186 protein-coding genes and 9 pseudogenes (1 of these 195 only partly in view) are annotated in these 183971 nt (G+C 62.8%); 89 read left to right on the forward strand and 106 right to left on the reverse strand.

The window, feature by feature from the left end:
* The 6 genes from hpsN to BMZ21_RS22155 all read right to left on the reverse strand — a co-directional run.
* Window positions 1-15, reverse strand: partial view of a sulfopropanediol 3-dehydrogenase gene (hpsN, locus tag BMZ21_RS22130; protein ID WP_091839681.1) — the beginning only. It extends 1299 nt beyond the left edge of the window; only the first 15 of its 1314 coding nucleotides appear in the window; its start codon is at window positions 13-15; its stop codon lies off the left edge, out of view.
* Between the two features lie 81 nt (window positions 16-96).
* Entirely contained in the window at window positions 97-1146 is a 1050-nt protein-coding gene (locus BMZ21_RS22135) for an ABC transporter substrate-binding protein (RefSeq protein ID WP_091839685.1), read from the reverse strand.
* Between the two features lie 31 nt (window positions 1147-1177).
* Entirely contained in the window at window positions 1178-2434 is a 1257-nt protein-coding gene (locus tag BMZ21_RS22140; RefSeq protein WP_091839689.1) for a DegT/DnrJ/EryC1/StrS family aminotransferase, read from the reverse strand.
* Window positions 2424-3221: an ABC transporter ATP-binding protein gene (locus tag BMZ21_RS22145; RefSeq protein WP_091839692.1), complete on the reverse strand. Its 798-nt coding sequence runs from the start codon at window positions 3219-3221 to the stop codon at window positions 2424-2426. Before BMZ21_RS22145 ends, BMZ21_RS22140 begins: the two co-directional genes overlap by 11 nt.
* A gap of 13 nt (window positions 3222-3234) precedes the next feature.
* Complete coding sequence (locus BMZ21_RS22150) at window positions 3235-4023, reverse strand: ABC transporter permease (protein WP_091839696.1); 789 nt, start codon at window positions 4021-4023, stop codon at window positions 3235-3237.
* 4 nt (window positions 4024-4027) lie between these two features.
* Window positions 4028-4777 (reverse strand): ABC transporter permease, encoded by a 750-nt coding sequence (locus BMZ21_RS22155; RefSeq protein ID WP_244543961.1) that lies wholly within the window; start codon window positions 4775-4777, stop codon window positions 4028-4030.
* Window positions 4778-4955: 178 nt separating this feature from the next.
* Here BMZ21_RS22155 and BMZ21_RS22160 point away from each other — a divergent pair, with 178 nt between their 5' ends.
* Window positions 4956-5981: a LacI family DNA-binding transcriptional regulator gene (locus BMZ21_RS22160; RefSeq protein ID WP_280141489.1), complete on the forward strand. Its 1026-nt coding sequence runs from the start codon at window positions 4956-4958 to the stop codon at window positions 5979-5981.
* A gap of 147 nt (window positions 5982-6128) precedes the next feature.
* Here BMZ21_RS22160 and BMZ21_RS31085 read toward each other — a convergent pair.
* The 11 genes and pseudogenes from BMZ21_RS31085 to BMZ21_RS22215 form a co-directional block, all read right to left on the reverse strand.
* Window positions 6129-6227 (reverse strand): annotated as a pseudogene (locus tag BMZ21_RS31085) (integrase); the annotation flags it as partial.
* Window positions 6228-6237: 10 nt separating this feature from the next.
* Window positions 6238-6660, reverse strand: coding sequence for an Ohr family peroxiredoxin (locus BMZ21_RS22170; RefSeq protein WP_091839709.1), 423 nt, complete (start codon window positions 6658-6660; stop codon window positions 6238-6240).
* A 21-nt stretch (window positions 6661-6681) separates the two neighbouring features.
* A complete protein-coding gene (locus BMZ21_RS22175; RefSeq protein WP_091839714.1) occupies window positions 6682-7728 on the reverse strand; it encodes an alpha/beta fold hydrolase in 1047 nt (348 codons plus the stop codon).
* A 28-nt stretch (window positions 7729-7756) separates the two neighbouring features.
* The gene (locus tag BMZ21_RS22180; protein WP_091839718.1) at window positions 7757-8566 is read right to left on the reverse strand and encodes an SDR family NAD(P)-dependent oxidoreductase; all 810 of its coding nucleotides are present in this window, start codon (window positions 8564-8566) and stop codon (window positions 7757-7759) included.
* 135 nt (window positions 8567-8701) lie between these two features.
* Window positions 8702-9814, reverse strand: coding sequence for a redoxin domain-containing protein (locus BMZ21_RS22185; RefSeq protein WP_091839721.1), 1113 nt, complete (start codon window positions 9812-9814; stop codon window positions 8702-8704).
* Window positions 9815-9983: 169 nt separating this feature from the next.
* Entirely contained in the window at window positions 9984-10574 is a 591-nt protein-coding gene (locus tag BMZ21_RS22190) for an NADPH-dependent FMN reductase (protein ID WP_091839725.1), read from the reverse strand.
* Window positions 10575-10661: 87 nt separating this feature from the next.
* Entirely contained in the window at window positions 10662-11336 is a 675-nt protein-coding gene (locus BMZ21_RS22195) for a VOC family protein (protein ID WP_091839729.1), read from the reverse strand.
* A gap of 43 nt (window positions 11337-11379) precedes the next feature.
* Window positions 11380-11793: a cupin domain-containing protein gene (locus tag BMZ21_RS22200; RefSeq protein WP_091839732.1), complete on the reverse strand. Its 414-nt coding sequence runs from the start codon at window positions 11791-11793 to the stop codon at window positions 11380-11382.
* A 209-nt stretch (window positions 11794-12002) separates the two neighbouring features.
* Window positions 12003-13295 (reverse strand): epoxide hydrolase family protein, encoded by a 1293-nt coding sequence (locus tag BMZ21_RS22205; protein WP_091839735.1) that lies wholly within the window; start codon window positions 13293-13295, stop codon window positions 12003-12005.
* Between the two features lie 157 nt (window positions 13296-13452).
* On the reverse strand, window positions 13453-16311 hold the full coding sequence (locus tag BMZ21_RS22210; RefSeq protein WP_091839739.1) for an ATP-binding protein: 2859 nt from the start codon (window positions 16309-16311) through the stop codon (window positions 13453-13455).
* Between the two features lie 397 nt (window positions 16312-16708).
* On the reverse strand, window positions 16709-17881 hold the full coding sequence (locus tag BMZ21_RS22215) for an acyl-CoA dehydrogenase family protein (RefSeq protein WP_091840196.1): 1173 nt from the start codon (window positions 17879-17881) through the stop codon (window positions 16709-16711).
* 133 nt (window positions 17882-18014) lie between these two features.
* Between BMZ21_RS22215 and BMZ21_RS22220 the strand changes: the two genes are divergently transcribed.
* Together BMZ21_RS22220 and BMZ21_RS22225 are read left to right on the forward strand one after the other, a co-directional pair.
* Window positions 18015-18707, forward strand: coding sequence for a winged helix-turn-helix transcriptional regulator (locus tag BMZ21_RS22220; RefSeq protein WP_091839743.1), 693 nt, complete (start codon window positions 18015-18017; stop codon window positions 18705-18707).
* A 379-nt stretch (window positions 18708-19086) separates the two neighbouring features.
* On the forward strand, window positions 19087-21117 hold the full coding sequence (locus BMZ21_RS22225; RefSeq protein ID WP_143079759.1) for a putative bifunctional diguanylate cyclase/phosphodiesterase: 2031 nt from the start codon (window positions 19087-19089) through the stop codon (window positions 21115-21117).
* Between the two features lie 294 nt (window positions 21118-21411).
* Here BMZ21_RS22225 and BMZ21_RS22230 read toward each other — a convergent pair whose 3' ends face one another.
* Window positions 21412-24204 (reverse strand): ATP-binding protein, encoded by a 2793-nt coding sequence (locus tag BMZ21_RS22230; RefSeq protein WP_167561714.1) that lies wholly within the window; start codon window positions 24202-24204, stop codon window positions 21412-21414.
* A 368-nt stretch (window positions 24205-24572) separates the two neighbouring features.
* Between BMZ21_RS22230 and BMZ21_RS22235 the strand changes: the two genes are divergently transcribed.
* Genes BMZ21_RS22235 through BMZ21_RS22255 form a run of 5 tightly spaced genes read left to right on the forward strand, consistent with a single transcriptional unit; the run spans window position 24573 to window position 30035 of the window.
* On the forward strand, window positions 24573-26135 hold the full coding sequence (locus BMZ21_RS22235; RefSeq protein WP_091839754.1) for an ABC transporter substrate-binding protein: 1563 nt from the start codon (window positions 24573-24575) through the stop codon (window positions 26133-26135).
* Window positions 26114-27166, forward strand: coding sequence for an ABC transporter permease (locus tag BMZ21_RS22240; RefSeq protein WP_208862345.1), 1053 nt, complete (start codon window positions 26114-26116; stop codon window positions 27164-27166). Before BMZ21_RS22235 ends, BMZ21_RS22240 begins: the two co-directional genes overlap by 22 nt.
* The gene (locus BMZ21_RS22245; protein ID WP_091839757.1) at window positions 27163-28005 is read left to right on the forward strand and encodes an ABC transporter permease; all 843 of its coding nucleotides are present in this window, start codon (window positions 27163-27165) and stop codon (window positions 28003-28005) included. Before BMZ21_RS22240 ends, BMZ21_RS22245 begins: the two co-directional genes overlap by 4 nt.
* 4 nt (window positions 28006-28009) lie before the next feature.
* Window positions 28010-29008: an ABC transporter ATP-binding protein gene (locus BMZ21_RS22250; RefSeq protein WP_091839761.1), complete on the forward strand. Its 999-nt coding sequence runs from the start codon at window positions 28010-28012 to the stop codon at window positions 29006-29008.
* On the forward strand, window positions 29001-30035 hold the full coding sequence (locus BMZ21_RS22255; RefSeq protein WP_091839765.1) for an ABC transporter ATP-binding protein: 1035 nt from the start codon (window positions 29001-29003) through the stop codon (window positions 30033-30035). The genes BMZ21_RS22250 and BMZ21_RS22255 overlap by 8 nt, the downstream gene beginning before the upstream one ends.
* Before the next feature lie 29 nt (window positions 30036-30064).
* Here the strand turns inward: BMZ21_RS22255 and BMZ21_RS22260 are convergent, their stop codons facing one another.
* From BMZ21_RS22260 to BMZ21_RS22295, 8 genes are all read right to left on the reverse strand, one after another.
* Window positions 30065-31078 carry an aldo/keto reductase gene (locus BMZ21_RS22260; RefSeq protein WP_091840202.1) on the reverse strand — a complete coding sequence of 338 codons (1014 nt, stop codon included), beginning with the start codon at window positions 31076-31078 and terminating at the stop codon, window positions 30065-30067.
* A gap of 86 nt (window positions 31079-31164) precedes the next feature.
* Window positions 31165-32007, reverse strand: a complete 843-nt coding sequence (locus BMZ21_RS22265) for an SDR family NAD(P)-dependent oxidoreductase (protein WP_091839769.1) — start codon at window positions 32005-32007, stop codon at window positions 31165-31167.
* Between the two features lie 11 nt (window positions 32008-32018).
* A complete protein-coding gene (locus BMZ21_RS22270) occupies window positions 32019-32891 on the reverse strand; it encodes an alpha/beta fold hydrolase (protein WP_091839772.1) in 873 nt (290 codons plus the stop codon).
* 122 nt (window positions 32892-33013) lie between these two features.
* On the reverse strand, window positions 33014-33841 hold the full coding sequence (locus BMZ21_RS22275) for an alpha/beta fold hydrolase (protein ID WP_425285469.1): 828 nt from the start codon (window positions 33839-33841) through the stop codon (window positions 33014-33016).
* A gap of 151 nt (window positions 33842-33992) precedes the next feature.
* A complete protein-coding gene (locus BMZ21_RS22280) occupies window positions 33993-34685 on the reverse strand; it encodes a type 1 glutamine amidotransferase domain-containing protein (protein WP_091839781.1) in 693 nt (230 codons plus the stop codon).
* 48 nt (window positions 34686-34733) lie between these two features.
* Window positions 34734-35150 carry a putative quinol monooxygenase gene (locus tag BMZ21_RS22285; RefSeq protein WP_091839784.1) on the reverse strand — a complete coding sequence of 139 codons (417 nt, stop codon included), beginning with the start codon at window positions 35148-35150 and terminating at the stop codon, window positions 34734-34736.
* Between the two features lie 122 nt (window positions 35151-35272).
* Window positions 35273-36118, reverse strand: coding sequence for a VOC family protein (locus BMZ21_RS22290; RefSeq protein WP_208862346.1), 846 nt, complete (start codon window positions 36116-36118; stop codon window positions 35273-35275).
* A gap of 79 nt (window positions 36119-36197) precedes the next feature.
* Entirely contained in the window at window positions 36198-36956 is a 759-nt protein-coding gene (locus BMZ21_RS22295; protein ID WP_091839790.1) for an alpha/beta hydrolase, read from the reverse strand.
* Between the two features lie 372 nt (window positions 36957-37328).
* Here BMZ21_RS22295 and BMZ21_RS22300 point away from each other — a divergent pair, with 372 nt between their 5' ends.
* From BMZ21_RS22300 to BMZ21_RS22325, 6 genes are all read left to right on the forward strand, one after another.
* On the forward strand, window positions 37329-37760 hold the full coding sequence (locus tag BMZ21_RS22300; protein WP_091839795.1) for a GlcG/HbpS family heme-binding protein: 432 nt from the start codon (window positions 37329-37331) through the stop codon (window positions 37758-37760).
* 53 nt (window positions 37761-37813) lie between these two features.
* A complete protein-coding gene (locus BMZ21_RS22305; protein ID WP_091839799.1) occupies window positions 37814-38275 on the forward strand; it encodes a (2Fe-2S)-binding protein in 462 nt (153 codons plus the stop codon).
* Window position 38276: 1 nt separating this feature from the next.
* Window positions 38277-40535 carry a xanthine dehydrogenase family protein molybdopterin-binding subunit gene (locus BMZ21_RS22310; protein WP_091839802.1) on the forward strand — a complete coding sequence of 753 codons (2259 nt, stop codon included), beginning with the start codon at window positions 38277-38279 and terminating at the stop codon, window positions 40533-40535.
* A 9-nt stretch (window positions 40536-40544) separates the two neighbouring features.
* Window positions 40545-41177, forward strand: coding sequence for a hypothetical protein (locus BMZ21_RS22315; RefSeq protein WP_091839805.1), 633 nt, complete (start codon window positions 40545-40547; stop codon window positions 41175-41177).
* 92 nt (window positions 41178-41269) lie between these two features.
* Window positions 41270-42499 (forward strand): MFS transporter, encoded by a 1230-nt coding sequence (locus BMZ21_RS22320; RefSeq protein ID WP_091840204.1) that lies wholly within the window; start codon window positions 41270-41272, stop codon window positions 42497-42499.
* Between the two features lie 75 nt (window positions 42500-42574).
* Window positions 42575-44266, forward strand: a complete 1692-nt coding sequence (locus BMZ21_RS22325; RefSeq protein WP_091839808.1) for an FAD-dependent oxidoreductase — start codon at window positions 42575-42577, stop codon at window positions 44264-44266.
* A gap of 193 nt (window positions 44267-44459) precedes the next feature.
* Here BMZ21_RS22325 and BMZ21_RS22330 read toward each other — a convergent pair whose 3' ends face one another.
* The 11 genes from BMZ21_RS22330 to BMZ21_RS22380 form a co-directional block, all read right to left on the reverse strand.
* Window positions 44460-45686, reverse strand: coding sequence for a flavin monoamine oxidase family protein (locus BMZ21_RS22330; protein WP_091839811.1), 1227 nt, complete (start codon window positions 45684-45686; stop codon window positions 44460-44462).
* Entirely contained in the window at window positions 45683-47227 is a 1545-nt protein-coding gene (locus tag BMZ21_RS22335) for a cation:proton antiporter (protein ID WP_091839816.1), read from the reverse strand. The genes BMZ21_RS22330 and BMZ21_RS22335 overlap by 4 nt, the downstream gene beginning before the upstream one ends.
* Window positions 47228-47523: 296 nt before the next feature.
* Window positions 47524-49050 (reverse strand): VOC family protein, encoded by a 1527-nt coding sequence (locus tag BMZ21_RS22340; protein WP_091839821.1) that lies wholly within the window; start codon window positions 49048-49050, stop codon window positions 47524-47526.
* Between the two features lie 22 nt (window positions 49051-49072).
* Entirely contained in the window at window positions 49073-49693 is a 621-nt protein-coding gene (locus tag BMZ21_RS22345; protein ID WP_091839825.1) for a glutathione S-transferase family protein, read from the reverse strand.
* Between the two features lie 38 nt (window positions 49694-49731).
* Window positions 49732-50580 (reverse strand): nuclear transport factor 2 family protein, encoded by an 849-nt coding sequence (locus BMZ21_RS30645; protein WP_208862347.1) that lies wholly within the window; start codon window positions 50578-50580, stop codon window positions 49732-49734.
* Window positions 50581-50596: 16 nt separating this feature from the next.
* Window positions 50597-51769, reverse strand: a complete 1173-nt coding sequence (locus BMZ21_RS22355) for an amino acid ABC transporter substrate-binding protein (RefSeq protein ID WP_091839828.1) — start codon at window positions 51767-51769, stop codon at window positions 50597-50599.
* A gap of 8 nt (window positions 51770-51777) precedes the next feature.
* Window positions 51778-52428 carry a hydrolase gene (locus tag BMZ21_RS22360; protein ID WP_091839833.1) on the reverse strand — a complete coding sequence of 217 codons (651 nt, stop codon included), beginning with the start codon at window positions 52426-52428 and terminating at the stop codon, window positions 51778-51780.
* 26 nt (window positions 52429-52454) lie between these two features.
* The gene (locus tag BMZ21_RS22365) at window positions 52455-52832 is read right to left on the reverse strand and encodes a nuclear transport factor 2 family protein (protein WP_091839837.1); all 378 of its coding nucleotides are present in this window, start codon (window positions 52830-52832) and stop codon (window positions 52455-52457) included.
* A 131-nt stretch (window positions 52833-52963) separates the two neighbouring features.
* The gene (locus BMZ21_RS22370; protein ID WP_091840209.1) at window positions 52964-53836 is read right to left on the reverse strand and encodes a helix-turn-helix domain-containing protein; all 873 of its coding nucleotides are present in this window, start codon (window positions 53834-53836) and stop codon (window positions 52964-52966) included.
* A 135-nt stretch (window positions 53837-53971) separates the two neighbouring features.
* The gene (locus tag BMZ21_RS22375; protein ID WP_091839841.1) at window positions 53972-54739 is read right to left on the reverse strand and encodes an alpha/beta fold hydrolase; all 768 of its coding nucleotides are present in this window, start codon (window positions 54737-54739) and stop codon (window positions 53972-53974) included.
* A gap of 231 nt (window positions 54740-54970) precedes the next feature.
* The gene (locus BMZ21_RS22380) at window positions 54971-55870 is read right to left on the reverse strand and encodes a helix-turn-helix domain-containing protein (RefSeq protein ID WP_244543962.1); all 900 of its coding nucleotides are present in this window, start codon (window positions 55868-55870) and stop codon (window positions 54971-54973) included.
* A gap of 438 nt (window positions 55871-56308) precedes the next feature.
* Here BMZ21_RS22380 and BMZ21_RS22385 point away from each other — a divergent pair, with 438 nt between their 5' ends.
* The 4 genes from BMZ21_RS22385 to BMZ21_RS22400 all read left to right on the forward strand — a co-directional run bounded on the left by BMZ21_RS22385 (window position 56309) and on the right by BMZ21_RS22400 (window position 61638).
* On the forward strand, window positions 56309-57049 hold the full coding sequence (locus tag BMZ21_RS22385) for an SDR family NAD(P)-dependent oxidoreductase (protein ID WP_091839849.1): 741 nt from the start codon (window positions 56309-56311) through the stop codon (window positions 57047-57049).
* Between the two features lie 121 nt (window positions 57050-57170).
* The gene (locus BMZ21_RS22390) at window positions 57171-58925 is read left to right on the forward strand and encodes an amidohydrolase (RefSeq protein ID WP_091839852.1); all 1755 of its coding nucleotides are present in this window, start codon (window positions 57171-57173) and stop codon (window positions 58923-58925) included.
* 248 nt (window positions 58926-59173) lie between these two features.
* Window positions 59174-60004, forward strand: coding sequence for an alpha/beta fold hydrolase (locus BMZ21_RS22395; RefSeq protein WP_091839855.1), 831 nt, complete (start codon window positions 59174-59176; stop codon window positions 60002-60004).
* Window positions 60005-60186: 182 nt separating this feature from the next.
* Window positions 60187-61638 (forward strand): alginate export family protein, encoded by a 1452-nt coding sequence (locus BMZ21_RS22400; RefSeq protein ID WP_091839860.1) that lies wholly within the window; start codon window positions 60187-60189, stop codon window positions 61636-61638.
* A 60-nt stretch (window positions 61639-61698) separates the two neighbouring features.
* Here BMZ21_RS22400 and BMZ21_RS22405 read toward each other — a convergent pair whose 3' ends face one another.
* Window positions 61699-62652 (reverse strand): LysR family transcriptional regulator, encoded by a 954-nt coding sequence (locus tag BMZ21_RS22405; RefSeq protein ID WP_091840212.1) that lies wholly within the window; start codon window positions 62650-62652, stop codon window positions 61699-61701.
* Between the two features lie 174 nt (window positions 62653-62826).
* Between BMZ21_RS22405 and BMZ21_RS22410 the strand changes: the two genes are divergently transcribed.
* From BMZ21_RS22410 to BMZ21_RS22430, 5 genes are all read left to right on the forward strand, one after another.
* Window positions 62827-63081 (forward strand): hypothetical protein, encoded by a 255-nt coding sequence (locus BMZ21_RS22410; protein WP_143079760.1) that lies wholly within the window; start codon window positions 62827-62829, stop codon window positions 63079-63081.
* A 36-nt stretch (window positions 63082-63117) separates the two neighbouring features.
* Window positions 63118-64131: a zinc-dependent alcohol dehydrogenase family protein gene (locus BMZ21_RS22415; protein WP_091839866.1), complete on the forward strand. Its 1014-nt coding sequence runs from the start codon at window positions 63118-63120 to the stop codon at window positions 64129-64131.
* A gap of 65 nt (window positions 64132-64196) precedes the next feature.
* Window positions 64197-64493 carry an antibiotic biosynthesis monooxygenase family protein gene (locus BMZ21_RS22420; RefSeq protein WP_091839870.1) on the forward strand — a complete coding sequence of 99 codons (297 nt, stop codon included), beginning with the start codon at window positions 64197-64199 and terminating at the stop codon, window positions 64491-64493.
* Window positions 64494-64765: 272 nt separating this feature from the next.
* Complete coding sequence (locus tag BMZ21_RS22425) at window positions 64766-65281, forward strand: nuclear transport factor 2 family protein (protein ID WP_244543963.1); 516 nt, start codon at window positions 64766-64768, stop codon at window positions 65279-65281.
* A gap of 323 nt (window positions 65282-65604) precedes the next feature.
* Window positions 65605-66324, forward strand: coding sequence for a poly-gamma-glutamate hydrolase family protein (locus BMZ21_RS22430; RefSeq protein WP_091839873.1), 720 nt, complete (start codon window positions 65605-65607; stop codon window positions 66322-66324).
* An 84-nt stretch (window positions 66325-66408) separates the two neighbouring features.
* On the opposite strand, the gene BMZ21_RS22435 is transcribed toward BMZ21_RS22430, so the two are convergent.
* Window positions 66409-68337, reverse strand: coding sequence for an ATP-binding protein (locus tag BMZ21_RS22435; protein ID WP_091839876.1), 1929 nt, complete (start codon window positions 68335-68337; stop codon window positions 66409-66411).
* 170 nt (window positions 68338-68507) lie between these two features.
* On the opposite strand from BMZ21_RS22435, the gene BMZ21_RS22440 reads away from it, so the two are divergent.
* The 10 genes from BMZ21_RS22440 (at window position 68508) to BMZ21_RS22485 (ending at window position 78355) form a co-directional block, all read left to right on the forward strand.
* Window positions 68508-69416 carry a restriction endonuclease gene (locus tag BMZ21_RS22440; RefSeq protein ID WP_091839879.1) on the forward strand — a complete coding sequence of 303 codons (909 nt, stop codon included), beginning with the start codon at window positions 68508-68510 and terminating at the stop codon, window positions 69414-69416.
* A 69-nt stretch (window positions 69417-69485) separates the two neighbouring features.
* Window positions 69486-70769: an ATP-dependent nuclease gene (locus BMZ21_RS22445; protein WP_244543964.1), complete on the forward strand. Its 1284-nt coding sequence runs from the start codon at window positions 69486-69488 to the stop codon at window positions 70767-70769.
* Window positions 70676-71269: an ATP-dependent endonuclease gene (locus BMZ21_RS30850; RefSeq protein WP_342029047.1), complete on the forward strand. Its 594-nt coding sequence runs from the start codon at window positions 70676-70678 to the stop codon at window positions 71267-71269. The genes BMZ21_RS22445 and BMZ21_RS30850 overlap by 94 nt, the downstream gene beginning before the upstream one ends.
* Window positions 71259-73037: an ATP-dependent helicase gene (locus BMZ21_RS22450; RefSeq protein WP_091839882.1), complete on the forward strand. Its 1779-nt coding sequence runs from the start codon at window positions 71259-71261 to the stop codon at window positions 73035-73037. Before BMZ21_RS30850 ends, BMZ21_RS22450 begins: the two co-directional genes overlap by 11 nt.
* Before the next feature lie 730 nt (window positions 73038-73767).
* Window positions 73768-74367, forward strand: coding sequence for a hypothetical protein (locus BMZ21_RS22460; RefSeq protein WP_143079761.1), 600 nt, complete (start codon window positions 73768-73770; stop codon window positions 74365-74367).
* A 1-nt stretch (window position 74368) separates the two neighbouring features.
* Entirely contained in the window at window positions 74369-75241 is an 873-nt protein-coding gene (gene ehuB / locus BMZ21_RS22465) for an ectoine/hydroxyectoine ABC transporter substrate-binding protein EhuB (protein ID WP_091839888.1), read from the forward strand.
* A gap of 8 nt (window positions 75242-75249) precedes the next feature.
* Entirely contained in the window at window positions 75250-75909 is a 660-nt protein-coding gene (locus BMZ21_RS22470) for an amino acid ABC transporter permease (RefSeq protein ID WP_091840217.1), read from the forward strand.
* Window positions 75899-76558: an ectoine/hydroxyectoine ABC transporter permease subunit EhuD gene (gene ehuD, locus BMZ21_RS22475; protein ID WP_091839890.1), complete on the forward strand. Its 660-nt coding sequence runs from the start codon at window positions 75899-75901 to the stop codon at window positions 76556-76558. Before BMZ21_RS22470 ends, ehuD begins: the two co-directional genes overlap by 11 nt.
* Before the next feature lie 23 nt (window positions 76559-76581).
* The gene (locus BMZ21_RS22480; protein WP_091839892.1) at window positions 76582-77331 is read left to right on the forward strand and encodes an amino acid ABC transporter ATP-binding protein; all 750 of its coding nucleotides are present in this window, start codon (window positions 76582-76584) and stop codon (window positions 77329-77331) included.
* Between the two features lie 10 nt (window positions 77332-77341).
* Window positions 77342-78355 carry a succinylglutamate desuccinylase/aspartoacylase family protein gene (locus BMZ21_RS22485; protein ID WP_091839895.1) on the forward strand — a complete coding sequence of 338 codons (1014 nt, stop codon included), beginning with the start codon at window positions 77342-77344 and terminating at the stop codon, window positions 78353-78355.
* On the opposite strand, the gene BMZ21_RS22490 is transcribed toward BMZ21_RS22485, so the two are convergent.
* Window positions 78322-78804, reverse strand: a complete 483-nt coding sequence (locus tag BMZ21_RS22490) for a GNAT family N-acetyltransferase (RefSeq protein WP_167561715.1) — start codon at window positions 78802-78804, stop codon at window positions 78322-78324. The two genes, BMZ21_RS22485 and BMZ21_RS22490, sit on opposite strands and share 34 nt — an antisense overlap.
* Window positions 78805-79289: 485 nt before the next feature.
* On the opposite strand from BMZ21_RS22490, the gene BMZ21_RS22495 reads away from it, so the two are divergent.
* Entirely contained in the window at window positions 79290-79868 is a 579-nt protein-coding gene (locus BMZ21_RS22495; RefSeq protein WP_091840219.1) for a helix-turn-helix domain-containing protein, read from the forward strand.
* Entirely contained in the window at window positions 79861-81078 is a 1218-nt protein-coding gene (locus BMZ21_RS22500; RefSeq protein WP_091839899.1) for a type II toxin-antitoxin system HipA family toxin, read from the forward strand. The genes BMZ21_RS22495 and BMZ21_RS22500 overlap by 8 nt, the downstream gene beginning before the upstream one ends.
* Before the next feature lie 348 nt (window positions 81079-81426).
* Here the strand turns inward: BMZ21_RS22500 and BMZ21_RS30650 are convergent, their stop codons facing one another.
* Window positions 81427-81657 carry a hypothetical protein gene (locus tag BMZ21_RS30650; RefSeq protein WP_208862348.1) on the reverse strand — a complete coding sequence of 77 codons (231 nt, stop codon included), beginning with the start codon at window positions 81655-81657 and terminating at the stop codon, window positions 81427-81429.
* Between the two features lie 220 nt (window positions 81658-81877).
* Between BMZ21_RS30650 and BMZ21_RS22510 the strand changes: the two genes are divergently transcribed.
* The gene (locus BMZ21_RS22510) at window positions 81878-82270 is read left to right on the forward strand and encodes a succinylglutamate desuccinylase/aspartoacylase family protein (protein WP_244543966.1); all 393 of its coding nucleotides are present in this window, start codon (window positions 81878-81880) and stop codon (window positions 82268-82270) included.
* Here the strand turns inward: BMZ21_RS22510 and BMZ21_RS22515 are convergent.
* On the reverse strand, window positions 82237-82761 hold the full coding sequence (locus BMZ21_RS22515; protein ID WP_091839901.1) for a GNAT family N-acetyltransferase: 525 nt from the start codon (window positions 82759-82761) through the stop codon (window positions 82237-82239). The two genes, BMZ21_RS22510 and BMZ21_RS22515, sit on opposite strands and share 34 nt — an antisense overlap.
* Before the next feature lie 482 nt (window positions 82762-83243).
* On the opposite strand from BMZ21_RS22515, the gene BMZ21_RS22520 reads away from it, so the two are divergent.
* The 4 genes from BMZ21_RS22520 to BMZ21_RS22535 all read left to right on the forward strand — a co-directional run bounded on the left by BMZ21_RS22520 (window position 83244) and on the right by BMZ21_RS22535 (window position 88551).
* A complete protein-coding gene (locus BMZ21_RS22520) occupies window positions 83244-83537 on the forward strand; it encodes a type II toxin-antitoxin system TacA family antitoxin (RefSeq protein WP_244543967.1) in 294 nt (97 codons plus the stop codon).
* Window positions 83534-84034: a GNAT family N-acetyltransferase gene (locus BMZ21_RS22525; RefSeq protein WP_091840227.1), complete on the forward strand. Its 501-nt coding sequence runs from the start codon at window positions 83534-83536 to the stop codon at window positions 84032-84034. The genes BMZ21_RS22520 and BMZ21_RS22525 overlap by 4 nt, the downstream gene beginning before the upstream one ends.
* Before the next feature lie 486 nt (window positions 84035-84520).
* Window positions 84521-86011, forward strand: coding sequence for an ATPase domain-containing protein (locus BMZ21_RS22530; RefSeq protein ID WP_208862349.1), 1491 nt, complete (start codon window positions 84521-84523; stop codon window positions 86009-86011).
* 71 nt (window positions 86012-86082) lie between these two features.
* Complete coding sequence (locus tag BMZ21_RS22535; protein ID WP_091839903.1) at window positions 86083-88551, forward strand: ATP-binding protein; 2469 nt, start codon at window positions 86083-86085, stop codon at window positions 88549-88551.
* 29 nt (window positions 88552-88580) lie between these two features.
* On the opposite strand, the gene BMZ21_RS22540 is transcribed toward BMZ21_RS22535, so the two are convergent.
* The 5 genes and pseudogenes from BMZ21_RS22540 to BMZ21_RS22560 form a co-directional block, all read right to left on the reverse strand.
* On the reverse strand, window positions 88581-88934 hold the full coding sequence (locus BMZ21_RS22540; RefSeq protein WP_091839906.1) for a response regulator: 354 nt from the start codon (window positions 88932-88934) through the stop codon (window positions 88581-88583).
* Window positions 88935-89557: 623 nt separating this feature from the next.
* Window positions 89558-89779: a hypothetical protein gene (locus tag BMZ21_RS22545; RefSeq protein WP_091839909.1), complete on the reverse strand. Its 222-nt coding sequence runs from the start codon at window positions 89777-89779 to the stop codon at window positions 89558-89560.
* A 14-nt stretch (window positions 89780-89793) separates the two neighbouring features.
* On the reverse strand, window positions 89794-90090 hold the full coding sequence (locus tag BMZ21_RS22550; RefSeq protein WP_143079762.1) for a hypothetical protein: 297 nt from the start codon (window positions 90088-90090) through the stop codon (window positions 89794-89796).
* Between the two features lie 659 nt (window positions 90091-90749).
* Window positions 90750-91524, reverse strand: a pseudogene (locus BMZ21_RS22555) (SOS response-associated peptidase).
* Complete coding sequence (locus BMZ21_RS22560; RefSeq protein ID WP_091839918.1) at window positions 91517-91915, reverse strand: hypothetical protein; 399 nt, start codon at window positions 91913-91915, stop codon at window positions 91517-91519. The pseudogene BMZ21_RS22555 and the gene BMZ21_RS22560 overlap by 8 nt, the downstream one beginning before the upstream one ends.
* Before the next feature lie 266 nt (window positions 91916-92181).
* Between BMZ21_RS22560 and BMZ21_RS22565 the strand changes: the two genes are divergently transcribed.
* Both BMZ21_RS22565 and BMZ21_RS22570 read left to right on the forward strand, forming a co-directional pair.
* Window positions 92182-92436, forward strand: a complete 255-nt coding sequence (locus BMZ21_RS22565) for a hypothetical protein (RefSeq protein WP_091839920.1) — start codon at window positions 92182-92184, stop codon at window positions 92434-92436.
* Between the two features lie 45 nt (window positions 92437-92481).
* On the forward strand, window positions 92482-92808 hold the full coding sequence (locus BMZ21_RS22570) for a hypothetical protein (protein ID WP_091839933.1): 327 nt from the start codon (window positions 92482-92484) through the stop codon (window positions 92806-92808).
* 142 nt (window positions 92809-92950) lie between these two features.
* Here the strand turns inward: BMZ21_RS22570 and BMZ21_RS22575 are convergent.
* Window positions 92951-94311: pseudogene (locus BMZ21_RS22575) on the reverse strand (IS1182 family transposase); the annotation flags it as partial.
* A 514-nt stretch (window positions 94312-94825) separates the two neighbouring features.
* On the opposite strand from BMZ21_RS22575, the gene BMZ21_RS22580 reads away from it, so the two are divergent.
* Window positions 94826-96241 (forward strand): lipopolysaccharide biosynthesis protein, encoded by a 1416-nt coding sequence (locus BMZ21_RS22580; RefSeq protein WP_091839936.1) that lies wholly within the window; start codon window positions 94826-94828, stop codon window positions 96239-96241.
* Between the two features lie 269 nt (window positions 96242-96510).
* On the opposite strand, the pseudogene ligD reads toward BMZ21_RS22580, so the two are convergent.
* Window positions 96511-97547, reverse strand: a pseudogene (ligD, locus tag BMZ21_RS22585) (non-homologous end-joining DNA ligase).
* Window positions 97548-97694: 147 nt separating this feature from the next.
* Between ligD and BMZ21_RS22590 the strand changes: the two are divergent.
* From BMZ21_RS22590 to BMZ21_RS22605, 4 genes are all read left to right on the forward strand, one after another.
* Window positions 97695-97949 carry a hypothetical protein gene (locus BMZ21_RS22590; protein ID WP_091839939.1) on the forward strand — a complete coding sequence of 85 codons (255 nt, stop codon included), beginning with the start codon at window positions 97695-97697 and terminating at the stop codon, window positions 97947-97949.
* Window positions 97950-98380: 431 nt separating this feature from the next.
* The gene (locus tag BMZ21_RS22595) at window positions 98381-98590 is read left to right on the forward strand and encodes a hypothetical protein (RefSeq protein WP_143079763.1); all 210 of its coding nucleotides are present in this window, start codon (window positions 98381-98383) and stop codon (window positions 98588-98590) included.
* A gap of 1119 nt (window positions 98591-99709) precedes the next feature.
* On the forward strand, window positions 99710-99943 hold the full coding sequence (locus tag BMZ21_RS22600) for a hypothetical protein (protein WP_091839944.1): 234 nt from the start codon (window positions 99710-99712) through the stop codon (window positions 99941-99943).
* A 957-nt stretch (window positions 99944-100900) separates the two neighbouring features.
* Entirely contained in the window at window positions 100901-101317 is a 417-nt protein-coding gene (locus tag BMZ21_RS22605; protein ID WP_091839946.1) for a Ros/MucR family transcriptional regulator, read from the forward strand.
* 186 nt (window positions 101318-101503) lie between these two features.
* Here the strand turns inward: BMZ21_RS22605 and BMZ21_RS22610 are convergent, their stop codons facing one another.
* Window positions 101504-101938 (reverse strand): DUF1236 domain-containing protein, encoded by a 435-nt coding sequence (locus tag BMZ21_RS22610; RefSeq protein ID WP_244543968.1) that lies wholly within the window; start codon window positions 101936-101938, stop codon window positions 101504-101506.
* 561 nt (window positions 101939-102499) lie between these two features.
* On the opposite strand from BMZ21_RS22610, the gene BMZ21_RS22615 reads away from it, so the two are divergent.
* From BMZ21_RS22615 to BMZ21_RS22635, 5 genes are all read left to right on the forward strand, one after another.
* Window positions 102500-102790, forward strand: a complete 291-nt coding sequence (locus BMZ21_RS22615; protein ID WP_091839948.1) for a DUF6894 family protein — start codon at window positions 102500-102502, stop codon at window positions 102788-102790.
* 80 nt (window positions 102791-102870) lie between these two features.
* The gene (locus tag BMZ21_RS22620) at window positions 102871-103107 is read left to right on the forward strand and encodes a hypothetical protein (RefSeq protein ID WP_091839951.1); all 237 of its coding nucleotides are present in this window, start codon (window positions 102871-102873) and stop codon (window positions 103105-103107) included.
* A 29-nt stretch (window positions 103108-103136) separates the two neighbouring features.
* Window positions 103137-104075: a transglutaminase-like domain-containing protein gene (locus BMZ21_RS22625; protein ID WP_342029048.1), complete on the forward strand. Its 939-nt coding sequence runs from the start codon at window positions 103137-103139 to the stop codon at window positions 104073-104075.
* 159 nt (window positions 104076-104234) lie between these two features.
* Window positions 104235-104636, forward strand: a complete 402-nt coding sequence (locus tag BMZ21_RS22630) for a PRC-barrel domain-containing protein (protein WP_091840234.1) — start codon at window positions 104235-104237, stop codon at window positions 104634-104636.
* A gap of 243 nt (window positions 104637-104879) precedes the next feature.
* Window positions 104880-105179, forward strand: a complete 300-nt coding sequence (locus BMZ21_RS22635) for a PRC-barrel domain-containing protein (RefSeq protein ID WP_091839975.1) — start codon at window positions 104880-104882, stop codon at window positions 105177-105179.
* Window positions 105180-105492: 313 nt separating this feature from the next.
* Here BMZ21_RS22635 and BMZ21_RS22640 read toward each other — a convergent pair whose 3' ends face one another.
* The gene (locus BMZ21_RS22640) at window positions 105493-105747 is read right to left on the reverse strand and encodes a hypothetical protein (protein WP_091839979.1); all 255 of its coding nucleotides are present in this window, start codon (window positions 105745-105747) and stop codon (window positions 105493-105495) included.
* Between the two features lie 366 nt (window positions 105748-106113).
* Window positions 106114-106914: a non-homologous end joining protein Ku gene (gene ku, locus BMZ21_RS22645; protein ID WP_091839983.1), complete on the reverse strand. Its 801-nt coding sequence runs from the start codon at window positions 106912-106914 to the stop codon at window positions 106114-106116.
* 127 nt (window positions 106915-107041) lie between these two features.
* Here ku (BMZ21_RS22645) and ku (BMZ21_RS22650) point away from each other — a divergent pair, with 127 nt between their 5' ends.
* On the forward strand, window positions 107042-107863 hold the full coding sequence (gene ku, locus BMZ21_RS22650; RefSeq protein ID WP_091839987.1) for a non-homologous end joining protein Ku: 822 nt from the start codon (window positions 107042-107044) through the stop codon (window positions 107861-107863).
* Window positions 107864-108655, forward strand: a complete 792-nt coding sequence (locus tag BMZ21_RS22655; RefSeq protein WP_091839991.1) for an exodeoxyribonuclease III — start codon at window positions 107864-107866, stop codon at window positions 108653-108655.
* A 1425-nt stretch (window positions 108656-110080) separates the two neighbouring features.
* Here the strand turns inward: BMZ21_RS22655 and BMZ21_RS22665 are convergent.
* Both BMZ21_RS22665 and BMZ21_RS22670 read right to left on the reverse strand, forming a co-directional pair.
* On the reverse strand, window positions 110081-111610 hold the full coding sequence (locus tag BMZ21_RS22665) for a caspase family protein (protein WP_091839998.1): 1530 nt from the start codon (window positions 111608-111610) through the stop codon (window positions 110081-110083).
* A 177-nt stretch (window positions 111611-111787) separates the two neighbouring features.
* Window positions 111788-112633: a peptidoglycan-binding domain-containing protein gene (locus BMZ21_RS22670; protein WP_091840002.1), complete on the reverse strand. Its 846-nt coding sequence runs from the start codon at window positions 112631-112633 to the stop codon at window positions 111788-111790.
* A 287-nt stretch (window positions 112634-112920) separates the two neighbouring features.
* Between BMZ21_RS22670 and BMZ21_RS30005 the strand changes: the two genes are divergently transcribed.
* Entirely contained in the window at window positions 112921-113172 is a 252-nt protein-coding gene (locus BMZ21_RS30005; protein WP_143079764.1) for a hypothetical protein, read from the forward strand.
* Window positions 113173-113368: 196 nt separating this feature from the next.
* Here BMZ21_RS30005 and BMZ21_RS22675 read toward each other — a convergent pair whose 3' ends face one another.
* From BMZ21_RS22675 to BMZ21_RS22690, 5 genes are all read right to left on the reverse strand, one after another.
* Window positions 113369-113860, reverse strand: a complete 492-nt coding sequence (locus tag BMZ21_RS22675; protein WP_208862350.1) for a GNAT family N-acetyltransferase — start codon at window positions 113858-113860, stop codon at window positions 113369-113371.
* 194 nt (window positions 113861-114054) lie between these two features.
* Window positions 114055-114447: a hypothetical protein gene (locus BMZ21_RS30010; RefSeq protein WP_143079765.1), complete on the reverse strand. Its 393-nt coding sequence runs from the start codon at window positions 114445-114447 to the stop codon at window positions 114055-114057.
* A 12-nt stretch (window positions 114448-114459) separates the two neighbouring features.
* Window positions 114460-114687, reverse strand: a complete 228-nt coding sequence (locus tag BMZ21_RS22680) for a DUF3606 domain-containing protein (RefSeq protein WP_342029050.1) — start codon at window positions 114685-114687, stop codon at window positions 114460-114462.
* A 164-nt stretch (window positions 114688-114851) separates the two neighbouring features.
* Window positions 114852-115058 carry a hypothetical protein gene (locus BMZ21_RS30450; protein ID WP_091840010.1) on the reverse strand — a complete coding sequence of 69 codons (207 nt, stop codon included), beginning with the start codon at window positions 115056-115058 and terminating at the stop codon, window positions 114852-114854.
* Window positions 115059-115195: 137 nt separating this feature from the next.
* Window positions 115196-115393 carry a hypothetical protein gene (locus BMZ21_RS22690; protein ID WP_091840013.1) on the reverse strand — a complete coding sequence of 66 codons (198 nt, stop codon included), beginning with the start codon at window positions 115391-115393 and terminating at the stop codon, window positions 115196-115198.
* Between the two features lie 114 nt (window positions 115394-115507).
* On the opposite strand from BMZ21_RS22690, the gene BMZ21_RS22695 reads away from it, so the two are divergent.
* Genes BMZ21_RS22695 through BMZ21_RS22710 form a run of 4 tightly spaced genes read left to right on the forward strand, consistent with a single transcriptional unit; the run spans window position 115508 to window position 118423 of the window.
* Window positions 115508-116008: a LexA family protein gene (locus BMZ21_RS22695; RefSeq protein ID WP_244543969.1), complete on the forward strand. Its 501-nt coding sequence runs from the start codon at window positions 115508-115510 to the stop codon at window positions 116006-116008.
* Entirely contained in the window at window positions 116005-117285 is a 1281-nt protein-coding gene (locus BMZ21_RS22700) for a Y-family DNA polymerase (RefSeq protein ID WP_091840017.1), read from the forward strand. Before BMZ21_RS22695 ends, BMZ21_RS22700 begins: the two co-directional genes overlap by 4 nt.
* 30 nt (window positions 117286-117315) lie before the next feature.
* Complete coding sequence (locus BMZ21_RS22705) at window positions 117316-117636, forward strand: hypothetical protein (protein ID WP_091840019.1); 321 nt, start codon at window positions 117316-117318, stop codon at window positions 117634-117636.
* A 10-nt stretch (window positions 117637-117646) separates the two neighbouring features.
* On the forward strand, window positions 117647-118423 hold the full coding sequence (locus BMZ21_RS22710) for an SOS response-associated peptidase (protein ID WP_091840021.1): 777 nt from the start codon (window positions 117647-117649) through the stop codon (window positions 118421-118423).
* Between the two features lie 292 nt (window positions 118424-118715).
* Here the strand turns inward: BMZ21_RS22710 and BMZ21_RS22715 are convergent, their stop codons facing one another.
* The 8 genes and pseudogenes from BMZ21_RS22715 to BMZ21_RS30015 all read right to left on the reverse strand — a co-directional run bounded on the left by BMZ21_RS22715 (window position 118716) and on the right by BMZ21_RS30015 (window position 123332).
* Window positions 118716-118958, reverse strand: a complete 243-nt coding sequence (locus BMZ21_RS22715; RefSeq protein ID WP_091840022.1) for a hypothetical protein — start codon at window positions 118956-118958, stop codon at window positions 118716-118718.
* 30 nt (window positions 118959-118988) lie between these two features.
* Complete coding sequence (locus BMZ21_RS22720; protein ID WP_091840024.1) at window positions 118989-119195, reverse strand: hypothetical protein; 207 nt, start codon at window positions 119193-119195, stop codon at window positions 118989-118991.
* A gap of 91 nt (window positions 119196-119286) precedes the next feature.
* Window positions 119287-119742: a YidB family protein gene (locus tag BMZ21_RS22725; RefSeq protein WP_091840027.1), complete on the reverse strand. Its 456-nt coding sequence runs from the start codon at window positions 119740-119742 to the stop codon at window positions 119287-119289.
* Between the two features lie 21 nt (window positions 119743-119763).
* Complete coding sequence (locus tag BMZ21_RS22730) at window positions 119764-120018, reverse strand: GlsB/YeaQ/YmgE family stress response membrane protein (protein ID WP_091840030.1); 255 nt, start codon at window positions 120016-120018, stop codon at window positions 119764-119766.
* Window positions 120019-120684: 666 nt separating this feature from the next.
* Window positions 120685-121011 carry a hypothetical protein gene (locus BMZ21_RS22735; protein ID WP_091840032.1) on the reverse strand — a complete coding sequence of 109 codons (327 nt, stop codon included), beginning with the start codon at window positions 121009-121011 and terminating at the stop codon, window positions 120685-120687.
* On the reverse strand, window positions 121008-121382 hold the full coding sequence (locus BMZ21_RS22740) for a GFA family protein (RefSeq protein ID WP_091840034.1): 375 nt from the start codon (window positions 121380-121382) through the stop codon (window positions 121008-121010). The genes BMZ21_RS22735 and BMZ21_RS22740 overlap by 4 nt, the downstream gene beginning before the upstream one ends.
* A 113-nt stretch (window positions 121383-121495) precedes the next feature.
* Window positions 121496-122361 (reverse strand): annotated as a pseudogene (locus tag BMZ21_RS22745) (alpha/beta fold hydrolase).
* 95 nt (window positions 122362-122456) lie between these two features.
* Window positions 122457-123332 carry a hypothetical protein gene (locus BMZ21_RS30015; RefSeq protein WP_143079766.1) on the reverse strand — a complete coding sequence of 292 codons (876 nt, stop codon included), beginning with the start codon at window positions 123330-123332 and terminating at the stop codon, window positions 122457-122459.
* Between the two features lie 278 nt (window positions 123333-123610).
* Here BMZ21_RS30015 and BMZ21_RS22755 point away from each other — a divergent pair, with 278 nt between their 5' ends.
* A complete protein-coding gene (locus BMZ21_RS22755; RefSeq protein WP_091840038.1) occupies window positions 123611-123997 on the forward strand; it encodes a hypothetical protein in 387 nt (128 codons plus the stop codon).
* Window positions 123998-124041: 44 nt separating this feature from the next.
* Window positions 124042-124360: pseudogene (locus tag BMZ21_RS30865) on the forward strand (IS3 family transposase); the annotation flags it as partial.
* A gap of 43 nt (window positions 124361-124403) precedes the next feature.
* Here the strand turns inward: BMZ21_RS30865 and BMZ21_RS22765 are convergent.
* Entirely contained in the window at window positions 124404-125447 is a 1044-nt protein-coding gene (locus tag BMZ21_RS22765; RefSeq protein ID WP_167561718.1) for a LysR family transcriptional regulator, read from the reverse strand.
* A 130-nt stretch (window positions 125448-125577) separates the two neighbouring features.
* Between BMZ21_RS22765 and BMZ21_RS22770 the strand changes: the two genes are divergently transcribed.
* The 4 genes from BMZ21_RS22770 to BMZ21_RS30455 all read left to right on the forward strand — a co-directional run bounded on the left by BMZ21_RS22770 (window position 125578) and on the right by BMZ21_RS30455 (window position 127695).
* Complete coding sequence (locus BMZ21_RS22770) at window positions 125578-126777, forward strand: GNAT family N-acetyltransferase (protein WP_143079767.1); 1200 nt, start codon at window positions 125578-125580, stop codon at window positions 126775-126777.
* Window positions 126774-127001 (forward strand): hypothetical protein, encoded by a 228-nt coding sequence (locus BMZ21_RS22775; protein WP_091840049.1) that lies wholly within the window; start codon window positions 126774-126776, stop codon window positions 126999-127001. Before BMZ21_RS22770 ends, BMZ21_RS22775 begins: the two co-directional genes overlap by 4 nt.
* A 109-nt stretch (window positions 127002-127110) precedes the next feature.
* Window positions 127111-127521 carry a helix-turn-helix domain-containing protein gene (locus BMZ21_RS22780; protein ID WP_091840052.1) on the forward strand — a complete coding sequence of 137 codons (411 nt, stop codon included), beginning with the start codon at window positions 127111-127113 and terminating at the stop codon, window positions 127519-127521.
* Window positions 127522-127551: 30 nt separating this feature from the next.
* Window positions 127552-127695, forward strand: a complete 144-nt coding sequence (locus tag BMZ21_RS30455; protein WP_167561719.1) for a hypothetical protein — start codon at window positions 127552-127554, stop codon at window positions 127693-127695.
* 755 nt (window positions 127696-128450) lie between these two features.
* On the opposite strand, the gene BMZ21_RS30020 is transcribed toward BMZ21_RS30455, so the two are convergent.
* On the reverse strand, window positions 128451-129176 hold the full coding sequence (locus BMZ21_RS30020; RefSeq protein WP_143079768.1) for a hypothetical protein: 726 nt from the start codon (window positions 129174-129176) through the stop codon (window positions 128451-128453).
* 131 nt (window positions 129177-129307) lie between these two features.
* Here BMZ21_RS30020 and BMZ21_RS22790 point away from each other — a divergent pair, with 131 nt between their 5' ends.
* The 4 genes from BMZ21_RS22790 (at window position 129308) to BMZ21_RS22805 (ending at window position 130759) form a co-directional block, all read left to right on the forward strand.
* The gene (locus tag BMZ21_RS22790) at window positions 129308-129589 is read left to right on the forward strand and encodes a hypothetical protein (protein ID WP_091840057.1); all 282 of its coding nucleotides are present in this window, start codon (window positions 129308-129310) and stop codon (window positions 129587-129589) included.
* A 141-nt stretch (window positions 129590-129730) separates the two neighbouring features.
* Window positions 129731-130087: a hypothetical protein gene (locus tag BMZ21_RS30025; protein WP_143079769.1), complete on the forward strand. Its 357-nt coding sequence runs from the start codon at window positions 129731-129733 to the stop codon at window positions 130085-130087.
* Window positions 130088-130211: 124 nt separating this feature from the next.
* Entirely contained in the window at window positions 130212-130508 is a 297-nt protein-coding gene (locus BMZ21_RS22800; RefSeq protein WP_091840061.1) for a hypothetical protein, read from the forward strand.
* A gap of 14 nt (window positions 130509-130522) precedes the next feature.
* Window positions 130523-130759, forward strand: coding sequence for a hypothetical protein (locus tag BMZ21_RS22805; RefSeq protein WP_091840063.1), 237 nt, complete (start codon window positions 130523-130525; stop codon window positions 130757-130759).
* A 321-nt stretch (window positions 130760-131080) separates the two neighbouring features.
* Here BMZ21_RS22805 and BMZ21_RS22810 read toward each other — a convergent pair whose 3' ends face one another.
* The 3 genes from BMZ21_RS22810 to BMZ21_RS22820 form a co-directional block, all read right to left on the reverse strand.
* On the reverse strand, window positions 131081-131839 hold the full coding sequence (locus BMZ21_RS22810; protein WP_091840065.1) for a hypothetical protein: 759 nt from the start codon (window positions 131837-131839) through the stop codon (window positions 131081-131083).
* Window positions 131840-132105: 266 nt separating this feature from the next.
* Window positions 132106-132969: a hypothetical protein gene (locus BMZ21_RS22815; protein WP_143079770.1), complete on the reverse strand. Its 864-nt coding sequence runs from the start codon at window positions 132967-132969 to the stop codon at window positions 132106-132108.
* 357 nt (window positions 132970-133326) lie between these two features.
* Window positions 133327-134244 carry a LysR family transcriptional regulator gene (locus BMZ21_RS22820; RefSeq protein ID WP_091840071.1) on the reverse strand — a complete coding sequence of 306 codons (918 nt, stop codon included), beginning with the start codon at window positions 134242-134244 and terminating at the stop codon, window positions 133327-133329.
* An 86-nt stretch (window positions 134245-134330) separates the two neighbouring features.
* On the opposite strand from BMZ21_RS22820, the gene BMZ21_RS22825 reads away from it, so the two are divergent.
* Window positions 134331-134756, forward strand: coding sequence for a DUF4260 domain-containing protein (locus BMZ21_RS22825; RefSeq protein ID WP_091840072.1), 426 nt, complete (start codon window positions 134331-134333; stop codon window positions 134754-134756).
* 115 nt (window positions 134757-134871) lie between these two features.
* Here the strand turns inward: BMZ21_RS22825 and BMZ21_RS22830 are convergent, their stop codons facing one another.
* On the reverse strand, window positions 134872-135510 hold the full coding sequence (locus BMZ21_RS22830) for a TetR/AcrR family transcriptional regulator (RefSeq protein ID WP_091840075.1): 639 nt from the start codon (window positions 135508-135510) through the stop codon (window positions 134872-134874).
* Here BMZ21_RS22830 and BMZ21_RS22835 point away from each other — a divergent pair.
* The gene (locus BMZ21_RS22835) at window positions 135494-136318 is read left to right on the forward strand and encodes a hypothetical protein (RefSeq protein ID WP_143079771.1); all 825 of its coding nucleotides are present in this window, start codon (window positions 135494-135496) and stop codon (window positions 136316-136318) included. The two genes, BMZ21_RS22830 and BMZ21_RS22835, sit on opposite strands and share 17 nt — an antisense overlap.
* A gap of 86 nt (window positions 136319-136404) precedes the next feature.
* Here the strand turns inward: BMZ21_RS22835 and BMZ21_RS22840 are convergent, their stop codons facing one another.
* The 5 genes from BMZ21_RS22840 to BMZ21_RS22860 form a co-directional block, all read right to left on the reverse strand.
* Window positions 136405-137370: a sodium-dependent bicarbonate transport family permease gene (locus BMZ21_RS22840; protein ID WP_091840236.1), complete on the reverse strand. Its 966-nt coding sequence runs from the start codon at window positions 137368-137370 to the stop codon at window positions 136405-136407.
* A 117-nt stretch (window positions 137371-137487) separates the two neighbouring features.
* The gene (locus tag BMZ21_RS22845) at window positions 137488-138402 is read right to left on the reverse strand and encodes a LysR substrate-binding domain-containing protein (protein ID WP_091840080.1); all 915 of its coding nucleotides are present in this window, start codon (window positions 138400-138402) and stop codon (window positions 137488-137490) included.
* 310 nt (window positions 138403-138712) lie between these two features.
* On the reverse strand, window positions 138713-139339 hold the full coding sequence (locus BMZ21_RS22850; protein ID WP_091840083.1) for an acyl-homoserine-lactone synthase: 627 nt from the start codon (window positions 139337-139339) through the stop codon (window positions 138713-138715).
* Between the two features lie 69 nt (window positions 139340-139408).
* On the reverse strand, window positions 139409-140137 hold the full coding sequence (locus BMZ21_RS22855; protein WP_091840086.1) for a LuxR family transcriptional regulator: 729 nt from the start codon (window positions 140135-140137) through the stop codon (window positions 139409-139411).
* Window positions 140138-140284: 147 nt separating this feature from the next.
* Window positions 140285-140551 (reverse strand): helix-turn-helix domain-containing protein, encoded by a 267-nt coding sequence (locus BMZ21_RS22860; RefSeq protein WP_091840088.1) that lies wholly within the window; start codon window positions 140549-140551, stop codon window positions 140285-140287.
* Window positions 140552-140788: 237 nt separating this feature from the next.
* Between BMZ21_RS22860 and BMZ21_RS22865 the strand changes: the two genes are divergently transcribed.
* Window positions 140789-142045, forward strand: a complete 1257-nt coding sequence (locus BMZ21_RS22865; protein ID WP_244543973.1) for a threonine synthase — start codon at window positions 140789-140791, stop codon at window positions 142043-142045.
* Between the two features lie 20 nt (window positions 142046-142065).
* Here the strand turns inward: BMZ21_RS22865 and BMZ21_RS22870 are convergent, their stop codons facing one another.
* Window positions 142066-143118, reverse strand: coding sequence for a PLP-dependent cysteine synthase family protein (locus BMZ21_RS22870; RefSeq protein ID WP_091840094.1), 1053 nt, complete (start codon window positions 143116-143118; stop codon window positions 142066-142068).
* Complete coding sequence (locus BMZ21_RS22875; protein WP_091840096.1) at window positions 143112-144050, reverse strand: GHMP family kinase ATP-binding protein; 939 nt, start codon at window positions 144048-144050, stop codon at window positions 143112-143114. The genes BMZ21_RS22870 and BMZ21_RS22875 overlap by 7 nt, the downstream gene beginning before the upstream one ends.
* Before the next feature lie 305 nt (window positions 144051-144355).
* On the opposite strand from BMZ21_RS22875, the gene BMZ21_RS22880 reads away from it, so the two are divergent.
* Together BMZ21_RS22880 and BMZ21_RS22885 are read left to right on the forward strand one after the other, a co-directional pair.
* Entirely contained in the window at window positions 144356-144673 is a 318-nt protein-coding gene (locus tag BMZ21_RS22880) for a helix-turn-helix transcriptional regulator (RefSeq protein WP_091840099.1), read from the forward strand.
* Window positions 144657-145052, forward strand: a pseudogene (locus BMZ21_RS22885) (HipA N-terminal domain-containing protein); the annotation flags it as partial. The gene BMZ21_RS22880 and the pseudogene BMZ21_RS22885, both read left to right, overlap by 17 nt.
* A 79-nt stretch (window positions 145053-145131) precedes the next feature.
* Here BMZ21_RS22885 and BMZ21_RS22890 read toward each other — a convergent pair.
* From BMZ21_RS22890 to BMZ21_RS22900, 3 genes are all read right to left on the reverse strand, one after another.
* On the reverse strand, window positions 145132-145704 hold the full coding sequence (locus tag BMZ21_RS22890) for a CGNR zinc finger domain-containing protein (RefSeq protein WP_244543970.1): 573 nt from the start codon (window positions 145702-145704) through the stop codon (window positions 145132-145134).
* Between the two features lie 268 nt (window positions 145705-145972).
* Entirely contained in the window at window positions 145973-146299 is a 327-nt protein-coding gene (locus BMZ21_RS22895; RefSeq protein ID WP_091840103.1) for an antibiotic biosynthesis monooxygenase family protein, read from the reverse strand.
* Window positions 146300-146364: 65 nt separating this feature from the next.
* Window positions 146365-147243, reverse strand: coding sequence for an alpha/beta fold hydrolase (locus BMZ21_RS22900; RefSeq protein WP_091840105.1), 879 nt, complete (start codon window positions 147241-147243; stop codon window positions 146365-146367).
* 561 nt (window positions 147244-147804) lie between these two features.
* On the opposite strand from BMZ21_RS22900, the gene BMZ21_RS22905 reads away from it, so the two are divergent.
* On the forward strand, window positions 147805-147987 hold the full coding sequence (locus tag BMZ21_RS22905; protein ID WP_091840238.1) for a hypothetical protein: 183 nt from the start codon (window positions 147805-147807) through the stop codon (window positions 147985-147987).
* A gap of 468 nt (window positions 147988-148455) precedes the next feature.
* Here BMZ21_RS22905 and BMZ21_RS22915 read toward each other — a convergent pair whose 3' ends face one another.
* Window positions 148456-148953 (reverse strand): RES family NAD+ phosphorylase, encoded by a 498-nt coding sequence (locus tag BMZ21_RS22915; RefSeq protein ID WP_091840109.1) that lies wholly within the window; start codon window positions 148951-148953, stop codon window positions 148456-148458.
* Window positions 148954-148961: 8 nt separating this feature from the next.
* On the reverse strand, window positions 148962-149312 hold the full coding sequence (locus BMZ21_RS22920; RefSeq protein ID WP_091840112.1) for an MbcA/ParS/Xre antitoxin family protein: 351 nt from the start codon (window positions 149310-149312) through the stop codon (window positions 148962-148964).
* A gap of 568 nt (window positions 149313-149880) precedes the next feature.
* On the opposite strand from BMZ21_RS22920, the gene BMZ21_RS22925 reads away from it, so the two are divergent.
* Both BMZ21_RS22925 and BMZ21_RS22930 read left to right on the forward strand, forming a co-directional pair.
* Window positions 149881-150468, forward strand: a complete 588-nt coding sequence (locus tag BMZ21_RS22925) for a hypothetical protein (RefSeq protein ID WP_091840114.1) — start codon at window positions 149881-149883, stop codon at window positions 150466-150468.
* 320 nt (window positions 150469-150788) lie between these two features.
* Window positions 150789-151652 (forward strand): annotated as a pseudogene (locus tag BMZ21_RS22930) (ArdC family protein); the annotation flags it as partial.
* 824 nt (window positions 151653-152476) lie between these two features.
* On the opposite strand, the gene BMZ21_RS22935 reads toward BMZ21_RS22930, so the two are convergent.
* Window positions 152477-153373, reverse strand: coding sequence for a LysR family transcriptional regulator (locus BMZ21_RS22935; protein ID WP_091840117.1), 897 nt, complete (start codon window positions 153371-153373; stop codon window positions 152477-152479).
* A gap of 104 nt (window positions 153374-153477) precedes the next feature.
* Here BMZ21_RS22935 and BMZ21_RS22940 point away from each other — a divergent pair, with 104 nt between their 5' ends.
* Together BMZ21_RS22940 and BMZ21_RS22945 are read left to right on the forward strand one after the other, a co-directional pair.
* A complete protein-coding gene (locus BMZ21_RS22940) occupies window positions 153478-154266 on the forward strand; it encodes an SDR family NAD(P)-dependent oxidoreductase (RefSeq protein WP_091840119.1) in 789 nt (262 codons plus the stop codon).
* Window positions 154267-154363: 97 nt separating this feature from the next.
* A complete protein-coding gene (locus BMZ21_RS22945; protein ID WP_091840122.1) occupies window positions 154364-154981 on the forward strand; it encodes a nitroreductase family protein in 618 nt (205 codons plus the stop codon).
* 765 nt (window positions 154982-155746) lie between these two features.
* On the opposite strand, the pseudogene BMZ21_RS22950 reads toward BMZ21_RS22945, so the two are convergent.
* The 16 genes and pseudogenes from BMZ21_RS22950 to BMZ21_RS23025 all read right to left on the reverse strand — a co-directional run bounded on the left by BMZ21_RS22950 (window position 155747) and on the right by BMZ21_RS23025 (window position 170907).
* Window positions 155747-156954, reverse strand: a pseudogene (locus BMZ21_RS22950) (ISNCY family transposase).
* 266 nt (window positions 156955-157220) lie between these two features.
* A complete protein-coding gene (locus BMZ21_RS22955) occupies window positions 157221-158177 on the reverse strand; it encodes an LPD7 domain-containing protein (RefSeq protein ID WP_143079773.1) in 957 nt (318 codons plus the stop codon).
* On the reverse strand, window positions 158167-160104 hold the full coding sequence (locus tag BMZ21_RS22960) for a type IV secretory system conjugative DNA transfer family protein (RefSeq protein ID WP_091840126.1): 1938 nt from the start codon (window positions 160102-160104) through the stop codon (window positions 158167-158169). Before BMZ21_RS22960 ends, BMZ21_RS22955 begins: the two co-directional genes overlap by 11 nt.
* Window positions 160070-161041, reverse strand: coding sequence for a P-type DNA transfer ATPase VirB11 (gene virB11 / locus BMZ21_RS22965; RefSeq protein WP_244543974.1), 972 nt, complete (start codon window positions 161039-161041; stop codon window positions 160070-160072). Before virB11 ends, BMZ21_RS22960 begins: the two co-directional genes overlap by 35 nt.
* A gap of 119 nt (window positions 161042-161160) precedes the next feature.
* Window positions 161161-162330 carry a type IV secretion system protein VirB10 gene (gene virB10, locus BMZ21_RS22970; RefSeq protein WP_091840130.1) on the reverse strand — a complete coding sequence of 390 codons (1170 nt, stop codon included), beginning with the start codon at window positions 162328-162330 and terminating at the stop codon, window positions 161161-161163.
* A gap of 10 nt (window positions 162331-162340) precedes the next feature.
* Window positions 162341-163198, reverse strand: coding sequence for a P-type conjugative transfer protein VirB9 (gene virB9 / locus BMZ21_RS22975; RefSeq protein ID WP_091840132.1), 858 nt, complete (start codon window positions 163196-163198; stop codon window positions 162341-162343).
* Window positions 163195-163866, reverse strand: coding sequence for a VirB8 family type IV secretion system protein (locus BMZ21_RS22980; protein ID WP_091840135.1), 672 nt, complete (start codon window positions 163864-163866; stop codon window positions 163195-163197). Before BMZ21_RS22980 ends, virB9 begins: the two co-directional genes overlap by 4 nt.
* Entirely contained in the window at window positions 163859-164146 is a 288-nt protein-coding gene (locus BMZ21_RS22985; protein ID WP_091840138.1) for a hypothetical protein, read from the reverse strand. Before BMZ21_RS22985 ends, BMZ21_RS22980 begins: the two co-directional genes overlap by 8 nt.
* 72 nt (window positions 164147-164218) lie before the next feature.
* The gene (locus BMZ21_RS22990; RefSeq protein WP_091840140.1) at window positions 164219-165181 is read right to left on the reverse strand and encodes a TrbL/VirB6 family protein; all 963 of its coding nucleotides are present in this window, start codon (window positions 165179-165181) and stop codon (window positions 164219-164221) included.
* A gap of 6 nt (window positions 165182-165187) precedes the next feature.
* Window positions 165188-165487, reverse strand: coding sequence for a hypothetical protein (locus tag BMZ21_RS30045; protein WP_143079774.1), 300 nt, complete (start codon window positions 165485-165487; stop codon window positions 165188-165190).
* The gene (gene virB5, locus BMZ21_RS22995; RefSeq protein WP_091840143.1) at window positions 165484-166176 is read right to left on the reverse strand and encodes a P-type DNA transfer protein VirB5; all 693 of its coding nucleotides are present in this window, start codon (window positions 166174-166176) and stop codon (window positions 165484-165486) included. Before virB5 ends, BMZ21_RS30045 begins: the two co-directional genes overlap by 4 nt.
* A complete protein-coding gene (locus BMZ21_RS23000; RefSeq protein WP_091840146.1) occupies window positions 166173-168542 on the reverse strand; it encodes a VirB4 family type IV secretion/conjugal transfer ATPase in 2370 nt (789 codons plus the stop codon). The genes virB5 and BMZ21_RS23000 overlap by 4 nt, the downstream gene beginning before the upstream one ends.
* Window positions 168535-168876: a VirB3 family type IV secretion system protein gene (locus BMZ21_RS23005; RefSeq protein WP_091840149.1), complete on the reverse strand. Its 342-nt coding sequence runs from the start codon at window positions 168874-168876 to the stop codon at window positions 168535-168537. Before BMZ21_RS23005 ends, BMZ21_RS23000 begins: the two co-directional genes overlap by 8 nt.
* 12 nt (window positions 168877-168888) lie before the next feature.
* Window positions 168889-169185 (reverse strand): TrbC/VirB2 family protein, encoded by a 297-nt coding sequence (locus BMZ21_RS23010; RefSeq protein WP_091840151.1) that lies wholly within the window; start codon window positions 169183-169185, stop codon window positions 168889-168891.
* Between the two features lie 74 nt (window positions 169186-169259).
* Entirely contained in the window at window positions 169260-169817 is a 558-nt protein-coding gene (locus BMZ21_RS23015; RefSeq protein ID WP_091840153.1) for a lysozyme family protein, read from the reverse strand.
* Between the two features lie 454 nt (window positions 169818-170271).
* Window positions 170272-170907: an acyl-homoserine-lactone synthase gene (locus BMZ21_RS23025; protein WP_091840157.1), complete on the reverse strand. Its 636-nt coding sequence runs from the start codon at window positions 170905-170907 to the stop codon at window positions 170272-170274.
* Window positions 170908-171113: 206 nt separating this feature from the next.
* On the opposite strand from BMZ21_RS23025, the gene BMZ21_RS23030 reads away from it, so the two are divergent.
* From BMZ21_RS23030 to BMZ21_RS23050, 5 genes are all read left to right on the forward strand, one after another.
* Window positions 171114-171839 (forward strand): helix-turn-helix transcriptional regulator, encoded by a 726-nt coding sequence (locus tag BMZ21_RS23030; protein ID WP_091840159.1) that lies wholly within the window; start codon window positions 171114-171116, stop codon window positions 171837-171839.
* A gap of 869 nt (window positions 171840-172708) precedes the next feature.
* The gene (gene repA, locus BMZ21_RS23035) at window positions 172709-173917 is read left to right on the forward strand and encodes a plasmid partitioning protein RepA (protein WP_091840160.1); all 1209 of its coding nucleotides are present in this window, start codon (window positions 172709-172711) and stop codon (window positions 173915-173917) included.
* On the forward strand, window positions 173914-174915 hold the full coding sequence (repB, locus tag BMZ21_RS23040; RefSeq protein ID WP_091840163.1) for a plasmid partitioning protein RepB: 1002 nt from the start codon (window positions 173914-173916) through the stop codon (window positions 174913-174915). The genes repA and repB overlap by 4 nt, the downstream gene beginning before the upstream one ends.
* A 213-nt stretch (window positions 174916-175128) precedes the next feature.
* The gene (gene repC / locus BMZ21_RS23045; RefSeq protein ID WP_091840165.1) at window positions 175129-176358 is read left to right on the forward strand and encodes a plasmid replication protein RepC; all 1230 of its coding nucleotides are present in this window, start codon (window positions 175129-175131) and stop codon (window positions 176356-176358) included.
* The gene (locus BMZ21_RS23050; RefSeq protein WP_091840168.1) at window positions 176355-176732 is read left to right on the forward strand and encodes a hypothetical protein; all 378 of its coding nucleotides are present in this window, start codon (window positions 176355-176357) and stop codon (window positions 176730-176732) included. Before repC ends, BMZ21_RS23050 begins: the two co-directional genes overlap by 4 nt.
* 611 nt (window positions 176733-177343) lie before the next feature.
* Here BMZ21_RS23050 and BMZ21_RS23055 read toward each other — a convergent pair.
* Window positions 177344-178510, reverse strand: coding sequence for a tyrosine-type recombinase/integrase (locus BMZ21_RS23055; RefSeq protein WP_091840171.1), 1167 nt, complete (start codon window positions 178508-178510; stop codon window positions 177344-177346).
* 96 nt (window positions 178511-178606) lie between these two features.
* On the opposite strand from BMZ21_RS23055, the gene BMZ21_RS23060 reads away from it, so the two are divergent.
* The 5 genes from BMZ21_RS23060 (at window position 178607) to BMZ21_RS23080 (ending at window position 181783) form a co-directional block, all read left to right on the forward strand.
* Window positions 178607-178903, forward strand: coding sequence for a nucleotidyltransferase family protein (locus BMZ21_RS23060; protein ID WP_091840174.1), 297 nt, complete (start codon window positions 178607-178609; stop codon window positions 178901-178903).
* Window positions 178903-179247: a HepT-like ribonuclease domain-containing protein gene (locus BMZ21_RS23065; protein WP_091840177.1), complete on the forward strand. Its 345-nt coding sequence runs from the start codon at window positions 178903-178905 to the stop codon at window positions 179245-179247. The genes BMZ21_RS23060 and BMZ21_RS23065 overlap by 1 nt, the downstream gene beginning before the upstream one ends.
* A 273-nt stretch (window positions 179248-179520) precedes the next feature.
* Window positions 179521-180711: an RHE_PE00001 family protein gene (locus tag BMZ21_RS23070; protein WP_143079775.1), complete on the forward strand. Its 1191-nt coding sequence runs from the start codon at window positions 179521-179523 to the stop codon at window positions 180709-180711.
* Between the two features lie 161 nt (window positions 180712-180872).
* Entirely contained in the window at window positions 180873-181304 is a 432-nt protein-coding gene (locus BMZ21_RS23075; RefSeq protein WP_091840182.1) for an antitoxin Xre-like helix-turn-helix domain-containing protein, read from the forward strand.
* Window positions 181301-181783, forward strand: a complete 483-nt coding sequence (locus tag BMZ21_RS23080) for an RES family NAD+ phosphorylase (RefSeq protein ID WP_091840184.1) — start codon at window positions 181301-181303, stop codon at window positions 181781-181783. Before BMZ21_RS23075 ends, BMZ21_RS23080 begins: the two co-directional genes overlap by 4 nt.
* A 150-nt stretch (window positions 181784-181933) precedes the next feature.
* Here BMZ21_RS23080 and BMZ21_RS30655 read toward each other — a convergent pair whose 3' ends face one another.
* The 3 genes from BMZ21_RS30655 to BMZ21_RS23090 form a co-directional block, all read right to left on the reverse strand.
* Window positions 181934-182854, reverse strand: a complete 921-nt coding sequence (locus BMZ21_RS30655; protein ID WP_208862353.1) for a hypothetical protein — start codon at window positions 182852-182854, stop codon at window positions 181934-181936.
* The gene (locus tag BMZ21_RS30660) at window positions 182752-183633 is read right to left on the reverse strand and encodes a hypothetical protein (protein ID WP_208862354.1); all 882 of its coding nucleotides are present in this window, start codon (window positions 183631-183633) and stop codon (window positions 182752-182754) included. The genes BMZ21_RS30655 and BMZ21_RS30660 overlap by 103 nt, the downstream gene beginning before the upstream one ends.
* 148 nt (window positions 183634-183781) lie before the next feature.
* On the reverse strand, window positions 183782-183971 hold a 190-nt coding region (locus BMZ21_RS23090; protein ID WP_167561720.1), incomplete at its 5' end, for an ATP-binding protein.

Consider the following 183971-nt stretch of genomic DNA (forward strand, 5'->3'; position numbering starts at 1 on the left):
ATGCGTGATGGCCATGGCGCTGTCCGCTTGAAATCAGATTGAGGGATACGGCGGCGGCCCGGAGGCCGCCGCTGCTCGCCGTGTCGCTGTGTCAGGTCACTTCTTGTCGAACTCGGTCGCGAAGGCCTTGAGCTTGGGATCGGCCGCGACGCGCTTGAGGAAGTCGTCGGTGAGGTAGCTCTTGGCGTCCGGATTCGCCGGGATCGTGCCGACATCGGTGATGAACTTGCCGATCTCGGCGAACCAGCCGTCGACGGTCGAGGCGCCGGCGCCGCGCGCCATCAGCTTGAGCTGCTCGTCGAGCCCGAAGGTCGGGCGCAGATCGAACTCCTGGTCCATGGCGCGGGCCGTGACCTCGAGACCGCCCTGCTTGTAGAAGTCGAGCGCCAGCGTGCGCGCCTCGGCCGGATTGGCCTTGGCCCAGGACCAGCCGCGCAGGAACACGGCCAGGAACTTCGCGACATCGTCCGGCCGTTCCTTGGCGAAATCGCCGCGCACGATCAGCGCACCCGGCACCACCGCGCCGGCATCCGCGCCGGAGCAGAGATATTTCGCGTTGGCGCGGTCCTCAAGCGTGTAGGTGTTGGGCGCCCAGACGCCCGCGACGTCGCCATTGTTGGAGGTGATCGCGGTGATGATCTGGGCCTGGCCGAGATTCACGAACTGCATGTCGTTCTGCGCCAGGCCGAATTTGGCCAGGCATTTGCGGGCCGAGTAGTCCACCGTGGAGTTGGTGGTCAGCAGCAGCTTCTGGCCCTTGAGCAGCTTCGGATCGGCCTTGATCGCGTCGAACTTGTCGCCGCGCACCATAATGGCGTTGGCCTTGGATTCGTCGTTGGTCAGGCCGATCGTCAGGATGTTGAAGCGCACCGCGCCGAGCACCGCTGGAACCGAGCCGGTGCCGCCGACATCCCAGGACTTCGCGGCCGAAGCGGCGATCTGCGGCGCGCCGGCCGGGAAGGTCGAGAAATTCGGCGTCAGGCCGACATCCTTCCACCAGCCCTTCACCGTCGCGTAGTGGAAGGGCAGAGCCCAATAGAGCGAGGGCTGATAGCTGACGCCGATGGCGGTCTGAGCCCGCGCCGCGCCGGGTGCGCCAAAGGCGAGCGTCGCCGCGATACCCAGTCCTGCAATGATGCGTTTCATCTTCGCTCTCCCTGTTGTCGTTGATCCGGCCTCAACCTGTCGCGGCTCGCCCGGTTTCCCCTGTCTCCGCGCGTGCGGACACCACGGTCTCGATCGCCTCGCGCACAATCGCCGCGACGAGGTCGCAGTCCTGATCGGTCAGCGAGAGCGGTGTGCGGATATCGCAAAGGCCTGCGAGGACGGCATGGGTCTGGTCCATCGCGCCTTGGGGGCCGGCGTAGCGCCAGTGCCGCGGCGCGCTGGTGAAGCCATGCTGGCGGCCCGCCCCAAACCATTTCACCGGCAGTCCGCGCCCGGCGCAGCTTTCCAGGAACGCCCGGATCTCCGGCTCGTCGAAACCGAACAACGAGAACTGGACCGATGTGGCCGAGTAGCGCGCCTTGTCCGGCCGCTGCGGCAGCCGCAGATGCTGTGAGCGGGCTATGCCGGCCGCGATGCGGTCGTGAATCGCGTTCCAGCGCCGCGCCCGGCGCGGCAGATCGGACAGCTGCGGACGCAGCAGGGCCGCCGCCAACGCGGTCATGCGCATGCTGAAATTCGGCGTCTGCTCTTCCCAGCGGGCCATCTCGACCGGAGACGGCCTATTGAGATGCTGCCCATGCAGCATATAGCTGCCGGAATACAGGATGGCGCGCGCGGCGCGATCGGGGTCGTCCAGCACGAGGAAGCCGCCTTCGCCGGCATTGAGGTGCTTGTAAGTCTGGGCGCTGAAGGCAGCCGCCGCACCGAAGGTCCCGATCGCGCGGCCGTCCCATGTGGCGCAGAGCGCATGGGCGCAATCCTCGATCAGGATAAGCCCGAGCTCGTCGCAGGCCGCCGAGACCGCATCCATGTCTGCGATATGGCCGCGCATGTGCGAGAGCAGCAGAACGCGCGCGCCCGACGCCTCCACCTTGGCCCGCAGATCGTCGCAATCGATGACGTAGTCTGCTCCGATTTCGACGAGCACGGGCTTCGCGCCGGCATGGACGATCGCGCCCGGCACCGGGGCGAGCGTGAAGCCGTTGACAAGGACTGGGTCGCCTGGACGCACATCCAGCACCTTGAGCGCCAGGCAGAGGGCCGCGCCGCCCGAGTTCACCGCCACGCAGTAGCGCCGCCCGACGAAGGTGGCGAACTCCTGCTCCAGCAGGGCGACGTCGTTCTGGTCCGCCCCCATCTCGCCATAGCGGAAGAGCCGGCCCGAGCGCATCAGTTCGATCGCACGCGCGATGCCGGCCTCCGGGATCGGCTCCGGCTCGGTCAGGTCGCGCGTCAGGCGCGGCGGGAGGGCGAGTTCAGACGCCATGGGCTCCCTTCTCCTCGCGCAGCGACTTCCAGATCTGGGTGCGCAGATGCACGAAGGATTCGAGATCCATTACGTCCTCGATGCGCTCATGCCGGTCCCAGCTCTCCGCCTGCCGCACCGAGCGGATGTCAAGCACCTCCTTGATGCGGCCCGGTCTGCGCGTCATGACCGCCACCCGATCGGCGAGATAAACCGCCTCCTCGACGGCATGGGTGATGAACAGCACGGTGCGCGGATTGACCCGTGCCAGCCGCACCAATTCCTCCTGCATGACGACGCGGGTCTGCGCGTCGAGCGCCCCGAATGGCTCGTCCATCAGCAGCACTTCGGGATCGAGCACATAGGCTCGGGCGATGGCGACGCGCTGCTGCATGCCGCCCGAAAGCTGATGCGGGAAAGCATCGGCATGGCTTTCGAGGTTCATCAGCCTGAGTGCGCCCGCGACCAGTCCGTCGCGTTCCGCCTTCGGCAGGTTCTTGTTGCGCAGGCCCAGCTCGATGTTCTCCCGCACCGACTTCCACGGAAACAGCGCGAATTGCTGGAACACCACGGCGCGATCGGGCCCGGGCTCGGTCACGGCCTTGCCGTTGACGCTCACGATGCCGGCGCTGGGCGGCTCGAAGCCGGCGACCATGCGCAGGCAGGTGGTCTTGCCGCAGCCGGAGGGCCCGACGATCGCGACGAACTCCTTGTCGCCTATCTCGAGATTGATGTCGTCGAGCGCCTTCACACCTCCCGAGGCGGGGCCGAAGACCTTGTCGACCTTGTCGAAACGGATCGATCCCATCGTCTTCGCCCCTTTAAACCTGGAGACCGCGCCGGCGGCGAAGCCAGGCCTCGCCCTGCCGCAGCATCACGTCGATCGCCATGCCGACGAGACCGATCGCGGCCATGCCGGCCATGACCGTCGGCGTGGCGACATTGGCCTGCGCCTGCACCATCATGAATCCGACCCCAGCCGCAGCCACGATCAGTTCCGCCCCGACCAGAGACTGCCAGCCGAGCCCCGCCGAGACGCGCAGGCCCGAGACGATCGAGGGCGTCGCGGCCGGCAGCAGAATCTCGAGGATCATGCGCAGATGCCCGGTGCCGAGCATGCGCGCGGCCTCGATCAAGCGCGGCTCGACGAAGCGGGCGCCGCGATAGGCGTTGATCAGGCAGGGCGGAAAGGCGCCCGCGAAGATGATCAGGATCGGACCGCCTATGCCGACTCCGAACCACAGCGCCGCGAACGGCACCCAGGCGATCGGCGCGATGAAGCGTAGCCCGTCGAAGAGCGGCGTGACGACATCGTCGAGCCAGCGGAACCAGCCCATCAGCAGGCCGAGCGGTACGCCGATGAAGGCGGCGAGCAGCACGCCATAGGCGTAGCGCTGAAAGCTCGAGGCGAGATGCTGCGGCAGCGTCGCCCCGGCGAAGGGGTTGGTCAGCAGATGGACGAAGCGCGCCAGCACGTCGAGCGGCGAGGGCAGGAACTGGCGCGGCACGATGCCGAAGGCAGACAACGCCGCCCAAAGTCCGATGAAGCCGAAAAGACCCAGCGCGCCCCAGGCCCATTTCTCGCTCATGCGCAGGGGGATCGGCTGCATCGGCTCAATCCCTGCCTGCCACGTTCCAGGCGAGCGCGCGGCGCTCCACCAGGCCCAGCACATATGTTGTGGCCCAGCCGAGCACGCCGACAGTCACCATCCCGACCAGGATCATGCCGGGATAGATGTCCTGCTGGGCCATGTTCAGCACAAAGCCGATGCCAGCCAGCGCGCCGACCAGTTCGGCCGCGACCAGCGTGGTCCAGGACGCCTGCAGCGACAGGCGCAAGCCAGTAAAGATCATCGGGGCGGCGGCCGGCGCGATCACCTCCGTGATCAGCCGCCAGCGCGGCGTCCCCAGCATCTGCGCGGCCTCGATGATCGGCCGGTCGATGTTGCGCACGCCGGCGAAGGAATTGATGACCGAGGGCACGAAGGCGGCAAACCAGATCACCATGATCTTTGCGCCATCGCCAAGGCCGAGCCAGAGGATCGCCAATGGAATCCACGCCAGTGGCGGAATCGGTCGGATGATCAGAAAGATCGGGTTGATCGCCGCTTCGGCCCGCCGGTCCCATCCCATCCAGAGGCCGAGCGGCACGCCGGTTGCGATCGCCACGACGAAACCCATTACGACGAGCTTGACGCTCTGGAGAGCATGGGCCGCGAGCCCGCCGCCGGCATAGCCGCGCGTGGCGATCTGGTTCAGCGACAGCCAGAAATCCGCAGGCGACGGGAAGCGGCCGGGCGAGACGAAGCCCGTCGCCGTGGTCAGGCCGAACCACAGCAGCAGCACAGCCGCTACCGAGCCCAAGCCGACCCATATCCGTCGTCCGATCATGGCGTTCCCTGGCGCGCATTCATTATGAAAGCGCTTTCAACAAACGTTTCAGATCATCTGCAGCGTGTCAATGGCTCGTATTCAAGGCCATAGTGGCATGGTAGGTTGCAAATGGCCCGCAATCCCGGCTAGAGCGGATGAAAGAAATTTCATGAGGTCGGTGGTGGGCGGAGGGCGCGTTAAGCTGAGCGATGTGGCGAGGGACGCCGGCGTGTCGCCAGCGACCGTGTCGCGAGCCATCGCCCAGCCCGACCTGCTGTCGCCGGAGACGCTGGCCAGGGTCAGGGCGAGCGCCCTGCGCCTCGGCTACCTGCCCGACGGAGCGGCTCGTGCGCTCGCTTCCGGCCGTTCGATGACGATCGGCGCGATCGTCCCCACGCTGGACAGCGCCATCTTCGCGCGCGCACTCCAGGCGATGCAGGCCACATTGGCGCAGTCGGGCTATCTGCTGCTGGTCGCCTCGCACGAGGCCAGCCCCGCCGCCGAAACGCAGGCTGTCCGTGCCCTGCTCGGGCGCGGCGTCGACGGGTTGATGCTGGTCGGTGCCGAGCGGGCCCCGGAAACCACCGCTCTGTTGAAGGCGTCCAGCCTGCCCGTCGTGCTGACATGGTGCGGGGACGGACATTTCACGGCCGTCACCATCGACAACGCCCTGGCCGGGCGTTTGGCGGCCGAGCACCTGATTGGGCTCGGCCATCGCAGGATCGGCATGATCGTCGGACATCTCCAGTTCAACGATCGCCAGAGGGCGCGGCTCGACGGCGCACGAAAGGCGCTGGTTGCCGCCGGGTTGTCGCTCCCCGAGTCCCTGGTCGTCGAACAGGCGCTCACCCTCGCTGGCGGAAGAGCCGGCTGCGCAATGCTCCTGGGACTGGATGCTCCGCCGACCGCGCTGATCGGAGGCATCGACCTGTTCGCCATCGGCTGCCTCGAAGAGGCGCATGCACGCAGCATGGCGGTGCCAGACGACCTTAGCGTGGTGGGAATCGATGGATTGGACATGTCGGCGCACGTCTCGCCGGGGCTTACGACCGTTCATGTCCCTACCGGTCGGATCGGCAATCTCGCAGCGCAGACCCTGATGGCCATGATCGCGCATCAGACGGTCGACAGGGAGAGGGTCCTGCCCGTCGAACTTGTGGTCCGCAGGTCATCTCAGCGGCTCACCGGATCATAGGCTTGAATGCCGCTGGGACTCGAATGGCGCCGAGAGGGACGTGGGTGCCGCACCGTGAAACGGACGTTCCGCATTTCGCATCTGGCAGTTCGGAACCGTTGTTGACGCGAGTGACGGCGCGACGGTCACCGCCGCGCTGTCTGGCTTTCAAAGATCGGTCTGCTCAGAGAGGATCAAGGCGTCATCGACCTCAACGCCAAGGTATCGCACTGTGCTTTCGAGCTTCGAATGGCCCAAGAGGAGCCGTCGCAGTGGACTACTCGGCGAGCTCGACAGTGACGGTGATATTGCCTCGCGTGGCTACAGCGTACGGGCAGGTCTGGTGGCCCTCATCGATCAGTTGAAAGGCCAAGTCACGCGCCATACCGGGAATACTAACGATGAAGCGGGCGCTGAGTTCGTGGCTCTCATCGCAGGTTGCCAGCGTTATCTCCGCGTCAATTGCGAACGCCGCAGGGAGCTTTATGCGCGCTCGACGCGCCGCGTTAAAGATCCCCGTCTCGAAACAGGCAGACCATGCGGCCGCGAGTAGCTGCTCCGGCGTGGTGCCGATGCGACCTGAGCCCGGCAGTGCGAGCCTGACGTCTAGGCAGCCGTCGAGACTGCGCGAGATGCCAAACTCACGACCGCCCCGCGTCCGCGTCCTTGCGACCGACACGACCTGTAATGGCTCGCTCATAGCTGTCTCGGCTCAGTTAGATCAAAGTCGCGCGACATCGAGGATCGCATCAGCGAACGCCTCCGGTGCCTCTTGAGGCAGATTGTGGCCGATCCCACCTCGCACATGCCGGTGCTGGTACTTGCCGACGAACTTTGCCGCATAGGATCGTGGATCAGGATGCGGCGCACCGTTCGCGTCGCTTTCCAGTGTGATCGTCGGAACTGTGATCACCGGGAACGTGGCGAGATGCTTTTCAAGCTCCGCGAAACGCGGTTCTCCCTCCGCCAGCCCCAGACGCCAGCGATAATTATGGACCACGATGTCCACGTGGTCGGGGTTGTCGAAGGCGCCTGCGCTACGGGCGAAAGTCGCGTCGTCGAAGTTCCACTTGGGCGAGGCAAGCTGCCAGATGAGCCTGTTGAACTCTGTCCGGTTCCTTTCGTAGCCAAGCCGGCCGCGGTCCGTTGCGAAATAGAACTGGTACCACCACTCCAGTTCGGCCGTCGGCGGCAGCGGCATCCGTCCCGCCTCTTGGCTGCCAATCAGGTAGCCGCTCACTGCGACCAGCGCCGTTACCCGCTCCGGCCACAAAGCGGCGACGATGTCTGCTGTTCGGGCCCCCCAATCGAAGCCACCGATGATGGCTTTCTTGATGTTCAGACTGTCCATGAGGCTGATGACGTCGACCGCAAGAGCGGACGGCTGGGCATTGCGGACCGTCTCGGTGGCGAGAAAGCGTGTGTCACCGAAACCGCGCAGGTAGGGGACGATTACGCGGTACCCTGCGGACGCCAGGCGCGGCACGACATCCGCGAAGCTGTGAATGTCATACGGCCAGCCGTGGAGCAGGATGACCGGTTCGCCATGTGATGGGCCCGCCTCAACGTAGGCCACCTGCAGGACACCGGCCGCGACAGAACTGAGCGGTCCGAACGGCCTGTCCGCCACCTGCCCCGCACCGGAGGCAAGAGCGACGTCTGTTCTGCTCGTGACTATCGTGGCGGACAGAGCCGCAGCGGCGGCAGCGCCGCCGAGGAACAGCCTGCGACCCCGATGGATCACGCCGGCAACGGTTTCGTTGGTCATGGGGCGCTCCTTACGGCGTGAGACGAGTTCAGGCTGCCGCCGTGGACGGACGATAGCGCTCCGGGACGGAACTGAGCGAGAGGTTGGGCATAAGCGTGCGCCGGGCATCCTCATAGGCTTGCCAGTCCTCCGCACGGGCAAGCGAGGGAATGGTAACCAGCTCGCCCTGGTCGAGGCCGGCCAGCGCCGCATCGACGGTGTCGTCGACCTGCATGACGATGTTTTCAGGCAGCTGCTCGACTGCACCGCCGGCGGCGCCCCAGAAGTTCGTCGCCGTCGCCCCCGGGAGAACGACCTGGACGCGCACGTTCTTCGGGGCCAGTTCCTGGTGAAGCGATTGGCTGAAGGCGAGAACGAATGCTTTCGTGCCGCCGTAAACGCCGTTCAGGATCTCAGGCGCGATCGCCACCACAGAGGCGATGTTGACGATCGTGCCGCCGCCACGGGCGACAAGAGCCGGGGCGACGGCATAAGTCAGCCGTGTCAGCGCTGTGGCGTTGAGTTCGATCATCGCCTCCATGGCGTCGATGTCCGATTGCAGGAGTGGCTGCAGCGCGCCGATTCCGGCATTGTTGATCAGCATCGTGATCCTGGGATCGGTGGCGAGGACTGCCTCGACCCGGCTGAGATCGTGCCTGTCGTTTAGGTCTGCGGTGAGGGTCTCGACTGCACGCCCGGTCGCCTGGGCAATACGGCTTGCCGTCGCAGCGAGCCGGTCCGCATTTCGGGCGACAAGGAGCAGGTCGTAACCGCGGCCGGCGAGGCGATCCCCGTAGACTGCGCCTATGCCCGCCGATGCCCCCGTCACGACGGCAAGACCTTTGGAAGTGATGGACATGATCGGTACTCCTTTGCATTCCGCTGCAGAACGCTCGGCTGTTGCCGGCTTCCGGATGTTCAGACGCTATGCGCCAAGGTGGATATGCGCCCGTTAGGCGTTGTGATGCGTCGTTAGTCGCTGGCGGCGGCCGGTTCAGCCGAACGTGAAGGCGAAGACGCCCACGCCCGCGCCAAGGAATTCGACGTCGATTTGACGCTCGGCGACCCGTCCCGTTTGCCGGACGAGCGTGTACATGCGCGGCCCGTCGACGACGCCGTAGCCGTCGCGGTCCACATCAAGCCCGTGCGCGTCTCCTGGCGGCTTGCCATCGACGAGCACACGGAACCTGACGCCTGCGCCGGGGGTGGACATCCCCATCACCAAATGAAGGTCACGCGCATGGAAACGGTTCAGAAGGCGTCCGCCCGGCAGATTGAGCACCGCCGCGTCGCTGCGCACAGTCCAGTCGCCGGCGAGCGCCCATTGGTTGAGCCGCAGGCTTGCGGGCGGGCGATAGAGGTGCGCGCTGTCGCGCACGATCCCTCCTGGAGAAGTGAAGCTCACGCTGAGGGCGAAGCCGAGATAGGCCTCGGGCGACCTGATGTTGATCCAGTCAGCAGCGACCTCCTGGCCTGCCGCCTTCACCAACGCCTTGTCCTCACCGACCGTGGCCCCGGCCTCGCGCAGTAGGTCCCGAATGACCGCTTCGGACTGATCGTATGCGCCTTCGCCGAGAAAGCGGTGGCGAAGCATGCCTTGCGCGTCGATCAGGTAAATCGCCGGCCAAGCATTGTTGCCAAAAGCGCGCCAGACGGAATGGTCGTTGTCGACTGCGATCGGGTAGTCGATCTCCATGTCGCGCGCGGCCCGGCGGATGTTGCCGATATCGCGCTCGAACGCGAATTCGGGGGAGTGGACACCGATCACGACGAGGCCGTCATCCCTGTACCTGCTCTGCCATGCCCGGATGAACGGCAGTTGCCGGCGCCAGTTGATGCAGCTGTAGGTCCAGAAATTGACGAGCACCACCTTGCCGCGCAGAGCGTCCGCGTTGAGCGGCGGGGAGTTCAGCCACGCGCCTGCCAGACCGAGCGAGGCGAGCCGGCCCTGAGTGGTCGCCTGGGCCGAGGCGGCGCCGGGGAAGAGCGGCCCCAAATTGCGCGCGATTTCAGGTATGACACCGCCGACGCCGCTCAGCGCGCCGGCGATTGGTCCGCCAATGGCCGTGGCTGCAACCGCACCGGTCAGAAATGCTCTTCTGTTCATGATATGTCTTTCTTTTGAACGAGTTGGCCGCCACACCTCGGCGCGGCCTTTGAGGCGCAAAAGGACAAGCGTCGCCGCGGCGGTCGTCGGGCGCGCGACGCCCGAACCACCGGGCGAGCCAGGACCAAGGATGGCCCTGTCGACCGCGTGTCGTTCCGCTGCGGATCCGTTAGTAGGGCGGAGCCTTGCGCATGCGCTGCGCCTGCGCCGCTTCCACCCACCACGAGAGATCGTCGGCAAATCGTGGAAAGGCCTGCTCCAGCGCCTGTCCAGGTGCGCCTGTCGGCTCGCCATCGGCGGTCAGAGTCTGCCCTATGGGCCCGACGGCGATCGTGCTCGATATGACCACCATGCCCATCTCGGACAGGGTGCCGTGCCACGCCGTCGCGGCCCGCACGCCCGACAATCGGCCCGCCGAATAGCTGACGATCGCGGCCGGTCGCCAGAACCACTCTTCGAGGAAATGATCGGTAAGGTTCTTCAGGCCAGGCTGGACGCCCCAGTTATACTCGCCGGTCACGAAGACGAAGCCATCGGCCTCACGGATTTTCCCGGCCAATGTCTCCAGCGCAACCGGCGCCTGACCTTTCGGATATTCCTTGTACATCCGGTCGAGGATCGGCAGGTCGATCGCCTTTGCGTCGATCAGCTCGGCATGGTCGCCGCGACGCCCCAGCCGATCGAGAACAAACTTCACCAGACGGATACCGGCCCGGTCAGACCGATAGGAGCCGTAGAAGACGAGGATGCGATTTGCCATTGCTGTTCGACCTCATGCTGGACCTGGCAGGGAGAGGTGGATGCGCCGGAGCAGAGGCATGTTGAAGCCCGTGCCCGGCGGTCGTCGTCATCGCGGGAGTTCCAGCCCCGATTGTTCGGCCACCATGTACCGCGCATACCAATCCGGCCAGTCCGCATCCCGTTCGCCGGTGCGCTTCTCATGCTCACCGTGGGCCGCTTCGGCCCGGCGGAATGAAGCCGCGAGGTCTGATACCGAGGCGAAGGTCGTCACAGTTGCGTCGATCCTCCCGGGCAAGCGTGTGGTGACCTCCTGCAGCAGCCAGCCGTTGTCGTCCGGATCGTTAAAGGAGGCATATGAACTGTAGGTCCGCCGCTTGGGGTCCGGCCCCGAAACGCGCCGCCGTCCGAAGAGGAACGGCTCGTCGTTGCCGGTGTGAACGTCGCCTTCGTGGTGAAAGATCTCGCTGACGGCGACGCCACGGTCGATCAGTTCCTGACGAGCGGCCTCGATGTCGGAGACGACGAGGTAGAGACCCTGCGCCGCGCCCGGCGCGGCCGGGGTGACGTTTCGGCCGAAGATGACCGAGGCGCCTGAACCGGGCGGGGTGAACTGAACGACCTGAAAACCATCCGGCGCCGTGATTTCGGCGTCGAACCTCCAGCCCAAATCGCCGTAGAAGGTCTTTGAGCGCTCGACATCCGCGACCGGAATGACGATGACTTCAAGCTTCATATCGTTGGAGACGCTCGGTCTGGTGCGCTGCTGCTGTGTGGTCGTCATGGTTAGCTCCTGAGGGTTGTGGGGTTCGCCGGAAAAAGCGCGGTCATTCGCTGAGCACGAGCAGCGGCTTGCCCTTCTCGACGATGTAGGTGGCCAGTTCGGCCGCCTTGCCTGTGCCAACATTCCGCACGGCGTGAGGCTTGCCGTGCGGAATGAACAGCACCTCGCCCGCCTTGACGACGACCGGCGGCCTGCCTTCGAGCTGGTATTCGAGCGAGCCTTCCGTCACGAAGACGAGCTCCTCGCCGTGGTGGAAGTGCCGGGCGGCGACAACGCCAGGCCCGAACTCAACGAGCACTTGGATGACCTCACGCCCTGGTGCGCTAAGATCCTGGCGCAGCAGATCGGTGCGCTTGATATCGCCAAGGCTAACATCCTGCGCCTGGCCCGGCGACAGGGAGAGCCCGGCTGCGACGACCACGATGGCTGCTGCGAGCGTATTACGGTATTGTTTCATGAGCTTGTCCTTTGCTTTCGATGCTGTGCGCCGTTAGCGGCAATAAAGAAGATAAGGTTCCGCGGTCAGACTGGTGTGTTAGTTGGCGTGAGGCGTTGTTATGATCCGTTCTTTGCGCTGCTCATCCATGAGCGACGCCTTCAGGGACAGCCGCCGTGACCGCGGGTTTCCCCCGCGCCTCCATGTCGATGGCTCAAAACAAGCGCCGTTCAGACTCGCCGGAGTGGCCGAAACGCCGCGCGGAGCTCGCGTGTGAAGAGCGCGGGCTGTTCCCAGGCCGCGAAATGGCCCCCGCGGTCGACCACATTGAAGTAGGCGAGGTTGCGATAGGCACGCCGTGCCCAGGTTTGCGGGGCGCGATAGACCTCGCCGGGAAACACCGTGATCGCCACGGGCAGGGAAATCTCGTGGGTTTTCTGCGCGGCGGAGAGAATGACGCTCTGGCCGGCAGTCTCCCAATATAGCCGGGCCGAGGAGGGTCCGGTATTGGTCAGCCAGTAGAGCGTGATATCGTCGAGCACGTCATTGCGGCTCAACAGGCGGGCAGGCTCGCCGTTGTTGTAGTCCAGGATCCAGGCGGCGAGCCCGACCGGTGAATCAGAAAGCGAATAGCCGATCGTCTGTGGCCGGGTGCCCATGAGCACGCCGTAGGCCCTATACTTCTTGAAAAAGATGTCGATCGAGACGAACGCCGCGCGCTCCTCGTCGGAGAGATCGTCGGGAGGCGCCCCCCCGGCCGCAAGCACTTTCGCAACCTCTGGCGGGACCGTCGCCGGCAGGTTGACATGAACCCCGAGCAGGCCCGCAGGCGCCTGTCGTGCCATCGCGCTGGAGATGGGTGAGCCCCAATCGCCGCCCTGGGCGACGTAATGGTCGTATCCCAGTCGCTTCATGAGTTCGGCCCAAGCACGGCCGATGCGCTCGGGGTTCCAGCCCCGGTCCCGCGGTTTGCCGGAAAAACCGAAGCCCGGAATCGACGGAATCACCAGATCGAAGGCGTCCGCTGCGCTCCCGCCATGGGCGGTCGGGTTGGTGAGGGGATCGATGATCCGCAATTGCTCAATGATCGAGCCGGGCCAGCCATGCGTCACGATGAGCGGCAGCGCGTTGGGGTGGCCGGATCGGACATGAATGAAATGGATGTCGACGCCGTCGATCTCGGTGATGAACATCGGGTATGCGTTCAGGCGCGCTTCGACCTTGCGCCAGTCGTAGTCCGTCGCCCAGTGATGCATGATTTCGCGGAAGGCGCCGAGCTGTGGGCCCTGCGACCCATCATCGACCGTCTCGCGGTCCGGCCAGCGGGTCGCGGCGATACGCTTCCGCAGATCAACGAGCTGTTCCTCCGGGACTGAGACGCGGAAGGGGCGGATGACGCCGTCGGCCCGTGCCGCAGCGGGCCCGATCGGAATCAGGCTGGCAGTGCCGGCGAAAACAAGACCCTTGACTACTGTGCCCAGGAATCGCCGGCGGCCGTCGTCGATCGCGTTGCTGGTGTTCATCAGATCCTCCTTCAGTTCGGGGCGCCATCTCGGTTGATCGAGACGTACGCCCATCCGGAAGCAGGGACCCGTTATGCGTTATGAGGCTCGGTGAGCGGGCGTTAGCGGGCGCAGGACTGCCGTTACCGACAGGCGACGGTCAGGCGCGATCAATCGGTCAGGGGCGGTTCTCCAACGACACCAGCAGCTCGCGCGCGGCCTTCAGATCAGGCATTTCTTCTTCGTCCGCGAAGGACAGGACGACAGGCCTCAGGAGATGACGGGCATCGCCGAGGCGATGCTGCGTCGCCCAATGCCCTGCTAGGTCCGTGGCTGCGCGCAACTCCCAGACGCCCGAGCCTTGGGAGCGGCTCAGTTCAAGCGCCGCGTTCAAGCACCGCTCGCCTTCTGCGAAGTCCTGTTGCTCGCTCAGGAGAATGTTGCCCTTGATGCGCATGGCTTCCGGTAAGAAGCTACGCTGCCCGCTCGTCTCGATCTGCCGAAGCGTCTCATCGATAACCGCGAGAGCCTCTCCGGCCCGGCAGCTCTGTAAAAGTCCTCGCGCGAGCGCGCATCTCAGCCGGACGGTGAACAGGCGGAAGCGGGCCGCATCGAGCCTACCTAATTGGGTCGTTAACTCGGTGACGCCGTAGTTCAGGTCGCCGCGCCCAATCGCCAGCTCAGCTCGGAATGCGCGCCCCAGGTCCAGGTATGGTTGCAACGAGTTCAGTTCGGCACGCGACACGAACCAATTGAGATGGCTCTCCGCTGCTTCAACCGCTCCGACTAACAGCAAAGCCGCCGTCGAATTGATCGTCGTGGCGAGGGACATCGGGTGATCCTTTGCGATCGCATCGCGAAACGCGCCATCGACGGCTTCGCGCATCGCCTTAGTCCGTCCGCCCAGACTAAGCGCCATGATGTGCGCCAGGCGATTCCAGCGATAGGCGTCGAAGCCGAAATGGATCGACCAGCCATCGACCGTGGCGGGTGCGTCGGCAATTGCGCGATCGAGCTTCTCCAGGCCGGCCCCGACCTCTCCCGTGACGGTGAGGCAAATCCCCATCAGCGTGAAGGACAGCGCGCTGGCACCGGGTTCGCCGAGCGTTTCGGCGATGTCCACGCTTCGGCGCGCGTGCTGCATGCACATCCGAATATCGCCGCAGCGGAAATGATAGAAGAAGAGCGGGCCGAGCAGGCGCGCCTCGCTGAGCCGGTCGCCGTTGGCGGCCGCGATCCAGACGGCACGCTCCAGTGCGGCGCGCGGGGCCTCGCCATGTCCGCTCGTATACATGAGCGACAGGCCCAGATGGGCCTGAAGTTGCATCTCCTCCAGACCGCCGCCGCTGGTCGCGTCCAGCGCTTGGATAGCACGCTGCGACCAACGCTGGCACTCCGGCAGCAGCGACATGGCGAGGAAAACCGGCGTCGCCGCAGCAGCAAGCGCGATGCCTCCCGGCACGTCCCCGTCCTCGCCAAAGCACCATTCCAGAGCGAGCCGGGCGTTGTTGAGACCGGCAAAATAGGGCTGCCGTTCGGCACCGGTCGTGAGGGACCTCCACTCCTCCTCGGTCTGTTGCAACCAGCGGCGATAGTAGCCAGCATGACGCCTCGAAATGGCCGCCTTCTCCGCCCTGTCCAGGGGGATGTCCAAGGCATAGGCGCGGGTCGTATCCAGCAGGCGGTAGCGGGTCATGGCCCCCGTCGGGCGAACCGCGAGAACGGACTTGGCGACGAGACTGTCGATGGCGTTGAACACCGACGCCCGGTCGATCTCGGCGCTGGTGGCGACATCGAGGGCAGCGTCGAGCGTGAAGTTGCCAACGAACACAGCGAGGCGACACAGGACCGAACGCTCGACCTCGGAAAGGAGGCCATAGCTCCAGTCCAGCGTCGCCTGAAGTGTCTTGTGGCGCGGCGGCGCCGTCCGCGAGCCCAACCATAGCCGCGTCAGGCTCTCATTGAGCAGGGAGGCCGTCTGCTGCAGGCCGTGCGACTCGATACGGCGGGCTGCGAGTTCGATCGCGAGCGCAAGACCGTCGAGTTTGCGGCAGATCGCCGCCACGAGCGACGCGCTCTCATCGTCGAGATCGAGCTTGGCTCCGCTGGCCGTCGCACGCTCGATGAAGAGGCGCGTGGCTGGATAGTGCTGGAGCGTCTCTGCGGTCAGTTCGGAATCGTCCGGCGGGCAGGCAAGCGCATCCATCCGGTAGACCCGTTCGTCCTCGATGCGGATCGCCTCGCGGCTGGTAGCGAGGATGTGCACACCTGGCGCGCCGTCGAGGATAGCCGCCGCGAGCGACGCCACCGTGTCGAGCAGATGTTCGCACGTATCGAGGACCAGCAGAATGCGCTGTGGGCCAAGGAAGGAGACGAGGGCGGACGTAGCATCTTGGGATTGCACCGGTTGGCCCAGCATCGACGAGAGCGCCGTGGCGACGAGGTTTGCGTCGGTCAACATCGCCAGATCGACGAAGACCGTCGCGCCGCCGAAAGCCTCCTTGAGGACATGAGCGACAGCGACCGCAACCGTCGTCTTGCCGACACCACCGGGCCCGAGGATGGTCACGAAACGCGACTGGGTGAGTTCTGCCGCAATAGTCTCGACATCCCGGTCCCGGCCGATCATGCGGCTGAGGCGAACAGGCAGGTTGGCGTGCTGCGCCCCCGTCGTCAGTAGCGGCGAAGCGACCTTGGCGCCCTCGTCATGCACCGGCGCAACGAAGCAGTAGCCTTGGCCCGCCAGTGTCGTAATATAGCGGGCGCCATCCTGACCATCTCCGAGCGCCTTGCGCAGGCCCGCCATGTGAAAGCGCAGGCTGCCTTCTTCCACGGTGACGTCCGGCCAGACACGTGCCAGTAGTTCGCGCTTGCCGAGAACCTGGTTCGGCTTGGACGTCAGGACTATCAGAAGATCGAGCGCTCGGGCGCCGAGTTCGATCGGCACGCCGTGCCGCGTCAGCAATCGTTCATTCGCCGTCAGGATAAACGGCCCGAACGTCCGCCGACCGTTGGTCAGGTCTGATCCGCCGTTCATCAGCCTGTGGCTCTAACTGGTTGGATACTGCCGACACGGTACCCGAGAAGCTGCTCATGTGCCACTCAACCGCGCCACAGCGTGGATCTTATGCAACCCGGTCTACGATGAATTTGGCGGGCTCAATGCTCCGAGAAGCGTCGAACGCTGGTTTCGGCGAGATGCGCCATCGGCGGACATTGGATTGAGGCCCACAAGCGGACGTCGGTGCGGCAGTCCTCGGCGTCAACCGGATTTCCACTGCTCGGCGCTGCTTGAGAGGCTCAGCACGCCACCCTGCCAGTGCGCGGCGACAGGTTTGGAGAGCCCTTAAACGCCGCGCTGAGCGCGTTCGAACGAGCCACAGGGCCGAAGGAAGCTTGAGATGCTGCTTCTTCCTCCGGCCCATATCGGCCTGTCAGAAAATCGAACCCGTCGGCAGGCCTAGCGCCATCGCGCCGGCATAGCGTGCCTGTGGGCTGGCCTGGAGCGGGTGAAAACGCGCACCTTGGATGTCGCGGAAGCGCCGCTCCAGTCCCGTCGCCCGGTAGAACGACGCGCCGCCTGCCAGCTCCATCGCCAAATCGACTGTTGCTATCGCGTGACGGGCAACCAGGGTGCGCCCGATCATGACCTCGTTGACCGTATCGGCACAGGGCGCGTTACGCGCCACGATTTCCAGCATCCAACGGTGTGCGAGCTGCGCGGTACGCAGTTCGGTGTCCATGCGTCCGGCCAGCGACGGGTCGGATGCCTGCTTCTTCTTCGCGATCTCGATAGCGATGTCGCGGGCGCTCTCGGCTACTCCGAGGTAGACTGCATAGATCAGAGGGAAAGCGATGGTCGCAATTGTCTCGAAAACCGGGTGCCACTCGCCAGCCTTGCGCGAAAACGCGACATTCGCGGCGGGAATAAAGAGATTCTCGATCACGACGTCGTTCGACGCGGTGCCACGCATGCCCAGCGTGCGCCAGGTGTTCTCAATGCGCACCGCCGAGGACTTCATCGGCGCACCGAAGTGGATGACCGACCGGTTCCCGTCTTCTCCTTCATGGATCGCTCCGGTCATGAGGATATCGCCGGCTTCGGCGCCGGAGGTGAACACTTTCCGGGCGGTGATACGGTAGCCTTCGCCGTCCTTCTCAGCCTTGCCCGACCCGCCGATCCAGTCCGAGCCGCCGGACGACAACAAAATGATTCTCTCCGCGGCGACCCGTTTCAGCAGGGGCTCCACAGCAGCGATCTTCTGGTACCGCCAACGCCAAGCGGGGATGGCGACCTGATGGGTGTGCATGGAAAACGCCAGCGCCGTGGAACCGCACGCCCTTGCGAGCACGCGCAGCATCTCGGCGAGCTCGGATATCTCGGCGCCGCCGCCGCCGAGTTCCCGCGGGACGCCTGCCTCAACGAGGCCCGCCTCCTTCATCAAGGAATAGTTCTCGCTGACGAAACGGTCATTCTGGTCGATCTCGGCGGCACGCGCGGCGAGTTGCGGCGCAAGATGGCGCGCCGTTTCCACGACACTGGCGGGAGAGGCAGTGCCTCCGACGAATGACGGGGCCAAGGCTTTCGAAGCAGTGATCGTCGACATGGTGTCCTCCATTCCTGCGAGGCAGAAGGATCACCGCTGAGGTTCCGAGCTTCCAGTTCAGCAACTGAACTGCTGGCGTTTTCCGTGTGACCCCGATCTGGTACCATTCGCCAAAAGAAAAACGGGGTTCGCCATGAACAATCGCGGTGGCTATGGCCAGTTTTGCCCGGTGTCGATGGCCTCGGAGATATTGTGCAGTCGATGGACGACGCTGGTCGTGCGGGAACTGCTCTGCGGCAGCACCCGATTCAATGATCTACGGCGCGGCTTGCCGAAGATGTCGCCTGCGTTGCTCTCGAAACGGCTCAAGGAATTGCAGCAGGCCGGGGTCATTACCGTATCGCGCAAGACGAAGGGTTCGGTTGAATATCACCTTTCCGAGGCGGGCGAGGAACTGAGATCGTTGATCATGGGCCTCGGCAACTGGGCGCAGCACTGGATGGAATCGCGGCTTTCGCTCAAGAACCTCGACCCTTCATTGCTGATGTGGGACATGCGCCGGAGTCTCAACGTCAAGCTCCTACCGGGCCATCGCTGCACGATACAGTTTCTGTATCCCGAACTTCCGGGGTCACAAAAGCGGTGGTGGCTGGTGGTGGCCGACGGTGCGGTCGATCTTTGCAATTTCGATCCCGGCCATCAGCTCGATCTGCTGGTCACGAGTTCCCTGCGCACGATGACGGCGATCTGGATGGGACTGACGACGATCAAGAAAGAGTCCGACACCGGTCAATTGGAGATTGACGGCGATCAGGCGCTGGCTTGCTCCATGCAACAATGGCTCGGGCTCAGCGCCTTTGCCTTCGAACCGCGTCGGGTGCAGTGACGGACGCGACGATCATGCGCGAGGTTTGGTGAAAGGAAGGCTGCTTCTGGCGCCAGTAGCGGACTCTAGCTCTCTCCCAGAAGCAGACCTCCTGAACGCGGTCGCGGCCCGATCGGAAGCGATCGATCTCGAACGTGTCTTTATAACCTAGCCGGAAGAGTTGCCAGATCTGGAGGAAAGCTAAACGGCGGTTTCGGGCAGCTGGGTAAATGAAGGTTGTCCAAGCCATCGTTGAACACAGGATATCGGGCAAATCGATCTCGATCTTTCAGCATTTCGAAAGCGCGCCGCCATACATTGATCGACCGTTAGCTGGGCGAGAGGCCGACGCTTGACCACTCAGTGCATCACTCGATCTTTCCCCGTGGATAGTGCTCTATTGAACGCTGTCCTGGAGCATGTGGAACAAGGAATTCTGATGGTCGATGCAAACGGCTATGTGGCCGTCTGCAATCAGCGCGCGATCGATCTGCTTGGCCTGCCACCCGACCTGATGCGTTCCAATCCATCTTTCGAGACGGTGAAGAGATGGCAGATGGAACAAGGTGAATTTGGCACTGTCACAGAAAATCTCCTTCGGGCCATCAAATATGAAGGGATACACGTAGAAATCCTGGACTACGATAGGCAGAGACCAGACGGCACGGTGCTGGAAGTTCGAACCAACCGCCTCCCCAATGGCGGAATGGTGCGCACTTTTACTGACATAACTGTACGAAAAGCGGCCGAGAACGCGATCCGGGTGAGCGAGGAGCGCCTGCGGCTGGCTTTGCAGGCGAGCAAGATGGCTGCCTGGGAGCTGGATCTCGAGACGCAGTGGGTCGATCGCTCCGAAAATTCCATGGTGCTGCTCGGCATTTCCTCGGGACCTGCAGGTGATTTCATCAACAGGGTCCATCCCGACGACCGAGAAATAGTGACCGCCTTCTGGAGCACTGTCAGGTCGAATGGCAGTGGCGCGGCCGAAGTGCGCTACCTTTCTCCTGACGGCTCGCAAACGTGGCTCGCTCTCAGGGCCGAGCGAAAGGACGATAATCGACTCATCGGACTGACCTTCGACATCGCAGATCGGAAAGCGGCCGAAGAAGCCATCTGGCGCACCGCCAATCACGACCCTCTAACGGGCCTGGCGAACCGGGCGCTCTTCCAGGCACGCCTCAACGAGGCGCTGATAGATGCCGGAATCTCTGGGGCCAGCGTGGGGTTGTTACTGCTGGACCTCGACGACTTCAAGGACGTCAATGACACGCTCGGCCATGCGGTTGGAGACCTCCTCCTCCAGGAGGCGGCCCTTCGGCTCAAAAGCTTTGTCGGAGAAGGCGATACCGTGGCACGCCTGGGAGGCGACGAGTTTGCCATCATACTCGCCAATATTTCAGCGGGAAGTGAAGCAACTGCCGTTGCTACGAAAATCGTAGATGGTCTCTGTGCTCCCTTCCAGCACGAAGGACGAGCTCTTTCCACAACGGTCAGCATCGGGCTGGCAACCTTCCCTGAGCATCACCGCGATCCAGTCGAGCTGATGAAGGACGCCGACATCGCGCTCTATCGCGCGAAGGAGCAGGGGCGCAGCCAAGCGGTTGCTTATACCAGTGCCGCTCGCGAGACGATGGAGCGTCGCGTCACCATCGCACACGACGCCCGCGAAGGGCTCGCAGCACAGCAGTTCGTTCCCTATTACCAACCGAAAGTGTCGTTGGTGACAGGCCGGATCGTCGGCTTCGAGGCCCTCGCGCGTTGGAACCACCCGACCAAAGGGCTCCTCACGCCTGACTATTTTGGCTCGATGTTCGCCGAGCAGGCCATTTCGATTGCTCTGGGCGAACAGATGATCCGCCAGGTCGCGGCCGATGTTCGATCATGGCTGAATCAGGGTCTCGAATGCGGTCGCGTGGCCGTCAATCTGTCTTCCGCCGAGATTTCCGACCCGAGACTCGCCGACAGGATTATCCGCATACTGGAGGATACACGTGTCGCCTCGGCGCACTTTGAAGTCGAAGTGACGGAAACAGCTTTCCTCGGGCGCAGAACCGCGACGGCGTCCTCCATCCTGAACAAGTTGCACGAGGCCGGCGTCTCCATCGCATTGGATGATTTCGGTACGGGCTTTGCGTCGCTTCTCCATCTGAAGCAGTTCCCCGTGGACCACATCAAGATCGACCAGAGTTTCGTGCGGAACCTGATCAGCGACGACAGCGATGCTGCAATTGTCGCCGCCATCGTAAGCCTTGGTCACGCTATGGGAATGCATACGACCGCGGAAGGGGTAGAAAGTTCCCAACAGGCCGCACGTCTGCGAGAAGCAGGGTGCGATTCTGCTCAGGGCTATTTTTATGGGAAGCCGCTGCGCGGGGAGAAGGTGCCGAAGACCATTCAGAGTTGGTTCGCAACAGGCAAGCCAGAGCTTTGAGGCCGGAGGTAGGAAGCCAGGGAAACGTGAAAGGGTATTGCAAGTTTACCGTTATTCGCCATCCGCCCGGCTCCAAATCACCGATTGTGCGCGCCATAATTAGCCGCAGGCTAAACTTGCGCCATTTGCGGACATTGGCTGGTTGCCCGAAAGCGGACGTGCGTCCGGGTCGCCAATATATGACCTGCGCCATGCCGACGCGACACATGCCGACGCGGGATCTGTTCAAAGGACCCAAGTGGCTTTTGCTTCGCTTGCAGATCCGCGCCGCCTGAGAGCCATACAAGCAATAGCTCAGATGCAGGCCACTCTCTCGCTGTGCAGGAGGTGCTGGAGACGGGCACGCGCCGTTGCAAGCTGAGCGTAGTCGGTCGTCTCGCTGAACTTCGCACAGCTCGCCGCCAGCAAGTCGGCCGCCTCTGTACAACGATGATCGTCTTCGAGAAACTCCGAAAGGATCGCCGCGGCGCGAAGCTCGAGCGTCAGCGCACCGATCTCCAGGGCCTTGTCGATGGCCAGTCTCAACAATCTTTCCGCTTCATCCGGGCCGCCGGTGGCGAACGCGATCAGGCCGCTTATCCGCAATATCTCCGGCACGCACCAGTTTGCGGTCTGTGCCTGCGCTAGCCGGCCGGCTTCCTCGATGGCCTCTTTCGCCTCGTCGATGGCGCCCGCTCCGAGTAGGGCTTCCGCGACCATGCTGTAATGCATCGGAGCACGCAGAAGGTTCCGTGCGGCGATCAAGTCTTCAAGCCGCGCCTTCATTTCAGTGGCTGCGCCGGCCTCTCTCCGTTTTGCGCGCAAGGCGCTTCTGAAGAAGCGGCACACCTCTCGCCAGATGCCGATGTCCTGATGCCGGCCATTCTCCTCGAGCATAGCGAGAAACTTCGCGGCACTTTCGAGATCGTCGGTCCAGAGCGAAATGGGGATTGCGCACACGGCAAGCACATTCGATTGCGAGACGACATGCCCTGTTGCCTCGGCGCGCTCGACCGCAGCTTGAGCGACATGCATTGCGCGGTCCGGTTCCCCCGAAATCCAGAAGGCGATCGCGAGTGAGCATTTGACATGGGCGTCGCGCTCCGCCTGGAAGCGAGTCAGGCGGACCGGCTCCCTGGAACGGTGTTGGGTGGCCGCGAGCTTCTCGAGCCTCTGACGCGCGCTTGAGATCTTTCCAATGTAGATTTCGGCCATTCCCATCATGCGGTTCCCCTCCGCAAGGGCCGGCCAATCGGATTCCGCTTCGGCGATAGCCATGAACTGGCAGAGCTTGTCGACGGCCTCCAGTGGTCTGCCGACATAGATCAAATATGCAGCCAAGCCCCAGAGACCGTGGAGCTGGTACTCGGCATTCTTCGTCTTCACACCGAGCAGATAGCATTCCTCCCAGACCCCCTCGATCGCAGGAGCCAAGTGCTGGGCAAAGCTCATCCCCGATGCGCGAGCGGCGACTAGCTTCATGACGAGATCGGCGGGGCAGTCGGTCAAGTCATGAACCACTGACAAGGCGCGCTCGATCCTCGACAGCATTTCGCTGACGGATGACATCTCCATCCAAAGCGGGATCGCCGCGACCGTCAGCCTGATACCGAGGACGCGATCGTCGGCGGGTCCGAAAGCCCAAGCGAGCGCGTTTCTCAGATCATCGATGCGGCTGGCGTATTCGGCCATCCAATCCGACTTCGCACGCAATGCACGCTCTTCCGCAGCCCTTTCATAAAGATCGAGAATGTGCCGAGCGTGGTGCAGAAGAGCTCTGTGGCGTTCGCCAGCATCCATCTGCCTTTCCAGGGCATAGGCACGTGTGCTCTCCAGAAGCCGATAGCTGAACGTCCCATCCTGGTATTCGGCGCTGAGCATCGACTTCTGCGTCAGGCGCTCCAGTGCATCCACTGTCCGTGACGTATCGAGGCCGGCGGCCTTGGACATGGCGACCACGTCGTGGATTCTGAACGCGCCAGCAAACACCGACAGGAATCTGAGGAGCGAAGCCTCGTCCTCCGATAGCAGTCGGTAACTCCAGTCGAGTGTCGCCAGAAGCGTCTGTTGGCGCAACGGGGCGGCGCGGACATCGTTGCTGAGCAACAGGAATCGCTGCTCGATCATGGTCAGCAGTGTCGGCACTCCGAAGGTCGCCGTCTTGCTGGCCGCCAGTTCGATGGCGAGAGCGATGCCGTCCAGACGTTGGCAAATCGCCGACACCAGCGGCGCATCCCCATCGCTCAGAACATAGGTCCCACGTTCCTGCGCCCGGGCGACGAACAACTGCACCGAAGCGAAGGTCAAAGCTTGCTTCGCTGTTTTGACGATACCTGTCGCCGGCACATCCAGCGTCGGCAATCGATAGATCCGCTCCGAACCGATCCGGAAAGGCTCGCGACTGGTCGCCAGGATTCTGATGGTTGGAACTTTGTTCAGGAGGCGGTCGGCGATCGCCGCGATGGTCGACAGAAGGTGCTCGCAATTGTCGATGACGAGAAGAACACTTTTGCCGTGCAGGGCTTCGATGATATCCGAAAGAAGATCTTCCGAGCGCTGCCTTGCCGATACGCTCGCTGCTATCGCGGCAATCGCGTATTGCGGATCGCCAACGCAGGTCAAATCGATAAAGTAAACCCCATCTGCATGTTTCGGCAGTTCTTGATGCGCGACCGCGATAGCGACCGTCGTCTTTCCCACGCCGCCCGGGCCAATGATGGAAACGCAGCGCGCCTCGGCCAGCATCGACGCGATGCGCGATATCTCCTGGTCTCTGCCCAGCGTAAGGGAACGGCTTGGAAGCGTTCTCGACTTTGTATCGGCCTGCTGGACGGCTAGGGTTTGGTCGTCATCGACTTCGACGGGGGCAACGAAACGATAGCCGCGGCCGGCCACGGTCGCGATGTAGGTTTCACCGGAGTCGGAAGCGAGCGTCCGGCGCAGCGACGCGATGTTGACCTTGAGATTGTCCTCATGAACGAAAGTGTCCGGCCAGCAGTAATCGATGAGCTCCTTCTTGCCGACGATCTCTCCGGACCGGCCGACGAGCATGGTGAGGATGTCGAGCGCTCTACCGCCTATCCGGACGGGCGCTCCGTCACGCAGCATGAGTTGACGCTTCGGTAGAAGGCGAAATGGTCCAAATCGGTAGGCGCGATGGTCTGGGTTTGGAGGATCAGCCGGCATGTCTGCGATCGCCCCGTGCAAAGTTCGGCCCAGCATCTTCCAGCTGCGCCATCCAATCCATGGCTATTCCGCTACGCGCTTCCCGTAAGTCAGGATGGCCGATCGACCTCCCTGTTGCAAGGCTGGAGGGCCGCCTGATAGCGATATCGAGGGCAAGACTTGACCATGGCTTTTACCGGAATTTACCGTCTTTTACCCCGGCCACCACATGCTGACGCCAGTTCCGGTCCATTCTTGCGAGTCTCGGTTGAAATGGTGACGGCGGCATCCGCCCTAGCGCTGAGGTCCAGATGACGACACGTAGAGCCGTTTTGAAGGGTGCGGTGAGCTCCACGATACTCGGCCTGGCAAGCTGGGACGTATCAGCTCAATCGGGCGCGCGGTTCGTGTATGCGAACAACTCCCCTTACGACAACCTTGACCCGCACACCGTTTTCGACGTCTCGCGCGCTGCCACGCGCCTCAATCTCTATGATGGCCTGTATCGCTGGGTGGATAACCCACCGAAATTGGTCCCTTGGCTGGCGGCGAGCCATACGGTCTCCGAGGACGGCAAGGTCTACAGTTTCAAACTCCGAAGCGAGGCCAGATTCCACGACGGCAAGCCCGTAACCTCGGCCGATGTCGTCTATTCGATCGAGCGGATCATCGCGTTGAGAAAGGGACCGGCAAGTCACTATCTCGATGTCATCAAACCCGGGTCGACGCAGGCTCCCGACCCGGCAACTGTCGTGTTCAACCTCGTCCAGCCCTATGCGATCTTCCTGGCGACGGTCCCCGATATGCTGATCGTCAACAGTGCGCTGGTGAAGGCCAACGAGCAGGATGGCGATTGGGGCGAATCCTGGCTCGCCCGTAATGATGCGGGATCGGGATCCTATGTGCTGCGCCGCCACGACCCGGCCGTGGGCTGGATAGGCCGTCGTTTCAACGACCACTTCGCTGGCTGGACTGGCCAGCCCATCGACGAGATCGAGTTCCGGACGGTGCTCGACACCAGTACCCGCGTCCTGGGTCTCATTCGCGGCGAATTCCATGGGGCGGACGGCTATATGCCATACGACCAGATCGAACGCCTGCGCCGGTCGCCGAACGTGCAGGTCATCGAGCAGGAGGCTATGCGGGTGTTCGGGCTCGCTCTGAACAACCGCAAGTCATTGATGAATAACGTGCATTTCCGGCGCGCAATTGCCCATGCCTTCGACTATGACGGATTCATCAAAAACATCCTCAAGGACTCCGTCTCGCGCAATCCGGGTCCCAACCCGAATACGATCTGGGGGACGCCGGCCGGCTTGAGAGGATACGACTATGATCTCGACAAGGCGCGCGCAGAACTCGCGAAAGTTGGCGAACCTCTGCGGGTGATCGGCATCAACGCTCTCGCCGGCTTCAGCGACTCAGAGCAAGCGGCGATCCTGCTCCAGAACGCCTTGCGCCAGATCGGCGTCGAAGCTGTGGTGGAGCTGTCTCCCTGGACCGTCGTTCTCAGCCGCATGAGCAAGCCCGAGACGCGAGCCGACATCATCCCGGTCTGGAGGAGCAGTTTCTACATCGATCCCAACAATTGGGTGGGCGAGCTGTTCGGCACGCGCTATCATGACTCGCGCAGCTTCTCTTTGTACAGCAACCCCGAGTTCGACAGACGCCTCGATCAGGCGCTGATCTCGCGCGATCACGAAGAGCGTAGAAAGCTCTACGAGGAAATGACGCAAATGGTCATGGACGATGCGGCCAGCGTCTTCATTTACAATACCCGCTGGTATGGCCCCTACTCGCGCAAGGTGAAGGATATCCGTTTCTCGCCTGTGAATCACGGGCAGGATATGCGTTGGGTTTCGATGAGCCGATAGCGGACGACCGGGCCGGAGACAGCAGCGTGAACTGGCTCTCCATGATAGCGAACAGGCTGCTCTGGTTCGTCCCCACGCTCTTGGGGCTGCTCGCCATCGTATTCGTGCTCTCGCGCGTGGTCCCGGTCGACCCGGCACATCTGGCGGCCGGGGAGCAGGCCTCGTCCGAGCAAGTCCAGCGGGTTCGGGCGCGCTTCGGCTTCGACAAGCCGCTACCGGTTCAGTTCATCAACTATCTGCGTGACGTTGCGACCGGCGATCTCGGGACGAGCCATTACACGCAGCGACCGATCGTGGACGACCTCGCTTCGCGGTTGCCGGCGACCCTGGAGCTGATCCTCACCGCGTTGCTGCTTGCGGCGCTGCTCGGCATTCCGCTCGGCGTGCTCTGCGGCTTGTATCGCCATTCCTGGCTCGACCACATTCTGCGGGTGATCTCGGTGTCCGGGCTCGCCGTCGCGTCCTTCTGGCTGGCAATGCAGTTGCAGTTGCTGTTCTCCATGCGGCTCGGCTGGCTGCCGCTTGCAGGACGAATCGAGGGTTTCCCGCCCGACATGATCACCGGGTTTCTTCTCCTGGACGCCTTGATCAGTGGCGAAGGCGATCTGTTCGCTTCGGCGCTCCGGCATCTTGCGTTGCCAGCCCTGACGCTCGCTCTGCCGGCCGCTGCCTCCGTGGTTCGCTTCATGCGCAACGGCGTCATCAGCGCCATCCACTCACCCTCCGTAGCTTACCAGACCGCGATGGGTTTTCCACGCTGGCTCATCGTCTGGAAGTATGTCCTGCGGTTGGCCTTAAGCACGACGGTGACGCAGCTCGGCTTGATCTTCGGCTTCCTGCTCGCCGGCACCGTCGTGGTCGAAACCGTATTCGACTGGCCGGGCCTTGGCGGCTACGCGGTCCGCTCTATTCTGCAATCCGACTACAATGCGGTCATGGGTTTCACGCTCTGTACTGGCGCGCTCGTCCTCGTGATCAATCTTTGTGTCGACGTGCTTCAGATCGCGATCGATCCACGCGGTTCGGCATGAGAGAACTGCTCGGACGTTTCTCGCGTGATCGCGCAGCTCTCCTCGGCCTTTGCATCATCGGTCCGCTGGTGCTGGCAGCTATATTCGCGCAGATTCTGGCGCCTTATCCGAACGACGTCATCGACTTCCATCTCGAGCGTCGGCTGCTGCCACCATCTGCCGACGCACTGCTCGGCACGGATCGAATGGGCAGCGACATCTTGAGCCGCCTGCTCTTCGGGGCGCGCACCACCCTGATGCTCGCCGGCGTCACGGTGGGATTGGCGTTGCTGATCGGCGTGCCCGTCGGGCTCGTTGCCGGTTACTACGACAATCGGATGAGCGAAGCTCTGATGCGCATCGCCGAAATCTTCCTGGCGGTGCCGCAGATCGTGCTCGCAATCGCCATCGCACAGACGCTCGGCCCTTCGATCAAGAACGCGATCCTGGCGCTGACGCTGACCTATTGGCCGTTTTGGGCGCGGCTTGTCTATGCCGAGACACGATCGATGCGGAACGAGGTCTTCGTCGAATCGGCGGTCGCTCTCGGCGCATCGCCGTGGCGGGTCATCGTACTGCATATTCTGCCCGCGATCGCTTCACCGATCATTGTGCGTACATCGATCGGCATGGGCGCCACGATCCTGACCGCCGCGACATTGGGGTTCCTTGGACTTGGCCCGCCGCCGACCGCCCCGGAATGGGGCCGTATGATCGCTGAAAGCCGCGAGCACCTGCCCGAGGCATGGTGGTATGCGCTGGCGCCGGGTGTCGCTATCTTCCTGACAGTGCTCGGTTTCAACCTGGTCGGCGACGGGCTGCGCGACATCCTCGATCCCCGATTGCGACGCGGTCCATAGGACGATGACGGCGATCCTGGATATCGGCGAGTTCTCGCTCTCCTTCCGGACCGCAACGGGCACGGCCCATGTACTCGACCGCATCGATCTCGCGGTCCGGCCGGGTGAGATCGTCGGTCTCGTCGGTGAATCCGGCTGTGGCAAGACCACGATCATCCGCGCCATTCTCGGCACCTTGCCGGAACGCACGGCGCAAATCGGAGGCGGCCGCATCCTTCTCGATGGCGTCGACATGATCGGCGGCGGCAAGGCCGCGCAGTCCATGCGTGGCCGGGACGTGACCTTCGTGCCGCAAGATCCATTTGCGAGTTTCAACCCGCTCTTCCGTATCGGTACGCAGATCCGCGACCTGATGCGCTGGCGGGCGCCTGGCCCGAACGGCTCGCGGTCCGGTCGCTCACCACAGATCGTCGAAGCGGCGGTGTCCGCAATGCTCGATGCCGTGCAACTGCCCCCGGCCATCCTCGCGAAGTATCCGCATGAGCTTTCCGGCGGCCAGCGCCAGCGCGTGTTGATCGCGATGGCACTGCTGCCGCAGCCTCGCATCATCATCGCGGACGAACCCACGACAGCGCTTGACGTCATCCTGCAGGCCCAGATCCTCAGCCTTCTGCGGCGGCTTGCCGTCGAACGCGGGGTCTCCGTGCTCTTCGCTACCCACGACCTCGCGGCAGCCTGGGAGATATGCGACCGCATCACGGTCATGTACGCTGGCCAGATCGTCGAGGTCGGGCCGCGCGAAACCTTTTTCAACAAGCCGCACCATCCCTATACGCGCATGCTGCTTGCCAGCCTGCCCGAGCCCGGCCGCGATCCGCGAGTCATCCCAGGCGGCGTGCCGAACCCGCTCCACCCTCCTGAAGGGTGCCGGTTCAACCCCCGTTGTCCTAACGTCAGCGCGACCTGTGCTGAAACCCGCCCAAAGCTCTCCACTGCCGGAAGCGATCATCTGGTGGCTTGCCATCACCCCGGGGCTTTCGACGTACGGATCGCCCATGCTTGAGCAGTCTTCCTCTCCGTTGCTCGAGGTGAGCCATCTTGCACGGCATTTTCCGGTGCGCGGCTTTCTGAACCGCCGCGTAGCGACGCTGAGGGCTCTGGACGACGTCTCTTTCACGATGACCGAAGGCGAAGTTCTCGGCATCGTCGGCGAAACCGGCTCTGGCAAGTCGACCCTCGGCAAAACCCTCATGGGCATTCACAGACCGACCGGGGGCGAAGTCCGGCTCGGCGGGGAGCAGATCGCCTCTCCCAGCCAGAAGAGGGCGGCGCTCGTACGAGCACGGCTGCAATATGTCTATCAGGACCCCGGAGCCTCGCTCGACCCTCGCTGGACGCTGCGGCGCTCGCTGCATGAGCCTCTGGTAATCCACACGAACTGGTCGCATGCGCAGCGTGAGGCGAAGGTGCGAGAGATCGCCGCCGCGGTCGACCTGCCGCCGACGCATCTCGACCTCTACCCGCACGAGATCAGCGGCGGACAACTGCGGCGCGCGGGCCTGGCTCGCATCCTCGTGCTCAATCCGCAATTGATCATCCTCGACGAGCCGACTGCCGGTCTCGATGTCTCGGTGCAGGCGGCGATCCTCGCTTTGCTGCGTGAACTCAAACGCGAATTCAACCTGACCTACATCCTTATCAGCCACGATCTTGCGGTGGTGCGTTCCTTCAGCGCCCGGGTGGCGGTGATGTATCTCGGACGCATCGTCGAGATCGGTCCGACAGCCGAGGTCTTCGCCGCGCCGCGCCATCCTTACACGCGTTCGCTGCTTGCAGCTGCGCCGCGTATCGGTGGTCCTCGGGTGACGGAAAGCTTCCTGCTGTTGGGGGAGCCTCCCGATCCGTTGCAGCTGCCTTGGGGATGCCGCTTCCGGACACGGTGCTGCCTGGCGATGCCTGAATGTGCGGGCCTTGCCGTCCAACTCGAATATGAGGCCCGGCACGGCGTCGCCTGTCCGCGATGGCGCCAATGGGATATCCGCAACCAAGGCACTCCTCCAAGTCCCGGCACCTCCGTACCGTTCGGGTGACACGAGGGAGGTCGTCTCGCTCAAGCCGATCATGCCCCACCCGGCAAGGGCGCTTCGCGGCTGACAAGGCCCGCTTGACGCAGTTCGTGCCAGAACTCGGTCGGCACCGCTTCGCGTAGCGCAGCGCCATCCTCGGCAATTCGCTTCGGCTGGCTGGCTCCCGGGATGACGGCGGCGACGGCTGGATTGGCTAGGGCGAATTGCAGGCCTGCCGCCTTCATGCTGATCCGGTGACGGTCGGCGATAGCCCTGATCGCGGCGACTCTGTCGAGGATCTGCGGCGTGGCGGGCGCATATTCGAAATTCGGACCGCCAACGAGCGCGCCCGAACTATAGGGGCCGCCGACGACGATGCCGAGATTGCGCTCCGCCACCATCGGCATGACGCGCTGAAGCGCGCGCTCATGGTCGAGCAAGGTGTAACGCCCCGCGAGCAGGAAGCCGTCAGGGCGTGGTCCCTGTAGCGCCAGCAGCAGCTCTATCGGTTCGACGCGATTGACGCCAAGACCCCAGGCCATGATCACGCCCTCGTCCCGCAAGCGATCGAGGGCAGCGAAGGCGCCCTTGCGAGCACTTTCGAACACGGCCAGCCATTCGTCTCCATAGAAGTCCTGCGCCACATCGTGCACCCAGACGATCTCGATCCGGTCGGTCTTGAGGCGCTTCAGGCTGTCTTCGATTGAGCGCAGCGTGGCGTCGTGCGAGTAGTCGTTCACCAGCCTGTTCGGGCGGCCGTGCTTGAAGACGTCGCCCTTCTCGCCGAGGTCGCGCGCGGCGACGTCCTCGATCTCATCGAGGATGATGCGACCGACCTTCGTGCTGATGACGTACTCGCTCCGCGGTTTCGAGGAGAGTGCCTCGCCCATGCGCAGCTCGGCCAGCCCAGCGCCATAAAAGGGCGCATTATCGAAGTAGCGGATGCCGTCTGCCCAGGCGGCCTCGACGGTGGCGAGGGCTTCGGCCTCAGGGATATCCCGGAACATGTTCCCCAGGGGCGCGGCGCCAAAACCTAGACGCCCTGGCAGAATGCCTTTGAGAGTCATCGAGATCATCCTTTCGCGGAAGCGTTTCTGATGTGCTTCACCTTGCCGATTGGAGCGCTCGGCAATGTCGAAATGGGAAAGTCGCTCTAGTTCTTGGTGAATGCCGCGAAGGCCGCGGCAAAATCAGGGTGCCAGCGCGACAGCGCCGGCCGATTCTCGACGATGTCGCCGGCGGCCCACAGGATGCGCTTCTCATCGAGAGCACGATCGACGTCCCAGTCCGGGCACAGGATGTAGAAGTCGCCATGCGCAATGCCGTCCATCATGAAGTCGATGGTCTGCTTTGGGGTCCACGCGCCATTGGGCTTCTCAGCCCGTCCGGCGCCGGTCATTTCGGTGAAGACGAAACCCGGGATCAGCAGATGGACGGAGATGGACGCCCCCGGCATGTTGCGCAGCTGATGCGCCAGCGCTTCCGTGTAGGTCTTCACGCCTGCCTTCGAGACATTATAGGCCGGATTGCCGGGCGGCGTCGTGATGCCCTGTTTCGAACCTGTATTGATGATCAATCCTGGCGTGCCCCGCGCTGCCATGGCGGGCGCAAAGACCTGGCAACCGAAGATCACGCCCCAAAGGTTGACCGCGAGCAGGCGCTCCCACGCTTCCGGCGTGCCGAGGGCATCTGCTTTTGGCGCAATCGCCGCATTGTTCATCAGCACGTCGACGTCACCAAAACGGGCCTCCACGGCCTGCTTCAACGACTGCAGCGCTCCCCGGTTCGAGACATCCACGGGGAAGCCCGCGAGCTCGGCCTCGGCGGCTCGGGTCCGGATCGCTTCGATGGCAGCATCGAGGCGAGTCTGATCGAGGTCCACCAAGGCTACTCGCATACCGCGCTCGGCGAACTGGCAAGCTGCTTCCAGGCCAATCCCTGAAGCGGCTCCCGTCACGACGGCGGTGGCGCCCGGGACAAGTGCGTGGCGGTACATGGCGGCTTTCCTCAATCGATTGTTCGGGCAAGGAAGCCCTGGATCAACGCCGCGATAGCGAGCCCGTCGGTCTCCAGAGCGAAATGTCCCGTCTCGAACAGGTGGACCTCGGCATCGGGGACGTCCTTGCGGAAGCCGTGGGCGCCAGCTGGGGCGAAGAACGGATCGCCGTCACCCCAGACGGCCAGGACAGGCGGCTTCGATTTGCGCAGATAGTCCTGCCAGCTCGGATAAAGCGCGACATTGGACTTGTAGTCGCCGAATAGATCGAGCTGCAGTTCCGGATCACGATCGAGGATCGCCTGCGCATGTTCGATCGCATCGGGGCTGACGAGCTCGCGTTTCTCCTGAGGCACGCCATGGACGTACTGGAAGCGCGTGGTCTCCAGCGTGAGAAACGGGCGGAGCGCATTCCGGTTTGCTGCAGTGGGACGCTCCCAATAAGCCCGCATCGGGGTCAGCGTCTCCTCGCGCAGTCCCTCCTCATAGGCGTTGCCGTTCTGAGTGATGATGGCGCGAATGCGGCTCGGGTTCGCGGCGGCCAGCCGGAAGCCGACCGGCGCACCGTAGTCGAACACCATGAGAGCGAAACGTTCCAGGGCGAGCGCGTGCACGAAGGCTTCGACGGCCTTGTAGAGATTGTCGAAGGTGTAGTCATAGACATCTCGCGCTGGAGCCTTGGTGGAACCGAAGCCAGGCAGATCGGGGGCGATGACCCTGTACTTGTCGGCGAGCTGCGGGATCAGGTCACGATACATGTGGCTGGAGGTCGGAAACCCGTGAAGCAGCAGCACGGTCGGAGCCGCCTGGTCCCCCGCCTCGCGATAGAACATCTGCACCTCGCCGAGAGCGATAGCCCGATATTTCACCGCACTTGGATTCATGGTCGTGCCTCCTCTCTCGTCGCATCGCCGCCACCTTGAGAGCGCGAGGCCCGATGGTCGGTGCAGGCCTGACGCTCGCTGGTCAGCCCGGCCTGCGATCGGCGCGTACGGGTGCGCGACCGTCAGCTTCTCAAGAAGTTGAGCAGGTCCGTATTGAGCTGCTCGCGATGCGTGAAGGTCAGCCCGTGCGGAGCACCTTCGTAAATCTTCAGCACGGCAGAGGGCAACATGCGGGCGACGACGCGCGCGGAAAGGTCGATCGGTACGATCTGGTCATCACCGCCATGGATGACCAACGTCAGCCGGTCAAATTTCTTGACGTCTCCCCGGAAGTCTTCGGAAAAGGCGCCGACGCAATCATAGGCGTTCTTCAGCCCGGCCGTCATACCTTGCTGCCACCACAGATCGATCTGCCCCTGCGAGACCATCGCGCCGGGGCGATTGAACCCGTAAAATGGTCCCTTCGCGAGATTCAAATAGAATTGTGCGCGGTCGGCGATCTGCTCGGCTCGCATGCCGTCGAAGACATCGATGGGCGCGCCGGCAGGGTTGATCTCGGTTTTCAGCAGGAAAGGCGTGACCGCCGAGATCAGGACGAGCTTCGCGACATTGCTTGTGCCATGCCGGCCGACGAAGCGGGCGACTTCTCCGCCACCGGCGGAAAAGCCGACGATGGTGGCGTTACGCAGTCCCAAATGGCTGACAAGTTGCGCGAGATCATCGGCGTAATGATCCATGTCGTTGCCATCCCATGGCTGGCTCGATCGGCCGTGACCGCGTCGATCATGGGCGATGACTCGGTAGCCGCTATTCGCAAGGTGGAAAGCCTGGGGATCCCAGCTATCCGCGTTGAGGGGCCAGCCATGACAGAGAACGACTGCCGGGCCGTTCTTCGGACCCCAGTCCTTGAAGTAGATCGTCACTCCGTCGCGGGTCTGGAAAGTCGTCATGACTGGATGCTCCGTTGGCACGGCACCGCGCGAGATCGCCGGAAACGCGACTGAGAAGATCGATGCGGATGAGCCGACAAGAGTGTCACGCCGCGATGGCCAAGTCGGGAATGGCGGCCGGGCGGTGGGAGGGCCGGGAGGCGACTCCACGTCACGTCTCCCCTCTGCGCGCGAGGGCATCGAGCAAGGCTCGCGCAGTCGCGCGTGACGAAGGCGGATTTTGCCCGGTGATGAGCTGGCCGTCCTGGACGACGTGCACGCCGAAATCGACGGCCGCGAGAAAGTTCGCGCCCTGAGACCTCAGCTCGTCCTCGAGCAGGTAGGGAACGACATCGACCAGTTGGACCGCTGCTTCCTCGGAGTTGGTGAAGCCGGTGACGGACCGGCCCTTCGCGACCGGCTCGCAATCTGGCGTCTTCACCCTGATGAGAATGCCCGGCGCATGGCAGACTAGAGCGACTGGCTTGTTCGCGGCGAGCATGCCTTCGAGCAGCGCGTGCACATCCTGGTCGTTCGTGAGGTCCCAGAGCGGGCCGTGACCTCCTGGGAAGAACACGCTGTCGTAGTCGGCCTGGTCGATGTCGCCGAGCTTCACAGTGCTCGCGAGCGACCGTGTCGCGGTTGCGTCGCTTTCGAAGCGGCGCGTGTCCTGCGTCTGGAAGGCTGGCTCGTTGCTCTTTGGATCGAGCGGCGGCTGCCCGCCCTTAGGCGAGGCGAGCGTGATGTCGACCCCAGCCTCCCGGAAGATGAAATAGGGCGCCGCCAGTTCTTCGAGCCAGAAGCCAGTCTTCTTGCCCGTATCACCCAGCTGATCGTGCGAGGTGAGAACCATCAGGATCTTCATCCCAGTCTCTCCCATGGTGGACTAAGTGGTCTTCAAGCCGCGCTCTTGTCAGCGCCCCGTGTTCCCGAGGATGCCCATGCGGATCACGGTGACGCCGCCATCGGCGAGTTCCGGCAGGCGCGCGAACCAGGACTGGACGTGAGGGGTTCGATTATGTGCCTCGAAATCGGCCTGGCTGGCGAAAATCTCGGTGAAGATGAAATGCCCGGGAGTCTCGCGGCTCTCCTGGAGGAAATAGAGCAGGTTGTTAGGCTCGGCGCGTACCTTCGCTATCAGAGGAAGGGTGATTGCACGCAGGGCATCTTCCTTTCCCGGCTTCGCGCGAACCTGGGCTACGACAGCATAAGCGTCGGCAGGGATGTCGGCATAACGCACCCCATGAGCGTCCCGGGCGATCGCACCAACAGGAAGCGCGGCTCCTATCAATGTTGCCAGCATCGATAGAAACAGGAGCTTGCGGGGCATTGCTGATCTCCTTCTGTCTTGGCTTTGCGGCTCGCATGTCGCGCTCGCGCCTCTGGAACGAGCCGGTTGCACGTGCCGCTATGGGGGAGGCGCAGCAGCTGCGAACTCTGCCCCGGCTCTGTTCAACGCGATGCAGACACCAGCTTGCGCCGCGCTTCGAGCGCTGCGTCGAACGTCCGCTTGACCGGACCCAGCGCTTGCACGAACTCGAGCTGCTCGCCTTCCGAGCCGATGCAATAGATCAAGCGCCACCCGTCCGATTTGCCCTCGGTGATCCCGTTGGAATTGGCATCAAGCGGAGCGGCGCGCCGCTCGGCCTCTGTCGCCACGGTCACGACGCGATTCGCGCGGACGTTCGTCATGCCGCGCCGGTCGGATTCCGCCTCGAGGTCTGCGATGAACTGGTTGAAATCGACGTCGTCGCGGATGTGAAAGCAGATGTGCATCATCCGCGGAAATGCCGGGCTCATGTGATCGAGCGGCTCGGCGAATGCCCGCGGCCCGCCCATCGGCTGGTCGGCATCGCGGTATTGCAGGAGCTCGACCACGACATTGTCGAACTGGATGAAGCGCACGTCGAGCCGCTGCGCACCGCCGCGAAGGTCGGGAATACCCATCGCGCGTGGGTTTACGCCGCGTGTACGAGCCTCGATCTCCTGGCCGGTCAGCAGCGTATTGTGGATCCGTTCGCCTTGGAAATCGCCATCGCGCATCACCTCGGTCCCGCCCAGCACCTCGGTGTAGAAGGTGAAGGCGCGATCCATGTTCTGGACCGTGAGGCCGAAATGTTGAATGCCTTGCAGACGCTGGCCGATCGATAGCATCTCGGACTTGGCCGATACCGCCTGCCGACCCTGCGCCGCGGCCGGCGCCGCCATTCCGGTGACCGACGCCGCGAGCATCGTGCCGGCGGTTTTCAGCGCATCCCGGCGATCGAGCCCCCCTGAAATCTGCCCATGGTTTTCCATCATTCCTCTCCCTGAACTTGCCCCGAAGGCGCTCTGGCCACTGCCTCGCGTTGCTTTGACTATCTTGTATTCCCAAAGCTCACTTGGCCGCCCTGATGATCAGCTCTGAGATCTTTGCAGGGAACGACAACATGGCGACGTGGCTGGACTGCACCTCGATCGACGTCGCCCGCGAGCGCTCGACCTGATCCTTCTGGAGCTGTGGCGGGATGATCGCATCCTTGACCGCCACCGCCATGAAGGTCGGCTTGTCCCGCCAGGCCGCGCGCACGACAGGCGTCGCGAGAGCGCGCGAATGAAGCCTGCCTTGCACCGCGGCCACCAATCTCTGTTCGGCAGGGGGCAGATCCGCGGCGAAATACTTGGCGATTCCGACATCGCTGATTCTCAGGAAGCCCTCCTCATCGCGGATGTACTCCGCACGACTTTCCAGCTGCGGGTATCGGGACGCGATATTGCTCTGAGCTTCACCACTGTCTGGGGCGTAGGCGGCGACATAGACGAGTGATTTCACCTTCGGATCGTTGCCGGCTTCCGTAATCACGATCCCGCCATAGGAATGCCCGACCAGCACAACCGGCCCTTCGGCATCGCGGATCGCGCGCCCTGTGGTCGCGACGTCGTTTTCAAGCGATTGCAGGGCGTTCTGGACTGCAATGACCTTCAGCCCGGCTCTTTCGAGCTCGGGAATGACCTTGTGCCAAGATGATCCGTCGGCGAAGGCGCCATGTACCAGAACGACTGACTTCGCCGGCACCTGCGCCACGGCCATGACCGAGCTGGCCAAAAGCGCTGCCATGCTGGCTGCCAAGGATGCTACTTGCCGCAATTTGCCCATTTCTGCCTCCCCAAGGTTTTGACTGCGCCACCGGATCGATCATCTTGCGAATTCATTTCAGGGCTAACACGCAGGACGGGATCACGGAGGTTAAACGGCGTAAAATCAGGAGGTCAGAGCCGTTCGAAGGTATTCCATCGCGCCCGGAACGGCGGTCGAGATCGAGCCTGCTATCCGTCGTCTCTGCGAAGGCCGATTCGGACAGGTGAGCAGCTGCGCTGCGCCGCCTCCGGCTTCATGAAGCACCTACTCTCGGTGTCCACAAAACCGGGCAGCAGGCCGCACGCCAGTTTTGAATTTTACGCCTTTTAACCAGTGCCGCCGGCACATCGATGCTAGCTCTAGTCCCAGCCAATCGAGAGATAGCGGACCATGCCTCGCACGCTCGATACACTGACGCTAGCCGATGCAAAGCAGATGCTCGAAGCCGGTGAGGCCAAGGCAGTTGGCCTTGGGATTCCCTACAATATCGCGGTGGTGGATGCCGGTGGCGCCCTCATCGCCTTCACACGCCAAGACGGCGCGCTCGCGGGAAGCATTGATCTTGCGATCGGCAAGGCGAAGACGGCGCGCATGTTCGACAAGACCACGGATTATCTCGCCGAGTTGGCTCAGCCCGGGGCGCCGCTGTTCGGCATCGAGCGGAGCAATGGCGGCAATGTGGTGATCTTTGGCGGCGGCCTGCCGGTGAAGGTTGACGACCAGATCGTCGGCGCGGTCGGCACCAGCGCGGGGTCGGTCGATCAGGACATTGCGGTCGCCGAAGCGGCGGCTGCGGCCATCAGCCGGAGCCCGGACTCGTAGAGGGCCATGTTCGCGGCAACGAACTGTAACGTCTGCTGAGGGAAAGCGTTGTTATGTTCGAACTCACCGTCAATGGGATCAAGCACCAAGTAAACGTCATTCCAGAGATGCCTTTGCTCTGGGTTTTGCGCGATGAGCTTGGCATCACGAGCCCCAAATATGGCTGCGGAATCGCTCAGTGCGGCGCCTGTACGGTGCAGATAAACGGAGCGGCCGTCCGCTCGTGCCAGGCGCGTATGGCTGATGTCGCCGGCAAGGCGATCACCACCATTGAGGCGGTCGGCAACGGCAAGCTGCACCCGGTGCAGGAAGCCTGGATCGAGCATCAGGTGCCGCAATGCGGTTACTGCCAGACCGGCCAGATCATCCAGGCGATTTCGCTCCTCAAGGCGATTCCGAAGCCGACCGACGAGGACATCGACCAGGTCATGTCGGGAAACCTGTGCCGGTGCGGTACTTATGAGCGCATTCGTGTTGCGATCCACACGGCCGCCGCGAAGATGGGGGGGAAATGACATGGGCGCGATGCCAAGTCTTTCGCGGCGCAGTTTCGTCTTCGGTTCCGTCGCTGTCGCTGGCGGTGTGGCTTTCGGACAGTACGCTCAGGCGCAACCGGCATCGTCTTCGGCTGCCGCGATGAATCCGCTGACGGCGGGCCTTGTTCCGAATGCGGTGACGTTCAATCCCTGGGTCGAGATCAGTCCGGACAAGATCACGCTGATCGCCCAGCATGCCGACAAAGGCCAGGGTGTCGGCTCCATCCAGCCCCTGATGATCGCCGAGGAGTTGGACCTCGAGCCTGGCCAGTTCGAGATTCGCTTCGCCGGACCGAGTCCCGCCTATTTCAATACCGGCTTTGCCCATGAACTCGCGCCGTTCATGGCGCCGGACCAGAGCCCCGAAGCCGAGAGGGCGCGCGCGGCCGCGCTGGAATGGCTGAGGAAGGCCGGGCTGCAGATGACCGGCGGCTCCAGCACGATCCCCGATACCTATGACAAGCTGCGCATGGCCGGTGCGGTCGCACGCGAAACGCTCAAGGCTGCTGCAGCCAGGCGCAGTGGCGTCGCGGCCGCCGACCTGCGCACCGAAGCCGGACACGTGATCCTGCCGGACGGGACGAAGATTCCCTACGTCGCTCTTTCGGCCGATGCAGCGAAGATCACGCCGGTGTCGGTCGCCAAGCTCCGCGACCCATCGCAATGGCGAATTCTCGGCAAGCCGATGGAGCGCCTCGACATCCGCTCGAAAGTCACCGGCGAGATGAAGTTCGGTATCGATCGGAGGATGGAAGGCATTGTCTACGCGGCCGTCAAGCTGAACCCCAACAAGGGGCAGCCGATCAAGTCTTATGACGCGAGCAAGGCTCAGGCGATGCCGGGGGTCCAGAAGATCCTCAAGATCTCGAACGGCATCGCGGTGATCGCGTCGAACAGTTGGTACGCGATGCAGGCGGCCGAGCGTGTCGACTGCGTCTGGGAGCCGAGCACATATCCGGCCGAGCAGGCCGACCACTGGAAGACCGTGGCCTCGTCCTTCACTCCCCAATTCCTCGCCAAGGAATGGCGCAACGACGGCAATATCGACGCCGGACTGAAAGAAGGGATGCTCCTGGAGGCGGAGTATCGCGCCCCCTATGTCGCGCATCAGCCGCTGGAGCCGCTCAACGGCATCGGTATCGTCACCGACAAGGGGATGGAAATCTGGGTCGGACATCAAACGCCCCAATCCGTTCAGCAAATCGCGGCCGCGGCGATCGGCATGAAGCCGGAACAGGTGACCTTTCATAACGAATGGATGGGCGGGAGCTTCGGACATCGCCTCGAATTCGAGAATGTCAGAGTACTCGCCGAGATCGCGAACCAGATGCGTGGGATTCCGGTGAAGCTCGTCTTCTCCCGGGAGGAGGATTTCCTGCAGGACATTCCCCGGCAGATCGCGATGGGCAGGTATCGGGGAAGCGTCAAGGACGGAAAGATCATTGCGGCCGATGCGCAGGTAGCTGCAAATGCGCCTTTCAAGGAGCTTCTGGCAAGGATGGGGTCGCCCTCGAAGGACCCCGATGGTCAGCTGGGCGTCGGAATCTGGAACGTTTACTACGGCATTCCAAATTACCGGGCGACAAGCTTCGAAGTGCAAGGATTGTCACCGTGCACGACCTGGCGGGCCGTAGGCGCGTCCGCCAATGGTTTCTTCACTGAAAGCTTCATCGACGAGTTGATTCACGCGGCGGGGCTCGACCCGCTGAAGGCGCGCATCGAAATGTGCAGGATTCCGATCTACCGCAAGCTCCTGGAAACCGTTGGCGAGATGGCGGACTGGAAGGGCCCCTTGGGAAAGGGAAAAGGCCGCGGCGTGGCGTTCGTCGAGGCGTTTGGAACGGCTGTCGCCGAGATCGTCGAAGTGACGATGACCGACGCCGGCATCAAGATCGACAAGGTCTGGGTGGCCGCCGATGTCGGCAAGGTCGTGGATCCCGTCAACTTCGAGAATCTCGTCCAGGGCGGCGTCGTCTGGGGCCTCGGCCACGCCATGAACTGCGAACTCACCTATGCCAAGGGGGCCGTGCAGCAGACGAACTACAACCACCACGAAGCCATGCGCATGTATCAATGCCCCGCGATCGAGGTGCGCGGCCTGGAGAACGATTACACGGTCAGGGGCATCGGGGAGCCACCCGTACCGCCTGCGGCGCCAGCGCTGGCCAATGCCATCTTCGCCGCGACCGGCAAACGCATCCGAGAAATGCCTTTCAACAAGTTCATCGATTTCGTGTGAGGGCGGGCCATGAGAAGGACAACCCTGATCGCGCTCACCTTTGCCAGCTCATCAATCGTCGCTCTGACGGGCTTTGTCTTGGCCAAGGAGGAGTCGAAAGATGCATTGCCGCCGGGCAGCGTCAGCCGGGCCGAGGGGCTGCAGGCCTGGACGAGAATCGAGGCCGTGGTGACGCATCCGCGCTGCGCCAATTGCCACGTCGATGCGAAGGCCGTGCCGATTTGGACGCCGGCCGGTGAAAGCAAATCCCGCGTGCACGGCATGAACATCCACGGCGGCAAAAGCCGCATCGGGGCGGAAACGGTTCCGTGCTCGACCTGCCATGTCACCTCGACATTGCCCAATCCGCCCGCACCTGCGCCTCTCCAGGCCGGCATCGACTGGCAGCTCGCACCGGTGGACTTCATCTGGTTCGGCAAGAGCGGCGCCGAGATCTGTGCCCAGCTCAAGGATCCCAAGAGAAATGGCGGCCGCAACGCTGTCGGCCTCCTCGAGCATTTGAGGCACGATGCATCGCTGAGCGGATTCATACCGAGAGCTTGGGAGCCCGGCGCCGGCCGCACAACTCCTCCCGGAACGTTCGAAGATCATGTCAAAGACATGGCTCGGTGGGGAGCGGCCGGGCAACCCTGTCCCCGCTGAGGCGCACAGGCCCGATCGCCGAGGGGCCGATTGGGCGGATTCTTCCGCATGTATCGGCACGATCCGCACAGCCATCGCGCATGGAGGCACTGATGCTGGACAAGGCCTATCGCGGCCAATGTGCCGCGGTGACGGTGCATTGCACGGACGAAGAGGAGCGGCGCAAGCGCGGCCTCACGCTGTTTGCCCTGGCGCTCGGCAGTTTCTGCATCGGCACCTCCGAGTTCGCGAGCATGGGTATCCTGCAGCTGTTCTCGGCCGGCCTCGGCATCGACATTCCCACGGCGACGAATGCGATCGCGGCCTATGCCTTTGGCGTGGTGATCGGCGCTCCCCTGGTGACGCTGTTGGCGGCCAGGCTGAACCGGCGAACGCTTCTGCTATGCCTGATGGGTCTGTTCATCATCGGCAACGTTCTGTCGGCGGTCGCCACGGATCTCGGCATGTTCGCCTTGGCGCGCTTCGTCAGCGGCATGCCGCAAGGGGCGTACTTCGGCGCCGGTGCCGTGGTCGCGTCCTACATTGTCGGTCCCGGTCATGCGGGAAAGGCGTTCGCGCTGGTCATGACCGGGCTGACGGTCGCGACGATCATCGGCTCGCCGCTGGCGACTTTCCTCGGCCAGAGCGTGGGATGGCGAAACACCTATTTCGCCGTTGCTGGGGTTGCCGCGCTGGCCTTCCTTGCCTTGTGGACCTGGGTGCCTCGAACCGAGGCGCTTCACGGAGGGCCCGTCGTGCAGGAACTTGCCTCGCTACGCAAACCGGCCGTCTGGGCCACGATGCTCGTCGCGGCGCTCGGCGTTGCCAGCATCTTTGCCGTGTACACCTTCATCGGCCCCTTCGTCACCGATACGGCGGCGCTCGATCAAGCCTGGATTCCGATCGCACTCGCGCTGTTCGGGGTCGGCATGACCGCCGGCAACCTGATCGGCGGAAGGCTGGCGGACAGCCATCCCGCGCGAGGATTGGTCATGGGCTTCGGCAGCGCCCTGATCGTGCTTGCGGTGCTGGCCGCCGGCGGCGGCCATGTGTGGATCCTGATGCCGGCGCTGTTCGGCGTCGGCATGACGATGATGGTCGCCATCCCCACGATTCAGGTGCGCCTGACTGGCCTCGCGCCGGAGGCGCCCACGCTGATGGGCGCCATGAACCTTGCAGCGCTCAACGTCGCCAATGCCATCGGCGCCTGGGCGGGCAGTGCAACGATCGCGGCCGGCTATGGCCTTCTGTCCGCCGTATGGGCGGGCTTCGGTCTGACGCTCCTGGGCCTTCTCATCTTCGCGCTCACCTTGCCGAAGGCGCCTCGGCTTGCGCCCGCGTGATTGCGATCAGGTGCTCCATCTGGTCGGATGGTGTCGAGCACGAGACGTGACATAGGCCCGATATGGAGATTACCCATGGCAATCGGCGATGCTCGGCGGGAGCAGGTCTTTCCGACACTCTCCGCCCTTCAGATCGCGGCGGCGCGCCGCTTCGCGAGCGGGGAGCCGCACCGCTTCGACGCCCGCGACGTCGTCTATGAGATCGGCGACCGCAACGCGCCCTCCTGGCTGATCCTAGATGGCTCGGCTGATGCGATCCGGCGCAGCGCGGCCGGTCAGTCATCGCAGGTCACGACCTACGGTCCCGGCCAGTTCACCGGCGAGACCAATCAGCTGACGGGGCGTCCAGCCCTCATGTCGGTCGTGGCGGGTGACGCTGGCGCGGTCGCGATACCATTTGATGCGCCGCATCTGCGGGCGCTGGTCATTGGATCGGCAGACGTCGGCGAAACGATCATGCGCGCCTTCATCCTCCGGCGCGTCATGCTGATCGAGGCGGGGCAGACCGGCGGCGCAGGATCGATCCTGGTCGGGCGCCGGGATGATCCGGGCATTGTCGGGTTGTCGGGATTTCTCACCCGCAACGGCTACCCCCACACCGTCGTCGCCGCATGCGAGGCAGAGGGGCGCGAGCTTGTCGAACGGCTCGGCGTCGCCCATGACGATCTGCCGCTGATGATCTGTCCGAACGGCACAGTGCTCCGAAGCCCCAGCAATGCCGATGCCGCGTCCTGTCTCGGCATCACACCGGATCTCGACGCGGACAAGGTCTATGACGTGGCGGTCATAGGGGCCGGGCCCTCCGGGCTTGCCACTGCGGTCTATGGCGCGTCCGAAGGGTTGTCTGTCCTGGTCCTGGACAGCCGTGCCTTCGGCGGCCAGGCTGGCGCATCCGCCAGGATCGAAAACTATCTCGGCTTTCCAACCGGCATCTCCGGACAGGCGCTCGCAGGACGGGCCTTCAATCAGGCGGCAAAGTTCGGCGCCGAGCTCGCCATTCCGCTGACCGTCGGATTGCTCCGCTGTCACGGCGAGGATGCGGAAGCCCCGTTCAGCCTTGAGCTCAGCAATGGTGGCACTGCGCGTTCGCGCGCCATCGTAATCGCTTCGGGAGCGCGCTACCGGCAGCCCGCCATCCCCAACATCGAAGAGCTGGAGGGGGCCGGTGTGTCCTACTGGGCATCGCCCGTCGAGGCACGGCTTTGTGCGGGCCAGGACGTCGTCCTCGTCGGTGGGGGAAACTCGGCGGGCCAGGCCGTCGCCTATCTCGCGCCGCAAGTCCGGCAGGTGCACTTGGTGGTGCGCCGGCCCCTCGAGCAGACGATGTCCCGCTACCTGATCGATCGGATCGCGGCCTTGCCCAATGTCGAACTGCATATGGGCAGCGAGATCGCCGCCCTGCACGGCGACCGGGCGACAGGCCTGACCGGAGCGACGTTTCGGGACAGCCGGACTGGTGCGGTCCGGGAGTGCACATCGCGCCACCTTTTTCTGTTCATCGGTGCCGATCCCAATACGCACTGGCTCGACGGCTGTGTGGCGCTCGATGGAACGGGCTTCGTCCTCACGGGGGAGCGCGCCCGTGACGGCGAGCGGCTGCCGCTCGAAACCAGTTGCCCAGGTATCTTTGCCGTCGGAGACGTACGCGCCGGCTCGACCAAGCGGGTCGCCGCCGCCGTCGGCGAGGGGGCCGCCGTCATCGCCCAGATTCACTCCTTCCTGACACGGCAGGCCGGCCGTGATAGCGGTGCGGCGCGGCAAGCGTGATGCCTAGTGACCTCTGCGAAGCTTCAACGCCAGCTACGCTGAGGGGCATGCTCGGGTCGGCGGAATTATGAGAGCCTCCGAATGGCGGGACTGAAGCGCGCCATAAGTGGAAACGGGACCCTCAACAGGAAGCAGACATCTCTAAATTCCTTTCGTTCCGCTCGCAGGTGGCTCTGCTTACTCGATCTCCAGATCACAGTTTCAACGAGTCCAGGATGGCTCGTGCGGCAGCAACTCCGGTCTGAAACGCACCATGCGCTGTCGAAAAATCCTGCATCGAGCAGGCCTCGCCGGCGAAGAAGAGCCTGCCCTCGACATCCGCGGCGAGGACTGTCCGCGCCTCGGCATGACCCGGCAGCGCGTGGCTGTAGGAGCCTCGCGCAAAAGGCTGGCGCCCCCAGCGCGATTGCGCGATCGGCTCCAGCCGGCTCCTGACCCCGGAGCCGAACAGCCCGGCTAACTCGTCGCGCGCGAAAGCGGCAAAGGCATCGCCGTCGGTTTCGAACTCGCGTGCGGCCTCACCACCCACGAAGCCTTCGATCAGCGGCCGGCCGAAGGGCCGCAGATGGTAGCTCGCCGTTCGTTTCACGGACGGATTGCCCAGGACCTGCGTGTCCGGCTCAAAACCGTCGCAATCGGATAGCTTGAAGATGATCTTGTCTGCCAGGCCCAGCGGCAGTGCGCGGGCAGCGTCGATATGGTCCGCTGCGCGCGGCGGCAGACGGATCGCGCCGGAGGAAAGCACATCGGTCGGGACCGTGACGATGACGCGCGCAGCCTCGATCTCGCCTCTGACGCTGGTCAGCCGCAAGGCATGCCCCGATACGTCGATGCTGGTTATCGCTGTGCTCAACGCGACTGGCACGTCCTTCGCTGCGGCAACGACGAGGCTGCCATAGCCCTCGGCAACGCGCCAGTTCACGCCGGTCTCGGCATCGGCATAGGCGAGATAGTCGCGGATCGAAAGCTGCTCCAGCTCCGTGCCGTTGATGTAGGTGCTGAGCGCTTCGAGATAGGGCGTCCAGCGGTCGCTTGCGTCCAGGAGGTCGGAGGCGCGGTCGCTCCCGGGAGGAGTCTCGCGCAGGCGCTGCTCGAAGTGGGCGAACGCGGCCCGCGCGGCACGCTGGTCGGCTGCGGGAAAGCCGAGATCGCGAAACTGGACGCCCCATGGCGGCGTGGTCCGGTCGAGATGGAAGCCAAGCTCGGGCGCCAGCGCGGCCCAGCCGTTGCGATCCGCCGAATGGAGCCAGCCGCAGCCGAGGTCGAAATGGAGACCATCGTGGAAGGCGGTGTGCGCCCGCCCGCCGATCCTGTCGGTCGCCTCGATCAGAAGCACGTCGAGCCCGGACGCGGCGAGCTTCCGGCCCGCTGCAACCCCGGCAGCTCCGGCCCCGACAATGGCGACATCGAGCCGCTTCATACGCTGCCTTCCCGCGGCGCGGCGCCGAGCTCCAGCCAATCGAGCTCTTCCTCGAGCCGGTGGAAGGCGTCGTCTCCGATGGTGCCGCGCTTCCGCAGCTCGAATGCGGTCTTCCGCGCGGCCGCGAGCGCGGTCCGCCGCAGAGCGTTATGGTCGGTGTCGAGCTGAGCGGCCCGTCCGGTCTGCTCCAGCATGTCGCGATATTCCTGTCGGATCGCCGCCGCAGACGCCGGCTGCGCGCCTTCGAGCGATCCGATCGCGGCCTCCAGCGCAGCCTTCCGCGCAAGGGCGAACTCACGGTCGACAGGGTGATCGTCGCTGATCGCGAGATAGCGCAGCAGCGGCGCCAGCGTCAGCCCTTGGACCAGCAGCGTGCCGACCACGACGGTGAAGGCACAGAGCAAAATCAGGTCGCGATAGGGAAAATCAGCGGGAAGGGCGAAAGCGGCCGCGAGCGTGACGATGCCGCGCATGCCGCACCAGGCGATGACGATGCTGCCCTTGACGTTCTGGAAGGAGGCGGCCTTCTCGCTCGCGCCGGAAGGCCGGCCCGAGAGCAGGAGGGCAAGACCCCTATAGGTCGCAACCCATGTCAGCCGCACGAGAATGACCGTTGCGAGGACCGCAAGCGCGATCCAGGCGTAACCGACACGTTGCCCAGCATCGAACCCTTCGAGGATCGGGCGCAACTGCAGTCCGACCAGCACGAAGGCAAGAACCTGGAGTACGAAGACGGTCGTTTCCCAGACAGCATAGGAAGGGATGCGCAACCGCGCGCTCGTCACGGCCGGAACCGTCCGCGCCAGAACGATGCCGTAGATAACGACGGTGATGATCCCGGAGAGATGCAGCCGCTCTGCCAAGATCCAGACACCGAAGGTCGTGATGAACTGCACGATGATGGCACTTGCCGGGTCACGAAAAAGCGTGAGCAGCCGCACCGCGGCCCAGCCGAGAAACGCCCCGAGAATGATGCTGCCGATCGTGACAAGCGCAAAGGCCGGCAATGCGCTGGCCGCACTGAAGCTCCCGGCCGCGACCGCCCCCACGGCCAGGCGGTAGATCAGCAGCGCAGTCGCATCGTTCAAAAGGCTCTCGCCTTCGACGATCACAACGATGCGATGGGGTGGCCGCAGCTTTCGCAGGATCGCCGTGGCGGCAACGGCGTCGGGCGGCGCGACGATCGCTCCGAGCGCGATCGCGGCGGCCCAGGGAATGTCAGGCACCAGCCACCGGGCCACAAGTGCGACAGCGGCCGTCGTGACGCCGACAGCCACGAAAACCAAGCTGGATACCGGCAGCCAGTTCCGGCGCAGATCGCGCGGCGAGCTGTCGAAGGCCGCATCGAGCAGGATCGGCGCGACGAAGAGGGCCAGCACCAGCTCCGGATCCAGCGTGATGCGCGGCGCATTGGGAATGAAGGCGAGAGCCGTCCCGCTGATGGCGAGCACGACCGGATACGGGATGCCGACCCGTCGCGACGCCGCCGCGAGGATGACAGCCCCGAACATAATGACCAGGAGTGACTCGAACAGGACCATGCCATGCGAGTTTATCGCTCAATGCCGTGGTGTCGATCGCTGCCGATCATCGCAACGGCACTTTCTTATGACGCTCCGTAAGCTTCGTCAGGTTGAGGCGGAAAGAGCCATCAATCAGTTTGTCCCAGTTTGGCGAGAAGCGCAAATAGCAGAAGTCGGAACCTTAGCGGCAAGCCGACATTAGTCGACACGAGCACAGCGGGGCGCCACACGTTCGTCATCGGATGCTGTTGGCCAAACGGATCGGGCAGCGCAGAGGCGCCAATTCGACCTCGGATGCAGTCAACTCTGGGCTCCTAAGCTGGCGAGAGATTTTGCCGAAGCCACCTGGATGTTTCCGCGACATCTGCGGCCGCCAGCTCATGAGCTGCCGAAATCTGCTGGAAATCCACGAGGGCCCCACGGGCGATGAGGGGGCTCGCTAATTCTGGCGCAACGTGGACATAAGGATCGTCACGCCCACTGAGCAACAGGACGTTGGTCTCCGATAGGTCCGCGACCGGCGGATTCTCCAATGCCTGGATGCCGCGCAGCAGCACCGCGCGTCTCACGAGTCCGGGATGGAGCTGGATGACTGCCGCCAGCATGTTTGCGCCGTTGGAATAGCCGAGGAAAACGAGCCTGTCCGCGTCGAGCCCGTAGCCCGCCACGGCGCCTTTCACGAAGGCCGAGAACGCTTCGGCCTCGCTGCGGATATCGGCCTGGTCGAACGTGGCGGCGTCGAAACGGCGGAACCAGCGATTGGTGCCTTCCTCGATCGCCCGGCCACGCACACCGAGCAGCGTCGAACGCGGAGCGATGCGGCGGGCGATCGGCATCAGGTCGGCCTCGTTCCCGCCGGTACCGTGCAGCAATACGAGGGTCGTGCCGTCTGGGTCCTCCGGCCGGTTGAAACGATGAATGAAGGGGAGGTCACGAACTGGAAACCTCTCTTCGCCAGGCAGGGCGAACTGAGGGAGCATAGCCTTCAGGTCTTCGGCGCGGTCTGCCTCATGTGGCGGCAGAAACAAGGTCCTGCCCAGATCATCCGGGGCTTCATCGACAGTCATGCCCGGCTCGTCTGTCGCGTATTCCAGGAGTATGCCGGCCGGATTGCGTACATACAGAGACAGGAAATACTTTCGATCGTGAACCTCCGTCGGCCCATGCTCCTTCAACGAAAGCCGCATGGAGCGGATGGCATCGGCGTCCGGTGCGCGGAAAGCTACATGATCCGGCACGCCCGCCCCGGGCACGGACCGCACGAACCCCGATACCTCTCTGACGTCGACGATATCGGTGTCGGAGACCATGCGTCGTGTCGGGCCGGAGCGCTCGCCTTCGCTGTAACCGAAGCGCGCCAGGAAGCTCCCGGTCTCAGTCGCCTTATCCGTCAGGAGCGTAACGCCCCGAAGCCGGGCGGGTGACCCGGCAATCGGCGCCGGCGTCGCCATATCGACGCCCACCAGCTTCACGATAAGTCCATCCGGATCCTTCAACCGCAGCACTGATTCTCCGAATTCGCGCGAGGGCCCCTCTATCGAGATGTTGGCGGCGAGCGCCTTGGTGAGCCAATCACCGAGAGAAGCCGGCGGCACGGCGAGGGCCACTTCCGAGACTTGCCCAATGCCGGTGCCGCCACGGCCGGCCGCCTCCCAGACGAGAAAGGTCAGCAGCGAGCCGGGGCTGCCGAGCCCATCGCCATAGATGAGGTGCAACTGCTCGGCGTCCGCAAAGCCTCCGGTCCGCTTCACGAGCCTGAGGCCGAGAAAGCCGACGTAGAAATCGACGTTCGCCTGAACATTGGCCGTGATGCCGGTAAAGTGGTGGATGCCGCTCGTCATTCTCGTCGATGTCCTTCGTAGGTCAACCGTCGGCCTCGCGGGCGAGCACCTTCTTCACACCGGGGTCGGCGGCCAAGCTGTCATGCAGAGCCTGCACATTCGGGTATGCGTCAAGCCCGCCGGGCAGCAGCTTTATCGCCCATCGGATCATCGGGAAGGAATAGGCGTCGATGACCGAGCGCCCTCCACCGAGGATGTGCTCCCGCCCTTCGAGGTGCCGGTCCAGAATGCCGAACTGTTTCGCCACAAGCTTGTGCCCCGCTTCGACAACCGCGCGTCGCGCCGCGTCGCTTTGGTCGCTCGTGTAGCGATACGGCATGAATACCGGCCAGAAAGCGGCGTGAACATCCGAGGTGAGAAATGCCGACCAGCGATGTGCCTCGGCCTTTGCGCGCACGCTATCGCCGCCGGCGAGCCGGGCCTCGGGGTGCTTGTGCACGAGGTAGTCGAGGATTGCGCCGGCCTGCGTCAAAAGCCAGCCGTCGTCCTCGCGAAGGGTCGGCACCGCGCCAGCCGGGTTCACGGCCAGAATCTCCTTCGAGCCATATTGCACCCTGACAGCCTCATAGGGGTTGCCAATCCATTCGAGGGCGATGTGGGGCGCCAGCGAACAGGCTCCCACGGCATAGTAAAGCGTCGGCATGGTTGCTCCTTGCAGTGCTGTTCAGAACGTGCGGCGCGTCAAACGACCGGCTCCCCGATCCTCGACCGTTCGGCGCGTCCTTCCTCAGGGTCGAACATCAAGACGCTGCCCGGGGCGGCCGCTGCCTCGTCCTGCAGTACATCCCAATGTTCGGCGAGCTTGCCATCCTCGATCCGGAAGAGATCGATCACGACCTGCGGCTTGGCCGCCCAGCCACGGATGCGGCCATGGATGGCGACGAAATCGCGCTCGGCAACCATGATGCCCGGCTCGTAGAAGACGTCCTTCGGGAGTTTGGCGACAAGCGCTTGCAGGGCATCGCGACCCTGGGCGATGTCGGGATTGTGCTGGATGTAGTCCGGCGCATAGAGCCGTTCTACCGCTGATGCATCGTGCCGCTGGAAAAGCGAGGTCATGGCCTCGAGCACCAGCGCCCTGTTACGGTGAGGGCGGTCGTCGACCGTAAGATCGGCGAGGTGGGTGATGTCGAATGTCCCGGTCATCCGGAGGAACCTGCCATCCGGCAGCGTCGCATGGGAGTGGATCAGGCAGCGATCATAGTCCTGAACGTTCGTGACGGTCGCCCCGTCCTTCTCCTGCCAGCTCACGGCAAAGAGGCTATTGCCGAGCGGCACGACATGAGTATCGACCGTCTCCGTCCGGGCGAACGGCCCATCCTTGATCTCGAACCTCAGCTTCGCGGTAGACAGCAACGTCAGGCTGACCCGGAATCCCGGGTAGGAGACGTCCATTGCCAGTCCAACGGGAAAACGCTCGATTGACATCGACAAGGTCCTTTTTGTGAAGCTATGGCCAGCCCCGCCGAACCGGTGTCGATCCCGCCCCGGCGTTTGCTGGCCGGTACGGTTCGCGGCGGCGTGGCGCATGGCGCCGATGCGGCCTTTAGGCGAAGGGATAGAGCAGGCGTCCGGCCGCGAAGCCGGGAGGAGACAGAACGACCTGGCGGGAGCCGTCGGCGAACTGGGCAATGTCATCCCCCACGATGCCCTGGAACTGGACCTGAAGGACTCTGGGCTTCCGCCATTCACCCCTGGCGCCGAACCGGACAGGCCCCATCACGGTTTCGAAGATCGCGCCGCGCGCATAAGCGGAGAGCCGCTGGTCGTCGAAGCCCGCGGTCGCTTCGATCGCCTGGGCGACGACCTGCATCTGCGCGTAGGCTAGCGGAGTCATGTAGTGCCCCAGCACGTCGACATCCGCCGCCGGCGCCCGTGCCCGATAGGTTTCGAGCAGCGCGGCCACTCCGGCGAACATCAGGCTCGGAGCCGGTACCCAGTACTCGTAGTTGACGAAGCCGTTGAGCAGCGGGCCGAGCGTCGTCTTCACCGTGGTGTTCTGTGGGCCGATCATGGCGCCGCCCACCATCTTGGGACGAAACGCGTGCGAACGGATGGCGCGCACCAGCCCGACGGAATCGTTCAGATAGGAGCACAGGAAGAGCAGGTCGCAACCGCTCTTCGCGACAGCGTCGAGCACGGGCTCGAAATTCTCGGTCGCCAGGGGATACGTCCCCTCGAAGACCACGTCGAAACCATACACGCTGGCGTTGGCCCTGGCGCCGAGCACGGGATTGCGGGAGAACTCGGCGTCGGCCGAGAGCAGCGCCACTGTCCGGGGGCGCGGCTTCTGCTGCGCGGCGAGCGCGAAGAATCCTTCGGTGAGCGCCGCATTCGGATCGGGGCCGGTCGGGATCATCGCGAAGTAATTGGGGTAGTTCAGGGCGTTATTGACCCCCAGCCCCATCAGCCCGGTGAAGAATCGCCCACGCTCCATGATCAGAGGCATCGCCGGCAGGATAGTGTTGGTGCCGTACCCGCCGATGACGACGTCGACTTCGTCGACGTCGATGAGGTGCCGATACAGCTCCGGAACGCGCAACGCATCGGCCTCGTCGTCATGACAGACGAGTTCGACGGGGCGGCCGAGCAGCCCGCCCCGTGCGTTGACGTCGTCCCGCCAGATCTCGTGCGCCAGCCGTGCCGACCGGCTGTTGCCCGCGAGCGGGCCGGACAGCGACAGGCAATAGCCGATGCGAATGGGACCGGTTCCGGCCATGACCGGCCTCAGCCCTGCGCAGGAGGCGTCGCCGCGAGAAGCTGGAGTTCCCAGGCGAAAGCCACGCCGCTCGCTCCGCCATGCTCCAGAATGACGCCGGAGAGGCCCCCAGCGGTCTCGGCGCGGGCCCAGTCGCGCTGCCACTCGGCGCCGACCGCCATCCAGGTGATCGGGACGGCGCCGGCGGCGACCATGCGCCGCACGGCCATGTCGTGGGCCTCGGCCGAGACGCCGCCAGAGGCGTCCGTGACGATGAAGACGTCATAGCCTTCAGCCAGCGCCTGGATGGCCGGCATCGCCAGGCAGACCTCGGTCCAGAGCGCGGCGAGGATCAGCTGCTTGCGGCCGCTTTTCTTCACGATGTCGGTGACGGCAGGATCCTGCCAGGTGTTGATGAAGGTGCGATCGATCGGCTTCTGGTCGGGAAAGACGTCCTGCAGACCCTTGATGAGATAGCCGCCGCGTTCTTCCAGCACCGTCGTCAGGATCGTAGGAACGTTGAAGACCTTCGCCGCCTTGGCCAGGCCGACGACATTGTTGACGATCATCATCGGCTCGTGACTGTTCAGATTCGCGAACTGATAGGGCTGATGATCGATCAGGACGAGAAAGCTGTCTTCCGGACGCAAAAGGGCGTCGAGTCCGTTCTTGGCGGCCATGATAAATCCTTTCGATGATGTGACGCTCAGGCGTCCGGCGGATCGATGAAGACGTGGAGGCTCGCGATGCGTCCGGCCTCGATGCGGGCGATGTCCGTTCCGGTTACCGCGACCGGCCCTTCCGGCGGCCCCGCCCGCCAGCTCAGACGGGCAAGTCCGTGGTGGCCCACGGCCGGACCTATTGGCGAAAAGACGAAAGCGGGCGGTAGGCTGGCCAGCAGTTCCTCGACGGCCTGCGCGATTGCGTCGTGGCCGGTCGCGATACTGTCGGGCTCGTAAAGAACCGCACCCGGAGCATAGAGGCCGCGGATCGCTGCGGCTCGCAAGCTGGCGTCGCGCTCGCCGAAAACGCGCTTGAGATTGGCTTGCAGGATGCCGTCGTAATCAGCCTCGTGCGAAGTCATAGGCCACCATGAAATGTCAGTGCCGCGGACGAGGCATGCCGTACCGAGTGGCCGTTTATTACCGTGGGGATGTTCGGATGGCCCTGTCCGATTCTGCGATCGGCAGTTCGATCCTGCTGCGGAATGCCGCTTCAGCTTTTCAGTTCGCGGCGCCAGGCGGCCGGTGCCGCGCCGATGAGTTTCCGGAATGTCCGTCCGAAATGAACAGCGTCCGCGAAGCCCGTTGCCTCCGCTATCTCGTCGAGCGATGCGTCGGTATCGAGCAACTGAGCCTGCGCTTGCCGAATGCGCGCGTGCAGCTGCCACTGATAGGGCGCCATGCCGGTGGAGGCCTTGAAGGCTCGGCTGAAATGCGAGGACGACAGGCCTGCCAGCTCTGCGAGATCGCCGAGTTCCACCCTGTCAGGGAGACGGGAGTCTAGGTAATCTATGACCCGGCGCAGGCGCCATGGAGCCAGGCCGGTGACATCCTCCGCTCGTGAGTGAGGCGGCAGCGCGAAGAGGCGTGCGGCGATCGCGGTAGTGAGACCGTCGCAATAGAGCTGCGTCGATGGATCGGTATCACTCAAGGCATCGGACAGCAGCCGGACGAGCGTCCAAACCCGTTCATCAGCAAATCGCAGACGCGGGGCGCTGACCACGTCTTCGGAGAACACCGTGGCCATGTTATCGCTGAGTTTTGTGATATCGAAACTCAGCGTCGCGTCTCTCACGAACCTAACATCGTCGGTGTGGCCCCACATCTCCAACCCGGCAGGCGCGAAATGCATGTGGCGCGGCATATGGTCGATGGGATTGGGCCTGTTCGGGCGCAGCCGCGGCTCGCATTGGCCGCCGATCTCCTCGAGCACGACGCTCAGCCGGGTCTCTTCGGTGTGGCTGAACTTGTGCGAGACCTGCCCCACGCAATGGAAGCTGGTCACGTCGATCCGCACGCCACTGTATCCGCCCTGAAGGGCCGAGACCCTCACGACGTTCTCGGGCAAATGCGGGTTCTGCTGCATGGCGATCACAATTCTATCCTGAGCGGTACGGGCGGCACCAGTTCGGTTTGTGCTGCTGCCTCCCTGGCCGTCATGGCCGTTTGTACGGGCGAGCCACCGCGCCTGGGCGCGGGGGCTGCCAGTGAACCGCGTTGCCTACCGCGCGGCTTCGTCGATTAGCTCCGCGATGGACTTGGGCTGGGAAACCATGACGACATGAGAGCCGCCCTTGATCACGACCGTCCGCTTGGAGCCGGCGCGCTCGGCCATGAAGCCCAGAGCCTTGGCCGGGATGTTCTTGTCGCCGTCGCCGTAGACGAAATAGGACGGCAGTGATTTCCAGGCCGGCTCGCCGGATTTCTCGGTCAAGGCGGCTTCGGTGATCGGGCGCTGTCCGGCTGCCATCAGCGCGGTTGCCTCCGCCGGCACGTCGTGAGCGAACTGGTCCCGGAACTTCGCCTGATCAATGTAGAGATCGACGCCGCCGCCGGCGAGCTTGACAGGGGGCGCCAGCGCCTCGCCGAGCGTACCGCCAGGGAACCTGCCGGCGAGATCGGCCGCGGCCTCGCCGGCTTCGGGCGCGAAGGCCGCGACATAGACCAGCGACTTGACGTTGGCGTGCCCCTTCACCGCATTCGAGATCACCTGGCCACCATACGAATGGCCGACGAGGACGACCGGGCCGGCGATGCTCGCGACGACGTCGGACACCAGGCGTGCGTCACCCGAGACGCAGCGCAGCGGATTGGCGACGGCGACCGTCCTGTAACCTTTCTGCTGGAGACTTGAGATGACGCCGTTCCAGCTCGACGAGTCGGCGAAGGCACCGTGCACGAGCACGATCGTGGGCTTGACCGGCTGCGCCATGGCGGCTCCGGCCAGAAGAGTGGTCGCGACGGCGACGGTTGCTGCGAGCGTGGACATGAATTCTTTCCTCCCAGGATGAAGCTGAAGACGTGGCGTGGAAGCGATCCGCGTGTGTCTCTGCGAAACCCCTCGCCGGCGGCGAAAATGCGTCGTGGCTTCCGGAAACCTAGTCCGCAGCCGGCACGCGTGCGTGGCAGATCCTGCTGCGGGAGCATCGATCCTGCGGTTTGATGCGTCTTGGGCGTCCGGCTCTTCCTGGGCCGCCCAGTAAGCTTGAGGCGAAGAGCCTCAACAGCCCAGACGGACCGGATTGCGGACGGCCCGTCGATAGTCCGACGGGGTCATATGCCGATGCTTGGTGAACAGCCGGGCGAGCACCTGATTTGACGAGTAGCCGACCTCGCTTGCGATCTCGGTGACGGGCAGGTCCGTCATCTCGAGGAGTTCGCAGGCTCGCTCCATTCTGAGGCGCGTGAGGTAGACGCGCGGCGGCACGCCCACGCTCTGCTTGAACATGCGCGCGAAATGAAATGGCGATAGCTGCGCCTCTGCCGCCAGTTCGTCGAGGCTAATGTCTTCCGACAGCCGTGCCCGCATGAGCTCCATGGAGCGCCGGCGCGCCCACGGCGCCAAGCCTCCCTTTGCCGGCGCGAAAGGCGCGCCGCTCAACCGGCACAGCTCGGCGAGGATCTCGCAACCCGCAGCACGCGCCAGCAGCCGCGACGGTGCCCCTTCCTCGTCGCTCAGGGACCAGAGGTTCCGGATCGACGACTGGATGGCGGGCGAGCGAAACGGACCCCTGTAGAGCTGCAGGCTCTCCAGCGAGCTACCGCTGTTGGCGGCTTCGTCGAGCACCGACTCCCACTGCGCCTTTGGAAACGACAGACTGCGAATCTGGTGGTGCGTGGCGACGTTCATCATATTCGCGAAGTTTGGCGCATCGAGATAGAGGTCTCCCTTCTCGCTCAGCGCCTCGAAATGGCCGCCGCCTGAGTCGCCGCGAACGCGGCTGCCACCGCGCAGGTCCAGATACAGGACGAGCTCAGGCGAGGCCGGGCGATACATGTCGCCGCCCGGACGCGCCATATCGAGCATGTCGAGGATCGCGCCGGGGGACTTCCGCGTGCGCACATACGTCGCCTGCCGGCCCTCGCTGCACCATTCCTTAAAGGACGAATAGCCAAGCACTGTGATCGCTCTCCTATGAACTGGCTATTGCCTTTCGATCAGGGTCTCGTCCAGCGCTTCGCCCGAGACGGGTGCCGTCATCGCACCGAGCTGCCGAGTTATCAGCCACCGGGCCAGGGCTGTGGCTCGGCCTAAGATTGGGAAGTCACGGGTGAAACGCAAGCGTGTCGCTGGACCACGAGCCTGGCCGCGACGAGGGCGGACACATCAAACCGCAAGATCGGCAACATAGGCGCAGGGTCTGCGACGCGTACCATTCTGGCCCCGGTAGATTGCTGACGAAGCCCGCCGGCGGTCCGCGATCGCATCTCGCCCCGTCGTCGCGAGCGATCGGAGAGCCACGCGCCGTCATCCAAGCTGAATCGTCGATCGCGGAAGGAGCAATGTCCGCGCCTGCGAATGCGAATTTGTGACGGCCAGATCGAGGAGAAGCGAGACATGCCTGACCTCAACGGCAAACGGGCCCTTGTCACAGGGGGCTCCCGCGGTATCGGCGCCGCGATCGCACAAGCGTTGGCCGAGAACGGCGCGGACGTCGCGATCACCTACAACAACTCGCCCGGGCGCGCGGAAAGCGTCGTCGCCTCGATCCGGGAACTCGGCCGTCGGGGGCTTGCCGTGCAGGCTGACAGTGGCGATCCGGAAGCCATCAAGCGGGCGGTCAACGAGACCGTCGAAGCGCTCGGCGGCCTCGACATCCTCGTCAATAGCGCGGGGATCGCGATCTACGGACCGGTTGCGGACGTCGACCTCAACGCCATGCAGACGCTGATGGACGTCAACGTGCGAGGCCCGTTCGTCGCCGCGCAGGCGGCAATACCGCACCTTCCCAGAGGCGGCCGCATCATCTCGATCGGATCGACCCTGGGAGAGCGTGTCCCATTTCCGGGCGTGACGGCGTATGCCATGTCGAAATCAGCGCTGCTCTCGTTCACGCGCGGCCTGTCGCGCGAGCTCGGTCCGCAAGGCATCACGGTGAACCTTGTCTCGCCCGGCTCGACCGACACCGAGGCAAACCCTGCGGATGGTGAGGGCGCCGCTGTCCAGCGTGGTCTTTCCGCGCTCGGGCGTTTCGCGAAGCCGCGCGAGATCGCGGAGGTGGTCGCGTTCCTCGCGAGCCCTGCTGCCGGCATGATGACCGGCAGTGTCGTTACCGTCGACGGCGGGGCGAACGCGTAGCTCCGTCGAGCCGCCCAAGACCCCAGCTCACCGCTGAAACGAATGCGGAGCGCCCGGCAATGACGCGGCGCTTAGCCCGGCCGGCTGCGCTTCGCAGACATCTCTTCAAACGAGGCAAGTCATGACTCAGCAAACACTGCAGGCCACGTCCACGCCGGAGCACCCCGGTGCGGACCTCATCGTCTTCAATGCGACAATCTATACCGGGAACCTGGCGCAGCCCGATGCGACCGCCCTCGCGGTCAAGAACGGGCGCATCTATGCCGTCGGAAGCGATGCCGAAATTCTCGCGTTGAAGAACGCTCACAGCCGGACCGTCGATGCAGGCGGCCGCCGCCTGATCCCCGGGATCAGCGATGCCCATATCCACCTGCTCAACGAGAGCAACTTCACCCTGAACGTCCGGTGGGACGGCGTGCCGACGCTGCGCCGGGCGCTCGCCATGCTGAGCGAGCAGGGGAAGCGGACGCCCGAGGGGCAGTGGGTCAAGGTGATCGGCGGCTGGTCCCCTTACCAGTTCGAGGAAAATCGCTTCCCTACCATAGAGGAACTGCGCGAGGCGGTACCTGACCGGCCCCTGCACGTGCAGTACGCCTACAACCGCATCTTCATGAACGAGCTGGCGATGGAGGCGATCGGCGTGGGCACCGATCGACTTCCGGACTTCCAGGTGATCGAGTTCGAGAAGGACGCCCAGGGCAACTACACCGGCCTCGTCTCCGGCGACACGTTCGGTTTCGTCGCGCTCGAGACCTTGTTCCCGCAACCCTCCTTCGACGAGCAGCTGAGCTCTCTGGCGCATACGATTCACTGCCTGAACCGGTTCGGGGTCACCTCGGTGATCGACTGCGGCAGCCGAGGCTACCCCGAAGCACATGTGACCGCCGAAGCCCTGATGCGCGAGAACCGCTTCAACCTGCGCCTGTCCTTCGTGGACATGCAGTTCGGCAGCCCCGACATGATCGACGCCGAAATCCGAGCGATCACGACGAAGTCGCTGATGAGTCCTGGTGAAAACCTCTATCCGGCGCTCGCCCATGGCCATGTCTACCGCGGCGCCAAGGCGCTCGATGCGGAAGTCCACGATCACGAGAATTTCGACCGTCCTGCGGTCATTCTCGACCCGGAGAGGATTCGCCGGCATGTCGAGCAGGACATCGCCAAGCTGGTTCGGCGGCGGATCCCATTCCGAATGCACATCAGCTACGACGATAACATCACGCCCTTCCTCGATGCCATGGAGACGATGAACCGGACGACCCCGCTGGACGGTCTGAAATGGAGCATCGAGCACGCCGAGACTATCAGTCCGGAGAACATCGCGCGGGTCAAACAGCTTGGCGGCGGTATCGCGCTGGATCCCAAGATGGCCTTGCACGGGGACGGTTTCATCAAGACCTACAGCCGCGAGAAGGCCTTGGTTACGCCGCGTCTGCGCGAGCTTGTCGATAGCGGCCTGCCGCTGGCGCTGACGACCGACGCCTTTCGCGCCGCCACCTTCAATCCCTGGGTGGCCATCAGCTGGGCGGTCTCCGGCAAGTCGGTTTCCGGGTCCGAAGTCCTCGCCAAGAACAATCGCCTCTCCCGCGTCGAGGCGCTGAAACTCTTCACCCGAGGTGCAGCGTGGTTCATGAACGCGGAGCACGAGATGGGGATGATCGCCCCGGGCAACTTGGCGGATTTCGCTCTACTGGACCGGGACTATTTCACGGTGCCGGAGGACGAGATCAAAGCCGTCACGTCCATGCTGACCGTGATGGACGGCAAGGTCGTCTTCGGCGCGCAGGACTACGGCGCGCTCGCGCCGCCTCTGCCCGAGATTCTGCCGGCCTGGTCGCCCATTAAATACTTCGGCGGCTACCACGGCGCTTTGTGAGGCGAGGTTCGGCCGGCGGTCCGATCGGGCGGCCAGCTGAAGCAAAGTTGCGCAGTCTGCGACAAGACGAGGTGCCACTCCATTTGCGGCTCGCGTAACCAACAGCACGTTAAAATTAGCCGGCTTATCAAAATCCGCATGCGCGCTGAGGCCACCGTTTGCGCCCTGCAGCAAATTTCGACGCACGCGGTGCCGCCGGGCAGCATCGCCCTGAGAAACAAGCAAACGAACTCGGAAGTAGGCAGGTCATGGCAAGCATCACCACGTCCGACGGCACAAATCTCTTCTACAAGGACTGGGGCCCGAAGGACGCGCAGCCGATCATGTTCCATCATGGCTGGCCGCTCAGTTCGGACGACTGGGATAACCAGATGCTGTACTTCAGGTCGCATGGCTATCGCGTCATCGCGCACGACCGGCGCGGCCATGGCCGGTCCGACCAGAGCGACATCGGCAATGACATGGAGACTTATGCCGCCGACGTGGCGGCCATCGCCAGGGCGCTGGACCTGCGCGACGCCATCCATGTCGGCCATTCGACTGGTGGCGGTGAGGTCGTACGCTATGCTGCCCGTGCCGAGCGCGGCCGTCTCGCCAAGGCGGTGCTCATAGCGGCGATTCCGCCGATGATGGTCCGGTCGGTGGCGAACCCGGACGGTGTTCCCCGCGACGTCTTCGACGGGTTTCGCTCGGCGCTCGCCGCGAACCGCGCGCAATTCTATCGCGATGTGCCAAGCGGATCATTCTACGGGTTCAACCGGGAGGGTGCAAATGTCAGCCAAGGCCTGATCGACAACTGGTGGCGCCAGGGCATGGCCGGTGGTGCAAAGGCCCACTACGACTGCATCGCCGTGTTCTCAGAGACCGACTTCACCGAGGACCTGAGGACGATCACCGTGCCCGTGTTGATCATGCATGGTGAGGACGATCAGGTCGTACCCATCGGAAATTCGGCCCACAAGGCGATCAGGCTTGTCAGGGACGGCACGCTGATAACCTACCCTGGCCTATCGCACGGTCTGTTTGCCACCCATCCGGACGTCGTGAACCGGGACCTGCTGGTGTTCATCCGGGCCTGAAGAACGCGCGCGCCAAGAAAGCGCGTGGAGCATGCGGCTCTTTCCATAGCTTCGCTGACGCCTCCGAACGCCCAGCACCTGCAACCGGCCGTACCGGCGGGAACGCGCCTGCCCCGTCACAGTCGGCCCGGCACGTGGAAGCTCGCAGATGTCCGGCTCGCCAATCCCCGAGGGAGAAGACCATGTCGATCCGCTCCGCCTTGGATGCTGTTCGGCGCCTGTCATCGATCGGCCAGCGAGGCATCGTCTTGGCCTTGGGCTTCGTCGCCGCCGCCCTCCTCGGCGCCGCGCGAGCGCAGGCTCCCACCGATATCGGCCGCGCTCCAACGCTGACCATCGAACGCTATACGGAGGACTGGACCCATCTCGCGGACCCGGGCAAACGGACGGGGCGCTGGACCGAGCGCCTCAAATACATCCCCCTGAGCGCTGATGGATCGCGCTATCTCACCACGGGCGTGGAAGTTCGTTCGCGCTACGAGCACTATGGCAACGCGAACTGGGGAGGAGCGCCGGACGATGGTTATGTCTGGCACCGGTTCATGCCCTATGCCGATCTTCATTTTGGCGATCTCAGGCTGTTCGCCCAACCGATCGTATCGGGCATCTCCGGGGTCCGACGGCCCAGGAGGCCGGTCGATACGACCGGCGCGGATCTGCTGCAGGCCTTCGCAGAGGTCGAATTCAACATCGCGGATGCGGCTTCGCTGCGACTTTCCGCAGGGCGCAAGCTCGTCTCGCTGGGGGCGGGTCGCCTTGTCGACACGCGCTATGGCCCCGGTGTCCCACAGGCCTTCGACGGCTTCGACGCCATCCTGACCGGCACATCCCGTCAGCTCACCGCCTTGTACTTCCGCCCGGCCGAGAACCGGCTCGACGATTTCGACGACCGGACGTCGAACCAGAAGGCGCTCTGGGGGCTCTACGGGACGCAGTGGCTGAGCGAGAACCGGCTCACTGGCCTCGACCTCTTCTACCTCGGGCTGCGTGACCGCAAGGCCGTATACGACCAGGGTGCCGGCAAGGAGGTCGTCCATACTTTCGGAACGCGGATCTTCGGCGATACGGGCTCCTGGTACTGGAATCTTGAAGGCGGCATGCAGCTTGGCACCTTTGCTGGGCACCGCCGGGCGGCGTGGGGTGCGGGGGCCGAATTCGGCTATCGATTCCGTGAAGCGCCACTGCGGCCTGACCTGAGGCTGTCGGCCGATGTGATTTCAGGCGATGACGACCCGGCGGATCCTGAGCTGGGAACGCTCAATCCCTACTTCCCGCGAGGCAAGTACTTCACGTCCCAGTCACCAATCGGCCCACGCAACCTCATTCATATTAGGCCCTCCATCATGTTGCATCCATTCGAGAACGTCGAAGTGGCGCTCTCGGCATCTGCCTATTGGCGGCAAAGCACGGAGGACGGCATTTATGCCATATCCGGACATCTGGTGAGGAGCGGGAAAGACAGTGCTGCCCGGTTCATCGGGACGCAGGTCGAGCTCGCCGTGGCCTGGCAGGCGACGCCGGAACTCAACTTGTCGGCCTCTGTCGGCGTTTTCAATCCGGGGACGTTCATTCGGCAGACCGGTCCGGCGGAGCTCATCAAGCTGGTCGGCGTCATGGCGAACTACAGGTTCTGACTCCGCGACGCGTGGGAAGCCGCCCAGCATACCGTACTCTGCACTGCCGCAGCGTGCCCGTCAGTCAGAAGCTTTGTTCACCGACATGCCTGCGGCGAGCCCCAGAAGTGCTTCCAGTCCACGGTCCCAGTACGGCTCCGGCCCTATGCGCTCGACCATCCAGTCGATGAACGCCCGCACCTTCGGGGCCAGCTCTCGCGAGCTCGGGTAAAGCGCCCATAGCGTTTGCGTGGAGACCAGCGGAAATCCGGGAAGCACCGGCACAAGGGCGCCACTTCTAAGCTCGTCGTCGGCGCACCAGGTCGCCATCAACGCGATGCCGAGCCCGGCGCAGGCCGCATCCCTCACTGCCCCGCCGTCATTGATGCGTAGCGCAGGCGACACCTTTCGTACGACCTGCTTCCGATCGGCGTCCAGGAACGTCCAGAGATCAAGCGTCCCGACGACCAGGCAGGTGTGATCGGCAAGGTCGTCCGGTGTGCTCGGCCATCCGCGCTGCTTCAGGTACTCGGGCGACGCGACGAGGACGCGCCGGTCCGGCGCGAGCCGCCGCGCGACGAACGAGGAATCGCCGAGCTCGGCGTAGCGGACCGCTACGTCGAATGCTCCCTCGACGAGATCGACGACGCTGTCCGAGATGCGGAAATCGAGCACCAGACCCGGGTAGCGGGCGCGCAAATCTGGCAGGCCCGGCACGATGTGCATGCGCGCGAACGAGGCCGGGGCCGCCACCCTGAGCGTTCCGCGCGGCATGGCCTGCTCGCGCCCCAGCGCCGCCCGTGCGGCATCGGCGGCATCGAGCACCTGCTCGGCGTGCGGCAGGAACGCCAGGCCGTCGACCGTCAAGGTAGCCTGCCGCGTCGTCCGATGCAGAAGCCGCGCGCCCAGTCGCTTCTCGAACGCCGCGAGCCGCGCACTCGCGCCGGCCGGGGTGAGGCTCAGGTCACGGGCGGCCGCGCTGATGCTTCCCAACTGGGCGATCCGCATGAACAATTTCAGGTCGTCGATGTCCACGGCCAACCTTCAAAATTTTCTTGAAACTGATCCTAGTTTCGAGCCGCTACTGGGCGCAATCGCGAAATGCCAAATGAGCGGAAACACCGCGGCTCCCTCGCGACGTTGCCGGTCATCGTTAACATCGGGAGCCCCCGCTGACCGACTGATCTTCTCTTGAGAAGGACATTTACAATGAAAGCCGCTTCCATAGCCGGTGATGCGGCAATGCGCGTCGCGCTCCTCGCAATCGCGCTGCTTCTCGCCGCCTGCGCGTCTGTGTCCGATCCCACCGAGGTCGAGCCGGTCGAGGGCTGCCGCACCGAGACGCGCCGCGAATTCCAGCACATCGGCCCGCCGGGCAAGGTCCCGCCGACGCTGGTCGACCGCGAGGTTCGGGTCTGCCGCCCGGCCGGCACCGTCTCCACCGAGCTCTCGGCGAGCCGCTGAGCCCTATTTTCTCACCTACTGCAGAAGGCGAAACACATGACCAAGACTATGAAGGCCGTCGTTCTCACCCGCTTCGGAGGGCCGGACGCGTTCGAATTGCGCGAGGTGCCGGTGCCGCCGGTTGGCCCGCGCCAGCTGCGGGTGCGGGTGCACGCCACTGCGATCAACCCCCTCGACTACCAGATCCGCCGCGGCGATTATGCCGACTACGTCCCGCTGCCTGCTATCATCGGCCACGATATCTCAGGTGTCGTCGAGGAGATCGGGTCGGACGTTAATGAATTCGCGGTCGGCGACGAGGTGTACTACACGCCGAAGATCTTCGGTGGTGCGGGCTCCTATGCCGAGCAGCATGTCGCTGACGTTGAGCTCGTCGGCCGCAAGCCCCGGAACCTCACGCACCTTGAGGCGGCGAGCTTGACGCTTGTCGGCGGCACAGTCTGGGAAGCGTTCGTCCAACGCGCGCAGCTGAAGGTCGGCGAGAGCATCTTGATCCATGGCGGCGCCGGCGGCGTCGGCACGATCGCAATCCAGATCGCCAAGGCGATCGGTGCACGGGTGATCACGACGGCGCTGGCCAGAGACCACGCGTTCGTGCGCTCGCTCGGTGCCGACGACGCCATCGACTTCGCCACCGAGGACTATGTCGAGGCAGTCGCCCGGTTGACGGGAGGCGAGGGCGTGAACGTCGTTTTCGACACGATCGGCGGCGACACGCTCACGAAAAGCCCGCTCGTCCTCGCGGCTTTTGGGCGCGTGGTCAGTCTCGTTGACCTCGCGCAGCCGCAAAACCTCATCGAGGCCTGGGGCAAGAACGCTGCCTACCACTTCGTCTTCACCCGTCAGAACCGGGGCAAGCTCGACTCGCTGACGCGCCTCGTCGAGCGCGGTCTCGTCAAGCCCGTGCTCGGCGCCACGCTGCCGCTGGCGCGTATGGGCGAGGCGCACGAACTGCTCGAGAACGGCGGGGCACGGGGGTTGCGCGGCAAGGTCGTGATCGACGTGGCGGGCGAGACGGTTGCCTTGCCTTCCACACAGCGTGCCGGCTGAAACGTCATGCGGACGGCCGACCGACTCGGACCTGCCGTCCGCTTCCTTCTACTCGGGAAGATCCCATGGTGACCGAACTCGCGCTCTTTCGCCTGCGACCGGGCTCCGGCTCGGCCTTCGAAGCTGCCTTCGCCCGCGTCGCTCCGCTCCTGACCGGTGCTGACGGCTACCTGCGACATCGCCTCCGGCCGACGCTCGACGACGCAAACCTTTATCTACTCGAGGTCGAGTGGCGCGATCTGGCCGCTCATACCCTGGGCTTCGAACCGAGCGACGCACATGCGCTCTTCATGGCGCCGCTCGAACCGATGCTCGTCGGCGCGCCAATCGTCGTGCATGTCCTGACAGGCGAGCGGTCGTGATGGCCCCACCTTCGCTCCACCGTTGGCGGGTGGGTGCGTCCAAGCAGAAGAAGGTCGAAGTACCGTCGGCCCACCTCAGGCGCATCTAGAGGCTCGACCGATTGCAACTACGCGGACCGAATGCTCGGAAAAATGCGAGGGGTTTGTCTGGCAGCCGGAGGGCAGCACTATCTGACTCGATTTCATCGAGCACAAGCACAAATGCCCTCAAGCCCGGCTTGATCCAGCGCTAACGGCTAGAATCTCAGTGGCAAGCAACAATGGAGCATATCATGTCGACCGTCGCACGCACTCTTGCGCGGAACCCTTCCACGACTGAGCCCATGTCGGAAGCATCGCCCTTGGCGGTACTGCAGACGATCTTATCGAACCCGACCGATATTGACTTCGTCAGGCAATATACCACCGATGATTTCACATATATCTCGCTGAACTACCAGAACCCGGAACTGAAGCAAATTCTGCCCTGGGCCGGGACGACCGAGGGCACCGAAGGTTTGGTCCGGACCTTCATCGATGTGCACCGTTATTGGACGGTCGATGACTTCCAAATCCAGGACGCCTTCGAGAACGAGGGTGGAGCCGCGATCTTCGGAACCTTCACCTATACGTCAAACACGCTGGGCAAGACAGTGACCTCGCCCTTCGCAGTTTTGGCGCGCGGCGGAAATGGCAAATTGTCCAGTGTCCAGTTCATGGAAGACACCTTCGCCACCGTCCGCAGCTTCCGCGAAAGCGGCGAATACCACATCAAGGCGAACCCGGACGGATCTGAAACTTACATCTAAAGGTTGTTCAAGCATTCGCCCCGCAGATGGCGGGGCAGATGCGCGACCTTCGCTACGCCGCCGCACGCCCCGCGAGGTCACTACCCCGCTAATCGGCGCGGGCGTCAGGATCAGCATGAACGGCAAGCGCGCTTGGCGCGACAACGTCTTCGTCGAGCGCATCTGAAAATCGGCCTCCCGGTCAGACAAAAGCCCGCGAGCTTCAACCTCGACGAGGTCGTGACGAAGCTCTCCAGCGGGGGCAATCGCTGGCAGACATGAGAGGTGATCCGGCAGGGCCGGATTACCGCTCACCCAGCGTCTGCTTTCAAGAGTAGTCTGCGATGTCACGTTCCAGCGGTCCAGACCGTCGCGCTCACACTTCGGGCATTCGTCACCGTTGCGCCACAACCAGACATTGGACCATCGCCTGGGACCGGACATTCGCGGATGAGGAGATCGTCGCAACTATGGCAGATCGGTACGCGAACTTCGCCGAGTTCTCAAAAGAGGAGAAGCTAGATTTCGACTACCGGATCTGGCTTAGGGACCTCAGTACGCCGATTGTTGTGCTGGCTCCCCATGGAGGGTGGATAGAACCCGGCTCATCCGAGGTCGCGGCGGCGATAGCAAGCGAGGATTACTCGCTGTATCTTTTTGAAGGAATCCGTAGAGGCCGGCCTCATCGCGACCTACACATAACTTCCACCCGCTTTGACGAGCCGCAGGCCACGCAGCTCGTCGGCTCTGCGCAAACAGCGATCGCGGTTCATGGCCGCCGTGACGGCAATGATCCACGAACTGTCTGGCTTGGTGGACGAAACGCCTCACTTGGAACTGCTATCGCCCAATCTATTGGGGCCGCAGGCTTCGAGATCACCGCCGCGGAACGGAGTTTAGCGGGCCGCGAGCCTCTGAATATCTGCAATCGTGGGACTTCTGGAGGCGGCGTGCAATTGGAACTGCCACGTACCCTTCGCGACGAACTGCTACTCGACGTATTGAGGTTGCAGCTTTTCTGCGATGCGGTCCGCGAGGCAATGCTGGCATCTTTGTCGGCGTAGCAGCCCAGGTAACGCCAGGAAACGATATCAGCTCACTTCGGAAAGCGGACTTAGGCGCGACCGATATCCGGCCCCGGTCTTTAGTCACACCGACTGCAGATCTAATCCTCGAGCTGCTGGAGATCGAGAAAACTGCTCGACGTCGATACCCTGATCTGACAGGAACGGAGCGTCCTTCAGGCGGGCATACAGGTTCAGCATGCGAGCCTCCGCCCGCCGGATGAACGTATCGTACGCGAGGGGGACAATCCGCGTTGAGCCCTCCTCCCGGACGCGCTCGCGTGGGGCGAGCTTCGAACCCATCACAAAGCAGGTCACCCTGGTCGACTCCTCGATCAGGCTTTGGTCGAGAAGTTCTGTGACGTATTTCCAAGCCTGATTTTTTTGGTCCATGCTGATTGCGATGCCGGGACGTTTTAGTTCGACGATGACTAAGTGCTCAACGCCCTCAACTTCGTAGCCATCGCCATACTTGGGGCGGGCGAACAATCCGACGCTACCATCTTCCAGGATGACGAAGTCGGGACGATTGAGGCTACCGCGCGCATGGATGCCGAGCAGCTTGCGGATGACTTCGGACATACCCCGGTTGGAGGTAAACTCGATGCTCTCGAACTCAGGTCCGAATACCCAGAGGCTGCGTTCGATCAGCGGCTGCAACTCGCGAACCTCGTCAGCGCGCTCGTCTCGCAGCTTCTCGTGAAGCTCCTCAATCAGCTTCAGACGATTTTGAATCTCGTCGAGCGCTACCTTCGCTGTCGCCACGCTCCAGTCACCGAGGATGGCGTCTAGCTGGTCCAGTTCGTTGGGCTTGAGGCAATGAAGCTTATCGATCAGGCCGTAGCGCGAGCTCGTGACCTCAAGATTGGCGAGAATCCCAGCCACCTGCTCGATCTGCTCCGCGGTAATCCCGGGGCATGTATCGACGACGGCGTCGACGAACTCGTGCCAGCGCTCACGCGCTAAGGGCGGTGCGTGGCGAATGGTGTTGGAGAGCCGTCCGCGCACAGTCTCCTTAGTCTCGCTGCGGCGTTGAGCGCCGTGGGCAAAAATCTCCTCCCGAATCCGGTCTTGGACCAGCGCCTGGGTCTGCTGCCAAACTTGGTTGGTCGACTGGAAACCCGTCCAATCCGATAGCACTGCGTCGGCCGCGGCCAGGAAGTCGGCGGTTACGATGAAGGTAAAGCGCTTGGCTTCGCTCGTGCGGCCGTCAAGTATCCGAGTGTAGTCGCTGCCCAGCCATTTGCACTCCCCCACCAGCCGGTTATTCACGTGCCATGCGATGCCGTGCTGACGTGTCGTGCGATCCGCGCGCTGCGCATCGATCATGACGATCCGTACTTGGCCGTAATCGGGAACCTCGACAAAGCTCTCACGCAGAAAGCCGTCCGGGATATCGTCGAACGTGACCGCTACATCATCGACGACGACGGTGAAGTCTGGGTCGGTCAGAAATCGAGTTCCAAGGATCTCACGCACGGCCGCCGCGCTCGTACGGGTTCGGGTGGCGTGGGTTGCGCGGATTTCCAGGCCGTGGCCGTTGGCCGCACGATGGGACGTCTCGTGCCAGTCGAACGGCAAGGCTCCGCTGGTGCGCTTGACCCGGAACGCCACCTCCTCACCGGCAGCTCGTGTGATTACGTCGTAGGGGTCGGAGAAGGCGAAACCCGCAAGGCGCCCCTGTCCGTTGCGGCCATAGGGGCGGCGCGGCCTGCTCCCCCCGATCTCCGGTGGGGGCAGGGAAAATTCGCCTTCAGCCGCGACTCGATTGTAGTTTAGGGTGCGCCAACGCTGGGCGAACTGCTCGCGTGTCAGGCCCTTGCCGTTGTCTCGGATTGAAAACGGCCTATCGCGCGTGCCGTCAGGCCATTGAATCTCAACGCGGGTGGCGTACGCATCCCACGCGTTGGCGACCAATTCGACGAGGGCGACAGTCAGATCGCTGATGATGGCGCCGGCATGCTTGTCGAGAAAGCGATCGTCGAAAAGCGTCGGTTCAATTTCCACCGCCATCTGCGTAGCCTGTCACCTTGGTCTAGGTGGTTGACTATACCGCCCAACCTTTGGTTGTCTTCACCAAAAAATCGGGTAGCGCAGCGCATTTCCGCGAGCAACACGCGTTACGGTAGCGCGATGAACAACATGATTGCGCGATTGCTCGGCGAGCTGCATTTGGGGGATGAATGGCACAGCTGCGGCCTGTCGAATTGAAGTTCGTCGATGAGCTTTTCCGGATGAGCTCGGGCTACGTCCTCGACTTCACCAACAGCACGTTCGCCGACTTCTTCCACCAGGAAGTTGGGATCGACATCTACGACAATGCCTATGCGATCAATGGCGAGAGCAAAGGCAAGCACCTACGCGCCTTCCTCACGATCGGCCAGCCGCGCGCGATTGCGAAGGCGTTGGCTGCGCTCTGGGAATATCGGGAAGCGGATCGCCTCGGGCGAGGCCAGACCGAGACGGTCGTCAACGCGCAGCGTCGGCTCAGCGCGATCGTGGAGCGGCTCGGCGGACCGGCTCTGCCAAGCTACGCGCCTGTTGCTCCCGCAGCAGCCGAAACGACCTCACAAGCCGCGCTGCGGCCATTCCGGGCCGATGAGGCGACTCTCCGCCGGCTCGATGAGGGCTTTTTGGCACTGCATGAGATGTCAGACGAGCCGCAGGCCCGCGGACGTCATTTCGAATCGCTGCTCACCGACCTTTTCAACGCTTGGGGCATGGATGCGCGCGGCGGCTTCCACGTCATCGGCGAGCAGATCGACGGGTCCTTCCAGCACGGCAATGACACGTACCTGCTCGAGGCGAAATGGCATCGCGCGAAGACGGATGCCACTACACTTCATGGCTTCCAGGGCAAGGTGAACGAGCGGCCAGAATGGACGCGTGGGCTGTTCGTCAGCTTCTCCGGGTTCACGGAGGTCGGCCTGCAGGCATTCACGGCCAGGAAGATCATTCTTGCCGATGGAATGGACATCTACGATGCCCTGGCGCGGCGCCTTTCGGTCTCGGACATCATCGCGGCCAAGGTTCGGCACGCATCGGAATATCGAAATCCGTTCGAGCGGGTGCGGAGCCTCTTTCCGCTGTGAACGCTCCTTCGACCAGCTGCCGGGCTCACTCCCGATCATCGTCAACCAAGAACAATCGGGCCGGACGCTATGCGCCTTAGCAAGCTCACTATTCGAAATTTCAGGAATTTCCGCTCGGTCGAAATCCCGCTTTGCGGCGACGTCGTCTTGCTGGGTGAAAATCGGGTCGGCAAGAGCAACCTGCTGTTTGCGATCCGGCTCATCCTCGACCCGACGCTTCCGGACTCGGCGCGGCAGCTCAAGCTGTCGGACCTCTGGGATGGCGCACCGCCGGATTTCAGCGAGGCGATTGAGGTCCATCTGGAGATCGCTGACTTCACCAGCGATCTGGGCCTTCTCGCGCTTCTCACCGATTTCCGGACCGCGCCCGATCCGACGATCGCCCAGCTGAGCTATGTCTTCCGCAAGAAGGCAGAAGTTGTCGGGATCCCGCAGTCGAGTGAGGACTGCGAATTTATCGTCTTCGGCGGCGGCGACGAAACCCGCTCGGTGCCGAGCAAGGTCCGCCGGCGCGTGGCGATCGATGTGCTCGACGCATTGCGCGATGCCGAGGGACAACTCAGCTCATGGCGCAACTCGCCGCTTCGTCATCTGCTTGAGGAGGCGATCGCTGGCATCGGCCGCGCGGATCTCGATGCCGTTGCCGCCGAGCTCGACAAGGCGACAACGACATTGGAAGGCTTTGCTACCGTTAAGGCGCTTGAAGAGGATCTGCGCGCCGGCATCCTTCATTTGTCCGGGAAAGCGCATGACATCGACGCACGGTTGAGGTTTGCACCGTCCGACCCGCTCCGGCTTTTCCGGGCGATCGCGATGTTCATTGACGGGGGTAAGCGGGGCATCGCCGAGGCGAGTCTCGGCTCTGCGAATGTCGCGCTGCTGGCGTTGAAGCTGGCAGAGTTCGCCTGGCGCCGGAAGAAGAACGAGCGAAATTTTTCGCTTCTGTGCATCGAGGAGCCGGAGGCGCATCTCCACCCGCAGCTTCAACGCTCCGTTTTCAAGAAGCTGCTTGGCGGGGCTGATGGGTCGCAAGCTCTCGTCGTCACCAGCCATTCGCCGACATTGGCCGCCGTCGCGCCATTGCGGTCGATCATTCAGCTGAAAACGCGCGGGGGTTCGACACATGCGTTTTCGCTGGCCAACCTGCCGGTGACGCCTGACGAATTGGACGACGTTGAGACGTATCTCGACGCTACGCGCGCCGAGCTGCTGTTCGCCCGCGGCGTGATCTTCGTCGAAGGCGATGCCGAAGAGGCCTCGTGCCAGTCTTCTCGTCTTCGATTGGCCATCACCTCGACGATCTCGGGATCACCGTTTGCAACGTCGCCGGCACGAATTTCGGACCCTATGTGAAGCTCGCGGAGGCCCTCGGCATGCCCTACGCGGTGATAACCGACTGGGATCCGTTGGACGGGACGAGACCGCCATTGGGAAGGAAACGGACGATCGACTTGTGGGAAGCGATGCTCCAAGTCAGAGGTAAGCCAGCCTTGACGCCGGCTCAGCACGCGGAATGGAATGCCAAAGCCTATGCGGAGTTCGCAGCGACAGCCGCCGCGTCGGGCGTCTTCCTCAATGACCAGACCTTCGAAGTCTCGGTCGCGAACACGCCCGCGCTGTTGAGTCCCTTGCTCGACATCCTCGGCGACCAGGGATTCGGCTCGATACGCACCAAGCGCATCGCGAACTGGCGCGCCAGCACCGCGCCAGTAGATCCATCGCAATTGCTGGCGATGGTGGCCGACATTGGCAAGGGCCGGTTGAGCGCAAGGCTTTCGAAAAAGGCCATAGCGCTCGGAGCTCCGAAATACATTTCCGATGCGATCGGATGGGTTGTGAGCCGTGTCCAGTAGCGTGCCGCTCCTTCGCGCAATCGACGAGCTCAGCGCAAACCCTGAGCAACTCGCTGCCGTACAGGAGAGCGGCCATTGCGTTGTGCTCGCCGGGCCGGGCAGCGGAAAGACCAAAACGTTGACCACCGCCATGGCGCGCGCGCTCGCGGAAGACGTGGCCGATCCGCGCGGCGTTGCCTGCATCACCTACAACAACGAGTGCGCGATCGAGCTCGAGACGCGCCTTGGCCGCCTCGGTGTCGCGACTGGCGATCGGGCCTTCATGGGGACGGTGCATGGCTTCGCGCTGAGCCAGGTCATCGCGCCCTATGCGCGATGCGTGCCCGTCGGTCTGACCGCCGATTTCAGGGTCGCGACACGGGGGGAATCGCGCGCTGCGGTCGAGACGGCATATGCGATCGCGATCGGTGGCATCGACGATCCGCACCGTCGGTGGAGCTTTGCCTCTGAGAAGCGACGCCGTGACGTCGATCGCAGCCGGCCGGAGTGGCGAGGCCGGAATCCGGGGCTTGCGACGTTCGTCGAAGCCTATGAGAGCGAACTGCGAAGACAGGGCTTGATCGATTTCGATGACATGCCGCTTCTCGCCTATCGCATGATCAAAGAGCACGCCTGGATCCGAGATGCGCTTCGCGCGCGCTTTCCGGTTTTGTTCGTCGATGAGTATCAGGATCTCGGCTACGCGCTGCACGAGCTCGTCCTGCTATTGTGCTTCGGCGGTGGCATCCGCCTCTTCGCGGTCGGTGACGCTGACCAATCGATCTACGGCTTCACCGGCGCGAATCCGGAATTGCTCGAAAGCCTTACTGCCCGTCGCGATGTCCGGACCATCAGGCTGCGTTTTAACTACCGGTCGGGGGGCAGGATCGTGCGTGCGTCCCTCGGCGCGCTCGGCGAGGAACGGGACTATCGTGAAGTTGCCGGTGCGCCGGAGGGGGAGCTCACATTCTGGTCCGTGCCTTTGGGCCACTGCATGCAAGCGCAGGCGGTCGCAGACACGGTGATCCCAAAGCTTGTCGAGAAAGGCATCGCGCTCGACGAAGTCGCTGTGCTCTACCGGGCCGCCTATCTCGGTGACAAGGTCGCCCTGGCTTTGAAGCAAGCCGGGATCCCCTTCGTCCGCACCGATGGAAATGCCATTGTCAGGCGCAGTTCACGGCTCGCCCGCTTCATCGAAGACTGCGCCAGGTGGGTTGTTGGAGGCTGGCGAAATGCCGAACCGCGCTTCGGGCGCCTGCTCGGCCAGGCGCTCACCCTGGTCTATGGCCGACATGCGAGCGACCACGAGGAGCAGCGCCTATCCGACCAACTGATGGGCTTCCTGCAGGCCACGATTGGCTTCAGCGGCAGCACGCACGAATGGTTGCATCGCTTCGATCGCGAGCTGATCGCGGGGTGGCGGGCGAGTGCGCGAAACCTGGAGCAGGAGTGGGACGTCTGCGCCGAGATGATCGGCAACACCGATCCCGCCCGCAATCTGGATATCCCGCTTCCTCATTTCGCCGGCCGGGTCGAGGGTACCGGGCGCGTCAGCCTGAGCACGCTGCACAGCGCGAAGGGACGAGAGTTCGACGCGGTGGTGATGTATGGCGTGAATGCGAGCGATTTCCCCAGTGAGCGCGACAAGAGAAGCGCGACGAGCCTGCGTGAAGCGCGTCGGCTATTCTACGTCGGCGTTACACGTCCACGGAAAGAACTGAGCCTGGTTTTTCAAGAACATCACCATTCGCCATGGGTCATAGAGCTCTACGCCCGAAGCCAAGGTTGATCGACCGCGGCTGATATCCCTCGCTATCATTTGACGCCGCGTGACTATAGCGCCCCGCGCTCGTCAGCGGACCAAGCCTGTGTTCTGCGATGGGGTCGTTAGTTAGACAGCCAGAAAGCCGACGTTGCGATTGTCCGCAAAGGGCCAGAATTGCGCGTTGGGCATGCCGGCAGCACCAACTGCGCTTGAAATCGCCGAGAGGGTCCCAGCGATGAACTCTGCGGTGAAGTGTCAGATGGGCGACTTCCGGTCGCGACGGGTCTTCGGAGGCCCGGTCCGGTTTTAGTTTGGGCACTTCGGCGCCGATTTGCCGGTTATTCGGATCGCCTGGCTAGGCGCACGCCGACGCCGCCCCCGTTCTCGGCAATGAACTCAATCCCGGCAGCCTCGAGGGCACGCCGGAGCGCTTCAATCGTCACATTATGCGCTCTTATCGGCCCAACCGTTGGCTCCAATCGCTTTATCGTGGCGATAGAGACCTTCGACAGCTCCGCGAGGGACTTCTGATCCATCTGCAACAAGGCGCGCGCGGCTCGAAGCTGCGCTCCAGTAACGCTTATACCAAAAGTATCATTTGATGCCATAGGGCTTGATTTTCGTCCTGCACGCTTGTAGGCTCTCACTGTTCACACGCTCCAGTTGCCTCTTACGGAGCGCGTGAGCGGTCGAGCAGAGTGGTTGCAACACCATGCTCGACCTAACCAATACCCAGCTGTCTGGAGCTCGGATCATGGCTGATTCCGACAATACCACGACTGTGCCTTTCGTCACGCTTGGACGGCAGCGTTCGACGGCGCCCAGAGCTCGCACTGCGGATCGCGAGCCAGCTCATTCGACGACGGTGGCGGATCCGGCCTTGGCGTTGTCTCAGGCATGGATCGAGGCTCATGCCGCGAGGGCGGCGCACTGTCTGAAGCAACAGCGGCTCGAGACCGAGCTGCTAGGGCGTTCCTCCGAAAGCGTCGACGAACAACCCGCGAGGAGGGCAGGGCGCCGCCGCGGCATGAGGCGGGCCTACGCAGAAGCGAAGGCGGCCGAGACACTGGCCGGTGCGCGCGAACAAGAGCTGCTCGAGCGCCTTATCCGGACGCCCGCACTCTCGCTTGCAGGGATCGCCGCGAAGCTCTCGGTCATCGCAATCGAAGCTGGGGACAATACCGACCTGGCGGATTTTCCCGTGTCGCATGTCCGATCCGCTCTCAAGGACCTTCGGCGTTTGATGGCCGGGGGAACCGTCGATTTAGGCCCGGCTCAGGACGACGACCGCGAAGACGTCGGCAGACCCGACCTTTGCCGCTCGCAACGTCAAGTAATTCAACGGGAGAGGTGAAATGGCCGCACAGGCTGCGAACAGGATGGGGCTACTCGCGATGGCGGCTGCCCTGCTGCTGATCTCGAACAGGACCGGCGCGTCTGCCGAAACGACCAAGGACCGGATCCTGCGCGAAGGCAGGATCGTCGTTGGTATCCACAACCGCTCGCCCTGGGGGTTTCGCGACGAGAAGACCGGCGAAGCCACCGGATGGCATCCGGACATTCTCAAAGCCGCCTTCGCCGAGCTGGGCGTGAAGAACCTGGAATTCCAGGTGACCGAGTTCGGGGCGCTCATCCCGGGCCTTCTGGCGCGCCGTTTCGACGCCGTGGCATCGGGTCTCTCGATCACCCCTGACCGTTGCAAACAGGTGGCCTTCGGCGCGCCCGACCTGCAGGCGCCGGACGCGGCCATTGTCCTGGCCGGCAACCCCAAGAAGATCCACGGCTATGCCGACATCGCCGCGCAGGCAGACATTGTCATGGGGGCCGGCCGCGGCAGCGTCGTCACCACCAACGCCGCCGCGGCCGGCGTACCCAGCAACCGCATGCTGCTGTTTCCCGACATCGAATCCAATCTCTCGGCACTGCGCGCCGGCCGCATCGACACAGCACTGATGGCGTCGCCGACCGTGATCGGACTTCTGGCCGGGAAGGGCGGTCTCGGCCTCGAACGCGTGGCGCCGTTCGACGTCGGTCAAGCGCAGACCAATTTCGCGGCGATCGCCTTCCGCAAGGAGGATGTCGATCTGCGTGCGACCTATGATCAACAGCTCGCCAAGCTGAAACGCACCGAGGCCTTCGCTGCGATCATGATGAAATACGGCTTCGGCGATCAGGAAGCCGTGCCGCCGGGCATCGTCACTGCCGATCTCTGCAAAGGGCAGCCATAACGATGCCGATGAGCCTGTTCGAGATCTGGCTGGGCATTCTGCAGGGGCTCGGCACAACCCTGACCGTCACCGCCTACGGCCTCGTCTTCGCCGTTCCCTTCGCGCTCGTGTTCGGCGTCGCCCAATATCTCACGCGCGGCGTCGCGCGTCTGCTGGTCACAGGCGTCATCGAGTTCTGGCGCAGCTCGGCCGTCATCATCCTGCTGTTCGTCTTCTACTACGCGCTGCCCGTCGTCGGCGTGACCTTGTCGGCACTGACGGTGAGCGCGATGGTTCTCGGCCTGAACGCCGGCGGCTATGCCAGTCAGGCGGTGCGTGCCGGTCTGCAGGCGATTCCGGCGGGCCAGAAGGAGGCGGGTGCGGCTCTTGGTCTGTCGCGCCCGGCGATCCTTTTTCTGATCGAGCTGCCACAGGCGCTGATCGCGATGAGCCCGACCTTCGTCAACACCCTGATTCAGCTGGTCAAGGCGACAGCGCTGGTCTCCCTCGTGACGCTGACCGACATGACGTTCCGCGCCAAGGAAATCGCACAGGTCGAATACAATCCCGTCGCGATCTACACGGCGCTCCTGCTTGCTTTCTTTGTCGTCTGCTACCCGATCGCCCTTGCTGGACGCTGGCTGGAGGCGCGGGTGGCCGCACCCGGGAGCCGCTCCAGTGGGGTTTGATCTAGCCTTCGCCTTGTCTAGCGTACCGACCATTCTCGGCGCGATCGGCACGACCCTAGGTGTGGCATTCGTCAGCTGTCTGGGTGCCGCCGCACTCGGCTTCCTCTTCGACATGCTACGACGCATCGGTGGCGTCGTCGGCCTCGCGATCGGCTTCGTCATCGACTTCATCCGGTCGACACCGGTTCTGGCCTGGCTCTATTTTCTGTACTTCGTCCTGCCCTTCTACGGCATTCGCTTGGGCTCGCTGACGGTCGGCGTGCTGGGGCTCAGCCTCTATTACAGCGGCTATCTCGCCGAGGTCTTCAAGGCCGGCATCGACGCTATTCCCAAGGGCCAGTCGGAGGCTGCCCGGGCGCTGTCGCTCAGCCGGCGCGATGCCCTCATCTACGTGATCGCGCCACAGATGCTGCGTAACATCGCCGCCCCGCTCGGCAATTATTTCGTCTCGATCCTCAAAGCGACGCCCTATCTGGCCGTCTTGGCGGTTCCCGAAATGCTCGGACGCGCCTTCGATATCGCCTCGGAAACCTATCGCTACACCGAGCCACTGGTCGTCGCCGGCCTCATCTTCCTCGTGCTCGCCCTGGTCATTTCCCATGGCGTCAAACGTTTGGAACGGCGCCTGCTCGCCGTCGGCGCACGATAATTCAGCCAAACCCGGACCGGACCATGAGCACGCAATCGCAGTCCATCGTCGATATCCAGGGCCTCAACAAATGGTACGGCGCCCTCCACGTCCTGAACGACATTGACCTTGCGGTCGCAAGCGGCGCCTGCGTCGTGGTCTGCGGGCCGTCGGGTTCGGGCAAATCGACACTCATCCGCTGCATCAACGGCTTGGGCAGCTACCAGACAGGCACGCTGCGCCTGGCGGGGACGACACTTGGTCTCAACGCCAGCGAGACGGCCGCGGCGCGCCGCCAGACCGGCATGGTCTTTCAGAGCTTCAACCTGTTTCCCCACCTGACAGTGCTGTCCAACTGCACGCTGGCACTGCGCCGTGTCGCCGGCCAGAGCCGCGCCGAGGCGGAAGACATTGCCATGGCACATCTCGAAAAGGTCAGGATCCCGGAGAAGGCCAAATCCTATCCCGGCCAGCTGTCTGGAGGGCAGCAGCAGCGCGTCGCGATTGCCCGGGCGCTCTGCCTCAACCCACGCCTCATGCTATTTGACGAGCCGACCTCGGCGCTCGACCCGGAGATGATCAAGGAGGTGCTCGACGTCATGGTCGCGCTGGCCCGCGACGGCATGACGATGATCTGCGTCACCCACGAGATGGGCTTTGCCCGTGAAGTCGCCGACCAGGTCGTCTTCATGGATGGCGGATCCATCGTCGATCATGCGCCCGTGCGCGACTTTTTCGGCCCATCGGGGCATCCCCGCTCGCGGCTGTTCCTCAATACCGTCCTGAAGCACTGAGCGCGCGCCGATGACAAGCTCCACACAGGTTTGGACGCCACTCGACTTCCAGGCGGATGGCAAGCAATGCGACTGGCTGCGCGTGCCCTATTCGACGGACTTGTCGGGTTATGGCGTCGTCCCGATCCCGATCGTCTGCATCCGGAACGGAGCAGGACCCACGGCGCTGCTCATGGCTGGCAGCCATGGCGACGAATATGAAGGGCAGGTCGCGCTTGCGGCGCTGGTGCGCGAGATCGATCCGGCCGATGTCCAGGGGCGCATCATCGTGCTGCCCGCTCTCAATGCTCCTGCCGTCGCGGCCGGCCGGCGCGTCTCGCCGCTGGACGCAGGTAACCTCAACCGAGCCTTTCCAGGCGATCCCGTTGGCGGTCCGACGGCGATGATCGCGCACTATGTCGACACCGTGCTCGTGCCCATGGCGGACCTTGCCATCGACCTGCACGCAGGCGGACGATCTTGCGACTACATCCCCTGCGCCCTGATCAGAAGCGGGGGCAGCGAGACCGAGCATCGGCAGCTTGTTGACCTGGCAGTCTCGTTTGGCGCTCCGGTCACCTCCATCAGCGACGGCTCCGGCGGCGGTGGCAGGACGACATTCTCAGCGGTCGGGCAGGGGGCTGGAGTGCCGGTGCTGACCGCCGAACTTGGCGGTGGCGCCGCGCTGTCGCGTGACGGACTGGCAATCGCGGAGCGCGGACTCAGACGCGTTCTGCAGCGCTATGGCATGTGGTCGGGCGCAACCCCCGATCCTGCCCCGCCCACGCGCTTCATGCGGGTCCGGGGAAGGGGAGCCTTTGTCTATGCCATGCGCAAGGGGCTGTTCGAACCGTCAGCGGAGTTGGGCGATGCCGTCCGGGCCGGCCAGCTTGCCGGTGTCATTCATGCCATCGATCGGCCGTGGCAGGCGCCGGAACCGATTGCGTTCACCGAGGGCGGGATGGTTGCCTGTCGACGTGCCCCGGTGCTGACTGAGCCGGGCGATTGCCTCTACAAGCTGCTCGTCGACGTCGATCCCGCCTGACCGCCGCAAAGGCGCTCGATCGGAGCGATCATGATCCTCTGGGGACCAAGACGCCCTTCGACGATCCGTCCGGTGGGCGTCAATCCACAGGCCAGGTTGAAGTTGAAAGCGGCGAGATTGGCGACGTTCACGCTCGACATGACCTGGGCGACGAGCGGCCGTTCCCGCGCGATCCATTGTGCGGCGAGGCGGATCGCGGCCTTGCCATAGCCCCGGCCCTGGAGGCGCGTGTCGATCCGCAGATTGTTGAGGGTCATGCAGCCTGCCTCCGCCCAGTCGGGCAGAGCCGCGCCTTCCCGCGCAACGATGAAGCCGACGGCCCTGTCGTCATCGACCAGCGCAAAAGGTGTCTGGCGTGGTGGTGAGGTCCGCAACTGAGCGAAGACGTCGCCGATCAGCCCGCCCGAATAGGGCCCGGTGTCGGGATCGACGGCAATGCCAGCGACCACACTATGCCAGGCCTTTCGAGGGCGCGGAAGCGGACAGCTAGAACGCATCCTTCAGGCGATGCTTCCGACCGGGCCTCGCAGGCGTACCTCAAGGCTAATGAGCTGGTCTTGGCAAACGACAACGACTGGAGCTTGCCCACAAACGCGAAACCCGAGCCGATGATCTTCACGCGATGGGCGTCCGCGGTCCCGTGGAAGGCGACGCATTCATCGTTCTGCAGCTCTTCGGGAAACAGGCGATATCCTCTTGCCTCGTCCGCGCTTAGAAACGGGCATTCCTTAATTGGCGGACCGTGATCCATTGCCGCTTGGTCCTATGTCTAGCCGCCGGCTTACAGCGTCTGCGGCGCTCTGGCGGCAAATGCCGATCTATATTAACAGATCAAAATTAGTATCTGATATGTTAAAATAGATCGAGACTTGCATCGCTGTCCTTGATATGCTATATTATATCAAACACGTGATTTGATATGCAATCCCGGATCATGCACTACGCCAACGAAGCCGTCATTGCCGCTCTGAAGGCCGCCCGCGAGAGTGGCGGCCTGAGCCAACGCGACCTGAGCGCAAAGGCCGGCGTGCCGCAAAGCCATATCTCGAAGATCGAGGGTGGCGGCGCTGACATTCGTTTGTCGAGCCTGATCGAACTCGCCCGCGCCCTCGAACTGGACCTCGTGCTCGTCCCGCGCCACCTTGTGCCCGCCGTCGAGGGTGTCCTGCGGGCTGCGCCACTGCCTCAACCAGAGTCGAGAAGCGAGCACAAAGAACTGGAGCGCGCCGCCAAAGCTCTCGGGAAAATCGCGCGGCAGCAGCCAAAGACAGAGTGGCTCGACAGGCTCCGCCAGATTCTGCGGGAGCTGGGGCATTTCCGGCTGAGTACCAGCGACCTCACTACCGTGGACAGAGCAGCGCAAAACCTCGCCGCCCTTGCCGACGGCAAGGACGACGGCGTCTCGATCTCGGAAATCCGCAACAGCCTGCAAAACCTGCGCAACCGCATCGCCCACGCCGTACCCGCGCCGCCGCAACCTGCTTACAGCCTTGAGGAGAATGACGATGCGTGACGTCTCCGTCCTCGACGTCCTGCTTTACGGCGCGCCCATCGGCACCCTGACGCTGGTGCAGGGTGACCGCACGCTGTTCGCCTTCAACCAGGCCTATATCGATGATCCAGACAGGCCGACCCTCAGCCTGTCCTTCAAGGACCAGTTTGGCGGCCTGATCACCGATATCCGCCCGACGCAGACGGTCGTCCCGCCCTTCTTCTCGAATCTCCTGCCGGAAGGCCCCTTGCGCACGTATCTCGCGCAGCAGGCCGGGGTGAACGCGAAGCGCGAGTTCTTCCTTCTCTGTGTCCTCGGCCGGGACCTTCCCGGCGCCCTGACCGTCAGGCCTGCCGACGGCGACGCCGGAACCGCCGAGCCTGACCAGGCGGAGCGCGCCCGCCGCGCCAACGTCCTGCGCTTTTCCCTCGCGGGGGTGCAGCTCAAGTTCTCGGCGGTCAAGAGTGACCGCCGCAACAACGGCCTGACGATCCCGGCGGCGGGCGTCGGCGGCTCTTGGATCGTGAAGTTGCCGTCCGCCCGATTCGGGCGCGTGCCCGAGAACGAGTTCTCGATGATGACGCTCGCAGCGCGCCTGGGCATGGATGTCCCGGAGGTGCAGCTCGTCGACATCGACTCCATCGAGGGCCTGCCGGAGGGCATCGGCCGCCTCGACGGCCCGGCGCTTGCCGTCCGGCGCTTTGACCGGACGGCAGCGGGCCCGGTGCATATGGAGGATTTCGCGCAGGTTTTCGGCGTCTTCCCCGACGATAAATACGAGAAGGCGAGCTACCGCCTGATCGCTGGGGTTCTGGGCGTGGAAACCGGCGATGACGGCGCGGCGGAATTCATTCGCCGCCTTGTCTACAACACGCTCATCGGCAACGCCGACATGCACCTGAAGAACTGCTCTCTGCTCTACCCGGACCGCCGCACAGCGCAACTGGCACCGGCATATGATTTCGTATCGACGGTGCCCTACATCGCCGACGAAAACGCCGCCCTCAAATACGCCAGGACACGCCGCATGGCGGAGTTTACGATGGACGAGCTCGCCTACCTCGCCGCCAAGGCGCGGCTGCCGGAACGGCTCGTTCTCGATACAGCGGCGGCGACTGTGGACGCATTCAGAACGCTCTGGACCGGCGAGAAGGCCCACCTTCCCCTCTCACGCGAAACCGTCGGCGCCATCGACCGCCATATCGACAGCCTGCCTTTGGCCCGCGCCTAGCGCGGCCCTTCGCTTCAACAAAGCCGGCCATGGCCGCCGCCCCTGAAAAGAAGGCTGCGGCAGCACCCCTGGCCCTCGCCGAGAGCGGGCGGGTGCGGGTCGGCGTGCGTTCGGGACGGGCTGGCCTGCGGCCCGCACGGGGCTTGCAGCCCTGCAGCCGGACGCGCGCCTGCCCGGTCCGTAGAACCCGTGCCAAGGGCGGGAGGGCGGCGCCTTCGCGGGCTCCTTGTTCTTCCTTCCATGCCAGGGATCGTGACCCGCATGGGCGGAGACGCGGCGCGCGGCTCTGTGGCGCCGCAGGCGCCATAGAGCACGGACCGGTATGCCGGGGGCACCGGCAACATCGGTTCACGAATGATGCCGTTCGCGGGGCAGAACCGTCTTAGAGAAAAACCGCGCTATGGTGTCCCTGTTCTTGGCGAAGTCCTGCTGCGCGAGCGCGGGAAGCCGCGCGAAGGCCCCGTCATAGTCGTCGAGCTCTACGAGCGCATTGGCGCCCGCCGGCTCAAGCCGCAGACACCGCCCCGGGCCGAGAAGCAGCTTCGCCTGCGCCGTTGTGTTGTCGGTTGTCAGAAGCATTGCCGCCTTGATGGCCTCCCTTCACGCCAACAAGCCGCCAAAAACCCCGGGCCTGCTCAGTTCGAAAGCCGCGTTCCCGGTGCCGATGCTGAAAATCTCGCTCTGATCGGGCGTCAGATCGTACGCGGTCAGCGCATCGACCAGCGCAACCCTGACGGGATTGTCCGGCGGCGGGGGCAGGACGACGTTCTCAGCGGTCGGGCAGGGGGCCGGAGTGCCGGTGCTGACCGCCGAACTTGGCGGTGGCGCCGCGCTATCGCGGGACGGGCTGGCAATCGCGGAGCGCGGATTACGACGCGTTTTGCAGCGATATGGCATGTGGTCGGGCGCAACCGGCGATCCTGCGCCGCCAACGCGCTTCATGCGGGTGCGGAGCAGGGGAGCCTTTGTCTACGCCATGCGCAAGGGGCTGTTCGAACCGGCAGCGCAGCTGGGCGCTGTCGTCCGGGCCGGCCAGCTTGCCGGTGTCATCCATGCCATCGATCGGCCGTGGCAGGCGCCGGAACCGGTCTCGTTCACCGAGGACGGGATGGTTGCCTGTCGACGTGCCCCGGTGCTGACCGAACCGGGCGACTGCTTCTACAAGCTGCTCGTCGACGTCGATCCGGCCTGACCGCCGACAAGGCGCTCGATCGGAGCGCTCATGATCCGCTGGAGACCGAGGCGCCCTTCGACGATCCGCCCGGTAGGCGTCAATCCACAGGCCAGGTTCAAGTTGAAGGCGGCGAGATTGGCGACGTTCACGCTCGACATGACCTGAGTGACAATCGGCCGTTCCCGCGCGATCCATTGTGCGGCGAGACGGATCGCGGCCTTGCCATAGCCGCGGCCCTGGAGGCGGGTGTCGATCCGCAGATTGTTGAGGGTGATGCAGCCCTTTTCCGCCCAGTCGGGCAGAGCCGCGCCTTCCCGCGCAACGATGAAGCCGACGACCCTGTCGTCATCGACAACCGCAAAAGGTGTCTGGCGTGGCGGCGAGGCTCGCAACTGAGCGAAGACGTCGCCGATCGGGCCGCCGGAATAGGGCTCCTTGTCGCGATCGACAACAATGCCGGCGACCACGTTCTCGTCGTCAAGACCGAGCACCCGCAACGAGACTGGCATTGATGCCCTCCGGACTTTCCATCCGACGGCCAGTCTTGTCGTTAGTCTCCGAGCTCGGGCTGACGGAATCCCGGGATGGACTTCATGCGCGGCCAAGCGGGGACGTCGGCGCAGCTGACGAACCGAACTATGCCGGTGGCATCGTGGTGCGGCCTGGCATAGCCAGGGTCCTTGCTGACTCCGGAAATGTCCAGCTTCAGGCTATCCAATACGCGCCCATCCCGTGGTGGCTGGTGCTGGCGAGTAGTCCAACGAGCAGTGCGGGCGTCGGTTATGGTATCGCTGCCTCATCGCATCGAGGCGCGCTTTAGGTGAAATCAGCCATCTTTCGGGAGGAACATCGCCTGCGGCGTTCAGAGCGCATGCGCGCGTTCCGGTCAATTCCGCACCCTACGCGGCTAGCGACAAATTGTAATGATGGCGTCATTACAACACTTGTAATGACCGCGTCGTTACAGTATGATGACCCCAAGGAGATTTCTATGGCAACGATCCGCACAAGGGATGCCGAGAACAGCGAACCGCTGAACATGCGCATCAAGCCAAGCATCCGCAGTCTCATCGACCGCGCCGCAGCTCTGGTGAAACAGAACCGAACCGATTTCATGCTCGAGGCAGCCGAGCAGCGGGCGCAGCGTGTCCTGCTCGATCGCGTCGTGTTTCCGGTCAGCGCCGAGGTCTACGCCCAGTTTGTCGAGCGGCTCGATGCACCTGCGAACCCGAATGATCGCTTGAAGCGCACCATGACCACCAAGGCGCCGTGGGACGCTGCGTGACGCTTTCAGCACCCGTGCCGCTGGCAGATCATCACGAACTTGCCGGATTCAACTCCGGTGTCGCCGAGCTCGACGACTGGCTGTTGAAGCGTGCGCGCAGCAACCAGGCCAGCGGTGCATCGCGCACCTTCGTCCTTTGCGAGGGCAATCGCGTCGTAGGCTATTACGCACTCGCCTCCGGCGCTGTTACGCAGGCGGAAGCCCCAGGAAAGATTCGCCGTAACATGCCTGATCCCATCCCGTTCGCGGTGCTGGGCAGGCTGGCGATCGACACTGCCCATCAGGGCAAAGGCGTCGGTCGGGCTATGGTCAGGGATGCCGGGTTTCGACTCATGCAGGCGGCAGAGGTCCTAGGCATCCGCGGCTTGCTCGTGCATGCGATTTCGGAGGAGGCCAAGGCGTTCTACCTCGCGCTTGGTTTCACCCCCTCGCCGCTCGACCCCATGATGCTGATGGTCACGCTACGCGATTTGTCCGCGGTCGCCAGCCCGCGATGAATGGCCTGCTGCCGGTTTTGTGGACGCTCAGTTAAGCTGACTGGATTGCCCCCGGTCCGTTAGACACCGAACCCTGCCGGTGGCATCGTGGTGCGGCCTGGCATAGCCAGGGCCCTTACTGACTCCGGAAATGTCCGGTTTAACGCTATGCAATACGCGCCCTACCATGGCGGCTGGTGCTGATGGCCAGTAGCCCAACGAGCAGTGCGGGCGTCGGTTATAGTATCGCCGCCTCATATCTAATGACTGGCGATCCAAAGCGGAAAAGCCGGTTTGACTTCATTCACGAAACCATTCCGCTCGCACGTCGTTGGTTTACCCGAACGATAAAGAGCGATGAATGAGCCGCCGCGTGTCTTTTGCCATTGCCGAGGAAAAAAGCGACGTGTTTATCGGCCCCTGGCCCAACGTCGGGATTGAGGTCCTCCCGTACGGATCGCTTATCCGTGGTGACCCAAGAGATGTCGACAGTCGCCGGAGGTGGATGTGATCAAGCCATTCGATAAGCCAGCTCTGACAGGCGTGACCGGGTTGGACGACGTTCTCGGGGGCGGATTGGAACGGCGGCGTCTGTTTCTTCTCGAGGGCAACCCCGGAACGGGTAAGACCACGATCTCGATCCAGTTCTTGTCGGCGGGAGCCCTGGCGGGCGAACGCACGCTTTACATCACTTTGTCCGAAACCGAGGAGGAGCTGCGCGCCGGCGCGGCCTCGCATGGCATGGACATGGCGGGCATCGAGATCTTCGAGCTCGTTCCCCCGGAGCTCCTTCTCGATGAGGATCAGCAGCAGAGCTTGCTCTATTCATCGGACCTGGAACTTGGCGAGACAACCAAGCGCATCTTCGAGGCGTTTGAACGGACACTGCCCGACCGCGTCGTCCTGGACAGCCTGTCGGAAATCCGACTTCTCGCCCAAGGCTCCCTGCGCTACCGACGCCAGATCCTGGCGCTCAAGCATTACTTCGCGAAAAGGGGCGCGACGGTGCTGATGCTCGACGATCTGACGACGGACATCAACGACAAGACGGTGCATAGCGTCGCTCACGGCGTGATCCGGTTGGAGGAGACGTCGCCGGAATACGGCGCCGATCGTCGTCGCCTTCGCGTCATGAAGTATCGTGCCCGTCGTTATCGCGGGGGTTATCACGACTTCTCCATCCTCACTGGCGGCGTGCGCGTGTTTCCCCGTCTTGTATCCGCCGAGCACAAGACGCGGTTTGTGCGCGATGAGCTGAAGAGTGGTTCGTCCCAATTGGACGCGCTTTTGGGAGGTGGAATCGAACGTGGATCGAGCGTGTTGGTCCTGGGCCCGGCGGGCACCGGTAAGTCGCTGCTTGGTCTCACCTTCATCGAAAGTGCCATCTCACGGGGCGAGATCGCCGGCTTGTTCGTCTTCGACGAGGAGCTTGGCTTGCTCTTCGATCGAGCCAAGAAACTTGGCATCGACCTTCAGGCGATGGTCGATGGAGGCAAGCTTCTCGTCGAGCAGGTCGACGCCGCCGAGCTAAGCCCGGGTGAGTTCGCCGAGCGGGTGCGCCGTTGTGTCGAGGAGCACGGCGTCAGGACGGTGATCATCGATAGCCTGAACGGTTACCAGGCCGCCATGCCGCATGAACAGGCGCTAGTACTGCACATCCACGAATTGCTGCAGTATTTGAATCGGCAAGGAGCCACGACGTTCCTGACTGTCGCGCAGCATGGACTGGTCGGCGACATGAAGACACCGGTGGACGTCACCTATCTTGCGGACACGGTCATACTGCTTCGCTACTTCGAGGCTTTCGGCCGGGTCCGGCGCGCGATCTCTGTCGTGAAAAAGCGCATGGGGGGGCATGAAGACACCATCCGCGAATACCGAATCGGAGGTCGCGGCATCAGCCTCGGCGAGCCGCTCGTCAACTTCCAGGGTGTACTCCGAGGCGTTCCGACCTTGGTCGGCGAGGGCCCGGAGCCAGTGCGGGCAGGCCAGGCGTGAAGCGTTCGACAGTCTCGGAAAGGGCTCTGATCCTAGCGCCCCGCGGACGGGATGCGTCAATCGCAGTCGCGATGCTTGGCGAGGCAGGCACCATTGCTCAGGCTTGCGGATCGATCCTCGACCTGATCGGGGAACTTGATGTGGGCGCTGGTGTCGTGGTGGTCACTGAGGAAGCGTTGGCAACCTCGGACCTGGGCCCTTTGGCTGCCTGGATCGCAGACCAGCAGGAATGGTCCGACATGCCCTTCGTGCTCCTGACAGGCCACGGTGGCGGGTTGGAGCGAAACCCGGCAGCGCGCCGATATCTTGACGTACTCGGCAATACCACTTTTCTCGAACGCCCGTTTCACCCCACCACATTGGTGAGTCTGGTCCGCGCCGCCTTACGTGGCCGCAGGCGACAGTATGAGGCGCGGGCGCGCGTCGACGAGCTGCGCTTCCTCGCAGAATTGGACGAGGCCATGCGAGGCGCACGCGATGCGCGGGCGGCAATGCTGACGGCTGCCACTCTCCTCGCAAACCGCCTGGGCGCGTCCCGATGCGCCTATGCGGACGTCGACGTCGACAATGATCGCTTCTTCATCCGCAACGACTACGCCGCGCCCGAGATCGCAAGCTCGGCTGGCACTTACAGCCTCGACCTGTTCGGTCCCCGCGCCGCTGCCGACATGCGAGGTGGGAATATTCTGGTCGTCCGCGACGTCGCCGCTGAGCTTGCTTCCGGCGAGGGACGCGAGATGTTCCTGGCGATCAATATCTCCGCGATCGTGTGCTGCCCGCTGGTAAAAGGCGGTCGCCTGGTCGCCATGATGGCAGTCCACCAAAGCCATCCGCGCGACTGGCAATCGCGTGAAATTGCCCTCGTTCAGTTAGTCGTCGAGCGCTGCTGGTCGCATATCGAGCGAGTCGGCGCCGAGGCCCGGCTTCGCGAGAGCGAGGAGCGCCTTCGGCTGGCGACCGAGCACGCCGACATCGGTTTCTGGGACGTGGATCCCGTCAACGATCAGCTCCTATGGCCTGCTCGCGTCAAAGCCATGTTTGGAATCTCAGCGGACGTCCCCGTCACTATGCAGGATTTCTACGAAGGACTGCATCCGGACGACCTCGAGGCGACGGGCTCCGCCTATGTCGCCGCCGCGGACCCGGCGCGCCGCGCGCTCTACGACGTGGAATACCGCACGATCGGCAAGGAAGACGGCGTGCTGCGCTGGGTGGCGGCGAAGGGGCGAGGCGTATTCGAGGGCAACCGTTGCATACGAGTGCTTGGCACGGCCATTGACATAACCGCGCGCAAGGCGATCGAGGAGCAGCTTCGCCACCTTAACGAGACCTTGGAGCAAAGGGTCGTCAATGAGGTTGCGGAGCGGACCAAGGCCGAAGACGCGCTGCGCCAGGCGCAGAAGATGGAGGCGGTCGGGCAGCTGACGGGTGGCGTCGCCCACGACTTCAACAACCTTCTGACCATCATAAAGAGCTCCACAGACCTGATGCGTCGGCCGAACCTCCCGGAGGAACGTCGGCGCCGGTACGTGGATGCCATCTCCGACACGGTGGACCGAGCCGCCAAGCTCACCGGTCAGCTCCTGGCCTTTGCGCGCCGCCAGTCACTGAAGCCGGAGGTGTTCGAGCCCGGCGTCCGCATCCGCGCCATCGCCGAAATGCTCCGGACCATCATGGGATCGCGCGTCGAGATCATCGCCGATATCCGTGCGGAAGACTGCTTCGTCGAGGCCGACATCAGTCAGTTTGAGACGGCCCTCGTTAATATGGCCGTGAATGCGCGCGACGCGATGGACGGTGAAGGCACCCTGACGATTGCCGTAGAGGACCTTTCGCGGATGCCGCCTATCCGCGGCCATGCCGGGGGAGCGGGACCGTTCATCGCGGTGTCGCTCTCCGATACCGGCATGGGCATCCCGTCCGAAAAACTCTCCCAGATCTTCGAGCCGTTCTACACAACAAAAGAGGTCGGCAAGGGAACGGGCCTCGGGCTTTCGCAGGTCTTCGGCTTCGCCAAACAGTCAGGCGGCGACATCGACGTCGAAAGTACGGTCGGGGCCGGAACCCGGTTCACGCTTTATTTGCCGCGGGTGGAACGTCGACCGGAAGCAGAAAGCGAGCACGACGAAGCACGGCTTGCGACCATCAGCGGCGGAAGCGGCCAGCGCGTGCTGGTCGTCGAGGACAACGTGGACGTGGGGACCTTCTCGACGCAGCTCCTGAGCGATCTCGGCTATGAGACGACATGGGCCGCCAATGGCAACGAGGCGCTGAAGATCCTCGCCGAGGTCCACCGTTTCGACGCGGTGTTTTCCGATGTCGTCATGCCTGGCATGAGCGGCGTGGAGCTCGGTCTGGAGATCCAGAAGCGCCATCCCGGCCTCCCAGTCGTGCTCACGTCAGGGTACAGCCACATCCTCGCCGAGGAAGGCCGGCACGGCTTCGAACTGTTGAAGAAGCCCTATGCCGTCGAGGACCTGTCCCGGATACTGCGCTCAGTCACTCGAGCCAGGCCGAAAAATCGGCAAGACGGTACCTGAACGCCCACGCGTTACAGCTTGCCAGAGGATTAGTCGGGCAGACAGGCCCGAAGCACCTGTTCGACGTGCTCGATTGTGTAAGGCTTCGCCAGCACACGGCATCCGCTTGGCAGATCAGGCGCGCTGCCGCCGTAGCCCGTCGCGACGATGACGGGGACGCCCTTTCCGATGAGCGCCTCGATCAATGGATGCGACATGGTCCCGTTCAGGTTCAGGTCGACAATGGCGGCATCGCAAGTGTTCGTCCCAATTAAGCTTTGGGCCTGAGCGATATTGTGTGCCGGTCCGACGACGCTGCACCCCAAATCGGTCAGCAGGTCATCAAGCACCATGGCGATCATCGGTTCGTCCTCAACGACCAGGATCGCTTTACCTTTCAGCATCGATTGTCTCTAAATTCCTTGGCGAAAGGCTTCACCTACCCGCTCCAACGACGGTCCTGGGATTTCGCATGAAACCTGCTCTCCCGTCTACGGCGGTCGGACAGCACGGGAGCATCCTCGCTTCTGTGTCACAGCCTGGCTGTGAAAAACGGAGCCAGTTGCCGGCCGCGAGGTCAACGCCAGCGACTTACAGCTTGCAATTAATGCAGCGTATCTCCTGCGACAGCGTGGTGCATAGCTCCCGTTGCTAGATCGCCGTCAGGGTTCAGGAGCCAGCGAGCAACTAATTGGCTCCTTAATTTTCGGAGGCGGGCGTGTGAAGGCGCACATGCTGGCGCGCTTGGCGATACTGCTGGCCGCAAAGGCCCTCAGTGCAGCTTCTGGCTGTGGGAGTCGCGGCGGCCCAGGCTATCGTGGGCCGAGTGGCAAATGCCTAGGATGGGATCAATTAGCGCGGGTGTGCGGCTCGTCTCCCAGCGAGCGCTGTACCCCGGAGGGCGTTGATGGCCTAGCAGACGGGCATTCGATGCAGCAGCAAAGGCTCATCGACGAACGAAACCACCGAAAGCGACCCCAGGCAAGCGGTTCACTTAGAATGCCTTGAGCACTCGCCGCTCTGCTAATCACAGCTCTTTGCGATCGGCGTCGCGACTCCGGCACTCGTTCGCCTCGCCGTCTAGTTGAATGCGCGCTTCGATCAACGCTGTTCCGAGAACATATGCGATGGTCCCATAACCCTGCGCTTGAGCATCGGAGACGAGAGCCTTGATCCGACCGACAAGGTCATCGACGCGCCGAAGCCGAACGCGAGGGACGCCCGATCCCATCTTGACGGCGTCGACCATAGCAAGAGCCTCCCCTAGTCAGGGTACTCTCGCGCGAGCCGCTCATACAAGGCCTCGTCCGCGGCATCGGCGGACTGAGCCGCGGCGATGTCATCGGCTGGCACCGACCGACCGGCAAAGCAGCGGCGGAACGCATAGGCCGCCCGCTCATCCGAGAAACGCACCCTGAGCAAGCCGGATGATCCGAGCACCGAGCCAACCTCGGCGTCGATCTCCCATTCTGAAAGCCATGCCTCGATCTTGCGAAGCTTTGAATGGAAGCGGTCGCGGTCCACTTCAACCACGACATGATGCGTGCGAGCGTCGCTCATCGGCATCTCCCCGAGGATAAATCTGCAATCAATCCCCGGCCTCTGCGGCGGGTGCATAATCGCTCCAGCATAGGGAGCACGCAACATGCCAATCTCGATTAGCTATCGCCCCACCGATCGCCTCGGCTTCTCGCTCAGCCTGCGCGATGCGATAGCGCTTATCTTTTGGTGGCTCTGATCGCTATGCGCTCGATCGCTGCGGTCATGCTCAAAGGGCTTTCTTTCGCAAGATCCAATCCCATCCCTTCAGCAGTACCGGGAGCGAGCGCCGAAGAGCTGTTCGAACGCTGGATACGCCGGTCTGAGGAGGAAACGGCAGCGCGGCGACCGCTGATCCCTGATCGCCGACCATAACGAGATCATCGAGGCCCTAGTGAAGGCATGACACTAAACATACTCACGGCTGAAGAAGACTCGCTGAGGCCCGCTTGCAGGTTGAGGAAGTCGGCACGGTTTCCATCGTCCTGGGCCGCTAATTGCGCAGCGACTGCGTCGAGCCAGACGACCTCTCAAAGCAGGCCGAACAACCAAAGGCCAGCGACCCAAGCCGCTGCAATGATCGCCGTGGTTCCATGGCGATAGAGGCCCCGCCGCCAGCGCGGCCGTCAGCCGCTCACGTCCCGCGAAATTGTCTCGGCCAGTCTGCTCCAAGTGGCCCATCAAAGCAGCGTCGCCTGCGTCGACTTTTCAGCTAGGGCGGCAAGCACCTCCGCAGATCCATCCTTCTTGGCGCCGCGGGCAACAATAGTCAGCGAGCCGTCCGGTAGCGGGCGCTGGAGGGCACTCGCCTGGTCCCACGGCGCAGTCATCCAGGCGGCGCATTCCTCCGGCGTCGTCAGGATCACCGGCATCGCCTTCGGATGTATCGCCTTGACTTCGGCATTCGGTTCGGTGGTCAGGAAGGCAAACAAGTCAGCCTCGACCTCGCCTTCCCTCACCTTGCGCACGCTCTTCCATCGCGGCGTCCAGATGCCGGCGAAGAATGCGGTCGGGCGCTCCTCGCCAAAGGCGAACCATATATCGCCGCCGGCATCGCGATTGAACTCGCTGAAGCTGGTGAACGGCACGAGGCAGCGGCTGGGCACATCGAGCCAGCGCTTCCAATGCGAGCTCGCGGTGTTGCGCACATTCGTCGTGCCGCCATCCGGCTCCATCCGCAGGAGGTGGTCGAGATCGACCGGCTTGTTCTTGGCGCGGAGCTTGTCGGCACGTTTCGTGGCGGCATCCAGCAAAGCCTTCTTCGAAGACGGCATGCCCCAGCGCGTCAGCGCCAGCCTCGCCTCACCGTCCTCGTTGCGGATGATCGGCGCCTGGTAGTCAGGAAAGATGCCCGGCCGCGGCGGCAGGTTGGCCAGGTTCGGGGCCATCGTTGAACGGCGCGAACAGCTTGCGCATCGCCTCGACGCCGCGGGTATGGCTGTAGAGATTACACATCGTCCGCCTCGCCAATGCGCCGGCGGCGATCTGGCGCGCTCGGCTCGGACGGGAGCATGTCCGCCTTGCCGCCGTCGATCAAGGTCAGGCCCGACAGGCTGGGCGGCAGGTCGGGCGGGCGCGGGCTCATCACGTCGGGGCAATCGGCGCCGCATTTGCGGCCGTACTTCTGAGGCTTCCAGCTCGGATTAAGCGGGTCATACGGACACTCCGACACGAAGGTGCGCAGGACCCGGCCAAGCGGGGCGTTGAGCCCGTACTCGATCGCCAGCACCGCCAGGCGAACCCTCGCCTCTCGAGCGCAGTAGTGACAGCGCAGGTGCACGGCCACACAGGGACAGTGCCCGATCGTCGTCGCCAGCGTCACCGGACGGCGCTCACGCTTCGTCATCGCCCGGAAGCGGCCGAGCTCCCTCCGAGAACACCCCGCGCAGGAAGCCGCGGGAGCTTATCCGATCGCCGTCTCGTGCAAGCTCTGCGAGATCGATCAGGAGCGCCCGGGTCGCAGCGCGCTCGCTGCCATGCTCCGCGATCAGATCATCGATTCCAGGCTCGATCTACATCATTGGCGACGTGTCCGGCAACGGCACGGCTGGCATGGCTTGCGTCCTCGGTATGAGAACATTATGAGAACAAGCCACATCAGGGAGTCAAGCCATGGCCACTGTCGACACATTCTTCCTGCAGCCCTTCAAGACGCATCGGAAGCGGCTGGTGCACGGCCAGCGGCTACCGGTGAAGACGAAGCATCACGCCTTGAATGAAGGCGAGCGCCTAGGCTGCACTGTAGAAGGCGTCGCCGTCATCCACGTCACCGCTGATGACGAGACAGGCGAGGTCAGCTCACTCGATGTCCTCGCGCGCCATGGCGCCATCCCGGAGGAATTCGAGGAGCAGATCAGGGCGCTTTAGCCGGTGTCTAGTCCAGCCCCGCCGGCACGACGCCCAATTGACGGGATGAGTTTGATCCTCTCGCGCAGCTACCCAGACGATCCGATCGAGGCAAACCGCGAGCACTTCTGGCGCGTGACTAGCGAGGGCGTCTACGTCGGGTCGATCGTCTATCACCCTTGGCAGCAAGTCCCCGTGTGGGGCTGGACGATCACGGTGCAGGACGTGGACCCGGATATCGGCAAGTCCGGCAGCGCGCCATCTCGCGATGAAGCAGCGGCGCAGTTCCGGCAAGCTTGGGACCGATACCGCGCATGGCTCGGTGATAAGCGCTGGCTGCAATGGATCAAGCACATGGAGCTTGTCGAGGCACGGGCGAAGTCCAAGCGCTAGAATGCACCCGTCGGCAGGAGACACTCGATGTCCGCAATGGGCGGATACTGTTGAAAAAGTCGGCTTTGAGCGAGGCGATCACGGGCGGCGATTTGCCGGCGAGCGCTTTCGCCTCCCACGTTGTCCTGATCTGAGGTCCGTTCGGCAGGAGCTTGGCGAGCTTCCTGAGGTTCTGGGCTGCGGCGGCGAGGTGGAACTCGTCTCTGGCGCCGTTGGGTCCGCGTAGTCGTAGTCGGTCGAGCCGCAGGATGCGCTTGAGATGGGCGAAGAGCATTTCGACCTTCTTCCGCTCTCGCCGCGAGGTGACATAGGCGTCGGTCTCGGCGATGTCCCTGGCCATGTCGCGAGCTGCCCTCGTGGATCGAGCGCAGGATCTTGCGAGCGGGCATGTTGGGTGAGCATTGCGGCTTCAGCAAGCAGGCGTCGCAGTCGAACTTGCTGGCGCGGTAGCGCATCACGCCCTCGCCATCGACGAGTGGTCGCTCGGTTCGATAGGCCTTCTGCCGCGGCCTGAGCTCCTTCCCGCTCGGGCAGGTGTAGAGATCGCGGGCGTGGTCATAGGCGAAGTCGGAGCGGCTGAAGGTGCCGTCGCTGCGTTGGGATTTGTCGAAGACCGGGATATGCGGCTCGATCCCGCGCTCATGCACGAGCCAGGCGAGGTTCTCGGCCGAGCCATAGGCGCTGTCGGCGGCGAGCCTCGCCGGCCAGAGGCCGAAGCGCTCCTGCGCCCGGTCGAGCATGGTTCGGGCCGAGCCGACCTTAAGCCTGCCGGATGGCGCGGCTGGCCTCGACATCGACGATGACGGCGTGATCGAGATCGATCAGGTAGTTGGTCGCATAGGCGAAGAAGGCATGGCTTTTCAGAGCTCCGGTCCATTGCGCTGCCGGATCGGAGCGCGAGACGAACTTCGGCTTGGCCTCGCTGGCTGCGCCCCAGGCGGCCTCGTCGAGCGTGTCGAGATACTCGCGCACCGAGCGCCGTGTCCGGGCGAGATCGTCCCAGTCGACCGGCTCGGACGCTTCCGCCGAGCGCTGCTTGTTCGCGTCGGCCCGGATCAAGCTGGCATCGACCGCAAAACCTTCGCCGCCGACGAGCCCCTCCGTGATGCAGCGCTGGACGGTCGTCTCGAACAGTTCGCGCAGAAGGTCGCTCTCCCGGAAACGGCCATGCCGGTTCTTCGAGAAGGTCGAATGATCAGGCACGTTGCCCTCGAGCCCGAGCCGACAGAACCAGCGATAGGCCAGGTTCAGATGCACCTCCTCGCACAGGCGGCGCTCGGAGCGGATACCGAAGCAATAGCCGATGAGCAGCATCCGGATCATCAGCTCAGGATCGACCGAGGGCCGGCCGATCTCGCTGTAGAACGGCCGCAGATGCGCCCGGATCTCCGAGAGATCGATGAACCGATCGATGGCGCGGACCCAATGATCATCCGGGACGTGACGCTCCAGGCTGAACTCGTAGAACAGAGCCTCCTGCGCCATCTGCCGCTCGCCCATCATCGCGCCGTCCTCCAATCCCGAGGACGACTGAATCAGACTTTACCACCGCGGCAATGCCGACTTTTTCAACGGTATCGGTCGGAAGCGGACGTGTCGGAAGGTCGGCTAGTACTCGTAGCCAAGCCGATTGAAACAGGGATGATCATCGGCCAATGCCTCCTCGACCAATGTTGGCATGAAGACCATTCCTCGCGTGCCGAGCGATATGGCATTCTCGCGCCGGACGTAGCGGCGTTCACCGCCGCATACCGGGAAGGTCCTCAAGGCCGCGCATGAACCACTTGCCCAGCTCGGGCCGGGCTTAGCCCTATACGGCAACAAGCGCGGTGACCAAGCGCCAATGCCGTGCTTCTGATCGTCAAATAGGTGTCCTTGCGGCAGCGGGTCGGGACGTGCCGGCGGGGATCGGGGAAGAAAAATCGGGACTTTGGAGGTAGTTGGGCTGGTCGGGGGCCCCCTAAACAACCCCGATGCGCAAGCACGGATGTCGGGACGACAACGGTAATATCCCCAGATGGGGATTGATCAGCCGGCCGCCTGCGTATGTCTCAGCAAAATAGACAAGCCGATGCGCATGGGCGCATTAGATGGGACCTGCAAGCACTGCCGCGTTAAGGGCTGGAGAAGCATTCGCGCGGCCCGAAAAGCGCGCGACTTCACGATGCATTACCGAACTGCGATCGGTCCCGCGCTCGCCTTCGGCAATCAAGCTCTGTCGAGCACCTGCAATTTTCTGACGACGATCCTGCTAACCCGCGCACTCGGTCTTGAGGCTTTCGGTCTCTACACGATGGCCTGGCTGCCGCTGCACTTTGCGATGAGCCTCCAGCTCGGCCTGATTGTTAGCCCGATGATGAGCATTGCGGAGTCGAAAGATGGTGCGGAGGCCGACGCCTATTATACCGTGGTTGGGATCCACCAGCTCATTTACGGAGCCGTCGCCGCGGCAGCAATCTTCAGCACTCTGAGCTTTGCCACAGGCACGTCGGGGCCGCTGCACGATATCGCCTTGCCGGCGGCTGTCGCCGGGGGGTGTTATCTGACCCAGGATTACTTACGGCGCTGCCTCTTCGCCCGCCGGCGCCCGGCCTGCATCTTGCTGCTCGACATCGTCAACTTTGGCCTCAGACTGGGCACCCTCACGGCGCTCTGGCACGAGGGTCTCATCGGCATCGGGAATGCGCTGTGGGTACTTGCGGCCGCAGCTGCGACCTCCGCCCTGTGCGGCCTCGGCATGGTAGGCCCCTATCGCTGGAAGCAGGATATATTTTCGGCCGTTACGCGCAGACAGTGGCAATCCGCCCGCTGGCTCGTCCTCACCGAGGCGGTACAGTGGGTGTTGGCCTATAGCGGCCTCATCGTGACGGCCGGGCTGTTCGGCCCCCGAATTCTTGGAGCCTTGCGTGTAGCCCAGAGCCTGGTTTCGGTGATGAACGTTGCCCGCGAGGCGCTTGAGAACATCCTGCCGCCGCTTGCGGCGAAGGCCTTGGCCCAGAACGGTCCACCGGCCCTTCGGCGTGTGCTCAGCTGGGCGCTGTCCGTCGTGGCTTTGATCAGCATTGCGGCGGTGTCCGGCCTTGTATTGTTCGGGCCGTGGCTACTGCACTGGCTGTATGGCGATGAGATTCTTGAATTCGGCTGGGTAATTACCTGGAGTTCGTTCGGCTTTCCAACGGCTCTGGTGACGGTCGTTCTGGCTTGCGCGTTTCGAGCTTTGGAGCAGACGCGGTCGATTTTTCTCGCAGTGCTGGCCGGGGCTTGTTTTAGCCTTGTAGCGGTCTATCCGGCGGCTTTGATGTTCAGCGTCGAAGGGTTGATTACGGTCACCCTTCTGTCGCAACTGACAGTCCTGATCGTCCTTGGGGTTTTGGTTGCAAGAATATCGGAATTGTGGGTCGGCGACCGACCTCCGCGCGCCTATTCCGCATAGAGCGGAGCTTCAGCTAGACGGCGACAACTGTAACCAAAAAGGGCCCGGCCTCGCTCGCACAGGCCCGCACTCTTAAGAGCTGCCCGTCGCCGTTTAGCGGGGTTGGGGTCGGCGAGAAGCTTGGCGCTCATGATGGGCGAACTGACCGCTTATCGACGGATGCCAAAATCAGGCGATTGGCCGCCGCCGCAGCCCTCTCGAACGCGATCCGAGCTTCATCAGCCGACCTCTTGCCGTGTACAGCGGCTGCACATGCTCCTAAGCAGACGTCAAGCCAGCCGATAGACGGCCGCCGCGTCGGCCTTCTCCCGCAGCCCCTTGAACGAGGCGTGGCGCAGCTTCTCGTCATGCGTCCAGCCGCGATAGGCGATTTCGGCCGCGAGCTTCGGTTTCACCCAGACCACGCCCTTCTTGCTGATGCCGCGCGCCGGCGGCGAGGCGGCCTTGAGCCGATCGAGCTGCTTGCGGAGCGCCATCGCGCTCGCATGCGTAAAGCCGGTGCCGACGCTGCCGACATAGGCGAGGCCGTAGTTGCCTTGAGCGGCGAGCAGAAGCCCGCCAATGCCCCCCAACGCAGCCGTTGACGGCTCATAGCCGATGATCAGGAAGGTGTCGGACTGGACGCATTTGATCTTGAGCAAGTCGCCGCCACGGCCCGAGCGATAGCGAGAATCTCGGCGCTTGGCGATGATGCCTTCCAAGCCAAACTTGCAGGCGCTTGCGAGGAACTCGGCGCCGCTCGCTTCGACCTCTTCACTCAGCCGGAGGAAGCCGCTCTCATGGTCGATCAGATCCTCAAGCCTCTGCCGCCGCTCGACCAATGTCATCCGACACAGGTCCACTCCATCGAGTAGAGCAGGTCGAAGGCATAAAGCATGGCCCGCTCGGCGCTCCGCTTGCCGCCACGGCCGCCCAGCGCCTGCTGCAGCATGCCGAAATCAGCCCGACCAGCTCCGTCCAAAACGACGGCTTCACCATCGATGATGAAACTCCTGGCGTCGAGCTCTGCAGCGGCGGCGACGATCGAGGGGAAGCGCTCGGTCCAGTCGTGCCCGCCTCGGGTAATTACCCTCGTCCCACGGTCGTCACGATGCACCGCAAGACGGTAGCCATCCCACTTCACCTCAAAGAGCCAGTCGGGCCCTTCCGGCGCTTTAGGCTTGAGAAGGGCGAGACAAGGCTGAATCCGCATTGGCATCGGATCGACAAAGAGATCCGGCTCGGCAACGCGCCGCGCCTTGACGGGCGCGCTGCGCAGCACCTCGCTAGTAGGCGCAGCCCTCAGGACGCGACGCGGCGTTGCCATACCCGACACCACTGAAACGCAACAAACTGGCGGCTCAACGACAGCCGCTCACCAGCGTTCCTAATCTGCGTAAAGATTTCGCTATCGCGCGGAACGGTCGGGACGCACGCCTGTTTCGCCAGCAGTATAGTTGCGTCGGAGATTGTCATGCGTACCCAACCGAAGCAGTCCGGGCTGACCGATAAGGTCGCGGGCAACCCGTCCTCCGCTCGTCATGAACTCTATCGCGAGCTCTGCCAGGACGAGGATGGCAACCGTTACACCGTCGTGGTCTACCGCCCCTTGCTTCAGCTGAGCGTCACCGAGTACGCCCTTGAAGACGGCACGCCTGTACGCTTCATCGACGATTGCCTGTTCGAGATCGAAGCGACCGGGCGGACGCTCACGCGATGCGAGCTCTGACTAAGCATCCTAGCCTAGTACCGACGATCTACCTCCAAAAGGTCTCGGCTCACTGCGCAGAAGTTTTCCGCAGCGATTTGATATCGCCGCCACGCCTCAATCGGCTCCTTAGCGGGCTGCATGGAACGCCATCGAGTGTGATGGGCATCGATCTCGATCAGTTCGTCTGGATCGAGCCCTGCCGATCGGCACATTGCTCGCGCAATGATCTCGACCCGCTGATCAATGCCAACCATTGCATCAACTCCGTGCTACAGCCCCCCGCGAAAGATCATCAGCCGACGCGCTCCCCCGGTTGGCGTCAACGTCAAAAGACATGGTCCAGACGAGCCACAAGCAGAAGCGCCGCGCCCAGGCTTGAAGCCCGCGATAGTTTGGCTCAAAACTGGACGAGCGGCCCACCGGTGCCGCTTTGGTAGGCGAGACCGGACATGTCAGGAAAACCCAGCACACAGGCGACGGTGATCGATGTCGTCACCATCGTCATCAGCGAAGATCCGGCCGAGGGAGCGATTATCAAGCTGGAGATTGATGGCTCGACCGATGTCGAGCTGGTCTTTGAGCCGATGACCCTGGCAAAGTTGCAAACCGCATTGACGAAGATGGATAAGGTGCAAGCAAAGGCGTCGCCAGCGCAGTAGCAGAACTCCTCGGCTCACCCCGAGATCGAAGGGGAACAAGAGGCCCAGATCAAGGTTAAGCTCGGCCGACCAGGGTCACCGAATGCGCCGCAAGTTTCCCAGCTTATTGTCCGTCGGCGCATTCGTGTTAGTGCTCGTGGTTTGCTGGCTGCTCGTTAAGTTGCCGACGCCGTTCTCACCCGAGTTCACGGGGCGTGCCATAGAAGCGGGCACGGTAGCTCCGTGATATGTGATCGGACATGGTCGAAGCGGCGGCCGCTATGCCTCTCGCCGCCATAGGCTGGGGGCGACTGGACAGCGAGAGGCACGGCGCCACTCGCGGGACGCATCTTCTTGAATATAGCACGTCAAAAAAACAGAAAACCCCCTGGCGCAAGCCGAGGGGGTTAAACGGGACGCGGGCCGGGGCGCAACACCCGGCTTGAAAGCAGACGCTGAGATGTCAGCATTCCGGTATCTCGGCTCGGCCCGAGGCCGCCGCGCGAGCGGCAGAGTAAGGTCGCTTCGTTGGGCTGGAAAGTTCGAAAGGTCTTAATCCTGTGGATGGCGGCCATCATCGAGCGCACCTTGGAACGGTCTCTCCCCGCCGGGTGTCCGGCCCCCTCAGGATGCTTGTGCTCGACGGTATCGCTCGATGGCGCGTAGGGTCAGATCGTCCTCATCCTCCGCATTCGCCACCAAGCTAGCGACAATGTAGGCGAGGCGTGTTCGCTCGCGCTCGTCGCATGGATCGGACAGTGTCGACCGAACTTCATCCCAGGCTGCGTCGAGCGCGGCACTTGCCCGGGCAAGGTTCACCGGGTCCGTCAGTGATGAGAATGGCATCTCCGTTCTCCACAACCGGCACCAGGTGCTAAAATTTAATTCGCCAAAAAACGCCGGCAATATCAAAAGACAGAAAGCCCGGCCCGCCGAAGCGGAGCCGGGCGAGATGAGCGTGCATGAGTACCGGCAAGGGGAAGCCGATGCGGGGCAGAATCGCGGGTCTGCGTGCTCGATCCTGTCAGGAGCATGCGGCGCTTTCACCGGCGTCGTCGCCGCTGGCGCCTTACCGCTCCCTGCCAGTATCGGCTCAATCCAAGGGGCCCGCCGATGCAGTACCCGCCCGCAAATCCGCCAATGATCGATCTCGCCTCGCTGCTTGCGAAGTCAGCACGTGGAGTGATGCGTGAAGCACGAATGCAAAATCGCTTATCTCGCCGGACCGAAGCCAACAAGCTGCGCTCGACGCTCTACGGCGTCCAGGGCGGCGAAGGCGAGAGCGCCCGGGGCATCAAGCAGCATCGCTGCGACGCGGCGGTGGCGCAACTCGTCAGCGAGATCGAGCGGTACAAAGCGCTGGCAGCGCAGTAGTTCGGCCTGTGCGGTGCCCCCTAGTTTGAGGCGCGCCATGCTCTTCGGCGCATTGAACGCGAAGGAGACAGACAATGCAGGTACGTGAGCGCGCCACCGTCATCCGACATGATACGACCCCGGTTCGGTACACGATCATCTGGGACAACCCACCGCCCAGTGAGCCGGATGAGATTGAGGTCCAGCGATCATGGGACACACCACCCGCGGTCCCGTGCCACGAGCGGCGCCGAAGCCTGCGTCGTGTGACCTGAAGCGAAAAGGTCCGGCCACGCGCGAGCGAGACCGGGCCAAAACCCGTCCCTCGCCGATATGCGCTCGCGGGTGAGCCCGTGTCGCCCAGAAGATCTCTCCATCTCCCGGCGCATGCTTCAGAAGCGCGTGCCTGCGGGGCGACGTTCTGGAGCTGTTGAGCCGCTTGAACCGAGCCTGCGAGAACCTTGCCGTAGGGCAGGGCCTGTGCCTCCGTCTCAGCGTCGCTGGGCTGCCGAAGCCAGCAGGCGGGCGTTCGTCGGCGCACTCGAACATTACGGCGCCGCCCGCGGGCTGTTGGATTGATTTGCCGCGAACTGAGAGATGGCGTTTTAGCGGATCACGCTCGACATCGACGTCGACCGTCGGCGAGCATCCGTCTCAATTGTCTCGCACGTGCCGTCATCAAGGACGAGCCCTATGCGTTCGGTACGTTTGCGAGGGGGCGATACTGGTGTCATGAAACCATTCTTGGGATTATAATTCACCTATTTCAAGAAGTTGTCTCAAGTCACACAAGTCATTCGTGGGCGTTCGCTGACATGCTTTAACAACCTGAAATTGCAGATTGCTGTAATGCAACTATCTGTCGCGACGGCAAATTTCTGTCATCACTTGCATTTTAGTGGCTAACCAGGCCGCCTGAACGCTTGATATCGGCCGGAACGAATCAGTTACTGAGGCTCAACCGAGATCGGAGGAACGATGTCAGGCGATAGCGACGAGCTGCTTGGGCTGACGACGATGGTTGCGTCAGCCTATGTGAAGTTTAACCGGCTTCCGCAATCCGAGCTTGCCGGACTCATTGCGGGCATTCACTCGACGTTTGTGGCGTTGAGGCAAACGACTGCACCTGAGGCTCCCAAGCCCACACCTGCTATCCCGATCAAGAGATCGATTACCCCCAACGCAATCTACAGCCTCGAAGATGGTCGCCCCTTCAAGTCGCTGAAGCGGCACCTGCGCGCTGCCTATGACCTTTCTCCAGATGAGTACCGGGCGAAGTGGGGCCTTCCCGCGGATTATCCGATGGTTGCACCAAACTATGCCGAAGCTCGTGCTCGGTTGGCCAAATCGATCGGCCTCGGCCGTAAAACGGGGGCTCGGCGCAAAAGCCGTTGATAGCAAAATGCGAGCTTGCGGAGCAGGAATCGCTAGCGTGCGCGGATGGCTCGGCAGTATAGCCAGAGAGCAGGCCGGCGGCGGCGACGCGAGCTGTGACGTTGTCGGTTGATCATTGTGAATAAGCCTGCTCCCGAAGGAGCAGGCTAGCAACGAATTCACGCATACCTCACACGGGCCAGCTGATTATTCGATGATCTGGACGACCCGGCCCGTATTCGGATCGACCAGCACCGTTCGGTTGTTGACGACGGTGTAGCGATAACCGCTGGCGCCATATTCTGCGGGCACATCACGGTAGACCACGCCTTGCTGCGGGAGGACGGTGCCGACCGTCATCGGCTCTGCATAGGTGTAGGACGGGACGCGCTGCTCGACCACATAGGCTCGGAAGCGCGTCGAATCGTCGATCATTACCCCACCGGCCGGGTCCCGCCTTAGGGGAGCCTCCACCCTGCCTGCGCCGAGCGCCGGATCGCGGGTTGAGCCGCCGGTCGGATCGCGGACGACGACCCCAGAATTCTGCGCGAACGCCGTAGCAGGTAGCAGTACCAGCCCGGCGGCGAAAAGAGCGTTCTTGAGCATGTGATGTTCCTTCATCGCGGTGAAGCCGAAGTTCAAACTCCGCTATCCTCTTGCGATGAACGGTTCGGTGGCTCCCGGGTTCCGATGGCGCCTCGTCGCAAACAGCCGCTGCGCGCGGGGTGGGTTTCCATCTTTTGCTGTTACCTGAAATTGCAGGCGCCTCAAGTTTTAGATCGTCCATTGGTTAGTGTGAGAGCATGCCATTCCGGTCGTTGTCTCCTGAGGATATCGCTCAGACGAGAGCTGCCTTCGATAGTGCGTGGGACGGAATCAAATCCTGCGTGCCCGACGCGTTGAGAAAGCGAGAGCGAGCCCGGCTGGCCTTTATCGTGCCGAACTTCGTTGCGGTCGCGAATGACGAGCACGACCTGGCACGGCGCGCGATCGAGCGCTCGCGACAATCTCGCTGATCGAGATCCGGAGCCTAATCCTTGCTAGAGCGTTTGAGCTCGGAATTCACGGTGGTACTCCCCGTAGGCAGAGCAAAGGGCTGACCCACGAAAGCCTCGCCGGCGATCTCGGCGCGGCTTTCGCGTTTGCGGAACTGCACGAACTTGACGTGGTTCTTTGGCTGAGGGGGGCACTGGAGCGAGTTCGATGCCGAAATACCGCTTCATGACGGATGATGGCGATACGCTCGACCTCAATCCTGATTGGCTGGACTTTCCGGACGACAAAGCAGCTATTCGTGAGGCTCAGCGGGCGCTCGCGGATATGGCCAGGGATAGCCTTCCCGACGGACCGCACAGGGTGATGCGCGTTGTAGTCGAGGTCGTGGGAGGCGGGGTGGTTTACCAAGCGTCACTGGAGTTCAACGGCGAAGCGAGTAGTGATATGCGAGCCAAGGCTAACGCTGGCTTCGCCCACGGCAACGGCAAACTGACCTGAAGATGGACCCCGCCGACAACCATTGCGAACATGGCGGCGCGTCATAATTTGCCAGTGACCACCAAGCCCCGAAGCTGCCGATGTATATCCCAACTTTTCGCTTCCCTGGCGTCCTCCATTCCCAAGAATTATTGGTCGCGGAGGCGATCCAGGCGCCCGCCTTTGTTTTTTTGAGCGCGAACGGCGACATTTCTGGCGGTGATTTGGAGGCCGCCAGGGCGAAGCTCGGGGCCATCGTCCTGCGCCTGATGCTGGACCGCACGCAGTCGATCGACGATTTATCGGCCGCGGCTATCGCCGCGTTCAACGCTGGCTAAGAACTCGTCGGCCCCTCGCCGACCAGAGATTGCGGCCTTGCTGCCTCTATCTTCAGCACGCCGCGCAGGAACTCAATCAAGCCACGGATGTTGCGTTTTCGTCATCGAAAGGGGGCAGCGCCATGCACATTCGGGTCGGCTATCGCATTGAAATCGTCACCGCCCAGCCTACTCCCGCCATCCTCTTGCTCGACCCTCACCCGAGCCGCGACGCTGATCTCGTTCAGGAGCGGGGACCAAGCATCTCGGCGTTGAGCACAGGCGCACCCATTATCGCATCACACTACACGGACGGGTTCGGCAATCGCTGCAGGCGGCTTGAGGTGCCGGCTGGCGGAGCGGCTTTCTCGCATGATGCAGTCGTCCGCGACCCCGGTGTGCCCGACCAATGGGACAAGGCCGCGCAGGAGATCTGGCCGGCGGACCTGCCGCCTGACGTCCTCCAATACACATTGTCCAGCAGGTATTGCGAGGTCGACGAGCTCTCGGGCGCCGCCTGGAGCTTGTTTGGAAACTTCGCGCCCGGCTGGAACCGGGTCCAGCAGATCTGCAACTTCGTCAACGCGCAGATCCGGTTCGACTATCAGTTCGCGCGCAACACGCGGACCGCGATGCAGGCGATGAACGAGCGCGTAGGCGTCTGCCGCGACTTCACCCATCTCGCCATCGCGCTCTGCCGCTGCATGAACATTCCGGCGCGGTATTGCAACGGCTTCCTTGGTGACATCGGCGTTCCGCCCGATCCTGCCCCGATGGACTACAACGCCTGGTTCGAGGCCTATCTCGGCGGACGCTGGTATACCTTCGATGCTCGCCACAACGTGCCCCGGATCGGGCGTGTGCTGGTTGCGCGCGGCCGGGATGCGGCCGACATCCCGATGATCCACACCTTCGGGCCGCACATCCTGCAGGAGTTCGAGATCATCACAGAAGAGATATTGCCGACCTCCGCCGCGGATGCAGCGTAAGTCTTTGTGTCAGCGAGCCATATCGGCTTCTCGTGCGGCTTTTCGATTAGCCTCGCTATCCCCATGAAGGCCTTGTCGCAGGTCATCTTCGGCGCGGAACAACGGCCATATGGCGACGTTGATCCGGCGGCTGGGTCATCTGGTTTTGGAGAATACATGATGCGCAAATTGATCGTCGCCTTTGCCGTTGCCACGTCGTTCGTTGGAGCGACCGCGCTGCAGGCGCAGACCGCGACGACTGCCACGCGCGAGGTTTACGTCAAGGCGCAGCCGACCGACGTTCTGAGCAGCAATCTGATCGGTCTCAACGTCCAGAACAACGCCAAGGAGACTGTCGGCGAGATCAAGGATCTCGTCGTCTCGAACGGTACCCTGTCGGGCCTGATCCTCTCGGTAGGCGGCTTCCTGGGTATCGGCGAGCGCCACGTCGTGGTGACGCCGTCCGCGGTGAACGTCGTCTACTCCGAGAATGACAAGAAATGGTCTGCGACCATGGACACGACGAAGGACGCCCTGAAGGCAGCGCCGGAGTTTAAGTACGAGGGCCGCTGGAGCAAGTAATCTCTCGGTCACACTTAAGCGGCCTCGCTAAAGATCAATGGCTGAGCGGCAGTGACATGCAAGCTCATGCGGCGGCGGGGCCGCTGAAGCGGAGGCTCGAGGGCTCGTGGCGTTCAGGCTCCCGGAGAGACGGTCTTACAGCCTGTTGGCGAGCGGCGATACAGAGGCGCGCCCGGGTCTCGCTTCTGAGGTCGGCACACCCTTGCTCCCGCTCGTTCTTATTCCTCGTAGAGGAGCAGCTTAATGGCACATACGAGGCAGAGCCGGATTGCCGAAACGGATCTGATTGGAGTCGCTCTTGAAGGGGCCACAGTCTACGGCCCCGGCGAGGAGAAGATCGGTTCGATCTCGGATGTGCATGGCGAAGGCCGAGGCGCCTTGGCTGTTGTGGAAGTGGGCGGTTTCCTCGGTTTCGGCGCCATGCCCGTCGCACTGCAAATGGACGAACTCGTATTCAAGCGTGACGAGGGCGGAAACGTCCATGCCGTAACGAGCTGGACGAAGGGTCAGCTCACGGCCGTGCCGGAGCGCACCGGCCCATAAGCCGCAATTTACCGTGGCAGCTCACACCCGGACCCGCTTCGCGGGACCGGGCCTTTTTCGTGGCAGGCATCGCCGAGGTTATACTGCTCGATTCTGGCTGACTAACGGCGCCACGGCCACGTCCCGGCGCTGCTATTTGATGCTGTGGCCTTCGCTCCCCTGATTGTCATAGAGCATCGCACGCAGCCGTTCCGGCGCCAGGCCGGCCGATAGGCAACGTCGCCCGCTTGTTTTCATTCATGCGAACAGGTCGAAACCTCGCGGCCGGCGAGGCGAGAAAAAGCCATCCCGTGATAGTCGAGGTCGTGGGTCGTCACAGCTCGCACCGGTTCAGTGTTCGCCCGGTCGATTCGATCTCAAACAGGCAGTCGTCAATGAGGCGCACCGGAGTCCCGTCTTCAAGCGTGTAGTGGGTGATCTGGAGGTCCGGAAAAGTCCTGTAGATCAAAACGGTGTAGCTGTTCCCGTCTTCATCCTGGCATAGCTCGCGGTAGAGTTCACGCCGTCCAGAGGGCCCCGTAATGGCTACCGCGTTGCTTACCGGCGAGGATTTTGGCTGGGGACGCATGACAATCTCCTGGGGCTAGGCCGTGAACGGTCGAGGTGACGTACGGTTCCAAAGGTCACAGCTCCGGGTGATCGCCGGCAGCCCAGCAAATCGCGAAAGAGGTGTTGTCCATATCTTTGGAAATGACGAGATCTATGGCTATCGCCTTTAATGACGCTGAGCAGAACAGCTTAAAATCGACGGTGTTCTTTAATCTGCACGCTTGGCGTGCAAGCTGATTGGGGCGAAGGTGAGCGCGCCGTGACGCTGAGCCAGCAGCTTTAGTGCGCTCCGGAGGTGGCGCCCGGTCGAAGTCTTGTTAGCCGACCAATCTGTGAATTTGAGAGCCGATTAGCCTGGCCGGCGCGGGCACCCCCGCGCTCTGCTTCAGCGCAGCGACTTGTCAGCCTGTAGGCTCTTCTTCAGGGCCTCGAACAGGTTGACAACATTGCCCGGCCGCCCCTTGTCTGCTGCCCCGGTCGCCGTCTTGCGCGCGCCCTTGCGTTTCTTCGACGCGATCAGCTTCAGAAGGTGCTCCTGGACAGGGTCCTTTACCATCTCGGGTGACCAGTCCTTGGTCTTTGCCTCGATGAATCTCTGCGCCAGGTCGAGCAGTTCGGGCTCTGGCTTATCCTTATCGATGTCGGCGAAGTAGGCTTTCGCATCGCGAACCTCGTCGCCATAGCGCAGGGTCCAGAGCACGATGCCCTTGTCGCGCGGCTCCAGCATGACGGCGCGCTCGCGCCGATAGAGGACGACGCGGGAGACGCCGACCATCTTCGTTGCAGCCATCGCGTCGCGGATCACGGAGAATGCCTCCTCGCCGACCTCGTCGGCAGGCACCAGGTAGTGCGGGCTGTCGAGATAGATCCAGGGAATTGAGTCTCGCGGCACGAAGGCGTCGATGTCGATCGTTCGAACAGTGTCCAGCCTCACGGCCTTGAGCTCCTCGTCTTCGATCACGACGAGCCGTCCGGCTTCGGCCTCATAACCCTTCGCCTGGTCGTCGGCATCGACTGGCTTGCCCGTCTCAGCGTCGACATAGCGGCTGACCACGCGATTGCCTGTCTCGCGATTGAGCGTGTGAAAGCGGACCTTTTCGCTCTCGGATGTCGCCGGGCTCATGGCGACGGGGCAGGTGACCAGCGAGAGCTTGAGGTAGCCCTTCCAATAGGTGCGGGCTGGCATGACGACGCAACTCCACGAACGCAACTGCCGACTCAATGCGGATTGGTCGATTCAGTTCCGAGGCGGCCGGAACCTGCCGCCTCGCCCGGCATTGAATCGCTGGTGTGTTGCGTTGGGAGTTGGTGCCATGGTCTCGCCGCGGGCAAATTGGAGGGGCTATCTGAAGTTCGGCGAGATCAGTTGCTCGGTCGCGCTCTACACCGGCGCCAGCACCTCCGAACGCATCGCTTTCCATACGGTCAACCGCGATACCGGACATCGCGTCCGGCGCGAGTTCATCGACCCGGTCACTGAAGAGCCGGTCGACCGCGAGCACCAGATCAAGGGCTTCGAGATCGACACGGACCGCTATGTCGAAATCGAGGCGGACGAAGTCGCTCAGGCCGTTCCGGAGAGCAAGAAGCTTCTGGCGGTGCAGGCTTTCATCCCGTGCGGCGAGATCGACACCGTCTTCTTCGACAAGCCTTACTACCTCGCGCCCTCCGGCAAGATTGCCGATGACGCCTTCGCCGTGATCCGTGAGGCACTGCGCGCCAGCAAGGTTGGGGCGCTGGCGCATGCGGTGCTATTCCGGCGCTATCGCGCGCTGATGATCCGTGCGCAGGGGCTCGGCCTCGTCGCGCATACGCTCAACTTCGACTACGAGGTCCGGCCCGCGGCAGAGGCCTTCGACGGCATACCCAAGCGCAAAGTCCAGAAGGAAATGCTGGATCTCGCCAAGCACATCATCGATACCAAGAAGGGGGAGTTTGACCCAGCCAAGTTCGATGACCGTTACGAGGCGGCCGTCGCGGAACTGGTCAAGGCCAAGCTCGCCGGCAAGCCGGTCAAGGTTGCGAAAAAGGCCAAGGCGCCGAAGCCCGTCGACCTGCTGGAAGCGCTGCGCGCGAGCGTCGGTGGGAGCGAGCCCAAGGCAGCGAAGCGCAAGCCGGTGAAGAAGGCGGCGTAGGTGGCGCGAGCGAGGCGGCTTCGGGTCGCGACGTTCAACATCAACAACATCAACAAGCGGCTGCCAAACCTACTCGCCTGGCTCGATGCGACGCAGCCCGATATCGTCGCGCTACAGGAGCTGAAGGCAAAGGACTCTGCCTTTCCTCTCGCTGCGGTGGAGGCGGCCGGCTACGGGGCCGTCTGGCAGGGGGAAAAGACCTGGAATGGTGTTGCCCTGTTGGCGCGTGGCGCTGAGCCAGTCATCATACGCCGCCGGCTTCCCGGTGACGACGAGGACGGCCAAGCTCGATACATCGAGGCAGCCATCGGCGGCATCGTCGTCGCGTCGATCTATGCCCCCAACGGTAATCCGCAACCCGGGCCGAAATTCGCTTACAAGCTCGCCTGGATGAAGCGGCTGATCGCGCACGCCGCGGAGTTGAGGGCAGCGGGCGTGCCGGTGATTCTGGCCGGGGATTACAATATCGCTCCGACCGAGATCGATATCTACCCGACCAAGTCATGGGATGATGACGCCCTGATCCAGCCGGGGCCGCGGCGGAGTTTTCATCGGCTAGTCAATCAGTGCTGGACGGATGCGCTCCGGCATCTGCACCCGGACGAGAGGATCTATTCGTTCTGGACCTATTGGCGCGGCCGGTTCGATCGAGACCATGGGTTGAGGCTTGATCACATCCTACTGTCTCCCGATCTCGCGGGACGCCTGGAAGACGCCGGCGTCGATCGCGACGCGCGTGGTCGGGACGGTGCGAGCGACCACGCTCCGGTCTGGGCGCTCTTGGAGCGCTGACGTGGTGCGGAGCGCGATCGCATCGGCGGGAGCTGCCTCGAACAGATCGCCAGGATACTTGGCCTGCCGGCAGGTTTTTTCTTCGAGGGCATTACTCGCCAATCGGGAGATGCGACCGCAGACGCCGATACCATCTTCACATTCCTGGCGACAGCCGAAGGCGTTCAGCTGATCAAGTGCTTCCTCCGCATTTCGAACCCGTCTGTCCGCCGAAGCATCCTTATGCTCGTCGAGGACGTCACCGATGGTGAAGAATCCGCTGAGTTGGCAAGCTAGCAACTGGGGGGAACGTCAGCGGCATTCGTTATTTGCCGTTTCAAGCTGCCAAACGCGCCAGCACCCCTACGGCCGCGGCGAAATGGATAACTGCAAGCGGGAGCGCCAGCGAACGCTGGTAGCAAACCAGTGTTGTGTATAGCGGAAACTAAATCAGCAAACTGAGCAATAATACCCAACTGTCGAGCTAGGCATAGGCAAGAAGCATCGACCACGGAAGCAGGATGCTAGCTGGAACATTTGTGCCATGCCCGGCGCTCATGTTGAAAAGCGATACGAAAATTGCAGACGTGCTTAAGAAAAAGCCAATTCCCAGCGGTTTGATTATCTTCACTCGGTGCCGCTGCACAATTCTCGGCGTCGCATACGCGAAATCCAGTAGTAAAACAGTGCCGAGTGATATCCCCGTCAGAGGACCCGCAATATTTCCTCGCGACGCGAGTTCGCAAGCTATGATCCGATTGCCAGAACGAGCGCAAATACAAGTAACAATGGCCTCATCCACTTGAATTGGCTAAGGACTGTTGTCACCCAGGTCGTTTGGCTGGCAGCATTGCCGCGGGTCGGCAGGTGACCCAAGCCGACTGCTGTCATCCATAGCCCCACGCAAAACATGATAAACTCGTCGATGTAAGCTGCGATCATCGCCCGGCATTAAGTTCTCTAGGATTGTCCGCCTTCGACGCACACAAGTAAGAGCCTAAGTCCGTGAACTGACATTTCGTGGCGGCAGCGGAAACGCCAGCAGCCAGCGTCAGCACATATAAGCGCCGTCGCCCGCCCGGCTCGCTTCTGGAGGAATAGCAGCGTCTCATTTGGCGCGACGTTGCAGTCGCGCTTCCACTCCTCTTGCCAAGTCGACACCACGCGGCCGGCGAGAGGGAGTAGGCTGCGGGCGTGTTGGCGGGCGCGAACTCGATCGGCCGGGCTCCTTAGGTTGAGCCTCTCCCAACAGCAAGCGGTGACTCGCCAGCGGCAAAGACGCCAGTGAGAGCGACGATCGCTCCTGACATGCCTGGGCGCCGGTGCCGCGATAGTTGATCGTATCGGCTTTCCCCTTGCCGATATTCATGCGCACTCATCTTGCCTGGCTCCGCTTCGGCGGGGCCGGGCTTTTTCATATTTTTAGCGGGCGCGAGCGCCGATAGCCTAGTCCGTCGCTACGATGTCATACAGCGCATTCCACTGCGTCTGATTTTCGAGTTGCCAAGCGCTCGTCTTCTCAAGCAGGTCGAAGCGCATGAGGAACTTGCGGGATGGGTCGTGCAGTACCAACTCGGTTTCGCTTTGTCGGACTACGCGGAAACGGGCGGTCACCTTGCCGGTTTGAGAATTCTTCTCTTCCCATAAATTCGGTCCGACACGCTCGAAGCGGCCCTCCACATAGTCGCGGCCGTTGAAGCCTCGCGTAATCAGGCGCCTGGGAATGGTCGGTCGCATAGCGGCCTGCGGCGGCAGGGCCTTGGCGGCAGGATTGTCGGCCTTTGTTTGATCGGCCGTCCGCGCCGGCCCCAGATAGCTTTGAGCGATCGCTCGATAGGCGCAGATCGCTTCGCAGCTTTTGAGATACTCGGCATACTGCCCGTCAGCGCTCAGCTTCTGCCAGTTCAGCTGATCGCGTGCGGCAGCGGCGCCGCGTACCTTGTCCATGAGCAGCGCCATCGCCTGATCCCGGTACCGGCAGATCTCGCCGCAGCGAGCGATATAGGACTCTAGCGCGCTGCGCTCGCCGGTTGCCTTGGCTCGCTGCCAATTGGCCTCGTCGCGCGCCAGCGCAACAGCCCGCGCCACCGCCGGCACCGGCTGCGCCATAGGCAGGGCGATCGAGGCGAGATCGATCTCCGGCGCCTGCTCGCGGCCGCTATCGCGTCGAGCCGCGGCCTCGACGCTGTCCTTAAGGTAGCGCTGAAGGTCGGACCAGGCGAGGGGACCGCTCTCGGGCGCGCCGGCCGGCCGCGCCAGCCCGGCGGCGCCCATCAGGAATCGACTGGTGAAAAGGCCGAGCTTCTGGCTTTGATCCCAGTTGGCCGGCGTCGTGCCGGAGGTCGCGACAAGCTTGACGATACCGTCACCGGCGCGCGGCTTGGCCGGGGTGAACCCCGGTGCCGAAACCGCGAGCAGGCTTTCGCCTATGCGGCCGGTCTCACCGGTGAAGCAGGCATCGATCATCACGATCAGCTGGCGCTGCGTCCCGATCTTCTGCCGGACGAGTTCGAGGTTCCGGTAGAGCGTCTGCAGCGCATACCCGCTTTCAACGACATTGGGGTTGCCGTCATGCGGCAACAGGAATGGCTGGCGAGACCCGAGATCCGGCACCCCGTGGCCGGAATAATAGACAAAGACGTTGGAGCGGCCCGCGACTGCGCTGCGCCAGAGTTGGCTGCCAGTAGGATTGGCTTCGCTGCCGAACATTTGGGTGAGTTCGCCGAGCGTCGCGTCCTTCACAAGGAAGACGTTCTGCTCCCTAAAGCCGAGCGTGCCTGTGAGGTAGGCCTTGATCGCCTCAGCATCGTTATGCGCGAAATCGACAGTGCTGGTGCGCCGGTACTCCTTGTTGCCGATCACCACCGCGATCGAATCGGCGTTGTCGGAGAGCACAGGGGTCTGCGCCGAGGCCGAAGAGAACCACATCAATCCCAGGCAGCAGAGAGCCGCCCTCACTATCGCGCGCATCGCCATGTCCTAACCCTGCGTCATGGTCGCATGTCGCACGGCGGTTGGCGAGGCATACCGCGAGCATTTGCATTTTCGGCCTTTCGCCTACGTATTATTGGCCCGGTCTCGTTCACGCGGGGCCGAAATCGTTCATCGCCGATATGCGCCGGCTTCCCGCTGCCTGATTACATCGCGGCGGCGTCATTTCTTTGCGATTACGGCTACTATGATATGAGCTCCGAGCCCATCGGGCGGTTTGAAGTCGACCAGAATATGGCGCTCAATCACTGTGCCGAGGCGTGCTACAATCTGCTCCATGCTGGGCGCGAATATCGAGTTGGTCGCGACGGTAAGGCGACAGCGATTCTTGGCGATCCGCAAGATTTCGGTCTCGCCGAAAGGTGTAATTGGCGAGTCGCGGATGCATATATCGCTGCAGCTGTTATCTTTCAGTTCGACAGTTAGAGGTCGATCCCTCGGACCTGCCGAGATTCTTGCGGTCGTGAAATCGCGGAAGCCGAGATAATCGGTTTCGTGTTCGCCTCCGATATTGATCATGAGGCCAAAGCCTTGCGGATTGATCGGTGTACCGAGATGATGCACTCGTCCATCCGGCCCCGGAAAGCCGGAGGTCAGGCGGCAGAGCCTTGCGTGGTCGTGACCCGGTGCTCCATGGATAGTCAGTGATACGAGCCTGCTCGTGGTCGGCGGGTTGGGATCGGGACGGTTGTCGAGTTTTGTAAGGTCTTCGTCGAGCTTAAAGATCGTCTTCTTGCCGACGATGTTATCTGGCGTCTTTTGGCGCAGCGCGGTATTCAAAATCATGTTGCGCTTTTTGTAGGCGAGCACGGCGTTAGCGGTAGACGGGCCGTACAGTTGGCTAGTGATCTCTTTAGGAGAGATCACGCCTTCGCCGAGTTGGAATAGCGCCAACTGGATCTTTCCGACATGAGGCCCCCTTGCACCCGGCACGACATGGTCAACATCATTGACCAAGCATTTCTCTAGCAGCTTGTCGCCCTTCATCAATTTGGAAGTCAGGGTCATGCCACCGGCTCCGGCTGTATTTCTGAGGCAGTAAAATCTAGCGATGAACCTGCCTTTGGGGAAGGTGCATGCGATCTCGGGCTTCTCCTGCTTGGCTGGCAACGCTAACTCGCGGCAGGCGAGGCGGACAGCCCCGTCGAGTCGCGCCGGGGAGGCGTTTTTGATCGGCCGGTCTCGCTCGCGCGGGGCCGGGCCTTTTTTCGTTGCGGGAATTCATCTGGCCACGATGTGGTTCGCTCCGGCGGGGGGTATCTGGGGCCGGGCTATGTCAAAGTACCTTCAGACCTTTGACGGCCATCACCTTGATTTCGGGCGCAATGAGCTGGAATTCGCAAACGACCGAGCAGCTTGGCAAGAAATCCAGCGCGCGCTCGCCGATAAGGCCAGAAGAGAATCTTACAAACCGGCCGCATTTCGAAATGCGCATAGCCGTAGAGAACGAGGCTGGCGCTGTGGTTTATCAGGCATCGCTGTTGTTCAACGAGGAAACTGGCAAGCAATGCCTTCAAAGTCTGCCCAGACTGACCGTTTTTCGATGAACGGAAGTCACCGGCATCGACAGTATAACTCAGGGAACGGCGGGTCGTGATCGCTCGTTGCAGTCACCCTGCTGGCAACCAGGATAAAGGCAGCAGGAGGCATATCGGAAGGAGGCAGTTTGTTGCCCCGCCGAGTCGCGTCGGCGAGGTTCAATCGGCCTAGTCTTGCTCGCGCGGAGCCGAGCCATTTTTCGTTTTAGCTGCTGGCCCGCTTGCACCGTTCGAGCAGAAAGTGGCCCGTATTGTCAAAAACGGCAGTGGAATAGCGGCGGAACCCGAGCCCTTCAGCAAGACGAAGAGAGGGTTGATTTGCTTGATCAATTAGCGCTACAGCCCGGCGCCCTTCACTCGCTCGATCATAGCGCTTGAGCACGCATCCCATCGCCTCTGCAGCAAAACCTCGTCTTTGATGAGAGGCAGTAACGGCCCAAGAGGTTTCCGGGAAGCCGTCAAACTCGGGTCCAAAGCCCCGGCGTCGGAACTGAAAGCCGACTTCGCCGAGCATCTGGTCGTTCTCAGCATCGAGCAGGTAGTAAAGGCCCCAGTCAAAGGCAGCCCACATCCCCTCACGGGCGCAAAGACGCAGCCAGGCCTGATCTTCGGTTAGGTCGCGATGGCCCGGTTCATCACGCTGTCGCTCCATGGCGAACCATTGATTGAAGCGTCGGAGCGTTTGCGGCTCGAGCAATAGCCGCTCTGTCTGCAAAATTTGATGCGCGCGCATGAGGTCGAAGAGTACAACGACGCGGCGGACCTGTACCGCTCGATCTCGCTGACGCGCTGCGCCACCGCCGCGTCGCCGCGCTTTTACCTGCTGCCCCTTGCCTCGTCACCTTCACTGCCTTGGACGCCGTAGAGCATCGCATCGCAGCTTCTCCAGCTTCATGTCCGCGAGATAGGCGACCTTGCATGCGTGCTTCCACTCTTCCGACCAGGTCGAGATCTCGCGGTCGGCGAAGCTGCGCCGCTACTTCGGCGAAGCGGCGGACTGAGAGTATCACGGATTACCATTTTAAACTGGCCAACAGCGCGCTCACGGACATCCGCTTCCGCCATCTTGCCAGCCTTTCGTAATTGGGCAGCTTCGGCGAGCAACATATCAGCGACAATTTTTGCAGCCTCGTATGTTAACGCGGCACCATCGAGGTTCTCGCCCGAGATCGTTCTGCTCACGAGCAGAAGTGTACGCGTGAGCCCTGCCATGACGTGCTGTGCCAGACTAAGCAGGTCGACGAGCTTTTCATCATTCAATTCTGATAGTTCGTTGCGATCCATCTGAGCTCCTGCTCACTCGAGCGTCTTGCCGAGGGCATGGGCGACGGCGGCGGATCTCGGTCCCGCCTTGGTAACGGCCCTTGCTAGTTCATCCTTCGTGACACCGAACTGCTTGGTCCAGTAGCGGACCTCGTAGTCCTCGCTCATGTTGATGCGTCTGCGGTCCTGCGGCCGGCGATCGGTCTTGTCATCAGCGATGATCGTCTCTCCCGTGGTGACAGGGGCTGCAGCGCACCTGATAGCCTTCGATCGCCTCGGCGATGTCTGCGAGCTCGTGCTCTTCCTCGCTGTCGGTGGTGCAGCCCATCAGCTCTTCCGCCCGTACAGGGTGGCGGCCAGCTCAGCGTCGCTGGTGATGGTGATGCGCATGTCGGCTCAACGCCGGCGAGGTACACTCGTTCCGCTCAGTACTCCCGGCCGCCTTCGGCCCGCGCACGTACGAAGGCTGTATGCGTGAGATGGTGTTGCCAGCCTTCATCGCCGACGTGCTTGCGACAGCGCCCGAACGATGCGCGAAACGCCGCCATCGCCTGCTCCCGCGTGGCTTCGGAGCCGCCCTTGCCCGGCAGGCCGCTGCTGAAGCGGCCCGCATGCAGATGAACCTTCCCCAAACTGGAGGGTTATCGGTTCGTCCTTGAGGCAGCAATGACACCGACCCCAACGCCGTCTCACTCAACCTTCCAAAGCTTGTCCTCGTCCTCGGGGCACGGGAGATCTTTATAGGTTCGGCGTAGGATCAAATTGAGCGTCATAGCGCCCTGATCTGCTCTTCGAACTCCTCCGGGATTGCACCATGGCGGGCGGGGACGTCGAGTGAGCTGACCTTTCCGGTCTCATCATCAGCAGTGACATGGATCACGGCGACGCCTTCCGCAGTGCGGCCCAGGCGCTGGCCCTCATTCAGGGCGTGATGCTTCGTCTTCGCCGGCAGGCGCTGGCCGGGCACGAGCTCTTCCGATGCGCCTTAAACGGCGGGAGGAAGAACGTGTCGACGGTGGCCATGGCTTGACTCCCCGGTGGTGTTTGTTCTCATATTGTTCTCATATCGAGGATGCAAGCCATGTCGACCGCCGCCGCAGGCATCGTCCCGATTCTTCGCCAGCAACGCCGCCCCCGGCGACGCAAGCCGAGCAGGCCTATGCAGGCACGCGCCATCACGTTTGGCCCGCTGATGCTGCTGACCATGTTCACCAACCGCGTATGTGCCGGCTTCCCATCACCCGCGGACGACTACATTGATGCGCCGATCGATCTCTCGCGCGAGCTGATCAAAAATGCACCGGCGACTTTTATCATGACGGTGGTAGGCGACAGTGCTATCGATCTCGGCATCTTCGACGGCAGCATCATCACCGTTGATCGATCGCTCGCGCCTCGGGATGGCGACCCCGTAGTGGTCGATGTCAACGGCGAGCGCAGCGTGAAGGTCTTCAGGATCGAAGCTGGCCGCTCGTGCCTGGCCTTCGGCAACCATCGCTATCCGAAGTTCGATCCAGGCAGTGATCCGGAAATCGCGATTTTCGGCGTGATCACCAATGCCGTGAGGCGCTTTCGCAAATGACGGCCTCGTTCGCACTGATCGACGGCAACAGTTTCTATTGCTCGTGCGAGCGTGTCTTCGATCCGAAGCTTCGCCACCGGCCGGTCATCGTGCTTTCGAATAACGATGGCTGCGCGGTGTCTCGCACCGGCGAAGCCAAGGCTCTCGGCATCAAGATGGGCGCGCCGATGTTCAAGATCCGCGACCTGTGCAAGCGCGAGGGCGTCATCGTTTTCAGCTCAAACTACGCCCTCTATGGCGACATGAGCCGCCGTATGAACGCGGTCTATGAGCGGTTCGCTTCCGACATCGAGATTTATTCGATCGACGAAAGCTTCCTGGACCTGACCCCCGTGGCCCCAGAGCACAGGGAGGAGTTCGGTCACGATCTGCGCACGACCGTCTCCACCTGGACGGGGGTTCCAACCTGCGTCGGCATCGGTCCAACCAAGACGCTGGCGAAGCTCGCCAACAAGATCGCCAAGAGCACGCCGCAACTGCGCGGCGTGTGCGACCTGACCAGCGACGAGGCCCGGCGCGAATGGCTGCCGCTCGTCGCATTGGAGGATATCTGGGGCGTCGGGCGTGCCAGTCAGGCCAAGCTCTGGGCTTTTGGCTGCAAGACCGCTGCCGACGTGGCCGCGCTCGACCCAAGGCAGGCACGGCAGACGCTGACGGTTGTTGGCGAGCGCATCGTCCACGAGTTGCGCGGCCGACCCTGCATCGATCTGGAGGCCGTCACACCGACGCGAAAAGGCTGTGCCGTGACCCGATCTTTCGCCGGCCGCGTCGAGAGCCTGGAGATGATGCAGGAAGCCGTTGCTGCCCATGCGACACGGCTGGGCGAAAAGCTTCGGCACCACGGCCTGGCGACGGACCACGTCACGGTCTTCTTTCACACATCGCCGTTCGATAGCGGCCCGTCGCGCTCGGTCTCGACGACCGTCGATTTCCCGGAGGCCAGCAACGACACGCTGGTTCTGGTGCGAGCGGCCAAGTGGGGCGCACGACGCATCTGGAAGTCGGGATATCGCTACGCCAAGGCGGGGTTGATGACCGTCGACCTCGTGGCGCCAGCCTTGTCGCAGCGAGCGCTGATTGGCGCTCTCGATCGGGAGAAGAGCGGCAGGCTGATGGCAGCGCTGGACGCCTGCAATCAAAAGCATGGCCGCGGCGCGGTCGTTCCGGCAGCAGTCGGAATCGCACGGCAGCAAAACGCCTGGATCACGAAATTCGATATGCGCTCGCCCCGGTACACGACGCGGCTCAATGAGGTGCTGGTCGTGGGGAATGCGTGATGGCCTGAAACGTTGCCGAAGGAGGCAAGGATGACCGTATTCCAGCCCATACCAGCCGAAAAACAAGGTGTCTCAGTATCGGAGGCGATTGAGCGGGCGGCCAACAATCTCCGGGATGCGATCATGAGCGTCGCCGAGATTGGCCAACCGTACATCCTGACCACCGGGGAGATGATTGAGCTTGGTCTCTTGGATGAGGTCGAGGTGAACGGCTGGAGGATGTGCGCGGTGTCGAAGCGTCTTGAGGCCGAATTACAGCGTCATGGGTGCTATTGCAGCGGTCCCTATCTCGGCCATCCGGAAGTCGGCGCCGACGACTACTATCTGGTCGAGAGGAAAAAGGCCGCGTAGGCTTCGGCCCATGTGTAATCTCTACAGCCATACCCGGAACGTCGAGGCGATGCGCAGGCTGTTCGCACCGTTCAACGACGGCGGCCCGAACCTGGCCAACCTGCCGCCGCAGCCGGGCATCTTCCCCGACTACCAGGCGCCGATCATCCGCAATGAGGATGGCGAAGCGCGCCTGGCGCTGACGCGCTGGGGCATGCCGTCCTCGAAGAAGGCGCTGCTCGATGCCGCCACCAAGCGGGCCAATAAGCTGCGCTCCAAGAACAAGCCGGTCGACTTCGACAACTTGCTGCGCATGGAGCCAGACAGCGGAACAACCAATGTCCGCAACACCTCGAGCTCGCATTGGAAGCGCTGGCTCGACGTACCGAACAGGTGTCTCGTGCCGTTCACCAGCTTCAGCGAATTCAACCGTGACGCCGGCGGCGACATCTGGTTCGCCTTCGGCGAGGAGCGCCCGACGGCCTTCTTTGCCGGGATCTGGGCGCCCAAATGGAAGAGCGTGCGCAAGGTCAAGGAAGGCGAGGTCGACGCCGACCTGTTTGCCTTCCTCACCACCGACGCCAATGCCGAGATCAAGGCGATCCACCCCAAGGCGATGCCGGTGATCCTGACCACGCCGGAGGAGTGCGCCGCCTGGATGACGGCGCCATGGGAGCAGGCAAGGACGCTTCAGCGGCCTCTGCCCGACGGCTCGCTAACGATCGTCGCGCGCGGTGCGAAGAAGGACGGCCCGCCGGAAGTGCTCGCCGCTCCGGCCGAAAAGCCGACACATGCGACGCTGCTCTGATGGGCCACTGGGAACAGATCGGCGTCGAGAACCGGAAGAGCCGGGAACGGCAGGCAAAAATGGCCGCGCTGGCGGCGCGAGCTCTATCGCTTTGGGAACACGGCGACTATTGCAGCCGTTGGGATCGCCTCCCTGGCGCCAGGGCTTTGGCTGTTTGGCCTGCTCTGAGAGGTAATCGGGTTCGACCTCGTCGCTGCGCCATTCGCTAACCAAGGCGGATCATCTGGCCATCCGGCCGGAGCCGCAGCACGGCAATCGCAATCATAGTCTCGGACTGAGAGGACTATCGAGCTCATCCCTGGCTGGCCTCAATGAGCGCGAGGATAGCCGCCGATTTCCATTCATACGCTTGGCGGACACCGGCCTCCCATGCCCTGCCTTCCGGTGTGTCAGCCCGCGGGCGACGTATCCAGACCGGGATCAAGTCTTCGACGTCGCTGGCGTCGAGTGCCTCTTTCAGACCCTCCAGCCGGCCGGCAACACGAGCTTCGCTGACCAATCGCTTGCAATCGTTCGAGGTGACCGCTTCCGGCATATTCCACCCTCCCGAAGCTGGCGCTCCGACCTACTGACGCGGCGGCGCCACCTGTAGATCCGTAGGAGTCTTCGGCAAGTCCCGCTGATCGACCTGGCCTGACTGCCGTTCCCGCTGCATGTCAGCGTGATAGAGGTTGAAGCCGACGAATATCGCCGCGATCATGACGCCGATCGTGGCGACCGCCAATAGTGCGGCGATGCCGGCCTGTTTAGGCGGTGAAGGATCGTGGTCCATCAGGCTTGCTCCGATCAACAACGCCCCTGTCGGCAAACTGCGGAAGCTTCAAAAGGGGCCGCTTTCTTGCCGAGGCATTCTCAAGCCCTGCTCAGGCCGGCATCCGCCCATCGGGAGTGTATTTATCAACTGCGTCGGGCAGCCGCTGCGACAGCCTCTCCAGGATTTCCTCTCGGCTGAGCCCGGTCTGTGCAGCGAGGCGATTTAGAACGTCGGGGCCAATTGCCTGCTCCAGATCGCGCCCCTCGATTGGCTCGTTCGGGCCGGTACGGACCCACGAATCCGCAGCCTCGCCACGGCCAGCCTGCTTGAAGCGTTCGATCAGTTCCTGAATACCGTTGCCCAGCAGACCGCCGATCCCACCGGCCGATGCGGACTGCGCGCTTCCTGTAATCCTATCCAGGTCGGCTGGCGCATCCTGGGCGGGCGTTCCCCGCTGTGAGCCGCCGAACCATTCAGCGAGTTTGTCCCGGTTCTGATAACCCGCGACTGCAAGCAGCCCGAGCAAGGCCGTCATGGACGGAAAGCCACTATTTTCGTTGCTCATCTGTCTCTCCCTCGCTTTGTCCTATGCGTTGCGGCGACTCATCATCGACCACGCCATGAGCACCAAGATGGCTCCGATCACCGCGCCAACGAGGCCAGCCCCTTCACCCGGTCGATACCAACCCAGCGCTTGGCCGAGAAACGTGGCGACGAAGGCGCCGACGATGCCGAGCACGGTCGTGAGCACGAATCCAGCCGGCTCGTTAGATCCAGGCGATAGAAACTTGGCTATGACGCCAGCGACAAACCCGATGATGATCGTCCAGATGATGCCCATGGCTGCCCCTCATGATCTGGCCCGGGCGCAATGTGCGCTCGGAGCCATCCATGAACCGGAGCCGTGCGCAGAAAGTTCCGGTAGACAATCGATTCAGTGGAGACCGCGGGCAAGCAGCAAACGGGTGAAGTGCGCGGTTCTCGCCTCAGCCAGCACGCAAATCTTTGTCCGGCTGCAAGGACCAGCGAAGCACAACCGCATACACGACGAGATTGACCATCGTTCGTGAGAATTTTCGCAGGGCAGGCATGGTCGGCTCCAAAGCAACTCGCTCAGCCAGCGTTCGCAGCTTTCAACTGGATTGCCCTGTCGTCGGTTCCTGCTGGAGCGCTATGGGGTTGAGCGGCGAAGACCTCGGCTGGCGCGTCCGCGTCCAACGTCTCCAGATCGTCCGCCAGCACGCAGACGTGTTTTGTCAGCGTCGCCGCGATTTTCACGGGATCGAGTTGCCCAACAATCAGGACCGATTGAAGGTCTCCATTGTCGTGCCGTCTGCTGCCTCGACATCCATCCTCGCGGCGCCGACCGACGCGCCATCCGCTCCATCGGTAACGAAATGCCCACCGCTCGGCCGTTCCACGTCTCCGGATATTGCCCTCGATCCAGAGCGGGGGCGATAAATCCGTGTTCTGGAGGGTGAATGCAGCCTTCGCAGGCGTCCCTCGGTTATCTGTGGCCGCGCACAGCGATGGCCCACGCAGCGTAGGGCGTATTCTTGGCAAGATGGCGATTGTAGTCGGGGGCGCTGTCGGCCCACCAAACGGGTCCGCGTTCACCTAGCGCAATCTTGGCCGCGTTGACGGCGGCGCGAGCCTGCGCCAGATCCCCATTGCCGTGCTTGGCTTTCTTGACGGCGCGCCGCGCATCCATCAGCGCACCGACTAATGCATCCCGCTCCGGCCCTGCTATCGCCGGGTTGGTGGCGCGCCACAGGCGTCCTCCGACCAGGAAATAGCGGCCATCGGGCGTCACCGGATAATCGCGAGACGTCATGATTGCTCGGCAGATCCCCGGTCTCGCGTATGCTGCTCGGCACGCTTCTGGTGCGCGAGCCACGGTTCGCGCCTTACAGTCCAGAGCTCATAGGCAAGCACAAGGGCGCTTGGCGATCTCTCCAGCGTTCCGAGCTTGATCTCGATCTTGTCGGAGCCGTCGTGGGACACGCGGCGGCATCCAGCCCGGCTTTTCCAGCAGCCAAGTTCACCGGACAGCGTAGTGTTTTCTTTCGGCCAGATGCCAAAGAATGAGAAGGCCGAGCCCGACTCTTTGCGGCACGTTTCGCAATGGCAGATCCCGACACGAATAGGGTCGCCGTCGACTTCGTAGCGGACCTGTCCGCAACTGCAGCCACCAGATAGTTTCACTGATACGCCTTCGCGGAGTTGTTCGGCCCCTGGCGGCGAACAAACAGCGCGTGGCAGGAGTGGTTCCCGGCAATCGGGCTTTAGGCAACGCATGCCGCCTGCCTAGGACATCGTCACGCGAAAAACTGCACCATAGCTTTAGCGAGGGCTTCCGGTGCTTCCTCAGCCATGTGATGGCTGCTCGGGACCCCGTGACCGCGCCGGTCGGGTGCCCAGGGCTGCCAGACCTCCGAGACATCGCCATGCGCGAGGAAGGTCATTGCGTTCGAACCAGAGGCAGAGCAACGGACATTGCAAGGTCCGCCCTGCCGCGCGATCTGCCGCGTCGTGGGCACGGTCGACGGCTGGGCCCGCACGGTAATCCTCGATCATGGTGTGGACTGTTTCGGGATCGTGAATCGCCGCATGGAAATCGGCGAAATTCTCGGCGCCCATTGTTTCGGCCGTACCTCCGTACCACAGGATCGGCAAGGATGGCGCGTTCGGGTTTTTCGGGCTGGCAAAAAAAGAACCAATGCCACCAAAGGCGCGCAAAGGTTTCCGAGCAGCGCTCCAACGCTTCGATGATGGGTACGCCGTCCATCAATACCAGGCGTTCCACGGCACAAGGATGATCCATAGCAAGCCGAAAAGCGGTGTAAGAGCCGCGGTCATGGCCTGCCAGAAAGAAGCGCTCAAATCCCAGCTTGGCCATGAGCTCAACGCAGTCCTTGGCTTTGGCACGTTTCGAAGACTCGGCGTGATCGGCAGTGTCTTTTGGTTTTGAAGACTGACCAAACCCGCGCAGATCCGGGCACACGACTTGCAAGTGCTCTGCCAGTAAAGGCGATACGTGCCACCAAGTCGTATGCGTACGCGGATGCCCATGCAGCAAGAGTAGCGGTGGACGCTTGCCGCCATGCCGGACGCGTAAGACAGCCTCGGATACCTCAATGAAATCCAATGCGAACCCGTCGAACGTAGGGGGGCATCCCGGCATTACGGCAAACCGGTAACCCGCGCCTTGAGGGCGCGGGCTCGGCGTAGCGACGCAATTTGGCTCGAAACGTCTAAGGTGCGTCAAACTATCCCGTTCTAGCGTGATCCAAACAGCGCGCTGAGATCGATCTCCTCGTCGCGATGCTTGCCGCCTAAGACGGCTCCAAACCAAGCAGCTGCAGCACCTGCCAGCAGCGCCGCCGCAGTGAGGAAAGCGGTGATCACGCCCATCCGTCGAGCGCGTTCGGCAGCTTGCTTGGCCGTTTCCTTTGCCTGGTTGAGCTTCGCATAGGCGTCGTCGATCCGCTTCTCAGCGTCCTGCTGGGAAATATTTGCGCGTGCGGCGAGTCGGTTCGCGATGTATCCCCGGTCGGCTGGATCCAGCGCACCGCTGGCCAAGCTGCGGGTCAGGATCCGAGATGCCTCTTCGCGCTCTTCCGCTGAAACCGGCTGCGCACCATTGGACCGCATCACGGAGTCGAGTGCCGAAGCGAGCGGATCGGCTTGCTGGCTGACGAGAGCCGCAGCGCCCGTTGCCGCGGCGGTGGCCCCGGCAGCAGCAGTTTTCACCGCACCGTTGATCGCCGAGCTGGTGAGCATCGCAACCAACAAGGCACCCGCCGCCCAGACGACCAGGCCATGCGCGCCATCGCGCACATGACGTTCGTGAACTGAGGCATCAAGGGTTGGCCGACGCATACGCCCAGCCAGATAGCCCCCGGCAGCGCAGGCAGAGATCGTCACCCAAAGCGTCCAGAGTCCGGCTGCAATCGCCAGGGCAGTGAATCCGGAAGATCGGGACGTGTCGGCCGAAATCAGCGACAGACCGATGGCCGAACCGAACGCCGCCATGATGGTAGTGATTGCGGCTGCTATCACAGCGCCGCCAAAGATTGGGCTCCAGTCCAGATAAGAGGATTTGTCGCCGGTTCCCGGCGCGACGACGACTACGTCCGCTGTGTCCATTGCCATGACATCAACTCCTAACGGAGGCCGAGGAAGGACAGGATGGCCAGAACGACCACCACGAGGCCGACGATGTAGATGATGCCGTTCATTGGAGCTCTCCCGCAGGCGCGCCAAGATTGACCGCGCAGCAAGAAAACGAGCGCTCGTGCGGGATGTTCCGACATAGCCACTCCGCTTAAGGCCACACGGGGCCGATGCTATTCGCGAGCGCAAAGGCCAGAATGGAACACCGGTGCACGCTCATGGTTGGGTTGTCAGCACATCCACCCTCGAGGACCAAAATGCGTAGTACTTCCGAGATTGGCTTCGGCGGACGCGCCATTCACAATTCCGAGGACTGCTTGGCCGCTGAGGCCCGAATCGCCGAACTGGCGATCGCGCCAATAGGCTCGGACGAAGAGGCAGAAAGAGTGGGCCTGATCGATGCCGTCAATGCGTATCGGCTGAAGCAGGATTCTCCTGCGACAGCAGCCATGACCAATCCAATCACCTCGCTAGAGCAGTATGAGGCGGCGACGCAAAGAGTGACAGAGTTCTGCAGTTGCGCCAAAGGCACGCCGGCGGCAGACGAGCTTGAGCAACTGATTGTCGATATCCGCACTTGGGAAACCGAGCGTGAAAAGCAGCGTCCCCGATATCGGGTCGCGGCGCAGATCAGGGACGCTTAGGCTTGGATGAGTGGCGAACTGTGCGCCATTAGGCTTGCGGGGTGATCTGGCGCCGCGGCAAGCCCGACGCGCCGCTGCATCACTCCGACCAGAGCGGCCAATGCGCCAGCGAGGGGTTCAGAAGCTGATGGCCGACAACGGCATGACCTGCTCGATGAGCACTCCGGCAATGCCGTCATGGAGAGCGTCTTCTCCTCGCTGAAAACGGAACGGATCAGACCCAGGGTCTATCGCACACGCGACGATGCTCGTGGCAACCTGTTCGACTGCATCGAGCGGTTCTATCATGCCGTTCGCAGGCACTCGACCATCGGCTACATCAGCCCGGCCGAGTTCGAAAAGAAGGTCGGACTAGCCTACTAACCGTCCACGCAACCGGCAACAGGCCAATCCCCATTGGCGGTTGTTACGCTACTTGGGCATCCAGTATGGGATCGACCGGCAGCTCATAAGCTGGGTCGACCGGCAGGTGGCTGTAATCTGAATAGCCCTCGAACAGTGCCTGAAGTTCATGCTCCTCAATGAAGCGACGAATTTCCGTGGGTGAGATGTAGCCCTGCCGAAACCAAGGGAAACGCGCCGGGCTGAACACGTCGCGAATATAGGTGATGCACTTACGGACCTGCGGTTGGTCCATCACTTGGCGGTTGCAAACGAGCCAGACATCACGGGTCAACAGCCAATCCTCAGCCACGTGCACGAGACCGGTTGTGATCGTCTCACTATACGTGGGAAGCGCGGTCAAGCCTCCGCCGCGCTTCACGCCGATCAACTGCGCCGAGGCGGTGTTAGTGCCGAACCGCACGAACTCGTCCTTGGGCTTGGTATGCTCGTCTAGGCGCAAGGCATGGCTCCAGATTTGCGCGCCGGAAATCTCGAGCACGTTGAAATTGTCGATCTCTGCCTTGCTCATGGGCTTGCCGTTCTTGCGCACGTATTCCTGGCTGGCGAAAAGCACGACGTGCAGCCAACACAGGCGAACCACGACCAAGTCCGGATTGCTCGGGCGATCGAACTGAATGGAAAAATCCACCGCGAGATTGGCAACATCCTGCTGAGCGACCTCGCAGTTGAGGTAGACAGAGATGTCTTTCTCTTTCTCAACCAATTCGAGCAATCGTGGCACGATCCAGAACGAGCCAAGACCCTCAGTGCATCCGATCCGAACGCCGCGGCGCTGATCTTTCGCATTGGCTACTGAGGCAGCCAGACGGCGCGCGCCGTTGTACATGACCTCCGCCTGCTCGCGTAGCGCCGCGCCTTCGGGCGTTAGCACCAGACCGTTATGGGTCCGGACGAAAAGAGCGCGACCCAGAGTTTGTTCGAAGGCTTCGAACCGCATCCGCAGATGATGAACGCCTCGCTCAAGGATGCGCCCGGCCTCTCGGTAGCTGCGCACTTCGGCCAGTACGAGGAAGATCCGGACATCGTCCCAGTCCAGCGCTGCCATAGGAGCAAGCTTTGACTGTGTCATTTCTGAGTGCACCTGCGTCGTTTTCCGATGCAGCCGAACTTCTGGATCACTGGTAGTGTCTGAGTGTTCGTGAGAATTCCTCTCACTCAACTTGGGGGCGCGGGCCATGGGCATTCACACTGTGCCAGTTGGGAAGAAGATATCTGATCGAAAAGTCAGAAATCTTCTTGGATTAAACTCGGAGAAGTACGGCAGAGGGTTGATTTGCTATACTCCGACTGAAAAAATAATCAGCCATCTTCTGGATGGGGCGAACTCATATATTATGAAGCTGGCGCCTGTCGATGTCGTGATGAAGGTCTTTCGCTACAATCCAGAGACCATTGTTGCCTTCAATCGCGGCGCTTGGCGAGAGACACCCAGCAATGAATCGCTAGGCTTCTGGTGTCATCTGCCTCTCAACGCGGACGGTCATGACGCCCTGTTCGACGGCAGGCTCGATCGCAGCAACCCCGATCTGCGCTACATTTGCCGCCAGCACGAGCGGCCGGCGGCGATCTATCATTGGCTCGTTTATGCCGAGCCGAACATTCTCGGCGGCCTGTCGTTGGTGATGGATCGCTTTTCCTCGACGCGCCTGCGCGGCTTGCCGATGTACTGCATCGCGGCGACGCCGACCGCGTACAACCTGTTTCTCAAGTCGGGTTTCAAGCAGGGCGCGAGCTACAAGCACTGGGTCAACCCCAACATGATGACTTTGGTCCCGCCGGATCCCGCGGCGGGCCGGCCAATCTATGATAGCTACGTGCCTAGCCCGCCCGATCCGAAAAAGCTCGGCATCAAGGTCGCGCACACGGTTCACGAGCTGATGGTGGCTGCCTCGATCCGCGGCGCCGCCTATGTCGGCGAGAGGATGCTGCCGGTCTATGACGACATGGACGGCAACGACCTCTCGGCAACGCATCTGATCGGCTACGTCGGTGATGAACCGGCCGGCTGCATCCGTATCCGCTACTTCGCGGATTTCGTAAAGCTGGAGCGGCTCGCGCTGATCCCGCAACACCGCGGAGGTCTGGCGTTCAAGCTGGCCCGCGCCGCCATCGCCTTCGCACAGATGAAGGGGTACAGCCGGTTCTACGGCCAGGCCTCGCATCCTTACATCAAGCTCTGGAAGCATCTCGGCTTCACGCAGCGCTCCGGGGAAGGGCTGACTCACGTCACCGACGAGGTCTACTACGAGATCGACCTGGTGACCGATCAGCCGGCCGAGCATCTGACGCCGCACTCCGGCGGTCTCGTCCTCGTCCGGCGTGAAGGACAATGGGATCGGCCCGGCGCTTACGAAACCTGGGGAGAAGGTCAATGAAGGCGGCTGGCAGCGTTCTCCGCTTCGCCGACAGCTCGATTGCGGTTGATCAAGATCCGTCGCAACAAGAAGAGATCGAGGCCGTCGCGACGATGGTTGCGTATCTCATCCCGCAAGCAAGGGCGCTCAGCCCAGGGCTGGCCTTGCTCCTCAACCTCGCCTTGCACGAGCTGTCATTGCTACGTGCATTGAAGGATGGATCGGTGGTCCGGCTTCACGCCTGAGGACGTGGCTCCGGGGGAAGCTTCGGAGCCACACCTACAAGCTTGGCAAATCTTCCCCCATAGACTGTTACGTCAGGTTGCGCTTCATTGCGGCCTAGGGGGATGTCGAATGACGAGAAAAGATCCGAACCCGATCGATCGCCATGTCGGCAGCCGCGTCCGAATGCAACGCATGCTCGCCGGCGTCAGCCAAGAGAGGCTCGGCCATGCTTTAGGTGTCACCTTCCAGCAGGTGCAAAAATACGAAAAGGGCACCAACCGGATCAGCGCCAGCCGCCTGCAGCAGATCGCTAATCTCTTGGAGGTTGAGGTGTCGCTCTTTTTCCAGGGGGCTCCGTCCACGGCTTCCCTGGTTGGTGCCGCTCAGACTAGCGCATCGGAAGTCCTCGACTTCACCCTTACATCCGAAGGCGTGCAGCTCAACCGAGCCTTTGTGAAGATCAAGAGCGGCCAGGTTCGGCGGAAGTTGGTTGATCTTGCTGAAACGCTGGCTGCCGAGAGCGACGATGGCAACGGATAGACGCTTGGCGAATTGAAGGGGGCTTAGATCATGTTGCAGCTCTCGTTCGAGAGCATGCTTCGCGCGATCGATGCCGCGGTCTCTGCAGAGTTTGAAGAGAAGGGCGGGATTGATCACCGTGCTGTGTTGATCACGCCGGACGCTAATCAATCACCTGCTGAGCTGGGAGGGTGATAGCGGCAAAGCGCGTGCGCTTGCTTAACTCGGCGGGCAGATCAAGGTTGTGAGGCCTGAGCGATACGCCATTGTCGGCGAAGCCTGGATGGCTCCGTGGCCCGATCACGCGGCGTTGCTTCAAGCCAGCAAGTCCGACCGGCGTATCGAGGTAGTCTACATTTTCCTTGTAGATCGATCTGGGCAAAACTGTTTTGCGACGCGACCGATCGAAACTCCGCATTGGGAGCGTGATCCGAAGCCGCGTCTCGGCCCAATCACACTCAATCCTGGTATGGAAGGCGCTTTTGCCGACCTTTTCGGCAGACGAGGGGACACCAATAACGGATGATGACGGAAGGCACGCTGATGGCGTCTGCGGCGTTCACGGTGCGCTCGATGGCTCCGGGTATGGTGCCCCAGAGGCCGACGACAGCGTATCGGGAGGAGACGAAGGCGTAGCGTCGCGCCCCACGACCAAGTGAGCGATAGCTCAATCCGGTTATTTCAGCGACGGAGCCGACGCGTTCCCCGCCGCCAAGGTCGGTCGCTGGATGGACATCTCCTCTGCTGCAACTGCTCAACGGTTCATTGCTGGCGGCAGCCGCCTTACCGGAAATGGTGTCGGCAGCTGCTGGTGGCAGGCTGAGGATTTGTTTGGCGCGGACGGGAGGCCAGTGAAGAATCCGACTGCTACGCACTGGCGAAGGCGCTTGAGCTGACGTCCACCAGTCATGGCACTTCGAGGCCGATGACGCTCGATTGGACCTTGCCGCTCAGGTGACGCCTGCAGTGGCGTCGAACCGACGAACGATCCGGACGGCCATTTCGTCTATGCCGAGTTGGATATCCGCACGCCCGAACAGCGATGGAGGCGCGAAATCGCTATCCACGACGAAGAGCTTGCTGCGATTCATCGCCGCGAAGAGAGCAAGTTTATTGCAAATATTTGCTTCAGCGACGTCAATAAGCCCTCGAAAAATTTCTTCCTGGATAGATTCGTCGAACGAAAATGGAAGATCTAGAGCGTCGTATAGGTCAAGGAATGCGCCATATTCTCCGCCCCAGCTAATCGCGCGATCGAGCGCCTCGCGGCCACCCGCCGACAGCCGCGCAAGCGACGTGGCGGTTGTTCCCAGGTTGGATGAGTGGGCCACTATCGTGGTGAGCCCCGGAAGGGCCAAAAAAGCCAGGTCCCAACGTGTCAGGGGAGCGCCGCTCGGATGGTTGTGATGAACGGTCAGTTGCGAAGTAGAATCTAGCAGCGCTCTGTGAAGCTTCTGGCTTAGGCCAGTATTGGAGCGAGAGCCTTTGGTGCTCTCGATCAGATTGCCATCGCGATTGATCGCAACGAGAAACTCGACACCAAATTCTCGCCCGCTGGCCACGACAGAATCGCGTATTGCATCGAAGGTCAGCCGATGCGGTGGCGGCCACGGTTGAACGCTTGCGCAAAAGGGGGCTGGTGGACGTGCTTTTGAAGTTGCTCGTACGTTCGCCATGCAGCCCTCCTGGCGGCAAATTGGCGGCGGTTAGACGTGGCCGAAGCATCAAACTGCTGATTGCATTTATTATTATGGAATTCCCTATAGTTGTATATTCATAATCGTGCCGGAGAGCGTTTGGAGGGGGTATGGAGGCCAAATCGTTCAAGGAGTTTGCCTGGGAGTGCAAGGCCGCTCAGCGAGCCGTAATCCGCAAAGAGCGCGAGAGGATGGAGAAGGTCGCCGCTCTCTGGGCCGAGTATGTGCGAGCGCTGTCAGAGCTTGGTTTGCATCCGATGACCCACGACGGCATCCTGAAGCGGCAGGGCGAGCTCGACCGCATGACGGCTGAAATTGACGATCAGTTCGGAGACAACGAGACCATGCGAGCCTCCTACGAGGTGTATTTAAAGTCCTTCACGCATTCGTGATTCTCATACTGAATGCGCGTTGCAACTTACGAAAATTGTTATTGCAACTTATAGGCGATAAAGCGAACTTACTCAAGTTGCGTCACCCTGATGATTCGCATTCTCCTAAGCAACAGCTAAGCTCTCTGTGGGGGAAGCACCATGAACAAGGCTAATCATCGGGCATTTGCCCGATCAATGTCACTTGTGCCTGAGGATCCTGCAGTTGTAGCTGCAGTAAAATATCAAAAGATATATAAATCATACCTCGCAATAATGAAAGAAGATAAGGATATCATTGATAGCCCGAGGGTCGATCGAATGTTTAAGCGATGGTTGGCGGCTCTGGAGAGAGCAGTCAATACCGTTCCGACGACCTGGGCGGGTGTCGTTGCTCTGCTTGATATCTGCACTGACGACGGATCGATCGGCGAGAGCATTGAAGACCTCCAGGACGGCGTTAACTCAATCTCTGCCGGTGTTCGGCGCCTCTTGGCTACGGAGTTCAAGGCGGTCTGATCTGCACCACAGGCCAGCCTGAACCGAGGGGCGACGGTTATCGCCTCAAGCCCCGCTGGTGCCGCCTCTTCCAGTTGCGCATCAGCGGGGCAATTATGTGCCATAAACTCTTCAAGAACGACCCATGACCGAAGCTCGCCCCTTCCACGTGCTTGTCGAAGTCGACCGGGCCAGATTTCAGGCTCGCTTATCTGACGTCGAGGCTTGGCTCTCGGATTGGCAGATCGACGCGGAGATTGGCTCAGTGCTCGGCGACATCGGTCAGCTCAGGGTGAGGTTCGCTGACGAGCGCGCTGCTCATGCCTTCCAGCGGTGTCACGGCGGCCGAGCTATTCCAGCAGAGGAGATCGAGACCGCGAAGTTCGCCGATGCTATCGACGAGGACTTGTACGAGCGCCTTGCGCGCGAATACCCTGACTAGAGGAGGCTCTTGTCATGGCAGACGCCGTCAAGCCGGGATCGGGCGTGCCACGCGTGCAGCTTCGGCGCGTCGATGACCTTGTCGGTCGGATCGAGGCTCTCGTCTCCGATGCTCAAGCGCAGGGTTATGGAACTCTCGCGTATTTTCTCGAAACTGCGTTGATCGAAGCGCGCATTCAACTTGACCGCGAGGCGGACGAGTGCCGGAGTCGCGAAGCCGATCGCAAAGAGCTGTGGTTACCGGAGCGGTGAGCGCTCAGGCATCCTTGATGAACCGCTTGCCTGCGGTTGCTTCCGCTGGTTCCGTTCGTCGATGAGCCTTTGCTGCTGCATAGAATGCCCGTCTGCGAGGCTATCGACGCCCTCCGGGGTACAACGCTCGCTGGGAGGCGAGCCGCACACCCGCGCTAATTGATCCCAGCTTACGCATTTTCCAGTCGGCCCACGGTAGCCCGGGCCACCGCGACTGCCACACCCAGAAGCTGCACCGGCAGACGTTGCTGCCAGCAGTATCGCCAAGCTCGCCAGCAAGTGCGCTTTCCACACGCTCGCCTCCGAGGTTTGAGGAGCCAATTAGCCGCTCGCTGGCTCCTGAACTGCGTCAAACACATGAACGTCTGCGCCGACGCGAACACGGATCTGATAGGTCTTCTGTTTGGCGTCTCCAGCAGGAGGAGCAATGCCCACAGTGCCGCCATACCATTCGCCCGGTAGCAAGGTGTGGTCCTTGATGTACTCGTTCTCAAGGCGGGCCAGGTTCTCCTGCCCCTGAGCGATCGAGGATTCGATCATTGCTGCATTTTGCGCTGAGGCATTAGCTGAAGCGATGGCAGCCGCGGCAGGGCTGTAGCCAGTCGTCGTAGCGATGTAGGTTCCACGGGGGGTATAGATCGTGCTGTTCGATCGATAATAGCCGGCTTGCGACGCGGCGGCGGCGTTGGCCCCGGCAGCGACGCCGACCAGGATGGCAGAGACAACCTGACGGGTTTTCTCTTCCTGCTGCAGTTTTTCGAAGGTCAGTACCTCAAGCGGCTGCCCTGTCGAGCCAGCGCCGAACGATTGCTCTACTTGGATCTCGGAAACGGTGAAGTTCTGCGGCGCCTTCCCGCGGTTCTGCATTGCGACGACGAAGCCGACACGCTGGCCAGCCGGAATATCGCGACCTGTGCGGCTTAGCAGGACGACGGATTCCTTGCCGACCGAGGAGACCGCAGGCTTACCGTCTCGCACCAACGCGGTCTGCCCCGGACCAGCGCTAAATCGCACGCGATCGGATACACAGCCTGCAGCTGTCATGGCCACAAGGACCGCGTGCATAATCTTGCTGTTCATCGATTTGTGCCCCGGTCAGCCGCGCCAGCTCGCGCACTTGCCATTAGCTTTGCGATAGCCGGGGCCACCCTTTGACCCGCAGCCGCGGCGAGCGAATTCGTACGTCGCACCGCTTCGAGCTGCTACCTTCGACGTTCCGTCGTATGATGCTGGAGCAACCGCTGATGCGATGGTCGCGGTCAAAAATGCCGCAGCAAGTACTGCACCGGTGGCGATTCCCAAATTACGCATTGTCCCCTCCCCAAAAAATTCGGCCCTTGTGGGCTCTAGTTAACCATCCCGATCATCGCCTTGGCGGTGATACTTGCCGCGGTGAGCGCCTTCTCGCGCTCGGTCGGCAGGTCGCCATCTTTGTTGGCCAGGAACGCTGAGCGGGCGGCCGCTTCAATTTCCGGCCGACAAAGCTCCAGCATTCCTTCGTAGAGTTTGCGCTGATCGACGAACTTCTCATTTCGGGCGGTCGCTATCGTCGATAGGCAGTCGCGAACGGCCTTGGGCAAATCAGAGCCAGCCGTTGGTGAAAGGGCGGCGGGCGATTGCGGTGGCACCGAGGCGGGTGTGGTCGACGGCGCTGGCGCCACCGTTCGCGGTCCGCTGCCGGCCTTCATCTGCACGGCGTGCGTGATGACGTTGTTGCGAACCACCTTCCGCATCTCATCGCGGAACGCTGGTTCGCCGGCCGTTGAATAACCGCTGCCATTCTTGAAACGAACGATATCGACTCTAGCTTGCAGCGCGTCGTCGATCTCCGTCCTGCAGATGGTCATCGCCGCTGTCGAGAGAACCTCCGCAGTTTCGGATGAGGAGATGAGTTTCGCGAGCTGTTCGGTTGTGCAGTCGTAGGCCCGTTCGCGCAGCGCATCTGCGGCGCGCTCTAGTCGATCGATGTTCTGTTGGCGTTCGACTTCAAGGCGCGCTTGCTCTGCACGGGCTTCCGCCTCTGCCCGCTCAACGGCAGCAATCCTGCGGTCCATTTCTCCCTGCAAACGAGACCGGACGGCTCTTGGCAGGTCATCCGCATAGGCGCCTTTGACAAACACGACGCCGGTGCCCTGACCGTGCAGGCTGTCGTGCATGATTGCGATTTCTGCGAGCGAGTTAGCGCAGGCGCGCCAACCTTCGGCAATCATGGGGCCCAGATTATTGTACCGGTAGCCTGCCACAATGTCCGGGTGCCGGCTGGCTTCCCGTGCGACGCAGTCTGTCGCAGTGCGAATTGTCGGGAGCAAGAGCTTGCGCTTCTGCTGCTCAGTTGACTGCGCTGATGCACCAGTTGCGAAGCTGGCGAGTATCAGAGCGATTGCGGTACGCTGGGACCACATTGCCACGACCTTGACACAATGCCACAACTAAAGCGGGAAGCGGTCGCTTGTTCAAGTGGTTGCGTACTGCGCCTTTGGACTGATGGCGACAGCCCTAGCTGCCGAGGCCGATCGCGCCATACAGAGCGTCTAAAACGGCCTCTCCCAGTTTTCTCTTGCCAGAAATCAGTGCTTTGTCGTGGGGGGTTCAGCGCGCGACAAGTACGTCGTCAGGCCGCTGGCCAGCGCATCGAAAGTGATGCGGACCCGGTTGGCGTGTCTCATTCCGGCGTGCGTCACCAGCCAGATCTCAAGGTCATGGCTGAAGTCCGGCAAGATGCGTTGCAAATCCGCCGTGCGCGCCGCGATCGGAATTTGACAGACCCCGACACCGACACCCGACCGAATGGCGGAGAGCTGCGCCAGATCGCTATCCGTCCGAAACCCAAAATCACCTTGCGAAACGGAAATCCCTCGGGCCGCGAGCGCCCTGACCATGCCCGGATCGCGGTCGTATCCAATGAATGCTCCGGTGCCAATCAAGGCTTCGATCGACGCAAACACGCCATTGGCCCTCACCCAGCTGTCGTGGGCATACAGGCCTAGAGGAACCGCGCCGATCCTGCGGGCAACCAGGTCGTCCTGTGTCGGACGGGTCATGCGAACGGCAATGTCGGCATCACGCCGTAGGACGTTCTCGATTTTATTCGTGAGGGTGAGCTCGAACGACAGACGGGGGTGCCCCCGCTTCAAACCAGCCAGAATCGGGGGGATTACCTCTGCGCCAATGACCTCGCTGCAGGTTATCCGGACCGTGCCTGCAATCATCCCTGGCTCAACCGAGGCGGTCCGGACAAGATGGGCTGCAGCGGCTTCCATGGCTTCGGCCGGCTCCCGTAGCTCCAGAGCCAGTTCGGTCGGCACAAGGCCGGTAGATGACCGCACGAACAGCGCGGCGCCCAGCGCGGATTCCAATTCTTCGAGATGCCGACGGACTGTGGGGTGGGCAACGCCCATGTCGCGCGCGGCAGCGGCCAGGCTTCCGGCCCGAAGGAGTGCCAGAAAAGAGCGGCAATGCGCCCAATCGAAACGAGGCGAGCTCATACATTATCGTACAGCGAGGAAACGAAATTGACAATTTAGTTTATCAACGAACCGTCTGAAGGTCGAAGGCAGCAAGGAGCGCTGCCATGAACCAGACCAGTTACAATTCGTCGATCGAGCCCGGAGGCGAGCATCCAGCCGTTACAGGCACGGTTGCACTGATCCTCAGGTCGGAGGGCGGCGTCGCCTTGATCTCGGCCGTGATCGCCTATCAGGCGATAGGCGGCAGTTGGACGCTGTTCGCCGTGCTGTTCTTCACGCCGGATGTCAGCATGCTCGGATATCTCGCCAACCGCAGGATTGGCGCTTGGGGCTACAACCTAGCACATAACTATGTTGCGCCTGCCGCTCTCGGGCTGCTCGGCTGGGCGATGGCGTTGCCGATGTTTTACGGTATGGCGCTGATCTGGGTCGGCCATATCGGATTTGACCGGCTCGTTGGATACGGCCTGAAATATCCAGCCGCGTTCGGCGCCACCCATCTGGGCTGGAAAGGGGGCCGCTACCGGTGACCATTGCTCCGCGGCACCTTCAGCGTCGAGAGCCGTGGCCGCGCCAAGGCAGCGGTCCGGCACGCGAAACCTGCTGTCGGCGGACAGCCGGAGCAAGACCATCCGGCTTTACGTGCTAGGGCCGCGTTTCGCCCGGCGGCGCGCTCCAGGCCCTGGCGAAAGCGTCGCCATGGTCGCGCAGGAACGTCTCCATATCCATGGGCCGGCGCTCGGCCCCGCCCAGCTCTCCCTGATGCAGGAAGCCTAGCAGTACCGGGGCCACCAATGCGATCGCCGGTCCGCGCGGATCGACCGCGCGCATCTCGCCGGCAGCCATGTGAGCGCCAAGACGCGCCTCCACCGCCACGATCGTCGGCTCCAGCGCGTAGTCGAGGAAGGCCGGACCGAGGCCGGGATGACGGAGCCCTTCGATCAGGCCGGTGGCGAACATCGCACCCAGCCCGCCATGACGAAAGCCGTCGGCCATATGTCGGAGCGCGTCAGCGATGGATTGCGCAAAAGGGCCGGTCGGCTGCGCCATTATCGCGAGCGGCTCCGCGCCGCGCCGGAAATCGTCCTCCATGACTGCCCGGACGACATCCTCGCGCCGGCCGAAGTAGTGGGTCAACGTCGACAGGCTAACTTCTGCGGCCGCCGCCAGTTCGCGCCATGACGCGAGCCCCACCTCGCGATTGCCGAGGCGCGCGCGCAGCCGCTCGATCAGCGCCGCGCGGCGCTCGTCATAGGCCAGGTTTCGGGTGCCCCGCTTTCTCATTTTGTATCAATTGAACCAATCTGAATGCAATGCATTGTCGTATATGATCCAGAATATTGGAGGCATCATGTTCGACCCTTACCTCTCTCTCGACGGCGCCCGCTCCATCCTCGTCCTGCTGCTGGCGATCGCCCAGCCGATCATGGGCTACTGGCCGCAATGGCGGCGATGGTCTCATACGACGCCCTCGCGATCTGCGCGCCTGCAAACCCCGGTAGTTCCAATCGAATGGGCCTTCGCCATCTGGGGCGTCATCTTCACGGCTTGCCTCGCCTTTGCAATCTGGCAGGTCATGCCGGCCAGGCTGGTCGACCCGCTGCTGCGTCCGATCGGCTGGCTCGCGATCGCGGTGTTCTCGCTGACGACAGCCTGGGAATACTACGTACCGAAATACGATCTGGGTTGGCCGAGCGTCGGCTTGATCGTCGCGACGCTGATCGGCCTTCTCCTGATCATGGCCCAACTCAAAGCTGCCGAGCCCCTTGATGTGCCGACATTCTGGCTCGTCGCGGCGCCGTTCCAGCTATTCGCTGGCTGGATTTCAGCTGCGGTCTTCGTCAATGCATCGTCCACGCTTAGACTCGCGGGCGCCAAACAGGGGCGGCTCCAGAGCATCGCCTTGATCGCTGCAGCTACAGTGCTCGGCGGCGTCGTGACCTTCATCAGCGGCGCGGCAATCTATGGCTTGGCGATCGCCTGGGCGTTGCTCGGCATCGTCGTGGCGAACATCGTCCGGCAGCCGGATCGCGCGGTCGCGATCTGCGCCGGCACGGCGATCCCTGTCGTGATCGCAGCCGCGCTCGTTTGAAAGCGGCTGCGATAGACAGCGCACGCAAGTCTATCTCGACCCGTCCTTCGCTGCGATGGTCGCGATGGCAGCGTCACCCTGCCTGCCTATCGATAGAGCGCAGCCGCCATGGCTGCGTACAGAGGAATCCCGACGATGAGGTTGAAGGGGAATGTCAATGCCAGCGATGCCGTGAGGTAGAGGCCGGGATTGGCTTCGGGCAGGGCCATCCGCACGGCGGCGGGCGCGACGATGTAGGATGCGCTGCCGGCGAGCGTCGCCAGCACCACGGCGCTGCCCTGCGGCAGCCCGGCCAACCAGGCCGCCAGCAGCCCGAGCGAAGCGTTCAACAGCGGCGCGGCAACGGCGAAGAGCGCGATAGCGAAGCCGTTCCTGCGCCAAGCGCTCGCCTGTTCCATCGCCTGGCGGCCCAGATCGAGCAGGAACAGGCACAGCAGCCCCAAAAATAGATCGCCGAAGAGCGGCTTGACTGGCTTCAGGCCCTGCTGGCCCACTAACATGCCGATGGCGAGCCCGCCGAGCAGCAGGACGATGCTCTTGCTCGAGAGCATGCGCGACAGGGTGACACCGAGCGAGTGTCCGGCATTGCGCCCGCGCCCCGCCAGCAGCAGGGCGACCACGACGGCCGGTGTCTCCATCACGGCCAGCAGCGCGGTGACCATCGGTTCGTAGCTCACGCCGATCGCGTCGAGATAGCCCAACACAGCGAGGAAGGTGACGGCCGATACCGACCCGTAATGAGCCGCCAATGCAGCCGCGTCGATGCGATCGAGCCTGACGAAGCGGCGCAGCGCGGCGTAGCACCAGAGCGGCACGACGATGCACAAAGTCAACGCCGCGAGGATTGGCAGAACGATGTCAGACGGCCTAACCGTCGCGAGCTCGGCCCCGCCCTTCAGCCCGATAGCCAGCATCAGATAGATCGCGAGCGCGGCGAAGACCGGCTCCGGCAGGCGGAAATCGCTGCGGATCCAGGCGGCCAGAGCACCGAGCGCGAAACACAGCGTCATCGGCGAAAGAAGATTGGCGGCGGCGAGTTGCAGGGAGGTCATGGGCAGCGACTCCATCGAGATCGACTGCCGATAACGCTGCGCTTGCATTCCTCAAACGAGGTTGTTTCAATGAAAACCATTGAACGTTTCAATGGAAAGCGATCGACTTCGCCCAGGTCAAACCTGGCCGGCCGCCCGTTCCAGCGACTGGACGATGTGGTCGCCGAGCCGGGTCGCCGCAGACGCGGTCGCGCCGGGCGCGCGATAGAGTACGATCTCTGTCGCCGGTAGGGCGGGAAGTTGATGACCGGCCTCGACGAGGATGACGAGATCGGGCGGGACCATCTCGCGTGGCAGGACGGTGAGGCCCAGGCCGGCACGCACCGCCGCCTGCAATCCGGCAAGGCTCGGGCTGGTCAGGACGATCCGCCAAGGACGCCCGGCTGCGTCGAGCGCGGTCAGGACGCCGCGGCGATAGACGTCGGGCGCCGGCGCGAGAACCAGCGGCAGCGGCTCGCCCCGCGACAGCACGAGCCGCGAGCCAGCGACCCAGACCAGGTCCTCGCGCCAGACTCCGGTTCCGCCAGCAGGCACGCTATCGACCGCATGTCCGGGCTGGAGCGCGCGCTTGAACAGCACGAGATCGTACTGCCCCTTCGAGAAGGCATCGAGCAGATTGACGGTAAAGTCGCAATGGACGGCGAGCGCGACCCGGGGATGGGCACGGGTGAAGCGCGCAAGCACGTCGGCAAGATGGACGGTTGCGAAATCCTCAGGCGTCCCAAGCCGGACGACGCCGTCGACCTCAGGTTCCATCAGGCGCGAGCGCGCCTCGTCGCTGATGTGCAGGATCTGGCGGGCGTAAGTCAGCAGGACCTCGCCCTGCGGCGTCAGGACCGTACGCCCGCCGCGTCCGCCCTCGCGCTGGAACAAGCTCTGGCCGAGACCGGCCTCGAGCCGCTTGATCTGCAGCGAGATGGTCGATTGCGTGCGCCCGATGCGCTCGGCCGCCCGCGAGAACCCTCCGCTGTCGGCGATGGCCATGAAGCTGCGCAAGAGATCGAGATCGAAGGGCGGTAGAGGCGTTGGCATATCGCAATCCTAGGCGAAAACAGACGATCGATAACAGGGCAGCAATCGGTCGAGGCCGTCCGGGTGAAACCCTTGTGCAGGTTCCTGGGGCCGACTGAGCAACGGCTGCGTTGGGTCTGGATTCTTACGTAACGGCGCAGGATGCCTCGATCGCGACCGCGCCGAATGGGTCATGATCTCCAACACCTTTTCAACCTAATCGGCGCTCCCCTCCCGTCCGGCAGCGACCGGCGCTCTTGGCTTCAGGCTGAGTATGGAATTCCGCGGGGGGACCAAACCACCGAGACGGTAGCCTGCGGAGCGCGACGAATCAGGCAGTCGTCGCGGCTTCAGCGAGTATCGGCTCCCGAATGCCATAGACGCGCCTGGTATTCGCGATCGCTTCCGGCGTGACGTCGATCAACAACGCGATGACGTCGCCGTCCTCATGCTGCAGCACTTCTCCTAGCTCGGTAATGCTCCACCCAAATGCACGCAGGCGTTTTGGCCAGAATGACTCACATACGACGCTGATCTGCCGAATGCCGAGTTTGCGGGCAACCTCCAGCACGCCGCACAAAAGAATGCCGGCAATCGGAGACGATCTGCCGCTACGATGCAACGCGGGGCTGATGAAGAACCGCGTCCATTCGAAGATGTCTGGCGCCCGCGGCGGACCGGCGGGCGCCAGCTCAGGAAACACGTTGCCAAGGAGGTGGGGCTGCAGCGTCGGGACAAGGCGCGACCCGCCGACGATTTTGCCGAGGCTATCGAGTGCCAGCAAGTAGACGGCGTGCTCGGTGTCGAACGCATCCATCTCGATATTGATGGGCCGCGCCAGTGCGCGCCATTGACGCCGTCTGACGTAAATGTCGTAGCGGATACGAAAGTATCGCTCCAGCTTGAGTCTGAATTTTCTTCTCTCGGCCCAAGTGACCACCTGGATTCGGACAACCATGATCCCTCCCTACGGGGCAGGAGGGTAAGTCAGCGCTAGCAGGTGCTGCGTGCCGGGATTCCGGTATTGTCAGATCTGAATCTCATCCCTGCGCAGAGCCTTCACGACAGCGTGGACAACGTTGATTGCGTCGAGCTTGTCGCGGATGTTGCGGTGGTGGCTCTCGACGGTATGGGTCGTGATCCCGAGAATGCAAGCGATGTCCTCTGTCGTTTTGCCCTGGGCGCTCCACTGCAACAGTTCGCGCTCCCTCGCGGTCAAAGGCGAACCCTCCTCGTTGTCCGGGTTGTTCCCGAAGCTGCTGACCTTGCGATACAAGTGGACACAGAGCGTTTCGATCAGGGGCATCGAACCGGGTGGAATCTCGATCCGGTCGCTCGCTGCCGTCACGACCGCCGGGCCGGCCAGCGGGACATGGATTGGCACACAGAATCCATCTTTCATGCCAAATTCGGCTGCCTCGTCCATGACGAGACGGGCACGCGGTGTCAAAACACCAGCGGGCAATTGATGCCAGAGAAATGGCTCCGCGCTAAGGCGGCTGCGTGCGGCGCAAGGATCGTGAGGAAAGTGCCCTTCTGATTCGTAGCGTGTGAACCACTCGCTCGCCCATCCGTCATGCAGGATCGCACGATGCCACTCGCTGTCGTGAGGGACCGGCAATCCCGTGATCAGAAAACTGTGCAGGCCAAAACGCTGGAGAATCCCCTCAAATATCTCGAGGGCGCGCTCAGACGAGCATGCGAGGTCGATGTCGGATATCGTCGCGAAAAGCTCCAGAATGGCAGCGTTCGTCATCCATAGACCTCGGCGGGTCCCTCCAGCGCCGAATTCAACCTAAGCGTGTTTCACTGCGCGCTTCAATGCGGTGCACGCCGATTGTCTATCATAGGAGTCAGTGCCGGCTGCATTCCTGGGCCGACGGCAGATCGGAAAGACTGAAAGTCAGTCGGCTTGGGGATGGGCGAGCCGCTTGGCTGAACGTCTAGGTCGTCGCTCCGCGGCCCTTGCAGTGATCAGATCCTCGGGTTTGACGTCCAGCGCGCTCGCCAGGATTTCCAACGTATCCAGCGTGGCGTTACGTCGTCCGGTCTCCACGCTGCTGATATAGGCCCGCGTGCGCCCCGAAATAAAAGACAACTGCTCCTGCGAGAGCTTTCTCTCCCTTCGGAGTCGCTGGACGTTCAGACCAAAAATAGCGCGAAGTTTCATCGTGCGAACGGTGCGGCGATGTGCACTATAGTGCGACACACTTTAGTGAACATTCCGCATTGACAGGGCGGTCATCGACTGTTTGAACCGCATAGCGATCGAACGATCCTGCTCGGGGGAATTGCGATGGCCGGCCAACCTGTTAGCAGAGTCTCGGGAGGTCGCTTGGACCCAAGCTTTCACCATCGACCAAGGCTGGAGATCGAGGATGCGAAGCGGCCCGCAGGGTCGGGTGCCGTGACCCTTGTTGGGTTCAGCTGCATCCGCTGCTGCGCGTCCTACCCGCCGAGCATCGCAATCGATTCCAGAGGCTGCCCGGCCTGCCGGGACGCTGCGCCCGCCAATTTCAAGCCTATCTACGATTCGCCGGTTGATCTGTGCTCGATCGCACCAAACGCGCCGCGATCCCTCTGGCGCTATGCCCACGCGCTGCCATGCTCGCCAAAGGACGCCGTTTCGCTCGGCGAGGGGCAGACGCCGCTGGTCAAAGCTGCCCGGATCGGCCCTGCGTTGGGAGCCCGAAACCTCTTCATCAAGGATGAGGGCCGAAACCCGACTTGGTCGCACAAGGACAGGTTCTCGACGGTTGCGGTGTCACTCGCGCGCTCGCAAGGGGCAAAGGTCGTGGCGACGGCCTCATCGGGCAATGCCGGAGCCTCCTTGGCCGCCTACGCCGCACGTGCGGGACTGGCCTGTGTTGTCGCCACGTTTGGCGGCTCGGCCACCGCGATGCTGGCCCAGATCCGGAAATACGGCGCAACCGTTTTGCCGCTGGCCAACAAGATGGAGCGCTGGACCCTGCTTGCCGAAGCCGCGACCCGCTATGGCTGGTTCGTCACGTCGCCCTATCATGCGCCCGTCATTGGCAGTCACCCCCTTGCCATCGAGGGCTACAAGACCATCGCATATGAAATCGTGGAGCAGTCGGGCGGCATCGCTCCCGACTGGTGCATTTTGCCGGTCTGCTACGGCGACGCCCTGTTCGGTGTCTGGTCGGGCTTTCAGGACCTGTACGCGCAAGGCGCGATCTCCCGACTGCCCAGGTTGGTGGCAGCCGAGGTGCATGGCTCGCTCGCACAGGCGCTCGCCACCGGCAGTGACACGCTCGAAGAGCGCAGCCCGGCATTCGACAGCCTCGCCGTCTCGATCGGCGCGCCACGCAGCACTTATCAGGCGCTGAAAGCTTTGCGCGAGTCCTCGGGCTGCGCCGTGCCGTTGAGCAATGACGGGCTTGTGAAGATGCAGGAGCGCCTTGCCCGCGACGAAGGGATTTTCGCCGAACTGGCGTCGGTCACACCGCTGCTTGCCCTGGCGCGACTGCGTGAAGAGGGCGTCATAGCGCCCGATGATCATGTGGTGGCAGTCGTTACCGCCAGCGGGTTGAAGGATCTGGATCGATCGGCCGGTAAAGCTGAACATGAGACGATCTTTCATTCGACCGACGAGGCCTGGGACTGGCTTGGGCGCAACGCCGCCGCGGTGATGGTTCGGTGAAAGGTTGGCGGCCCAAGAGATCACTGAGAGTGTCCCTCATTCTCGACTTCGTCATGGACGATCTGGTTCAGGCTCCGCCTCGCCCATTTGAGCCATGTCCAGTCCGTCTCGGAGCCAGGCTCGACGCTCGTGAGCTCGCGGGGCTCGGACGGTGGCGAGCAGGGCCAGCCTGGTAACGAGGCAAGCCACGCATCATCGAAGACTGTCCCCGCGTAGCGGTGACCCTCGTCTGGCATGATGACCGCGATCCGGGCGCTGGGCCGAGAGCGCGCAGCCCATCTGGCAACCAGAGCCGCGGCAGCGCTGGTCGGTCCCTGGAAAACGCCATGCTCGCGAAGCAAGCGGCGAGCCTCGCTGTACGCCGGATAGGCGCCGACCCAGTGGACTTCGTCGATCAGGTCGTGCCGGAGGTTGCCAGGCAGGATGCTGTTGCCGAGACCGCGCAACAACCGCTTGCCGGCAGGGTGTCCAAAAAGGGCGCTTCTATGGGTGTCGACCGCGATGACAACGAGATGCGGAAAGACGGTACGTAGAAACAGTCCCGTCCCGCACAGCGACCCGCCGCTCCCGACACAGCCGACAAGACAGTCGATCTCGCCGACCGTCTGAACGAGTTGCTCGGCCAGCCGGGCATAGGCGAGCGCGTTTCCCGGATTGTCATACTGCCGCGGCCAAAAGCAGTGAGGCTCCTCGTAGCGAATGTGCTCGAGCTGCTTTAGGCGGCCTACTTGATCACCATTGCCGGCGCGGTCCTCCGTGATGATCATCTGCACGCCTAACCAATCGAGGCGCGCCTTATAATTCGCGTCGACCAGGCTTGAGGCCGTGACCAGGGTGAGCCGGTATCCGCGCGCTGCCGACAGCAGGGCAAGAGCCATGCCGAATGTGCCGGATGTGGTCTCGACAATGCGCATCCCAGCCTCGAAGGCGCCGTCGGCGACCGCGCGGTCCAGGATATAGCGCGCCGGCATGAGCTTCATCAGCGGGAAGGCTGCCGCGATCAGATTGGGAGCCAGCGCCGCCATGCGAGGCGTTTCCAGCGCGCGGAAATAATCACCATCCAGGGCTACCATGTCGCGCCATCGTCGTTGATCTGGTGAAACTCGACATCGTGGAAGCCGCAGCTCCGCACCGAGACCGCAACGCTTTGCGCACGCTGTCGTAAGTTTGTGCCGGCGTGGTCGAAGAGAATGCCGAGCAGTGAGCCGCTATGCGCCACCTGAACGCCGCATGCGCCGGCGCCTTTCGCAATGTCGATGACTTGCTCGAGATGCTGTTTCGGTAGATGCCGCTGGCTGAGCAGCGCGCTGGCGGTCGCCGCTCGTCCAAGGCAATTGGGATCCTGATGGCGGACCGCATAGGCGATTAGTGCGCGCAGGACACGAAACTGCTGAATCTCGATACTGTCATAGCGTGCAGGCGGCAGCGCGAGCGTGTCGATCGGCCGTCCTCCCACCGCCTTGAATCCGACCAGCAACATTGGTGGTAACGAGCCGCCGAAATCCTCCAGGACGGCACCCTCTCGCTGCGCGAAGAGAACAGCATGCTCATCGAAGGCAAGAGCGTCGCTGGCGCTTTCGGCGGCGACCGCGAGCTGGCCGACAAGAGAAGGCTTTAGCCGGACAGCATGGGCTGCCGCCACCGCGCGAACGGCGGCGACGACATCCGCAGTGGATGAGCCGTAACCATGACCGATTGGAATGTTGCTCTGGATTTGCAGGAAGCCTCCTGCTGCAACGCCCAGATGGCTTAGCGTCTTGCGAGCCGCCAAGCCCGCCTTGATCTTGTCGCCGGGGTGCGTGGTGAGCTCAGGCGTCGCCGCATAGGTGAACGTCGCCGTCGATACCAACCTCGTGAGGGGGAGGGTGACCAAGCCGCGATGCAGTCGCCCGTGCCGGTCTTCGAAGACCCCTTGAACCAGCTCGCCATGGTGGCCGCTTGCAGCCCCGACGCCGATCCTTCGCGACGGCTTGCCATTCTGGGCGGTTTTGGAGACTTCGGCCACGACGCGCTCCCAACGATCAGCATCTGGGTAGGGGTGGCTTTGGTGGTGCAAATCTGCCTTCAGCAAATTCCGCCATTGACTCAAGGTCGACCGCCGCCGGCCGGCTGTTTAGGCGACAAAAGCCGATCGCCGTAGTGTCCTCCGGCATCAATTTGGTCGGAGGGGAGGGCGTCATACTCGTTTAATTGATCTGTTAAAGTATCATTTGACGCCGCATGATCTGTATACGGATCAATCGTCTTGATGCCTGAGAATGATACCTATACGTATCAAATCAACCTCAAATGAATCGTATAGGTTTCATAATGTCATCGGAATCGGCGGTTGTGCTGGAGATAGGTCGCCTGCTGAAGCAGGCGCGACTTGCTGCGTCGCTGACGCAGGAACAGGTTGCGGACCTCGCCGGCATATCGCGCCCGCGCTATCGCGACATCGAAACGGGCGCAGCCGCCGCGCGCGCGACCACCTTGATGAACATCACCCGTGCCCTGGGCCTGGAGCTGATGCTGATTCCGCAAGCCATGGTTCCGGCCGTCAGATCCCTGTTGCAGCCGCATGCCGACGACGATCTGCCTGCCTTTGCTCCCCAACCCGAAGAGGGCGATCGTGGCTCTCAGGTTTAAAAGGCCGGCAGCCGTCCCCTCCCATGACGTGCTGGTGCACGAGCTAAAGGTCGGAACGATCGTCAGGACGTCGGGCGACTTCAACGCCTTCAACTTCGAGGAGGCCTATCGCGCGACCGGCGGCTTTACCATCCTCAGCCCCTCCTTCCGGGCGGCCGCCGGAAGGCTGCGCAAGGATCCCCAGCCTCTCGCCAGAGCTTTGCCCGCATTCTTCGCCAACCTCCTGCCGGAAGACAAATTGCGCGAGGCGATGGAACAGCACCACGCTGGTAATGTGCGGACGGCGCCCGTGCTCGACCCCGGTCGCGGCCGGACCAAGGCCGGCCAGCTCTTCGCCTATGCGCGCGCCGACAGGCCCTGGGACGGATCGGATCCCCCGACGTGGCTGCGTAAACTCTCGTAGCGCGCATCCACGACGGCTGACGGCTGGACATTTTGGGGCGGTCAGGCATAGCGGCTCAGCCTCGGCTTGTGGCTGCTTTGCGTGTTCGCCGTTTCGCCTTGTCGCCGCAGGTTGCCATCTCGCACCAGCGGCGTGAGCCGTTCTTAGTGCGGTCGATGAACAGCCACTGGCAATCGTTGGACGGACATTGCTTCAGGCGGTCGAGTTCCGGCCCGCGCAACAGATCCAACGCTGCCCAAGCGATCGGCCCGATGATGCGGTCGGTGCCGGTGAATGAGAGATGCGCGGGGGCGCCGACGAGGGTGGCGCGTGCGAGGCTCCCAGCAGCAATGTCGCGGATGGTGGCGAGCGCGTCTGCCGGCGGCTCGGCATGGTCCGCGATGGCTGCACCGGCCACGTCGACGGCAATGCGGAGACGATGAACAGTGGCGAGGAACGACCGCGACTCCGTCGGCGGAACCGACCAGCCATCATCCACGAGCCCGGCCGCCGCCGCCCAGCCCTGCACGTCGTCGATCCCCGCCAGATGATCAACTTCGCACGCGGTGCCGCGGAAGCTAAAGGTGTTGGCGAGGTCAAGCGCGAGATTGCCGGCGATGCGGTGCGGGAGCAGTTTCGGTTCGTCCACTCGGGGACAATCACTCAATTACTTGGCTCCTCTGCCTATCCCGTTACGCTGCTGCGCAGCGCAACCCCTGCCGGCCAACGAGAACGCGGCATAGCTCCATCCGGTCGGGCTTCGCGATCAGGGACTTGTCGTTGCGCGGCAGCGAGTGGAGGTCGACCGGCTCGTCGGTGCGCCGAGTTCGTGCCCGCCAAATGCGCCCTATGGTCGGCTCGGTCGCCATGTGCTCTCCCTCGTTGATGGAGCCGGCGTTTGCTCGCGAGGCGGGTGCTTAGGACAGGCCCTCCCGGTCGACCAGAATGCGGTGGATCTCGATGCGCTTGGGCAGCTCGATCAACAGTTCGGGATCGCGGTCGAGATGATGCACCGCTGTCGCGTCGCCCCCGGTAAATTCTTTCATCGCGTCCATGTCGGCCCAATAGGAGATCGTGGTGAACCATGTCTCCTCTTCGCGGTCCTCGCGGAACAACTGGACGCCAAGTGCGGTGTTCTCGAGGGGCGGGACGCCGTGCATACGATTATAGGCCTCATACTCATCGGCGCGATCGCGGCGCGTGCGCCCACGCCAGATGCGGGCGATGGTCGGCTTGGTTGGCATGTCAGGCTCCTTTGTGTGCAGACGATTAGCAAGCCCGCAGCAGCTCCGAGAGAGCGGCGCGACCGTCAGGCATGATGCCGAGCGAGGAAGTCGCGTACGAGCGGCAGCGCCGCGTCGAAATGGGTCTCGAGCAGCCAATGACCGGCGTCCTCGAGCATATGCAGCTCGGCGTCAGGCAGATCGCGATGATAGGCACGCGCGGACGCGGCGGGCATGTAGCCGTCCTCTGGACCCCAAACGATCAGCGTCGGCGGGCGATGCTCGCGCAACCAGCCCTGGTAGCGTGGAAACCAGGCGAGGTTCTCCTCGAGCTTCTCCATTAGCTCGACGGCGACCTTGCGGCGCACGGGCGTGTTCATCAGTGGCCAGTGCAGCTTCCACAAATCCGGCGGCACGCGCGCAGCGACGTCCTCCGCCACCTCGCCGACAAACTCGGCGCGGAAACCTTCCTCGCTGACCGCTTCCTCGAGCGGGCAATGATTCTCCGGCGTTTTGTCGGTCCAATAGGCCTTGATCGTCTCGTACTTCGGCCCGAGCACGTCTTCGTAAATGTCCCCATTCTGCACGATCAGTGCGGCTATACGGCCGGGGTGGGCAATCGCGTGCCTGAGACCGATCTGCGAGCCGTAATCGTGCAGCCACAGCGCATAACGGTCCAGGTCGAGATAGTCGGTCACGGAGGTTAGGACGGCCTGATAGGAGTCGAAGTCGTAGCCGAAGCTGCCCGGATCGGGCGTGCTGCTGTAGCCAAAGCCCGGCCAGTCGAACGCCACGGTGCGCCAGCGATCGGCCAGCGTCGGCATGAGGCGGCGGAATTGGTAGGAAGAACAGGGATAACCGTGCGGCAGTAGAAGCACCGGTGCGTCGTTCGGACCGGCCTCTCGCAAAAAGATGCGATGTTCGCCGATTTGCTCACGGCGATATCGGATCGAGGTATCATGCATGGTGACTTCTCCGTCTGACACCATTCAAACGTGTTTAGCCGGTGTGCGGTTCCGTGCAGGTCTGCGATAGACTTGATGGTGCGAAGTTGGGGGACACAACCCATCCAGCTGATTTGAGCGAGCCGCGTAACGCTCTTTGCGGGCTAATCGCCGCTGGAATTCAGGTTCTCCGGTACCGATCCTGACTGACGACGCCCGCGCGCGCGACTGCCCAGGAGCAATTGCCGTCGGCCATCGATCAGGGCTGCAGCGGAACGGCGGCCCGGCACAATCGGCCGGCTGCGATCGTGGCACGACAAGCCCTACCTGGTGCGCCGAAAGTGCAGCGGGGTCGCGCCGGATCATCCACGTGAACGCAAGGCGATCAGAGGAGCAAGACCCTTCCCGCTCGTCTGGGATGGCGTCCTGGTCCGGCCCCGGGACTTCCACGATCAACCCCGAGGGGTGCGCTAGCAAGCTGCGGCCGCTTGGGCTTTGCCCTGCGCGGTGATCGCGTCCGGGGCCGGACACTGACGGAGCCATCGAGCGGGAATGGACCCGCTTCCCGATGGAGCCTTCGCGATGTCGCGCGATCTGACGCTCGGCCAGAACCACGCCTTCCAGCTCGCCCAGACCCTCAAGGTTTCAGTCACTGTTTTCCGGACAAACGGGGCATTCGGCGTCCTGCCTTCGGCCGAACTCGATGACGGCGAGGTCGAGACCATCTCCGAGTTCGATCCCATCGAGTGGCGGCCGGATCGTTGAACCGGCCCCTCTCCGCCCAAAAATGCCGCCCGCGAGCTGCGCCACGCTCAGATCTAGGGAGATTCTGACCCCGGTTTTCAGCTTGAGCAGGAGTGTGAAAGTGCCTGCGCTCAGCAGATTCGACCGTGAATTTACCGACAAGCGGCTCGCTGGGGCGGCAATCGCTACAGCACCTTGCTGATGCGCACCGGCGCCGAAGACGAGATCGGGCTACCAGTCACGGGTCATGCGGCTCGGCGCTATGGCCCCCTTTTGAGCTGTGCTCGGCGATTTCGCGGGCGAGCAAGCGCGCTATCGTCTGCGCCTCGCCGATACCCGACTCCGCCTTGCCTCCTACCGAACGCACGAGGGCGACGAGTTCGCATTCGCCGCCGAACTTGCCGAGAAGCGTCGGCAGCTAGTGGGGATCGAGGCCGACTTTGCGCAAGTTTGGAAAAGTCGCGAGCCTCGGGTCGCGGCCTAGGCGATCTATCGCGAGAGCCGGTTCTCGTCGTCGATCAGAATGAGGCGGGTTGGGGCAGCGTCGCTCCATCTCCAAAGCACGAGGTTTAGATCGTCTGCACTCGATCCGGCCGCAAAACTCCTGACGAGCAGGCCGGTGTAGCCGGCGGTGATGAGACGCCGGGCAAATGCTTGCGGTCGTGCCTCCCCGTTGGCCTTCATCTGATCGCGCCATGTCCTGTCCGCGAGCGCGGAGGCGTCCATAGCCTCTGTCGCAAGCGCCACTTCGTCGCGACAATCGAAGATGTTCTCGATGTCCGCCTCGTAGGCAACGAGCGTCGTTGGCTGCAGGTTGCCGGCTTGGTTGGCTTCCCTCAGGGCGGTCATGATGGTCAAGGATGTGTAGAGCGCCGGCACGCCCTTCGGATTGAACCGACCGCCGTATAATTGCGCGCCACGCCCTGACAGCGGTTCGAGCGCGAAAATCGGATTCAGCGCGCGAAACAGCGGCCCGCGATAGATCATCGTCAGGCTCAGGCGTGGACGCCGGCGTCCACCGCATCGATATAGTCGAGCACGTCGTCGGCGCGGCCGGCGCGCACCAGCTGCATCGCGGTCTGACCGGAAAAGCCTGGAAGCGGCTCGGAGCGATACCAAGCATAGGCCATCAGCGCGGAGCCGAAGCGCGGCTCGGTCTTATTGATGATCTCGACCATCTCGCGCAGACGGCGCTGGGTTCGTTCCGACCGGACGCGCTCCTTGCGCTGGATGGCATCCTTGCCCAGGCCGGCCGTCCGGGCGACCTCTTCACTGGTCGTGCGAAAGGCATCGGCGATCTTGCGCGGTACGAAAAACCCGTCATCGGAATACTGGACAAGACCCATATGGCCCTCCTGAGGCATTCTGCCTCTAATGATGACGCAATATAGCGTCAGTCGCGGCGTCATTCAACGAAGAGCGGGATGCAATGAGAGGGGAGGGAACCCGCTTCGCGCTGACGGCCATCGGCCGGCGCAGGCGAAGGTTCGACGCGATCGAGGCAGGACGCTGTCGTCGGCAGATTCCATCATGCGACCACGCCGGCGAACGAGCAGATTGGCAGAAGGAACGGTGGGCGCGATTCGTCCGTTTCCCTTTGCGGCTCCTGCGCTGGACACGGCGATCCCGCCGATCCCCCTCTGGTCTGACTACGGTCGTAAACCGGCGGCCGGTCACTTCAACGCCGGGTTCCGCGCCGCGGGGCAGCCAAAACCGCCAGGCTCGGCAGGATGGGCCTGCGTTCTGCGCGAGGGCTGACCAGCCCTGATTGTCCGCACGCTCCGCCCCGCTCGCTCTGGCGGCCCCGGGCCCTGAAGCGTCCGCCTGTTGCCGGTTTCTCCTGACCGCACCCGAGGGAGGGTCGGCAGAAGTCGGCCTCAGCTCTTGGGAGAAACGCCAGGAAAGGATCTTCATATGGCCAAAGGCGCTGCCGTTTCCAGCCAGACCGCACGTGCGACCCCGCTTCGGAAGAGCGCCAACCTCGACATGGTTCGACTCTGCTGTCCCGATGCCGGCCAGGCCACCGTCATCTCCGAGAGTTTCGGCCTGACCGTCGTCGATTGTGACGGCATCCGCGACCTCCACGAGAAGCTGATCGTCGAGGCCGCCGATGCACTCACTGAAAGCCTCGGAGAACGCGCGATGCAATTCCATCTCCAGCGCACCGTTGGTGCCTATGTCGGATCCGCCCATGGTGCCGGCCAGTTTTACAGCCGCGCGGTCACTGAGGCTCGCGACGCCACGGCGAAAGCCGCAAGCGATGCGCGCGATCAAGATCGCGACCGCAACGTCGGCTTCGACGGCGCCGCCCAGCGCAAGCGCGAGTTCGCCGCAGACATGGCGATCCAATCTCACGCGCTGCTTATGGCGGCAGAGGGTGCCGTCACCGCCTATGAGCGGGTCGTGGGCGAGCGCTGGAAACCTTTCGAGAGGCTGGCCGAAAAACCCGGTCAGAGCGTTGACCGCAAGGTGGCCGAGCTCCAGATGGCGGCTCTCGGTTGAGGCACTTCGGCCGCGGCCATAGGCTCGCCCGTCTCCAGCATCACGTATCGAGCAGGCTGGTCCCGTCAGGCGCAAGCTTGCTCGCATGTCCACCTCCACCGGGCCCGGCCGACAAGGGGAGAAACCCACGACCTTGCGGCCGTCTCGGCTGTCGGTCCTGCCGGGGCCGGCGGCCAGCGCAGCGGCGTTGCCGCCCTCCACTGCGTTTCGGCCCGTGGGGTGCGCCGCCCACCTGATTTCCCCGGCGCTGGACCTCCGTGACGGCCGCGATGGGCTCGCGGCCCTCCAAACGGAGGTTCAGGACCATGGGAAAGAGATAAGAAGGACAACGCGCGGATCTCTATGCACGTATCACCGAGTGCGTCGTCGCCGAATTGGAGAAAGGGGTGCGTCCCTGGATTCAGCCGTGGAGCGCCGCAAACGCGCCCGGGCGGATTACCCGCCCCCTGCGCCACAATGGCCAAGCTTACACCGGAATGAACGTACTGCTGCTCTGGTCGGCGTCCATGGCGCGAGGATATTTGGCTCCGATCTGGATGACCTTCCGGCAGGCGAGCGAGCTGGGCGCTCATGTCGGCAAGGGCGAAGCCAGCGCGACCGTGATCTATGCGAGCCGGTTCACTCGAACCGAAACCGACGCACGCGGTGACGAGATCGAAAACGACATTCCGTTCCTCAAGGCCTATGGCGTCTTCAACATCGAGCAAATCGAAGGCTTGCCGGAGCACTATTTCCACAGGCCGGGACCGCAGCTCAATCCGGACCAGCGGATCGAACGCGCAGACCGCTACTTCGCTTAAACCGGCGCCGTTATCCGACATGGCGGCACACAGGCGTATTATTCGCCCGCGACCGATCACATCCAGATGCCGCCCTTCGAGACATTCCGCGACGCCGCGAGCTACGTCGCCATCCTCAGCCACGAGACCGTGCATTGGACGGCAGACTCCCGCCGCGTCGGACGCGATCTCAGCCGATATGGCAAAGATCGCACCGAGCGGGCTCGAGAGGAGCTGGTGGCGGAGATTGGTTCGGCGCTGCTTTGCGCCGATCTCGGCATCGTTCCCGAACTTGAGCCGCGGCCTGATCACGCTGCCTACATGGCAAGCTGGCTGAAACGCCTTGCTGACGACAAGCGTGCGATTTTCCAGGCAGCCGCTCATGCGCAGCGCGCCGTGACCTAGCTGCACGGATTGCAGCAGGATCCCGAATCGGACCAACCGGCCGCCTGATCTCGTTTACCTCACAGCCCAGAAGGAGGAGCCAGCGCCCTCCTTCCTCCGGTCCCGGATGCGGCGAAGAGCGCTTGGCGGCGGCATGCGGTAAGGACCAGGGCCGCGCCCGCCGGTCGCTGACCGGCTCGCCGTCGCGTTCCCTCGCCACATGACCCGACCGACCGCCGACAGGCTGCATTGGTCGCGGCGTTCTGCTCGAGGGCAGCGATCGGGCTCTGGCGATGAGGGTGCGGGAATTCGTGGCGAAAATGCTAATCCGGAAACACGGCAGGAGCAGTTGTTGCGGGAGTTGGCTGCGACGCTCGGGATAGAAAATCAGATCACAAGGACCAAGCGCGCCAAGATGACAGAACAATTGGCAAGCGCGAGCGATAGTGCAAGATTATTGTCATTACTTGATTTTGACAGAGTGCGCGCTTTTATTTCGTTCATGTAGATTAAAGCGCACCTGAGCGGGTAAGCTTAAAGAGATCTTGCCGCTGACTCCTTCGCTCTGTCTGCCTTTGTGCTCCCGACTTTGCCTGGTTGGGCGGTCCCGCGCGGACCAGCGAAGAGCGACATCAACGCGGCGTTTCTGGTAATCAACGCATTGAATTCATTCGATAATCTTGTGCGTGCTGCATCGAGCTTGGCTGGCGCCTAGCGCCAGCGCCTCGCGTTGACATGAGCCGCGGCGGCGAGGCGACTGATCGGCCGCAGTGAGGACGAGGCCGCTCTGCGCGATAGCTCCGGCTTGTTAATTTAGTCTGGTGATCGCAACCTGGAGCCTCGATTCATCCGCCGGCTCTGGATGAAACCAACGCTTCTGCGAGAAATTCAACCAACGCGGCAACGCGGCGGCTCGGCGCGCCGCCAGGCTGAACGGCATACAGATCAATGTCACCCGCATTGTAGCCGTCGAGAGCGATCTCCAATGCGCCGTTCTTCAGTTGGTGATCGACGTCCCACCGATTCTTGAGTATCACGCCAACCCCTTGCGCTGCCCAATCTCGCAGTACGTCGCCATCGCTTGCCTGCCGATCTCCGGACACCTTGATGGTGAAATGCTTGGCTCCTTGGCGAAACGGCCAATTCGACAGTGGCGCCCCGGGCCGTGAGAGTACGATGCAGTTGTGCTCAATCAAATCGTCCGGGTGATCAGGCTTTCCCGCGCGAGCCCAGTAAGCTGGCGACGCGCAAACAACGCGTGGCCCGCGCAGGAGGAGGCGCGCCCGCAGCGTCGAGTCTGGCAGCGGTCCGCTGCGCAACGCGAGATCGAAGCGTTCCTCGACCAGGTCGACGGTGTCGTCGCTCAACATCAAGGTCATGTGGACGGCCGGGTTCACCGACTGGAACGCATCCAGCAGCGGGCGTAGCCGCGAGCGACCGAAGTCGTTGGTCGCGGTGATCCGGATAGGACCCGCCAACGGACCATCATCCCGGAAGCTGCCGACGGCGCCGTCCCATTCCGCTACGATCCGGCGCGCGTCGGCGAGAAGCATTTCACCCTCGTGCGTGAAGACCAGGCGCCGCGTGGTGCGCACCATTAACCGAACGCCGAGCTCCTGCTCGAGCTGACCGACCGCCAGCGCGACAGTCGACGTCGCGATCGATCGCTGCCGCGCGACCGCGGAAAAGCTACCCTTCTCATCGACATCGATGACAAGGCGAAGTGCGTCGATTCGATCCATCTTACGATAATCTCGAAAGCTGCTTTGTGGCAAAAGCCGATTATGCACAAAGCTGCTCGCAATTATAGTTTTTGCGAAATAGATTTCACCGGAGCAAGCCTGCCGTGATCATCGACTTCACCGACAAGCGGATCCTGATATCTGGTTCGACCGCCGGCATCGGCCTAGCTGTCGCCGAAGGGTTTCTGAAGGCGGGCGGACACGTTCTCATCAACGGCCGGACGGATGCCGGCGTGGAGACCGCCATCATGGGACTGAGCCAGTTCGGGGGGCGCGTCGACGGCTTCGCAGGCGATCTCGGGACAGAAGAGGCCTGCAGTAGGCTGATGCGACAGCACCCGGAGTTCGACGTCGTTGTTAACAATCTTGGAATTTTTGGCCCGCAGGACTTCTTCGATACACCCGATGCGGACTGGGAAAGGTTCTTTCAGATCAACGTCATGTCCGGCGTGCGATTGGCTCGCGCCTACGCACCCGGCATGACGAAGCGGGGCTGGGGTCGAATCGTTTTCGTCTCCTCGGAGTCCGCGCTCAACATCCCCGAGGACATGATCCACTACGGCTTCACGAAGACGGGCCAACTGGCGATCTCCCGGGGGCTAGCGAAGCGTCTGGCGGGCACTGGTGTGACTGTGAACGCCGTGCTCCCGGGCCCCACGCTCTCGGATGGTGTCGCCGAGATGCTCAAGGCCGAAGTCGACCGCACAGGCGATAGCCTTGAAAAAGTGGCGGCCGATTTCGTTCTCGCCCAGCGCCGCTCCTCGATCATCCGGCGGGCCGCTCGCGTCGAGGAGGTCGCGAACATGATCCTATACGTCAGCTCAGAACAGGCCTCCGCCACGACGGGTGCTGCTCTGCGCGTTGATGGCGGTGTCGTCGACAGCATCGTCTAGCGGGCGCCTTAGCCCCTCATTCAACCCGCTGCCCTCGACTACCGCCGGCACTGTCGGTGGTCGGCGGAGCATGCCTCATGTCTGGAAAGGACACGCGATGAGCCATCCCATAATCGAAGCTATCGAGGGACGTCGTACGATCAACCTTTTCGATCCGTCGCGCAGTGTCAGCGACGAGCAGATTGGCGAGTTGGTGCGGCTCGCGACGAAAGCACCGACGTCGTTCAACCTTCAAAACTGGCGCTTCATCGCCGTCAGAAGCCCGGAGCAAAAGGCAAGGCTGCGCAAGGTCGCCTGGGATCAGGCGAAGATTACCGATGCGGCCGTGACCTTCATCGTCTGCGGGCAACTGACTGACGAGCGCGTTCTTGCTGAACGCCTGGCTCCGGTCGTCAAAGCCGGGATCATGCCCGCGCCGATGGTCGCGGGATGGGAAGCGGCAGCCAAGAGCCTGTATCGCGACCAGCCCTGGCGCCAGCGCGACGAGGCGATTCGAACCGCGACGTTCGCCGCCGGCACCATGCTCTTTGCTGCGCATGCGATGGGGCTCGGAACAGCTCCGATGATCGGTTTTGATCCCGAAGCGGTCTCCGAGCAGTTCGGGCTCGGCCCCGACGAGATACCAGTGTTGCTGCTTGCTGTCGGCTATGCGGCACCTGACAATTGGCCGCAGAAACCGCGCAGACCGCTATCGCAAGTCTTCGAGCTTGTCTGATGGGCTTCGCCGCTCGGCGGCGACGAGCACTGCAGCGACCTACACCGGGCAACTGTCAGCCGATCGCACGTTCAACGGCGCGTGCTTGACAGGCTTCACATCATGTAACTGATAAAGTTTCATGATGTGAAGCTATTGGCCGCGCGGATAACTTTTGCTGGGCGTCACTGGTCGGCAGCGATGGTGCCATCGGCATGGACAATGTCATAGCTCAGCGCCCATTTCAAACCGGCTGGCAGGCGCCAACTGCGCGGACAGGATAGCGGCCCGACGCCATCTCAATCCATCGACCGGATCGACTTCGTGGCCGCCTTCTCCGATCCGGAGGCGGTCTCGCGCTACGCAGGAGGGCCTCGCCGTTTCGTACCTGGCTCCGAAGCGCTGCACTGAATGACGGCCATCCTGGCTTCGGCCGCGGCCGTCATCGTCAAGCGGCCCGCAAAGACCGATGCCAGCACCTCAGCGCGGCGAAGCTCCCGTTCGCTCATCTCCACCCAGCCCATGCCAGACTCCAACGCACGTCACGGCGGAGGAGTGTGACATTCCTAGTTTGCCACGGTGAGACATTCTAACTTTGCGCCTACACATCCTGTCAGAACCCGATAGACAAGTCGCCTGGGGCGCTCGTTAGAGATGTCACTCTCATCGATGTTCCAGCCGAGCTCAAGCAGCGCGGCGGAGCTGGTCAGGGTTGCTCAGCCGCGCTGCGGCGTCATACCGGGGATCTTAGACCCTGGCCGCGAGAGGGGATTTGGGTCCGAGCGATCAGCCCGCCTTGAAGATGCTCTTGCCTTGCCCCTGCCGTCGCGGCGCACGGCCGCTGCGCGACATCTTGAGCTCCTTCTGGCGCTCGGCGATGTAGGCCAGTGCCTCACCTAACCTCTTGTTCTCGACGACCGCGGCTTGATCGACCTGCTGAACCTTGTCGAAGGTCCGATAGGGCAGGTCGAGGCCCTGGTGCCGGATGGCAAACCGACCATCCGGATAGTCGTAGATGGTGACGCGTTGGCGGGAGAGGGGGCGTGTGACCGGCGTCGGTCGGCTCGAGGATGAACAGCATCTTGTCGTATTGAAGCGTCAGGTTCTGCGATACCGTCCGCTCCTCCTTCCAGGCAAAGGCCTCGTCGATATCGTCGTCCGTGGCGAGCGGACGGTGCAGATCTTTGTCGTTGAACGGCTCCTTGGCGAAGCGCCGGTTGAAGTCCTCCATGAAGCCCGGAAGGAATGCGTTTCCTGCCTCGAGCGACGAGATCCCGGCGAGCCGCAGCTCCTTCACCAGCCGATCCTGCAGCGTGCCATTGGCGCGCTCGACCCGTCCTTTGGCCTGCGGGACATTAGCGCAGATGATGTCGATGTTGAGCTGATCCAGCGCCCGGCCGAACTGGGTCATTCCATTGCCGCCGGTCGCACCGACCTTGTTCACCCGAAACGTCGCGTGCTTGTCAGAATAGAACGCGACAGGCTTGCCGTAGCGCTGCAGATAGCTGCGCGTCGCTGCAAAATAGTCGAAGGTCGACTCTGCCGTGACGAATTGCAGGTGCATCAGCCGGCTAGTCGCATCGTCGATGAAGACGAGCAGGGTGCATTGCGGGCCTCGGTCCTCAAACCACCAATGCTGCGAGCCATCGATCTGGATGAGCTCGCCGACGCAATCGCGCCGGTAGCGCGGTTGGTGCACCGGTTTGAGCCGTTCCCGGCGATCACGCCAGATCCCGTCGGCGATCATCCAGCGCCGCACGGTCTCGACACCGAGCCGTAGCCCATGGCGTTCAGCCAGCTTCTCGGCCGCAAGCGTCGGGCCAAAATCGAGGTAGTTGGCCTTGATCAGCATAGGCCCGCAACAGCCGAAAGACCTGGCGCGTGGTCACGCCCATTAGCTGCGCCGCTTCGCCAGTTCGTATCCGCTCCGCCAGCAAATCCTTCAGCACATGAACCCGGTCGATCTCCGTCCGGCTCATCGACAGTACCGTCATCGCACGCAACTCCCCAGCCACGACGCCGAGGAAAAAGTGACATGTCTAAAGAGGAGAGGTGCGACCCTTCTAATGAGCTTCTACACATCCGATTCGCATAAGGAAGATTATGGAACTTCAAAGCAAAGCGATACGCTGAGCTTTTCTACCCGCCAGACCAGCGGCTTTGGACAGCTGCGCCAAAGATCGCCCATGTCGAAGGCATGGAATGGCAGTACCCCGATTTGGATGTCAGCCGGACCACCGCGTGCTATAGACCGAGAGTATCATCGATCCCAACCGGCCCCCTGCGAGTTCGGATGGCTCTTGCGCGTTGAATCAGCACTCGACCTCTCTTGCATCTCGCGCGTGCTTAATTCAGCGAGCTTGAACTTGTTGCCGCGCTCGAGCTCCTGAGCGATCCGGTCCTTCGCAAAAGCCAAAATCGGCTGTCGTAAAGCCGGATCTCGAACCGCCTTGGTCAGAGCTCCCTCGATCGCCGCCATTTGAGAACGCGCAGCTTTGACGACGTCGTCATCTCCGTGCCGGCGACGGTGGGCCGATCTAAAAATGTCGGCGCGGCGTTGGCCGGCAGAACGCAATGGTCGATCAGGTGTCGACGATAGAAGGGGAAGTGCGTCAATTTTGAAGGCCGACCCGTTGGTCGGAGGGACGGCCGACACGGCCTGGGACGGTTGAGCAGCGCGTTGCTGGGATTGTGGTTGGCTCCGCGCCGGATCGACATCCGCCTTGGTCCGCAACGACAGCGCGGCCCGGTCAACAGGATCGGGCTCATAACCGCGCACCGCCAATCCGCGCACGGAAGCCTCGATCCAACCCGTCCGTCGGAACTCGTGCGACCCAAGAAGCTCAACCTCCTTCCACCCTCGATGCTGCGCCACCGAAACCATATCGCGAACGACGCCAGCGTCTTCGAGCCGAGTCGCCAGGCGGTCGGTCGAGACCTTGAACGCCAGGTACTCGCCGCGCGGGTCGACATAGATCTTCGCCACGTCGCCCGCGCCTGCTTCCGCGACATAGTATTTTCGGCGCAGCCGCTCCGGCATTCCGCTTTCAGACTGGCGCTCTGTCTCGCCGCCAAGATCGAATTGAGCCTGACCGGATTGTGTTTCGCCCTGCGGTGCGCTTGCAGCGCCTCGAGGCGACGACCTGCCAGCGCCCGCATCCCTCTCTCGGCCCCGTTCGATCGTGAACTCGCTCTGATCCTGACGGTCACCTTGCAAGGCGCATCTCCTTCATCGATCCGCCGGTCTCCTTGGTTGAAATGATCGCGGCGTCGATAACCTGCGAGCACCAGTTCTTGAGCTCATCCTCGGACAGCCCCTCCAGATCGACCGGCACATCGCCGAAATCAAACGTCGCATCGTCGGGGATCAACGACGGATCGGCTATCTCCTCATCCGTCATCGGCCGTGTCCGAAACGTCGCCTGAAGCTCGGCGACGGCAGATTTCAGCTCAGTGATCTCGCTCGCCAGCAGCATATTGGAGGGGCCGCGATTGGGCGCGATGACCGGTGGCGCCTTCAGACGCGCGGTGAACGCGGCGTCCTCGTAGTAGATGATCTTGTCGCAGATGATCGGCGGCACACTGGTCGCCAGAATGAATGCCTTCGATGGGGGGATCAGCTTGAGCTCCTGCGGCAGCATCAATGCGCGGCGCTGATCCGAGACCGACTCGCTGCGCTTGCCCGCCGACAGCCCCCAAGGCCGCGAGCGGCTTTTCGCCTGAACCGTATCGTAGCCGATCCGCTCGGACAGCTCGTTAGCGACATCCTGTTCCTTGGGAGCGAACACGACCTCGATCGCGTGGTTGGTCATGATGGTCTTGGCGAGGTCAGGGCCATAGATCGCCCGCAACTGCGCCGGGCTTTGAATGATGGTGAGCAGGCGAATCCCGTAGCCGGCGACGAAGGCGACGGATTTGGCGAGCACGCCGACATGGCCGAGCGCCGGGAACTCATCGAGCAGCAACAGGACGCGTCTGTTCAGCTTCGGGTTCTGCTCAGGCAGTTCCCTGCTGTTCAGATCGATGACCTGCTGGAAGAACAGGTTTAGCAGCGGCGCCATGCGGTCGAGATTGTCCGGCGTCACCCCAAGGAAGATCGATATCGGTCTGGCGCGCAGCTCGCGCAGATCAAAATCGTTTGCAGATGTCGCCGCGTCGATGCGCGGATTGAGCCAGAGGCCCAGCCTCGCCGTCGTGGTCTTTCGGACCGAGTTCATGGTGTTCTCGGACGCCGACAGAAAATCGTTCAGCGCCCCGATGCAATGCGATGACAGCGGCGCCGAGCTCTTGGCGCGCTCCTTCATCGCGGCCAGGAAATGCGCCTTCAGGTCGCTCGAGGCCGAGAGCTGTCGCAGGATTTCGCCAATTGTCAGCGGTAGGCCAGGTGTCTCGGCAACGTAACCGCCGATTGCGACGAAAGCCGAGCGGGCGGTCTCGAACCAGAACGGGTCGGCCCGGTTCTCGGCCGGGAATAGCATGACCGCGATGCGCTGGAGATCGTCGTAAAGGTCGACAGGATCGCGGCGCACATAAGCGAGTGGATTGTAGCGCGCGGTGCGACCCTGCTCGTCGAGGGGATCAAACAGGAAGATCGCCTGCCCGCTCGCCTCCCGGAAACCGGCGGTGCGGTCAAAGTTCTCCTTCTTGACGTCGAGCGCGACGACGGAATCCGGCCAGTTCAGCAGGTTCGGGATCACATAACTGACACCCTTCCCCGATCGCGTCGGGGCATAGGCCATGACGTGCTCAGGCCCGCCAAAGCAAAGAAACTTTCCGTCTTTCCGACCGAGCAGGATCCCCCGCTTGGACCTCAGACCTGCTTTGCGGATGTCGCGCTCGGTGGCAAAGCGAGCTTCGCCATGCAGCGGCCGTGGCCTTCTTCGCAGGATAAGACCAATGAGTCCGAAGGCTGCGATCGTCCCGGCCAGCGTGCCAAACGTAATCCAGCGATCGAGGCGCTCGTTTGTTCCGTAATGCGGCCAGGCAATCGCAAGCTCGTTCCAGTGGAATGCGCCATCGTGGTTGCGCAGGCCGAGCAGCAGCACGTTGGAGCCGACGAACAGGAAGATGGCGATGCCGGCAAGCGTGAGCGCAATCCGGAGCACCGCCCTACGCGCTGGCGAGGCGCTTTCGAACGGGGTCATAGTCGATCTCCGTGATGCGGAAGCGGCCTTGCTCGCGTTTCATCTGGATGACGATGTCAACGGTCTGGCGCAGCAGATTGCGGATGTCGTCGCGCGCCAGGTCCCGGCCCTCGGCGCTCTCCTTCACCAGCAAGGTCAACTGCTCGAAGGCGAGACGTGCCGAGTCGGCATGGACTGTCGTGATCGAGCCTGGATGCCCCGAGTTCACGTTGCGTAGATAGAAGAACGCCGTGCCGTCGCGCAGCTCCTGCAGCAGGATGCGATCGGGACGCATGCGCAGGCACGATTCAAGCAGCTCGCGTGGGCCGACCTTGGCGAGGCCTTGCCCGTCCTTGGCGTAGAGCAGTCGGACATGATTGGACTGCGGCACGACAAGTTCGGCCGTGTCCTCGATGGTGACAAGGCGCTCGGTCGCCGGAATCTGTGCGATCAGACCTTTTGACAGCGTTGTCTTGCCTGAGCCTGTTGCGCCTGAGATGACAATGTTGCGGCGGCTGCGAACGGCTAGAGTCAGGAATTCGCGCCAGTGCGCGGCATCGCGCAGGCGCAGCAGCTCCGTTTCGTCGTCAGAGAGATCATCGCTCGTGACGCGGATGTCGGAGAACAGGTTGCGCTCCTCAAAATCCTCGAGGGTCATGGTGACGGTCGACGGCTTTCGGATGGCCAGGCTGACGGTCCCCGCCGGTACTGCCGGTGGTACGACGATCTGGCAACGCTCCTCGCCCGGGAGCGTCGTCGAGACGATCGGATGATCTGGACCGATGTCCTGCCGCGTGTAGCCTGCGGCGGCCGTCGCCAGATGCATCAGATGCGTGTGGCTCAGATCGTGAAGTTCATGCCGATGCCAGCCGCCCGGTCCTTCCGTGAACACCTCGCCCGGGCGGTTGACGACGATCTCGGTGAGATCCGCCTGCGACAGGAATGGCGCGAGCGGCATGAGATATCGTTCCAGCACGATGCGGCTGGCGTGCCGTTCGCAGGCGGTCGGAGCCGTCGGCTTGGCCCGTGCAACGATAACTTCGCATTGGGCTTCCACAGGCGAAGGCGCGAGCGCGGTCATGGCTTTGTAACCCGCGAGCCGGCAGCCACGCCGGCATCGAAGCCCGGCACAGTGCGATCCAAAATCCGCGCGCGGCTTTCGATCCGCTTCAGATCGTAGACTGAAGAGAAGTCAAGATCGCGAGCGACGAAGATGGTGACGCGCTCGCCCTGATTTTTGTTCAGGGTCGGGGGAATGTCGATGGAGCGCTCGACGGCGATGCCGGCGGCCGTATTGGCCGCGCCCGACGTGTTGCGGATCTCGATATCGGCAGCGTCGAGCTGTTTGCGGCCGATCGCGGCCGCGTCGCTGACGATCGAGAGCAGAAGTGCTGCGCCAAAGCGCTCCCAGAAATGGGTGTCGATCTCGCCGTCGAAGCCGGCACGGCCGAGCGCGTCGGTCGCAGGCGACGCAAGCGCCACAATGACACCGGTCGGGGTTTTTGCCCTCGTCCAAAGCACGAACATGCGCTTGGAGCCCTTCCGGACCTGGCCGCGATACTCGCCGACGATCTGGGTGCCCTTCTCCATCAGTACGACATGGCCGGAGTCCGACAAGACATCGTGCAGCACAACGCAGGAGACAAATCCCGGCACATCCGACGACATTGCCGTCTCAAGCACGCATGGGATCGCAGATCCTTGCGCCACCAGGAAATTGCGATTGGGCAGGCGAGCGGCGCGCACGCCTTCGATCGACGTTGCCCTGAGCTTGTCGGCAAGGTCGTTCCGAGGTTCTCCTGCTACTGCCAACAGAGGCGATCCGGGCAATGAGACCCCCTGCCCTGCCCCGTCCCCGCCCGAAGCTCCGCGGCCAGGCCGGTTGAAGGCGAGCACCGGCGCGCGCCGGGCACTTTCCATCAGCTTATCGGTCTGCGGCGCAGCGGCGGCCGGCGCGAGCTGAGGCGGCAGGACTGGCACGGCAGCCTGCTGAACCGGGGCCGGGATTGGCGCCTCGCGAGCAGGCTCGAATGCAGTGGTCTGGCGGATGATCGGTTTTGTGGAGCCCTGCTCGACAGGCTTTTCCGATTTCCAGGTGCTCCAGATCACGAGGACTGAGAACGCGATCAGCGCAGCCGCACCGATACCGCGCTTGGCGAGCGCCCGGCCCGAACCCTCGACAGGTCCTGAGACGGGAGTGATGCCGCGCTCGCCTTCTACGCCGGAAGGCGCCGTCTGATCAGCCATGACCTGCTCCTCAGCGGCGCCGTGGCGCGGGCTGCTTTTGGGTCCGAGCGATGCTCGGGCTCGTCGTGCCAGTGCCTGGGCTCCTGCCGACGGCGTCAAAGGCCTCGTTGAAGATGCAGAGCACCTCATTGCCGCGGCGCAGCCGGAACTCGCGCGCGGTGGCATGGACAACGACAAGCTCGCCTCGGACATCCTTCGGGACGAGGCTCTCGGCGCCATCGGAGCCGACCATGGAGATCGCCGGAACTTCGCGATTGCCTGCGAAGCGGAAGCTCGTGACCTTGCCGTCGTCAAAAACGCTGTCGGGCTCAAGATCGGCTGCACCCTGCGCTGAGAACCGCCAATTGCGCGCGCCGTATTGCTGGTGGAGATCGAACGTCTGCTCGATCACAACCCCCTCGCGCTGCTGGCCACGCGCTTCGGTCTCGGCGCGACGCCGGTCGGCTTCGTCGGCCGGGTAAGAGTACTTCACGACAAAATAGCTCTCCTTGAGCGAAGCTTCCGTGATCGCGAGCTCGAACTGGTAAGAGCGCTTGCGACCGTCGCGTCGCGTCGTCACGACCTGCAGATTGGTCGGCGGATGCTTTTCACGGGGCTTCAGGAATAGGATCGAGCCGGCCGGCGCGACCTCCCAGGCGATCGAGTCGCCGATCGCGACATGGGCGATTTCCTCATCCTCGGCAAAAATAACCTGCGTGGACGCCCGGATCACGCCATTGACCTTGACGACATTGGCGGGGTCATACGCAACGAAGCGCACCCGCTCGTCGCGCGCCCCTGCGGTCGGGAGTTGCAAGGCAAGGGACGGCAGTCCAATGCCGATCGCCAGGACCAGCCCGCACCAGATTGCGATGACGCGGCGGCTCATGGCGCGACCTCCGGATCGGCGCGGTATTCCGAGACGAGGAAGCCGAGCGGGTTGATCAGGCGATCGGTCGAGGAGACCGGCGCGTTGACATAGGCGAAGGTCAGGATCGCAATCCAATGCGTGACCTTGGTCTCGTCGCCTTTCCGACTCTCCTTCAGGAAACGAACTGAGGCGAGGTTGTCGGCCAGCAGCGAGATCGCCTTGATCCGGATCTCGGCGACGCCAAAGCGGCCGTGCAGAACCTGCGGGCTTTCAGGGTTCGAGCCGCGATAGACGGCGGCGAAACGGGCCTGCTCTGCCTGCGACGACAGCAGCGCCACCGTCTGGAAATTGCTGGCGGCCTCGGCCTGGCTAAAACCCTCGCGCGAGCGGACATAGCGCCCCAGAAAATACTTCGTGACCGCCTCATCGTAGGTTCGCGGGGACGAGCCGAGGGCCGAGACTGTCTCGACGATGCCGGTCGCGTTATCGACGCGTATGACGAAAGGCTCGACGGTCTTCAGCGGCGCAAGCGCCGCAACCGCGCCGACGGCGGCTGTCGCGAGCACGCAGGCTGCCGTCGCCACGAACCAGGCCAGCCGCTTCGACCGTTGCGCCGTTAGAAGCAGATCCTGCTCCCAGCGCCGGGCATTGTCGAAGTAGTCCTTCAGGTCGTCGGGCCTAACCATGGCGCGGGGCCTCGCCACAGGCTCGGAACGACCGCGCGATGTCGAAGGCGGACCAGCCTGTGGCAACCTGGCCGATGCCGCGGGCAGGCAGCTCTTGCTGGGACTGGCCGAGCCGTTTGACGACAGGCGTGTCAGGCTGCGTCGCAGCCGGGGGCGTAGCTTCCCAATCCCACAGCGACCGGTTGAGAGGGCGTTTTGCCGAACCGTCGCAGGACGGCGCGCCCTTGTTCATGGCGGCACAGCCCGTCACCGTTATGGCCAGCAAGACGCTGGTGATCACGCGACATCTCATTGAACAAGTCCTTCTTCGCCTCATCGGGCGGATGCTGGTGTTCCTGTTATGGGGGTGAATTCAGACCCGCCTGATCTCGCCGCCCTGGCGACGGGCGCGGATGCGGGTTGCTGCGCGATAGGCGGCGGCCTGTGCGCCGGCATACGCGCCAACGGCAGCCGAAGCGGCGTTTGCTGTAATGGCACTGGTGACGACGCGAGCGGCCAGCGACGCGCCGCCGCCGGCAAGGCCTCCAGCGATCGCAGGGAGTTGCAGGGCGATGTAGGCGGCAAGGCCGAGGACCGCGCTAATTGCGACAGCACCTACCATGAGGCCACCGCCGGTCGTCGTACCGGCCCCGTATTTCTCGACGAAGCTTTGTACCGACGTCAGCATAAGCCCGACCAGCGCCACTACAAGCACGTGCAAAATGACAAAATTCGCGACCTGACGCGTCCAGGCTTCTGTGAAGGGTCGCGTGGCATCGAATAATGCGAGCGCAATGAAGATCGGCCCGAGCGCTATGACGACCGCTAATCCGATCTTGGCATAGAGCAGGATGGCGAACTGCAGGAAACCCGAGACGGCGGTAAAAACCGCAAGTATTGCCGCAATCAGAGCTGGCGCGATTGTGGTCAGGCCGGCCTGTTCATAGATCTTCTGCGACACTTCGATGCCTTTGGTAAGGAGGCGATCAAAAGGCTGGCCGGAGGACGTGTCGAGCGCGGTTCCGGCCAAAGCGTTCCCGATCTCTTTTGGCAACGACGTGAAGAAGAGGTTGGTCACGTACTGCTGGAACGAGCTTGCATTCGAGGCGAGGAGCACGATCAGGACGAGCCTCATCGCTCGCCAGGCAAACTCCTGGATTGGCTCGGCGATCGCCCCGCGCATGACGGCAAAGCCGTACAAAACGACATAGAGCAGCACGGCAACTCGCAACGGACCATCAACAAAAGACGCGAGGTTCGAGACCGACGTCGACACGAACGTCGTAATCGGCTGTTCGAATTCTTTGAGGAAGTCGTCGAAAATTGTGATCGCCATGTCTGATCACTGCTTCAAAGAACCGAGTGCACGCGCCCAGTCGAGCATCAGAACGCGCTCGTGTGCCAGGCCCGCATCGATAAGCGGCGGTTTGCCGCGCTGATTACTTGGAATGGACCGACATGGCTTCCATGTGCCTTCCAGCGCATCTGGGTTTCCGAGTAACCAGGCAGTTGTCGGAGTCGCGGCGCGCTTCAGGAGCAGGTGGGAACTGCTGTTACTGCTGAGCGGCGTCTCGTCGAATTGCTCGACGCAGCCATTGAGCAGACGTAAAACGGCCAGCGAATCTGCCGAGAGCGATCTCATTGCAGCGCCGCCTTCATCTCGTCGACAAGTTGCCGCTCGCGCTCTTTCTGCCGCTGACCGTCCATGTCGCCGCGCGCCTGCTGCACCATGGCCAGCCCCTGCATGCGCAGCACCTCGTTCTGCAGGAGCGCCTGCTCCGCCTGAATGCGCGCAGAGAGATCCAGCACGTCCTTGGCGTCCTTGGACCCTGTGATCTTCTGGCGGAGTTCTTCCAACCCATCGATACGTTTTGATGCCGTGTCGTAGACGCTTTGGCCGATCGAATGCTTCGCGCCGGTCTGGCGCGCGATGCGGTCGAGCTCGGTGCGATAGAACGAATTCGCATCGCCGCCCTGATAGGCGCGATTCTGATCGAGATAGCGATCGACGAGGCCAGCAAGCGATCCGCCGCCGCCCGAGACCAGCTTCTCGATCTCGCCAAACTCTTTCGGCAGGTGTTTCCGGAATTCATCGCTGCTCAAAAGCGAGGCGACATCGTTGACGTCCGTCAGCTTGTTGAAGCTTTCGTAGAGCTGCTTGGCCTGAGTCAGCTGCGCTTTCATCATTTCGATTTGCTCGGCCAGCTTGCCGATCTGCTCGACATGTTTTGCGATCGCGCTGGCGTCGAACACCGGAACGCCTTGCTGGGCGACGCTGAGTGCGGGCAATCCAGCCAGTGCTGCGGCAATTAGCAGGCGAGATACTCTCATCGGTCGATCCTTCTCTCGGCATGGAAGCGGGGCAGGAACGCTTCGGGGTTGTCTCCGACCTCGGCGCGGATGCGGTCGAGCAGCTCGACGGTCTCGGTGCGGCCCGACAGCACGGCGAGCGCCTCATTCATGCCGCCGAGGTCGAGCTCGGCGACGACGGACTGGCCGTTCTGTTTGACCAGGAAGCGCCGGCTCTCGGCCGACAGCTCTTCCTTGATCAGCCGGAACTCGGTTTCAGTGAGATGGAAGCCATCGACATAGTCCGAGCGCGTGCCGCGCGGGTTCGGCATGAAGATTTGCGTCGGGCACTGTTCGACGATGGTGTGGGCAATTGGAGACGCCAGCGCATCGCGCGGTGACTGCGTCCCGAAGACCATGACGCCGTTCTGCTTTCGGATCGTCTTGAGCTTGTCGTTGGCGAGCGCTCGAAAGGCGTCGTCGCCGAGCGCCTTCCAGAATTCGTCGATGTCGATGATGATGCGGCGGCCGTCGATGAGCTGCTCGACGCGATGGAACAGCACCATCATCAGCGGCGTGCGCACGACCGGATGTTCGAGCACGTCGGTCATGTCGAAGCCGATGAAGTCGGCGTCGAACGCGATCGCGTCCTCTTCAGCATCGAGGACCCAGCCGAGCGCAGAGCCGTTGCACCATCGTTCGAGCCGGGCACCAATCCCCTCGCGATCTTGCTGTCCGAGAAACGCGCGCAGCGCCGATAGCGAGCGCTCCTCACGCGGCAGAGCGCGCATGGCCTCGAGGCTGGAATCGATGCGCTCTTCATCGACGACGGAGAGCGCCCTGCCCTCGACCGTGACGAGCTTGCGAACGAGCTCGCCGAGGAAAGCAAGATTGACCGGCGTCAACTCGAGCGCCTTCAACGGCGCGCAACCGGTTGGTAAGCCATTCTTGAGCGTGAGATAGGTGCCGCCCGAAGCGCGCACGAAGATTTCGGCGCCGCGGTCCTTGTCGAACATAACGCGTTGGCAGCCAAATCTTTCCGCCTCGGCGAGCAGAAAGTTTTGCAGCACTGTTTTACCAGAGCCTGACGGGCCGCAAATGAAGGTGTTGCCCAGGTCTCCGGCATGGAATGAGAAATGATAGGGTGAGCCCGAGGCCGTCTTCAGCATGGCGGCCGATGGTCCCCAATGATTTTCGTTAGCCTTACCGGTCGGATGGCTATGGAACGGCGATAGCGCCGCAAAATTGCGCGAGGTGATCGCGCCCGATCGGGCCCGGTGGTTGAACAGGCCCGGCATCTGCGCCCAGTATGCGGCCTCAAGACCGAGGTCTTCGCGCGCGACGACCGCGCCGGCCTCGGCTAAAACTCGGCGCGCTTGAGCCATCGTCTCGAGCAGCGCTTTTGGGTTTTCGGCGCGCACCAGCAGCGAGAGATGATGTTCGCCCATGACAAAGCGGTTGGATTCGAGATCGTCCAGCGCATCGGTCAGGTCGTCGATCTGGGAAGCCGCGACGTCCTGGGTTGAGACGAGCTGATTTTGCTTGCGCGTCAGTACGGTTTTGGCGTCCGCCTTCGACAGGAAGGCGAAGCTCTGCGAAAGCACGAACTCGAACGGAACTGAGAGCAGGCCGTTCAGCATGCCGGGCTTGGTCGAGGCCGGATAATCCTTAAGGCCGAACATTCCGGCGTAAAGCGAGCCGCCGGCCGCGCGAACCTCGATCGCTTCGCGGCCGAAGATGACGCGGTTGGTGTAGATGGCCGAACCGATCCGACCTTGGGGCAAGGCTGTCGGGAAATCCTCGCTCGATGCCAGCAGATGCAGGAGTCGCATCGGTTCCGAAAACAGCATGCCGTCATGCTCGACGAGGCCCAGCTTTTTTGGACCGTAGCGATCGAGCGCAGCCGAGATGTCTCGTGCGGCATCATCCAGCCGCTTCAAGGCGGCGGCCTCGACCTCCCCTCCCCTGCCGCGCGCCTGATTGAGCCGGGAAATGAAGCCGGCTGCGGCTTCCGCACGATCTCGACCGGGATGGACGACGATCGTGAGGTAGAGCTCGTTGCGGAACAGCTGCGCACCCCGGAGGGCCTCGCGATACCCGGCGTCGAGATCGCGCGCGAAAGCGGAGAAGAACACACCATCGGGATAGGACGCGTCCCGCCGCCGGATCAGATGCGCCCAGAGTGCGAGCCGGTCGTCGGCGAGATTGCGCAGTGTGAGATTGAGCTTGCCGTGAAGGTCGTTGAGATCGCGGACATCGGCCGTCTCAAAGGCGATGCCATCGAGACGGATCGTCGTCATCAAAGCCCGCGTCGAGAGGCTGACGACGGTCTCCGTCACGTGTCGAACGTAGGGTAGGTGAACGTTCGGGTCGATCTCGCGAGCTTTCATGCGCGTAGCGTCAGCCATGGTCGATCTCGCGGTTTTTGAAGCGGCGAAGGAGGTGCAAGGGCGTCGGCGATGACCCACCCCAGACCGCGCCATTGCGTGCGCGTCCGCGAGTTTCCAACCAAGCGACGATCAGTCTGAACTGGTTGGGATCATGCCGGCAGATTGCGCGGCAAATCAGATGGATGGGCAGGGCGGCCAGGCCATAGACGATCGAACCTGCCACCAAGAAGAGGATACAGGAGGCCATCACGTTGATGGCCATCGCCTCCATGGTCACGCCCGCAATCATCGCTGGCCTTGTGCAGGCGAGAAACAGCGTATCCTCGATCAGGCGTTCGGGTTCGCTCGTCATCGCGGCCGCGTCTCAGCTGCCGCCGGTCAAGGTCGAGACGATTTCGGACGCGCCGAATACGATGGCCACGCCGAGCACGACATAAGCCGCCTTGCGCAGATCGAGATAGCCGAACATCCAGGCGATGCCGACAATGATCACCGCGAGCGTCGCCAGGAGGCGCGCGACATTGCCGGTCAGCATCGTGACGATGTTTTGCAGCACGCCCTCGATATTGGCGGTCTGGGCGAGCGCCGGTTCGACGGCGAAGAGAAAAAGCACTGCAGCCATGCCGGCCGGCGTGGTGAGTGTGCGAAGTGGCACAGGCATAGGGTATCTCCTGGACAGGCGTGTCTTGATGCCGCACGGTGGGATGCGGTCGGATGGAAGCGGTTCTGCGGAGGTCAGCGGCTGTAGATCAACAGCGACGCGCCTCGGTGTGCGCCATAGACGCTCCAGGATGGCGGATCCTTAGCGGATACGTTCTGCTCTTGCTGGGATGACGCCTCGCGTTGTCGATCGGCCTCCGGAGCCGGTTTGCGCGGCGCCGTGCCGGCGTTCCGAACAAATTTGAACGATGCGATCGCCTGCTCTCCGGCTGCCTCATCAGAGGCGCCTCGGGCAACGAGCTGCGTCTTGCGCTCGTGAAAAACGCGCCCGACTCCAGCAATATGTGGGCACGGCTCAAACGCTGTGGTCACGGTGAGCCCAGCTGCCTTGAGATCTTCATCGCCAAGTTGCGCCAGGCCGATCCGAACGTGTTGCCCTGCCATGGTCGCTTCGCTGGCGAACGCGATCGCCTCAGGCTTCGAACCTGCAAGGATCCGGATCGGCCGCTTGCCTGCAATGGTGACGAGCAAGGGCTCGAACTCGCTCGCCTGTAGAATGATCGCGGCGACGGGTTTCGCCAGGGCTGAGGGTGCACAACGCTCGATCAATGTCGCAATGTCGGCGGACTCCATTAGAACCGGATCCATGTGCTGGGCCCGTCTGGTCCTGCCACCTCCATGACATTGGGGTGCGCGCGATATTGGACCGCTTGAATGTCATGAGGCTGGCAGGCCTCGTCTCCTCGCTCGCAATCGCGAAGGAGCTTGCTTGAGACGCAGGCAATAAGCGCTGCACCATCGCACTCAAGTTCATGCGCAATGTATCCGTCCTGGCATGCTTCAGACGGATCAGAGCCGATCGGCCAAGTGCTCGCTCCTGTGGCTGCACATGCGAGAAAGCCCCCTCCCCGCCTGAGATGCGGCCAGAGCCAGGTCACGGGTGGAACGCAAGCAGAGTATTGGGTCGGCCCGCCAGGAGCAGCGAGGCATAGCAACCCAGCGTAGCCCCATTTGTGGGCGGATGCCGGGCCGATCAACGTACTGGCGATTGCGCCAGCGAGCGTCATCCGGAGCATGCGAAACTCGGTCATGCTGCAAACGGCAGGGCCATCTTCAGCGGAAGGACTGGCCCGCTCAGACCGCCATTGCGGCGGATCGCATCCAGCGCATCGTCCTCAATCGGCAACAGCCCGGCGACGGCAGCTGTCGACCCAATCCGTCGCGGGCCCCCGATACGCCGCAACCTCCACCCGGCCCTTCTAAGAATGCGCTCCATTCGCAGATCGGTGACTGTTGCGATCGACTTGAGCCCGCGCGCAGTGCTCCACTCGAGCATGGCGGCAAGCAGCATGAACGTGGCTTGCCGCAGTCCGCCCTCCGTTGTAGCGGCCGTTGATCCGGTATCGACGCAAAAGCGCGAGCTTTCCACGATGGAATCGGATCGCGGCGCATTGGCGCCATCCAGCAGCTCCGGGAAGGTTTCGGCCAGCATGTTCGGCGCCGTCGTCGGCAACAGCCTAACGCAACCGAGCACCGTGCCGCGATCGACGACGACAAGGTAGGTCGCATCCTGCGTGTCATAGCGATCCTTCTCGAAATCGCCCCTTGTTGAAACCGACCAGTCGAGCCGGTCCTTGAAGACTTTCCGTCGCAGCCGATGCATGTCCCTGAGCAGCGAGCGATTGGCGCCATCTCCGGCGCGGGTCAGTTCGACGACCTGCATCGTCACCTCCGAATCGCGTTGATCTGGAGGCCAATCGATCAGAGGCGAGCTGTCATCGAACCTGTCGAATCTGACAGGTCAGATTGGAGTTTCCCTTTAAAGTTGTGGTCGCTGTTGCCACATGCCGATGCGACGACATGGTCTCGTTATCCGCCAAAGATGTTCGAGCCGCGTGAACCAAGGCGCCGTAACACCACGGAGGCCAGATGAAATCGGTAGAAATCGCCTATCAGGAACTGGTCGACGGCCTGCATTCATCGACCGCAGAAGCGGAGTTCGGGCGTGTCGGCCAACGCATCGCCGAGAGGCTAGGCTTCCGGTACTTCGCCTATCTAGGCTTTTCCGAGGCTGATCCGGTTTTGATCTCGTCTTATCCCAAGCGCTGGAGCGAGCATTATTTTACCGAGGGTTACCAGGACGTTGATCCCGTGGTTGCCTTTGCCCGAAGCAGGCGCTCCACAATGCGCTGGACCCGCGAATCTGCCAGTCGCTTCCCGCTGCGGGCCCAAAAGCGGCTCTTTGACGATGCCGATGAATTTGGCATCCGCCATGGCGTCACGGTCGCTATCGCGGCCGGCTTCGGCCGTTTCGCCGCCTTCACTTTCGCGGTCGACGAGGTCAGTTCAGCGCATGGAAGGATGGTCACGGAAGCAAACGACATCGTCCAGTTGATCGGGCTGACATTCCACGCTCACGCCATTGCGAAACTGGAGCCGCCATTGCCGATCGTTGAGGCGGAGCCGCTGACGCAGCGCGAGCGAGAATGCCTGGCATGGGCCGCTCGTGGCAAATCGATGGAGGCGACGGCTACGATCATGGGTATCACACCACGCGTCGTGAAGTTTCATCTCGACAACGCGCGAGCCAATCTCGGTGCGGAGACCCTGCCGCAGGCGGTAGCGATAGCGCTTCGGGGGCGAACGATCTTGTGAACCGTTTGACACCTGCGATTTGCGAGGTGTCGGTTGCGGGATAGCGCATTCAGCCGTCGTGTTAAGTCTCGCGCATGGATGATCGCTGGCGTGCGGTGACATCGTCAAGTCCCGATCAGGAGGCAAACCACGCAGGTCGCTCACAGCTGAGACAGGTTTGGGTATCCGTCTGCCCTGCCCTATCGATGAAGCGTTCGATCTGAGGGAAGACGATGAGGTCTTGATCCAAGCTCCCGTGCACGCACGCAGTTGGCGTGGAATGGGTTTGGGGGTGATAGGAGCTCTGGAGCGCATCCGCTCATTGCGCCAACCACTCCCACTTGGCTGCCGTGTCGATTGCAACGTCGCCAATGACCAAGGGCGCGCGGGTCCGCCGATCCGATACGTTGCTCTTCGCCTTGGCGGGCAATCCGCGATCGGCTTGCGCAGCGTATGCGCGCGTGCTGGCCTGGACGAGTTCACCAGCGGGGGTCGCTGTCCAACCTGGGGAGACGCTGGCCATCTTCAACGCTATGCGCAGGATGGCGCCGAGCCCAGCGTCGCTGGAACAGCGGTTTTACAGGATACGGGCGAATAGCACATCGCCATGGCGCTTTTCGCCGCGGGGTCGCAATGTTCGACGGCAACGTTGGGCTGGCGTCTCCCGACGATGCCACCGAAGGGCGGTCGTCCGGGACTGTGCCCATCTGTTGCCTATGGCAATAGCGCGAGGCCAGCGTCGATCCATCGTTGTCTGCAGACAACACGGCCTTTAGACGTTAATGGCCGGTTAACCTTAAATTTCTTGCCACCAAGTCAGAATCATGGCGTGTTCCTGAGACGGAAAGAGAGCGTCTGACGCCCTCAATCCGTCTTGAGCGAGAAACAACATGACTGCGGCTGCTCCCTCACCACAACTTGAACTCGCGTCGTCGCGAGTGTCGCGCCATGCGGTCGCACTCTCGAATCAGCTCCGCTCCTTGGGGACATCGCTCTTTCCTCCGTCGGCACGCAAGTCGCTGCGCTCCTTCACGTCAGGCGAAGTGTCCAGGATTGTCGGAGTCTCGGACGGCTATCTTCGTCAGCTCTCGATTGACGGCCTCGGCCCTGCCCCCGCGATCGGATCGGCTGGCCGCAGATCGTACACCCTCGGCCAGATCAACGAGTTGCGCGACTATCTGAGCTCCGCGCGCCCGCGCGAGGCCTTGCAATTCTCGCCCGGCCGACGAAACGGCGAAAAGCTGCAGATAATCACGGTCGCGAATTTTAAAGGCGGTTCCGCCAAAACGACGACGGCGCTTTATCTGACACAATTTCTCGCCCTTCAAGGGTTCAAGGTCCTGGCGATCGACCTTGATCCCCAAGCGTCGCTGTCAGCGATGTTCGGCTACCAGCCCGAATTCGACATCCCCGAGAACGCCACGCTCTATGGCGCGATTCGATACGATGATTTGCGCAGACCGATGAAAGAGGTCGTTCGCGAAACATATTTTGAAGGCGTCGGGCTTGTGCCCGGAAATCTCGAACTGATGGAGTTTGAGCACCATACGCCGCGCGCCATGCTAGACCGCGGTGTAAGAGGCCATGAGCTGTTCTTTCGCCGCGTCGCAGGCGCCATCGATCAGGTTGCCGATCAGTTCGACGTCGTCGTCATCGATTGCCCTCCGCAGCTCGGCTATCTGACCATGGGGGCATTGAACGCTGCGACGGCGATGTTGGTGACGATTCATCCGCAGATGGTCGACGTCGCTTCGATGAGTCAGTTTCTGCTGATGACGTCCGATCTGATGGCTATCATCGAGAACGCAGGCGGACGTCTCGACTATGATTTCATCCGCTATGTCGTAACGCGGCATGATCCGAACGATGTACCGGAAGCACAGATCGTCGCTTTGCTGCGAAATTTGTTCGGTGACGACGTGCTCAAGGCAACAGCCTGGAAATCGACCGCAATCGCGAACTCGGGCCTTACAAAGCAATCGCTCTACGAGCTGGATCGTGGCTCGGTCGGTCGCGCAGCTTATGACCGAGCGCTGGAATCGGTTGATTCGGTGAACGCAGAGATCGTGACCCTCATGAAAGAGGTCTGGGGCCGATGAACAAGCGCTCCGATGCGATCAAATCGCTTTTCGCCAGCACCCCATCATCCGTGTTGTCTGCAGACAACACGGCGTCAGCGCTGCCACGGGTTGCCTCAGGCTCGATACGCTCGCTGCAGAACACGTTCTCGGATGTCGAACGCGAGAATGAAGAGCTTCGCCGGCGGATGGGAGAGGGGCAGGCGATTGTTGAAATCGCCCCCGAGTTGATCACGCCCTCGCCCTTTCGCGACCGGTTCGACGATCAGGATGCCCAGTCGTTCGAAGCGCTGAAAGAGTCAATCCGCGAGCAAGGGCAAGCTGTCCCGGTGCTTTTGCGCGAAGAGCCGGCCAATTCAGGCCGTTACCAGATTGCATACGGCCACCGCCGAGTGCGCGCCGTGCGCGAGCTCGGCCTCCCTGTAAAGGCAGTCATTCGGCCATTGTCCGATGCCGACCTTGCGGTTGCCCAAGGGCTTGAGAATGCGGCGCGCGAAGATCTGACCTTCATCGAGCGCGCTGCCTTTGCCCTTCGACTTGAGGATGCTGGCCACGACCGGCTCGTCACGCAGCGAGCTCTGGCGATCGACCGGGCGGAGGCTTCGAAACTGATCGCTGTTGCCCGCGGTATCCCTGCTGATCTCGTGGCGGTGATCGGTCGTGCCCCAGCAATTGGGCGTGGGCGATGGCTTACGCTTGTTGATGCACTGTCCAAGCCAGGTTCGGAGAAGCGCGTTGCGCGGAAGGTTGCAGAGCCAGAATTTAAGAGCCTGCAGTCAAATGACCGGTTTCTTGCGGTTCTCGCCGCCGCCTCGGCCAGAGCTAACGAAGCTGGCGCGGGAGGAGAAACATACCGGATTGTGGCCGTCGCCGACACGGAGGTGGCACGCGTAGCGACCTCACGAACTCGTACGGTTATTTCGATTGGGCATGATGCGAACGGCGATGCCTTCGCCGCCTTCATCGAAGGAAAGCTTCCAGAATTGTTCGCGGCATTCAAGGCGAACCGTTCAGGATGACACCGCAGAGCCGTTGGCTCTGAACTCCGCAACCACCGAAGGATAAGGCATCGGCGAAAGAAAAAAGGCCCCCGAAACGGAGTTCCGGAAGCCCTTCTCTTAGTGTGGCAACTGTGAGAATCGCACTTCCTCGAATCACCGTCAAGAGTCTCGTGTGAGATTCAGCGCCGTTTCGGCGAGCAGGATTTCTTTGCCCTGAACGAGGCAGGGATCATGGAACCACGACTCTCGACGACGCCCTTTGGGCGGCGATCGCTGACGCTTGCCCATGTAGCAAGCCAAGCGAACGCAAAAACGCGGCCGCCTGAGAAGGCTGTCCACAAATGGAATATCTTCCGGGCCATCTGCACGGCCAAGAGCGCGCTTGGCGTGACAGAGCGTGCTTTGGCTGTTTTGGACGCGCTGTTGTCGTTCCACCCCGAAACGGTCCTCACAGGCGAAGGCCTCATTGTTTTCCCGTCGAACCAGCAGCTCTCCTTGCGGGCTCATGGCATGCCGATGGCGACGCTTAGACGCCACCTGGCGGCACTGGTCGATGCCGGCTTGATCGTCCGACGCGACAGCCCCAATGGAAAGCGCTACGCCCGCAAGGGCAGGGCAGGGGAGATCGAATTTGCCTTTGGCTTCGACCTGGCGCCGCTCGTCGTGCGCGCGGAAGAATTCGAGGCCCTGGCGGCTGAGGTAGAGGCCGAGGCTCGGGCGCTGCGCCTGGTGCGCGAACGCATCACGATCTGTCGGCGCGACATCGCCAAAATGATCGCAACGGGGATCGAGGAGGGCGTCCCAAGCCGGCTCGCGGGGCAGGGCCCGGCCGAGTGGGCGGAGATCCACCAGATCTATCGCGCTATCATGGCGCGGGTTCCGCGCAGCCCGACGCTCCTGACGCTCGAGCCGATCGCGGAGGAGCTTTCTCTGCTGGCCGACGAAATTCTCAACATCCTGGAATCTCATATCAAAATTCAAAATATGAGCGGCAATGAGTCTCATATTGAGCGTCACAAACAGAATTCAAATCTAGACACCCTTCCTGATCTTGAACCATGCTTTCCAGAAAGCAGGGGGGTCGATGTGGCGCCTGTACCGGAACCGAAGCGGGTGCCGGAAGGGTCGTTCCCTCTCGGGATGGTTTTGGACGCATGTCCCGACCTGATCGACTATTCTAAGGGTGGGATCGCGAGCTGGCGCGACTTTCTGGCGACCGTCGCGGTGGTTCGGCCGATGCTCGGGATCAGTCCCAGCGCCTGGGAGGATGCGATCGGCGTCATGGACGAGGTTCAGGCCTCGGTCGTGGTCGCCGCCATCCTGCAACGCGGCGAAGCGATTTCGAGTGCCGGCGGCTATTTGCGCGAGCTGACGCGTAAGGCGCAGGCGAACGAATTCTCACTTGGCCCAATGCTGATGGCGCTTATCGGCAGCCGTAAACGCGAGAAAAAGCGGGCGTGACGGCGATGCCTCGCAGCCAGGCTGGGGTGGAACGGGGTCTTGTGGTCGCCGCCGCAAGCGCCTTTGATAACGGCATGGCAAAGCTATCGCGTACGATCGTCACCATCTTGCTCGCAGGTCGCCACCGCGCTGTCGGCGGACGGATTTTGCGCGAGCGCGCGGCCAATCTGGCGCGGATCGCGAAAGCCTACAGCCGTGCTGAGCTGGAGGCCGAAAGGGGTCTCGGGCCGGCGCGCGCGACAGAGGTCGAGCATTGGCTGTCAGGGCAGGGGCTGTCGTTACGTCTTGAGCAAGAACATTCGGCCTCGGCTGTCGCTGGTGCCGCGGCGGCCCGTGTCGGTATTGCGGAGAAAGCGCCTGGCTCGGAGGTGTGATGACGGATATTAGCTTCTGCCCAGCAACAATGTGCCCGCTCTTCGCGGCCGAGGGATCGCAATTCAGCGGTGTGTTCAATTCACCCTGTGAGCGCGACGGGTGTCGCTGGTTCGATGGACAGATTTGTCAGGCCGGTCTCGTGGCAATTGGTGAGGTTGCGGTGGCCTCGGCAGGCAAGAGCTCTTGGCCACAGCTGACGGATCCGATGCGTCGTCGCGAATTCGATTGCGCGAGGGCGCATGAATGTTCGTGGCAACGGCAATCGCAGGGCGGGTTGTGTGCTCCGCGTCGCGCCTTGGCGCATGGGCTCGATCCCCGAGCCTGTCGCTAACCCGCACCGGTTCGATGGTCGCAATTATAAGCACAGCGAGAATTCGGGTGCGCTGCATCTTCTCTCGCAAGTGGGTTCCGACCTGATCGCCGATAGCGACGAGGTTGATGATCGCGATCCTGAGCAGACCAGGTTTGAACGAGACCTCCGCCAGCAGCCAAAGCTCGTCTTCGGAGCGGTCGTAGTCGCTGCCGTCAGACGCGGCCCGGGAACAGCCTTGGCCGCTTGTGCGACTTAGTCGAGCTGACCGCGGTAGCATTGTCGCTGATCTTGAGGTCTTTAGATCCCCAGTCTTGCGGCTTTTCCGAGTGCCTGGTCAGCATCGTTATAGTAGCGAGCCGCCTGTTGGACCGAACGATGCTGGGACTGTCGCATGGCTGCAGGTAGGGCGACGCCGTTGCGCGCCGCTTCAGTCAAGTAGCCCGAGCGCAGGCCGTGGGCGGAGAATTCGACGGGATCGAGCCCGGCCATGGCACAGCGGCGTTTCAGGATCAGGTTGATAGCCTGGGGTGTCAGCGCTCGGTCATCGATCGCCTCCCAGCGGTCGATCGCGCGGAACAGCGCGCCTTTGGTGATATCCGCCCGCTCAATCCATTCGCGCAAAGCCGTAACGGGTGTCCCGATCAGCAGCACGCGTGAATCATCGTCGTCGGCTTGGCCAATTTTGGTTCGGCCCAAGGCGATTGCCATGCACGGAAGTAGCGGCGAATGTGGATCCTCCGGATCGAGCTGCACATCGGGCTCAGTTGTCAGCTGCTCGAGGCGCAACCGCGCCACCTCGCTGCGCCGACGCCCGCCCGAGGCGAATGCGACCAGCAGGATGGCGAGATCACGCGTATCGGCGAGACGGTCTGACGCGCAGGTTGCGATCAGACGCTGGAGAATGTCGCGTGTCACCGCGCGCTTGCTCTTGCGCCGGCGCGGCTTTGCGCTGGCCCTGACGGCGAGGCGGACGCCGGTCCGGATCGCCGGCGTGGTCAGCGGGCTCTCGAGCCCCCTCCAGCGATGCAGGGTTGCCCAGTGTGCCAGGCGGCGCTTTACCGTCGAGGACGCGTGGGGCCCTTCGCTGCGCAATTGGCCGGCGGAGCGCAAGGCACTCTCGACGTTGACCGGCATGCCGTGGCTTGCGTCATCGGCTCGCTTCGCCGGATCCCAGAGGTGATGGGCGACGAATTTCAACACCAATGCCTCCGGCGCCGGCCAGGGCAGGGGCGAACCTGTCGACGCGAGCACCCAGGCTTCCAGATAGGCCAGATCCGAGGCGAGCGCGCGCAACGAATTTTCGCCCATGCCCTCGCGAGCGAGATGGCGCAGCGTCTCGACGTCGTCGTCGGTCAGGATCGTGGCAAGTTTGTCGCGGCGCTCCATAGGCAGGATGCTGGCGAGAGCATCGAGCTGGAGGGCGCGGCGGGTTTCTGTGTCGCCGAGAGCGAGGATGTCGTTCATGGCGGATCGTTCCGTGCCGGCCGAGGACCAATTGTCGAGAATGGACGGGGATCCGCCATGATTCCGCTCTCGACGACTTTGGTGTAGAAGTGATCCATGACCCGCGAACAAGCCATTGCCGAGATCGCTGTCAGCGCCGCCGCCTTGCGCGCTCGCGGCGTTGAGGCGGCGTATCTGTTCGGATCGACCGCGCGTGGCGAGGCACGTCCCGATAGCGATCTCGACGTTTTCATCGACGTGGCGCCGGATGCGAAGTTCTCGCTGCTCGATTTGGCCGGCGTGCACCGTGTTTTGAACGAGGCGATCGGGCGCAAGGTTGACGTGACCACGCGCGAAAGTCTGCATCCCAAACTGCGCAGTGAGATCGAGCGGGACGCCGTGCGCGTGTTTTGATGGCGCGCCGGATCGACGTTGTTCTCGAGGAGATGCTGGCCGCTATTGACGCGGTAGATGGGGCCGTCGGTGGACGCAGCCAGGCGGCGTTCCAGGCTGATGCATTTCTTCAACTCGGTGTCGAGCGGGCTTTGGAGATCATCTCCGAGGCGGTCCGCCATCTCCCCGAAGAGATTTTGGCGACGCAGGCAGACATTCGCTGGGCGGATGTGCGCGCGCTGGGCAACTTGATCCGCCACGAGTACTGGCGCGTCGATTCCAAGATCGTTTGGCGGATCGTCAAGGATGATCTTCCGCCCCTGCGCTCCGCGATCGCGGATATGCTCCTGCATCAGTCGAGCTGAACCGCTCCGCTTTAGGGCCGGAGCAGTGGCGCCGATCAGCGACTTTTCGCGCAACTCCCTCAATTCGCCCACCACCTGTCGGCCGATTTCGTCGCCCGGACGCCTGGCTGACGGCGCCGGAGGGCATTTGCAGCGCCACAATCGCCGATTTTGAGATCTGCGTCTATCACTATCGATAAGAGGTAATTATCGATAGTGATAGATATGTTCAAGCTTGTGTCGACGTGAAACAAGTTAGTGGCTATTTGGCTTGGGTATGTTAGCTTATGAGGCGTGAGTTCAACCGGTTATGATATTTCGCGCGCGGTGCGCCAGGAGTTGGTTTCGGACTGCGCCGCAGCCGCCGAAACCGCGGCGATCGCGCTTGCCCGCTGCGACGAACGCCTGGCCCGCGTCGAGCCTGTCCTGGCTGAAGGAGCCTGTCAGCGCGGCCACGCCTTCGAGGCCCAGGCCCTGATCGGGCTCAGCGGCGGCCTGTGCCCGCTCGAGGACCTTTGCCTGCACGACGCCCGCATGGATGTGCGCAGCCCGACGCGTGAGATCACGCGCGCTGCGGCCATGCTCGACGAGCGCCGGCGCCTGGCCCGGCGCGAGCCGGCCGAGATCCTGAACCCGGCCGCGCTGCGGCAGCGGCTGGGCATCGCCGAGGTGCCGGAGCCGGATCGCACGGGCAGGGTGCGGACCGCGGATCAGATCGCGACACCCTGGGACCGGATCGACCTTGAAGATGACGATGACGGCCAGGTCGATGAGGATGGTCTCGATCGGGAGGAGGAGGACGATCACGGCGATCCGGCCTTTGCCGACATCGACGCCTTGCTGGCGCGGACGCGAAAAAGGCTCGACGCCTGGAACGATCTATCTTCCGATGCGGGCCGCATGAATCTGACCCTGCGCGATCCCGCCTATGACGCCGCCGGGCGGCTCGCGCGCTGGCTCACCGTCCTGGAGGAGGGCAGGGGGCTGCCGGCGGCGCTGGCGGCCGCGCTCGCGCTCGATGCCTGGCTTTGGCTCGAACCCGCCGAACGCGCGGGCGAACTCGGCTTCGCGCTCGCGGCGACTGTATTGCGGCAGCGGGGATTAGGTTCGGCGCATTTGCCGGTGGTCGGGCTCGGGCTGAGGCGGGGAAAGTTCAGGTGGAGCCCGCACCAGGCGCTCAGTGCCCGGGTCGCGGGGCTGCTCGACGCACTCACTGAGGCGTCGGCGTTTGGCCAGGCCGATCTCGATCGGTTGTCGCTGGCGCGGACCGCGATGCTGCGGAAGTGTGAAAATAGAAGGGGGAATTCGAAGCTAACCGAGCTGGTCGGTCTGTTCGTGGCGTCGCCGCTGGTCACGGTGCAATTGGCGGCGGCGCGCCTGCAGGTCTCGCCGCAGGCGGTCGAGGCCATGCTCAAGCAGCTCGGCGGCAGCCTTCCGCGCGAGCTGACCGGGCGGAGGCGCTATCGCGCTTGGGGAATTTTGTAGGCTGCGAGCCATTTTCAGTCTGCCGACGGTGATTTTCGATAAGCGGCTCCCGAACGGTGCCGATCATTCCGATCGAAAACCCAGAGCACGCTGGCATCCTCGGTGCTGGCAATGCGCCTCACATGAGGTTAGATAATGCCTCAATTGATCTGGAGGCGAAAATGCTGGCATTCGGAGCAGTCGCGGATGTCCTCGGACTTCCAGCAAAAGAGATTGCCGCACGCTCGCCGTTCGGCTTGATGTCGCGCATCGAAGATGGACTACCGGTCGGAGCGCTCGATCGGATGGCCCGCCTTTTGGCGCCGAGCGACGCCCACTTCAAGTATCGCCTCGTTCCCAAGGCCACCTATGAGCGGCGCAAGACGGCGCTCCGGCTCTCGTCGGACGAAGGCACCCGGCTGGCCAGGGTAGCACGGGTCTGGAGCTTGGCTCTCGATGTCTGGCAGACCGAAACGGAGGCGCGCGAGTTTCTGTTTCGATCGCACCCGATGCTGGAAGATAGGCGTCCGATCGACGTGGTCATCCAAAACGAGATCGGCGCTGAACTGGTGCTGGATATCCTGGGCGGCCTGAAATACGGCAGCGCTGCGTGACGGCTCAGCGGCTCGATCGCACGCTGTTCAGTTTCCGGATAGGTGACCCGAACGGCACTTATCCTATCTTCGATGCCACCGGTTCGACGATCGCGCCCGGACGATGGAACACGCCCGGAAGCCCCCTCATCTACAGCAGCGAGCACTGTTCGACGGCGCTCTTGGAGAAGCTCGTCCACGGCAGCGGGCGTCTGCCGCCGAACCAGCATCATATCGAGATCACGCTGCCTAGGGGACTGTCGTACGAGGTTTTCTCACCTCCATCCCTGGCAGGCTGGGACAGCATGCCGGCGACGGCAAGCAGAGAATTTGGCGCGCAGTGGTGCCTGCAGCGCCGAAGCGCGATTTTGATCGTGCCGAGCGTGGTGGCGCGGCTTGACCGCAACGTGCTGATCAACCCAGCGCATTCGGAATTTGGGACGATCACAGCGAGTCTGCATGAGCCCGTCTATTGGGATCGGCGGCTTTTTGGATCGTGAGGCCGGGTCGGGACGTGGACCGCGCATATTCTGGAGTTGGCCCATAGCCGACATCTGGAAGGTCTGCTCCTGGGCAGCACAACTGCGCCGATAGTTTGGTTACAAGAGACGGCCTTAAGCGAGCGCTCGGCGCGCCGGAATTCCAGAAGCTCAGTCGGCACTGAAAAAACTCTTCCCGGTGATGCCGGCCTTGTCGAAGAACGCTTGATTACGCTCGCGGGCGTCCTTCAGCAGGTCGTCCCAGCCGATAAGCTCGATGGAGCCCCGGTAGCCGTTGTTGGGCCTGTGAATGCGCCCTCGGCCGTCTGCGGTCCGCTGCCAGGAGTATGTCCAGTCGGCGAGCTTTCCGACGATGTCGGCGACGATGAAGCAATAGAAGATCGTGTTCTGGTCGAGCTGGATCGGACGCCCCCGCACGTCCGTGAGTGAGCCCGACTGCAGGCGCCGAACGTACTTTTCGACTTGCAGCTGAGGGTTCTCGTCGTCCGTGTAGTTGGTACGGCCGGGTCGCTTGAACTCGACCAAAAGGACCTTCGAAGGGTGATCCGTCTGCCTGAGCCCGTGGACGTGATCGAAGATGAGGATGTCCGGCCTCTCGTCGGTCTCGGCCTTCTCGGCCAGCGCGGAGAACTCGACGTCCGAACTGAAATATTGGGCGAACGCAAGGCGCTCGTTGATGATCCAGAGATCGTGGGACGCCGCCGGCTCGACCTTCTTCCCGCCGCCTGTGATCGTGCTGACGCGCATCGGGCAGATGAAGGAGTGGAGAACGTCCTCGCGCTGGTACGTCGAGTCCCGGACGTCGTCCTTCACCTTCTCCAAGAGGATGGCGATGAAATCGAGAACCACCTTCCGACGCACGACGTATTCGGCGAGGCTGCGCTGCTCGGCCTCCTCGATGGCCTTGCCGGCTTCCTTGATAGCGCTGACGAACGATCCCGCGCTGACGTCGTCGTCCTTTAACCGCGTCAGTACCGTCCGAATTTTCTCGGCCTGACGCTCGTCGCGTCGGAACCGCTCGCGCGAAAGGTGTCCGTAGATGGCATCCTCCTTGAGCTCGCCGGACGGCACCTTGTCCTGAAGCTCGTCGACATCCCGAAGGCGACGGACGGATATGTGGCGGTGATCGACTCGATCTTTGCCTTCTGTTCGCCCTTCAGCTTGGCCATTGGTTCAGCGAGGAACGTCTCGACGTGCGGCCAGCAGACGTCGTTGATCATCCTTTCGAGGACGGCGTCCTCAAACAGGAATTTCGTGCGCTCCTGGTTCACGTGCTTGTCGAGGAAGGCGCCCGTCAGGATGGCGTGGAAGACCAGATTGTCACCCGGGCCGAAGTATTTGAGACCGAGCTTGCCGTCGATGCTCTGCGAATGGACGGTCCGGTCGTGGGCGATGAAGTGGATGAAGTGCGACCCCTTGAGGTCGGCGCTGGCGATCTTCTCGCACTCCATCATCGTCAGCTTGAGGTCGCCGAACTCCTCCGTGGGGAGCGATTCCATAGTCTGCGTACGGTGGACGATCTCGTTTATAGCCTGCGGGTAAGTGCGCGTCTCGCCGCCGACGTGTACCTCGATCTCGGGGCAGCGCTTGCCAATGAAGGTTGGCAGGAAGTGGGACGTCAGGTGCTGGAAGACGTAGTTGCCGCGTCCAGGCCACTTGTCGCGGTATCCGTTTGTCCGCAGCCCTTTGAACTCGACGAGGAAATAAGGCTCCCGCGGCTCGGCCGCCTCGATCACCTCGTTCTGGATCTGGTTGTCGACGTCGAGGACGAAATTGAACGTGCGCCGTTGCATGCCGGTGGCCTCGGTCGAGGCCGTGTCGACGCGGATGTCGGCGAAGCAATCTGTCAAATCGCATTGAAGCGCAGCCCTCTTATCGCGTTGAAGGCTAGCCCCCCTTGGGCTTGCGCCGCCGTGCCGGGATCGGCCCGGCTGAGCTGGTCGGGGTTGCTCGGCCGGGGCGATTTCGGCGTCCAGCTCGCGATGGTCTTGGGCGCGCTCAGGCCCGGTTCTTGAAGCGCCAGCTCTCGTTGCCGGTCTCGATGATGTCGCAGTGATGCGTGAGCCGATCGAGCATTGCGGTGGTCATCTTGGCGTCGGTGAAGATCTGGGGCCAGTCCGCGAAGGCGAGATTGGTGGTGATGATGACCGAGGTGTTCTCGTAGAGCTTGCTGATCAGGTGGAAGAGC

Origin of the sequence: Allobosea lupini (assembly GCF_900109525.1) — a bacterium.
In the GTDB taxonomy this organism is placed as follows: Bacteria; Pseudomonadota; Alphaproteobacteria; order Rhizobiales; family Beijerinckiaceae; genus Allobosea; species Allobosea lupini.

Bases quoted from the DNA above. Each gene is read 5' to 3' on its own strand.
- BMZ21_RS22605 (WP_091839946.1), top strand. From the start codon at position 100,901: ATGTCAGGCGATAGCGACGAGCTGCTTGGGCTGACGACGATGGTTGCG.
- BMZ21_RS22295 (WP_091839790.1), bottom strand. From the start codon at position 36,956: ATGGGCAAATTGCGGCAAGTAGCATCCTTGGCAGCCAGCATGGCAGCG.
- BMZ21_RS22990 (WP_091840140.1), bottom strand. From the start codon at position 165,181: ATGGCGATCACAATTTTCGACGACTTCCTCAAAGAATTCGAACAGCCG.
- BMZ21_RS30020 (WP_143079768.1), bottom strand. From the start codon at position 129,176: ATGGCGAACGTACGAGCAACTTCAAAAGCACGTCCACCAGCCCCCTTT.
- virB9 (WP_091840132.1), bottom strand. From the start codon at position 163,198: ATGAGCCGCCGCGTCATCGCAATCTGGTGCGGGCTGGTCCTGGCGATC.
- BMZ21_RS22860 (WP_091840088.1), bottom strand. From the start codon at position 140,551: ATGAAACTTCGCGCTATTTTTGGTCTGAACGTCCAGCGACTCCGAAGG.
- BMZ21_RS22830 (WP_091840075.1), bottom strand. From the start codon at position 135,510: ATGAGAAAGCGGGGCACCCGAAACCTGGCCTATGACGAGCGCCGCGCG.
- BMZ21_RS30045 (WP_143079774.1), bottom strand. From the start codon at position 165,487: ATGAGATCGCTCTCGGCAGATTCGCTGGCCGTTTTACGTCTGCTCAAT.
- BMZ21_RS22715 (WP_091840022.1), bottom strand. From the start codon at position 118,958: ATGCCGGAAGCGGTCACCTCGAACGATTGCAAGCGATTGGTCAGCGAA.
- BMZ21_RS22210 (WP_091839739.1), bottom strand. From the start codon at position 16,311: ATGAACGGCGGATCAGACCTGACCAACGGTCGGCGGACGTTCGGGCCG.
- BMZ21_RS22320 (WP_091840204.1), top strand. From the start codon at position 41,270: ATGCTGGACAAGGCCTATCGCGGCCAATGTGCCGCGGTGACGGTGCAT.
- BMZ21_RS22545 (WP_091839909.1), bottom strand. From the start codon at position 89,779: ATGGTCGACGCCGTCAAGATGGGATCGGGCGTCCCTCGCGTTCGGCTT.
- BMZ21_RS30455 (WP_167561719.1), top strand. From the start codon at position 127,552: ATGTTGCAGCTCTCGTTCGAGAGCATGCTTCGCGCGATCGATGCCGCG.
- BMZ21_RS22370 (WP_091840209.1), bottom strand. From the start codon at position 53,836: ATGCAGCAGAACCCGCATTTGCCCGAGAACGTCGTGAGGGTCTCGGCC.
- BMZ21_RS30010 (WP_143079765.1), bottom strand. From the start codon at position 114,447: ATGGATCGCAACGAACTATCAGAATTGAATGATGAAAAGCTCGTCGAC.
- BMZ21_RS22945 (WP_091840122.1), top strand. From the start codon at position 154,364: ATGAGCCATCCCATAATCGAAGCTATCGAGGGACGTCGTACGATCAAC.
- BMZ21_RS22780 (WP_091840052.1), top strand. From the start codon at position 127,111: ATGACGAGAAAAGATCCGAACCCGATCGATCGCCATGTCGGCAGCCGC.
- BMZ21_RS23015 (WP_091840153.1), bottom strand. From the start codon at position 169,817: ATGGAGTCCGCCGACATTGCGACATTGATCGAGCGTTGTGCACCCTCA.
- BMZ21_RS22775 (WP_091840049.1), top strand. From the start codon at position 126,774: ATGAAGGCGGCTGGCAGCGTTCTCCGCTTCGCCGACAGCTCGATTGCG.
- BMZ21_RS22430 (WP_091839873.1), top strand. From the start codon at position 65,605: ATGTCACGTTCCAGCGGTCCAGACCGTCGCGCTCACACTTCGGGCATT.
- BMZ21_RS22420 (WP_091839870.1), top strand. From the start codon at position 64,197: ATGGTGACCGAACTCGCGCTCTTTCGCCTGCGACCGGGCTCCGGCTCG.
- BMZ21_RS22855 (WP_091840086.1), bottom strand. From the start codon at position 140,137: ATGACGAACGCTGCCATTCTGGAGCTTTTCGCGACGATATCCGACATC.
- BMZ21_RS22670 (WP_091840002.1), bottom strand. From the start codon at position 112,633: ATGACCCTGACTTCCAAATTGATGAAGGGCGACAAGCTGCTAGAGAAA.
- repC (WP_091840165.1), top strand. From the start codon at position 175,129: ATGGAACCACGACTCTCGACGACGCCCTTTGGGCGGCGATCGCTGACG.
- BMZ21_RS22315 (WP_091839805.1), top strand. From the start codon at position 40,545: ATGAGAAGGACAACCCTGATCGCGCTCACCTTTGCCAGCTCATCAATC.
- BMZ21_RS22980 (WP_091840135.1), bottom strand. From the start codon at position 163,866: ATGGTTAGGCCCGACGACCTGAAGGACTACTTCGACAATGCCCGGCGC.
- repA (WP_091840160.1), top strand. From the start codon at position 172,709: ATGACTGCGGCTGCTCCCTCACCACAACTTGAACTCGCGTCGTCGCGA.
- BMZ21_RS22275 (WP_425285469.1), bottom strand. From the start codon at position 33,841: ATGACGACTTTCCAGACCCGCGACGGAGTGACGATCTACTTCAAGGAC.
- BMZ21_RS22900 (WP_091840105.1), bottom strand. From the start codon at position 147,243: ATGCATGATACCTCGATCCGATATCGCCGTGAGCAAATCGGCGAACAT.
- BMZ21_RS22665 (WP_091839998.1), bottom strand. From the start codon at position 111,610: ATGGCGATGCGCGCGATAGTGAGGGCGGCTCTCTGCTGCCTGGGATTG.
- BMZ21_RS30025 (WP_143079769.1), top strand. From the start codon at position 129,731: ATGAACAAGGCTAATCATCGGGCATTTGCCCGATCAATGTCACTTGTG.
- BMZ21_RS22330 (WP_091839811.1), bottom strand. From the start codon at position 45,686: ATGAAGCGGCTCGATGTCGCCATTGTCGGGGCCGGAGCTGCCGGGGTT.
- BMZ21_RS22880 (WP_091840099.1), top strand. From the start codon at position 144,356: ATGTCATCGGAATCGGCGGTTGTGCTGGAGATAGGTCGCCTGCTGAAG.
- BMZ21_RS22920 (WP_091840112.1), bottom strand. From the start codon at position 149,312: ATGGGTCTTGTCCAGTATTCCGATGACGGGTTTTTCGTACCGCGCAAG.
- BMZ21_RS22520 (WP_244543967.1), top strand. From the start codon at position 83,244: ATGGCAACGATCCGCACAAGGGATGCCGAGAACAGCGAACCGCTGAAC.
- BMZ21_RS23010 (WP_091840151.1), bottom strand. From the start codon at position 169,185: ATGCCTGTGCCACTTCGCACACTCACCACGCCGGCCGGCATGGCTGCA.
- BMZ21_RS22360 (WP_091839833.1), bottom strand. From the start codon at position 52,428: ATGGCCGCCAAGAACGGACTCGACGCCCTTTTGCGTCCGGAAGACAGC.
- BMZ21_RS22410 (WP_143079760.1), top strand. From the start codon at position 62,827: ATGAAAGCCGCTTCCATAGCCGGTGATGCGGCAATGCGCGTCGCGCTC.
- BMZ21_RS22800 (WP_091840061.1), top strand. From the start codon at position 130,212: ATGACCGAAGCTCGCCCCTTCCACGTGCTTGTCGAAGTCGACCGGGCC.
- BMZ21_RS22140 (WP_091839689.1), bottom strand. From the start codon at position 2,434: ATGGCGTCTGAACTCGCCCTCCCGCCGCGCCTGACGCGCGACCTGACC.
- BMZ21_RS22135 (WP_091839685.1), bottom strand. From the start codon at position 1,146: ATGAAACGCATCATTGCAGGACTGGGTATCGCGGCGACGCTCGCCTTT.
- BMZ21_RS22540 (WP_091839906.1), bottom strand. From the start codon at position 88,934: ATGCTGAAAGGTAAAGCGATCCTGGTCGTTGAGGACGAACCGATGATC.
- ku (WP_091839983.1), bottom strand. From the start codon at position 106,914: ATGCCAGCCCGCACCTATTGGAAGGGCTACCTCAAGCTCTCGCTGGTC.
- BMZ21_RS22270 (WP_091839772.1), bottom strand. From the start codon at position 32,891: ATGAATCCAAGTGCGGTGAAATATCGGGCTATCGCTCTCGGCGAGGTG.
- BMZ21_RS22815 (WP_143079770.1), bottom strand. From the start codon at position 132,969: ATGATTGCCGAAGGTTGGCGCGCCTGCGCTAACTCGCTCGCAGAAATC.
- BMZ21_RS22160 (WP_280141489.1), top strand. From the start codon at position 4,956: ATGAGGTCGGTGGTGGGCGGAGGGCGCGTTAAGCTGAGCGATGTGGCG.
- BMZ21_RS30645 (WP_208862347.1), bottom strand. From the start codon at position 50,580: ATGCGCCACGCCGCCGCGAACCGTACCGGCCAGCAAACGCCGGGGCGG.
- BMZ21_RS22440 (WP_091839879.1), top strand. From the start codon at position 68,508: ATGGCACAGCTGCGGCCTGTCGAATTGAAGTTCGTCGATGAGCTTTTC.
- BMZ21_RS22340 (WP_091839821.1), bottom strand. From the start codon at position 49,050: ATGACGAGCGGCATCCACCACTTTACCGGCATCACGGCCAATGTTCAG.
- BMZ21_RS22960 (WP_091840126.1), bottom strand. From the start codon at position 160,104: ATGACCCCGTTCGAAAGCGCCTCGCCAGCGCGTAGGGCGGTGCTCCGG.
- repB (WP_091840163.1), top strand. From the start codon at position 173,914: ATGAACAAGCGCTCCGATGCGATCAAATCGCTTTTCGCCAGCACCCCA.
- BMZ21_RS22895 (WP_091840103.1), bottom strand. From the start codon at position 146,299: ATGCCAACCAAGCCGACCATCGCCCGCATCTGGCGTGGGCGCACGCGC.
- BMZ21_RS22365 (WP_091839837.1), bottom strand. From the start codon at position 52,832: ATGACTTCGCACGAGGCTGATTACGACGGCATCCTGCAAGCCAATCTC.
- BMZ21_RS22925 (WP_091840114.1), top strand. From the start codon at position 149,881: ATGGCCAAAGGCGCTGCCGTTTCCAGCCAGACCGCACGTGCGACCCCG.
- BMZ21_RS22245 (WP_091839757.1), top strand. From the start codon at position 27,163: ATGAGAGAACTGCTCGGACGTTTCTCGCGTGATCGCGCAGCTCTCCTC.
- BMZ21_RS23030 (WP_091840159.1), top strand. From the start codon at position 171,114: ATGAAATCGGTAGAAATCGCCTATCAGGAACTGGTCGACGGCCTGCAT.
- BMZ21_RS22805 (WP_091840063.1), top strand. From the start codon at position 130,523: ATGGCAGACGCCGTCAAGCCGGGATCGGGCGTGCCACGCGTGCAGCTT.
- BMZ21_RS22535 (WP_091839903.1), top strand. From the start codon at position 86,083: ATGCTTGGCGAGGCAGGCACCATTGCTCAGGCTTGCGGATCGATCCTC.
- BMZ21_RS23075 (WP_091840182.1), top strand. From the start codon at position 180,873: ATGCTGGCATTCGGAGCAGTCGCGGATGTCCTCGGACTTCCAGCAAAA.
- BMZ21_RS22300 (WP_091839795.1), top strand. From the start codon at position 37,329: ATGCCTCGCACGCTCGATACACTGACGCTAGCCGATGCAAAGCAGATG.
- BMZ21_RS22905 (WP_091840238.1), top strand. From the start codon at position 147,805: ATGTCGCGCGATCTGACGCTCGGCCAGAACCACGCCTTCCAGCTCGCC.
- BMZ21_RS22435 (WP_091839876.1), bottom strand. From the start codon at position 68,337: ATGGCGGTGGAAATTGAACCGACGCTTTTCGACGATCGCTTTCTCGAC.
- BMZ21_RS30015 (WP_143079766.1), bottom strand. From the start codon at position 123,332: ATGGCAATGGACACAGCGGACGTAGTCGTCGTCGCGCCGGGAACCGGC.
- BMZ21_RS22870 (WP_091840094.1), bottom strand. From the start codon at position 143,118: ATGGTAGCCCTGGATGGTGATTATTTCCGCGCGCTGGAAACGCCTCGC.
- BMZ21_RS22260 (WP_091840202.1), bottom strand. From the start codon at position 31,078: ATGACTCTCAAAGGCATTCTGCCAGGGCGTCTAGGTTTTGGCGCCGCG.
- BMZ21_RS22495 (WP_091840219.1), top strand. From the start codon at position 79,290: ATGCACTACGCCAACGAAGCCGTCATTGCCGCTCTGAAGGCCGCCCGC.
- BMZ21_RS22840 (WP_091840236.1), bottom strand. From the start codon at position 137,370: ATGACCTCCCTGCAACTCGCCGCCGCCAATCTTCTTTCGCCGATGACG.
- BMZ21_RS22500 (WP_091839899.1), top strand. From the start codon at position 79,861: ATGCGTGACGTCTCCGTCCTCGACGTCCTGCTTTACGGCGCGCCCATC.
- BMZ21_RS22460 (WP_143079761.1), top strand. From the start codon at position 73,768: ATGGCTGATTCCGACAATACCACGACTGTGCCTTTCGTCACGCTTGGA.
- BMZ21_RS22255 (WP_091839765.1), top strand. From the start codon at position 29,001: ATGCTTGAGCAGTCTTCCTCTCCGTTGCTCGAGGTGAGCCATCTTGCA.
- virB10 (WP_091840130.1), bottom strand. From the start codon at position 162,330: ATGGCTGATCAGACGGCGCCTTCCGGCGTAGAAGGCGAGCGCGGCATC.
- BMZ21_RS22195 (WP_091839729.1), bottom strand. From the start codon at position 11,336: ATGACGACCACACAGCAGCAGCGCACCAGACCGAGCGTCTCCAACGAT.
- BMZ21_RS22515 (WP_091839901.1), bottom strand. From the start codon at position 82,761: ATGCCAGTCTCGTTGCGGGTGCTCGGTCTTGACGACGAGAACGTGGTC.
- BMZ21_RS22215 (WP_091840196.1), bottom strand. From the start codon at position 17,881: ATGTCGACGATCACTGCTTCGAAAGCCTTGGCCCCGTCATTCGTCGGA.
- BMZ21_RS22565 (WP_091839920.1), top strand. From the start codon at position 92,182: ATGGCCACTGTCGACACATTCTTCCTGCAGCCCTTCAAGACGCATCGG.
- BMZ21_RS22560 (WP_091839918.1), bottom strand. From the start codon at position 91,915: ATGACGAAGCGTGAGCGCCGTCCGGTGACGCTGGCGACGACGATCGGG.
- BMZ21_RS22580 (WP_091839936.1), top strand. From the start codon at position 94,826: ATGGGGATTGATCAGCCGGCCGCCTGCGTATGTCTCAGCAAAATAGAC.
- BMZ21_RS22445 (WP_244543964.1), top strand. From the start codon at position 69,486: ATGCGCCTTAGCAAGCTCACTATTCGAAATTTCAGGAATTTCCGCTCG.
- BMZ21_RS22825 (WP_091840072.1), top strand. From the start codon at position 134,331: ATGAACCAGACCAGTTACAATTCGTCGATCGAGCCCGGAGGCGAGCAT.
- BMZ21_RS23000 (WP_091840146.1), bottom strand. From the start codon at position 168,542: ATGGCTGACGCTACGCGCATGAAAGCTCGCGAGATCGACCCGAACGTT.
- BMZ21_RS22305 (WP_091839799.1), top strand. From the start codon at position 37,814: ATGTTCGAACTCACCGTCAATGGGATCAAGCACCAAGTAAACGTCATT.
- BMZ21_RS23025 (WP_091840157.1), bottom strand. From the start codon at position 170,907: ATGCAGGTCGTCGAACTGACCCGCGCCGGAGATGGCGCCAATCGCTCG.
- BMZ21_RS22820 (WP_091840071.1), bottom strand. From the start codon at position 134,244: ATGAGCTCGCCTCGTTTCGATTGGGCGCATTGCCGCTCTTTTCTGGCA.
- BMZ21_RS22180 (WP_091839718.1), bottom strand. From the start codon at position 8,566: ATGTCCATCACTTCCAAAGGTCTTGCCGTCGTGACGGGGGCATCGGCG.
- BMZ21_RS22230 (WP_167561714.1), bottom strand. From the start codon at position 24,204: ATGCTGCGTGACGGAGCGCCCGTCCGGATAGGCGGTAGAGCGCTCGAC.
- BMZ21_RS22415 (WP_091839866.1), top strand. From the start codon at position 63,118: ATGACCAAGACTATGAAGGCCGTCGTTCTCACCCGCTTCGGAGGGCCG.
- BMZ21_RS22710 (WP_091840021.1), top strand. From the start codon at position 117,647: ATGTGTAATCTCTACAGCCATACCCGGAACGTCGAGGCGATGCGCAGG.
- BMZ21_RS22935 (WP_091840117.1), bottom strand. From the start codon at position 153,373: ATGGATCGAATCGACGCACTTCGCCTTGTCATCGATGTCGATGAGAAG.
- BMZ21_RS22810 (WP_091840065.1), bottom strand. From the start codon at position 131,839: ATGAACAGCAAGATTATGCACGCGGTCCTTGTGGCCATGACAGCTGCA.
- BMZ21_RS22310 (WP_091839802.1), top strand. From the start codon at position 38,277: ATGGGCGCGATGCCAAGTCTTTCGCGGCGCAGTTTCGTCTTCGGTTCC.
- BMZ21_RS22755 (WP_091840038.1), top strand. From the start codon at position 123,611: ATGCGTAGTACTTCCGAGATTGGCTTCGGCGGACGCGCCATTCACAAT.
- BMZ21_RS22695 (WP_244543969.1), top strand. From the start codon at position 115,508: ATGTCGACCGCCGCCGCAGGCATCGTCCCGATTCTTCGCCAGCAACGC.
- ehuB (WP_091839888.1), top strand. From the start codon at position 74,369: ATGGCCGCACAGGCTGCGAACAGGATGGGGCTACTCGCGATGGCGGCT.
- BMZ21_RS22720 (WP_091840024.1), bottom strand. From the start codon at position 119,195: ATGGACCACGATCCTTCACCGCCTAAACAGGCCGGCATCGCCGCACTA.
- BMZ21_RS22355 (WP_091839828.1), bottom strand. From the start codon at position 51,769: ATGGCCGGAACCGGTCCCATTCGCATCGGCTATTGCCTGTCGCTGTCC.
- BMZ21_RS22185 (WP_091839721.1), bottom strand. From the start codon at position 9,814: ATGAACAGAAGAGCATTTCTGACCGGTGCGGTTGCAGCCACGGCCATT.
- ku (WP_091839987.1), top strand. From the start codon at position 107,042: ATGGTCTCGCCGCGGGCAAATTGGAGGGGCTATCTGAAGTTCGGCGAG.
- BMZ21_RS22220 (WP_091839743.1), top strand. From the start codon at position 18,015: ATGAACAATCGCGGTGGCTATGGCCAGTTTTGCCCGGTGTCGATGGCC.
- BMZ21_RS22705 (WP_091840019.1), top strand. From the start codon at position 117,316: ATGACCGTATTCCAGCCCATACCAGCCGAAAAACAAGGTGTCTCAGTA.
- BMZ21_RS22205 (WP_091839735.1), bottom strand. From the start codon at position 13,295: ATGAACACCAGCAACGCGATCGACGACGGCCGCCGGCGATTCCTGGGC.
- BMZ21_RS22200 (WP_091839732.1), bottom strand. From the start codon at position 11,793: ATGAAACAATACCGTAATACGCTCGCAGCAGCCATCGTGGTCGTCGCA.
- BMZ21_RS22265 (WP_091839769.1), bottom strand. From the start codon at position 32,007: ATGTACCGCCACGCACTTGTCCCGGGCGCCACCGCCGTCGTGACGGGA.
- BMZ21_RS22170 (WP_091839709.1), bottom strand. From the start codon at position 6,660: ATGAGCGAGCCATTACAGGTCGTGTCGGTCGCAAGGACGCGGACGCGG.
- BMZ21_RS22175 (WP_091839714.1), bottom strand. From the start codon at position 7,728: ATGACCAACGAAACCGTTGCCGGCGTGATCCATCGGGGTCGCAGGCTG.
- BMZ21_RS22635 (WP_091839975.1), top strand. From the start codon at position 104,880: ATGGCACATACGAGGCAGAGCCGGATTGCCGAAACGGATCTGATTGGA.
- BMZ21_RS22375 (WP_091839841.1), bottom strand. From the start codon at position 54,739: ATGTCCACGCTCGCAGCAACCGTCGCCGTCGCGACCACTCTTCTGGCC.
- BMZ21_RS22280 (WP_091839781.1), bottom strand. From the start codon at position 34,685: ATGAAGATCCTGATGGTTCTCACCTCGCACGATCAGCTGGGTGATACG.
- BMZ21_RS22400 (WP_091839860.1), top strand. From the start codon at position 60,187: ATGTCGATCCGCTCCGCCTTGGATGCTGTTCGGCGCCTGTCATCGATC.
- BMZ21_RS30650 (WP_208862348.1), bottom strand. From the start codon at position 81,657: ATGCTTCTGACAACCGACAACACAACGGCGCAGGCGAAGCTGCTTCTC.
- BMZ21_RS23055 (WP_091840171.1), bottom strand. From the start codon at position 178,510: ATGAACGACATCCTCGCTCTCGGCGACACAGAAACCCGCCGCGCCCTC.
- BMZ21_RS22730 (WP_091840030.1), bottom strand. From the start codon at position 120,018: ATGGGCATCATCTGGACGATCATCATCGGGTTTGTCGCTGGCGTCATA.
- BMZ21_RS23005 (WP_091840149.1), bottom strand. From the start codon at position 168,876: ATGACGAGCGAACCCGAACGCCTGATCGAGGATACGCTGTTTCTCGCC.
- virB5 (WP_091840143.1), bottom strand. From the start codon at position 166,176: ATGAGAGTATCTCGCCTGCTAATTGCCGCAGCACTGGCTGGATTGCCC.
- BMZ21_RS22700 (WP_091840017.1), top strand. From the start codon at position 116,005: ATGACGGCCTCGTTCGCACTGATCGACGGCAACAGTTTCTATTGCTCG.
- BMZ21_RS22550 (WP_143079762.1), bottom strand. From the start codon at position 90,090: ATGAGCGACGCTCGCACGCATCATGTCGTGGTTGAAGTGGACCGCGAC.
- BMZ21_RS22345 (WP_091839825.1), bottom strand. From the start codon at position 49,693: ATGCCGACGCTTTACTATGCCGTGGGAGCCTGTTCGCTGGCGCCCCAC.
- BMZ21_RS23065 (WP_091840177.1), top strand. From the start codon at position 178,903: ATGGCGCGCCGGATCGACGTTGTTCTCGAGGAGATGCTGGCCGCTATT.
- BMZ21_RS22335 (WP_091839816.1), bottom strand. From the start codon at position 47,227: ATGGTCCTGTTCGAGTCACTCCTGGTCATTATGTTCGGGGCTGTCATC.
- BMZ21_RS23060 (WP_091840174.1), top strand. From the start codon at position 178,607: ATGACCCGCGAACAAGCCATTGCCGAGATCGCTGTCAGCGCCGCCGCC.
- BMZ21_RS22600 (WP_091839944.1), top strand. From the start codon at position 99,710: ATGATCGATCTCGCCTCGCTGCTTGCGAAGTCAGCACGTGGAGTGATG.
- BMZ21_RS22150 (WP_091839696.1), bottom strand. From the start codon at position 4,023: ATGCAGCCGATCCCCCTGCGCATGAGCGAGAAATGGGCCTGGGGCGCG.
- BMZ21_RS22485 (WP_091839895.1), top strand. From the start codon at position 77,342: ATGACAAGCTCCACACAGGTTTGGACGCCACTCGACTTCCAGGCGGAT.
- BMZ21_RS22385 (WP_091839849.1), top strand. From the start codon at position 56,309: ATGCCTGACCTCAACGGCAAACGGGCCCTTGTCACAGGGGGCTCCCGC.
- BMZ21_RS22845 (WP_091840080.1), bottom strand. From the start codon at position 138,402: ATGCCAACGCCTCTACCGCCCTTCGATCTCGATCTCTTGCGCAGCTTC.
- BMZ21_RS22735 (WP_091840032.1), bottom strand. From the start codon at position 121,011: ATGACGTCTCGCGATTATCCGGTGACGCCCGATGGCCGCTATTTCCTG.
- BMZ21_RS22765 (WP_167561718.1), bottom strand. From the start codon at position 125,447: ATGGCAGCGCTGGACTGGGACGATGTCCGGATCTTCCTCGTACTGGCC.
- BMZ21_RS22790 (WP_091840057.1), top strand. From the start codon at position 129,308: ATGGAGGCCAAATCGTTCAAGGAGTTTGCCTGGGAGTGCAAGGCCGCT.
- BMZ21_RS22620 (WP_091839951.1), top strand. From the start codon at position 102,871: ATGTATATCCCAACTTTTCGCTTCCCTGGCGTCCTCCATTCCCAAGAA.
- BMZ21_RS22630 (WP_091840234.1), top strand. From the start codon at position 104,235: ATGCGCAAATTGATCGTCGCCTTTGCCGTTGCCACGTCGTTCGTTGGA.
- BMZ21_RS22395 (WP_091839855.1), top strand. From the start codon at position 59,174: ATGGCAAGCATCACCACGTCCGACGGCACAAATCTCTTCTACAAGGAC.
- BMZ21_RS22595 (WP_143079763.1), top strand. From the start codon at position 98,381: ATGTCAGGAAAACCCAGCACACAGGCGACGGTGATCGATGTCGTCACC.
- BMZ21_RS22640 (WP_091839979.1), bottom strand. From the start codon at position 105,747: ATGCGTCCCCAGCCAAAATCCTCGCCGGTAAGCAACGCGGTAGCCATT.
- BMZ21_RS22770 (WP_143079767.1), top strand. From the start codon at position 125,578: ATGGGCATTCACACTGTGCCAGTTGGGAAGAAGATATCTGATCGAAAA.
- BMZ21_RS22850 (WP_091840083.1), bottom strand. From the start codon at position 139,339: ATGGTTGTCCGAATCCAGGTGGTCACTTGGGCCGAGAGAAGAAAATTC.
- BMZ21_RS22390 (WP_091839852.1), top strand. From the start codon at position 57,171: ATGACTCAGCAAACACTGCAGGCCACGTCCACGCCGGAGCACCCCGGT.
- virB11 (WP_244543974.1), bottom strand. From the start codon at position 161,041: ATGCCGCTCGCGCCATTCCTGTCGCAGGCGGATCTCACCGAGATCGTC.
- BMZ21_RS22915 (WP_091840109.1), bottom strand. From the start codon at position 148,953: ATGATCTATCGCGGGCCGCTGTTTCGCGCGCTGAATCCGATTTTCGCG.
- BMZ21_RS22615 (WP_091839948.1), top strand. From the start codon at position 102,500: ATGCCGAAATACCGCTTCATGACGGATGATGGCGATACGCTCGACCTC.
- BMZ21_RS22190 (WP_091839725.1), bottom strand. From the start codon at position 10,574: ATGGCAAATCGCATCCTCGTCTTCTACGGCTCCTATCGGTCTGACCGG.
- BMZ21_RS22325 (WP_091839808.1), top strand. From the start codon at position 42,575: ATGGCAATCGGCGATGCTCGGCGGGAGCAGGTCTTTCCGACACTCTCC.
- BMZ21_RS22470 (WP_091840217.1), top strand. From the start codon at position 75,250: ATGAGCCTGTTCGAGATCTGGCTGGGCATTCTGCAGGGGCTCGGCACA.
- BMZ21_RS22425 (WP_244543963.1), top strand. From the start codon at position 64,766: ATGTCGACCGTCGCACGCACTCTTGCGCGGAACCCTTCCACGACTGAG.
- BMZ21_RS22290 (WP_208862346.1), bottom strand. From the start codon at position 36,118: ATGGAAAACCATGGGCAGATTTCAGGGGGGCTCGATCGCCGGGATGCG.
- BMZ21_RS22570 (WP_091839933.1), top strand. From the start codon at position 92,482: ATGAGTTTGATCCTCTCGCGCAGCTACCCAGACGATCCGATCGAGGCA.
- BMZ21_RS22725 (WP_091840027.1), bottom strand. From the start codon at position 119,742: ATGAGCAACGAAAATAGTGGCTTTCCGTCCATGACGGCCTTGCTCGGG.
- BMZ21_RS22285 (WP_091839784.1), bottom strand. From the start codon at position 35,150: ATGCCCCGCAAGCTCCTGTTTCTATCGATGCTGGCAACATTGATAGGA.
- BMZ21_RS22250 (WP_091839761.1), top strand. From the start codon at position 28,010: ATGACGGCGATCCTGGATATCGGCGAGTTCTCGCTCTCCTTCCGGACC.
- BMZ21_RS22480 (WP_091839892.1), top strand. From the start codon at position 76,582: ATGAGCACGCAATCGCAGTCCATCGTCGATATCCAGGGCCTCAACAAA.
- BMZ21_RS22235 (WP_091839754.1), top strand. From the start codon at position 24,573: ATGACGACACGTAGAGCCGTTTTGAAGGGTGCGGTGAGCTCCACGATA.
- BMZ21_RS22590 (WP_091839939.1), top strand. From the start codon at position 97,695: ATGCGTACCCAACCGAAGCAGTCCGGGCTGACCGATAAGGTCGCGGGC.
- BMZ21_RS22145 (WP_091839692.1), bottom strand. From the start codon at position 3,221: ATGGGATCGATCCGTTTCGACAAGGTCGACAAGGTCTTCGGCCCCGCC.